This window comes from Weizmannia sp. FSL W8-0401 (genome assembly GCF_038009125.1).
In the GTDB taxonomy this organism is placed as follows: domain Bacteria; phylum Bacillota; class Bacilli; order Bacillales; family Bacillaceae_C; genus Weizmannia; species Weizmannia coagulans.
On record NZ_JBBPAG010000001.1, the window covers coordinates 922,741 to 1,153,426 of the forward strand.

Annotated in this window: 231 protein-coding genes, 1 tRNA gene, 10 pseudogenes, 1 riboswitch and 1 other annotated feature (2 of these 244 running past the window's edge); of the genes and pseudogenes, 157 read left to right on the forward strand and 85 right to left on the reverse strand. The window is 47.4% G+C overall.

Annotated elements, in window-relative coordinates; translation table 11 throughout:
- The 3 genes from NSU00_RS04215 to NSU00_RS04225 form a co-directional block, all read left to right on the forward strand.
- Positions 1-1,962, forward strand: the 3' portion of a protein-coding gene (locus tag NSU00_RS04215; RefSeq protein WP_340703469.1) for an AAA family ATPase. Its footprint begins 1,026 nt before the window's first position; 1,962 of the gene's 2,988 nt are visible here — the last part of the coding sequence; its start codon lies off the left edge, out of view; it ends in the stop codon at positions 1,960-1,962.
- A gap of 144 nt (positions 1,963-2,106) precedes the next feature.
- A complete protein-coding gene (yhaM, locus tag NSU00_RS04220) occupies positions 2,107-3,051 on the forward strand; it encodes a 3'-5' exoribonuclease YhaM (protein ID WP_019721761.1) in 945 nt (314 codons plus the stop codon).
- Positions 3,052-3,187: 136 nt separating this feature from the next.
- The gene (locus NSU00_RS04225) at positions 3,188-3,382 is read left to right on the forward strand and encodes a sporulation YhaL family protein (protein WP_013858718.1); all 195 of its coding nucleotides are present in this window, start codon (positions 3,188-3,190) and stop codon (positions 3,380-3,382) included.
- A gap of 48 nt (positions 3,383-3,430) precedes the next feature.
- On the opposite strand, the gene NSU00_RS04230 is transcribed toward NSU00_RS04225, so the two are convergent.
- Positions 3,431-4,303 (reverse strand): peptidylprolyl isomerase, encoded by an 873-nt coding sequence (locus tag NSU00_RS04230; protein WP_340703470.1) that lies wholly within the window; start codon positions 4,301-4,303, stop codon positions 3,431-3,433.
- A 299-nt stretch (positions 4,304-4,602) separates the two neighbouring features.
- Here NSU00_RS04230 and NSU00_RS04235 point away from each other — a divergent pair, with 299 nt between their 5' ends.
- Both NSU00_RS04235 and NSU00_RS04240 read left to right on the forward strand, forming a co-directional pair.
- Positions 4,603-4,695, forward strand: coding sequence for a YjcZ family sporulation protein (locus NSU00_RS04235; RefSeq protein WP_017550228.1), 93 nt, complete (start codon positions 4,603-4,605; stop codon positions 4,693-4,695).
- A 531-nt stretch (positions 4,696-5,226) separates the two neighbouring features.
- Positions 5,227-5,556, forward strand: coding sequence for a YhaI family protein (locus NSU00_RS04240; RefSeq protein WP_013858722.1), 330 nt, complete (start codon positions 5,227-5,229; stop codon positions 5,554-5,556).
- 14 nt (positions 5,557-5,570) lie between these two features.
- Here NSU00_RS04240 and NSU00_RS04245 read toward each other — a convergent pair whose 3' ends face one another.
- On the reverse strand, positions 5,571-6,137 hold the full coding sequence (locus tag NSU00_RS04245; protein ID WP_013858723.1) for an HTH-type transcriptional regulator Hpr: 567 nt from the start codon (positions 6,135-6,137) through the stop codon (positions 5,571-5,573).
- Positions 6,138-6,281: 144 nt separating this feature from the next.
- The gene (locus NSU00_RS04250) at positions 6,282-6,644 is read right to left on the reverse strand and encodes a YtxH domain-containing protein (RefSeq protein WP_019721766.1); all 363 of its coding nucleotides are present in this window, start codon (positions 6,642-6,644) and stop codon (positions 6,282-6,284) included.
- Positions 6,645-6,905: 261 nt separating this feature from the next.
- Here NSU00_RS04250 and NSU00_RS04255 point away from each other — a divergent pair, with 261 nt between their 5' ends.
- The gene (locus NSU00_RS04255; protein WP_013858725.1) at positions 6,906-7,094 is read left to right on the forward strand and encodes a hypothetical protein; all 189 of its coding nucleotides are present in this window, start codon (positions 6,906-6,908) and stop codon (positions 7,092-7,094) included.
- Positions 7,095-7,137: 43 nt separating this feature from the next.
- Here the strand turns inward: NSU00_RS04255 and NSU00_RS04260 are convergent, their stop codons facing one another.
- Both NSU00_RS04260 and NSU00_RS04265 read right to left on the reverse strand, forming a co-directional pair.
- Positions 7,138-7,686 (reverse strand): tryptophan transporter, encoded by a 549-nt coding sequence (locus NSU00_RS04260; protein WP_340703471.1) that lies wholly within the window; start codon positions 7,684-7,686, stop codon positions 7,138-7,140.
- Positions 7,687-7,895: 209 nt separating this feature from the next.
- Entirely contained in the window at positions 7,896-8,309 is a 414-nt protein-coding gene (locus NSU00_RS04265) for an HIT family protein (protein ID WP_013858727.1), read from the reverse strand.
- 488 nt (positions 8,310-8,797) lie between these two features.
- On the opposite strand from NSU00_RS04265, the gene NSU00_RS04270 reads away from it, so the two are divergent.
- Positions 8,798-9,544, forward strand: coding sequence for an ABC transporter ATP-binding protein (locus NSU00_RS04270; RefSeq protein ID WP_013858728.1), 747 nt, complete (start codon positions 8,798-8,800; stop codon positions 9,542-9,544).
- On the forward strand, positions 9,531-10,745 hold the full coding sequence (locus NSU00_RS04275; RefSeq protein ID WP_328191847.1) for an ABC transporter permease: 1,215 nt from the start codon (positions 9,531-9,533) through the stop codon (positions 10,743-10,745). Before NSU00_RS04270 ends, NSU00_RS04275 begins: the two co-directional genes overlap by 14 nt.
- Before the next feature lie 344 nt (positions 10,746-11,089).
- Here the strand turns inward: NSU00_RS04275 and NSU00_RS04280 are convergent, their stop codons facing one another.
- The 3 genes from NSU00_RS04280 to NSU00_RS04290 all read right to left on the reverse strand — a co-directional run bounded on the left by NSU00_RS04280 (position 11,090) and on the right by NSU00_RS04290 (position 14,839).
- Complete coding sequence (locus NSU00_RS04280; protein ID WP_340703472.1) at positions 11,090-12,271, reverse strand: M20 family metallopeptidase; 1,182 nt, start codon at positions 12,269-12,271, stop codon at positions 11,090-11,092.
- 245 nt (positions 12,272-12,516) lie between these two features.
- Positions 12,517-13,911 carry a hypothetical protein gene (locus NSU00_RS04285; RefSeq protein ID WP_340703473.1) on the reverse strand — a complete coding sequence of 465 codons (1,395 nt, stop codon included), beginning with the start codon at positions 13,909-13,911 and terminating at the stop codon, positions 12,517-12,519.
- Positions 13,912-14,326: 415 nt separating this feature from the next.
- Entirely contained in the window at positions 14,327-14,839 is a 513-nt protein-coding gene (locus NSU00_RS04290; RefSeq protein WP_340702422.1) for an antibiotic biosynthesis monooxygenase family protein, read from the reverse strand.
- Between the two features lie 406 nt (positions 14,840-15,245).
- Between NSU00_RS04290 and hemE the strand changes: the two genes are divergently transcribed.
- The 6 genes from hemE (at position 15,246) to NSU00_RS04320 (ending at position 22,892) form a co-directional block, all read left to right on the forward strand.
- The gene (hemE, locus tag NSU00_RS04295; RefSeq protein WP_340702423.1) at positions 15,246-16,301 is read left to right on the forward strand and encodes a uroporphyrinogen decarboxylase; all 1,056 of its coding nucleotides are present in this window, start codon (positions 15,246-15,248) and stop codon (positions 16,299-16,301) included.
- Complete coding sequence (gene hemH, locus NSU00_RS04300) at positions 16,301-17,251, forward strand: ferrochelatase (protein WP_061086509.1); 951 nt, start codon at positions 16,301-16,303, stop codon at positions 17,249-17,251. The genes hemE and hemH overlap by 1 nt, the downstream gene beginning before the upstream one ends.
- A 68-nt stretch (positions 17,252-17,319) precedes the next feature.
- Positions 17,320-18,750 carry a protoporphyrinogen oxidase gene (hemY, locus tag NSU00_RS04305; RefSeq protein WP_340703474.1) on the forward strand — a complete coding sequence of 477 codons (1,431 nt, stop codon included), beginning with the start codon at positions 17,320-17,322 and terminating at the stop codon, positions 18,748-18,750.
- 336 nt (positions 18,751-19,086) lie between these two features.
- On the forward strand, positions 19,087-19,659 hold the full coding sequence (locus tag NSU00_RS04310; RefSeq protein WP_118498070.1) for a TetR/AcrR family transcriptional regulator: 573 nt from the start codon (positions 19,087-19,089) through the stop codon (positions 19,657-19,659).
- 29 nt (positions 19,660-19,688) lie between these two features.
- A complete protein-coding gene (locus NSU00_RS04315; protein ID WP_340703475.1) occupies positions 19,689-22,367 on the forward strand; it encodes a YhgE/Pip domain-containing protein in 2,679 nt (892 codons plus the stop codon).
- Between the two features lie 117 nt (positions 22,368-22,484).
- Positions 22,485-22,892: an MFS transporter gene (locus tag NSU00_RS04320; protein ID WP_265115528.1), complete on the forward strand. Its 408-nt coding sequence runs from the start codon at positions 22,485-22,487 to the stop codon at positions 22,890-22,892.
- Between the two features lie 52 nt (positions 22,893-22,944).
- On the opposite strand, the gene NSU00_RS04325 is transcribed toward NSU00_RS04320, so the two are convergent.
- Complete coding sequence (locus tag NSU00_RS04325) at positions 22,945-23,913, reverse strand: DMT family transporter (protein ID WP_340703476.1); 969 nt, start codon at positions 23,911-23,913, stop codon at positions 22,945-22,947.
- Between the two features lie 303 nt (positions 23,914-24,216).
- Here NSU00_RS04325 and NSU00_RS04330 point away from each other — a divergent pair.
- Positions 24,217-24,582: pseudogene (locus NSU00_RS04330) on the forward strand (aldehyde dehydrogenase family protein); the annotation flags it as partial.
- Positions 24,583-24,615: 33 nt separating this feature from the next.
- Here the strand turns inward: NSU00_RS04330 and NSU00_RS04335 are convergent.
- On the reverse strand, positions 24,616-25,179 hold the full coding sequence (locus NSU00_RS04335) for an SCO family protein (RefSeq protein WP_340703477.1): 564 nt from the start codon (positions 25,177-25,179) through the stop codon (positions 24,616-24,618).
- Between the two features lie 97 nt (positions 25,180-25,276).
- Between NSU00_RS04335 and NSU00_RS04340 the strand changes: the two genes are divergently transcribed.
- Positions 25,277-25,669: a FixH family protein gene (locus tag NSU00_RS04340; protein ID WP_340703478.1), complete on the forward strand. Its 393-nt coding sequence runs from the start codon at positions 25,277-25,279 to the stop codon at positions 25,667-25,669.
- A gap of 254 nt (positions 25,670-25,923) precedes the next feature.
- On the opposite strand, the gene yhfH (NSU00_RS04345) is transcribed toward NSU00_RS04340, so the two are convergent.
- The gene (yhfH, locus tag NSU00_RS04345) at positions 25,924-26,061 is read right to left on the reverse strand and encodes a protein YhfH (RefSeq protein WP_014095772.1); all 138 of its coding nucleotides are present in this window, start codon (positions 26,059-26,061) and stop codon (positions 25,924-25,926) included.
- A 192-nt stretch (positions 26,062-26,253) separates the two neighbouring features.
- On the opposite strand from yhfH (NSU00_RS04345), the gene NSU00_RS04350 reads away from it, so the two are divergent.
- The 5 genes from NSU00_RS04350 (at position 26,254) to NSU00_RS04370 (ending at position 31,643) form a co-directional block, all read left to right on the forward strand.
- A complete protein-coding gene (locus NSU00_RS04350; RefSeq protein WP_013858745.1) occupies positions 26,254-27,240 on the forward strand; it encodes a lipoate--protein ligase in 987 nt (328 codons plus the stop codon).
- A 122-nt stretch (positions 27,241-27,362) separates the two neighbouring features.
- The gene (locus NSU00_RS04355; RefSeq protein WP_340703479.1) at positions 27,363-28,910 is read left to right on the forward strand and encodes a fatty acid--CoA ligase family protein; all 1,548 of its coding nucleotides are present in this window, start codon (positions 27,363-27,365) and stop codon (positions 28,908-28,910) included.
- A 376-nt stretch (positions 28,911-29,286) separates the two neighbouring features.
- Positions 29,287-30,015: an AzlC family ABC transporter permease gene (locus NSU00_RS04360; protein ID WP_445684487.1), complete on the forward strand. Its 729-nt coding sequence runs from the start codon at positions 29,287-29,289 to the stop codon at positions 30,013-30,015.
- On the forward strand, positions 30,012-30,314 hold the full coding sequence (locus tag NSU00_RS04365; protein WP_014095768.1) for an AzlD domain-containing protein: 303 nt from the start codon (positions 30,012-30,014) through the stop codon (positions 30,312-30,314). The genes NSU00_RS04360 and NSU00_RS04365 overlap by 4 nt, the downstream gene beginning before the upstream one ends.
- 81 nt (positions 30,315-30,395) lie before the next feature.
- On the forward strand, positions 30,396-31,643 hold the full coding sequence (locus NSU00_RS04370) for a M48 family metallopeptidase (RefSeq protein WP_340702430.1): 1,248 nt from the start codon (positions 30,396-30,398) through the stop codon (positions 31,641-31,643).
- Between the two features lie 128 nt (positions 31,644-31,771).
- On the opposite strand, the gene NSU00_RS04375 is transcribed toward NSU00_RS04370, so the two are convergent.
- Positions 31,772-32,005 carry an IDEAL domain-containing protein gene (locus NSU00_RS04375; protein ID WP_013858750.1) on the reverse strand — a complete coding sequence of 78 codons (234 nt, stop codon included), beginning with the start codon at positions 32,003-32,005 and terminating at the stop codon, positions 31,772-31,774.
- A 190-nt stretch (positions 32,006-32,195) separates the two neighbouring features.
- Between NSU00_RS04375 and NSU00_RS04380 the strand changes: the two genes are divergently transcribed.
- The 4 genes from NSU00_RS04380 (at position 32,196) to addA (ending at position 41,200) form a co-directional block, all read left to right on the forward strand.
- The gene (locus tag NSU00_RS04380; protein ID WP_019721794.1) at positions 32,196-32,723 is read left to right on the forward strand and encodes a competence protein ComK; all 528 of its coding nucleotides are present in this window, start codon (positions 32,196-32,198) and stop codon (positions 32,721-32,723) included.
- 127 nt (positions 32,724-32,850) lie between these two features.
- Positions 32,851-33,642, forward strand: coding sequence for a TIGR00266 family protein (locus NSU00_RS04385; protein WP_019721795.1), 792 nt, complete (start codon positions 32,851-32,853; stop codon positions 33,640-33,642).
- A 348-nt stretch (positions 33,643-33,990) separates the two neighbouring features.
- Positions 33,991-37,494, forward strand: a complete 3,504-nt coding sequence (gene addB, locus NSU00_RS04390; RefSeq protein ID WP_340702431.1) for a helicase-exonuclease AddAB subunit AddB — start codon at positions 33,991-33,993, stop codon at positions 37,492-37,494.
- Entirely contained in the window at positions 37,472-41,200 is a 3,729-nt protein-coding gene (gene addA / locus NSU00_RS04395; RefSeq protein ID WP_340703480.1) for a helicase-exonuclease AddAB subunit AddA, read from the forward strand. Before addB ends, addA begins: the two co-directional genes overlap by 23 nt.
- Positions 41,201-41,303: 103 nt before the next feature.
- Here addA and NSU00_RS04400 read toward each other — a convergent pair whose 3' ends face one another.
- From NSU00_RS04400 to NSU00_RS04425, 6 genes are all read right to left on the reverse strand, one after another.
- Positions 41,304-41,522 carry a spore germination protein gene (locus NSU00_RS04400; RefSeq protein WP_013858756.1) on the reverse strand — a complete coding sequence of 73 codons (219 nt, stop codon included), beginning with the start codon at positions 41,520-41,522 and terminating at the stop codon, positions 41,304-41,306.
- 21 nt (positions 41,523-41,543) lie between these two features.
- Positions 41,544-41,981, reverse strand: coding sequence for a spore germination protein GerPE (locus NSU00_RS04405; RefSeq protein WP_017553334.1), 438 nt, complete (start codon positions 41,979-41,981; stop codon positions 41,544-41,546).
- A gap of 4 nt (positions 41,982-41,985) precedes the next feature.
- Positions 41,986-42,165, reverse strand: coding sequence for a hypothetical protein (locus NSU00_RS04410; protein ID WP_014095760.1), 180 nt, complete (start codon positions 42,163-42,165; stop codon positions 41,986-41,988).
- Positions 42,140-42,766 carry a spore germination protein GerPC gene (locus NSU00_RS04415; protein ID WP_019721798.1) on the reverse strand — a complete coding sequence of 209 codons (627 nt, stop codon included), beginning with the start codon at positions 42,764-42,766 and terminating at the stop codon, positions 42,140-42,142. Before NSU00_RS04415 ends, NSU00_RS04410 begins: the two co-directional genes overlap by 26 nt.
- Before the next feature lie 235 nt (positions 42,767-43,001).
- Complete coding sequence (locus NSU00_RS04420; RefSeq protein WP_340703481.1) at positions 43,002-43,232, reverse strand: spore germination protein GerPB; 231 nt, start codon at positions 43,230-43,232, stop codon at positions 43,002-43,004.
- A gap of 13 nt (positions 43,233-43,245) precedes the next feature.
- Positions 43,246-43,467: a spore germination protein gene (locus tag NSU00_RS04425; RefSeq protein WP_340703482.1), complete on the reverse strand. Its 222-nt coding sequence runs from the start codon at positions 43,465-43,467 to the stop codon at positions 43,246-43,248.
- Between the two features lie 119 nt (positions 43,468-43,586).
- Between NSU00_RS04425 and NSU00_RS04430 the strand changes: the two genes are divergently transcribed.
- Genes NSU00_RS04430 through NSU00_RS04440 form a run of 3 tightly spaced genes read left to right on the forward strand, consistent with a single transcriptional unit; the run spans position 43,587 to position 46,063 of the window.
- Positions 43,587-44,753 carry a DUF418 domain-containing protein gene (locus NSU00_RS04430; protein ID WP_340703483.1) on the forward strand — a complete coding sequence of 389 codons (1,167 nt, stop codon included), beginning with the start codon at positions 43,587-43,589 and terminating at the stop codon, positions 44,751-44,753.
- 10 nt (positions 44,754-44,763) lie between these two features.
- A complete protein-coding gene (locus tag NSU00_RS04435; protein WP_340703484.1) occupies positions 44,764-45,642 on the forward strand; it encodes a fumarylacetoacetate hydrolase family protein in 879 nt (292 codons plus the stop codon).
- 49 nt (positions 45,643-45,691) lie between these two features.
- The gene (locus NSU00_RS04440; protein WP_019721802.1) at positions 45,692-46,063 is read left to right on the forward strand and encodes a YisL family protein; all 372 of its coding nucleotides are present in this window, start codon (positions 45,692-45,694) and stop codon (positions 46,061-46,063) included.
- A gap of 38 nt (positions 46,064-46,101) precedes the next feature.
- Here NSU00_RS04440 and NSU00_RS04445 read toward each other — a convergent pair whose 3' ends face one another.
- From NSU00_RS04445 to NSU00_RS04465, 5 genes are all read right to left on the reverse strand, one after another.
- Entirely contained in the window at positions 46,102-46,659 is a 558-nt protein-coding gene (locus NSU00_RS04445) for a DUF2777 domain-containing protein (RefSeq protein ID WP_328013542.1), read from the reverse strand.
- 326 nt (positions 46,660-46,985) lie between these two features.
- Positions 46,986-47,111: a hypothetical protein gene (locus tag NSU00_RS04450; protein WP_017553340.1), complete on the reverse strand. Its 126-nt coding sequence runs from the start codon at positions 47,109-47,111 to the stop codon at positions 46,986-46,988.
- A 131-nt stretch (positions 47,112-47,242) separates the two neighbouring features.
- Positions 47,243-48,100 (reverse strand): DegV family protein, encoded by an 858-nt coding sequence (locus NSU00_RS04455; RefSeq protein WP_019721805.1) that lies wholly within the window; start codon positions 48,098-48,100, stop codon positions 47,243-47,245.
- Positions 48,101-48,194: 94 nt separating this feature from the next.
- Complete coding sequence (locus NSU00_RS04460) at positions 48,195-48,392, reverse strand: DUF3813 domain-containing protein (RefSeq protein WP_013858766.1); 198 nt, start codon at positions 48,390-48,392, stop codon at positions 48,195-48,197.
- 232 nt (positions 48,393-48,624) lie between these two features.
- Entirely contained in the window at positions 48,625-49,446 is an 822-nt protein-coding gene (locus NSU00_RS04465) for a Cof-type HAD-IIB family hydrolase (RefSeq protein WP_328197315.1), read from the reverse strand.
- A gap of 164 nt (positions 49,447-49,610) precedes the next feature.
- Here NSU00_RS04465 and NSU00_RS04470 point away from each other — a divergent pair, with 164 nt between their 5' ends.
- From NSU00_RS04470 to clpB, 3 genes are all read left to right on the forward strand, one after another.
- A complete protein-coding gene (locus NSU00_RS04470; protein ID WP_014095750.1) occupies positions 49,611-49,919 on the forward strand; it encodes a metal-sulfur cluster assembly factor in 309 nt (102 codons plus the stop codon).
- Between the two features lie 112 nt (positions 49,920-50,031).
- A complete protein-coding gene (locus NSU00_RS04475; protein WP_017550192.1) occupies positions 50,032-50,211 on the forward strand; it encodes a YjzC family protein in 180 nt (59 codons plus the stop codon).
- A 120-nt stretch (positions 50,212-50,331) separates the two neighbouring features.
- Positions 50,332-52,914 (forward strand): ATP-dependent chaperone ClpB, encoded by a 2,583-nt coding sequence (clpB, locus tag NSU00_RS04480; protein ID WP_340703485.1) that lies wholly within the window; start codon positions 50,332-50,334, stop codon positions 52,912-52,914.
- A gap of 67 nt (positions 52,915-52,981) precedes the next feature.
- Here the strand turns inward: clpB and NSU00_RS04485 are convergent, their stop codons facing one another.
- Positions 52,982-53,164, reverse strand: a complete 183-nt coding sequence (locus tag NSU00_RS04485) for a YjzD family protein (RefSeq protein ID WP_029142324.1) — start codon at positions 53,162-53,164, stop codon at positions 52,982-52,984.
- Between the two features lie 228 nt (positions 53,165-53,392).
- Here NSU00_RS04485 and NSU00_RS04490 point away from each other — a divergent pair, with 228 nt between their 5' ends.
- A complete protein-coding gene (locus NSU00_RS04490) occupies positions 53,393-54,151 on the forward strand; it encodes an NADP-binding protein (protein ID WP_340703486.1) in 759 nt (252 codons plus the stop codon).
- Between the two features lie 6 nt (positions 54,152-54,157).
- Here the strand turns inward: NSU00_RS04490 and NSU00_RS04495 are convergent, their stop codons facing one another.
- Positions 54,158-54,424, reverse strand: a complete 267-nt coding sequence (locus NSU00_RS04495) for a hypothetical protein (protein WP_013858772.1) — start codon at positions 54,422-54,424, stop codon at positions 54,158-54,160.
- Between the two features lie 311 nt (positions 54,425-54,735).
- On the opposite strand from NSU00_RS04495, the gene NSU00_RS04500 reads away from it, so the two are divergent.
- The 9 genes from NSU00_RS04500 to NSU00_RS04540 all read left to right on the forward strand — a co-directional run bounded on the left by NSU00_RS04500 (position 54,736) and on the right by NSU00_RS04540 (position 65,060).
- Positions 54,736-55,674 (forward strand): beta-ketoacyl-ACP synthase III, encoded by a 939-nt coding sequence (locus NSU00_RS04500; RefSeq protein ID WP_118498047.1) that lies wholly within the window; start codon positions 54,736-54,738, stop codon positions 55,672-55,674.
- 67 nt (positions 55,675-55,741) lie between these two features.
- Positions 55,742-56,983: a beta-ketoacyl-ACP synthase II gene (fabF, locus tag NSU00_RS04505; protein WP_340702440.1), complete on the forward strand. Its 1,242-nt coding sequence runs from the start codon at positions 55,742-55,744 to the stop codon at positions 56,981-56,983.
- A gap of 370 nt (positions 56,984-57,353) precedes the next feature.
- Entirely contained in the window at positions 57,354-58,145 is a 792-nt protein-coding gene (locus NSU00_RS04510) for a DUF2268 domain-containing protein (protein ID WP_340703487.1), read from the forward strand.
- Positions 58,146-58,296: 151 nt separating this feature from the next.
- Entirely contained in the window at positions 58,297-59,328 is a 1,032-nt protein-coding gene (locus NSU00_RS04515; protein WP_019721817.1) for an ABC transporter ATP-binding protein, read from the forward strand.
- Positions 59,315-60,241 (forward strand): ABC transporter ATP-binding protein, encoded by a 927-nt coding sequence (locus NSU00_RS04520; RefSeq protein WP_340703488.1) that lies wholly within the window; start codon positions 59,315-59,317, stop codon positions 60,239-60,241. Before NSU00_RS04515 ends, NSU00_RS04520 begins: the two co-directional genes overlap by 14 nt.
- 15 nt (positions 60,242-60,256) lie before the next feature.
- The gene (opp4B, locus tag NSU00_RS04525; protein ID WP_340703489.1) at positions 60,257-61,225 is read left to right on the forward strand and encodes an oligopeptide ABC transporter permease; all 969 of its coding nucleotides are present in this window, start codon (positions 60,257-60,259) and stop codon (positions 61,223-61,225) included.
- Positions 61,226-61,239: 14 nt separating this feature from the next.
- Positions 61,240-62,148, forward strand: a complete 909-nt coding sequence (locus tag NSU00_RS04530; protein WP_029142880.1) for an ABC transporter permease — start codon at positions 61,240-61,242, stop codon at positions 62,146-62,148.
- An 18-nt stretch (positions 62,149-62,166) separates the two neighbouring features.
- Complete coding sequence (opp4A, locus tag NSU00_RS04535) at positions 62,167-63,954, forward strand: oligopeptide ABC transporter substrate-binding protein (RefSeq protein WP_340703490.1); 1,788 nt, start codon at positions 62,167-62,169, stop codon at positions 63,952-63,954.
- Between the two features lie 353 nt (positions 63,955-64,307).
- Positions 64,308-65,060 carry a YjbA family protein gene (locus tag NSU00_RS04540; protein ID WP_017553948.1) on the forward strand — a complete coding sequence of 251 codons (753 nt, stop codon included), beginning with the start codon at positions 64,308-64,310 and terminating at the stop codon, positions 65,058-65,060.
- Positions 65,061-65,095: 35 nt separating this feature from the next.
- On the opposite strand, the gene trpS is transcribed toward NSU00_RS04540, so the two are convergent.
- Both trpS and NSU00_RS04550 read right to left on the reverse strand, forming a co-directional pair.
- Complete coding sequence (trpS, locus tag NSU00_RS04545; protein ID WP_017553949.1) at positions 65,096-66,088, reverse strand: tryptophan--tRNA ligase; 993 nt, start codon at positions 66,086-66,088, stop codon at positions 65,096-65,098.
- Positions 66,089-66,150: 62 nt separating this feature from the next.
- Positions 66,151-66,391, reverse strand: a binding site (T-box leader).
- A 102-nt stretch (positions 66,392-66,493) separates the two neighbouring features.
- Positions 66,494-66,748 (reverse strand): DUF3899 domain-containing protein, encoded by a 255-nt coding sequence (locus NSU00_RS04550; RefSeq protein WP_234969625.1) that lies wholly within the window; start codon positions 66,746-66,748, stop codon positions 66,494-66,496.
- 490 nt (positions 66,749-67,238) lie between these two features.
- Here NSU00_RS04550 and NSU00_RS04555 point away from each other — a divergent pair, with 490 nt between their 5' ends.
- The 10 genes and pseudogenes from NSU00_RS04555 to pepF all read left to right on the forward strand — a co-directional run bounded on the left by NSU00_RS04555 (position 67,239) and on the right by pepF (position 78,093).
- Positions 67,239-68,909, forward strand: coding sequence for a peptide ABC transporter substrate-binding protein (locus NSU00_RS04555; protein WP_340702447.1), 1,671 nt, complete (start codon positions 67,239-67,241; stop codon positions 68,907-68,909).
- A gap of 128 nt (positions 68,910-69,037) precedes the next feature.
- Entirely contained in the window at positions 69,038-69,970 is a 933-nt protein-coding gene (opp3b, locus tag NSU00_RS04560) for an oligopeptide ABC transporter permease (RefSeq protein ID WP_340702448.1), read from the forward strand.
- Positions 69,967-70,986 (forward strand): oligopeptide ABC transporter permease, encoded by a 1,020-nt coding sequence (gene opp3C, locus NSU00_RS04565; RefSeq protein WP_029141812.1) that lies wholly within the window; start codon positions 69,967-69,969, stop codon positions 70,984-70,986. The genes opp3b and opp3C overlap by 4 nt, the downstream gene beginning before the upstream one ends.
- Positions 70,987-71,004: 18 nt before the next feature.
- Complete coding sequence (locus NSU00_RS04570) at positions 71,005-72,066, forward strand: ABC transporter ATP-binding protein (protein WP_118498036.1); 1,062 nt, start codon at positions 71,005-71,007, stop codon at positions 72,064-72,066.
- 1 nt (position 72,067) lies between these two features.
- Entirely contained in the window at positions 72,068-73,009 is a 942-nt protein-coding gene (locus NSU00_RS04575; protein WP_017553954.1) for an ABC transporter ATP-binding protein, read from the forward strand.
- A 278-nt stretch (positions 73,010-73,287) separates the two neighbouring features.
- Positions 73,288-73,683 carry a transcriptional regulator SpxA gene (gene spxA, locus NSU00_RS04580; protein WP_013858789.1) on the forward strand — a complete coding sequence of 132 codons (396 nt, stop codon included), beginning with the start codon at positions 73,288-73,290 and terminating at the stop codon, positions 73,681-73,683.
- 365 nt (positions 73,684-74,048) lie between these two features.
- A complete protein-coding gene (gene mecA, locus NSU00_RS04585; RefSeq protein ID WP_029141808.1) occupies positions 74,049-74,708 on the forward strand; it encodes an adaptor protein MecA in 660 nt (219 codons plus the stop codon).
- 317 nt (positions 74,709-75,025) lie between these two features.
- Positions 75,026-75,094, forward strand: a pseudogene (locus NSU00_RS04590) (hypothetical protein); the annotation flags it as partial.
- A 37-nt stretch (positions 75,095-75,131) separates the two neighbouring features.
- Positions 75,132-76,211 carry a competence protein CoiA gene (locus NSU00_RS04595; protein WP_340703491.1) on the forward strand — a complete coding sequence of 360 codons (1,080 nt, stop codon included), beginning with the start codon at positions 75,132-75,134 and terminating at the stop codon, positions 76,209-76,211.
- Positions 76,212-76,278: 67 nt separating this feature from the next.
- Positions 76,279-78,093 (forward strand): oligoendopeptidase F, encoded by a 1,815-nt coding sequence (gene pepF, locus NSU00_RS04600; RefSeq protein WP_340702449.1) that lies wholly within the window; start codon positions 76,279-76,281, stop codon positions 78,091-78,093.
- 392 nt (positions 78,094-78,485) lie between these two features.
- Here the strand turns inward: pepF and NSU00_RS04605 are convergent, their stop codons facing one another.
- From NSU00_RS04605 to NSU00_RS04625, 5 genes are all read right to left on the reverse strand, one after another.
- A complete protein-coding gene (locus NSU00_RS04605; protein WP_019721831.1) occupies positions 78,486-78,677 on the reverse strand; it encodes a hypothetical protein in 192 nt (63 codons plus the stop codon).
- Positions 78,678-78,967: 290 nt separating this feature from the next.
- Positions 78,968-79,825 (reverse strand): ClpXP adapter SpxH family protein, encoded by an 858-nt coding sequence (locus tag NSU00_RS04610; RefSeq protein WP_340702450.1) that lies wholly within the window; start codon positions 79,823-79,825, stop codon positions 78,968-78,970.
- Positions 79,822-80,223: a globin domain-containing protein gene (locus tag NSU00_RS04615; protein WP_013858794.1), complete on the reverse strand. Its 402-nt coding sequence runs from the start codon at positions 80,221-80,223 to the stop codon at positions 79,822-79,824. Before NSU00_RS04615 ends, NSU00_RS04610 begins: the two co-directional genes overlap by 4 nt.
- Positions 80,224-81,552: 1,329 nt before the next feature.
- Positions 81,553-82,332, reverse strand: coding sequence for a lytic transglycosylase domain-containing protein (locus NSU00_RS04620; RefSeq protein ID WP_340702451.1), 780 nt, complete (start codon positions 82,330-82,332; stop codon positions 81,553-81,555).
- Entirely contained in the window at positions 82,329-82,913 is a 585-nt protein-coding gene (locus tag NSU00_RS04625; RefSeq protein ID WP_340702452.1) for a CYTH domain-containing protein, read from the reverse strand. Before NSU00_RS04625 ends, NSU00_RS04620 begins: the two co-directional genes overlap by 4 nt.
- A 136-nt stretch (positions 82,914-83,049) precedes the next feature.
- On the opposite strand from NSU00_RS04625, the gene NSU00_RS04630 reads away from it, so the two are divergent.
- From NSU00_RS04630 to NSU00_RS04645, 4 genes are read left to right on the forward strand one after another with little or no spacing between them, the layout of a single operon-like run.
- The gene (locus NSU00_RS04630) at positions 83,050-83,433 is read left to right on the forward strand and encodes a UPF0738 family protein (RefSeq protein ID WP_340702453.1); all 384 of its coding nucleotides are present in this window, start codon (positions 83,050-83,052) and stop codon (positions 83,431-83,433) included.
- A 22-nt stretch (positions 83,434-83,455) separates the two neighbouring features.
- Entirely contained in the window at positions 83,456-84,091 is a 636-nt protein-coding gene (locus tag NSU00_RS04635; RefSeq protein WP_179234333.1) for a GTP pyrophosphokinase, read from the forward strand.
- 35 nt (positions 84,092-84,126) lie between these two features.
- A complete protein-coding gene (locus NSU00_RS04640; protein WP_019721840.1) occupies positions 84,127-84,921 on the forward strand; it encodes an NAD kinase in 795 nt (264 codons plus the stop codon).
- A gap of 8 nt (positions 84,922-84,929) precedes the next feature.
- Positions 84,930-85,802 carry an RluA family pseudouridine synthase gene (locus tag NSU00_RS04645; RefSeq protein WP_029141799.1) on the forward strand — a complete coding sequence of 291 codons (873 nt, stop codon included), beginning with the start codon at positions 84,930-84,932 and terminating at the stop codon, positions 85,800-85,802.
- A 56-nt stretch (positions 85,803-85,858) separates the two neighbouring features.
- Here the strand turns inward: NSU00_RS04645 and prpE are convergent, their stop codons facing one another.
- Positions 85,859-86,596, reverse strand: a complete 738-nt coding sequence (prpE, locus tag NSU00_RS04650; protein WP_118498073.1) for a bis(5'-nucleosyl)-tetraphosphatase PrpE — start codon at positions 86,594-86,596, stop codon at positions 85,859-85,861.
- Positions 86,597-86,983: 387 nt separating this feature from the next.
- Here prpE and fabI point away from each other — a divergent pair, with 387 nt between their 5' ends.
- Complete coding sequence (gene fabI / locus NSU00_RS04655) at positions 86,984-87,763, forward strand: enoyl-ACP reductase FabI (protein ID WP_017553970.1); 780 nt, start codon at positions 86,984-86,986, stop codon at positions 87,761-87,763.
- 80 nt (positions 87,764-87,843) lie between these two features.
- On the opposite strand, the gene NSU00_RS04660 is transcribed toward fabI, so the two are convergent.
- Positions 87,844-88,542 carry a hypothetical protein gene (locus tag NSU00_RS04660; RefSeq protein ID WP_029141797.1) on the reverse strand — a complete coding sequence of 233 codons (699 nt, stop codon included), beginning with the start codon at positions 88,540-88,542 and terminating at the stop codon, positions 87,844-87,846.
- Positions 88,543-88,809: 267 nt separating this feature from the next.
- On the opposite strand from NSU00_RS04660, the gene NSU00_RS04665 reads away from it, so the two are divergent.
- A complete protein-coding gene (locus NSU00_RS04665; protein WP_340703492.1) occupies positions 88,810-89,523 on the forward strand; it encodes a CotO family spore coat protein in 714 nt (237 codons plus the stop codon).
- A gap of 48 nt (positions 89,524-89,571) precedes the next feature.
- On the opposite strand, the gene NSU00_RS04670 is transcribed toward NSU00_RS04665, so the two are convergent.
- Positions 89,572-90,012, reverse strand: a complete 441-nt coding sequence (locus NSU00_RS04670) for a CotY/CotZ family spore coat protein (RefSeq protein ID WP_029141795.1) — start codon at positions 90,010-90,012, stop codon at positions 89,572-89,574.
- Positions 90,013-90,170: 158 nt separating this feature from the next.
- Here NSU00_RS04670 and NSU00_RS04675 point away from each other — a divergent pair, with 158 nt between their 5' ends.
- The 8 genes from NSU00_RS04675 (at position 90,171) to NSU00_RS04710 (ending at position 95,498) form a co-directional block, all read left to right on the forward strand.
- Positions 90,171-90,527 carry a DUF1360 domain-containing protein gene (locus NSU00_RS04675; protein ID WP_340703493.1) on the forward strand — a complete coding sequence of 119 codons (357 nt, stop codon included), beginning with the start codon at positions 90,171-90,173 and terminating at the stop codon, positions 90,525-90,527.
- Between the two features lie 326 nt (positions 90,528-90,853).
- Positions 90,854-91,318, forward strand: a complete 465-nt coding sequence (locus NSU00_RS04680) for a sporulation protein (RefSeq protein WP_013858809.1) — start codon at positions 90,854-90,856, stop codon at positions 91,316-91,318.
- A 16-nt stretch (positions 91,319-91,334) separates the two neighbouring features.
- Positions 91,335-91,811: a stage V sporulation protein AC gene (spoVAC, locus tag NSU00_RS04685; protein WP_071451811.1), complete on the forward strand. Its 477-nt coding sequence runs from the start codon at positions 91,335-91,337 to the stop codon at positions 91,809-91,811.
- Positions 91,811-92,821, forward strand: coding sequence for a stage V sporulation protein AD (gene spoVAD / locus NSU00_RS04690; RefSeq protein WP_328013564.1), 1,011 nt, complete (start codon positions 91,811-91,813; stop codon positions 92,819-92,821). The genes spoVAC and spoVAD (NSU00_RS04690) overlap by 1 nt, the downstream gene beginning before the upstream one ends.
- A 17-nt stretch (positions 92,822-92,838) precedes the next feature.
- Positions 92,839-93,195: a stage V sporulation protein AE gene (gene spoVAE, locus NSU00_RS04695; RefSeq protein WP_017551779.1), complete on the forward strand. Its 357-nt coding sequence runs from the start codon at positions 92,839-92,841 to the stop codon at positions 93,193-93,195.
- 84 nt (positions 93,196-93,279) lie between these two features.
- Complete coding sequence (locus NSU00_RS04700) at positions 93,280-93,414, forward strand: YjcZ family sporulation protein (protein WP_013858813.1); 135 nt, start codon at positions 93,280-93,282, stop codon at positions 93,412-93,414.
- 1,470 nt (positions 93,415-94,884) lie between these two features.
- Positions 94,885-95,142 (forward strand): stage VI sporulation protein F, encoded by a 258-nt coding sequence (locus NSU00_RS04705; protein WP_014095701.1) that lies wholly within the window; start codon positions 94,885-94,887, stop codon positions 95,140-95,142.
- Between the two features lie 101 nt (positions 95,143-95,243).
- A complete protein-coding gene (locus NSU00_RS04710; RefSeq protein ID WP_014095700.1) occupies positions 95,244-95,498 on the forward strand; it encodes a hypothetical protein in 255 nt (84 codons plus the stop codon).
- A gap of 176 nt (positions 95,499-95,674) precedes the next feature.
- Here the strand turns inward: NSU00_RS04710 and NSU00_RS04715 are convergent, their stop codons facing one another.
- On the reverse strand, positions 95,675-96,103 hold the full coding sequence (locus NSU00_RS04715) for a GNAT family N-acetyltransferase (protein ID WP_258921761.1): 429 nt from the start codon (positions 96,101-96,103) through the stop codon (positions 95,675-95,677).
- A 5-nt stretch (positions 96,104-96,108) separates the two neighbouring features.
- Positions 96,109-96,621, reverse strand: coding sequence for a 2'-5' RNA ligase family protein (locus NSU00_RS04720; RefSeq protein ID WP_017554210.1), 513 nt, complete (start codon positions 96,619-96,621; stop codon positions 96,109-96,111).
- Between the two features lie 410 nt (positions 96,622-97,031).
- Between NSU00_RS04720 and NSU00_RS04725 the strand changes: the two genes are divergently transcribed.
- Entirely contained in the window at positions 97,032-98,255 is a 1,224-nt protein-coding gene (locus tag NSU00_RS04725) for an IS110 family transposase (RefSeq protein ID WP_237349286.1), read from the forward strand.
- Between the two features lie 211 nt (positions 98,256-98,466).
- Here the strand turns inward: NSU00_RS04725 and NSU00_RS04730 are convergent, their stop codons facing one another.
- The 4 genes from NSU00_RS04730 to NSU00_RS04745 form a co-directional block, all read right to left on the reverse strand.
- On the reverse strand, positions 98,467-99,198 hold the full coding sequence (locus NSU00_RS04730) for an alpha/beta hydrolase (protein ID WP_061565367.1): 732 nt from the start codon (positions 99,196-99,198) through the stop codon (positions 98,467-98,469).
- Positions 99,199-99,622: 424 nt separating this feature from the next.
- Positions 99,623-101,038 (reverse strand): ISLre2 family transposase, encoded by a 1,416-nt coding sequence (locus tag NSU00_RS04735; RefSeq protein ID WP_265115626.1) that lies wholly within the window; start codon positions 101,036-101,038, stop codon positions 99,623-99,625.
- A gap of 415 nt (positions 101,039-101,453) precedes the next feature.
- Positions 101,454-101,576 (reverse strand): hypothetical protein, encoded by a 123-nt coding sequence (locus tag NSU00_RS04740; RefSeq protein WP_019721854.1) that lies wholly within the window; start codon positions 101,574-101,576, stop codon positions 101,454-101,456.
- Between the two features lie 237 nt (positions 101,577-101,813).
- Positions 101,814-102,017, reverse strand: a complete 204-nt coding sequence (locus tag NSU00_RS04745; protein ID WP_014095695.1) for a hypothetical protein — start codon at positions 102,015-102,017, stop codon at positions 101,814-101,816.
- A 779-nt stretch (positions 102,018-102,796) separates the two neighbouring features.
- On the opposite strand from NSU00_RS04745, the gene NSU00_RS04750 reads away from it, so the two are divergent.
- Both NSU00_RS04750 and NSU00_RS04755 read left to right on the forward strand, forming a co-directional pair.
- Positions 102,797-102,958, forward strand: coding sequence for a hypothetical protein (locus NSU00_RS04750; RefSeq protein ID WP_225620978.1), 162 nt, complete (start codon positions 102,797-102,799; stop codon positions 102,956-102,958).
- 15 nt (positions 102,959-102,973) lie between these two features.
- A complete protein-coding gene (locus NSU00_RS04755) occupies positions 102,974-103,132 on the forward strand; it encodes a hypothetical protein (RefSeq protein WP_019721857.1) in 159 nt (52 codons plus the stop codon).
- 12 nt (positions 103,133-103,144) lie between these two features.
- Here the strand turns inward: NSU00_RS04755 and NSU00_RS04760 are convergent, their stop codons facing one another.
- Complete coding sequence (locus tag NSU00_RS04760) at positions 103,145-103,351, reverse strand: hypothetical protein (RefSeq protein WP_340703494.1); 207 nt, start codon at positions 103,349-103,351, stop codon at positions 103,145-103,147.
- Between the two features lie 218 nt (positions 103,352-103,569).
- Positions 103,570-103,725, reverse strand: a complete 156-nt coding sequence (locus NSU00_RS04765) for a hypothetical protein (protein WP_013858824.1) — start codon at positions 103,723-103,725, stop codon at positions 103,570-103,572.
- 726 nt (positions 103,726-104,451) lie between these two features.
- On the opposite strand from NSU00_RS04765, the gene NSU00_RS04770 reads away from it, so the two are divergent.
- The 5 genes and pseudogenes from NSU00_RS04770 (at position 104,452) to NSU00_RS04785 (ending at position 108,830) form a co-directional block, all read left to right on the forward strand.
- On the forward strand, positions 104,452-105,324 hold the full coding sequence (locus NSU00_RS04770; protein ID WP_019721859.1) for an ROK family protein: 873 nt from the start codon (positions 104,452-104,454) through the stop codon (positions 105,322-105,324).
- Between the two features lie 197 nt (positions 105,325-105,521).
- Positions 105,522-105,614: pseudogene (locus NSU00_RS16040) on the forward strand (Rpn family recombination-promoting nuclease/putative transposase); the annotation flags it as partial.
- Positions 105,615-105,686: 72 nt separating this feature from the next.
- On the forward strand, positions 105,687-106,448 hold the full coding sequence (locus NSU00_RS04775) for an SDR family oxidoreductase (protein ID WP_340703914.1): 762 nt from the start codon (positions 105,687-105,689) through the stop codon (positions 106,446-106,448).
- Between the two features lie 239 nt (positions 106,449-106,687).
- On the forward strand, positions 106,688-107,587 hold the full coding sequence (locus tag NSU00_RS04780; RefSeq protein WP_340703495.1) for an ABC transporter ATP-binding protein: 900 nt from the start codon (positions 106,688-106,690) through the stop codon (positions 107,585-107,587).
- The gene (locus NSU00_RS04785) at positions 107,580-108,830 is read left to right on the forward strand and encodes an ABC transporter permease (protein ID WP_340703496.1); all 1,251 of its coding nucleotides are present in this window, start codon (positions 107,580-107,582) and stop codon (positions 108,828-108,830) included. The genes NSU00_RS04780 and NSU00_RS04785 overlap by 8 nt, the downstream gene beginning before the upstream one ends.
- 427 nt (positions 108,831-109,257) lie before the next feature.
- Here NSU00_RS04785 and NSU00_RS04790 read toward each other — a convergent pair whose 3' ends face one another.
- Positions 109,258-109,443, reverse strand: a complete 186-nt coding sequence (locus tag NSU00_RS04790) for a hypothetical protein (protein WP_013858831.1) — start codon at positions 109,441-109,443, stop codon at positions 109,258-109,260.
- A gap of 246 nt (positions 109,444-109,689) precedes the next feature.
- Between NSU00_RS04790 and NSU00_RS04795 the strand changes: the two genes are divergently transcribed.
- From NSU00_RS04795 to NSU00_RS04805, 3 genes are all read left to right on the forward strand, one after another.
- Complete coding sequence (locus tag NSU00_RS04795; protein ID WP_061575087.1) at positions 109,690-111,030, forward strand: C1 family peptidase; 1,341 nt, start codon at positions 109,690-109,692, stop codon at positions 111,028-111,030.
- Positions 111,031-111,212: 182 nt separating this feature from the next.
- Positions 111,213-113,024 carry a M3 family oligoendopeptidase gene (locus tag NSU00_RS04800; RefSeq protein ID WP_029141784.1) on the forward strand — a complete coding sequence of 604 codons (1,812 nt, stop codon included), beginning with the start codon at positions 111,213-111,215 and terminating at the stop codon, positions 113,022-113,024.
- Positions 113,025-113,352: 328 nt separating this feature from the next.
- Positions 113,353-113,595 carry a YkuS family protein gene (locus NSU00_RS04805; RefSeq protein ID WP_014095682.1) on the forward strand — a complete coding sequence of 81 codons (243 nt, stop codon included), beginning with the start codon at positions 113,353-113,355 and terminating at the stop codon, positions 113,593-113,595.
- 294 nt (positions 113,596-113,889) lie between these two features.
- Here NSU00_RS04805 and NSU00_RS04810 read toward each other — a convergent pair whose 3' ends face one another.
- The 3 genes from NSU00_RS04810 to NSU00_RS04820 are packed head-to-tail and all read right to left on the reverse strand — an operon-like array spanning position 113,890 to position 115,514.
- A complete protein-coding gene (locus tag NSU00_RS04810) occupies positions 113,890-114,429 on the reverse strand; it encodes a chromate transporter (protein WP_061575090.1) in 540 nt (179 codons plus the stop codon).
- Positions 114,426-115,025 carry a chromate transporter gene (locus NSU00_RS04815; RefSeq protein WP_340703497.1) on the reverse strand — a complete coding sequence of 200 codons (600 nt, stop codon included), beginning with the start codon at positions 115,023-115,025 and terminating at the stop codon, positions 114,426-114,428. Before NSU00_RS04815 ends, NSU00_RS04810 begins: the two co-directional genes overlap by 4 nt.
- Before the next feature lie 12 nt (positions 115,026-115,037).
- Complete coding sequence (locus tag NSU00_RS04820; RefSeq protein WP_017553132.1) at positions 115,038-115,514, reverse strand: Lrp/AsnC family transcriptional regulator; 477 nt, start codon at positions 115,512-115,514, stop codon at positions 115,038-115,040.
- A gap of 136 nt (positions 115,515-115,650) precedes the next feature.
- Between NSU00_RS04820 and NSU00_RS04825 the strand changes: the two are divergent.
- A pseudogene (locus NSU00_RS04825) lies at positions 115,651-115,776 on the forward strand (amidase family protein); the annotation flags it as partial.
- Here NSU00_RS04825 and NSU00_RS04830 read toward each other — a convergent pair.
- From NSU00_RS04830 to NSU00_RS04855, 6 genes and pseudogenes are all read right to left on the reverse strand, one after another.
- Positions 115,759-116,280 (reverse strand): tyrosine-type recombinase/integrase, encoded by a 522-nt coding sequence (locus NSU00_RS04830; RefSeq protein ID WP_340703915.1) that lies wholly within the window; start codon positions 116,278-116,280, stop codon positions 115,759-115,761. The pseudogene NSU00_RS04825 and the gene NSU00_RS04830 overlap by 18 nt on opposite strands.
- Positions 116,281-116,418: 138 nt before the next feature.
- Positions 116,419-116,491: transfer RNA gene (locus tag NSU00_RS04835), tRNA-Val, on the reverse strand.
- 368 nt (positions 116,492-116,859) lie between these two features.
- Positions 116,860-117,837: pseudogene (locus tag NSU00_RS04840) on the reverse strand (ISLre2-like element ISBco6 family transposase); the annotation flags it as partial.
- 469 nt (positions 117,838-118,306) lie between these two features.
- Positions 118,307-119,770, reverse strand: a complete 1,464-nt coding sequence (locus NSU00_RS04845) for a transposase (protein ID WP_340703498.1) — start codon at positions 119,768-119,770, stop codon at positions 118,307-118,309.
- Positions 119,771-120,112: 342 nt separating this feature from the next.
- Positions 120,113-120,553: pseudogene (locus tag NSU00_RS04850) on the reverse strand (UPF0236 family transposase-like protein); the annotation flags it as partial.
- 167 nt (positions 120,554-120,720) lie between these two features.
- On the reverse strand, positions 120,721-121,566 hold the full coding sequence (locus NSU00_RS04855; protein ID WP_340703499.1) for a PocR ligand-binding domain-containing protein: 846 nt from the start codon (positions 121,564-121,566) through the stop codon (positions 120,721-120,723).
- Between the two features lie 351 nt (positions 121,567-121,917).
- On the opposite strand from NSU00_RS04855, the gene NSU00_RS04860 reads away from it, so the two are divergent.
- Complete coding sequence (locus tag NSU00_RS04860) at positions 121,918-123,141, forward strand: acetate/propionate family kinase (RefSeq protein ID WP_328005257.1); 1,224 nt, start codon at positions 121,918-121,920, stop codon at positions 123,139-123,141.
- A gap of 85 nt (positions 123,142-123,226) precedes the next feature.
- On the opposite strand, the gene NSU00_RS04865 is transcribed toward NSU00_RS04860, so the two are convergent.
- Positions 123,227-124,327, reverse strand: a complete 1,101-nt coding sequence (locus NSU00_RS04865) for a 5-methyltetrahydropteroyltriglutamate--homocysteine S-methyltransferase (RefSeq protein ID WP_061575489.1) — start codon at positions 124,325-124,327, stop codon at positions 123,227-123,229.
- Positions 124,328-124,598: 271 nt separating this feature from the next.
- Between NSU00_RS04865 and NSU00_RS04870 the strand changes: the two genes are divergently transcribed.
- From NSU00_RS04870 to NSU00_RS04895, 6 genes and pseudogenes are all read left to right on the forward strand, one after another.
- The gene (locus tag NSU00_RS04870) at positions 124,599-125,951 is read left to right on the forward strand and encodes a hypothetical protein (protein ID WP_340703500.1); all 1,353 of its coding nucleotides are present in this window, start codon (positions 124,599-124,601) and stop codon (positions 125,949-125,951) included.
- The gene (gene essA / locus NSU00_RS04875) at positions 125,932-126,414 is read left to right on the forward strand and encodes a type VII secretion protein EssA (RefSeq protein WP_340703501.1); all 483 of its coding nucleotides are present in this window, start codon (positions 125,932-125,934) and stop codon (positions 126,412-126,414) included. The genes NSU00_RS04870 and essA overlap by 20 nt, the downstream gene beginning before the upstream one ends.
- A 35-nt stretch (positions 126,415-126,449) precedes the next feature.
- The gene (locus NSU00_RS04880; protein WP_029141777.1) at positions 126,450-126,701 is read left to right on the forward strand and encodes an EsaB/YukD family protein; all 252 of its coding nucleotides are present in this window, start codon (positions 126,450-126,452) and stop codon (positions 126,699-126,701) included.
- 111 nt (positions 126,702-126,812) lie between these two features.
- Positions 126,813-128,090 (forward strand): annotated as a pseudogene (gene essB / locus NSU00_RS04885) (type VII secretion protein EssB).
- 14 nt (positions 128,091-128,104) lie between these two features.
- On the forward strand, positions 128,105-132,202 hold the full coding sequence (gene essC, locus NSU00_RS04890) for a type VII secretion protein EssC (protein WP_340703502.1): 4,098 nt from the start codon (positions 128,105-128,107) through the stop codon (positions 132,200-132,202).
- Between the two features lie 25 nt (positions 132,203-132,227).
- A protein-coding gene (locus NSU00_RS04895; RefSeq protein ID WP_371862244.1) for an IS3 family transposase occupies positions 132,228-133,390 on the forward strand; the annotation gives its coding sequence in 2 pieces (ribosomal slippage) (positions 132,228-132,471 and positions 132,471-133,390; 1,164 coding nt in all).
- Between the two features lie 283 nt (positions 133,391-133,673).
- On the opposite strand, the gene NSU00_RS04900 is transcribed toward NSU00_RS04895, so the two are convergent.
- The 4 genes from NSU00_RS04900 to NSU00_RS04915 form a co-directional block, all read right to left on the reverse strand.
- Positions 133,674-134,534: a DUF421 domain-containing protein gene (locus NSU00_RS04900; RefSeq protein WP_003353237.1), complete on the reverse strand. Its 861-nt coding sequence runs from the start codon at positions 134,532-134,534 to the stop codon at positions 133,674-133,676.
- A 33-nt stretch (positions 134,535-134,567) separates the two neighbouring features.
- Positions 134,568-134,774, reverse strand: a complete 207-nt coding sequence (locus NSU00_RS04905; RefSeq protein WP_340703503.1) for a DUF1657 domain-containing protein — start codon at positions 134,772-134,774, stop codon at positions 134,568-134,570.
- Positions 134,775-134,967: 193 nt separating this feature from the next.
- The gene (gene spoVAD / locus NSU00_RS04910) at positions 134,968-135,981 is read right to left on the reverse strand and encodes a stage V sporulation protein AD (protein WP_042512570.1); all 1,014 of its coding nucleotides are present in this window, start codon (positions 135,979-135,981) and stop codon (positions 134,968-134,970) included.
- A gap of 238 nt (positions 135,982-136,219) precedes the next feature.
- Positions 136,220-136,426 carry a DUF1657 domain-containing protein gene (locus tag NSU00_RS04915; protein ID WP_035180367.1) on the reverse strand — a complete coding sequence of 69 codons (207 nt, stop codon included), beginning with the start codon at positions 136,424-136,426 and terminating at the stop codon, positions 136,220-136,222.
- A 491-nt stretch (positions 136,427-136,917) separates the two neighbouring features.
- On the opposite strand from NSU00_RS04915, the pseudogene NSU00_RS04920 reads away from it, so the two are divergent.
- The 4 genes and pseudogenes from NSU00_RS04920 (at position 136,918) to NSU00_RS04935 (ending at position 139,951) form a co-directional block, all read left to right on the forward strand.
- Positions 136,918-138,477 (forward strand): annotated as a pseudogene (locus NSU00_RS04920) (IS5 family transposase).
- Positions 138,478-138,504: 27 nt separating this feature from the next.
- A pseudogene (locus NSU00_RS04925) lies at positions 138,505-138,789 on the forward strand (transposase); the annotation flags it as partial.
- A 173-nt stretch (positions 138,790-138,962) separates the two neighbouring features.
- Positions 138,963-139,109: a hypothetical protein gene (locus NSU00_RS04930; RefSeq protein ID WP_340702466.1), complete on the forward strand. Its 147-nt coding sequence runs from the start codon at positions 138,963-138,965 to the stop codon at positions 139,107-139,109.
- The gene (locus NSU00_RS04935) at positions 139,106-139,951 is read left to right on the forward strand and encodes an NAD(P)-dependent oxidoreductase (RefSeq protein WP_340702467.1); all 846 of its coding nucleotides are present in this window, start codon (positions 139,106-139,108) and stop codon (positions 139,949-139,951) included. Before NSU00_RS04930 ends, NSU00_RS04935 begins: the two co-directional genes overlap by 4 nt.
- 310 nt (positions 139,952-140,261) lie before the next feature.
- Here the strand turns inward: NSU00_RS04935 and NSU00_RS04940 are convergent, their stop codons facing one another.
- Positions 140,262-140,465, reverse strand: a complete 204-nt coding sequence (locus NSU00_RS04940; protein ID WP_061575443.1) for a hypothetical protein — start codon at positions 140,463-140,465, stop codon at positions 140,262-140,264.
- Positions 140,466-140,615: 150 nt separating this feature from the next.
- Between NSU00_RS04940 and NSU00_RS04945 the strand changes: the two genes are divergently transcribed.
- Complete coding sequence (locus NSU00_RS04945; protein WP_340702468.1) at positions 140,616-142,019, forward strand: MFS transporter; 1,404 nt, start codon at positions 140,616-140,618, stop codon at positions 142,017-142,019.
- A 520-nt stretch (positions 142,020-142,539) separates the two neighbouring features.
- Here the strand turns inward: NSU00_RS04945 and NSU00_RS04950 are convergent.
- Together NSU00_RS04950 and NSU00_RS04955 are read right to left on the reverse strand one after the other, a co-directional pair.
- Complete coding sequence (locus tag NSU00_RS04950) at positions 142,540-143,301, reverse strand: 2-keto-4-pentenoate hydratase (protein ID WP_061574895.1); 762 nt, start codon at positions 143,299-143,301, stop codon at positions 142,540-142,542.
- Between the two features lie 217 nt (positions 143,302-143,518).
- Positions 143,519-143,953, reverse strand: coding sequence for an Rrf2 family transcriptional regulator (locus NSU00_RS04955; RefSeq protein WP_019721881.1), 435 nt, complete (start codon positions 143,951-143,953; stop codon positions 143,519-143,521).
- Positions 143,954-144,128: 175 nt separating this feature from the next.
- On the opposite strand from NSU00_RS04955, the gene hmpA reads away from it, so the two are divergent.
- Positions 144,129-145,340 carry an NO-inducible flavohemoprotein gene (gene hmpA, locus NSU00_RS04960; protein WP_328197942.1) on the forward strand — a complete coding sequence of 404 codons (1,212 nt, stop codon included), beginning with the start codon at positions 144,129-144,131 and terminating at the stop codon, positions 145,338-145,340.
- Between the two features lie 296 nt (positions 145,341-145,636).
- Here hmpA and NSU00_RS04965 read toward each other — a convergent pair whose 3' ends face one another.
- The 3 genes from NSU00_RS04965 to NSU00_RS04975 all read right to left on the reverse strand — a co-directional run bounded on the left by NSU00_RS04965 (position 145,637) and on the right by NSU00_RS04975 (position 148,451).
- Positions 145,637-146,389, reverse strand: coding sequence for a sulfite exporter TauE/SafE family protein (locus NSU00_RS04965; RefSeq protein ID WP_017552468.1), 753 nt, complete (start codon positions 146,387-146,389; stop codon positions 145,637-145,639).
- A gap of 310 nt (positions 146,390-146,699) precedes the next feature.
- Positions 146,700-147,146, reverse strand: coding sequence for a Dps family protein (locus NSU00_RS04970; RefSeq protein WP_019721883.1), 447 nt, complete (start codon positions 147,144-147,146; stop codon positions 146,700-146,702).
- A 318-nt stretch (positions 147,147-147,464) separates the two neighbouring features.
- A complete protein-coding gene (locus NSU00_RS04975) occupies positions 147,465-148,451 on the reverse strand; it encodes a Gfo/Idh/MocA family protein (protein ID WP_340703504.1) in 987 nt (328 codons plus the stop codon).
- A 253-nt stretch (positions 148,452-148,704) separates the two neighbouring features.
- On the opposite strand from NSU00_RS04975, the gene NSU00_RS04980 reads away from it, so the two are divergent.
- The 4 genes from NSU00_RS04980 to NSU00_RS04995 all read left to right on the forward strand — a co-directional run bounded on the left by NSU00_RS04980 (position 148,705) and on the right by NSU00_RS04995 (position 153,285).
- Positions 148,705-149,781 (forward strand): ATP-binding protein, encoded by a 1,077-nt coding sequence (locus tag NSU00_RS04980; protein ID WP_104851350.1) that lies wholly within the window; start codon positions 148,705-148,707, stop codon positions 149,779-149,781.
- 218 nt (positions 149,782-149,999) lie between these two features.
- Positions 150,000-151,568: a peptide chain release factor 3 gene (locus NSU00_RS04985; RefSeq protein WP_328197944.1), complete on the forward strand. Its 1,569-nt coding sequence runs from the start codon at positions 150,000-150,002 to the stop codon at positions 151,566-151,568.
- Between the two features lie 119 nt (positions 151,569-151,687).
- Complete coding sequence (locus tag NSU00_RS04990) at positions 151,688-152,158, forward strand: hypothetical protein (RefSeq protein WP_019721888.1); 471 nt, start codon at positions 151,688-151,690, stop codon at positions 152,156-152,158.
- A gap of 46 nt (positions 152,159-152,204) precedes the next feature.
- Positions 152,205-152,374: riboswitch (yybP-ykoY riboswitch) on the forward strand.
- 107 nt (positions 152,375-152,481) lie between these two features.
- Positions 152,482-153,285 (forward strand): TerC family protein, encoded by an 804-nt coding sequence (locus NSU00_RS04995; protein WP_340703505.1) that lies wholly within the window; start codon positions 152,482-152,484, stop codon positions 153,283-153,285.
- A gap of 44 nt (positions 153,286-153,329) precedes the next feature.
- Here NSU00_RS04995 and NSU00_RS05000 read toward each other — a convergent pair whose 3' ends face one another.
- Positions 153,330-153,530 (reverse strand): alpha/beta-type small acid-soluble spore protein, encoded by a 201-nt coding sequence (locus NSU00_RS05000; protein WP_017552476.1) that lies wholly within the window; start codon positions 153,528-153,530, stop codon positions 153,330-153,332.
- 216 nt (positions 153,531-153,746) lie between these two features.
- Between NSU00_RS05000 and NSU00_RS05005 the strand changes: the two genes are divergently transcribed.
- The 4 genes and pseudogenes from NSU00_RS05005 (at position 153,747) to NSU00_RS05020 (ending at position 156,207) form a co-directional block, all read left to right on the forward strand.
- The gene (locus NSU00_RS05005; protein ID WP_013858884.1) at positions 153,747-153,908 is read left to right on the forward strand and encodes a hypothetical protein; all 162 of its coding nucleotides are present in this window, start codon (positions 153,747-153,749) and stop codon (positions 153,906-153,908) included.
- A 372-nt stretch (positions 153,909-154,280) separates the two neighbouring features.
- A complete protein-coding gene (locus tag NSU00_RS05010; RefSeq protein WP_340703506.1) occupies positions 154,281-155,414 on the forward strand; it encodes a PAS domain S-box protein in 1,134 nt (377 codons plus the stop codon).
- Positions 155,415-155,426: 12 nt separating this feature from the next.
- A pseudogene (locus tag NSU00_RS05015) lies at positions 155,427-155,795 on the forward strand (ATP-binding protein); the annotation flags it as partial.
- Positions 155,737-156,207 carry a methylated-DNA--[protein]-cysteine S-methyltransferase gene (locus NSU00_RS05020; RefSeq protein ID WP_029141700.1) on the forward strand — a complete coding sequence of 157 codons (471 nt, stop codon included), beginning with the start codon at positions 155,737-155,739 and terminating at the stop codon, positions 156,205-156,207. The pseudogene NSU00_RS05015 and the gene NSU00_RS05020, both read left to right, overlap by 59 nt.
- Positions 156,208-156,244: 37 nt before the next feature.
- On the opposite strand, the gene NSU00_RS05025 is transcribed toward NSU00_RS05020, so the two are convergent.
- Positions 156,245-156,667, reverse strand: a complete 423-nt coding sequence (locus NSU00_RS05025; protein WP_340703507.1) for a YkvA family protein — start codon at positions 156,665-156,667, stop codon at positions 156,245-156,247.
- Between the two features lie 357 nt (positions 156,668-157,024).
- Here NSU00_RS05025 and NSU00_RS05030 point away from each other — a divergent pair, with 357 nt between their 5' ends.
- Positions 157,025-157,315 carry an aspartyl-phosphate phosphatase Spo0E family protein gene (locus NSU00_RS05030; protein WP_029141701.1) on the forward strand — a complete coding sequence of 97 codons (291 nt, stop codon included), beginning with the start codon at positions 157,025-157,027 and terminating at the stop codon, positions 157,313-157,315.
- Positions 157,316-157,601: 286 nt separating this feature from the next.
- Here the strand turns inward: NSU00_RS05030 and NSU00_RS05035 are convergent, their stop codons facing one another.
- Positions 157,602-159,758, reverse strand: coding sequence for an ATP-dependent Clp protease ATP-binding subunit (locus NSU00_RS05035; RefSeq protein WP_029141703.1), 2,157 nt, complete (start codon positions 159,756-159,758; stop codon positions 157,602-157,604).
- A 527-nt stretch (positions 159,759-160,285) separates the two neighbouring features.
- On the opposite strand from NSU00_RS05035, the gene NSU00_RS05040 reads away from it, so the two are divergent.
- Positions 160,286-161,320 (forward strand): YkvI family membrane protein, encoded by a 1,035-nt coding sequence (locus NSU00_RS05040; RefSeq protein WP_017552483.1) that lies wholly within the window; start codon positions 160,286-160,288, stop codon positions 161,318-161,320.
- Positions 161,321-161,413: 93 nt separating this feature from the next.
- Here the strand turns inward: NSU00_RS05040 and NSU00_RS05045 are convergent, their stop codons facing one another.
- Together NSU00_RS05045 and NSU00_RS05050 are read right to left on the reverse strand one after the other, a co-directional pair.
- A complete protein-coding gene (locus NSU00_RS05045) occupies positions 161,414-162,031 on the reverse strand; it encodes a CPBP family intramembrane glutamic endopeptidase (protein ID WP_029141705.1) in 618 nt (205 codons plus the stop codon).
- A gap of 247 nt (positions 162,032-162,278) precedes the next feature.
- Positions 162,279-162,467: a YkvS family protein gene (locus NSU00_RS05050; protein ID WP_013858893.1), complete on the reverse strand. Its 189-nt coding sequence runs from the start codon at positions 162,465-162,467 to the stop codon at positions 162,279-162,281.
- A 166-nt stretch (positions 162,468-162,633) separates the two neighbouring features.
- Between NSU00_RS05050 and NSU00_RS05055 the strand changes: the two genes are divergently transcribed.
- The 6 genes from NSU00_RS05055 to NSU00_RS05080 all read left to right on the forward strand — a co-directional run bounded on the left by NSU00_RS05055 (position 162,634) and on the right by NSU00_RS05080 (position 169,168).
- A complete protein-coding gene (locus NSU00_RS05055; protein WP_026104705.1) occupies positions 162,634-162,828 on the forward strand; it encodes a hypothetical protein in 195 nt (64 codons plus the stop codon).
- A 400-nt stretch (positions 162,829-163,228) separates the two neighbouring features.
- Positions 163,229-163,495, forward strand: a complete 267-nt coding sequence (locus NSU00_RS05060; RefSeq protein WP_013858895.1) for a phosphocarrier protein HPr — start codon at positions 163,229-163,231, stop codon at positions 163,493-163,495.
- Positions 163,495-165,216, forward strand: a complete 1,722-nt coding sequence (ptsP, locus tag NSU00_RS05065; protein ID WP_133537077.1) for a phosphoenolpyruvate--protein phosphotransferase — start codon at positions 163,495-163,497, stop codon at positions 165,214-165,216. Before NSU00_RS05060 ends, ptsP begins: the two co-directional genes overlap by 1 nt.
- Before the next feature lie 363 nt (positions 165,217-165,579).
- Positions 165,580-166,995: an ISLre2-like element ISBco6 family transposase gene (locus tag NSU00_RS05070; RefSeq protein ID WP_340703508.1), complete on the forward strand. Its 1,416-nt coding sequence runs from the start codon at positions 165,580-165,582 to the stop codon at positions 166,993-166,995.
- 388 nt (positions 166,996-167,383) lie between these two features.
- Positions 167,384-168,169 (forward strand): SDR family oxidoreductase, encoded by a 786-nt coding sequence (locus NSU00_RS05075; RefSeq protein WP_017552489.1) that lies wholly within the window; start codon positions 167,384-167,386, stop codon positions 168,167-168,169.
- 135 nt (positions 168,170-168,304) lie between these two features.
- Complete coding sequence (locus NSU00_RS05080; protein WP_029141708.1) at positions 168,305-169,168, forward strand: NAD(P)-dependent oxidoreductase; 864 nt, start codon at positions 168,305-168,307, stop codon at positions 169,166-169,168.
- A 200-nt stretch (positions 169,169-169,368) separates the two neighbouring features.
- Here NSU00_RS05080 and NSU00_RS05085 read toward each other — a convergent pair whose 3' ends face one another.
- Positions 169,369-170,523 carry an aminotransferase A gene (locus NSU00_RS05085; protein ID WP_014095626.1) on the reverse strand — a complete coding sequence of 385 codons (1,155 nt, stop codon included), beginning with the start codon at positions 170,521-170,523 and terminating at the stop codon, positions 169,369-169,371.
- Between the two features lie 236 nt (positions 170,524-170,759).
- On the opposite strand from NSU00_RS05085, the gene NSU00_RS05090 reads away from it, so the two are divergent.
- The gene (locus NSU00_RS05090) at positions 170,760-171,665 is read left to right on the forward strand and encodes a chemotaxis protein (RefSeq protein WP_118498782.1); all 906 of its coding nucleotides are present in this window, start codon (positions 170,760-170,762) and stop codon (positions 171,663-171,665) included.
- A gap of 130 nt (positions 171,666-171,795) precedes the next feature.
- On the opposite strand, the gene NSU00_RS05095 is transcribed toward NSU00_RS05090, so the two are convergent.
- Positions 171,796-172,263 carry a YkyB family protein gene (locus NSU00_RS05095; protein ID WP_029141710.1) on the reverse strand — a complete coding sequence of 156 codons (468 nt, stop codon included), beginning with the start codon at positions 172,261-172,263 and terminating at the stop codon, positions 171,796-171,798.
- 175 nt (positions 172,264-172,438) lie between these two features.
- Between NSU00_RS05095 and NSU00_RS05100 the strand changes: the two genes are divergently transcribed.
- From NSU00_RS05100 to NSU00_RS05150, 11 genes are all read left to right on the forward strand, one after another.
- Positions 172,439-175,555 (forward strand): MMPL family transporter, encoded by a 3,117-nt coding sequence (locus NSU00_RS05100; protein ID WP_340703509.1) that lies wholly within the window; start codon positions 172,439-172,441, stop codon positions 175,553-175,555.
- A 252-nt stretch (positions 175,556-175,807) separates the two neighbouring features.
- On the forward strand, positions 175,808-175,951 hold the full coding sequence (locus tag NSU00_RS05105; protein WP_207368379.1) for a hypothetical protein: 144 nt from the start codon (positions 175,808-175,810) through the stop codon (positions 175,949-175,951).
- Positions 175,929-176,174 (forward strand): EAL domain-containing protein, encoded by a 246-nt coding sequence (locus NSU00_RS05110; protein ID WP_412734205.1) that lies wholly within the window; start codon positions 175,929-175,931, stop codon positions 176,172-176,174. Before NSU00_RS05105 ends, NSU00_RS05110 begins: the two co-directional genes overlap by 23 nt.
- Positions 176,175-176,350: 176 nt before the next feature.
- The gene (locus NSU00_RS05115) at positions 176,351-176,566 is read left to right on the forward strand and encodes a hypothetical protein (RefSeq protein ID WP_013858905.1); all 216 of its coding nucleotides are present in this window, start codon (positions 176,351-176,353) and stop codon (positions 176,564-176,566) included.
- Positions 176,567-176,698: 132 nt separating this feature from the next.
- A complete protein-coding gene (gene fadH / locus NSU00_RS05120) occupies positions 176,699-177,463 on the forward strand; it encodes a 2,4-dienoyl-CoA reductase (protein ID WP_340703510.1) in 765 nt (254 codons plus the stop codon).
- 22 nt (positions 177,464-177,485) lie between these two features.
- Positions 177,486-178,394 carry an acetamidase/formamidase family protein gene (locus NSU00_RS05125; RefSeq protein WP_340703511.1) on the forward strand — a complete coding sequence of 303 codons (909 nt, stop codon included), beginning with the start codon at positions 177,486-177,488 and terminating at the stop codon, positions 178,392-178,394.
- 332 nt (positions 178,395-178,726) lie between these two features.
- Positions 178,727-178,978 carry a YkuJ family protein gene (locus NSU00_RS05130; protein ID WP_013858910.1) on the forward strand — a complete coding sequence of 84 codons (252 nt, stop codon included), beginning with the start codon at positions 178,727-178,729 and terminating at the stop codon, positions 178,976-178,978.
- A 166-nt stretch (positions 178,979-179,144) separates the two neighbouring features.
- A complete protein-coding gene (gene cbpB / locus NSU00_RS05135; protein ID WP_013858911.1) occupies positions 179,145-179,591 on the forward strand; it encodes a cyclic-di-AMP-binding protein CbpB in 447 nt (148 codons plus the stop codon).
- Positions 179,592-179,660: 69 nt separating this feature from the next.
- Complete coding sequence (locus NSU00_RS05140) at positions 179,661-180,551, forward strand: LysR family transcriptional regulator (RefSeq protein WP_081105598.1); 891 nt, start codon at positions 179,661-179,663, stop codon at positions 180,549-180,551.
- A gap of 60 nt (positions 180,552-180,611) precedes the next feature.
- Positions 180,612-181,322, forward strand: coding sequence for a 2,3,4,5-tetrahydropyridine-2,6-dicarboxylate N-acetyltransferase (gene dapD, locus NSU00_RS05145; RefSeq protein WP_013858913.1), 711 nt, complete (start codon positions 180,612-180,614; stop codon positions 181,320-181,322).
- Positions 181,323-181,390: 68 nt separating this feature from the next.
- The gene (locus tag NSU00_RS05150; protein ID WP_017554361.1) at positions 181,391-182,509 is read left to right on the forward strand and encodes an amidohydrolase; all 1,119 of its coding nucleotides are present in this window, start codon (positions 181,391-181,393) and stop codon (positions 182,507-182,509) included.
- Between the two features lie 35 nt (positions 182,510-182,544).
- On the opposite strand, the gene yhfH (NSU00_RS05155) is transcribed toward NSU00_RS05150, so the two are convergent.
- From yhfH (NSU00_RS05155) to NSU00_RS05165, 3 genes are all read right to left on the reverse strand, one after another.
- Positions 182,545-182,679 (reverse strand): protein YhfH, encoded by a 135-nt coding sequence (gene yhfH, locus NSU00_RS05155; RefSeq protein ID WP_013858915.1) that lies wholly within the window; start codon positions 182,677-182,679, stop codon positions 182,545-182,547.
- A 416-nt stretch (positions 182,680-183,095) separates the two neighbouring features.
- On the reverse strand, positions 183,096-184,763 hold the full coding sequence (gene rnjA / locus NSU00_RS05160) for a ribonuclease J1 (protein WP_019721913.1): 1,668 nt from the start codon (positions 184,761-184,763) through the stop codon (positions 183,096-183,098).
- 4 nt (positions 184,764-184,767) lie between these two features.
- Entirely contained in the window at positions 184,768-184,974 is a 207-nt protein-coding gene (locus tag NSU00_RS05165; protein ID WP_019721914.1) for a DNA-dependent RNA polymerase subunit epsilon, read from the reverse strand.
- Positions 184,975-185,723: 749 nt separating this feature from the next.
- Here NSU00_RS05165 and pdhA point away from each other — a divergent pair.
- The 6 genes from pdhA to NSU00_RS05195 all read left to right on the forward strand — a co-directional run bounded on the left by pdhA (position 185,724) and on the right by NSU00_RS05195 (position 191,319).
- Positions 185,724-186,830, forward strand: a complete 1,107-nt coding sequence (gene pdhA, locus NSU00_RS05170) for a pyruvate dehydrogenase (acetyl-transferring) E1 component subunit alpha (RefSeq protein WP_340703512.1) — start codon at positions 185,724-185,726, stop codon at positions 186,828-186,830.
- Positions 186,831-186,833: 3 nt separating this feature from the next.
- Positions 186,834-187,811, forward strand: coding sequence for an alpha-ketoacid dehydrogenase subunit beta (locus NSU00_RS05175; protein ID WP_013858919.1), 978 nt, complete (start codon positions 186,834-186,836; stop codon positions 187,809-187,811).
- 113 nt (positions 187,812-187,924) lie between these two features.
- Positions 187,925-189,223 carry a dihydrolipoamide acetyltransferase family protein gene (locus tag NSU00_RS05180; RefSeq protein WP_118498768.1) on the forward strand — a complete coding sequence of 433 codons (1,299 nt, stop codon included), beginning with the start codon at positions 187,925-187,927 and terminating at the stop codon, positions 189,221-189,223.
- A 4-nt stretch (positions 189,224-189,227) separates the two neighbouring features.
- Complete coding sequence (gene lpdA / locus NSU00_RS05185; RefSeq protein WP_118498766.1) at positions 189,228-190,640, forward strand: dihydrolipoyl dehydrogenase; 1,413 nt, start codon at positions 189,228-189,230, stop codon at positions 190,638-190,640.
- A 186-nt stretch (positions 190,641-190,826) separates the two neighbouring features.
- The gene (locus NSU00_RS05190; protein ID WP_118498764.1) at positions 190,827-191,069 is read left to right on the forward strand and encodes a hypothetical protein; all 243 of its coding nucleotides are present in this window, start codon (positions 190,827-190,829) and stop codon (positions 191,067-191,069) included.
- A 139-nt stretch (positions 191,070-191,208) separates the two neighbouring features.
- Positions 191,209-191,319, forward strand: coding sequence for a GapA-binding peptide SR1P (locus NSU00_RS05195; protein ID WP_073193828.1), 111 nt, complete (start codon positions 191,209-191,211; stop codon positions 191,317-191,319).
- A gap of 127 nt (positions 191,320-191,446) precedes the next feature.
- Here the strand turns inward: NSU00_RS05195 and NSU00_RS05200 are convergent, their stop codons facing one another.
- Entirely contained in the window at positions 191,447-192,916 is a 1,470-nt protein-coding gene (locus NSU00_RS05200) for an aminotransferase class I/II-fold pyridoxal phosphate-dependent enzyme (RefSeq protein ID WP_340703513.1), read from the reverse strand.
- Positions 192,917-193,244: 328 nt separating this feature from the next.
- Here NSU00_RS05200 and NSU00_RS05205 point away from each other — a divergent pair, with 328 nt between their 5' ends.
- On the forward strand, positions 193,245-193,532 hold the full coding sequence (locus NSU00_RS05205; RefSeq protein ID WP_013858925.1) for a UPF0223 family protein: 288 nt from the start codon (positions 193,245-193,247) through the stop codon (positions 193,530-193,532).
- Positions 193,533-193,653: 121 nt separating this feature from the next.
- Here the strand turns inward: NSU00_RS05205 and NSU00_RS05210 are convergent, their stop codons facing one another.
- A complete protein-coding gene (locus tag NSU00_RS05210) occupies positions 193,654-194,274 on the reverse strand; it encodes a DUF1054 domain-containing protein (RefSeq protein ID WP_013858927.1) in 621 nt (206 codons plus the stop codon).
- A 199-nt stretch (positions 194,275-194,473) separates the two neighbouring features.
- On the opposite strand from NSU00_RS05210, the gene NSU00_RS05215 reads away from it, so the two are divergent.
- The gene (locus NSU00_RS05215; protein WP_019721921.1) at positions 194,474-194,668 is read left to right on the forward strand and encodes a hypothetical protein; all 195 of its coding nucleotides are present in this window, start codon (positions 194,474-194,476) and stop codon (positions 194,666-194,668) included.
- A gap of 204 nt (positions 194,669-194,872) precedes the next feature.
- A complete protein-coding gene (locus tag NSU00_RS05220; RefSeq protein WP_340702485.1) occupies positions 194,873-195,667 on the forward strand; it encodes an inositol monophosphatase family protein in 795 nt (264 codons plus the stop codon).
- 12 nt (positions 195,668-195,679) lie between these two features.
- Here NSU00_RS05220 and NSU00_RS05225 read toward each other — a convergent pair whose 3' ends face one another.
- Entirely contained in the window at positions 195,680-195,865 is a 186-nt protein-coding gene (locus NSU00_RS05225) for a YlaF family protein (RefSeq protein WP_013858930.1), read from the reverse strand.
- 124 nt (positions 195,866-195,989) lie between these two features.
- Between NSU00_RS05225 and typA the strand changes: the two genes are divergently transcribed.
- The 3 genes from typA (at position 195,990) to NSU00_RS05240 (ending at position 199,747) form a co-directional block, all read left to right on the forward strand.
- Positions 195,990-197,834, forward strand: a complete 1,845-nt coding sequence (gene typA, locus NSU00_RS05230; RefSeq protein WP_340702486.1) for a translational GTPase TypA — start codon at positions 195,990-195,992, stop codon at positions 197,832-197,834.
- 64 nt (positions 197,835-197,898) lie between these two features.
- Positions 197,899-198,231 (forward strand): YlaH-like family protein, encoded by a 333-nt coding sequence (locus NSU00_RS05235; RefSeq protein WP_061566274.1) that lies wholly within the window; start codon positions 197,899-197,901, stop codon positions 198,229-198,231.
- Between the two features lie 187 nt (positions 198,232-198,418).
- Complete coding sequence (locus tag NSU00_RS05240) at positions 198,419-199,747, forward strand: PhoH family protein (RefSeq protein ID WP_017554428.1); 1,329 nt, start codon at positions 198,419-198,421, stop codon at positions 199,745-199,747.
- A gap of 63 nt (positions 199,748-199,810) precedes the next feature.
- On the opposite strand, the gene NSU00_RS05245 is transcribed toward NSU00_RS05240, so the two are convergent.
- Complete coding sequence (locus NSU00_RS05245) at positions 199,811-200,302, reverse strand: hypothetical protein (RefSeq protein ID WP_029141368.1); 492 nt, start codon at positions 200,300-200,302, stop codon at positions 199,811-199,813.
- 645 nt (positions 200,303-200,947) lie between these two features.
- Between NSU00_RS05245 and NSU00_RS05250 the strand changes: the two genes are divergently transcribed.
- Positions 200,948-201,229: a YlaN family protein gene (locus NSU00_RS05250; protein WP_013858935.1), complete on the forward strand. Its 282-nt coding sequence runs from the start codon at positions 200,948-200,950 to the stop codon at positions 201,227-201,229.
- Positions 201,230-201,407: 178 nt separating this feature from the next.
- Entirely contained in the window at positions 201,408-202,625 is a 1,218-nt protein-coding gene (locus NSU00_RS05255; RefSeq protein ID WP_118498792.1) for an FtsW/RodA/SpoVE family cell cycle protein, read from the forward strand.
- 176 nt (positions 202,626-202,801) lie between these two features.
- On the opposite strand, the gene NSU00_RS05260 is transcribed toward NSU00_RS05255, so the two are convergent.
- A complete protein-coding gene (locus NSU00_RS05260; RefSeq protein ID WP_133537212.1) occupies positions 202,802-203,749 on the reverse strand; it encodes a COX15/CtaA family protein in 948 nt (315 codons plus the stop codon).
- 480 nt (positions 203,750-204,229) lie between these two features.
- Here NSU00_RS05260 and cyoE point away from each other — a divergent pair, with 480 nt between their 5' ends.
- From cyoE to ctaG, 6 genes are all read left to right on the forward strand, one after another.
- Entirely contained in the window at positions 204,230-205,144 is a 915-nt protein-coding gene (gene cyoE / locus NSU00_RS05265; RefSeq protein WP_061574861.1) for a heme o synthase, read from the forward strand.
- An 86-nt stretch (positions 205,145-205,230) separates the two neighbouring features.
- Complete coding sequence (gene coxB, locus NSU00_RS05270) at positions 205,231-206,304, forward strand: cytochrome c oxidase subunit II (RefSeq protein WP_061566717.1); 1,074 nt, start codon at positions 205,231-205,233, stop codon at positions 206,302-206,304.
- A 36-nt stretch (positions 206,305-206,340) separates the two neighbouring features.
- The gene (gene ctaD / locus NSU00_RS05275) at positions 206,341-208,212 is read left to right on the forward strand and encodes a cytochrome c oxidase subunit I (RefSeq protein WP_041818910.1); all 1,872 of its coding nucleotides are present in this window, start codon (positions 206,341-206,343) and stop codon (positions 208,210-208,212) included.
- Positions 208,212-208,838 (forward strand): cytochrome (ubi)quinol oxidase subunit III, encoded by a 627-nt coding sequence (locus NSU00_RS05280; protein ID WP_013858941.1) that lies wholly within the window; start codon positions 208,212-208,214, stop codon positions 208,836-208,838. The genes ctaD and NSU00_RS05280 overlap by 1 nt, the downstream gene beginning before the upstream one ends.
- Before the next feature lie 3 nt (positions 208,839-208,841).
- A complete protein-coding gene (gene ctaF, locus NSU00_RS05285; protein WP_019721932.1) occupies positions 208,842-209,171 on the forward strand; it encodes a cytochrome c oxidase subunit IVB in 330 nt (109 codons plus the stop codon).
- Between the two features lie 534 nt (positions 209,172-209,705).
- Positions 209,706-210,626, forward strand: coding sequence for a cytochrome c oxidase assembly factor CtaG (ctaG, locus tag NSU00_RS05290; protein WP_029141369.1), 921 nt, complete (start codon positions 209,706-209,708; stop codon positions 210,624-210,626).
- Between the two features lie 54 nt (positions 210,627-210,680).
- On the opposite strand, the gene NSU00_RS05295 is transcribed toward ctaG, so the two are convergent.
- Complete coding sequence (locus NSU00_RS05295; RefSeq protein WP_013858944.1) at positions 210,681-211,040, reverse strand: YugN family protein; 360 nt, start codon at positions 211,038-211,040, stop codon at positions 210,681-210,683.
- Between the two features lie 341 nt (positions 211,041-211,381).
- Between NSU00_RS05295 and NSU00_RS05300 the strand changes: the two genes are divergently transcribed.
- A complete protein-coding gene (locus tag NSU00_RS05300; protein ID WP_061574856.1) occupies positions 211,382-212,320 on the forward strand; it encodes a CAP domain-containing protein in 939 nt (312 codons plus the stop codon).
- 111 nt (positions 212,321-212,431) lie between these two features.
- Here NSU00_RS05300 and NSU00_RS05305 read toward each other — a convergent pair whose 3' ends face one another.
- Positions 212,432-212,911 carry a PaaI family thioesterase gene (locus NSU00_RS05305; protein ID WP_013858946.1) on the reverse strand — a complete coding sequence of 160 codons (480 nt, stop codon included), beginning with the start codon at positions 212,909-212,911 and terminating at the stop codon, positions 212,432-212,434.
- Between the two features lie 180 nt (positions 212,912-213,091).
- Here NSU00_RS05305 and NSU00_RS05310 point away from each other — a divergent pair, with 180 nt between their 5' ends.
- The 5 genes from NSU00_RS05310 to NSU00_RS05330 all read left to right on the forward strand — a co-directional run bounded on the left by NSU00_RS05310 (position 213,092) and on the right by NSU00_RS05330 (position 215,064).
- Entirely contained in the window at positions 213,092-213,487 is a 396-nt protein-coding gene (locus NSU00_RS05310) for a YlbD family protein (protein WP_061566719.1), read from the forward strand.
- 15 nt (positions 213,488-213,502) lie between these two features.
- The gene (locus tag NSU00_RS05315; RefSeq protein ID WP_029142113.1) at positions 213,503-213,742 is read left to right on the forward strand and encodes a YlbE-like family protein; all 240 of its coding nucleotides are present in this window, start codon (positions 213,503-213,505) and stop codon (positions 213,740-213,742) included.
- Between the two features lie 73 nt (positions 213,743-213,815).
- Positions 213,816-214,193 (forward strand): hypothetical protein, encoded by a 378-nt coding sequence (locus tag NSU00_RS05320; RefSeq protein ID WP_013858949.1) that lies wholly within the window; start codon positions 213,816-213,818, stop codon positions 214,191-214,193.
- A gap of 60 nt (positions 214,194-214,253) precedes the next feature.
- A complete protein-coding gene (locus NSU00_RS05325; protein ID WP_013858950.1) occupies positions 214,254-214,694 on the forward strand; it encodes a YlbF family regulator in 441 nt (146 codons plus the stop codon).
- A 94-nt stretch (positions 214,695-214,788) separates the two neighbouring features.
- Positions 214,789-215,064, forward strand: coding sequence for a YlbG family protein (locus NSU00_RS05330; RefSeq protein WP_019721936.1), 276 nt, complete (start codon positions 214,789-214,791; stop codon positions 215,062-215,064).
- A 141-nt stretch (positions 215,065-215,205) separates the two neighbouring features.
- Here NSU00_RS05330 and NSU00_RS05335 read toward each other — a convergent pair whose 3' ends face one another.
- A complete protein-coding gene (locus tag NSU00_RS05335; RefSeq protein WP_013858952.1) occupies positions 215,206-215,595 on the reverse strand; it encodes a DUF7147 family protein in 390 nt (129 codons plus the stop codon).
- 411 nt (positions 215,596-216,006) lie between these two features.
- Between NSU00_RS05335 and rsmD the strand changes: the two genes are divergently transcribed.
- Both rsmD and coaD read left to right on the forward strand, forming a co-directional pair.
- Positions 216,007-216,603: a 16S rRNA (guanine(966)-N(2))-methyltransferase RsmD gene (rsmD, locus tag NSU00_RS05340; protein WP_340703514.1), complete on the forward strand. Its 597-nt coding sequence runs from the start codon at positions 216,007-216,009 to the stop codon at positions 216,601-216,603.
- Complete coding sequence (gene coaD / locus NSU00_RS05345) at positions 216,560-217,054, forward strand: pantetheine-phosphate adenylyltransferase (RefSeq protein ID WP_029713796.1); 495 nt, start codon at positions 216,560-216,562, stop codon at positions 217,052-217,054. The genes rsmD and coaD overlap by 44 nt, the downstream gene beginning before the upstream one ends.
- Before the next feature lie 244 nt (positions 217,055-217,298).
- Here the strand turns inward: coaD and ylbJ are convergent, their stop codons facing one another.
- Positions 217,299-218,519 (reverse strand): sporulation integral membrane protein YlbJ, encoded by a 1,221-nt coding sequence (gene ylbJ, locus NSU00_RS05350; protein WP_029142117.1) that lies wholly within the window; start codon positions 218,517-218,519, stop codon positions 217,299-217,301.
- A 125-nt stretch (positions 218,520-218,644) separates the two neighbouring features.
- Here ylbJ and NSU00_RS05355 point away from each other — a divergent pair, with 125 nt between their 5' ends.
- Positions 218,645-219,436, forward strand: coding sequence for a patatin-like phospholipase family protein (locus NSU00_RS05355; RefSeq protein ID WP_029142118.1), 792 nt, complete (start codon positions 218,645-218,647; stop codon positions 219,434-219,436).
- Positions 219,433-220,482: a SepM family pheromone-processing serine protease gene (locus tag NSU00_RS05360; protein ID WP_340702489.1), complete on the forward strand. Its 1,050-nt coding sequence runs from the start codon at positions 219,433-219,435 to the stop codon at positions 220,480-220,482. The genes NSU00_RS05355 and NSU00_RS05360 overlap by 4 nt, the downstream gene beginning before the upstream one ends.
- A gap of 244 nt (positions 220,483-220,726) precedes the next feature.
- On the opposite strand, the gene NSU00_RS05365 is transcribed toward NSU00_RS05360, so the two are convergent.
- Positions 220,727-221,950, reverse strand: coding sequence for a nucleotidyltransferase (locus NSU00_RS05365; protein ID WP_340703515.1), 1,224 nt, complete (start codon positions 221,948-221,950; stop codon positions 220,727-220,729).
- 281 nt (positions 221,951-222,231) lie between these two features.
- Here NSU00_RS05365 and NSU00_RS05370 point away from each other — a divergent pair, with 281 nt between their 5' ends.
- The 3 genes from NSU00_RS05370 (at position 222,232) to NSU00_RS05380 (ending at position 223,690) form a co-directional block, all read left to right on the forward strand.
- Positions 222,232-222,777: a YceD family protein gene (locus NSU00_RS05370; RefSeq protein ID WP_029142121.1), complete on the forward strand. Its 546-nt coding sequence runs from the start codon at positions 222,232-222,234 to the stop codon at positions 222,775-222,777.
- Positions 222,778-222,830: 53 nt separating this feature from the next.
- Positions 222,831-223,004, forward strand: a complete 174-nt coding sequence (gene rpmF / locus NSU00_RS05375) for a 50S ribosomal protein L32 (RefSeq protein ID WP_017553868.1) — start codon at positions 222,831-222,833, stop codon at positions 223,002-223,004.
- A 173-nt stretch (positions 223,005-223,177) separates the two neighbouring features.
- Complete coding sequence (locus NSU00_RS05380) at positions 223,178-223,690, forward strand: RsfA family transcriptional regulator (protein ID WP_340703516.1); 513 nt, start codon at positions 223,178-223,180, stop codon at positions 223,688-223,690.
- 84 nt (positions 223,691-223,774) lie between these two features.
- Here the strand turns inward: NSU00_RS05380 and NSU00_RS05385 are convergent, their stop codons facing one another.
- Positions 223,775-224,275, reverse strand: a complete 501-nt coding sequence (locus NSU00_RS05385) for an N-acetyltransferase (protein WP_340703517.1) — start codon at positions 224,273-224,275, stop codon at positions 223,775-223,777.
- A 217-nt stretch (positions 224,276-224,492) separates the two neighbouring features.
- On the opposite strand from NSU00_RS05385, the gene NSU00_RS05390 reads away from it, so the two are divergent.
- The 6 genes from NSU00_RS05390 to NSU00_RS05415 all read left to right on the forward strand — a co-directional run.
- Entirely contained in the window at positions 224,493-225,371 is an 879-nt protein-coding gene (locus NSU00_RS05390; RefSeq protein WP_340703518.1) for a 2-dehydropantoate 2-reductase, read from the forward strand.
- A gap of 165 nt (positions 225,372-225,536) precedes the next feature.
- The gene (gene bshC, locus NSU00_RS05395) at positions 225,537-227,156 is read left to right on the forward strand and encodes a bacillithiol biosynthesis cysteine-adding enzyme BshC (RefSeq protein WP_340703519.1); all 1,620 of its coding nucleotides are present in this window, start codon (positions 225,537-225,539) and stop codon (positions 227,154-227,156) included.
- Between the two features lie 255 nt (positions 227,157-227,411).
- On the forward strand, positions 227,412-227,843 hold the full coding sequence (mraZ, locus tag NSU00_RS05400) for a division/cell wall cluster transcriptional repressor MraZ (RefSeq protein WP_029142125.1): 432 nt from the start codon (positions 227,412-227,414) through the stop codon (positions 227,841-227,843).
- 27 nt (positions 227,844-227,870) lie between these two features.
- Positions 227,871-228,800: a 16S rRNA (cytosine(1402)-N(4))-methyltransferase RsmH gene (rsmH, locus tag NSU00_RS05405; protein WP_340703520.1), complete on the forward strand. Its 930-nt coding sequence runs from the start codon at positions 227,871-227,873 to the stop codon at positions 228,798-228,800.
- A 21-nt stretch (positions 228,801-228,821) separates the two neighbouring features.
- Entirely contained in the window at positions 228,822-229,181 is a 360-nt protein-coding gene (gene ftsL, locus NSU00_RS05410; RefSeq protein ID WP_013858968.1) for a cell division protein FtsL, read from the forward strand.
- Positions 229,178-230,686: the 5' portion of a penicillin-binding protein gene (locus NSU00_RS05415; RefSeq protein WP_340702494.1), read on the forward strand. It continues 630 nt past the right edge of the window; 1,509 of the gene's 2,139 nt are visible here — the first part of the coding sequence; the start codon lies at positions 229,178-229,180; its stop codon lies beyond the right edge, outside the window. Before ftsL ends, NSU00_RS05415 begins: the two co-directional genes overlap by 4 nt.

The following is a 230,686-nucleotide window of genomic DNA, read 5'->3' on the forward strand; positions in this document are numbered from 1 at the left end:
GACATCCTGGACAGCCAAATCTCCGAATTAGCGGGAATGCTGCATCTTACGGCATCGCAAGTTGAAAAAGTACCACAGCTTGACTTAAGCATTGCGGCAAAAGAAAGGCTCAGCACCCTCGTAAGGGCGTATGACCGCCACCGTACCCGCAGCGATGCTTTACAGGCACAGCTTGAGGACTTGCGGGACCGGATGAACGCTGTTGAGCAGGAATGCGCACTTTTGGAAAAAGAGCTCGTATCCGAAGAGGCTTTTCGCGATTTATCGGCAAAGCGGCAGGAAAAGGAAAAAAAATCATTGCTTGAAGCCGATATCAGGCGCGGGAAACAGCAGCTTTCCCGCCTGAAAAAAATGGCGGATGAGGTCCGGAAGCCCCCTTTCCTGTTTTTCGGCCTTGCATTATTGTTTCTGATGACCGGCGTGTGGAGTTTTCTCACAGGGCAATACTTGTTTTTGGGCGTTTTTGTGCTCGGCGCAATCGTGTCAGGCTACCATGCTTTCAAGGGAAACCGGAACCCGTTGGAACAAGAAATCCGCGCGCTCGAACAGGAACTGGGGGAAAAGGAAAAAGAACTGCGGAATTGGAAAGAGGGGGACACGGACTGGCATGAATATGAACGGCAGAAACAGCTGCGCGAAAACTGGAAACAGCTCATTTTGAAACTTGAGGAAGGCGAACAGAACGGCCGGCAAATGCAAAAGCGGAAACAGCGCCTGGAAGCGGAAGAAAGACAGCTGCTGGCAGAAATCAGCCGTTTCAGGCAAACTTTGCAATTGGGTGACGGCTTCCGGCCCAGACAGCTGCCCGATGCATTCCAACTTTTGACGGAATTAAGCGGGAAAATGCGCGAGCGGACGCGTATCGAAAAGAAACTGGCGCAGCTTGCCGATTCCCGTTCGGCATTTGAAGAAAGGATGGAAAAACTGTGGTCCCGGCTCCATGTCAACTGGCCTTTGCGCCAGGAAGGCATCTTGTTGCTGCAGCAAGCCTGTGCGGAACAACAGGAAAGAAAAATCCGCCGGCAGGAATGGGAAAAGAAATGTGCCGAGCTGGAAGAACAAGTGCAGCTGCTTGAATCGGAAGCGGAAGCAACAGATAATGAGATCAAAAAGCTTTTTGCCCTTGCCGGTGCCGTGAATGAGGAAGATTTCCGGAAAGCCGGCAGCCTTTTTCAGCAATACGAAAAATTGTCCGGACAGCTGGAAATCATGGATTTACGAATCAGCCGGGAAGACCTGGAACGGCTCGAAACGGTAAAAGATGTTTCTATGTTGGAACAGGAAAAGCAAAAGCTGGAAGAAAAAATCGTGGAAAAGGCAAACGCGCTCCGCAGCATGAGAAAAGAAGCGACGGAAATCCGGTTTGAACTGGACAGGTTGGAAAAAGGCGGAACGTTTACCGAAAAACTGCATGAATATTACAGCGCGCTTTCGGAATTCCGGGAAGAAGCTTTTGAATGGGCGCGGTATGCCACGGCAAAACGTTTGCTTTCCGGCATGATGAAGCGGCTCCGGGAAACCCGCTTTCCGCAAGTCCTGCACAAAGCCGAAGCGTATTTGCAATGTTTAACAAACGGATCGTATGTCTCCCTCCATATGGGCGGGGAGGATAGCCGTTTTTATGTTAAACGGCGTGATGATGTGCTGTTTGCCGCAAATGAGCTGAGCCAGGCAACGGCGGAACAGCTGTATATTGCTTTACGTTTTTCCCTTGCGGAGGCGCTCGGCGGGGAATTTCCGTCCCCGGTTGTCATTGATGACGGCTTTGTTAATTTTGATATTTACCGGACAGAGAAAATGGCCAGGCTGCTGGACCAGGTGAGCGAATCGAGGCAGGTGCTGCTTTTTACATGCCAGCAGCCGATGCTCCGGTTTTTTAAAGGCCATGGGGTGAAAACCTTGGGGGCTGTACACGATCAAGGGATGGCGGGATCCGGAAACATCAGCCGCATTCAGCCGTAAAAAAGAGGGGCGGGTCCGAATGCCTGTATTTCAACACGGCAGGGAAACACACAAGCAAAGCCGGTTGAGATAAAAAGCGGATTGCGGCCGGATTATGGTATACTTTAAGACAAATAATCAGGGGTTAGATCGGAGGATTCATGTATGGCAAAAGGGCTACTCTACTATGAGGTGGGCGAGCAGTTTGACGCGTTTCTGCTCATCAAACACGCAACAAAGGGGATCGCGAGCAACGGCAAACCTTTTTTAACACTGATTTTGCAGGACCGGACCGGGGATATCGAAGCGAAGCTCTGGGATGCGACCGAGCAGGACGAACAAACATACAAACCGGAGACGATTGTAAAAGTAACCGGGGACATTTTAAATTACCGCGGGCGGCTGCAGCTGAAGATCCGCCAAATCCATCCGGCACAACCGGGGGACGGCGTCCGGATTGCCGATTTTATCGAAACGGCCCCGGTATCGCAGGAAGAAATGATAGGGAAAATCACCCAGTACATTTTTGATATGAAAAACCCAAATATCCAAAGGCTGACCCGGCATCTGCTGAAAAAATACCAGAAGCGGTTCCTTGTCTATCCGGCTGCAACGAAAAACCACCACGAATTCGTATCGGGGCTGGCGTACCATGTTGTCTCCATGCTCGACCTTGCCAAGGCAATCGCGGGCCTCTATCCGTCACTCGACCGGGATTTGTTGTATGCCGGTGTCATTTTGCATGACTTGGGAAAGGTGCAGGAACTGTCCGGCCCGGTCTCAACAACTTATACGACTGAAGGGAATTTGCTCGGCCATATCTCGATTATGGTCAGCGAAATTGCAAAGGCAGCGGAGGAACTCGGAATCCACGGAGAAGAAGTGATGGTGCTGGAACATATGGTGATCTCCCACCACGGGAAAGCGGAATGGGGAAGCGCCAAGCCCCCGATGATTAAAGAGGCGGAAATTCTCCACTATATTGATAATATTGATGCGAAAATGAATATGCTTGACCGTGCGCTCCGCAATGTCAAACCGGGCGAATTCTCGGACCGGATTTATGCGCTTGATAACCGCTCTTTTTATAAACCGGCGTTTCATCAGTGAGATTCATAGAAATACAAACGTTTGGAAAGCGCCCGTCCGGTGAAAAACTTTTAAAATGCCTTTCAAAATGAAAGGCATTTTTTAATGGATTGCGCCATACAATATAGCAGGGACAAACCGAAGAGGAGGGAAAAACATGGATTTCCCGATCTGGATTTATTTTGTTGTGGCGGGCATCGTCATATGTGCGTTTATGGCGGTGAAAACAGCCAGGGAAGAACACGAACAGGAACAGGAATGGATTGAAAAAGAAGGGGAAGTCTTTATTGAAAGGATGCATAAAGAAAAAGAACTGCGCAGCGGTGAAGCTGAAAAAGCCCATGAAGCATAACGGCCACAAAAAAACCGCCCATAATCGGATGGGCGGTTTTTTGCAGCATTATTTGCTTGATGAAGTCCCGAGCAGGGAGTCAAAAGTCGTTTTCAAATCTTCATCTTTTACTTTCACGTCAGCCGCTTTTAATTCTTTCTTCAAAGCGGACTGGATTTTTTCCGTTGTTACTTTCGATGCTTTATATTGTTTGACGACGTCTTTTTTCATTTCGCTGTACGGTTTTTTCTTTTTTTCACCGGTCAGTTGAATAATATGGTAGCCGTAAGAAGTCTTAACAGGGCCGCTGACTTCATTGACTTTCAGCTTATATGCAGCATTTTCAAAATCGCTGTCCATTTCGCCTGCACCGAACCAGCCGAGATCTCCGCCTTTAGAAGCTGTTGCGGTGTCGGTTGAATTCTTTTTGGCCAATGTCGCAAAATCGGCGCCTTTATCCAGTTGTTTCTTGATATCTTCTGCTTTCGACTTGCTGGAAACAAGAATATGGCGCGCTCTAATTTCCGGTTTTATATCATTGTTATAATAATTTTTTAATTGTTTTTCCGTTGGATGGATTGTCGCCTCTGCAGCTTTTTGTTCAAGCAGGCTGACTTTCACGCTGTTGCGGAAATCTTTTTCGTTTGCATAACCGTATTGCTGCAGCGCTGTATCAAATGAGCTGCCCAATTGTTTTTTTGCATTGTTTACTTGTTTGTCAACTTCGCTCTTTTTGACAGTGTATTTTTTGGACAGGACTTTTTCAATGGTAAGCTGCTGAAGCACAGTTGAACCATATTTATCCTTCATTGCATTATATAATTCGTCTTTGGTAACATTTCCGGCTTTCGTCTTAACGACGGCGCTGTTGCCGCTGTTGCCGCATGCTGCAAGTCCGAACACGCTGCCTGCCAAAACAAGGGATAGTACCCATTTCTTCATTCAAAAACAACTCCTATTCATTTAGTTGTGCAAGAGAGATTTACAACCACTACTATAACATAAATTGAAAGAGAAAAGAAAGGGATTGCCAGGTTTCTTATGGAATTTTCACACCATGCCAATCTTCTTTTCATATGGGGCAGGCGTTTGCAGAGGGCAGGATGGATGTTTGCAGCATAGGATATGATGTGGAGTTCCATTGCGGATTCGTGAAATTTAGGCCGGCAAATAGACGGAAGCCTTAACCAATACAGGGGCGGATGAATAATATACGTATGAAACAAGAGGAGGTGGATGGAATGAGCGGAGGAGCAGCTTACGGAGGCGGCTTTGCCTTACTGGTTGTGTTGTTCATTTTATTGATCATTATTGGTGCATCCTGGGCTTGGTAAAATTTGGGGCCGGCAGCAGCCGGCCTTTCTTGTTGTGCGCTGTTATGGAATGCCAAGGTAGGAGGAAAACAGTAAAATGGTCATGAGGATGTTGATTGTCCAAAAAAATCCGGGCTTCTTCCAGTATTTCTTTTTTTGTACATAGATGGCTTGTCAATACGTTGATAAAGTATAATATAAAGAAAGCGTAACCTGTAAAAAAACAAGCACATACATGCCGGCCGGGCCCCCTCCCGAAAATTTGCAGTAAAATAAAGGCGGAGCGCTCCGGTTTTGAACCCTGGATTCGTAACGTTCCGCCTGTCTTTCGGATGGCAAATGTGTGATGCACGCTGATCTTTTCCATGCAAGGTGGATGAACGACTATTCATTTTTAACAGGCACTGCCTTGTACCGCTCATGGCGGATGCCGCGGGGAAGTTTTTAAGGGCCGGCCGGACAATGGGCCTTGCCGGAAAACAGGCCCTGTCTAAAGTCCGGGGTCGCGCTGTTCTTAGCTGAACCATAAAAACATATAAACGAGGGAACTGAATGGAATCGATTGAACAAAAGCTGGAAAGACTGGAATTTTATCAAACATTGCTTTTAAAAATGATCGGGACCGGCCAATATCCTTTTTTCAGGCTGATTATGGAAAAACAGCTTTCAAAACAGGACATTGAACAATTTTATGCGTTGTGCGATCGTTTGAGCGATGAGTTGAAAGAACAGAAGGCGGACAAATTTGTATTTTTTTATCCGCTTTTTCAAAAGTTTAAGGATTCCCTGCATGAAAAACTGCAGCCGGCGGAAGTGATTGCCGCCTGTTTGCAGCAGGGGCTGTATCCTGAATTAATGAAGGCATTGAAACGGAATTTGTAGCTGTCCGAAACGGGTCAAAAGCGGTTCAGCGAAGGTTTTTCCAACAGTTCCGTTTCAATGGCGTCATCCAGCTCCCCGTTGAAAATGGAATTTTCCACAATGTCCATAAAATCCTGGCCGTAAATTTGGCGTACGATCGCAGCCAGTTCCATCATATCCGGAAATTTGCCGTAAAGATCGTATAGCGGCATTGTGCCCTGTATGACAGAGCTTTTTTTCGGGTTAAACGCTTCCAGCGATTTCAAAAAAATCTCTCTTCCTTTATGGGTTAATTGAATATACGTGTTCCGCTTGTCGTTTTCCTTTTTTGAGAATTCGAGCAAGCCGCGCTCCTCAAGCTTTTTCGAAAAATTAAAGGCTGTTGATACGTGCATCACCCCGAATTTTGCCACGTCCGAAATCGATGCGCCCTTTAAATGATAGGCTATCCATAAAATATGATGTTCATTGATGTTCAGATCAAAAGGCTTAATCCATTGCTGCCAGTCTTTTTCAATCGTTTTCCAGAGCGCTTTCGACAATTGCGTGACCCTTTTGCAAAATAGAAGATACTCATTGGTCGTCAACATTTGTTCCGTCATATTTTTCCCATCACCCCTTACCCTATATATTATCATTATGCCAGTAAAATAAAAAGTAATAAAAAACAATATACGAAATTTTTTTGAAATGAACAGCAAAGAAAAAAACCGGAAAGCGGCAACCGCTTTCCGGGCAGCGAAAATTCAGGAAGATTTTTTCTCCATTTGTTGTTCCATGTTTTCAATCGTTTTCCGGATGTCCTTGATTTCATTTTGCAGGGCTTCTTTGTTTGGCTCAATGCTTTTTTGCCATTCTTCGATACAATGTTGGAGTTCCTCCATTACGTTCGTGGCAACTTTTTTGCCTTCCGTTGAAAACGATTCGACGGATTCTTTTAAGTCTTTCACATTTTCGGCGATTCTTTTGGCTGATTCAATGAAATCACCGGAGTTATTTTTGATGGCTTCCCGTACTCTTTTTCCGGAAGCGGGTGTGGTGAAAAGGACGGAAACAGCGCCTGCTGTTGCCCCAACCAGTAATCCGTAAAATAAACTGGACTTGTTCATGGAAAGCACCTCCTGCAATGGTCTTTTATCCTCATGATATAGAATTTCCCAGCCTTTTGCAAAGTTCTCTTTCTTCTTTGCCGCCCTTGCCCAAAGCGATATTCCAAGCCTGGACGCGAACGGTCCTTCATAGGCGGTACAAAGGACAAAAGAGCGGACTTTGCGCGTGCCTTCTGCTTGTTCTTTACCCCTGTCTGGTACATGTTAACCCGCATCAGGGCATATGATGTAATAGTCCAGGCAGAAAAGAGGGGGAGTTCGTTGGGGCGTGTTGCTTTCTGCTTTTTAATGGCCGGCGTTGTCCTGTTTGCCGCGATGGTCCGGCACATGCTGCTGTACCAGAAAAGAAGAATTTATCCGCCGCGGAAAATCATCAGAAAAAGGATCGCATTTTTCGGAACGGCCGGAATGGTTTTCCTGCTTCTTGCCGCTCTGTTTCACTTATTTTAAGCTGCGCAAGCGAAAAAAACCGCCGGAAACCCGGCGGCCATTTTCACGCTTGCATGCTGTGGGCGGCATTTGTGCGCTTTGCAACGGTTGAGACGATCGGAAAAAGAATAAACATCGCAACTGCATTGAGCGCGGTTGCCGGCAAAACAACGGTGCCAAACAAAATGGCAAAAGGCCCCGGCAACCCGGCAATGAAAAACGCGGATCCTAAGAAAATGATGCCCGAAATCAGTGTGCCGACGGCCGTGAATACAATAAGTGCCGGCAGCTTTTTTGCCAGTTTCCCGGACGCGAGAAGCAAACCGTAAAAAACAAAAGAAGTGATGCATTTATCGATGATGTTCGGGAAAAAACCGCCCGGGAAGCTGGTAGTCAGGCCGGAAATGATGCCGGTCAGCACACCAAGCAACAGTACGTATTTTTTCTCCCTGAACAAAATAATGCCGATAAACATCATGGTAAGCATCATATCCGGTTTCATCCCGAACACAAAGCCCGGAATCACCGTGTGTAATACCGTGCCGATCCCAACGAGCAACGCCAAGCTGACAAGGGATTTTGTCTTCTTCTGTCTCCACTCTCCTGTTCTCATCTCATCTGGTGCTTTCCCACCGTACCCTCATGGCCGGCGGCGAAAGATTAACCTTATTATAGCATGCAGACGGAAAAAGTGGCGCATGTTTTGAACAAATTGGGCGCTACAAAAAAACAGCAGCCCAAATGGCCGCTGAATAAAATAAGCGCGAAACCGGCTGCAAAGACGCAAAAATGGGCTTTTTCACCGGTGCTGCCCGGTGCGGCTTATATATTTTGGGAAATCTCCGCGGCGATTTGCCGGAGGTCCTCCTGGCTGTAATCTTTTTCATGTGTTTTCCAGACTGCCCCGAAGCCGTCTCCTTTTCCATATCGCGGGATCAGGTGCATATGATAATGGAATACAGACTGGCCGGCAATCTCGCCATTATTGTTCAGCACGTTGAGCCCTTCCGGCTGGAATGCCGCTTTCAAAGCATTGGCTACGACCGGGACGGATTCAAAGAAATTGCGGGCAATCTCCGGCGTCAGTTCGTAGACATTCTCTTTATGTATTTTCGGGACAATCAGGGTATGGCCCTTTGTCACCTGGCTGATGTCAAGAAAAGCGTATACATGCTCGTTTTCGTACACTTTTGCACTCGGGATTTCACCGTTTATAATCTTGCAAAAAATACACATTTTGATCAACCTTTCCATTTTTTTGATTTCATTATAACGGATGAAAAGGCGAAAGAAAAGGAAACGGGGCGGAAACCTGCGTTTCCGCCCCGTTCTGCAGGGTTTTTCAACTAGCCAAAAGCGCCTTTGATCAACACTTCATTTACGAATGATATGGTTGATAATGGGCTTCCTCAACTTTTTCCAACGCGATCATCCCCTTATGGGTAACGTTTAAAGTGCATCGCCTTTAAACAGATTCACCGCCAGCACCTCATTGTAAAAGGTGCCTGGAAGTCGGTTATGGCTAATGTAAAGCATCGTTACTGGTCTTTGACAACCACCCCGATTGCATGTTTCCCCTGCAAGTATAGGATGGGCAAATGGCTGGAATTTATACATGCGTACCGCAAAAATTTTTCAGGCGCGCAGTTGGCATTCAGTCATGAACGCTTTCATGGTACAATAACGGTACAGATCAGAACTTTTGACACAAAGGGGTTCTTTAGATGACATTATTGGAAGTGGCGTCCTTAACAGGCGGATATACGAAAAAACCTGTGATTCAAGATGTTTCATTTACGGTAGAAGCGGGGCAGCTGGTCGGGCTGATCGGCTTAAACGGTGCCGGAAAAAGTACGACCATCCGGCATATTATCGGGTTAATGGAGCCGAAAAAAGGGCGGATCACGATCAACGGCAAAAACTTAAACGCGGATCCGGACGCTTATCGGAAGCAGTTTTCGTACATACCGGAAACCCCGATTTTATATGAGGAACTGACGCTGGAAGAACATTTGAAACTGGCGGCAATGGCATACGGCATCGATGAAAAAACCTATGCGGACAGAACCGCGCCTTTATTAAAGGAATTCCGCCTGCATAAAAAGCTTGGCTGGTTTCCGGCCAATTTTTCAAAAGGCATGAAGCAAAAGGTGATGATTATGTGCGCCTTTTTAGTCGAGCCGAGCCTGTACATTATTGACGAGCCTTTTCTCGGCCTCGACCCGCTCGGCATCCAGTCACTGCTGGATTTGATGGGCACGATGAAAAAAAAGGGGGCGGGAATCCTGATGTCCACCCATATTCTTGCAACGGCAGAACGGTATTGCGACGGATTTATCATTTTGCATAACGGGCGGATCCGCGCGAAAGGAACATTGGAAGAGCTTCAGCAGCAATTTTCGATGCCCGGCGCAACATTGGATGATTTATATATCCAATTGACAAAGGAAGATGACGATGAACGAAATTGACCTTCTTTGGAAAGAAAGGTTTGCTTCCTATTTAAAAAACTTAAGGCGCTATACCCGGTATATTTTTAATGACCATTTGCTGTTTGTGCTGATTTTCGGGCTGGGTGCCGCCGCTTTTTACTATAGCCGCTGGGTGAAGCATCTCAGTCCGGATTTTCCCGTTGCCCTTGTAATGGGCCTTTTGCTCGGGCTGTTTCTGGCGGCGAGCCCGGTGTACACGCTGTTAAAAGAAGCAGACCGGGTATTCCTTATCCCGATGGAAATGCGGATGCGCCCGTTTTTTAAAAAAGCGATCCTGTTTTCTTTCAGTATTCAAGCTTATCTGCTTTTGTTTGTGCTTGCCGCTTTGATGCCGATGTATGCGGCTGTTACGGGGCACGGATTCGGCCGTTTTTTTGGCCTGCTGGTCCTGCTTCTCGCGTTAAAAATGTGGAACCTGCTTTTGAGCTGGAATGTGTATAAACTGCCGGAACCGTATGCCCCTGTTTTCGACTGGATCATCCGGTTTGCATTAAGCGCCGCGTTTGTGTTTCTCGTTGTCAATGAGGCAAGCCTCTTTCTTGTGGGCATTCTGGCTGCCGTTATGCTCGGCTTGTTTCTGTATTTTTACCGGCTCGCCCAAAAACGGACACTCAGATGGGATGCGCTCATTGAACGCGAGCAAAGGCGGCTGATGGGCTTTTACCGGTTTGCAAATCTGTTTGCCGACGTGCCGGAACTCAAAGGGCAGGTCAAACGGCGCAAATGGCTCGATCCGCTCCTCGCCGGCATCCGATACGGCCAGGAACATACTTATCAATATTTATTTGCCCGCACGTTCCTCAGGACAAGCCAGTATTTCGGGCTTTTTGTGCGGCTGACCGCAATCGGGGCCGTGCTGTTGTTTTTCAGCCATGAACGGGTGCTCGCGCTCGTTCTAGCCGTCGTGTTTATTTATTTGACAGCTTTCCAAATGATTCCGATGATCGGATCCCACGATTTAAAAATCTGGCTGCGTCTCTATCCGGTGCCCCGCAAGTTAAAAGAAACATCTTTTATCCGGCTGCTTGCAGTCTGCCTGTATGTGCAGACGGCCATTTTTGCAGCGGCAGCCGCATTGAACGGCTTGTGGATGAACGGCCTTTTCGTTCTTGCGGCAGGAGCCGTATTTTCCTGGCTGCTTGTCGCCTGGTATGTTCCCGGAAAAATCCGTCGCCAGTAACGCCGGGCCGGAGTGCATGCCCTGTCCGTCAACTTAAAAAAACGGCACAGGCTCCTCATGCAAGCGGCGGGTTCGGTTAAAGCAGGTGGCAACCTGCCCGTAAACATGAAAAACGGCACAAGCCGGAGAGCCTGTGCCGTTTTTTCATGCCCAATCCGTCCAGTGCCGTTTTTAGCAATGCGCCCGTCTATGGCGTTTCAGCCACCGGCCAAAAAGCCGCCCTTTGCATTAGCAATTGCAAGTTTTTGCCGAAAAAACGGACCCTACGCCTGCAGCGGTTTTTCAAAACGCCCGGCTTGCCAGGAAAAAAACCGGGCTGGCAACGCTGATGCTTGAGCGCTTTTTCAGGCGTTCTGGTACCGGATGGCTGCTGCGCCCAAAGTTTTGGCGGCAATGAGCATCGCTTTTTCATGAATGTCAAAGCGCGGATGGTGATGCGGATAGGCCGGGTCGGCTTTTTCCGGGTCCGCCCCTGTAAAGAAAAAGGCGCCTTTTACATGCTGTAAGTAATAGGCAAAATCTTCCCCGATCATCGACGGGTCGACTTCTTCCACTTGGGTGACGCCTTCGATTTCTTTTGCGCAGTCCGCCAAAAATGCTGTTTCAGCCTCATGGTTCACAACCGGCGGATATCCGCGGAAATAGTCATAATCATATGTGCAGTCCGCGGCCAGGCATGTGCCTTGGATGATCCTTTCGATTTCTTTTTCCACCCTGTCCCGCACATCTTCGTCAAATGTCCGGACCGTGCCCGTGATTTTCGCCGTATCGGCAATGATATTGAAAGCATCGCCGGAAGAAAAGGACCCGACCGTTAAAACCGCGGACCGGATCGGATTAATCCGGCGGCTGATGACTTGCTGGAGATTCGTGACAAGTTGCGCCCCGGCCACGACTGCATCTTTCGAAAGATGGGGCTGGGCGCCATGCCCGCCATGGCCCTGGATCGTCACTTCAAACCGGTCGGCAGCCGCCATGAACGGCCCTTTCCGGTACTGGATGTGGCCAACCGGGACCGTTGCCCATAAATGCGTGCCGAAAATGGCGTCCACGCCTTCGAGACAGCCGTCTTCGATCATGGCTTTTGCCCCGCCCGGCGCGTATTCTTCGGCATGTTGATGGATGAAAACATACTCGCCTTCCAATTCGCTTTTCACTTCATGTATGGCTTTGGCGAGCATCAGCAGTGCCGCCGTATGCCCGTCGTGTCCGCATGCGTGCATCACACCCGGCACCTGTGATTGATAGGGTACATCATTTTCTTCCTGAATCGGCAGCGCGTCAAAATCGGCCCGGAGCGCGATCGTTTTTCCCGGCTTTGCGCCTTTTATACGGGCGACGACACCGTTTCCGCCGACATGTTCGCGCGGCCGGATGCCGAGGCTTCTGTAAAAATCAGAAATATAGCGGGCTGTTTCCACTTCTTTAAAGGACAGTTCCGGGTGCATATGGAGATATCTTCTTGTCTCCACCATTTCCGGGTAAAAACCGTCCAGTTTTTTATGTAATTTTTCCAACACTGTCATCTGCGATTCCCCCAACCTGTTATTTTTACTATTATACCATAATTGTGAAAAAGTCTGCTGCTTTATCGCGGTAACAGCTAAAAGGAAGCGGCACCTGCGGATGCAGGCTGCCGCTGTTGGCATATGTGAAAGGGCGGGCGCCTTACTCCATCCATTTACAGCACCGTGTCTAAACGGGCCGCTGTTGGCCTGCGCGAATGGAGAGACCATAGCTTCAGCCGCCCCGTTTCCAGCCTGCTCTGCGGTCAGATTAGAAACATCGCGACAATTGTTGTCACAATGAGGCCGGTGATGACAGGGATTAAATTGCGCCTTGCCAGTTCAAACGGGTCGACATTGCAAATGGCAGCAGCCGGAATTAATGCCCACGGAATGATCGTTCCCCCGCCGACAAAAATTGCGGCAATTTGCCCAAGCGCGGTCAGGGTGGCGGCTCCCGAACCGATTGCATGGGCAAACAGCGCTGCAATTGAGCCGGCGAGCGAAATGCCGGAAAATCCCGAACCGTCAAGGCCGGTAATGACGCCGACTCCGGCTGTTGTCAGTGCGCCGATTTCTTTTGAGACCGGCATAACCGATGCCAGGGCGCTGCCGAGATCATTTACAATCCCCTGTGAAGCGCCCGGCAGATCGGCGCCGATCATCGTATGGAAACCATCGCCGCCAAGATAGAAAAATGCGGCAATCGGAATGACGGGGCCGAACACCTGGAAACCGAACTGCAGGCCGTCTATCAAATATTTTGTCACTTTTTCAAAGCCGCTTTTACGGGAACCGGCCATTGTAATGAGAAGCAAGATCATGATCGAGGTGCCGCCAACGAGTGCGGTTGCCGCATCCCCCTGCAAATGAAAAAGAACCATGGCAACGATGTCAAGGATGAAAAACACAGGAATAAAAAAAGCAAAAAGTTTTTTGTATACCGGCTTGAGCCCGGGGACTTTTGCATCAGGCGGTGCAGTGCTCTCGGCCGGTTTCTCTCCGGCAGCAAGCAAGCCTTTTTTCATATCGCGTTTAAGCAGCAAAAAAGCGGTAACGGTCGTCACCACGCCCATCACAATGACGAGTGGGACGCTTGCTTCTATGACGGACGATACAGGAATGCCGGCGCCGTCAGCCGTCAGTTTCGGCGCCCCTTGGATGACATAGTCGCCGGAGAGGGCGATCCCGTGCCCGAACAAGTTCATGGCAACAGCCACGCCGATCGCCGGCAGCCCGACCCGGATCGCAACCGGCAAAAGCACAGCCCCCATCAGCGCGACAGCAGGGGATGGCCAAAAGAAAGTCGAGATAAACAGCATTAAAAAGCCGATGATCCAAAAAGCAAGATTCGGCCCTTTTATCAGTTTTGCGAACGGGGCCACCATCACATCATTGATTCCGGTATCAAGCATGCTCCTGCTCATCGAGACGATAATGGAAATGACAAGAATGATGGGCAGCAATTCTTTGATCGCAAATACAAAACTCGTAAAAATACCGCTGACAGACGCAGTGAACGATCCGGTTGCAATCCATGCAATGATGAAAATACCGGCAATACATACAAGGGACGTATCCTTTTTCAGGACCATCATCAGGATAATGAAAAGAATAAACATCAAATATACAAAGTGAATGGCAGTCAAATCAATGCCCATTTCCATTGCCCCCTTCTTGATGCAGCATATGGCGGGGGCAAGAAATGGGTGACTGTCACGATAATGCCTGCCACCCTCCGGATCATGCCGCAGGCCATCTGCGGGGCGTGCAGGCACGGTTTTACCTGCCTATCCTGTTCCGGAACCTTTGCAAATCAGTGTACCTAGTTTTTGAATCTCTGTACTGGCCTGCCTTTTTCGCGGCTGATTTGCAGGCCGGGCGCGGAAAGACAGGCTGCGGACTAAATTTTTTTCCCGATTGGCACTCCCACTTTCCCGCTCTGGAATTTTTCCAATCGCCCATTCTTCCGGTTCCTGAAATGGTCCGTGTATATCGAGGGGCCGGCCGGCAGCCTGCTTAACGGGCGGTTACAGCAACAGATCCCGGCTGCCTGAGCAGGCGGCCGGGATCTGTTTATCCTTCCTCTTCATCTTGCGGAATGACATATTCTTTTGTAAAAGCAGGGGCGTCATACGTGCTCTTGTTTGCGCCAATTTCTGTCAGATCCAGGCTGTGGACGAGCAAATAATCAATGGAACGCTTCCACTTTTCGAAACTCTCTTCGTCTTTCCAGCCGGTAATGGCGATATACGTATCCCCTTTTACCGGGCGGAGGAGCCGGTATGCTGCAAAGCCGGGCTTGCTTTCTATGGTCGGGGTGTTTTTTTTGAAGTGGAATTCGTAAACCGGTTTTCCTTCATCCGGAATCGGAAGATGGGTAAAAATGAAGAATATGCCGTCTTCCAAATTTCCGCTGGAGGCAGCCAGCTGATAACGGCGTGGCGAGGCAAAAACGGTTTTCCCCTCCGTTTCGTGCAACAACAGCGCATGTTCCGGGTTTTGCAACAGCACCATCTTTTCATCGGGATACTTTTCCTTTATTTTTAAGAGAAAAGCATAAGTACCCGTTGTGACGTAGACATTCATTTTGATCACCCCTCTCTGCTTCCAGTTTAACCTATATCTTTCCGCTGTTCAATTTGTAAAGTTTTGCAAAATAAAGACGGCGGCCGAAAGCGAATAGAAATAGGAAGCGGCTCACGCCTTTTCATCTTTTCTGTCTGTGCCGGAGAGGCGATGGGGGAAGGAAGCGGCACAAAATGGAATAATAATGAAAAAACCGGGCAAAAATCGGACATAGCCTGTATTCGCGTACAACCATAAGGAAAAGCAAAATACGGCAAATTTGTGACAGTTGGAAGAGCTGGCTGCACAATGCTTTTTGAAACGATTATAGTAAAAAAGATATTGCCCTCTCAGGATAAAATAGTTTTTATTTGAAAAGAATTATTATAAAATAAATGGTGACTGTGTGGCGTGAGGAGGATAACATTTGAAGAAAAAGATCTTAAACGATTCCCTTTTAAAAGCGGCAAGGGGAGAACAGGCAGGCCGCGTCCCCGTCTGGTATATGCGGCAGGCCGGCAGATCCCAGCCCGAGTACCGTAAACTGAAAGAAAAGTATTCTCTGTTCGACATCACGCATCAGCCGGAACTTTGCGCATATGTGACAAGGCTGCCGGTAGAGCATTATGATGTGGATGCCGCCATTCTTTATAAAGATATCATGACACCGCTCCCCGCCCTCGGTGTGGAAGTTGAAATCCTCAAAGGAGCAGGCCCTGTCATACATAACCCGGTTTCTTCGTTAAAAGATGTGGAAAAATTGGGGGAGTTGCATCCGGAAGAAGATGTTCCCTATGTACTGGAGACGATCCGGCTGTTGACGGAGGAACAGTTGGCGGTTCCGTTGATCGGATTTTCCGGCGCGCCTTTTACCTTGGCCAGTTATATGATTGAAGGCGGGCCTTCAAAAGATTATCGAAAAACAAAAGCGTTTATGTATACGGAACCAAAAGCGTGGTTTGCGCTGATGGAAAAACTGGCTGATATGATCATTGTGTATGTAAAAGCGCAAATCAAAGCCGGTGCGAGCGCCATCCAAATATTTGATTCATGGGCGGGCGCTTTAAATGCAGCGGATTACCGCAATTATATGAAACCTGTGATGGAACGGATATTTACCGCATTGCGAACAGAAAATACCCCGTTCATCCTGTTCGGTGTCGGGGCCGGGCATCTGGCGTTGGAATGGAACAGCCTGCCAATTGATGTGGTTGGCCTCGACTGGCGGCTGTCGATCCAAAAAGCGCGCGCGCTCGGCGTGACAAAAGCAATCCAGGGGAATCTTGACCCCGCCGTGCTCTTGGCCCCGTGGGAAGTTATTCAAGAAAAGGCGGCCGCCATACTGGACGAAGGCATGGCGCAGCCGGGTTACATCTTTAACCTCGGGCATGGTGTCACCCCTGATGTCCGTCCGGAAACATTAAAAAGGCTGACAACGTTTATTCATGAATACAGCGAAAGAAAACAACAGGAGGGAGCATAATGGAAAAGAAAAAAATCGGACTGCTCGTGATGGCGTACGGCACGCCGTATAAAGAAGAAGATATTGAGCGTTACTATACCCATATCCGGCACGGGAGAAGGCCCCAGGATGAGATGCTGGAAGATTTGAAGCGCCGGTATAAAGCAATCGGAGGTCTGTCCCCGCTCGCCAAAATAACAGAAAACCAGGCATATGCGCTTGAAGCGAGGCTGAATGAACGGACGGACGGAGCGGAATTTAAAGCTTATATTGGCTTAAAACATATTGAACCTTTTATTGAAGATGCCGTCAAACAAATGCATGATGACGGCATTGAAGAAGCGGTATCGATCGTGCTTGCGCCACATTACTCGGCTTTTAGCGTGAAATCATACAACGAAAGGGCGAAAGAAGCAGCGGCAAAACTGGGCGGACCCGCCATCCAATCGGTCGAAAGCTGGTATGATGAACCGAAATTTGTCGATTTTTGGGCACATCAATTGAAGAAAACGTATGCTACAATGAGTGAAGAAGAACGCACGTCTTCCTGCTTGATTGTATCCGCCCACAGCCTTCCGGAAAAAATTCTGCAGTACGGCGATCCGTATCCGGAACAAATCCGGGAAACCGCTGATCTGATTGCGGAGGCAGCGGGCGTGCAGACGTATGCAGTCGGCTGGCAAAGCGCAGGCAATACGCCGGATCCGTGGCTCGGCCCCGATGTGCAAGACCTTACAAGAACGCTGTATGAAAAACATCATTATAAAGCCTTCATTTATGCGCCGGTCGGGTTCGTTGCGGAACATCTGGAAGTTTTATATGATAATGATTATGAGTGCAAGGCAGTTTGCGATTCAGTTGGCGCATCGTATTACCGCCCGGAAATGCCGAATGACAACCCGGCTTTTATTGATTCGCTGGCTGAGGCTGTTTTGAAAAAAACAAAATCAGGGTTGCTGCCGCAAGAATAGGCAGCCGCCTGAGATTTTTTAACGGATTTCCATAAAGCATGACATTATTGCCAAAGAAGGTGCTGACAATGGCCGGAAACAGAAAAAAAGTAGCTGTGCTTGGCGGCGGAATCACCGGCTTGACAGCTGCTTATTATTTGCGGCGCCTTGTTGAGGACCAACAGCTGCCGTTTGATGTGATATTGTTGGAAAAAGGGCGCCGGCTTGGCGGAAAAATCCAGACGGTCAGGCGGGACGGATTTGTCATTGAACGCGGGCCGGATTCTTTTCTGGCAAGAAAGCAAAGCGCTTTGCATCTGGCACAAGATCTTGGGCTGTCGCCTTCCCTCGTATCCAATGCGACAGGCAAATCTTATATTTTATTAAACCAACAGCTCTATCCGGTGCCAAGAGGTTCTGTGATGGGCATTCCGACAAGATTGGCGCCTTTTTTTGCTTCTCCTTTGTTTTCTGTTACCGGCAAAATCCGGGCGCTCTGCGATTTGATCCTGCCCCGGAAAAATACCGGCGAAGACCGGTCAGTCGGGGATTTTGTCCGCTACCGGCTCGGTGAAGAAGTGCTGGAAAACCTTGTCGAACCATTATTGTTCGGGGTGTATGCCGGAGATGTCGACGAGCTGAGCGTGCTGGCAACGCAGCCTCAATTTTTCGAGGCTGTCCAAAAACACCGAAGCCTGATCCTCGGCATGAAAAAAGTAGCGGCGGAATTTGCGCAAGACTCCAGGCCAACCCGGAATAAGGGGGCTTTTTTAACCTTTCAAAACGGCCTCGAAACGCTCGTTGAAGCACTTGAGGAAAAAATCGGCGCTGAGGCGGTCATGAAGGGCGTGACAGTGGATACGGTTGAAATGAGTACGGGCGGCGGGGATTACAGGATCACACTGACAAATGGAACCCGCATCACAGCGGATTATATTATCTCGGCCCTTCCTCATTTTTCGCTCCCCCATATTTTTTCAAAGTATGCTTTTTTTGCGCCGCTTGAAAAGGTGCCATCCACATCTGTTGCAACAGTCTCGATGGCGTTTCCGGAGAGCGCGGTGAAAAAAGACATTGACGGGACAGGCTTTGTGGTGACGAGAAACAGTGATTATACAATTACCGCCTGCACCTGGACGCATAAAAAATGGCCGCATACAGCACCGGAAGGAAAGGCGTTGCTCCGCTGCTATATCGGCCGGTCAGCGGAATCCGCAGTCGTCGATCTCGCGGATGACAGGATTCAGAAAATCGTGCTGGAAGATTTAAATAAAATCATGGAAATAACAGCAGAACCGGAGTTTACTGTTGTTTCCCGCTGGAAATATGCGATGCCGCAATATACGGTGGGCCATAAAGCAAGAATCGGGAAAATTTTAGCGGCAGCCAAAAACGAATTGCCGGGCATTTCTTTTGCCGGCAGCTCGTTTAACGGGGTCGGCGTGCCGGACTGCATCTCCCAGGGAAGGGCGGCGGTTGGCGAGATGCTCCGGTACTTCCGGCTTCGGGCTGAATTTTAATAGGTGATGAAGAAAGCGGCATGGTGCATTCGGCTGGCACCTGCCGTTTTTATTGTCACGGAAACGGGAATGAGGGATGTGTAAAATCTTTTCCGGCGCGTTGCCATGCAAGTATGGCGCAGCGGCGGGAGATCATTCCCAACGAAGGAATGCTTTTACTTGAAGAAACGAATGAAAAATGCGCCAATGAAAAGCACTGCAGAGACTTGGCCGGAAGCATCATGGTTCCCGGATAACAAATACTTGATGTTCAGGAGGAAACGTGGTATATTACTTTTTGTACGAAAATGACCAAAAAACCAAATCAGTCACTCGTTCTAACGGGAGGTGGAAAGCTTGGAAACGGACCGCAGGCTGCAAATATTAAACGCTGCTACAAAATCTTTTGCCCAGTATGGTTATAAAGCGACAACAATGGATTTGATCGCCAAAATGGGCAACGTCGGAAAGGGGACCATTTACAATTTTTTTCGCAATAAAGAAGAATTATTCCATGAAATCATTGCCCGCCTGATTGATGAAATGGAGCAGGTGGCGGAAGCGTCAATGGATCCGGAAGCTTCTTTTTATGCCAATCTGCATTCCGCCCTGTTCAGCATTCTTGAATTCCGCAAAACCCATCAGCTGACGCTTAAATTATTCGAAGAGCAGAAAGAAATGGGAACGCCGGCCGTCAATGACATGGTCGAGAAAATTGAAGAGAAGATCATTGACTACCTGAAAGGAATGCTGGAACGGGCGATACAGGCGGGGAAAATCAAACCGTGCAATCCGGAGTTGACCGCTTTTATCATGTTTAAACTGTATGTCGCCATTATTTTTGACTGGGAAAAACACCATGATTCTCTGTCGAAGGAAGAAATTGCGGAGGCGTTTGAACTGTATTTGTTAAAAGGGCTGCAGAACTGATTTTTCGGCTGGAAAAGGAGGTATTTTAGATGGACAATTTATGGTTCGCGGAAATACGGAGTATTTTACGTTCGCCGAAAAAGCTGATTGAAACGGCAGCCATTATTCTTGTGCCAATTTTATATGCCGGCATGTTTATCTGGTCTCTTTGGGATCCGTACGGGCATATCGAAAAATTGCCGGTTGCCGTTGTAAATAAAGACAAAGGGGCACAAATGGAGGGGGAACATCTCGCCCTCGGGGATAAGCTCGTCAAAAATTTAAAAGAAAAGGACACCTTTAATTTTCACTTTGTCGATCAGCAAACGGCGGAGAAAAAACTGAAAGATAACCAATATTATATGATTATAGAGATCCCTGAAGATTTCTCTAAAAACGCAACCACTTTACTGGATAAAAACCCACAAAAATTGCAGCTGAACTATATTCAAAACCAGGCAATGAACTATATTTCTTCCAAAATTGAAGAATCTGCAATGACAAAAATAAAATCGAGCGTTGCAGAACAGGTGACAAAAACGTATGCGGAAGAAGTATTCGGCAAAGTGAAAGAGATGGCAAACGGCTACCGGTCTGCCGGAAACGGGGCAAAAAGCCTTGCCAAAGGAAGCGGCAAACTAAAAGACGGCGCTGTTGTCTTAAGAAAAGGAACGGAAAATTTGTTGACCGGCGCTACCGCCCTGAATGACGGCATCGGCCGGGTCCATAACGGGGCGGCTGATTTAAACAAGGGCGCTTTGAAACTGTATAACGGTTCACGCACGCTCGGCGAAGGGATCGCCCAGGTTGACAGCGGCGCCGTTTCCTTGAAAAACCATTTGGCCCAATTGGCGGCAAGCTCGGTTACTTTTTCAAACGGGCTGTCGGAGGCAAAATCGGGTGCGGATAAGGTAGCAAATGGTTCAAAAACGCTGGCCTCGGGTATGAACCAGCTTGCCTCGGCAAGCGGCCAGTTGCTTGATGCGTCGAAACAGCTTCAAACGGGAGCCGGCAAGGTGGCAGACGGGAGCGACAAATTAAGTAACGGATTAAATAGGGTCAACAGCCAGCTTCCGGCGTTAACGAGCGGCACCGACCAAGTGCAAAACGGCGTGAAAGAGCTGCAACAACAGCTGCCTGAAAAGCTTGCAGCGGGCATTACAAGCAAGATGGATGAAAACATGGAGACCAGGCTTACCGGCCTTCAGTCGCAAATCGATGAGATGAGCGGTAGCATGTTTGAACAGCAAAAGACCCAGGCGAAAAACCTGCTCAGCCAGTTAGAACAAGTGCTGCCGGCCGAAACATATAAGACGGTTTCCGACCAAATCTTAAGTAATTATACACCTGAAAAGAAACAAACATTCCAGAAAGCATTCCGAGAGCAGGTCAAAAAGCAGCTTTTGGCCTCGTTAACCAGCGGGTCTGCATCTACGCAAGCCGCTTTGCAAAGCCAAATTCAACAGGCGATTGCTCCGTACTTTTCTGATCTGAACAAAGGGCTTACAGAGGTAAGCAGCGGGCAGCAACAATTGCAAACCGGTATTGGCGAACTCGCCAAAGGCGCCAATCGTTTGAATGACGGCGCACAGCAACTTGCAAGCGGCCAAAATGCATTCGTCAAAAACGCAACCATTTTTAATGAAAAACTGCAACAAGCTGCATCCGGCGCAAACAGCCTCGAATCCGGGGCAACGGCGGTTGCATCCGGGCTCGGGCAGCTTTCCGGCGGTTCAGGCCAGCTCGTAAACGGAACGAAACAACTGGCAAACGGTTCAAGCGCGCTTGCAGAAGGGACCGGAAAACTGGCAGAAGGTTCAAATGAATTGACGAACGGTACACAATCACTTGCGAACGGCTCAAGCGTGCTCGTAAAAGGCACGTCCCAATTATTAAATGGCGCAGCCCAGTTGCAAAGCGGAAGTAAGCAGTTGAACAACGGTGCGGGCAACCTTGTTTCCGGCACGGGCCAATTAAATGCCGGCGCAGATAAACTGAGCAATAAACTTGGCAAAGCGGCTGACCAGGCCGGGGCCATCAATCCGACCGACGCCACTTATAATATGATGAGCAGCCCGGTCCGGCTGAACCATGATGCTGTGACAAAAGTGCCGAACTATGGTACCGGCCTTGCTCCGTATTTCTTATCGCTCGGGCTTTTTGTCGGCGGATTATTGCTGACAGTTATCTACAATGTAAAAGCCCCGGCAATCATGCCGAAAAACGGGGTAACCTGGTTTCTTGGAAAATTCGGCGTCATGGCACTGATCGGCATCTTACAATCGCTTTTGGCAGATTTCATTCTGCTTGATCTGCTGAAATTGCATGTGCAAAGTGTGCCACTGTTTATCTTTGCAACCATTATGACGAGCCTGACTTATATGGCGATCATCCAATTTTTGGTTGCGGCATTCGCGAACCCGGGCAGGTACATTGCGGTCATCATTTTGATTTTGCAACTGACGACAAGCGCAGGCACCTTCCCGCTTGAATTGATTCCAAAGCCGCTTCAGGCTGTCCATGACCTGATGCCGATGACATATTCGCTGCAAATGTTTAAAGCGGTGATTTCAAGCGGCGATTTCAGTTTCATGTGGCAAAATGCCGATAAGCTTTCGGTCTTTTTTGCGGCGTTTATCTTTCTTTCCCTTCTCTACTTTGTTGTGAAATTTAGACACCTTCATAAGATGGTAGAAAAGGAGGGGGCAGCCTCTCCGATGGAAGCATAAGAGATTTGCTGTGAAAGCGGCAGGACGAAGCCATTTTGGCCGGTCCTGCTGTTTTTTTATGGCTGTATTTGTAAACAGAGCTGCATGCCGGTCTTTGCATCTCAAGCGGCTTGCCGCATGGCTTATTTTGACTTTTACAGGGATGAATTGGTTCTCCCTTTTGTCATTCTCTGGGGAAGCGCTGCCGGATTTGGCGCCCAGGCATTTTACGGCTTGTGGGCGAGTGAATTGTTCCCGACGCGGTACCGCGCGGGCGCACAGGGGTTTATTTATTTCCTCGTCCGGTTCGGGATTGCCATCTGGTCTTTTCTGCTTCCAACCATTATGGACACGCTCAGTTTTAAAGTAGCGGGAATTGTGATGATCGTATTCCTTGTCATCCACTGTATCATCGGAATCGTTCTCGCGCCGTCTACACAAGGAAAAACGCTGGAAGAAATTGAAAAAGAACGGTTCGGGACCGTCCGGGGCGGGGAAAAACCAGCCGTTTCACCGGCAACCCCGGCGGAACAGCTGAACCAGTAAAACAAAAAAGGCACAAGTGCGGATCACACTTGTGCCTTTTTAAATGAAAAGATTATCTGTTTTTTGCCCGGCTGACCCTGAGTTCGGGCTGTTTGCTTCCAGCCGGCAGCAACGTCATCAGCGAACCTGCGACGATCAGGATAATCCCGGCCGCAACAGCCGGCGTAATCGCTTCTCTGAGAAAAATGAGCGCCAAAACCGGTGCCAGCGCCGGCTTAATAAAGAAAACCATCGAAGCCGTTGAGGCGCTCGTTACATCCATGGCAAGGAAGTAAAACGCAAACCCGAGCCCGGTGACAAAAATGCCGATATAAATCAGGCTTGGCAGCGTATGCCATGCAATTCCGCGGAACACGGGCACATTTGCAAATACGCTGAGGCCTATGGAACGCAGCCAGCCCGCAACAAATCCAATTTTCGAAAGCAATACAAGCGCAAGGATTTCCATACTGCCGGTAAAAAAGCTCAGGCAGGTTAAAATGACGCCGTCGCATTTAAATTGCTGGCTGCCCTTTCTGCCGACAACACTGTAAAGCGCAAACGTAACCGCCGAAAGAAGCGCAACAATAATGCCGAAAGGGCTTTGGATTTCAAACGGGTTGACGATAAACAAAATTCCGGCTAGGCTGATGCCCAATGCAACCAGCGTCCGCTTCGAAAGACGCTCTTTTAAAAGAAAATAAGCGAGCGGAATAACAAACAGCGGGTTGCAACTGAACAAAATCGCAACGGTGGAAGCTTTTGTATAAACAATGGCCAATTGGTAAAATGTCATGCTGATCACAACACATAAAAAGCCGGTTACAACAAAAAATAAAAAACTGTCCTTTGTCATGTGAAAATGATATTTTTTCATATGCTGAAACGCCAATGGCGACAATATAACCGCGCCAATAAAAAAGCGAAGCAGGTTCAATTGGATCGGATGAAACGTACCGGCAACCATTTTTATGGCAATTTCCATCGTGCTGAAAAATACAGCAGACAAAACAATGTACAAAATTCCTTTTTTCATGCTCATTACCTCGATCTCATTAAAATGTTTAAATGGTTATCCGGTCATCTGATGATCAACCAAAAAAAGCAGGGCAAATTTCCCCTATTCCAATTTTATTCCATCTCCTATTATAATGCTCTTCCGTTCATAAGGAAAAGGACAACTATGTGAACAATAGAACAAATTGGTGGCTGCCGCTTAAAGAATTCGTTTCCTTCCCCCCTCTTCTTATTTTTCCTTTGATTTTTGCTGTTTTCCTTATGGATTTGTTTGCGGAGAAACGGGAAAGTCCATTAAGGCTTGAGCCTTCAAAACCAGGCCGAAAGGGACAAAGGCTACTATTATGAGCCGACCGTGCTTGTCAATGTCGATAACACAATGGAAATCATGCGCGAGGAAATTTTCGGGCCGGTTCTCCCGATTGCCACGTTTAAAACGCTTGATGAGGCGATTGAACTGGCAAATGACTGCCAATACGGCCTGACTTCCGCCATTTTCACTTCCAATGTAGACACGATGATGCGTGCCAGCAATGAATTAAAATTTGGCGAAACGTATGTGAACCGTGAAAGCTTTGAAGCAATCCAGGGATTCCACGCCGGGTGGAGAAAATCGGGCGTCGGCGGCGCAGACGGCAAACACGGGCTTGAGGAATACTTGCAAACGCATGTTGTATATGTACAGTATAAATAATCAAAAGCGCCGGCCACCAGCCGGCGTTTTTGATTATCGCAGTCTTTCGATTTCTTTCATGATTTTGTCAGCATCAAAGTCCGCGCTCCCGTCAAAGTCTTTTATAAGCTCGCCGTTTTTATTGACGACATAAAAACTCGTGCCGTGGACAACCTGGTCATTTCCGTCCGATTTAGCGACCGGGTTTTTAAAATTTTTCATCGCAAACTTTTCGATTTTTTTCTGCGAATAGCCGGTAAGGAAATGCCACATGGAAAAATCGCTGTGAAATTGGTTGGCAAATTGTTTCAGCTTTTGTGGCGTATCCACTTCGGGGTCGATGCTGAAAGATACAAGCTCCACATCTTTGTAACCTGCTTTTTTGATTTTCTCCTGCAATTCGCTCATATGCAACGTCATCGGGGGGCACACCGTTTTACAGCTCGTAAAAATAAAGTCGGCCACCCACACTTTCCCCTTTAAATCGCTCAGGCTAAAAAATTTCCCGTTCTGATCCGTAAATTGAAAGTGTTCAACTGGATCCCCCTTTGGCGCACAGGAGGAAAGCGCTGGAAGCAAAAATGCGAACAACACGAAAAGTGCCATCTTTCTCTTCAAATCAGCCCCCCCTTTACGGATGTAAGCGGTATTTTGTATGATCATTATAACATGTATTTTCAGTATAAACGGTCAAAACAGAAAAAAGAGGGTGGAAATGGTGAGAAAGTGGATCCTGGCGGGCTTGTTCCTGATGGCCGCCTCGCTCTTTGCGGGATGCGGAAAACAGGAGACGGCGGCTGTAAAACCGGCGAAATTGGTAAAAGTACAGCTCATCGTTCCCAAAACGGCTGACGCCGGCACAAACATCCCGTTAAAGGCGGTGGTCACACAAGGGAAAGAAAAAGTAGACGATGCAGACGAAGTGAAGTTTGAAATCTGGAAGGAAAATTCGGATAAAAACAGCTCGATGCTGGAAGCGAAGCATGATCAGCACGGCATTTATACCGCAAAAACGGTCATTAAAGAACCCGGCACATATACGGTTCAGGTGCATGTGACAGCGCGAAAAATGCATGTCATGCCTAAAACCGATTTATCCGTAAAGTGAACTACCCACCACTTATTGACCTTGCGGTCTAATTGAAGTGGGGGCTTCTCGACTTATCGTTGCTTTTACTAGCCAACGAAAACTGACCGAGCTAACCCTCTTGTTCCAAGAGTTTTGTTACTTATGATAACGCTAATCATTGGTGCGATTCGCACCTTCACATTCCTTGAGGATGGGAGACTTCTTTCGGAAAGCCGTTAAAAAAAACCGGGCAGCGTGAAGGCGTTTTTTCATGCCTTGCGCTGCCCTTTTTGCTATTCATGGCTTTTCACGTGCAGGCAGTTCGGGCATGTATTGCCGTAGCATTCCGACTGCTCATCGATTTTTTCGCCGCATTCTGTGCAATATTTATCAGGCAGGTTTTTGAAAAAGTCTAAAATATTTTGTACCATTTTCACGACTCCTTTGTTATATAACTGTTTATTATGTTTTTAATTGTATTATAACAGTTTTCGAATGTCAATGCGAAATGGTGAATTTTTTAGAAAAATAGAGAAAAGATCAAAGATTGCCCACGGGCATCCCTTGTTCTATAATGAAAATGAAAGGGATTGCTTTACATTTTGCATAAAGGAGGCGGCACTATGCTGTTTATTGATAACCAGGGCATTACCGACCCGCGCATCAACCTTGCTATCGAAGAGTATGCCTTGAAAAATCTCGATATCAATGAAACTTATTTGCTTTTTTACATAAACCAGCCGTCGATTATTATCGGCCGCAACCAAAACACCATCGAAGAAATCAACACGGATTACGTGGACAAAAACGGTGTCATCGTCGTCCGCAGGCTTTCCGGCGGTGGCGCGGTGTACCATGATCTCGGCAACATCAATTTCAGTTTCATCACAAAAGATGACGGCGAGTCCTTCAGCAATTTCCGCAAATTTACCGACCCGGTTGTGCAGGCATTGCGCAAACTCGGTGTAAACGCAGAATTGAGCGGGCGCAATGACATTCAGGTCGGCAACCGGAAAATTTCGGGGAACGCGCAGTTTTCCACAAACGGGCGCATGTTCAGCCACGGCACCCTGATGCTCAATTCAGAACTTGATAAAGTCGCACAGGCTTTAAAGGTCAAAAAAGAAAAAATCGAATCAAAAGGGATCAAGTCAGTGAGGAGCCGCGTCGCCAACATCTCCGAATTTCTCGACCGCCCGATCTCCATGCCGGCATTCAGGCAATTGCTTTTGGAAAACATTTTCGGCGGCAAGGACATACCGGAATATAAGCTGACCGAAAAGGATTGGGAAAAAATCCGCCAAATTTCAAAAGAGCGGTACCAGACATGGGAATGGAACTATGGAAAATCGCCAAAATTCAATCTCCGCCATTCCCGGCGTTTTCCGGCGGGAACGGTCGATGTGCGCCTTGAAGTGAACAAAGGGATCATCGAAAACTGCAAAATTTACGGCGATTTTTTCGGCATCGGGGAAGTAAAGGATATAGAAGAAAAGCTGGCCGGCTGCCGTTATGAGCGCGCCGGCATTGAAAAAGCGTTGGAAGGCACAGATATCCGGCATTATTTTGGCAACATAACGAAAGAAGACTTTATCAGCCTCATCTATTAAGAACACACAAATTCCCGGGTTCCAATCGGCAATCCGGAAATTTGTATTGAAATATTTTAATTGTTTTTATATAATAAACGGGTAGAATGAATGATTGTTCACTCAGAAAGGGGAGGGAGAAATTGAATTTACCGTCCAGTTTAAAAAAGACGGCGGAAACAAACGCGGACAAAACAGCTTATATTTTTATGGACCAGCCTGTTACGTACAAGGAGCTTGACACGGCCGTTTCAAAGTTTGCGGACGGGCTGAAAAAACTCGGGCTCAAAAAAGGGGATCATATGGCTCTTCTGCTTGGTAATTCACCGCAATTTATTATTGCCTTGTACGGGGCGATGCGGGCCGGCGTGACCACGATACCGGTCAACCCGATTTACACGCCGGAGGAAATCCGCTACATATTGGATAACGGCGATGTGAAAGCAGTTGTGGCGCTTGATTTATTTGCACCGTATGTGGATAAGATCGATGCCCGGCTGCCGAAAGTGGAGCATTACATCATTTGTGAAACCGATCCGGCAAAAGCGGGCAAATATACGCACCCAAAATTGAAATCGTTTTCACAAATACTGGCAGAAAGTTCGCCGTCCGTCGATGAAGTGCCGCTTTCTGAAGAGGATACGGCGGTTATTTTGTATACGTCCGGAACGACCGGAAAGCCGAAGGGGGCGATGCTCACACATAAAAATTTATATTCGAATGCGAGCGATATCGGCTCCTATTTGAAAATGAGCGCGGATGACCGGGTCATTACGGCGTTGCCGATGTTTCACGTTTTCTGCCTGACGGTTGCCGTGAATGCGCCGCTCATCAGCGGGGCAACGCTGCTCATATTGCCGAAGTTCAGCCCGAAAGAAGTGTTCCGGGTGGCAAGCCGGTACAAAGCAACGATATTTGCCGGCGTGCCGACGATGTACAATTATTTGTTCCAATATGAAGGCGGGGATCCGAAAGACTTCGCCACGCTCAGGCTGTGTATATCCGGCGGCGCTTCGATGCCGGTTGCGCTTCTGAAAAACTTTGAAAAAAAATTCAATGTGCTCATTTCGGAAGGATACGGATTGTCGGAAGCCTCCCCGGTTACCTGCTTCAATCCGCTTGACCGCCCGCGCAAACCGGGATCGATCGGCACCAATATTGTCCATGTTGAAAATAAAGTCGTGGATGAGCTTGGAAATGAGGTGCCTGTCGGCGAAGTCGGCGAACTCGTAGTACGCGGTCCGAACGTGATGAAAGGGTACTATAAAATGCCGGAAGAAACGGCGGCTGCGATCCGGAACGGCTGGCTGCATACCGGCGACATGGCGAAGATGGATGAAGAGGGTTACTTTTATATCGTGGACCGCAAGAAAGATATGGTTATTGTCGGCGGTTTTAATGTGTATCCGCGCGAAGTGGAAGAAGTGCTTTACGACCATCCGGATGTCGTGGAGGTAGCTGCAGTGGGCATCCCTGACCCAAATCAGGGGGAAGCCGTGAAAGTATACGTCGTATCGAAAAACAAAAATCTGACGGAACAGGAATTGCTCGATTACTGCAAAGAACGGCTTGCCAAATACAAAGTCCCGAAAGAAATTGAATTTCTGGATGAGCTTCCGAAAAACACAACCGGAAAAATTTTGCGCAGGTCTTTAAAAGAACAGCTGCAAAAACAATCGGCCCGGCTATAAAAAATCGGGATACGGAAAAGCCAAAGATTAGAAAACCGGGCGCATGGTTTCCTAGAAAAATTGCAATATGGAAGCAGGGATTGCAAAAACCCTTTAAAAAACCGGCAGTAACCGGCAAAGAACGCTTGAAAGCCAATCAGATAAAATCCGCTCTCGGAGCGGGAAGCCGTTCGAAAGCCCGAAAGAAACGGCGGGACACCACCATCCATCGTGTCCCGCCGTTTTTTTATTGCATCTTTCTTGATAAACAACACTTTTTCAGTGCCCTTCTGAACGAAAAGCCAGATTTTTGGCATCTTGTTAGAAAAACAGACAAGGCGTATAATAGGAAAATATAAGAATATTGATAATCATTTCAAAGCTGGGGGGATAAAAGTTGGAAGCAGCATCCATGGCGGAGGAAAAAACAGGCAGTTTTAAACCCGGGCTGCAGGCAGGCGCAAGCATTGCGATCGGATACTTTCCCATTGCCCTCACATTCGGCCTGTTGTCTAAAACAACCGGCCTGACGCTGATAGAGACTGTGCTGATGAGCCTGATTGTTTATGCCGGCGCCAGCCAGTATATGGGTTTAAGTTTGATTGCTGCCGGCACAAGCCCGTTTGTCATTATCCTGACCACCTTTGTCGTCAACATCCGCCATTTTCTCATGACTGCCGCTTTGAGCCAAAAAGTGGAAGAACCAAGCAAATGGAAACGCGGATTGTTTGCGTTCGGCATTACGGATGAAACTTTCTCGGTGCTCGCCACACGGAACGGAAAAATACCGCTCGGCTACGGATTTGGCGTCACTTTTATCGCTTATGCCAGCTGGGTCGTGAGCTCCGGGATCGGGTATGTAATCGGAGCCAATCTGCCGCAATTTTTGCAGGCAAGCATGACGGTTGCCTTATATGCGATGTTTATTGGCCTCCTTGTCCCGTCTTTGAAAAAAAGTGTGAAAGTCCTTTTCCTTGCCGCCCTTTCAGCAGTGTTCAACAGCATTTTTACCGGGTACGGCGTCATGGAGGAAGGCTGGTCCATCATCGTATCCACTTTGTTGTCGGCTGTTTTGGTCGAAATGGCGGAAACATACAAACGGAAAAAGCGGGTGAAAGAAAAATGAGCACCATCCTCCTCGTGATTATCGGCATGGGCATCGTGACGTTTTTGCCGCGGATGCTGCCGCTCGTCCTTTTGCAAAACAAAACGCTGCCGCCCTTTTTGGAAGGCATTTTAAAAAATGTTCCGTACGCGATTTTAGGCGCCTTGATTTTTCCAAAAGTGTTTTTGATCCAAAAAGATCCGCTGTTCGGGGTAATCGGCGCGGGAACGGCCATCCTCCTCGCGTTCATCGGCGCGAATGTCATCATTGTCGTGCTCGGGGCGATTGCGGTGTTGAGCTTTTATTCTTTTCTGTTTTAAGGCAAAGCCGTATTGGCTGTTCTAAATGCCTTTTTCCTTGGCTACATATATAGAAGAGGACAAGGAAGGAGTGCATGTGGAGTGAAGATGAAGTGGGCGCTGCGGGCGATTGCGGCATACGTTTTGTTCGGCCTTTTGATGTACTGGTATTTGTTTTATTACGCCGATGCTGCTCTTCCCGCCCAATATAAAGGGACAGCCGCAGATCCCGCTACTTTTATGAGCGGCCGCCAATTGTTTCTAAGCGAAGAATACTCAAAAATCAGGAATCTGCTTTTTTTCCTGTCCGTGCCATATGAGTGGTTGTTTTATTTTTTGGTGCTTGTGCTTGGTATTTCCAAAATGTTTGAAAAATGGGCGGCGGCAGTTTCACATATCCGCCTGATTCAAACCGCGGTTTATTTCTTTTGGTTTTCGCTTGCAGCCTTTTTGTTTACCTTTCCGTTCGATTATTTGTCCCATCGTTTTTCAAAAGCGTACGGCATTTCCGCCCAAAATTTTGCAGGATGGATGAAAGATGAACTGACCGATTTCTGGGTGAATTTTGCCATCATGTTTGCTGTCGTCGCAGTATTGTACGCCCTGATGAAAAAATTCCGGCGGAAATGGTGGCTCCCGGCCTGGCTGCTTTCCATTCCTTTTACGGTGTTTATGATGTTTATCCAGCCGGTCGTGATTGACCCGCTGTATAACGATTTTTATCCGTTAAAAGATAAGGCGCTGGAGGCGAAAATTCTGGCGCTTGCGGAAAAAGCGCAAATTCCCGCTGACCATGTGTACGAAGTGAATATGTCGGAAAAAACAAACGCCCTGAATGCTTACGTCACCGGCATCGGCTCCAACTCAAGAATCGTGCTCTGGGACACGACCCTCAACCGTATGGATGATAAAGAAATTTTATTCGTGATGGCACACGAGATGGGGCATTATGTGGAAAAACATATATATTTCGGCATCGCGGGCTATATGTTGATGATGCTCATCGGGCTGTGGCTGGTTGCCAGGTGGATGAATGCGGTTGGGCGTTGGAAAGGAAGCGGGCGGTGGATGTCCGGGGTTTCCAGTATCAGCTCGCTGCCTTTATTTCTGCTTATTTCCTCGGTTCTGCTCTTTGCGTCGAGCCCGCTTGACAACTGGGCATCGCGCTACCAGGAAATGCGGGCGGACCGTTATGCCGTACAGATGACGCATGATAAAAAGTCCGGCATTGAAACGTTCCAAATTTTAACAAAAGCGGGTTTAAGCGAAGTCAATCCGCCGCTTCTCGTCAAAATATTTCGCTATGACCATCCGACAATACTGGAGCGGATCCGCATGCTGGAAGAATAAGGAATACTGAAAGTGCAGCAGGCGCGGCCTGTTCCGGGCAAAAATCTTTTGGCCGCGCCCTGCACCTGCCATTTTTATGCAAAAGAAAAGCCATGCAAACGGGCCGGGCCTGTTTGCATGGCCTGTATTTATCCAAATTGCAGGTTGATTTTTTTAAGTTCGTTCGTTAAATGCATGAACTGCTCCTCATCGCGGAGATCAAGTACATGGTCAATTTTTCTTAATAACTCTTCTCTTTTTTTGTTCAGCAGGATCTCATTCAGCAACATGTCCGTGTAAATGTGTTCCACAAATTTCTCCATCTGAATCCGGGACTTCGGGCTTTCTTTCGGCACGTCAGAGAAAGATTTTTTGTTTTCCATGTATGATCACCTTTTTCGCTTTTTTTTATTATACAGAGCATTTCAATAAAAAGCAATGTAAAAATTGAATTTTTCTGAAACGATTAACAAAGAAAAAAATGCATATTTTTAAAAAAAGTACTAGAAATGTAGGAAGATTGTACTATAATAGAGAGTGGATCATGAGAAAAATAAAATGGGGGAATGCATTATGCAACATGGACAATTGGACATTCATCCAAACACGATTGCGCTGATTCCTTGTCAGGAGGGGGGAGAAAAAGGGACCAAAATATTGGAAGTGGATCGGGAACGATTTGTGCCGGAACTTCCCCTGAATATCGTGAAAAAAAGCTGCAAATACTTTGGAAGCGATTACGAAGGAAGAAAAAATGCGACAAAAAGCCTGATTCATGTCCGGCACAAGCCGCCGATCCTCGTCGATCCCCATACAGCTACCATACTTTTTCCAACAAAATCGCCCAGCCAGCCGGATTGTATTTGGCTGATCTCCGGGCATATTAAAGACCACACCCCAGAAGGCAAAAAAACTGAAGTGGTTTTTTCAAACAATCAATCACTCGTGTTGCCAATCAGCTATGGATCGTTTATCAATCAGTACCATAAAGCGGCTGCTTTGCAGGTTGCATATGAAATCAACATCCGACGCTCCCGGATGCAATTCTTGAAACAACAGGGATACAGGGCGATGGAAGACAGCGGGCTGTATTGGATTTAAGCCTGGCAGGGAAGGGGGGTCCCTGCCTTTTCGTCCAATAAAACGAACGCTGCACGGGAAATAAAAATGAAACATTGCGAACTGCAAGTCCGTATACAGGGGGAGTGCATTTTGAGGAGGTAGGGAAATGAACAACCACGATATTGATTTTAAACTGGTCGGGGACGACATGCAGTTTGTTGAAGTAGAACTCGACCCGCAGGAGACCGTCATTGCCGAGGCCGGCAGCTTGATGATGATGGAAGACGGCATCCGGATGGAAACGATTTTTGGCGACGGCTCGGGCGGCCAGGGCGGCGGCATTATGGGAAAACTGTTCTCTGCAGGAAAACGGCTGATCACCGGTGAGAGCCTGTTTATGACCGCCTTTACAAACGAAGCCCGTGATAAAAAGCATGCAGCGTTTGCAGCGCCGTATCCGGGCAAGATTGTGCCGATTGATTTAAGCGAACTGGGCGGGAAAATCATTTGCCAGAAAGATGCATTTTTGGCAGCGGCAAAAGGGGTCTCAGTCGGCATTGAATTTCAGCGGAAACTCGGAACCGGATTTTTCGGCGGGGAAGGGTTTATCATGCAGAAGCTTGAGGGAGACGGCTTTGCCTTTATCCACGCTGGCGGCACGATCCAGAAACGCGAGCTCGCACCCGGCGAAATATTGAGGGTGGATACAGGCTGTCTTGTCGCCATGTCAAAGACGGTAGATTATGACATTGAATTTGTCAAAGGGATCAAAACAGCCCTTTTTGGGGGAGAGGGCCTGTTCTTTGCCACTTTGCGCGGGCCGGGGTCGGTCTGGGTGCAGTCGCTGCCATTCAGCCGCCTGGCTAGCCGCGTATTTGCCGCAATGCCGGCAGCGGGCGGTTCGAAAGATGAAGGCAGCATGGCAAAAGGCTTGTTTAATTTGTTTGACGGGGATTAAGAGGTGTAAAAGCACTGCATTTTGCGGGACGTTTCCCGGAACAGGCAGTGCTTTTTTTTCGGCATTATACGTCTGGAAGCAGGAGCGCGCCCTGATGGCGGTTCGCGGCCCCGTCCGGACGGGAAGGGCATCCGGATTGGATAGGAAGGATTTTTCCGGGGGCGGGAACAGGCAGTGTTTTACGTGGAAGCGGGCATCCCCCGGCAGAAAAAAACAGGAAGCATATTTTTTAGGCAAAAATGCTTGATTCATAGCACAATATCCGTTACAATAAAAGAACAAATGTTCCTTGTCCGGCATCTTTCCGGATATGGGGGCCAATGAGCTCATCAAAAGGAAGTGAACCAATTGTCCCTTCGATTTATTACCGGGCGCCCCGGGACAGGAAAGACAACTTTCATCCAACGTGAAATCAGGCAGAAACTGCTTGGCGATCCGGGCGGGGCACCGCTCATTTACCTTGTTCCGGAGCAAATGACTTTTTTATCGGAAACACGGCTTGCGCATGAACCTGAACTGGGCGGGATGATCCGTGCCCAGGTGTACAGTTTTACGCGCCTTGCCTGGAAAATATTGCAGGAAGTCGGCGGGATCAGCCGTACCCATGTATCGAGCAGCGGATTAAATATGCTCATTCGGAAAATTTTGGAAGACCAAAAAGAAGAACTGTCGGTTTTCACGCGGGCGGCGGATAAGACGGGCTTTATTGACAATGTCGAACGCATTCTGACTGAGTTCAAACGGTTTTGCGTCTCGCCCGCACAGCTTCAGGAAAAACGCGCCTCAATCGGGGAAGCGGACGGGGGAAGAGTGCTTTCCGACAAGCTGCACGATTTGGAACGCGTATATCAGGCATATGAGCAAAAGCTGGAAGGCAAATACATTGATTCAGAAGATTACTTAAGGCTGCTTGCTTCTGCCATTGAAAAATCGCGCTATCTCCAAGATGCGGAAATTTATATAGACGGGTTCCATACTTTTAACCCGCAGGAATACCTGGTGATCGGGGAACTCTTGAAAAAATGCCGCCGCGTTACGGTTGCGCTCACAACGGACCGGGCTTTCCGCGGGAGGCAGCCGGATGATTTATACTTGTTCCGGATGCCGGGAGAAGCCTATGCACATATCTATGAACTGGCGCGCGCCTTTCAAATTGAAACGGAAGAAGACGTGGCGCTGTATGAACCGGCCCGTTTCAGGCATGAAAGTTTGCGCTTTTTGCAGTCCCGGTTTGAAGAACTGCCGTTTCCTTCTTTTCCGGGGGAAAGCAGCATCGAGATCTGGCAGGCGAACAACCGGCGGGCGGAAATCGAAGGCGTTGCCCGTTCTATCCGTGAAGCCGTCATGGAAGGCAGCTGCCGTTACCGTGATATTGCCATCCTTGTCCGCAACGGGGAGGCCTATCAGGATTTAATCGAAACGGTTTTTTACGATTATGATGTGCCGTATTTTATCGACAGAAAACGGCCGATGCTGAACCATCCGCTCATTGAACTGATCCGTTCGACTTTGGAAATCATCCGCGGCAACTGGCGTTATGAACCGGTTTTCCGTGCCATCAAAACAGAATTGCTGTTTCCGCCTGGAGATGCCCGCACGTTGCGTGAAAAAATGGACCGGCTTGAAAACTATTGCCTGGCTTACGGCATCCAGGGAGAACGCTGGACGAGCAGAAAAAGATGGGAATATAGGCGGATCCGAGGCCTCGAACTGGAAAACCTTCCGCAAACGGATGAGGAAAGAAAAATCGAACAGGAACTGAATGAACTCAGGCTTCTGGTCACAGCGCCGATTTTGCGCCTGTCGCGGCGTTTGAAGCGCGCCCGCACCGGAAAAGCGCTTTGCGAAGCGTTGTATCTTTATCTCGAAGAATTGGAGATTCCGGAAAAACTGGAAGCGCTCCGGCTTGAAAAGGAAGAAGCGGGGGATCTTGTTGCTGCCAGGGAACACGACCAGGCATGGGATGAAGTCATGGGCGTTTTGGACCAGTATGTTGAAATCCTTGGCGATGGACCTGCTGATGTTGGGAAATTCTCTGCCATTATGGAAACCGGGCTTGAGTCATTAAAATTTTCCATTGTTCCACCGGCTTTGGACCAGGTGCTCGTGGCGAATCTGGAACAGTCCCGGCTGTCCGATGTCAAACTGGCGTTTATTATCGGGGCCAATGACGGGATCATGCCGGCGAAAATTTCCGAAGATGGCGTTTTAAATGATGAAGAGCGTGAATATTTGCGGCTGGAAGGGCTTGAAATCATGCCCGGCAGCAAAAGGCGCCTGCTGGACGAAGAATTTATTTTCTACCGGGCATTGACGACGCCGTCTGAAAAACTGGTTCTCTCTTTTCCGCTTGCCGATGAGGAAGGGAAAGCATTGCTGCCGTCCCCGTTCATCAACCGGATAGAGGACATGTTCCCGGCCCGCGGCGGCGGATTATGGGTAAATGACCCGGCGGAACTGGAAGAGAAACAGCAAGCCGCATACATTTCCCATCCGGCGGCTGCTATTGCTTTTGTCACTTCGCAGCTGCAGCTGAAAAAAAGAGGGTATCCCATGGCCGACTTCTGGTGGGATACGTATAACTTTTATATGGAGAACCCGGAATGGAAAAATCGGGCAGCCCATGCTTTTTCCAGTTTGTTTTACCAAAACAAAGCCCGGAAGCTCTCCGAAAAAACGAGCCGGGAACTGTACGGCGACCATATCCTTGCCAGCGTATCGAGAATGGAGCAGTTTTTCGCCTGCCCGTTTTCCCATTTTTCGACATACGGGCTGAGGCTGCGGGAACGGGATGTGTTCCGCCTTGATGCGCCGAATATCGGGGATCTTTTCCACGGCGCATTGAAATGGATTTCCGATACCCTGCAGCGCGAAGGCATTCCGTGGTCAGAGATGACAAAGCAGCAAAGCATGGAGCTTGCAAAAGCGGCAGTGGACGACCTTGCCCCAAAATTGCAGCATCAAATCCTGCTCAGTTCGAAACGCTACCAATATATTAAAAGGAAACTGGAACAGGTTGTCGGAAGGGCTTCTTATATTTTAAGCGTCCATGCGAAACGAAGCGGCTTTGAACCGGTCGCGATGGAACTCGCTTTCGGGCCGAAAAAAGAGCTTCCGCCGCTTTCATTTACATTGAAAAACGGGGCGAAAATGGAGCTGCAGGGCCGGATTGACCGTGTCGACAAGGCAGAAAGCGAAAACGGTGTGTACGTCAGGATCATCGATTACAAATCAAGCGCGCACAAGCTTGATTTGACAAATGTGTATTACGGCCTTGACCTGCAAATGCTCACCTATCTGGATCTCATTATGACGTATTCGAAACAGCTGACAGGTGAAGAAACGATTCCGGCGGGCGTTTTGTATTTCCATCTTCATGATCCGCTGATTTCGGCGGAAAAAATGCTGACGGCTGAAGAAATTGAAGAAGAAATTTTAAAAGACTTCCGGATGCGGGGGCTGTTGCTGGACAGCCCGGAAGTGATCACATTGATGGACCAGTCGCTTGAATCCGGCAACAGTGCGATTGTGTCGGCAGGTTTGAAAAAGGACGGCCAATTAACGGCCCGGTCCGAAGTGGCAAGCAAAGAAGACTTTGAAGCGATCCGCAGCTATGTGCGCAACATTTACACAGAGGCCGGCAATGCGATCCTGTCCGGCACGACGGATATCGCGCCTTATAAAATAAAAAAACAGGCGGCGTGCACATTCTGCCCGTTCCGTTCAGTCTGCCAGTTTGACCAGTCGATGGAAGAGAACAATTACCGCCTCATTCACCCGGAAAAACCGGAAGAAATCCTCGCCAAAATGAGAAAGGAGCGCAGAACAGATGAAAACAGCCATTCCGGATAAACCGGCGAATGCCGTCTGGACGGATGACCAATGGAAAGCCGTCATGGCAAAAGGGCAGGACATCCTCGTCGCGGCGGCTGCCGGTTCAGGAAAAACAGCCGTGCTCGTGGAAAGAATTATCCAAAAAATATTGGATGATCACGATCCGCTCGACATTGATGAACTGCTCATTGTCACTTTTACCAATGCCGCGGCTGCGGAAATGCGCCACCGCATCGGTAAAGCGATCGAGGAGGCGATCAGCAGCCGCCCGGATTCGCATCATTTGCGGAAACAGCTGAGCCTGCTGAATAAAGCGCCGATTTCCACGCTGCACGCCTTCTGCCTTGAAGTGATCCGAAAATATTATTATTTGATTGACATCGACCCCGGATTCAGGATCGCCGATGATACAGAAGCCGAACTTCTGCGCGATGAAGTGCTGGATGACCTCTTTGAAGCGGAGTATGCGAAAGAGGGAAATGACCTGTTTTACCGCACAGTGGATACATTTTCAAACGACCGCAGTGATGACGAGCTCCAGCATCTGATCCGGAAGCTTTACGACTTTTCCCGTTCCCATCCGGATCCGTCTGCATGGCTTGATAAAATGGTCGAAATGTATGATGCCGGGGATGTGGAAGAGGTGGACAGCCTTCCGTTTATGGCAGCGGTGAAAGAAGATATCCACCTCCAGCTGCAGGCTGCAAAAGACATGCTGGAGGAAGCGTATGGGCTTGCTTTAGAGCCGGGCGGGCCTGCGCCAAGGGCGGAAAATTATCTAGATGACATAAAAATTGCAGACAGATTGCTTGCGGCCATTCACGGTCCCTGGCAGGGGCTTTATGAAGAAATGAATGCATGGCACTTTACACGCGCCAAAGCGTGCAAAGGGGAGGCATATGAAGAGGAACTCGTTAAAGCGGCCGATGATTTGCGGAAATCTGCAAAGAAAACACTTGAAGGTTTAAAAAAAGACTTTTTCTCAAGGAAGCCGGCGTCTTTCCTGAAAGACATGCAGGAAATGCGGCCGGTGATTGCGGAACTTAGAACGCTCGTGAAAAAATTTGCGGACGCATACGGCGCGGTAAAAGCAGAAAAAGGGATCGTCGATTTTTCGGACTTGGAGCATTTTTGCCTGGACATTCTTGCTAAAAAAAATGAAGACGGCGCCCTCATCCCATCAGAAGCGGCCAAAGCTTACCGGCAGCAATTTAAAGAAGTGCTGATTGACGAATATCAGGATTGTAATATGGTGCAGGAAACGATCATGAATCTTGTGGCAAAAGGGGCGGGATTTGACGGCAACCGGTTTATGGTCGGAGACGTAAAACAAAGCATCTACCGGTTCCGGCTTGCTGAGCCGAACCTGTTTTTAAAAAAGTACCGGGATTTTGATCCGGAAGGCCGGGATGCAGGCCTCAGAATCGACTTGTCGAAAAACTTCCGCAGCCGCAAAGAAATTCTCGACGGCACGAATTTTATTTTTAAACAAATCATGGGCCTAAAGGTGGGCGAGATTGTCTATGACGGCCAGGCTGCACTTGTGGCAGGCGCATCTTATCCGGAAGGGGATCATCCGGTCAAAGTGGCATTGATTGACCAGGCCGATGAAGCCATCGAGGAGGAAGACGCACCGGATGAAGAAACGCTGGACCGGGCCGAATTGGAACAATCCCAGCTTGAAGCCCGTTACCTTGCCCGTGAAATAAAAAAACTGATCGGCGAAGAACAGGTTTACAATCCGAAAACCGGCACATCCCGCCCGATCCGGTACAAAGATATCGTTATCCTGATGCGTTCCATGGCATGGGCGCCGACCATAATGGAAGAGTTGAAACAGGCGGGCATCCCGTTGTACACGGAACTTTCAACCGGTTATTTTGACGCGACGGAAGTATCCATCATGCTTTCTTTATTAAAAGTAATTGACAACCCGTATCAGGACATTCCGCTTGCAGTCGTGCTCCGTTCCCCGATTGTCGGGCTCGATGAAGAAGCGCTTGCCCTTATCCGCATCCATGAAAAGCGGGGTCCGTATTATGAAGCGGTGAAAAAATTTATAGCAGACCGGCCGGATCCTGAGGAAGAAGAAGCGCATGAGAAAGTGTCCAGATTCATGGAAAAATTGTCGGTGTGGCGGTCTATTGCAAGGCAGGGGGATTTGTCCTCCCTCATTTGGCAGCTGTACCGGGATACGCAGTTTTATGATTTTGCCGGCGGACTGCCCGGAGGAAAGCAGCGGCAGGCCAATTTGCGGGCTTTGTATGACCGGGCCCGGCAATATGAAGAAACGTCTTTCAGGGGGCTGTTCCGGTTTTTGCGTTTTATCGAACGCATGCAGGAGCGCGGGGATGACCTCGGAACAGCGAGGGCATTGAGTGAACAGGAAGATGTTGTCCGCCTGATGACCATCCATGCAAGCAAAGGGCTCGAGTTCCCGGTCGTGTTCGTGGCAGGCCTCAACAGGAAATTTAATATGCGCGATATCAGCCAGGCATTTCTTCTTGATAAAGATTTCGGGTTCGCCTCAAAGTACATTCATCCGGAAAAACGGATCACATACCCGTCCTTGCCGCAGCTTGCCTTTAAAAGAAAGAAAAAGCTGGAAATGCTGGCTGAAGAAATGCGCGTCTTGTATGTCGCGCTCACAAGGGCAAAAGAAAAACTGTATTTGGTCGGGACGGTGAAAAATCTGGGCAAGCGCCTGGAAAAATGGGGGAAAACGAGGCGGCAGGAAGGCTGGCTGATGCCAGACCATCTGCGCGCAGCGGCCGGCACTTATTTGGACTGGATCATCCCTTCGCTTAGCAGGCATGCGGACGGAACAGCGCTTTTCGGGGATGCCGGCCGGGTGGTGCTGGATGATCCGTCCAAATGGCAGATCGCCGTTTTGCCGAAAGAACAGTTTGCCGATATGCCGGAACCAGAACAAGTTGGGGAAGCAGACTGGCAGCATCAAGTGAAAGCCGGCCTCCCGGTTGCGGCGGAGTCCGCATATAAAGCGCAAGTTTTCGGGCGCTTAAGTTTCCGGTACCGCAATGAGCCGGCAACATTCCGGCGTGCCAAACAATCGGTATCGGAATTGAAACGGATGCATGAAGAGCATGATGAAACGAATGACACCCGGTTTATTCCGAATGCGGAAAAACATATCTTTGACCGCCCCCGTTTTATGCAGGAAAAATCGACCACGCCGGCCGAACGCGGGACAGCGATGCATATGGTGATGCAGCATATCCCGTTTGATGCGCCGCCGACTTATGCTTCCGTTGAAGCACTGGTTGAAGAGATGGTGAAACAGGAGCTGCTCACGGAAGAACAGGCGGATGCCATTGCGGCTGAACAGCTTGTCCGCTTTTTTGAAACGGATATTGGCCGCCGTGTCCTTGCAGCCGGCCGGGTGATGCGGGAAATGCCGTTCAGTTTATCCGTTCCCGCTGCGGAAATTTACCGAGATCCATCCCTTGCGGAAGAACATGTCCTTATCCAGGGCATATTTGATTGCGTGGCAGAGGAAAAAGACGGCCTCGTATTGCTCGATTTTAAGACAGACAATATCCACGGCAGGTTTAAAGGCGGATTTGAAGAAGCAGAGCCTGTCCTGCGCAAACGTTATGAAGTCCAGCTTGCCCTTTACTCAAGGGCGCTGGAAACCATTTTAAAGAAAAAGGTAAAAGAACAATACTTGTATTTCTTTGATGGCGGGCATCTTCTTCAAATTTAATCAAGAATGGGCCCCCCTTTAAGGGGGACCCATTTTTGCTATCGCTAATGCAACATATAAAGGCAACGAAGCAGCGGCAAATTTGCCTGCCCTTTCCGCCTTCTTAATGGTTTCCTGCAGATGGCTGGTCGACAACACTGCCGTTAGCCGTATTGTTTGCACTGAGCGCGTTGTTTGTAATGACAAATGCGGAAGTGGAAAGAGAACCGGAGCCGGTAGATGTTTTTGAACTTGTTTTCGGTGAGATAACAGCTGTGTCTCCAAAATGGACAATGCCGCTTCCAACATTATAGATTTGTAACGGGCCTACAATGGCCGGCATTTTGATCACCTGCTTTCCGGATTAATCTGGCATAACATTGCTTTCCTGGCTGACGGCAACGGTGCGCGGGAGAACTCGGCCGCCAAGCTTCAGAATATTTGGGTCTAGCTGACGGGTATGGTGGACCCTTGATTCAAGGGCGATTGATTTAGTGCTTCCGATTTGCATGACGGTTGAAGTCGACATCCCGATGATATCTACATTCGAAACTTTTATGACCGGATTTTCTTGGTAAACCTGAAACCGGATTTGTTCTGTTACCGGCGGAATCGGAACGGCCAGGCTGAAAATGGGAAAAGTTTGAAACGGCGCTTCAAATCCGTAGTACAATTCCTGCTGGCGCTGGATCGCAAGGACGGTGGCAGACATCTGGATCCGCTCGGAGTCTCCAACAATAACGTTCGATCCAAATATGACGGTTTTGACCCGGAGCGTATCCACAAAGGAGTTTCTTTGCATTCTGCTATCCCCTCGGCACAAACGGCACGTACGGGCTGATAATCAGGGATTCCGGCGGCGTATCAAAGGCCGCTCCCTGCTGAATCGTTTCCGTATCGCCAATGAGGAAAACCGAGGCACTTGAAATTCCGATAATTTGGACATAATCCACACAGATTTCACGGTTTGTGACGTTCAGTTCCATCGCTGGCACCTCCGTTCATTTGCGGCGGCAGATGGGAAATAAACACTTGTACGGCATGCGCCATATCCGCCTTGATTTGCCCGAGCAATTTGTCAAACCATTCGCCTTCAACGGGCCCGGTCGGATTGATCTGGTTGATATAATAATCAATGCGCTGCGGAAGTTGGTTTTTTAAGTCATTTTTTATAAAATTATGATATTCTTGATTTAGACGGACTTTGAATTGCCGCTCATTGTCGGTGATCGTTGTTGGGAGTTCTTTTTCCAAATATTCCACCAGTTTTTCGGTAAGCGCCTGTTTTAAAGCAGCACGGTGTTCATTGTTGGCATGGGGGATGCCCTGCGTTTGGGGGATGGCGGCATCCTCTATGCTGGACAGGTCAGACGGATTAATGCCGATATTCAAGGTGCCATCCAGTGTTTCGATTTTCAGCTGGTCAAATGCATATTCGATCCGGTCCACCCGGACAGGCGGCCTTGCTTTCAGCTGCTCAATCTCCTCCATGAGGGAGGCAAGCGTCTTTTCCATTTTCGCCAACTTCGCTTCATGGTGTTGAAAGTATTGGTAAAGCTGCCGGAGTTCGGCAAAAAGGTCTGGCATTCAAAAACCCCCTTCTGGCTTAAAGCCCGACAGTGACCGCCGGCTTGGATCGGAACGAAACCTGAGCTTAAAGCAAAGCATCGGTGTGCAGCGTCAATGCTGAACCTAACGCAGGGTCCGGAAAGAACATGCAGGTTCAGCACACGTGTACATACCTGAAGTTGCTGCCGTCTAAATGTGGCCGGAAAGAAATACCGGTTTCAGCATAACGTCGGGAAAACCGGGACCGCGCTTTCTATCTTGAGCTTGAAGCGGCAGCGCCGGACTGCATGGAAACTGTCACATTCGGATTATAAGGCTGGTCTGCAGCGGCAGAAGGAGCCGGCGCGGAAAAATTCCCGGTATTATACAAATAAGCTGCCGGCTTGATGATGCCGGACGTGCCGATTTGAAAGACGGAAGAATTTGTAATGCCGCCGATCTTGATCATGCGGATGTGGATGCTTTGCTGCACGTAGAGATTCATATGTTTTCACCCGTTACAAATTAAAATAGTTTCCCTGGTCAATGGCATCAAAATCATACGTATTTGTATTTGACTGGCAGTTTGTAATGGACAGGTTTTCACCCGTGTTAAAGGACCCCGCCCCGGCAAACGTTTTGGAACTGGCAACCGGCTGAATCAGGAATACGTCACCGACATTAAAGACGCCGCTTGATCCGATACTGATAATTTGGACGGCGCCGACAAAACCGGGCATGGCGCGCACATCCTTCCTTGGTCAGTGGCAATTGACTTTTTCATGCTTCATTGTATGAAAAAAACGAAAAAAGGGTGATTCATCCGCCTAACGGGCAAAAACAAAAAAGGAGCGTTGCAATGGCTGAATGGGCGCCAATCCATGAAAAACGGCGGAATTCTGCAATTGACATATTGAGGGGATTTTCCCTTTTTGGCATTCTTATGGTAAATATGCTTTCTTTTCTGTCCCCTTATCTTTATATAAATCCGTATGACTGGTTCAAAGCGGAGGATCGGGCAATCGTGACATGGATTGAGGTATTTTTCCAGTCCAGTTTTTATCCCGTTTTTGCGTTTCTTTTCGGATATGGGCTGATGGTGCAGAAACAGCGGGCGGAAAGGGCAGGGGTCGAGGTTTATAAGTTTCTTTTCCGGCGCCTTACCGTTTTGCTCGTTCTCGGCCTTGCCCATGCATGGTTCATCTGGCCGGGGGACATTTTAGCGGCTTATGCGGTCTTTGGCATGATGCTTTTGCCCTTTCTGAAACAGGGAGGGAAAACTTTGATTTTTGGCGGGGCTGCCCTCTTTTTTATCCCGCATTTACTCATAAGCTTTTATCTGATGGTGATGGCCATCCGGTCGCCGGACGCTTCACTCCTGTATACCGACTGGCGCAATGCCGCCGCTTCATTGCAGGTGTATGCAAACGGGAGCTTTATGGACATTACGAAAAGAAGGTGGCTGGACTGGTATGCGGTATACGGCCCTCCCGGCACATGGCATGCTTTTCTGTCAGTTTTTCCGCTGATGATGGCGGGGGCGGGCGTTTGCAGGGAAGGCTGGCTTACAAAGGGGAGGATTCCGGCAAAAAAATGGCTGCTGTTTTTTTGCTGCTGCTTTGTTTTTGGCCTGTTTTGCAAACTGTTGCCGCTTATTGCCGCCCCCATCCTGCCTTTTCTGTATATCCGGGAGACGATCGGCGGCGCCGTTTTAAGCGGTGCTTATGTTGCACTCGTTGAGCTCTGTGTGAAGCACCGGCTGGCGGATTTTCTCAGGCCGGTTGCAATGGCCGGGAGGATGCCGCTTTCCAATTACATCAGCCAGTCTGGTTTAGGCTCTTTGATCTTTTACGCTTATGGACTCGGGCTTTACGGAAAGTTGTCTGTGCCAAGCGGGGTATTGCTTGTTGTTTTGTTTTTTCTTATTCAAGTGCTGGTTTCCGACATTTGGCTGCATCGCTTCCGCTACGGGCCGCTTGAATGGGGCTGGCGGCAACTCAGTTATCGAAATGACAAAAAAGGATGAGGTGTATACGATGAAATTCATGAGCTTTGTTTGGCAAGACCAGGTACAATACGGTGTGCTTTATAATGAAACAACGATTTTAAATTTACGGGCTTTGGATAATGATTTTCCGCCATCTTTGCTTGAAGGCATCCGGGCGGGCGAGGCGTTTACCGGCCGTGTCCGGGAAGAATTGAAAAAACCGGAAGCAACCCTTGAAGGCGCACTCGTTCCGCTTCGCGAGGTTTCCTATCTTCCCCCGATTCCGGACCCGGTGAGAAACATGTTGTGTGTCGGCAAAAATTACCGGGAACATGCGATTGAAATGGGGAGCGCGGAAGATATTCCTGAACATATTATCGTGTTTACAAAAGCGACGACAACTGTCAATGCACATGAAGCGCCGGTTGATTCGCACCGGGCGGTTACCCGCGAATTGGATTACGAAGGGGAGCTGGCAGTCGTGATCGGGAGGGAAGGGAAGCAGATTGCAAAAGAAAATGCCCTTTCCCATGTGTTCGGATATACCATTTTAAACGATATCACAGCGAGGGATCTTCAACGGAAGCATAAACAATATTTTATCGGGAAAAGCCTGGACGGATCCTGCCCGGTTGGCCCGTGGATTGTCGACCGTTCCGAAATTGAAACTCCGAATGCGCTTGATATCGTGACAAAAGTTAACGGGGAAGTCCGCCAGCAGTCCAATACATCCTCCTTTATTTTCCCAGTTGAGGAGATCCTGTCCGAATTGTCGAAAGGGATGACGCTTTTACCCGGGGATATCATTGCAACGGGCACCCCAGCCGGCGTTGGCAACGGGTTTCATCCGCCGCGTTTCTTGAATCCGGGTGATGAGGTTGAAATTACGGTTGAAAAGGTGGGGACTTTGCGAAACACCATCAAATAAAGTAAGATGGGTATAAGACAGATAAAGAAGCAAAGGAGAAGATCGAACGATGTTAACCCGCACAGATGCGCATGTCACAACATGGGTCATTGCGATCCTTTTGTTTATTTTGGCCTTGTTCCTCCATCGCGCAGGAAGAGAAAAGGCGTTTAAAACGGTCCAGATGGTTTTAAGGCTGTTTTACATACTCGTCATCGTCACAGGTGCGCTGCTCTTTTTCCATAACCAGCGCCTCGATCCTGCCCTGTACGGCCTTAAACTGCTCGGCGGGATTCTCGTGATCGGGATGATGGAAATGATTACGCTGCGGCTTGCTAAAAGAAAAAGGACGGGGATGCTCTGGGTTTTGCTGATCCTCTTTTTCGCCGCCGTCCTGTATCTCGGGCTGCGCCTGCCGATGGGATGGCATCCTTTTTATTAGAATGTAAATGGGAGGCAAGGGTTGTCTTGCCTTCCTTTTTACATTTTTTTCAAAAGCATACGCCTTCCGTCACTCCATGTGCAATCGAACCATTCGTCCGCCGTTTCGCCCAGCCGGAAATGGTGGTGGACAGATAAAATGGCCTCCCCGTTATCAAACAGCATGAAATTCACGCCTTCTTTTTTCTCCAGGTTGACGAGGCATGACAATACGTTATGACAGTAGATACAATCATAAATAGAAAAGCCTGCCCCGTTTAAGAAAGAGACGAAGTGGTGAAACAGGCCGTCCTCCCATTCTCCGAGCAGCATCTCAAGCGAAAAATTGACCGGCTTCGGAATCCGCAAGCTTGCTTTTTCTTCAAGAAGAAGCATTTCCCCATCCGACATGACGGTTTGATCTTCTGTTAATATGCCTTTTTTCCAACGCCCGGAATGGAAGATTTCAATTTTTTGGCCAACAAACTCCTCGAGCATCGATGCCTCATCAGATATATCATCAAAAAATACCCATTCTTCATTCAGCTTCTCGATTGAACCGGTTAAAAAAGCGCGGGACTGGCATTCCATGATTTTTAATCTGAACTGTCCGTCCATTTGCGGTCCTCCTTCCCGAGCATCATTTCCTTATTTGTTTTTGACAAGGGGAGGGGTTTTCATACCTTTTTAAGCAGAAAGAAAACAGGGCCCGAAGCTTTTGGTTTAGGCGGTAAACATCTGCACCATCCCGGTTACCCCCTTGGACTTTGCATCCGTTTTAAGCAAAAGAATTTGTGATAACCGGCAGGCTTTGGGCCGGAAACACGTGCCCCGGTGCCGTGTGCTCTGTTTTAAGCAAAAAGAAAACCGGAAAGGGCTGTGCCTTTCCGGTGCGCGTCACCCGTTGATCACGGTGCTGCCGTTTACGTGGATGACCTGCCCGGTCACATAGCTTGAGTCGTCGGATGCAAGATTTCCGGCTGCGGGTTCATTTCCGTTTCTGTGCCGGGCTGCCTGTTCTGGTGCTGGGCGGGCAAAGTTTTCTTGGAAGCATTTTGTTCGTTCGCCACTTTTACCACTCCTCGTTCAATTTTTAAACGGAACGGCAATCCGGAATTTGGATTGGCTGGCCATCACCATTCGTCTATACCCGTCCAAAATTTCTATTAACCGGTATGCCCGGAAAAAAATTTGGAAGGCGTTACGGCAGCTCATTCAGGAAAAAGACGGATAATGTGCCCGGCCCGGCGTGCGACCCGATCACGGCGCCGATCGTGTTGATTAAAAATTGTTTTGTGCCGAAACGCGCTTCAATCAGCTGTTTCATTTCTTCCGCAGCCGCTTCATCATCGCCGTGGCAGATGCCGACCAGCTGGTGTTCAAGGTCCGTGCCGCGTTCTTCCATGATATCGAGCATACGGTGCAGCAGTTTTTTCCGCCCGCGGATTTTTTCAATCGGAATGAGCTTCCCGTCTTCTACATCGAGGATCGGTTTAATATTCAGCAGGCCGCCGAAAAATGCGCTTGTTTTCGATAGCCTGCCGCCTCTGGCAAGAAAATCAAGATCGGCGACTGTGAAAATATGCTCCATATGCTTGCTGCGGAATGCGGCATCACGGACGATTTCCTCTTTTCCTGCCCCGTTTTTTCGTAAATCGGCGGCTGCTTTTACAACGAGGCCGTAACCGATCGAAGCACATTTCGTATCGAGTACCGTTAAATCAAGATCGGGACAGGCTTCTTTCACTTGTTCGGCGATCATGGCCGCGGTTTGGTACGTTCCGGACAGCTCGGACGAAAAAGCCAGGTAAATGCCGGTGTCCCCCGATTTGGCAAGATCGGTAAAAAGTTTTTCAAAATATTGCGGTGACGGTTGCGAAGTTTTTGTAACCACCCCCGCACGGATCAAACGGAACACTTCTTTGGGGTCAATGCCGACTAGGTCGTCATAGGATTTGTCCTCTACATAAACGGTCAACGGAATCAAGTGTACATGGTTTTCTTTGAAAAAAGACAGCGGCAAGTCGCTGGCACTGTCAGCAAAAATTTGAATGCCCATCGTTTTCACCCTCACAATCAGTTCTGTCTTTAGTTTACCGATTTTCCTCGTTTTGCACAATTTCCAAAAGAAAATAGCTGCCGGGTTTCGGCAGCTATTCCAATTTTCCAAGTTCCTGTTGCATATCGCGCAGCTGTGCTTTTTCTGCAAGTGTCGTGTTGGCATATGCACTGGATAAAGCATTTTTCGCTTTTTGAACCATTTCATTCTTTTCTTGTTCCGTTCCGAAAGCAGCCGTCTCTTTCGCCAGTTCGACAAATTGCCTGGCCTCTTGAAACAGTCGGTTCGCCATTATAAAATGCCTCCCGGAATGCCTTCTTCGCTCCTGTTCGCTTCTGCTTCGGCCAATGTGGAGTGATATGGGAAACGCTCGCTATACTTCTTCACTGCATCTTTTCCCTGATGGACAAAACGTTTCGATTTGCTGCTTCTGCCCAAACGAAACACCGCCTTTACGGGAAGGGTGCACGGGGGTGCCGCGCCCGTTTATAGTGTTGGAATTCCCGGCGCTGATTATGCGTTTTTCATGAGATGGCTTTCAAATTCAGCGCTTCTTCAAGAAAAATGCCAATGCCGTCTTCCGTATTGGAAAGGGTGATTTCATTTGCGATTGTTTTTAAGGCCGGAATGGCATTTCCCATCGCAACCCCCGTCCCCGCGTATTCAATCATTTCCAGGTCGTTGTCTTCATCCCCGAAGGCAATGATCCTTTCTTTCGGAATCCCGTATGCGTCGGCGACTTTTTTCACGCCGGCCGCTTTATTCAGCCCGGCTTTAATGATCTCGATGATATGCCACGGAGCCCCCCAACGCCTGTGGTCGATCACTTCGGCATGGACGTCGCTTAAGTAGCTGCGGATCGACGGCACGTCTTCCTTTGCTGCATGGATCAGCATGGACGTCGGTTCATCTCTTAAAAAGCGCATTAAATTTCCGGTTGTGACCTGCGGGTTTCCAATTTGAAAAATGCCGAGCAGTTTTTCGTCGTGATAATGGAGGTACACCTCATCTTTCACTTCTGCTACAATATTATACAGCCGGAAATCGCCGCATGTTTCAACGATCGATTTTGCCACTTGAAGCGGCATCGGTTCATGGTAGATGCCAAAGCCCGTATTTTTCGGATGGTGGACAAATGCGCCGTTGAAATTGACAATCGGCGTATCGAGTCCAAGTTCTTCATAATACGGCTGGCTGGAGCGGAAAGGGCGGCCGGTGGAAATGATGACCTTATGGCCGGCGTTGATTGTTTTTTGCAGAACGGATTTTGTTTTCGGGGAAATGGTCTTTTCATCATTTAACAATGTGCCGTCAAGATCCAATGCAATTAAATAAGGTTGAGGCATTTGGCTTTTCTCCTTTTTCTCAAAATGATTCAGTTTACATGCAATTTTCGTGACGATCCATTATACTAATAATATAACATTTTCACAGCTTAAAAACCTGCTGTAAAGCATTTTTATCTTGTATGCCGTTTTGTTATGATAGTTATCGGGGAGGTTTGAAAACCATGGATGAAGCTTTGAAAGAAAATATTATGGGCGCGCTTGAACAAGTGATTGACCCGGAAATTGGCATAGATATTGTAAACCTCGGTCTTGTTTATGATCTTGACCTGGATGAGGAAGGCTGCCTGACGGTGACCATGACCCTGACCGCAATGGGCTGCCCGCTCGCGGGAATTCTCGTTGACCAGGTGCAAATGGCGGTACAGGACATTCCGGAAGTAAAGGACACCCATGTCAATATCGTCTGGAACCCGCCGTGGACAAAAGACCGCATGTCGCGTTATGCCAAAATTGCGCTCGGGATTAACTGATCCAGCGCTCCCCTCTTTGCCGTTTTCATTTTTTGGCTGGCAAAAATAAGCGCTCATGCTTTAAAAAGATTAGCCCAAACTAATGCTGACGATGAAAAAAGGGGGCGTTACTTTGGGGCAAAGCAACCTGTTTCACCCCGGAAGCAAAGCACCGAATAACGGGGTGTATGTAGAAGTTGGCGAAAATGGCGACCCGGTCGTAAACCCGAAAAGCGCCCATCTCCACAGAGGCGACCGCTTTCCGGAAACAACGAACGATGCCCGCCATTGGAGGCGCAAACGCAAACCTTAAAATCCAAACGGGGAGAAATCCTCGTTTTTTTTTTTTTGCTGCCGTCAAAGGAAAACGGTAAAATAAGGATAGGCGCCCGCGCTGCGATAAACGGCACGCGCCATAGCGGAGGTGGAATGGATGGATATCAACCGCATGACTTTTACGGTACAGGAAGGTTTGGTGGAAGCCCAGCAGCTGGCCTCCCAAAAACATCACCCGGAACTGGATATTGCCCATTTATGGAAAACGTTGATGGAAAAGCCGGACAGCCTACTTCCCGAGATATATAACGGCCTTGGGTTAAGTAAGGAAGAAATTGGAAAAATTGCAGATGAGATTCTCGCGAAAAAACCGGAAGTGGCCGGGCAAAGCGCCCCGTATTTGTCCGCGGCGCTTTTGGAACTGTTCCGGCTCGCGGAAGAAGAAATGCGCGCGCTAAAGGACGAGTACATTTCGGTTGAACATTTGGCCCTGGCTGTAATGGATGTTGAACATGATGACCTGTCTCGCTATTTGAAAAGCAGGACCACAAAACAGCAACTGCTTCAGGCGATCAAAAACATAAGGGGGAATCAAAAAGTGGCCTCGCAAAACCCGGAAGCAACCTACAACGTTTTAAAAAAATACGGCACCGACCTTGTTGAAGCCGTTAAAGCCGGAAAGCTCGATCCTGTTATCGGCCGGGATGCGGAAATCCGGAACGTCATCCGGATTTTATCCCGGAAGACAAAAAACAACCCTGTCCTGATCGGCGAACCCGGCGTTGGCAAAACGGCCATTGTCGAAGGGCTTGCCCAGCGGATCGTCAGGAAAGATGTCCCGGAAGGCTTAAAAGACAAAACCATTTTTTCGCTCGACCTCGGGGCGCTTGTTGCAGGTGCCAAGTTCAGGGGGGAATTTGAAGAACGGCTGAAGGCGGTATTGCAGGAAATCAAAAAAAGCAACGGGAAGATTTTGCTGTTTATCGATGAACTGCACACGATTGTCGGCGCCGGCAAAACGGAAGGGGCAATGGACGCCGGCAATATGCTGAAACCGATGCTTGCCCGCGGTGAACTGCACTGTATCGGCGCGACGACCCTGAACGAATACCGGCAGTATATTGAAAAAGATGCGGCCCTCGAACGCCGTTTCCAGCAGGTGCTCGTCCAAGAGCCGGATGTGGAGGATACGATTTCGATTTTAAGAGGGTTAAGGGAACGTTTTGAAATTCACCACGGCGTCCGCATCCATGACAAAGCGCTCGTCGCCGCGGCCACCTTATCAAACCGCTATATTACCGACCGCTTTTTGCCGGATAAAGCGATTGATCTTGTCGATGAAGCCTGCGCCAACATCCGTGTGGAAATGGATTCCATGCCCACGGAGCTCGACGAAGTGACAAGGCGCGTCATGCAGCTGGAAATTGAAGAAGCCGCCCTGCAAAAAGAAACGGATGAAGCAAGCATTGCGCGCCTCGATATTTTGCAAAAAGAGCTTGCCGATTTGAAAGAAGAAGCGGACCGGATGCGCGCCAAATGGCAGGCTGAAAAAGCGGAATTGCAAAAAATACAGGAAAAACGGGAATTGCTTGAAAAATACCGGCGCGACCTTGAAGAAGCGGAAAACCGGTATGATTTGAACAAAGCGGCCGAACTCCGGCACGGCAGGATTCCGGCCGTTGAAAAAGAATTAAAACAGCTTGAACAGCAAATGGCGGAAAAAGAAGGGAGCGGCCGGATATTGCGCGAAGAGGTCACGGAGGAAGAAATTGCAGCGATTGTCGCGCGCTGGACGGGGATCCCCGTCGCAAAACTTGTGCAAAGCGAACGCGAAAAACTGCTGAAGCTGGAAAGCATTTTGCATGAACGCGTCATCGGCCAGGACGAAGCTGTCCGCCTTGTCAGCGACGCGGTTTTAAGAGCCCGGGCCGGCTTGAAAGACCCGAACCGCCCGATCGGATCCTTTATTTTTCTCGGCCCTACCGGCGTCGGGAAGACGGAACTTGCCAAAGCGCTGGCACAGCATTTATTTGACAGTGAAAATCATATGATCCGGATTGACATGAGTGAATATATGGAAAAATTTGCGGTCTCGCGGCTGATCGGGGCGCCGCCGGGATATGTCGGCTATGAAGAAGGCGGCCAGCTCACTGAAGCGGTGCGGCGGAAACCGTATTCCGTCATTTTGCTGGATGAAATTGAAAAAGCCCACCCGGAAGTGTTCAATATTTTACTCCAGGTGCTCGATGACGGCCGTATCACCGATTCGCAGGGACGGACGGTTGATTTTAAAAATACGATCATTATCATGACTTCGAATATCGGGTCGTCCTATTTGCTCGATATTAAAGGCGAGGAAATTAGTGAAGAGACGAAAAATAAAGTAATGGCACAGTTACGCGCATCGTTCCGGCCCGAATTTTTAAACCGGATTGACGATATCATTTTATTCAAGCCGCTCACGCTGGAAAATATGATGGGCATCGTTGATAAAATGGTGCATGAATTGGCTGCACGCCTCGCTGAACAATCGGTCGGGCTTCAGCTGTCCGACGAGGCGAAAAAATGGATTGCAGAATCGGCCTATGATCCGGTGTACGGGGCACGGCCGCTGAAACGGTTTATCCAGCACCAAATTGAAACGAGGCTTGCAAAAGAAATCATCGCGGGAAAGGTCAAGCCGCATCAAACCGTCACACTTGATGTGAAAGGCGGGGCGCTTCAAGTGACAACCGGATAATAGATGAAAAAACCGGGAGGCACTGTGCCAGCAGCGCCTCCCGGTTTCCGGTGAGGGGTGTTTTGATTTATTGTCCGGCACTTGTATTTTTCGGCAATGCTGCATGGACAATAAATGCAATGACAGAAAGGACAAGCGACATAACGGCCATCGTTTTCATGCTGTATTCTGAATTTGACATGGCACTGCCAACGTAGCCGAGCATTTGGCTCAGTAAAAACACCCAAAAAATCGTAACGATGTATTTCATTTTTTCACCCCGATTGAAAAAACTCTTTTTAAATCATCCTTTATCTTACCACAGCCGCAGCCATTGGAAAAGGGAAACCCGGTTGCCGCGGGTGAAATTTTTCCCGAAGGATGGAACGGATTCCGGGAAAATGGGCACAGCGGCCTTTTTGCCCGTTTCGGATCGTCCGGAAGTATCTTTACGGCGGGAAAAGCATATGCTTGAATAAAGATGAATGGAGGGCCGGCCATGAATCAAGCACTTGTCATCGGTGCCGGGGCGTTCTTCGGATTTGAGCTGTGCAAGGCACTGCTTGATGCGGGATATCCGGTTACAGCGGCTGATCAAGAAACGGATCCCGGTTTTTTGCTGGAAGAAAGATGGATGGAAATCGGCAGGAATGCCAATTTGGAATACCAGCCTCTGAGCCGGTTGTCGCCGGAAAAATGCACATGCTGCATTCCGGTATACGATTATTATGTCCGGGATGCCCGTGAAGATTTACAGGATGCGTGCCGCTTTTTAGAGCCGTTTAAAGCGCAAATCGAATGTGTGGCGCTCATTCTTCCAAACCATCTGGCTGGTGCGGAACAAACAGAATGGGTTCCCGGCGTGCTAGGCGATTGTGCGCGCGTTACCTTTTTTGTCCCGGCACTGTTCGGCCCCGGCCAGCCCGGGAGCCTTGCTTTTTCCCAAATGATCAACGGGAATCCGGAACCGGACTTAAAATATGACGACCGCGATGCCCTTTTTGCAGCAGATGCCGCAGGGGCCATTGTCTCCGGGCTTGAAAAAAGGGAAACGGGGAAAGTCTTTTATTTAAAAAGCCCTGACGGAAACGGATGGGAGCCTATCGCCCGGTTTTTAACGCAGGATACAGGCAGCCGCCCGCTTCCTTCGTGCAGGCTTGAGGCAAAAGGTGAACTGGAACCGATGATCGTCCGGCCGTCCGTTTCCTGGCAGGCCGCAATTCAACAGCAAATCGCCTGCCAACGGAAGAACAGCTAAAGAAGGCTAATCTTCCTTTTCAAAATGGGAAAGCCACTTCTCAAAAACCGGCGTGATTTTCCGGAACAACGGCTTAAACTCCTCGAAAACGCCAACGACTTTGTCAGCTTGGTCCAGCAATGCTTCAATATCCACATTCCGGAAAAAAGCAAGGTCAAACAGGCCGCCGCTTATTTCTTCATCTGCTTCTTCCTGCCCGGGCCCGTGCGGCTCTTGCCGCTTTTGCGGGAAAAACATCCGGTCAAAAGGGTGGATTTTTTCATGTTCTTCCATTTTTTCACTTCCTTTCTTCCTTTTTTGTCAGGATGGGGGCGGTCAGGATCTATTATCAGCATATGATAGAAAAACGCATCGGCTTGCATCAATGGCCCGAATCGCTCCCGGAGGAAAACTGCACTATGTGATCCGCGCGGCCCGGCCCTTTTGGCAGCGCGTTTTTTCCTCCCGCCATTGTGGGCATGTGCAGCATTTTCCCCTATTCGTGACAAGCAAACAGTGCTTTGTTATAATTAGGAGCAGGTCATAATATTGTGCGATAAGGAATTGTGCCGCTTTGACTATTTTAGTGAAAGAAGGAATGCAAAATGAATGCTGGCATTATCGGTGTCGGAAAATATAATCCTGAAAAGGTTTTAACAAATGCGGACTTTGAAAAAATGATGGACACGTCGGATGAATGGATCCGGACGAGGACCGGGATTGAAGAACGGCGGATTGCAGCGGATGATATGGAGACTTCCGATATGGCATATGAGGCGGCTGTAAAAGCGGTGAAACATGCAGGCATTTCCGCGGAAGAACTCGACCTCATCCTTGTTGCGACCGTGACGCCGGACCAGCCGTTTCCGACGGTCTCCAATATTTTGCAGGACCGCCTCGGTGCAAAAAAAGCTGCCGCGATGGATATCAGTGCGGCCTGTTCCGGTTTTATGTACGGGCTTGCGACGGCCAAGCAATTTATTGAGACGAAAACGTATAAATATGTTTTAATTGTAGGTGTTGAGAAATTATCCAAGATCACGAACTGGGAAGACCGCAGTACGGCGGTGCTGTTCGGCGACGGGGCGGGCGCAGCGGTTGTCGGCCCGGTATCGGAAGGCAGGGGCATCCTTGCTTTTGAACTCGGTTCCGACGGTTCAGGCGGAAAATATTTGTATGAGGATAAAGACGGGCATCTTGTCATGAACGGCCGTGAAGTGTTTAAATTTGCCGTCCGCCAAATGGGCGAATCGAGCGTGCGCGTGATCGAAAAGGCCGGCGTCAGGAAAGAAGACGTCGATTTCTTAATTCCGCACCAGGCCAATATCCGGATCATGGAATCTGCAAGGGAAAGGCTCGGCCTGCCGGTGGAAAAAATGTCGAAAACGATCCACAAATACGGGAATACTTCGGCAGCATCGATACCGATTTCATTGGTGGATGAACTGGAAGAAGGAAAGATCAAAGAGGATGACCTCATCCTGATGGTCGGCTTCGGCGGCGGACTGACCTGGGGAGCCGTACTGGTCAGGTGGGGAAGATAACGCTCTTATGCAGCATACAGATTGTAAGAAACACGGTCTTCTTATACCAGGAAAAGGAGATGGCATAATGGAAAAAAGAAGAGTGGTTGTTACGGGAATCGGGGCTGTCACGCCGGTCGGAAATGACGCGCGGACAGCCTGGGATACGGTGCTGGACGGCAAATCCGGCATCGGTCCGCTGACAAGGCTGGATGCGGACCAGTTTCCGGCAAAAGTGGCAGCTGAAGTGAGAGACTTTAACATCGAAGAATTTATTGAACGGAGAGAAGCCCGCAAAATGGACCGTTTTACCCATTATGCGGTCGCAGCTGCACTGATGGCGGTAAAAGATGCCGGACTTACGATCAACGAAGAAAATGCAACCCGTGTCGGCGTCTGGATCGGTTCCGGTATCGGCGGCATGGAAACGTTCGAAAACCAGTTTGAAGTATTCCAAAAACGCGGATATCGGCGTGTAAGCCCTTTTTTTGTGCCAATGATGATTCCAGATATGGCAGCAGGCCAGGTTTCGATCATTCTTGGCGCAAAAGGGATTAACTCCTGTACCGTCACCGCGTGTGCAACAGGGACAAACTCCATCGGTGACGCATTTAAAGCGATCCAGCGCGGCGATTGCGATGCCATGATTGCTGGGGGGACGGAAGCGCCGATTACAAGAATGGCATTTGCAGGATTTTGTGCCAATACAGCGCTGTCCACCAATCCGGATCCGGAAACGGCAAGCCGCCCGTTTGATTTAAACCGGGACGGGTTTGTCATCGGCGAAGGCGCAGGCATTTTGGTGCTTGAAGACTTAGAGCATGCTTTAAAACGCGGAGCTAAAATTTATGCGGAAGTGGTTGGCTACGGGTCAACCGGGGATGCCTATCATATTACCGCGCCTGCGCCCGGCGGGGAAGGCGGCGCGCGCTCAATGCAAATGGCGCTTGATGACGCCGGCCTTGCCCCGGATGAAGTCGGCTATATTAATGCCCATGGGACAAGCACGCCGTATAATGATAAATACGAGACAATGGCGGTTAAAGAGGTTTTCGGCGACCATGCTTACAAACTGGCCGTCAGCTCGACAAAATCGATGACAGGCCATCTGCTCGGGGCAGCAGGCAGCGTGGAAGCCATCTTTACTGTGCTTGCGATCAAAGAAGGCATTGTTCCGCCAACCATCAATATTCAAACGCCTGATCCGGAATGCGATTTGGATTATGTCCCGGATAAAGCGCGCAAACAGGAGCTGAACGCAGCGATCAGCAATTCGTTCGGTTTCGGCGGGCATAACGCAACCCTTGCTTTTAAAAAATACGAAGCCTGATCTAAAAGGGTATCCCCGGTTAAATGGGGGGTACCCTTTTTGCATTGAAATGAAACCCGCTACTGTGAAATCACTTATTAAGTGAACGCTGTGGCGAAAATGTTATTAAAAATAACAAGTGCCTCTGAAAAGGGACCCCGTTTTGTTTTTTGCATGGGGATCAAACCGGCTGCATCGAATGCCATTCCATCGGTTTTGGCATTGTCTGAGTAGTTCGGGGATGCTTTTTTGCATGCGGAAAGATGGATTTAACAGTTGAAAAAACGCGTTCCGGGACGTGCGGCAGTCTGCTCAGGCTTTTGAAAAAATTTATTTTCTAAAATCAGGCCTCCCGCAATAAAATAAAGCAAACGGGAGGGGGGAAACGGCGATGGGGGTTATTCGGACGGATGCGTGGATGGAAGAAGCTTTCTCAAAACCGGAGCTGTTTTTACAAAACATTAAACAGGGAAGGGAAGATCCCGAAGATTTTTACCGTTATTTGCAGCGTTTTGGCATGTACCGCCCTTCAAGGCAGGCGGAACAGGTTTTTGCCGGATTAAAAAAAGCGGGCGCCTGGGAGGAAATCGGGGAGTATCACGCAAAATACAAAAAGCTTTGGAACGGGCCAGATCCGGACATTTATATTTTTCCAGCCCGGAATGGAAACGGTTTCAACTTTGGCCGCAGCCGCGGAAAATCGGGTGTGGCACTGCCGGATGCCGTTTTTTTGTTTCTTGCGCCGGTGCGGGACCGGAAAGAATGGGAAGCGCTGTTTGTCCATGAATACCATCATGCGGCAAGAATGGGCAGGCTGAAAAAACCGCCGCGCGACTACACGCTGCTCGATTCCCTCGTATTTGAAGGCCTCGCCGAACATGCTGTGCTCGAGTATGTCGGGGAAGCATATGTATCGGAAACCTCAACACGTTATTCTGAAAAACAGAAAAAACATGCATGGCAACAGTTTTTCAAAAAAAATCTTGCAGCCGGAAAAGAAGAAAAAATCCATGATGACCTTCTTTTCGGCAGAAAATACGTCCCGCCGATGATGGGGTATGCGCTCGGATACCTTTTGATAGAGAGATATAAAACGGCCCATTCCTTTTCTACAATAGCAAATCTCGGCCGCCGTTCCGAAATATTTGCAGAAGGAATGTTTACCAACCCGGCGGAATCCTGAATCCATAAAGTGCCAAAAAAATACAAATATAATTTTAATTGAAAAAGCCATTGCGTTTCTTTTAGTTTTGTAATATTATATTAAGCAATAGATTAATAAGATTTTAATCTATTTTCGATGTTTTCTACTTTTAAGAAGGGAGGTTTGCATATTGGAAAAACCGCCGCTTTTGCAAATTGAGGATTTGACTGTTTCTTTCCAAATCCAGGATACATACTATCCGGCGGTCGATCACGTTTCCTTAACCGTCAAGGAAAATGAAGTGGTGGCGATTGTCGGGGAGTCCGGCTGCGGAAAAAGCGCGCTTGCCCTGGCGGTGATGGGGCTGCATCCGGAAGAAAAGACAAAAATTGAAGGCCGCATTCTCTTTAAAGGGCAGGATCTCGCGCCGCTCGAGACAGGGAAACTGAATGAAATCCGCGGCGCGGAAATGGGCATTATTTTCCAGGATCCATTGACCGCGCTTAATCCGCTGATGACGGTCGGGCGGCAAATAGAGGAAAGCATGGATTACCATACCAGGCTATCCGGTTCCGAAAAGAAAAAGCGGACGCTTGAATTGTTAAGCCGGGTCGGGATCCCTTATCCCGAAAGGACATATAAGCAATACCCGCATGAGCTTTCCGGCGGCATGAGGCAGCGGGTGGTGATTGCCATTGCCATTGCCTGCCAGCCGTCGCTTGTCATTGCGGATGAACCGACAACAGCGCTCGATGTCACGATCCAGGCACAAATTATGGATTTACTGAAAGATTTGCAGCGCCAGATGAAGACGGGCATTATTTTAATTACCCACGATCTTGGCGTCGTTGCTGAAATGGCCGACAGAGTGGCTGTCATGTATGCAGGCGAAATTGTCGAAATTGCGGATGTTACAACACTCTTCAAAAATCCGTTACATCCTTATACCCGTTCTTTGCTGAATTCAATCCCGTCCGCAACGGAATCGAAAGAAAGGCTGCATGTCATCCAGGGCATCGTTCCTTCACTGAAGAACCTGCCGCGCTCGGGATGCCGCTTTAAGTCAAGGATTGGCTGGATCAGCGACGCGGCGCATGAAGAAAATCCGGTTCTCCGCGAAGTGGAAAACGGACACTGGGTGCGCTGTACCTGTTATAAACATTTTTATTTCCCGGACGAAAAGAACACGGAGACAGGGGATATGTATCATGCCACTTCTTAAGGTTGAAAATCTGAAAGTCTATTATCCGGTACGGGGCGGGTTTTTCCGCCGGGTGGTCGACCATGTAAAAGCGGTCCATGATATCAGTTTCGAACTGCAGCCTGGAGAAACGTACGGGCTTGTCGGGGAATCGGGCTGCGGCAAAACGACAACGGGCAGGACGATCGTCGGGCTTAACAGGGCAACTGAGGGCAAAATTGTGTTTGAAGGCACCGATTTGGCGCGGCTCAGCCGCAAGGAATTTCAACATTACCGGAAAGATATCCAAATGGTCTTCCAGGATCCGTATTCTTCCCTGAATCCGAAAAAGCGCGTGGCGGATATTATTGCCGAACCGATTCGCAATTTTGAGAAACTGCCCCGCGAACAAGAGCGGGAAAAAGTCCGCGAAGTCATGGAAAAAGTCGGCCTGAGCCCGGACTCCATGTTTAAATACCCGCATGAATTTTCAGGCGGGCAGCGCCAGCGGATCGGAATTGCCCGGGCGCTGACATTGAACCCGAAACTGATTATTGCGGATGAGCCGGTCTCCGCCCTTGATGTTTCTGTCCAGGCCCAGGTGCTCAATTTTATGAAAGACATCCAAAAAGAATTCGGGCTCACCTACCTGTTTATCAGCCATGACCTTGGCATTATCCGTCATATGTGCGACCGGATCGGCATCATGTACCGGGGGCGTTTTGTGGAAGAAGGGACGAGCGATGAAATTTACGAGAATCCGCAACATATCTACACAAAACGGCTGCTGTCCGCGATTCCAAACGGAGATCCGGAAAAAAGAACAGCACAAAAACAGTATCGGGAAAAAATCAACAATGAATTCCGGCAGGCTTTCAGGGATTATTTTGACGAGGAAGGGAAGCCGTACCATCTCAAGCCGGTTTCGCCGACCCATTCCGTTGCACTGCCGTAAAGAGGGGGCACAGTTATGATTAAATTTATATTGCGCAGAATTCTCATCATGATCCCTCAATTAATTATTTTGAGTATTTTAATTTTCATGCTTGCAAAGGCCATGCCCGGCGATGCGCTGACCGGCCGGCTGGCGAGCAATCCGAAAATGGATGTCCAGACGCTCCATGAAATGAAAGACAAGTTGGGGCTGAATGATCCGGCTTATGTGCAGTACGCCCGCTGGGTGAAAAATCTCTTCAAAGGCGATCTCGGCATCTCTTACATCCACCAGCAGCCTGTAACAGAACTGCTTGCCGGACGGTTATGGAACACGATTTTGCTGTCGGCGGTGATTCTGATCCTGACGTATTTGATCGCCATTCCGCTTGGGATCGTGGCCGGGAGATGGACGGATTCATGGGCGGATAAGCTGATAACCGGTTATAACTATCTCAGTTATGCAACCCCGTTGTTTATCTTTGCATTGATTATGCTGTTTGTGTTCGGTTTTGTCCTGTCATGGTTTCCGACAAGCGGTAGCGTCAATATCCAGGCCCGTGACGGCACGTTTGAATATTACATGAGCAAGGCTTACCATCTGATTTTGCCGGCCTTATCCGGATCCCTGCTCGCAACGGTGGGCACGATCCAGTATTTGCGGAATGAAATCATCGATACAAAAATCAAAGATTTTGTAAAAACAGCGCGGGCAAAAGGCGTGCCTGAGTCCAAAGTGTATACGCGCCATATTTTGAGAAACTCGCTTTTACCGATCGCCACTTTTTTCGGTTATGAGATTACCGGATTAATCGGCGGGTCCGTCATTTTGGAATCGATATTCGGTTATCCGGGGATCGGGCAGCTGTTTTTGCAATCCATTATGCAGCGCGATTACAGCGTGGTCACGGCGCTCGTGATGATTTCCGGCGTGGCGACTTTGTTCGGCACATTATTATCAGATATTATTTTAAGCGCTGTGGATCCGCGTATCCGGATTGAGTAACGGGGGGTGAGAGGATGAAAGCAGTCATTTCAACACAACAGCCCGCAACTGCCGAAACAGAAAAAAGCCCGTCCGGATTTTCGATTATCTGGCGGGAACTGATCAAAGATAAAATGGCCGTTATCTCCATGATCGTGCTGGGGCTGATTCTAGTTACAGTTTACGGCATGTCATTGATTTTAAACGAAAATGAGATTGTAAAGGTTGACCTTTTATCCATTTACGCTCCGCCCTCAGCTGAACACTGGCTCGGCACCGATTACGGCGGCCGGGATATATTCGGACAACTGATTATCGGTGCAAAAAATTCGTTTACAATCGGGCTTGCGATCACATTGATTACCGGTGCGATCGGGCTTGCGGTCGGATTAATTGCCGGTTACTTCGGCGGGGTCATTGACAATATCATCATGAGAATCATTGACTTTATTCTTGTCCTGCCGTTTTTAATGCTGATCATTGTCCTCGTGACAATCGTGCCGAAATATAATGTGTTTTCTTTTATTCTCATTATGAGTGCATTCCTTTGGGTCGGAAAAGCGAGGTTGATTCGCTCCAAGACACTGGCGGAAAGGGAACTAGACTATGTCAGTGCTTCCAAGACGCTCGGCACGCCGGACTGGAAAATTATCCTTTTCCAGGTCCTGCCGAATTTGAGCTCGATTATTATCGTAAACTTGACGATTAATCTGGCAAGCAATATTGGCATTGAATCGAGCCTGACCTATCTCGGCTTCGGGTTGCCGGAAAGCACACCGAGCCTTGGGACGTTGGTCAGTTACGCCACAAACCCGGATGTGCTCCAGCATAAATGGTGGATTTGGTTACCTGCATCGCTCCTGATTCTGGTGATGATGCTGTGTATAAATTTTATCGGCCAGGCGTTAAAACGCGCAGCTGATGCAAGACAAAGACAAGGATAAAAAAGAGGGGGCTTAGCAATGAGGAAAAGAAAATGGTCAAGCGTATTCAGTTTGCTGGTGATGCTCGTATTGGTGCTGTCAGCCTGCAACAATTCATCGAGCAGCGGAAGCAAAGAAGACAAGGCAGTGAAGACGGAAGATTTAGCAAGCAAGTTTCCGACTACCGTCAAAAACAATAAAAAAGCCATTGACGGCGGGGTTCTGAATTACGGCATCGTTTCCGATACGCCGATAGAAGGAACATTCAACCTTGCTTTCTACGAAGGGCAGCCGGATTTTGAAGTCATTAAATTTTTAGATGATTCGCTGTTAAAAACAGACAGAAACTATGAAATTACGAATGGCGGCGCCGCCACGTACAAATTGTCCAATGATAACAAGACAATGACGATTAAAATCAAAGACAATGTCAACTGGTCTGATGGAAAGCCGGTAACCGCGGAAGATCTCGAATTTGCATACCTGGTCATCGGCAATAAAGACTATACCGGCGTGCGCTATGGCGATCCTCTGTTTCAAAACATCGTCGGCATGGATGAATACCATAAAGGAAAAGCCAAGAACATTTCCGGTGTTAAAGTGATCGATGATAAAACAATTTCCATTACCTGGAAGAGCGCCAACCCTTCCGAAAAAACGGGCGTCTGGACAACACCGCTTCCAAAACACTATTTAAAAGATGTGCCGATCGCAAAAATGGCGCAGTCGGATAAAATTCGGTTACATCCCTTAGGCTTCGGTCCGTTTAAAGTGAAAAAAGTGGTTCCGGGCGAGTCTGTTGAACTTGTCAGAAACGACCATTACTGGGCAGGAAAACCGAAACTGAAAGGTGTCGTCATCAAAGTGGTCAATCCGAAAGTGGTATTGGAAGCCTTGAAAAAAGGCGAGATTGACTATGCTGCCTTCCCGGTAGACCAATACGAATCCGCTAAAAGCGCGAAAAACTTCCAGCTGCTTGGCACGATCGATCTGGCTTACAGCTATATCGGATTTAAGCTTGGCCACTGGGATGCAAAGAAACAGGAAAACGTCATGGATAACCCGAAATTCCAAAATAAAAAACTGCGCCAGGCGATGGCGTATGCGCTCGATAACAAGTCTGTCGGCGAGAAAATCTACCACGGGTTGCGTTTTCCGGCGACCACTTTAATTCCGCCATCTTTCCCGGAATGGCATGACAAGTCCGCGAAAGGGTACAAATATGATCCGAAAAAAGCAAAGAAACTGCTTGATGAAGCCGGTTATAAAGATGTGGACAAAGACGGGTACCGCGAAGATCCGGACGGCAAAAAATTCGTCATTAACTTTCTTTCCATGAGTGGCGGGGATACAGCCGAGCCGCTGGCAAAATTCTATATGCAATGCTGGAAAGATGTCGGCTTAAATGTGAAGCTTGTAAACGGCCGCCTTGCTGAGTTCAACTCTTTCTATGACATGGTGAAAAAAGATGACCCGAAAGTGGATATCTATTCAGGTGCCTGGGGAACAGGTACAGATGTGGATCCGTATGGCTTGTACGGACGGAACGTCATGTTTAACTACACCCGCTTTGTCAGCAAGAAAAATGATGAATTGCTGGAAAAAGGGCATTCTCCGAAAGCTTTTGACACAGCATACCGCAAAAAGGTTTACAATGAATGGCAGAAGTATATGAATGAGGAAGCGGCAGTCATTCCGACCCTTTACCGCTATCAATTATATGCAGTGAACAACCGCGTGAAAAACTTGTCCGTATACCCGGATGAGACAGGTACGGATTGGAGCAAGGTAAGCCTCACATCCGAAAAAGCGGACACCCAGGAATAATCCATAAAGGCCCTGTCTTTGGCAGGGCCTTTTCCTTTCCGGCTTACCGGGATCGGGAGAGCAGAGCGTCTTTTTAAAGCAGAGCCTTTATCCTTTCCGACTCACCGGGGGAGGGAGAGCAGGGCGTCTTTTTAAAACAGGGCCTTTATCCTTTCCGACTCGCCGGGGGTGGGAAAACGAAGCGTCTTTTAAAGCAGGCCTTCTTCCTTTTCGACGCGGTGGGATTGGGGTTCTTCTTTTTACGAGCGAAGCGCAATCTTCATTTTCTACACAGCGGAATCCGGAAAAGAAGGAATAATTTAACTGCCCCCTGCCTATACTGAATGACAAACAGAGTATACGGGGGGTTATCCATGCTGTATCTTCACGATATATGGGTCAACTGGTTCGAGGGGGAGGAAAACAGTTATAATGTCTGTCCGTTCCATGAGTGGCGGAGGGACGATGTGATCGAACTGCTGGACCAGGTGCCGCTTTTATTTGTGGACACGCTTTTATACGAGTACATTGAAAATGATTTGGCTGAACTGCCGCAAACTTTGCTGAATGATGTTTTCCAGAAGGCGGTTTTGCGCAAAAACCATGAACGAATCCAGCTGGAATATTGTTTTGTCGTGACGGACGGAAAAGGGATTTTGGCGGTTGATACGATCGGCTATACGCTGCCGATCCGCAAAAGCAGGCTGATTCCGAGGCAGGAACAACTTGTCTATGAAATGATTGAAGGGCATGAACCAGTGTCCTATCCGTTTGAAAACCGCAGCCATCCGAAAGAACATCATATTTTATCCCCGTCGCCGGAATGCATGCAGGGGCTGACAAGAAGGGAACGGCAATTAAAGCAGTTGTTATTTATGGCGCTCGATCAGCTTTATTCCTCGAAAAATACGGCGGAAGTGCGGTACTGGTATACAGAATGGCGTCCGGAGCAGTATGAACACATCCAGTTTATGCCATTTGAAGATGCATGGGAGCGGCTTTATGCAGAAACAAAAACAGGCTGGTCCAAAAAGCATGAACAGTTGTGCGAAAACATGATCAAAGGGCAGCCCTTTTTTGAAAAGCTATGGGAACTGGAACACAATGAAAAAAGCGAACTGATGTAAAAACGAGTTGCGAAACGATCCGCAACTCGCTTTTTTTAGTGGCGGTTTTTTCTGCCCAGCCCCATCGCGTTTTCCATTTTCCTCAGCATTTTTCCGGCTACAATATTGGCCTTTTCCGCGCCTTTATCCAGGATCCGGTCCAGTTCCTCCGATTCAATCAGTTCATAATACCGTTTTTGGATCGGGGCAAGCCCTTCATTCACCACATCAACGAGATCCGCTTTAAACGCACCGTAGCCGGCGCCGTCATATTTCCGTTCCAGCTCTTCAATGGACAGGCCGCTGAAGTTGGAATAGATGTCGAGCAAATTGGAAATGCCCGGTTTCCGTTCTTTGTCGTATTTGACTACGCCTTCTGAATCCGTAACCGCGCTTTTAATCTTTTTGTCGACCAGTTTCGGGTCGTCAAGCAGCGAGATAAATGCCTTTTGATTCGGATCGGATTTGCTCATTTTTTTCGTCGGATCCTGCAGCGACATAATCCTTGCTCCGGAGTTGGAAAGCTTGATGTCCGGCAGCGTAAAAATTTCAAGATAACGTTTATTGAACCTTTCCGCCAAATCCCTCGTCAGTTCGAGATGCTGTTTCTGGTCCTCGCCGACCGGCACAAGATCCGTGCTGTACAGCAGAATATCGGCGGCCATGAGCGGCGGATATGTGAGAAGCCCGGCTGATACGCTTTCTTTTCCTGCAGATTTGTCTTTAAACTGCGTCATTCTTTCCAATTCGCCGACATAGGCAACGCATTGGAGCATCCATCCGGCCTGGGCGTGCGCCGGCACTTCCGACTGGATAAAGAGCGTTGCTTTGTCCGGATCAATGCCGACTGCCAAATAAAAAGCGGCAAGGCTCCTGATGTTTTTGCGGAGTTCAAGGCGGTCCTGCGGCACGGTAATGGCATGCTCGTCAACAATGCAAAAATAGCAATTAAAGCTGTTCTGCAATTCCACAAACTGCTTCATTGCCCCAAGATAGTTCCCGATGTGGATCGTTCCACTCGGCTGAATGCCTGAAAAAATCGTCCTCATTTTCTTTCTTCCTCCTCGAACACTGATATTTTTCCGGAAAATAAAAAAACCATTCATCCAAAATTAGGGACGAATGGGATAAATCCGCGGTGCCACCCTAAGTGCCCTGGTATGGGCCGCTTAGTTCCAATGCCAATTGGAGCCTGGTTAACGCAAGGCGTACGCCGGAAACTAATGAGGTAGTCGCCCGTTCATCTCCGGAGCTCGAAAGCCCATTCCATCTGCAGGCATGTTTGTTCCCACCAGCCACAAACTCTCTGAAATGCCATAAACAGATGTACTCTTCTTTCTCATCGCTTCTATATACCAGTTTCATTATAATGAAAAGAAGGAAAAATGTCAAAAACCGCTGTCCGCTAGAGTGCCCGTTTGTATGCAAGACTCAGCCTTTATATGTCCGGCATTTCAGGACGAACTTTGCAGAAAAAGGGCGATCGCCATCAGTACCATCATGAAGACCCCGGTAAGAAGAGGCACGGAAACACGCAGGGTAACCAGCTTCGACAGCGGGCGGACGTCCCCCTCGTTAAATTTGGAAGACATTCTTTGAAACCCGTAAATAAACGCATCAAAAAAACCGGTCCGCGCCATTAAAACCGACGCGGCAAAAAGAATCAAAAGCGCCCCGATCGTAAACGAAGTATTAATATAGCTAAGCAAATCGATTCGCTTATACACCAAAAAAGAAAAAAGTAAAACAAGTAACTGGGAGGCCAGCAACCAACAGACAAGCTTTTTGAACATACGCTCACCTACAAAATGATTTTCATTCATTATACAGGAACAAAAGAAAAGATGAAATAGCGGAAAATCTAAACCTAAATTAAAATTAAATTAAATTTATTAAAATTAATTTAAAAATTATAAATACAACGAAACGCGGAAGTTAAGCGGTTGGCAGCGCTTCCAAATTAAAAAATGTTGTTAAAAAACCTACCAAAGTTTTTTCGTTATTATAGTTTTATTTAAAATTTTTTCAACCTTTTGTAAGGGTTTACAATATTGAAATGTCAACACCTTTTTGGTTTATTAGCCTTTTTACGTAATTAAAAAAGATTAAAAAAATATGTACAAGCCCGTGAAATGTTAGTATAATTAAATTCGAAAAGTCGCTCGCTTTTCAGAAAAATAAAAAAAGGGTGGTTAGCTGATGAAGAAGTCAAAATTTTATGTGTTTATGATGCTGGCTTTTGCTCTGTCGCTCGTCCTCGGCGCATGCGGCGGCGGAAGCAAAAACAGCAGTTCAGGCTCAAGCGGCGGCTCATCCAAAACCAAGCAAGTGCTGAATATGGATGAATCGGCTGAACTTCCGACAGGGGATCCGACACTTGCAACGGATGTCGCAAGTTTTACCGTTTTCGGTAATACAATGGAAGGCCTTTATGTCGTTGGGAAAAACGATGAGCTGAAGCTCGGGATTGCGAAAGCAGAACCGACAGTCAGCAAAGACGGCAAAACGTATACGTTTAAGCTCCGCGAAGACGCGAAATGGTCCAACGGCGATCCGGTTACGGCAAAAGACTTTGTTTACTCCTGGCAAAGGGCCGTGAATCCGAAGACAGGCTCACAATATGCCTATATTTTCGGAGGTGTCATTAAAAACGCCTCAGATATCATTGCCGGCAAAAAAGATCCAAGCACTTTAGGGGTAAAAGCGATTGACGATCACACATTGCAAGTCCAGCTTGAAAAACCGGTCCCTTACTTAAAATCATTGCTGGCTTTCGGCACGTATCTGCCGCTCAACCAAAAATTTGTTGAGTCAAAAGGCAGCAAGTTCGGGACAAATAGCGACAATATGTTGTTCAACGGCCCGTTCGTGTTGAAAGACTGGAACGGCACAGGCCTGACATGGAAATACGTGAAAAACCCGAATTACTATGACAAGAAACATGTGAAACTGAAACAGATCAATGTCCAGGTTGTGAAATCGCCAAGTACCGGGGTCAACTTGTACAATACGGGCAAAATCGACCGGACTGTTTTGAGCGCCGAATATGCGAAACAATATAAAAAGAACAAAGAAGCTGTGACAGTTCCGGAATCAAATGTTTTCTACTTCAAATACAATGAAGTCAGAAACGGCCAGAAAACCGCTTTGGCAAACAAAAATATCCGGATGGCGCTTTCAATGGCTTATGATAAAAAAGCATTTGTTAATACAGTGCTATCTAACGGGTCTTTCCCTGCAAACGGCTTAGTACCAAAAGACTTTGCAAAAGATCCGAAAAATGGCAAAGATTTCCGTACGGAATCCGGTTCTTACCTCCAATATAATCCGACAGAAGCAAAGAAATATTGGGAAAAAGGGTTGAAAGAACTCGGCAAGAAGAACTTAACGCTTGAAATTCTCGGTGATGATACAGATAACGCAAAAACAACAGGCGAATTCTTCCAAAACCAATTGGAAAAGAATCTTCCTGGGTTAACGATCAAACTGAAAAACGTACCATTCAAAAACCGTTTGCAATTGGATACAAACCAAGATTATGACATCCAGGTTGCCGGTTGGAGTCCTGACTACAAAGACCCGATGACCTTCCTCGACTTGTTTGTCACAAACGGGGATAACAACAATTCCGGCTACTCGAATAAAGAATACGATAAGCTGATTGATGAAGCGAAGAACAAATACGGCAACGATCCGGAAAAACGTTGGCAAATCATGCTGCAAGCTGAAAAAGTGCTGATGGATGATGCGGCAATCGGGCCGATTTATCAACGTGCTACATTACGCCTTGTTAAACCGTATGTAAAAGGAATCGAATACCATATATTCGGGCCGGAATACACATTTAAAGATGCATATGTTCAAAAGTAAGAAAACTGCATGACTTCAATTAAAAAGGTAAAAGAGAGTATTTTCTTTCCGAAATACTCTCTTTTCACCGTTAAGCGGATTTTTATGTGAAAAATTTAAACATTCCTTTTCTTTGGGAGGTGTCACGTGTGACGAAGTATATTGTGCAAAGGATTATTTATTTGTGCATTACCTTATTTATTATTGCTTCTTTTACGTTTTTCCTGATGAAATTTTTGCCGGGGACCCCGTTCCGGAACCAGCAAAAATTATCACCGGAACAGGTTCATATCCTGAACCAGAAATATGGACTGAATGAATCTTTGCCTGTCCAGTATAAAAACTATATGGTGAATTTGCTGAAAGGGGATCTCGGCGTTTCTTTCCAGTTTGACAACCAGCCGGTTGCACAGCTGATTGCGGATAGGATGGAGCCGTCCTTGCAGTTGGGGATTCAGGCCATGATTGTCGGCACGTTAATTGGTATATTACTAGGTGTACTGGCGGCAATGTTTCAAAACACATGGATTGACTACGGAAGCACATTTCTTTCGGTCCTCGGTATATCCATTCCCTCGTTTGTATTTGCCGCAGTCCTGCAATATGTGATAGGTGTGAAACTGCAATGGCTGCCGGTTGCAGCTTGGGATGGGTTCGCTTCTTCCATATTGCCCACCATTGCGCTCGCTATTTTTCCGGTTGCCACAGCTGCACGGTTTATGAGAACGGAGCTGATTGAAGTGTTTGGTTCCGATTACATTACACTGGCGAGAGCAAAAGGGAATTCTTACGGGCAAATCGCCTTTAAGCACGCGATCCGGAACGCGCTGATTCCGCTTATTACGGTGCTTGGGCCGCTTGCCGTTAACTTGATGACCGGATCGATGGTTGTCGAACAAATTTTTGCTGTTCCCGGGATTGGCGAACAATTTGTTAAATCCATTCAAATGAATGATTACCCGATTATTATGGGGACAACCCTCTTTTTCTCATTCCTGTTAGTCCTGATTACATTAGTTGTCGACATTTTATACGGTATCATTGATCCGAGAATTCGATTGGCCGGGGGGAATAAATCATGAACAACAACATAGAGGCATTGCCGAAAGAATTATTTGAACCCGCAGCGCCGGATCGCGACCAAAGTGAATTGATTGCCAAACCGCAACTGTCCTTTATGCAGGATGCATGGATGCGCATCCGCAAAAACAAAGGCGCAGTTGTCAGTTTGTTTATTATCATTATTTTAATTCTGATGGCGATCATCGGGCCGCATCTTTCCAAATCGGGCCCGTATGAACAAAATTCATCAAGGGCAAATTTGCCGCCAAGAATCCCTGTGATTGAGAAGCTCGGCATTTTTGACGGGTCCCAGACGGTTGGCGGGCAAAAAGTGAACATGTACGAACAAAACCATATTAAAACGTATTACTGGTTCGGCACGGATGCTCTCGGCCGCGACTTGTTTGCAAGGGCATGGCAGGGGACGAGAATTTCCTTATATATCGCCTTCCTTGCGGCGTTGATCGATATGATCATCGGCGTTTCTTACGGCCTCATATCCGGATATAAAGGCGGGCAGGTCGATAACGTGATGCAGCGGATTATTGAAGTTTTGTCCGGCATCCCGAACTTGATTGTCGTTATCTTAATGCTGCTGATTTTCAAACCGGGGATCCTTTCAATCACGATTGCCATGGTGATCACCGGCTGGCTGAATATGGCGCGGGTCGTCCGCGGCCAGGTGTTAAAGCTGAAAAATATGGAGTACGTATTGGCAGCAAAGACACTTGGCGCTTCGAACATGCGGATTTTATTTAAACATCTGCTCCCGAATTTAACCGGGGTGATTATTATCAATACAATGTTCACCATTCCAAGTGCGATTTTCTTCGAAGCCTTTTTAAGTTTCATCGGGATCGGGCTCCAGTCCCCGGCTGCATCGCTTGGGACATTGATTGAAGACGGTTATAAGACATTTCAGTTCCTGCCGTATTTGATGGCAGTGCCGGGCACGATTATTTGTCTGTTGCTCGTTGCCTTCAACCTGCTGGCTGACGGTTTGCGTGATGCATTTGACCCGAAAATGCGCGATTAAGAAATGAGGTGAAGCCGAATGGAAAAGATTTTGCAAGTGAAAGACCTGAATATATCCTTTCACACTTTTGCCGGTGAAGTAAAAGCGATCCGCGGTGTGAGTTTTGATTTATATAAAGGGGAAACATTGGCAATCGTAGGGGAATCCGGTTCAGGGAAATCGGTGACGACGAAATCGATTATGCGGCTGTTGCCCCCGAACAATTCGGAAATCAAGTCGGGGCAAATCCTGTTCGGCGACGTCGACATTGCCAAAGTGTCAGAAAGAAAGATGCAGTCGATCCGCGGGAAAGAGATTTCGATGATTTTCCAGGATCCGATGACTTCTTTAAATCCGACCATGACAATCGGGAAGCAGATTATGGAGCCGCTTTTGAAACACCAGAAAATGCATAAAAATGAAGCGAAAAAACGCGCAATCGAACTGTTAAAACTGGTCGGCATCCCGAATGCGGAGATCCGTATCAAACAGTATCCCCACCAGTTTTCCGGCGGGATGCGGCAAAGGGTCGTCATTGCCATTGCCTTGGCGTGCAACCCGAAAATTTTAATTGCGGATGAACCGACAACGGCGCTTGATGTTACGATTCAGGCGCAAATTCTGGAACTGATGAAAAAACTGCAGTCCAAAATTGATACCTCCATTATTTTTATTACGCACGATTTGGGCGTGGTTGCCAATGTGGCAGACCGTGTTGCTGTCATGTACGGCGGGAAAATTGTCGAAATCGGAACAGTGGATGAAATTTTTTATAATCCAAAACATCCGTATACATGGGGGCTGATTAGTTCGATGCCGAGCCTCGATGTCAGGGATGAAGAACTGTACGCGATACCGGGCACCCCTCCGGATTTATTGAACCCTCCAAAAGGGGATGCCTTTGCGCCGCGCAATCCGTACGCACTTAAAATCGATTTGGAGCAGGAGCCGCCGATGTTTAAAGTGTCGGATACGCATTATGCCGCAACATGGCTTCTGCATCCGTACGCCCCAAAAGTGGAGCCGCCGGAAGCCGTGAAAAAGCGGATGTACAAGTTTAAAGGGAACGTGCGCCCGGTACCGGCTGAGGAGGGGAAGTAAAATGGCAGTGAAAGAAAAACTGATCGAAGTCAAACATTTAAAACAATATTTCAATGTTGGAAGGGCAAATGAAGTCCGTGCTGTCGATGATCTCACATTTGATATTTACAAAGGCGAAACCCTCGGGCTTGTCGGCGAATCCGGCTGCGGCAAATCGACAACCGGGCGGACGATTATCCGCCTTTACAATGCAACGGCAGGGGAAGTTTTGTATGGCGGCAAAAATGTCCATGACAAAATGTCCCATAAAGAGCTGAAACAGTTCCGCCGGAAAATGCAAATGATTTTCCAGGATCCGTATGCTTCGCTCAATCCGCGCTTGAAAGTGGCCGATGTCATTGCGGAAGGAATTGATATCCACGGGCTTGCAAAATCAAATGAAGAACGGATGCACCGGGTTTATGAACTGTTGGAAACGGTCGGCTTAAGCAAAGAACACGCCAACCGTTATCCGCACGAATTCTCGGGCGGGCAGCGGCAGCGGATCGGGATCGCCAGGGCACTTGCGGTCGATCCTGAATTTATTATTGCTGACGAACCGATTTCAGCGCTGGACGTCTCAATTCAGGCGCAAGTTGTGAACCTGTTGAAAAAACTGCAGAAAGAACATCATTTAACGTATCTGTTCATTGCCCACGATTTGTCGATGGTGAAATATATCAGCGACCGGATCGGCGTCATGTATTTCGGCAAGCTTGTGGAACTGGCCGATGCCGATGATTTGTATAACCATCCGCTTCATCCGTACACGCAGTCCTTGCTATCCGCCATCCCGCTTCCGGACCCTGACTATGAACGGACACGGCAACGGAAAATTTACGACCCGTCCGTCCATCAATATAAGGAAGGCGAAGAAGTAAAAATGCGCGAAGTGGCGCCGCACCATTTTGTCTACTGTTCGGAAAGGGAATTCGAGCAGTACAAAAAAGCTTATAATGGCTGACCATTCTCAAGTGGGAAGAAGAACGCATGTCAGTTGAAGTGCGTTCTTCTTTTCGCTTTTCTATAAATAAATGAAGAATAAGGGTTTAAATAGAGAGAATTGGGGAAAAAGAAGACTATTAAACCGGGGAAAAATACAACAAACTATTTTTCAAAAAAATATATTCAATAACGCGGATATAGTGTATAATACATAATAGAGATTGTTTGATTAAACTTATTTTAATGTGAGAATCAAATGGGAATCCAAATATAAAAATTTAGGAGTGTGAATGCTAGATGGTCACATTATACACTTCACCAAGTTGCACATCATGCAGAAAAGCACGGAACTGGCTTGAAGAAAACCATATTGAGTATAAAGAGCGCAACATTTTTTCTGAACCGCTTTCACTGGATGAAATTAAAGGGATATTGCGGATGACGGAAGACGGGACGGACGAAATTATTTCCACCCGTTCGAAAACATTCCAAAAATTAAACGTTGATCTGGATGCCCTGCCGCTGCAGGAATTATACACTTTGATCCAGCAAAACCCCGGTTTATTAAGACGGCCGATTATCGTGGACGAAAAACGGCTGCAGGTCGGCTATAACGAAGATGAAATCCGCCGCTTCCTGCCGCGGAAAGTGCGGACATTCCAGCTCAGGGAAGCACAAAGGCTTGTGAATTGACAACTTTTATCATTTCTTTTGCCGGATGCCTTTCATACGAATCCTAAACCGGCAAATCACCTCCCAGGTTCCGGCCCGGGAGGTTTTCTTCACCTTTTTGTCATAAAATTGTCAAATAATGAATATGTATTTAGAAAAATTTTGCCTTTAATTTCTGCAGCAAATCGGATACAATACAAAAAAAGATGCAAATGATCTTTTTTTGCCGGATGTTTAAGAAATGGGCCGGCGTGGAATTTTAAAAAGGAAAGTTTTTTTATTTCCATTTGCCAGTATTTTATCATAAAATAAAAGTACAAGGTTACCTATACCTGAATGGGGGAACATGTCCCTTCACTACACCTGCAAGAAGGGAGAGCTGATGTATGGAAATCGAAAGAATCAATGAGAACACGGTGAAGTTTTATATTTCGTACGTTGATATAGAGAAACGCGGGTTTAATCGTGAAGAAATCTGGTATGATCGGGAAAGAAGCGAAGAATTGTTCTGGGAAATGATGGATGAGATTCACACGGATGACGATGTATTTGACCCGGAAGGCCCGCTTTGGATACAGGTGCAGGCGCTCGAAAAAGGGCTAGAAGTGCTTGTCACAAAAGCGCAGTTGTCGAAAGACGGACAGCGTTTTGAGCTGCCGATTCCGGACGAAAAGCTGAAAGAACTGCCAATCGGCGACCAGCTTGAAGAATTCTTCAGTGAGAACTTCCAAACGCCGATGCAGCAGGTTTTCACGGACGGCGATCCGCTCGAACAGGTCTTGTATTTCAAGGACTTTGAAGATTTGCTGGCGCTGGCCAAAAACGTTCGGATGGAAGACGTCAGCACGAAGCTGTACGCCTTTGAAGGCAAATATTATCTGTATGTCCGCTTCCCGGAAGAGGAAACGGAAGAAGCCAATGACTTTAAGTTAAGCCAGCTGCTGGAGTATTCCGACCTTTCCTCTGTCACAAGCCACCGTCTCCTGGAATACGGAAAGCTGATCATTAACAGCAATGTATTTGCGAAATTAAACTCGTACTTTTAATCGATAAAAAATCGGTGCCGCAAACGCATCGATTTTTTTGTTTATCCGGAAAAATGCCGTCCGGGCAAACAGGATTTTTCGCCCCGAGCGGTGAATGTATTCAATACGGCTGTGCATTGCGTTTATACAGCGGTTGCCATAAGGGCCCGGAGATACAGGCCGGCCAATATGGGGCTTGCAGAGAGGCCGGCAACTGCATACGGCCGAATGCCGCCGGCCCAACAAAAGCGGGGATGGTGTTTAAAACGGGCCCCGATACGTTAAAAAAGGAGAGGATGCTGTTGCTTTCTGCGCTGAACGAGCGGGGGGAGCTGATCATGCTGACGGAACGCTTTACAAGATTGAATCTCCAGCAGTTAAAAACCTCCCATACGTTTTACTGCCAGGATTGCCGTGAACCCCTCATTTTAAAAATTGGCAGCCATGTCACCCCCCCATTTTTCCCATTACCGCCATTCCACTTGTGCCACATTTTCCGAACCGGAAAGCCCGATGCATTTGCAAGGCAAGAAAGACCTGTTTTTATGGTTGAGGGGGCAGGGCCTCGATGTTTCCCTCGAACAATATTTTCCTTCTATCCGGCAAAGGGCGGATCTTGTGGTGCGCAAATACCGGCAGCTTTTTGCCATTGAATACCAGTGTTCCCCGATCCCGTTCGGGCGGCTGATGGAGAGGACGGCAGGGTACAGGCGCCTCGGCATTTTGCCTGTTTGGATACTGGGCGGCATGCCTTTCCGGTCCCCAGGGAAAGAGGCGGAAAGAGTGTACCGTTGCAGTGATTTTCAATTGTCTTTTTTGCGCCATACCCGGCACCACTTTTATTTATTCAGCTACGCTCCCGGCAAAAGAAAGGTCTGCCTCTTATCCCACATGATGCCCGTATCTGCCAAAACATTCCGCGCATGTTACGCGGAAAAGCCGTTGTCTGCCTTTTCTTTTCCGTTTACAGATGATCAGTTTTCACTTGTTTCCGCCCCTGTCCCGCTCCCTGAATGGTTTGTGGAAAGGCGGCGCTGGATCGGCCTGAAGATCCAGTTTGGAAAAGCCTTTCAAGACCCATTTTTGCGGCACGTTTATGAAGCGGGAATGCACCCTGTGTCCCTGCCGCCGTTTATCGGCCTGCCGCTTTTGCACATGGCCGCCTGTAAACAGCACCCGGTCGAGTGGCAATTTTATGTATGGCTGGATGCCCTTTTCGCATTGCGGACAAATGCGGCGGTTTCACTGGATGAACTGCTGCGGCTGTTTACGGTGAGGATGGAAAAAAAGGAAATTGAATTCAGAAAATCACCGTATGTGCGCGAAAGGAACGCGGCAAAGGCGATGATTTATGAGTATGCGCAGCTGCTCGTACAATTGGGGCTCTGGTCAAAAGGAAAAGCAGGTTACCATATGAATAAAAATGTTTTTGCGCCAAAAAATACAGAAGAACTTGAACATATGGAGCGCCATCTGTCGTCAGCATTGCGGGCGGATGTTTCAAATGGGAAAGCAGAACAGTAGCGGGATTGGGGGAGTTACGCTAAAATGAAAAAAGAAGGAATTTTTTGAGAAGAATGGAGGAAAATTGATGGAAAACGGGAAAAAAGTACACGCGTTGCCAAGCCGGAACGAGGTCCCTGACGAATTAACCTGGAGGCTTGAGGATATTTTTCCGAGTGACGATGACTGGAATAAAGAATATGAAGCAGTAAAAGAAAAGCTGGCCGGTGCCGCTTCTTATCAGGGGAAACTTGGCGAAAGCGCGGAACAGCTTTATCATGCGCTCCAGTTCCAGGATGAAGTGACGGAAAGGTTCGGCAAGCTGTATACATACGCGCATATGCGTTATGACCAGGACACAACGAATGCCTTTTACCAGGGGATGGACAGCAAAGCGAAAAGCCTTGCCGCCCAGGTTGGGAGCGCGTTTGCGTTTGTGGTGCCGGAAATTCTGTCGATTGAGGAAGCGAAACTGAACCAATTCCTGGAAGCTTATGTGCCGCTTCAGCTGTACCGGCATGCATTGGAAGAAATTAATGAAATGCGCCCGCATATTTTATCTAAGGAAGAAGAAGCATTGCTCGCACAGGTTTCGGAAGTGCTGAATACTTCCAGCACCACTTTCGGCATGCTCAACAATGCAGACCTTGAGTTCCCGACAGTAATCGATGAAAACGGCAATGAAGTGCAGATCACGCACGGCCGCTTTACACGCCTGCTGGAAAGCAAAGACCGCCGCGTGCGCAAAGAGGCATTCCAAAAATTGTACGCGACCTACAAAAAATTCACCAACACGTTTGCGAGCACGCTCAGCGGCCAGGTGAAAAAGAACAATGTTGTAGCGCAAATCCGCCATTACCATTCGGCGCGTGAAGCTGCCCTTGCGGCAAACCACATTCCGGAAAAAGTGTACGACCAGCTCGTGGAGACGGTGAACCGAAATCTCGGTTTGCTGCAGCGGTATGTTGCTTTGCGCAAAAAAGTGCTGCAGCTTGATGAAGTGCATATGTACGATCTGTATACGCCGCTTGTCCAGGACGTCGATATGGAAGTGACATATGAAAAAGCGAAAGAGATCGTGCTTGACGGACTCCATCCGCTCGGCGGGGAATACCAGGGCATTTTACAGCAGGCGTTTGAAAACCGCTGGATTGACGTGGTGGAAAACAAAGGCAAGCGGAGCGGGGCCTATTCTTCGGGCGCTTACGGGACCAATCCGTACATTTTGCTGAACTGGCAGGACAATATTGACAATGTGTTCACCCTCGCGCATGAGCTCGGCCACAGCGTCCACAGCTATTACACGCGGAAGAACCAGCCGTATCCGTACGGGGATTATTCCATTTTTGTGGCGGAAGTGGCTTCCACGTGCAATGAGGCGCTGTTGAACGATTATTTGTTAAAAACGATCAAAGACGAGAAACAGCGGATTTACTTATTGAATCATTATCTGGAAGGTTTCCGCGGGACGGTCTTCCGCCAGACGATGTTTGCCGAATTTGAGCATCTGATCCATCAAAAAGCGCAACATGGCGAAGCGCTGACAGCGGAACTTTTGACAGATGAGTATTATAAGCTGAACCAAAAATACTTTGGCACGGATATCGCCATCGATCAGGAAATCGGATTTGAGTGGGCACGCATTCCGCATTTTTATTACAATTATTATGTATATCAGTATGCGACCGGCTTCAGCGCCGCGACCGCGTTAAGCAAACAAATCCTCGAAGAAGGGGAACCGGCTGTCAAACGTTACATCGGCTATTTAAGCGCCGGCAGCTCGGAATATCCGATTGAAGTATTGAAAAAAGCAGGCGTCGATATGGCATCGCCCCAGCCGGTCGAAGATGCGTTAAAAGTATTTGAAGAAAAATTAACGGAAATGGAAAACTTGCTCGGATAAAGAAACAGCGGCGGAATTTTTCTGCCGCTGTTTGACGTATGGGGCCTTTTTTCGAAAGAAGCCAGCGGAAATTTTGCACTGTTTCCGTCGCATTTTTTGAAAAAAAGTTGGCGGGTATGGAAAATCTATTTGCCGGCATTCTAAGAACGGGGCTGCCTTTCATATGATAGGCGGGCGGCGGTACAGTTTCTGCGCCGGATGGTGTGCTTTGAAAAAATGAGGATATGGAAAATTTGCTTGCTGGATAAAAGAATGGCGGCGCCATTACGATTATGGGTCGATTAAATGGCGGCAGCACTGTTTCCGCCGCCGCATGGCTGTAGGGGACCGGAAATAAATGAAAATGGGACACTTTTTATAGATGTAGGCCCGCAGCGCTGTTTTTTAAGCCACTACAAGTGGCGCCTGTTGTTAAATCCTTTAAAACGGTTACGGCGGTTAACATACAAAAGCAGCGCGAAGATGGCCGCGAACAAAAGCGGGGACGTGAGAAAAAGGGGGAGAAGCTTCATCAGCCCGAGCAGATTCAGGCAGAACAAAGCGAAGAAACCGGCGGCAAGGGCCGTAAGTTTGCATTTTTTCATATCCAGTCTCCTTTCATCAAGTTTATACAGGTTCAGTGCTATTTTATGAACAGGCTGCCGCGGTATGCAAAATTTAAATTTGACAGATATGTGAACACTTTAACAAGTACTTGCATTCCGTATAGGGGGGTGCTATTATATAGATGTGAAGTTGATCACAAGCAAACATACCCCTTTGTTTGACCGTGAAAAATTTCTCCCATCCCCTTTGTTCGTGTTGAAAGAGGCCTTGCAAACGCAAGGCCTCTTTCCTATTTTTACATATAAAAATCCCCTGCCAGAGACAAGGGTCAGTTGATATATTTCCAGAATGAGCCGTGCTTTCCTTCGATTTTCCGAACCTTTTGCTGAAGAACGAGCTTTTTCAATTCTTTTTCGGCTTCATGGACCGGCATATCGTACACCACCGCAATTTCCTTTGATGCCACAAACCCGAAATACTTCAGAAATTCCTCCAATGGGGGAAGCGGCAATGGGGAAGGCTCTTTGCCCAGCATCTCCTGAAGAACTTGTACATAAATGTCATAAGAATAAAGTCCAGAAATTTTTAATCCTTCATCTTCAATATGTTCATTAAAGAAAACAAGCGACGGGCTTTCAGTTACTTCCATTTCCGAAGTAATTTTCAAATCGCACTGAAAAGCCTTCGCTGCGCTTTCGGAATGGATGTCTTGCAAAAATTCGTCCACATCGAGGGAAGCGCCTTTTGCACAATCCACTAAAATTTGGATATCCGATATGTTTCGTTTTTCAAGAAAGACGAGTTCCTGCACTTTCCGCAAAAAGCGCAACCCCTGTTTTTTTCCTTGCAGTTCGGCCGCTTTTATTGCAATCGACACGATATAAGGCGACGTAATCGGGTTTTCGATCCATAAACTGCCGTCGCAGGACATGCCGGTGCGGCTCGCCGTTTTTTCCCAGTAATCCGCAACGGCTTCCCGTTTTTTCGGAATGTCGTTCAGATTGGATAATTTTCCGATCAGTACATGGCGGAGGCGGAAATAGACGCCGTACTCGAGGCGCAGCTTTTTTAAAACCGGTTCCAGCGCCCAGCATTCCGGGCAAAGCGGATCGATAAAAACATAGATTTCCAGCGGCTTTTTTGAAAAACAGCTGGAATGTTTCATCAAATCAATCATATTTTTCAATTTGCGTCACCTGGCACATCATCCGGAGTATTGACCATATGCTGTGCGGTCAGGACAAGTCTTTGAAAAAAGAAGTCGCGGAATTCGCCGTCAATCCCTGTTTCGTCCATTGCGGCGCTCATGCAGGACAGCCATGCCTTTGCACGTTTAGGCGTGATTTCATGAGGAAGGTGCCGTGCCCGCAGCATCGGATGCCCGTGCTCTTCCGTGTACAACGGGGGGCCGCCCAAAAACTGCGTTAAAAACTGCTTCTGCTTCCTGGCAACTTCCGTTAAATCATCAGGAAAAATCGGGATTAAATCCGGATGTTTAGCGACCCGCTTGTAAAATGCATCAACAAGCCGGCCAAGTTTTTCTCCCCCAATGATCTCATATGGCACAGTTTTCTTTTCCACCATAGAATAACTGCTCCTTTATCTCGTTTTTATCTTGCGTATATTTGAAATCGACGGAAAGGTTTGCTCATTAAAATTTTTGTCGACATATCTGCCATTTGTTTTTTATTTTATCAAGGGGGCCGCAATAACTCAAACAATCCGCTTTATTTGGCAAACTTTCATAACTTCCTAAGACTTGCTGAAACAGGCGTTAGTTATAATATTCATTTGGAAAACCTGCGCGACCGGTTTGATGGGAGACAATTCATAGGGCTGTAAACGTGGTAAATGTCCTTCATTGGGGTGATGAAGGACAAAACGTATGCGTGTATGACGGCAAACTGTTTTTTTGAAGATGACAAAAGACCAAAACAGGTTGCGCCCGATACGAAATACCTTTTTGAAGGGTTCAAAAGGACAAATTGACCTTCGCTTGGGCCCGAAATGTCTTTTTGAAGCCGTCAAAAGGACAAAAGGAGTGGCGTTGGGACCCGAACTGTCTTTTTAAAGCTGTCAAAAGAACAAAAGGAGTGACGATTGGGTCCAAAATGTCCTTTTGAAACCGTCAAAAGGACAAAACAGGCTGCACCCGGGCCCCAACTGTCTTTTTAAAGCCGCTAAAAGGATAAAAGGAGTAGCGATTGGGCCCGAACTGTCTTTTTAAACTTGTCAAAAGAACAAAACAGGCTGCATCCGGGCTCAAACTGTCTTTTTGAAGCCGCCAAAAGGACAAAAGGAGTGGCGTTGGGACCCGAACTGTCTTTTTAAAGCTGTCAAAAGAACAAAAGGAGTAACGATTGGGTCCAAAATGTCCTTTTGAAACCGTCAAAAGGACAAATTGACTTCCACCCAGGCCCGAAATGTCTTTTTGAACTTGTCAAAAGGACAGAACACGCTGCATACAGGCCCGAAATGTTCTTTTGAATCTGTAAAAGGGAAAAAAACACGAGCCCGAGACCGGGGAAATGTCCTTCATCGGGGTGATGAAGGACAAAACATAAATCGTCAGACAGCCAAATGTCCTTCACTGGGTTGATGAAGGACAAAACGCATGCCCGAAACCGTTGAAACGTCCTTCATCGGGCCAATGAAGGACAAAACGCGAGCCCGAGACCATGAAAATGTCTTTCATAGGGCAGATGAAAGATAAAACACGGGCCGCCAACCATTAAATGTCCTTCATCGGGATGATGAAAGACAAAACATATGCCCCAAAATATTAAAATGTCCTTCATACGGCAAATGAAAGACAAAGACAAAAAAGTGGAGCCTTGACCGGGCAATGCCCCTCATCAGCTTCAGAAATTTCCCCGTAAAAAAAATGCCGCACAGGGCGGCGGGTTTCAATCGTTATGCCAAATGATTCATAATCGATGAGACGTATTGCTGTGTTTCTTTGAATGGCGGAATACCGCCGCACCGGTCGACATTGCCGGGGCCTGCATTATAGGCGGCCAATGCAAGCCGGACATTGTGATCGTATTTTCCCAGCAAAGATTTTAAATACTTTGTGCCGGCGTCCACGTTTTGTTCCGGGTCAAGTACATTGCTTACACCGAGCGAGGCCGCTGTTTCCGGCATCAGCTGCATCAAGCCTGCTGCGCCAGCCGGACTGACTGCATCCGGACGATAACCGGATTCCTGTTTGATGACAGCTTGAATGAGCTTTTCCGGGACACCGTATTTTGCGGATGCATGCTGGATCGCCTGGCTGATTTTCGCCGGGATTCCGCCACTGACGGAAGCGGCTGTTGTCTGCGTGCTTTCTGAAGCTGAGCTTTGGGCAGAAGCCGAAAGGGCCGCGGTCCCTGTCTGCGCCGCAGCTGGCGTTTCCTTACCCGACAGCGTGCCGAATCCCGTTGAGGCAGGCAACGTGTCAAGCGCCGGATTTTCCCCCGTTAAAGAAGAAAATGGATTGAACGCCAGGTTGAAAGCTGCTGCCAGGGCCGATAACGATCCGGACGCGTCTTTACCGCTTCCGCCAGAAGCCGTGGCATTTTCCATAAAGCTTGACAGCATCTCCTGAAAAAGAGAGGTGCTGTTGCCCGTTTGAGCAGCATTGCTGCCGGGAGAAAGCGACTGCAGCGCCTCCAGTTCCATTAAAAACGCGATTTGGCTGATTGTACTCATCTCTCATTGCTCCTTTTTGCCTCATAAAAGCGGAGAACCTTGTTTTTTGCCGGATGGTGCGGGATGCCGTATGTTTCCAGCAATTTTAAAAATTGTTTTGTGCCTGTTTCCAGTTCACTTACTTCATATTCTATCTCAAAATCTTCCTTGTTTAAATAAAAATTATGGTCAAACACGAGCAGCCCGCCTTCATATGCAATTTCAGCCCGCTTCGTTACAAGCTTTCCAAAATACACCAATTTACTTGGTGCCACCTGCAGTTCCACTAATTTTTCCATGACTTCGCCTTCCGGAAACCAGCCCTCGTTTTTGAGCTTTTGAAAAACTTTTTCGCCGATCATCTGGCTTGTTTCCAGCAGCCCGGTTTTTTCCGGCGTTTTCAGGGTGAGCTGGAAGCGTCCTGTCTTTTTCCGGACACGCAGGGCCGATTTTCTACGCTTTAAAGCAAAATCAGGCGTATCAAAATAAAAGTTTTTCTGCTGTTTAAAATCATGTTCCGCGATGCCAAAAGCCCGGGCAAGGCGGCAGAAATCACGGCGGGTGACCATATTTTTACATTCAATTTCAATTTCTTTGCTCATGATAAGCCCTCACTTCCATCATCATTATACTAAAGCGAATCCTTTCCTTAAAGTGTCTATTCTCTGTGGAGATATGGTAAAATAAAATGGGATTGAAACTTGTTCTCCGATGGGAAGGAGAGGGAGGGAAAACGGATTGCGAAAGATTATTGAACTGGGGCAGCCTGAATGGAAAGACGGGATTCTCGAACTGTATGCTGAGCGCCCGGATGTTTCCATGCGGAGCCTGAAGCCGGCAGGGCAAATGATCGTCGATTCGGATGCCTGTTCGTTTATCTATCTGGCTGAAGACGACGGCTGTGAGGATTATACATATTTATATTTGCCTGTTCCGGTTTGGAAAGAGATTCGGACGGCGGCATTTGAACATAAAAAAGTGGTTGCTGTTTCAAAAGATGGAAAATTGGAGCTTACAGGGCTTGATGAGGAACTTCATTTTTTGCTCGATAATATCCGGGGCAACAGCAATTACGGAAAAAAGATGCTGGATAAGGTAGAGGCCGTTTTTGCATTGGAATGAGATCCGAAGAGGTGATCAGGCAGTGGATTGGGAGGAATTTTTAACCCCGTATAAACAGGCTGTTGATGAATTAAAAGTGAAGTTAAAGGGGATGCGCACCCAATTTGAAAAAGAGCATACCCATTGCCCGATTGAGTTTGTAACAGGGCGTGTAAAGCCGGTAGCAAGCATTATAGAAAAAGCAAACATAAAAGGCATCCCGCTTAGCCGGCTGGAGGCGGAAATGCAGGATATCGCCGGGCTCAGAATGATGTGCCAGTTTGTGGATGATATTAAACTGGTTGTCGGGCTTCTCAGGCGCCGAAACGATTTCCGGATTGTCGAAGAAAAAGACTATATTTCGAATAAAAAACCGAGCGGCTACCGGTCTTATCATGTCATTATTGAATATCCGGTGCAGACGATCCGCGGGGAAAAGAAAATTCTTGCGGAGATCCAGATCCGGACGCTGGCGATGAATTTTTGGGCAACGATTGAACATTCTTTAAACTATAAGTATAAAGGCAGATTTCCCGAAGAAATTAATATACGGCTGAAGCGGGCTGCCGAAGCCGCTTTCCGCCTTGATGAAGAAATGTCCGAGATCCGTGAAGAAATTCAGGAAGCCCAAATGTATTTTTCAAAAAACAAAGAGCGCGCGGAACAAAAAAAGCCATGAAACCGGTGGCAAAAAAGAAGGGGAGGGGAAGCAGCTTGAAATTTGCCATCACTTCTAAAGGGGATACGGAATCCAATATATGGATGCATAAAATCCGTTCTTATTTGCAGGATTTCGGGCTTGTTTACGATGAAGCACAACCGGATATCGTCATCTCGGTCGGCGGGGACGGCACGCTTTTGTATGCTTTTCACCGCTACAGTTCCCGGCTTGACCGGACGGCTTTTGTCGGGGTGCATACCGGCCATCTCGGCTTTTATGCCGACTGGGTGCCGGATGAAATTGAGGAGCTGGTCGATGCGATCGCCCATAAAACTTACACTACGGTGGACTACCCGCTTCTTGAAGCGATGATTGCGTATGAGCACGGCGGCCACGAAACGCGTTACCTTGCGTTAAATGAGTCAACGGTCAAATGCGTGGACGGCACCTTTGTCATCGATGTTGAGATCAATGGCCGGCATTTTGAGCGTTTCCGCGGCGACGGATTATGCCTTGCCACACCAAGTGGCAGTACGGCTTATAATAAGGCGCTCGGCGGGGCTATTGTCCACCCTTCCCTGCAATCGATCCAGCTCACCGAGATGGCATCCATTAACAATAAAGTGTTCCGGACAATCGGCTCGCCGCTTATTTTGCCGGGGCACCATACTTGTGTGTTGCGCCCGGTCCGGCAGAAAGATTTTTTGGTAACAGTTGACCATTTAACGCTACTCCATAAGGAAGTCCGGTCCATCCAGTACCGTGTGGCAAAAGAAAAGATCCGGTTTGCCCGTTTCAGGCCTTTTCCTTTCTGGAAGAGGGTGCATGATTCTTTTATTTCGGATTAGGTGAAAACATGTTGACATTATCGTGGACAATTACAGAAGCTGAGGCACATCAGGAACTGAAAGAATTTTTAAAAGCGCGCCATATCTCGAAACGGGCGCTTGCGGATATTAAATTCCGCGGCGGGCTGATCCTTGTGAACGGCCGCGAAGTAACGGTCCGTTATCGATTGCAGCCGAATGATACGGCCGCAATTGTTTTTCCAAAAGAAACCCCGAGCCCCAATCTTACGCCCGAAAATATTCCGTTTGGCCTTATTTATGAAGATGAAAGCGTGCTTGTTGCGGATAAGCCGGCGTTTATGAATACGATCCCTTCCCGCGAGCACCCGTCCGCAAGCCTTGCAAATGCAGTGCTCGGCCATTACCGGAAAAAAGGGACCGAATCCGCAATCCATGTTGTGACCCGGCTTGACCGGAACACATCCGGGCTTGTCCTGGTTGCAAAAAACCGTTATATCCACCATTTATGCAGCCTGATGCAGCAGAAACATGAAATTTTCCGGACGTATGAGGCGCTCGCGGAAGGGGTTTTTACTGAAAAAAGCGGCACGATTGAAGCCCCGATCGGGAGAAAAGAGACGAGCATTATAGAACGCGAAGTCCGGGATGGCGGCCAGTTTGCGCGCACCCGTTATGAAGTTGTCCGGCAATTTCCGGCATATGCACATGTGCGTCTCCGGCTTGACACCGGCAGGACGCACCAGATCCGTGTCCATCTTTCTTATATTGGCCACCCGCTTCTCGGTGACGGCCTGTACGGCGGAAACACGAGCCGCTTCACCCGTCAGGCGCTCCATTGCAGTGAGCTTTCATTTCAGCACCCGGTTTCAGGGAAAGAAATGCATTTTCTTTCTAAACCGCCCTTTTTGGATCTCCTTTAATGGTACCCGGAAGATTTTCATGCTTCCGCTTATGCCCTTATGGATGTTTTTAAAATTCAGGCGAACGTCCTGAATTTTTCTCCCACATATGGCATCAAAGAAGGGACGGAGACGGTTTCAATTTCCGGATACCGGAGTGCCGTCAGTTTGCCGCCGAATACGCAGCCGGTATCAATGTTGACCGTGTGGCCGCTAAATCGCGGTTCTTTCACCGGCGTATGCCCGTACACAATCCAGCCTTCCCCCTCGTCATTTTTCGCCCAGTCGCGGCGCACTGGTGTCCCGTCCGGATTGGTTTCCCCGGTAATATCACCGTAAAGCACAAAAGTCTGCACCGGTTTGTTCATCTTACCAATATCCTTGCGCCGGATGCCGGCATGGGCGATGACAAGCTTGCCGCCGTCCAGAACAAGATAAAGCGGGGACTTCTCATACAATTCCATAAATTGTTTGCTATGCCGTTCCCGCTCTTTTACGGGGAGCACCTCCAGTTCCGCCACCGTTGTTTCAAGGCCGTGCTTCTGCTGGACATTTCTCCCCAAAAAATAACGGTACAGCTTGTTGCAGTGGTTGCCGGGGACGTACAGGCCAAGCTTCTTTTTCCACAATCGATAGACAGTATCGGCCACTTCCAAAGATGCCGGCCCACGGTCTGTCAGATCGCCGACAAAACCAAGCAGCCGGCCCGCCGGATGAACGGGAATGCCGTTTTCCCATTGATAGTCCATTTTTTCCGTGAGCTTCCTGAATTCCGCCATGCAGCCGTGTATATCCCCAATGATATCGATTTTCACGACATTCGCTCCTTGTATAATAAGTTTAAATCCAAAGTGGATGTCAATTTCCAGTTCATTCTGCTCATTGACAAGTGAGTATAAGATTTTATATTCCGGGCGAGCCCGGAATACAAGTTCGGACTTGGACGCTTCGCGATGTTCCCGGATAATGGTCTTAGGATCGTTTGGGTCAATGCTTAGCGCTCCTTCCATCTCTATTTTATGTTGTCCGGCGCGCCTGAACAAATGCCGGCAGCTGAAAAAAGTTTGATTTTCCCCGGAGCCCCGGCACGTTCATCGCGAAACAAATAAAACGCAAGTGCTTTTCAAACCCGAAAAGTTCATGTAGAATTGGTATCAGGTACTAAAAATCGCATATAAATTGTGAATAAAGGAGTTAACACGATGCATTTATCTTTGGAAAATAAAACATTTGTTGTGATGGGAGTTGCAAATAAGCGCAGTATTGCCTGGGGAATTGCCCAATCGCTTGATGCAGCAGGCGCAAGGATTATTTTTACCTATGCGCTCGACCGGAATGAAAAAAGCATCCGCGAACTTGCTGAAACGCTGAACCGAAAGGATTATCTGATCCTTCAATGTGACGTGGAAAGCGACGAGCAAATCCAGTCATGCTTTCAAACGATCAAAAATGAAGCCGGCACGATTGACGGCATTGCCCACTGTGTTGCGTTTGCCCGCAGGGAAGAATTAAAAGGTGACTACACAAACGTGACGCGTGAAGGATTTTTACTGGCCCATAATATCAGTTCCTATTCGCTGTCGGCCGTTGCCAAAGCGGTGAAAGAACTGGAACTCATGCCAAACGGGGGCAGCATTGTCACCCTTACCTACCTCGGCGGTGAACGCGTCATGGAAAATTACAATGTGATGGGCGTTGCGAAAGCTTCCCTCGATGCAAGCGTCCGCTATTTGGCATATGACCTCGGGAAGCTCAACATCCGCGTCAACTCGATCTCGGCCGGCCCGATCCGCACACTGTCGGCAAAAGGGGTCAGCGACTTCAACAGCATTTTGAAAGTGATGGAAGAAAGGGCGCCGCTTCACCGTGGTGTTGATACGAGTGAAGTCGGTGATACCGCGCTGTTTCTCTTTAGTGACCTGTCGCGCGCGATCACGGGCGAAAATATCCATGTGGATGCCGGCTATCATATTATGGGCTAACGTGAGATGAAAACAGTTTGTCCGGAGCGTAAGTGAAAAAAGCCGGGAAGTGAAATCTTCCTGGCTTTTTTGGCATGGCATCAGTCTCTGTAATCTTTTTTATGGCCTTTTTTGTTGTCATCATGATATTGGTCGTTATCTTCAATTTCTGCAGCAGAGAATGTGTAGCTGACGACATTTTGAGGCGTCAGTGTAATGGTTCCAAGCAGTGTAGGTGCAGCCCCTGGAATCGTTGTATCTGGAGCAAAAGTACCGAGTTCAATGGTTAAGAAGTATTCATTTTTCCCTTTGGACGGATCGGTATCCACGGCGTGAACCGTAGTTGTCACGTTTTCAAAAAGCAGGGTAACAAGCCCTCCGGCTGCAAGAATGGCGATGCCGGAAACCACGCTTTCATCCGTTTTTTGAGAGATGAGTGTTGTACCGGAAGAATTTCTTCTCCAGATTCTGAAGGTTGCCGGAATGGTTAACGGAATGACGATCCCTGTTCCTGCTCCTGTAACGGCTCCAATTAAGGCTGCAAGTGTTACACCAAGCGGCAGGTCTGCCGGCGACCATTCGACAGTTGCGAGCAATGAAACGCGGTCATCATAATCATCTACTTTTACATCTACTTCCGCAATGGCGTTTGCCATGTTAAAGACGCCTGTCACAGGTACAGGTACGGACGGCGACTGATCCACATCGAATTCCGAAAGAAGACCCCGTTCTTCCTCGTCTTGCCGTTTGTGGCGGCGATGATCATCATAGCAGCTGCCGTTTGAGTCATAATAAGACATTTAAATGCCTCCCTTCGTTTTGTTCATATATTCTACTCATCCGCATATTTTTGGAATAGACGGATGGTAGCTTATAAAAGCACATTTTTTTGCTTTATCAATTTGTGCCAATATGCTGTGGAAACCTCTGTTCCGTTCCTTGTCCCCAAAACATACGATAAGGCAGAAATATCAAATGATTGGGAGATTCCAAGCCCCTAGGCACATTTCTTATTTCCGCGCATAGTTATAAAGCGAGCCAGAAATCAGAGGAGGGATTTTGGAAACATGGAGGAGAGCCAGTACAGCAGCCAAAAACCGCTTCTTTATATTATCCAGCCGAAAAATGTTCCGCTCGCGATCAAAATGCAGAAAGTGTACAGAAATGTGGTTAGCGAAAAACCTGAACATGCCGTCCATGGGACGATCGCGGAACCAATGCCTGCCGGCGGCGATACAGGGCATGCCGAAGAGAAAAACAATACAGCGGCACAGGAGGAAAAAGCAGAACAGGGACAGCCCATACCAAATAAAACGTCAGAACAGGAAAAAACAGAAGGAGCTGCGGAACGCGGGGGAGCCGTAATTGTTCCGGCCATGGCAAAGGCGGCAAATAGTTTGGAACACGAGGGAGCGTCGAATGCCGCGGAACAGCAACAGGCGGCAAATGCTGCGGAACCCGCCGAAGCGGTGGAAGCGGAAACGGCTTTTGAAACGGACGGCGCTGGCACAACCGGCACTTTGCCGGAACAAGAAACCGTCCAACCGCCATCGAGGAAACGGTTTAAAGAAATGACAGTCCATGAAAAAATTGACTATTTAATCCATAAGCCGCGGTTTCTGCCGGAAATCCCCGTCATGATCCAAACGAACAGCACCGCCTATCGTGCCGTGATCCTTGAACGGATGGAAGACCAATTGTCCGTCATGCCTTTTTCTTCCATGGAAACGGTCTGGATCAATCTGGATGAGATCACGGACATTAAATTGCTGGTCCAGTAAAGCTCCGGAAAAAAAGTCGATAAGCGGCAACTTATCGACTTTCATACATTACAAATTGACAAATGTATCTTCGAGACATTGAATGGCAATGAAGTCGGTTAAATCAAGCGTGATGCACGTATCGGTTACTTCAAAATGGACCCTTGAATGGCCGTCGTGATGTTCGCAGACACATTTTAAAACCCGTACAACAGCACAGCATCCTTCCACATTTTCGACTCTTAAAAATTTCGATTTTTCGCAGAAGTCGTCGCAGCTGTCAAAGTGGTGATTTTTGTAAAATGGTTCAAAAGCACAACCGTCTTTTGTATATAGAATGAATGGACGTGTGTTGACATGTGAATGTTTTTCCCTGTTGGCACCGAGCACGGGATTCAAGCAGTTGGTCGGGCAGCTGCTGTCTTCCACCGCAGCATCCTGCAAATCGTTGATGAATTGTACGACATCACAAACGCAAGTACGGGAATATTCATGGGATTTACTGCTCATTCATTTTTCAACTCCTTCAATGGTTTAGTTTCAGTACACTATAGAATATTGTCTCGGTGCTTTTTTTGTTACGAATGTCCCCGCGTTTTTGCAAAAATAGGCAAACAACTTGCATGGGGCATTTTGCATCCGGATCCTTCCGGGGAAGGAGGCAGGAAATGGTTTCCTATTGGCTTGATTTCGTCCTGCTTGCACTGGCCAGTTTCAGGCTGACGCGCTTATTGGTTTATGATAAAATTACGGCCTTTTTACGAAAACCGTTCCATAAAGAAATAACAGAAATAGCGCCTGATGGCACAGTAAAGGAATATATTGAAATTAAAGGAACAGGGATCAGAAAATGGATTGGCGAATTATTAAGTTGCCACTGGTGCACCGGCGTCTGGTCCGCCGCCATCCTGTACGGGGGTTGGGTGCTTTTTCCGCAAATCGGATCGCCTGTTGTCATGATCCTTGCAATCGCCGGCTTGGCAAGCTTCCTCGAGACCGTCCTTTCGCGGATCATGGACGAATGAAGTGAACAACCATAAAAATGCCGCATACGATAAAAAAGGAAGCGCGAATCTTGAGGAAAGGATGGTAAGATTATGGGCAAACCACGCATCAAAATTCCGGTCACCCCTTCATCCGTCCCGGCGTATAAAAACAACCAGAAAAAAGTCAAAAAAGGCGGATGCGGCTGCGGTGGCAAAAAAACGCGATAAAGCTAAGGCGGAAGGCAGGATTGCACTTCCGCTTTTGTTTTCCCCATTTTCCAGGATGCGGCAAGAATTTCTAATTATAAAATCTGCGCTTGCGCGAAAAATAGAGAGGTAAAAGTTGAAAGCGCAGAGGGATGAGTATGAAAAAAATCATGTATGTTTTAGCTTCAGTATGTTTGCTCTCCGGCTGCGGTTTTAACGGGCCGGAACACAAGGACAGCAAAATGGCGCTTGTGAAAAAAACACAACCGTCGCCGGTGAGACTCACTAACACCGGGAATAAGGCCGTTTCAGGGCAATTGAAAAAAGATGTCCTCGGCTTTGACAGCATTTACGATGTGGCCATCATTGAAGGGCCGAAAGAAACATTGGTTGCCTACAAAGTCAGGCATCTGCACCGTTTTAAAATGAAGAAAATCGAAAAACAGCTCAACGCCTTTTTAAAGAAACGCTACCCCGGGCGCAAATTTATCACTTCCAGCGACTATAAAATTTTCCTGGAAACCGTCCGCCTCAAGGAAGATATGGACAAGCACAGAATTTCAGTCGGCAAGGCAAAAAAACGTTTTAAAGACATCATCAAGCTGAAACAGGAATTAACATAGGAAAAGGGCTGAGACAATGGCAAACAAAAATCAAAACAAAACACCCGAACAAAAAGCGTATGATCAGTTCGAAAAAAAGCATGAGATGAAAAGGCCGGTGTTAAAAAACTGCATCCGTGCATTTTGGGTAGGCGGCTGTTTTTGTCTGGTTGGGCAGGCCCTTACTTACTTCTATATATACATGTTTAATTTCACCGAAAAAACGGCCGGCAACCCGACAACCGCCACAATGGTGTTTTTATCCATGCTGTTGACCGGCTTCGGCATTTATGACCATATCGGGCAGTACGCCGGTGCAGGGAGCGCGGTGCCGGTAACGGGCTTTGGCAATTCCGTCGTTTCCGCTGCGATTGAACACCGGACGGAAGGCTATGTGCTTGGCGTCGGCGGGAATATCTTCAAACTGGCCGGCACCGTCATTGTATTTGGTGTGTTTTCCGCGTTTGTTGTCGTCCTGATTCGGACCGTGGTCATGATGTGGGGGGGATCGTAATGGCCGCAAAATCGCAAACATGGACTTTCACGAACCGTCCGGCCATTCTTTCAACCGGTGTTGTCGGGGGCCCGTTTGAAAAAAAGGGGCGGATAGCAGGCGATTTCGACCGGTTTTTTGAAGATTTGTGGATCGGCGAGGATTCATATGAAAAAGCCCAGCGCAAACTGATCGAGGAAGCAGTTAGCATTGCCCTGAAAAAGCGAAACCTTAAGGAAACCGATATTCAGTTTTTTCTCGCTGGTGATTTGATTAACCAAATCACGCCGACAAGTTTTGCGGCAAGGACAAATGCGATTCCTTACCTGGGCCTTTTTAGCGCCTGTGCCACTTCGATGGAAAGCCTGGCGCTTGCCGCTTTCATCATTAATCACGGCGGGGCGGAAAAAGTGCTGGCAGGGGCTTCGAGCCACAATGCAACAACAGAGAAGCAATTCCGCTATCCGACCGAATACGGCGGGCAGAAACCGCCGACTGCACAATGGACAGTGACAGGGGCGGGATTCGCGGTGGTCGGTACGGAAGAAAACGGGCCTGCGCCGCGGATTACATCGGCCACGATCGGAAAAGTACTGGACCTTGGCATTTCCGATCCGTTTAATATGGGCGCTGCAATGGCGCCGGCAGCGGTCGATACGATTGAACAGCATCTCCGGGAAACCGGCCGTGATCCATCTTACTATGACTTGATTGTGACCGGCGATTTGGCGAAAATCGGCCGTTCCATCGCGCTCGATCTTTTCAAACAGAAGAATCTTGACATTCGCAGCGAACAGTTCCAGGATTGCGGCCTGATGGTATATGACAAGTCCCAGCCCGTCCAGGCCGGGGCAAGCGGTGCCGGATGTTCAGCGATTGTCCTGTATGGCCATTTGCTAAACGAAATGAAAAAAGGCCGATACCAAAAAATTTTGCTCGTCGCAACCGGCGCACTATTGTCGCCTTTGTCTTATCAGCAGGGCGAAACCATCCCGTGCATCGCGCACGCCTGCGCCATCGAGTATTTGTAAGAAAGGAAGGATGCGTAATGCTTGCAATGTTTTTCTGGGCCTTTGTGGTTGGCGGGCTGATTTGTGTGATTGGCCAGTTGCTGTTTGATGTCGCAAAATTATCGCCGGGACATACGATGAGTGTCCTCGTGACGGCCGGCGCGGTTTTATCAGGCCTCGGCCTTTATGAACCGCTTGTAAATTTTGCCGGTGCCGGGGCAACCATTCCCATTACAAGTTTTGGCAATTCGCTTGCAACCGGCGCCATGCAGGAAGTGCAAAGGCACGGCATTGTCGGGGTATTGACTGGCATGTTTGAAGTCACATCTTCCGGCATTTCGGCTGCGATTATTTTCGGATTTATCGGCTCACTCCTCTTTAAGCCAAAAGGATAATCATGCCGTCCCTGACACACGCCTATACCGAATGCCTGCACCTTACATATTGTATAGTGTAATACAAGAAGTGAGGTGAAAAACATGTTTGGATACGGTTATGGCGGCGGCTGCGGTTACGGCGGTGGTTACGGCGGTGGTTACGGCTACGGCAGCACGTTTGTATTGATCGTTGTTTTGTTCATTCTGTTAATTATTGTCGGTGCAAGCTTCTGCTGACAAGTTGCGGGGAGGATTCCCCGCCTTTTTTTATAGCGGGAGAGAAAACGCTCGTACGAGGGGAACGGGCACAAAATGCGAGGCCGGGAATCGGCGAACTGTTCTTCATAGGGAACGATGACCGAGCCGCCTCTAATTGGACAAAAGCCCCAATACCCGAGCGTGTTTTGTCTAATTGGAAGATCCAATTAGACGCCCATGCTGCAGTGAACGCGCACCAACAGTAGAATGAAAATCAGCTGGCGCATATTTTTCAGGATAGACAAAAGTGAACCGTCAAATTGTCCTTCATCGGAGTAATGTTTTGTTTTGTCCGTGTGGCAACTTCAAAAAGACATTTTGATCCAGTCGCGACTCCTTTTGTCCTTTTGACAGGTTCAAAAGGATATTTGGGCCCAAACGCGATCCTTTTTTTGTCCTTTTGGCAGGTTCAAAGGGACATTTCGGATCCAGACGTAACGTGTTTTGTCCTTTTGGCAGGTTCAAAAAGACATTTTGGACCCGGAAGCAGCGTGTTTTGTCCTTTTGACGGCTTCAAAAGGACATTTCGGATCCAGACGTAACGTGTTTTGTCCTTTTGACGGCTTCAAAAAGACATTTCGAGCTCGGATGAAACGTGTTTTGTCCTTTTGGCAGGTTCAAAAAGACATTTCGGACCCGGAAACAGCGTGTTTTGTCCTTTTGACGGTTACAAAAGGACATTTCGGGCCCGGATACATCGTGTTTTGTCCTTTTGACGGCTTCAAAAAGACATTTCGGGCCCGGATGCAGCGTGTTTTGTCCTTTTGACGGTTACAAAAGGACATTTCGGGCCCGGATACATCGTGTTTTGTCCTTTTGACGGCTTCAAAAGGACATTTCGGATCCAGATGCAGCTTGTTTTTCCTTTTGGCAACTTCAATGAAAGACAAACCCCAGGCCTGGCAAAGCCGAAATGTCCTTCATCGAGATGATGAAGGACAAAACACCGGCTGAAAAATACCAAATTGTCCTTCATCGAGGTGATGAAAGACAAAACCCAGGTCTGGCAAAGCCCAATTGTCCTTCATCGAGGTGATGAAGGACAAAACACTGGCCTGGCAAAGTCAAATTGTCTTTCATCGAGGTGATGAAAGACAAAACACCGGGCGGATAACGCCGAAATGTCCTTCATCGAGGTGATGAAGGACAAAACTCAGGTCGGGAAATGCAGAAATGTCCTTCATCAGGGTAATGAAGGACAAAACCCAGGCCGAAAAACGCCAAACTGTCCTTCACCAGGTTGATGAAAGACAAAACAAGTGCCATGAAACATCAAACTGTCCTTCATCAAAGCACTGGCTGTAAATCAAGCTTGTGCACCGGGAAAATGCACTTTTTTGCAATGAAAAATTCCGGCTAACACGTTTTCAATTGAAAATCCACTTTTGTACTGTCAATCCGGCTTCTTTTTTCATACGATAAAACAGCTTGAAGAGAGGAGCGACGAAGGTGGATCATCAGTTTTTCAAGAATATCGAAAAGAAGACAGGCGTTAATATGAATGACATTTTCCAGCTTGCAAATTCCCTGCAGAACGCGAATTTTAAAGATGAAAATACCGTCCGTGGCATCATCCAGCGCGTCTCGCAAATTGCAAACAAACGGGTACCGAAAGAGCTGGAAGATAAAATTGTTGAATCAATTGTCAAAGATGGAAAAAAGCTCGATTTTAACACGATCAACAAAATGATGAACAACGGAAAGTAACCAAAGCGGGCTTGCAAATCAGATGCAAGTCCGCATTTTTCTGTTTAAAATGAAAGAAGAGAGGGAAAAGAATATAGAAATCATTTAAAGGGGTGACTGCCATGAGTTTGATCGCTCCAATTCCAGACTATCAGGCAAGCCAGTACCGGCTTTATGACGGAATGTCCTTACGCCAGCTTGAAGTGGAAAAAGCAGATGCCGTTTCGAGGGCTTATCCTGTTAAGCGGCAAAACGGCGTCACGGGCGGAACAGAATACCATTTTAAAGCAAATGAACAACCGGGAAGAAAACCGGCAAAAAGCCGGATCATCGCAAAAATCACCGGCCTGGGGCAATATATTGATCTTTCGGTTTAAATCTTTCCCGCTGAATTGTGGATTTTTTCACAAGATAAGCAGCAAGGTTGAAAAAGCGATTATATAAAATAAACAAAATTGGTGCAAAAAAATAAGGCCATTCTATAGACAAAGCGGCGAGACACAACTCCTTCTCGCCGCTTTGTCACGGATTCTGCAGCCCCAGTTTCCGGATGCTATTTGATCGTTTTCTCCATTGCTTTATGCGGAATGCCGGCATCGAGAAATTCACCGGAAACAACACGGTATCCGAGTTTTTCGTAAAAAGGAATCGCGTGTGTCTGTGCGTTTAATTTGCATTTTTGCACGCCTTGTTCTGCGGCATAATGTTCAATTGCCAGCATCAGTTCCCGGCCGGCCCCTTTGCCGCGCACGGACGGAAGGATGCAGATGCGTTCCACTTTCCCGTACCCGTCCACCATCCGAAAACGCCCGGCGCCTGCGGGTCTCCCTTCATCATCGTACAGCAGAAAATGCGTGCAGTCCTGTTCCAATGCGTCAATTTCTTCTTCAACCGGGACGTGCTGCTCTTCTACAAATACTTTTTTCCGGATTTGAAAAGCCGTCTCCAGTTGTTCTTCATTTTTTACAGTTAATACGTCCACATTTGTTAGTCCTTTCCGAGATGATAGGTCTCATAAACAGTCCATATCCCGTTTTCAAGCTGATATAAAAGATGGAACCGGTTTACCTTTTCTTCGTGGTCAATGCCAACCATTTCCAGCTGGCGGAACACATCGGCATGTTCTTCTTTAGACAACTCCTGCCCGATGGTAATATGCGGCACAAACGGGTACGGAGGCGGCCCGCCCGGCAGACGGTCTCTGAAATCTGCGAAAAGCCCTTCCAATTCCGGCGCCGGTTCAACTTTAAAATAAATTGTATTGCTGACGGGTTCAAAAGATTTCACTTTTGTCACTTTCAGCAAAAATGGGTTGTATTTTTTGGCAATTTCTTTCAGTTGCCCGCGAAAAACTTCCGCCTCTTCTTCGGATGCCTCAAACGCCGCTTTGAGCGTAATATGCGGCGGGATCAGCGCGTACTTCGGGTCGTAACGTTTCCGGTAGGAGTTGGCAAGGTCCTGCAGTTTTTTTGACGGAAAGACAACAAGCGCATACTTCATAAAATGCCTCCTCGTATAATAAGTTTAAATCCAAAGTGGATGTCAATTTCCAGTTCATTCTGCTGCTCATTGACAAGTGAATATAAGATTTTGTATTCCGGGCGAGCCCGGAATACAAGTTCGGACTTGGACGCTTCGCGATGTTCCCGGATAATGGTCTTAGGATCGTTTGGGTCAATGCTTCCCCTCCTTGTAGCCTGACTACTCGAAAAGTCTGCATCCCCAGGTTCTTGCTTGAACGTCTAACCCGTAGGCCGTTCCTCCGGATCTCCGTGCTGGAAATGAGCAGTTCCAGGCAGCCCACGGCCCGGATGAGTTCTCATACGCGAGGCTGACAGATCGGCAAGCCATCTGGGGATATCCCGAAGCGTCCGATTCCATCGATCCCAATACAGAGAGGAGGAAATCATATGCCCTTATTTGTCGGTATTGACGTGAGCTCCAAAAACCTCGATGCCTGCCTGATGGATGGAATGGGGGAAACGTTGGCCACCCAAACGGTGACAAACAATCTTCCCGGTGCCTCTGAGTTAAGAGACACCATCCTCCAACATGCGGAGGCGGATGACACCATCCAGATCGCCATGGAGGCCACATCTGTGTATAGTTGGCACCCGGCAATGTTTTTCCATGAAGATCCCGAGCTGAAACAGCGTCGTACAAAGGTGTTTACCCTGAATCCGAAGCTGGTGAGAAATTTCAAAAAGGCTTATGCCGAGATGGACAAGACCGATCCCAAAGATGCCTGGGTAATTGCGGACCGCTTGCGTTTCGGGAGATTGCCGAAATCCGTGATTCAGTCAGAACAATACCTTGCCCTTCAACGGTTAACACGGATGCGCTATCACCTGATTCAAAGTTTAACCCGGGAACAACAGGTATTTTTGAATCATCTGTTTTTCAAATTCAGTGCCTTTAACCTTGAAGTGGATACATCGGTCTTCGGCCATGCCATAACGGAATTTTTGCTTGAGGCCTATAGCCTCGATGAAATTGCCCAAATGCCTCTGGAGGACTTAGCGATGTATCTCCAGACCAAAGGCCATGGCCGCTTTAGCGATCCCGAGGATTTGGCCGCATCCATCCAAAAAGCTGCCCGGTCCTCTTACCGGCTTTCTAAATGTGTGGAGGATTCGATTGACTTGGTCCTGGGCAGTTCTATTGAGATCATCCGGCATCTTAAACGCCAAATCAAGGATTTGGATAAGGCGATTGCCCGCGTTCTTGATGGAATCCCGAATACCCTCCAGACCATTCCGGGAATAGGCCCGGTGAGCTGTGCTGGGATTCTCGCTGAAATCGGCGACATTGAGCGCTTTGACGACCAAGCCGCGATCGCAAAATTTGCCGGATTGTTCTGGCCCCGCCACCAATCGGGTGATTTTGAGGCTGATGACAAAATGCTTGCGCGTACAGGCAATCGTTATCTCCGGTATTACCTGGTTGAGGCTGCCAATCTGGTCCGGCGACACGAACCTGAGTACCGCGCCTTTTACCAAAAGAAATATCGTGAGGTGCATAAGCACTCACACAAACGCGCCCTCGTCTTAACGGCAAGAAAACTGGTGCGCCTGATCGATGCGCTGCTCCGCAACGATCAAATTTATGCGCCGAAAAAGAAGGTGACGCGATGAGGTAACCAGGTAACCATCATCGATAGCCTGAACTTGAAAACTTCCAGATTATTCCAATTATCTGGAGGCTTAGTTCAGTATTGCCATTTTTATGACATAGAGCCAACAAAATTTCCAATTCACTTGTTTTTAACCCTTGACATCACACCGTAGGACTTTTTCTGGATATTAAGCCGTTATGATACAATTTTATCAGAAAAATGGCCGAAAATTAATCTTTTTTAAACAGGTACCTGAGTGCACGCGGCAAATCTTTTTGCCAGTACTTCCAGGAGTGGCCGCCGTCAAATTCGTCATAAAATCCGGGGACCCCTTTTTCTTCCAGGATTTGATGCAGGGTTCGGTTCGGCGTGATAAAATTCTGGATCTTGCCGTCGGTCGTTTTTACTTCCGTCTCCTCTTTTCCGGCAATATGGTAAATGTCCATCAGCTTTGGATCCGTACATTGTTTAGCAGCTTCCATCACTTTTTCATTCACGAGCGGCGACATTAATGCGGCTTTTCCAAATGTATGGGGGTACTTGAATGCCGCCATGAGCGAGACGGTTGCCGCCAGTGAGTCTCCTGCCAGCGCCCGGCCCGATGCCATTTGTGCAGTCGGAAACTCACGGTCAAGGAAAGGGGCAAGTTCATGCGCCAAGAACCGGATATAAGCGGCATGTTGCTCGCCGTCAGGATGGTATTTCCGGCGCCTGTCTGGGATATCCGCATAAGGGATCCCGACAATAATCAAGTTTTCAATTTCGCCTTTTGCAAGCAGTTCATCCGCGGCACGTGCAATCCGGCCGAGCTGGAAGAAGTCTTTTCCGTCCTGGCATATGCATACGGCATATTGATAAAGCGGGGAAAAACGCGCCGGCAAGTATACCCAGAGATTGAGCGTTTCCCCGAGCTCCCTGCTTTCAAACGGGATATCTTTAATCGTGCCTCTTTCAATTTCCATATGATGAAAACCTCCTTCTCAAGATGGGGTTGCCTCGCCTGCATTTAGGAAAAAATTTACACACCCCGCTGCCTGTAAATTCAGTTTACCAGCCTATGCGAAAAACATCCAGAATCCGGCAACGCCTGTATGTGTCAAGTTTTTCTCGACAAGGTTTAAATATCGGGTATTCCAAGACACTCTTTTTGTACACTTTCGGCTACAGTGCTTTACTTGCTCGGTGTAATTTTCGGAAAAGATGTAATATTTCCGTATAAAGATGGATAACGGGGATGTTGAGGCGCGCGAAATTCACTCGCTTTCCGCGGGCGGCCGGCGAGCCTCCTCGCTCGTACCTCGCTGCGGGGTCTCTCCTGGCTCGCTTTTCCCGCAGGAGTCTCGTAAATTTCGCGCGCCTCAACGATCAGTCCCCACTGAGCCAAGCTTAAAACGAAAGCTCTAATATTTTGCTTAAATGTCCCATTGCCGATGAACTGCTTGAATGCAGGGCAACTGATCCGTGCTTTACGCCCACTGACGGGCGTACAGGCTGCTTGAATAGTTGAGACATCCTGATGGATTGTTGCAAGCTCCGTTGCTTTCTCGCGCTTCTTGAACGGTGTTTCAGATAGGTTTCCTGCAATGTCCCGTTAAGCATGCCCTGTTTCACCTTTACCATGGCTTCGGCGCCAGCTTTACTCCAATGCATCCCCCTTTTCTTCATTCTGAATGAGATATGCCTTTGATTTGATTCCATTGCCCCCAGGCCTCTCGCACCTTCCGGTACGTTCTCTACCTTGTCCCTCCAGTCAAAAATGCGGTCCCAGTTTTTTAGGATGTACGAACGAAACTCCTTGACTTTCTTAAGGCTCTTTTCATCCGTCAATGTGCTTTCATGCGTATCCAAATACAATGTGAATTGGTCTAGGTCATGCGTTCTAATCGCTTTTCTAATTTGCTCTTTGATCTCGCTCTTTCCGCCCCCGAATGTCCTTACGATGGCTTGTGCAACGTGGTAGGTATCCAGCTGGTTGAGCACCGGAAATTCCGACTGTGAGAATGCTGTTTGAAACCGTTCAGCTGTGTACCCCGCACCTCCATCACTATTTGTAATGACACGAGCTTTTTCTAGGGAATAGGTGTTGGCTGCTACAGCTTGGACTTCATCCCAAAATGTCTGGATGGATTTCGTCGTCATGATAACAACGGGATGGTGTAGAGAGACTCTTTTGCCATTGGTTTCCCATCCTTCATAGAGAATGGCGTGGTGGACTTCCAAACCCTGTTTCTTTTCTAGTCCCCGGACGAATATACCATCAGCTTCGGAAAACAGGTAATCTACCTTCTTTCCCTCAGGTAGTGAATCAGCTATTTCTAGCTCTTCTACAAGTGCCTTGTCGGCTTCAGCTTGCGTTTTCCCTACGTGTTTCACCATGTTCCCTACAGTTGTGTGACTAAGGCTCACTGCTGTCCATTCTTTTAAAATATCAGCTACCTCCCGATAGGTGTTCTCACTTGCCAACTCTGCCACCTTTAACTCCACTAACGGGCTGTATCGTTGGTATGGTAAAAGCCCTAACCATTCATCCAGAGGATAATGTGAATTCCCTTTCTGGTCATGCATTAGTGAACGTTTAAAGGTCACATTTCCAAATAAAAACTGAATGCTTCTGTTATCACTCCGGCAGTACTCCCAGCCATCCTCCAGCTTTTTTTGCTTAATTGTTTTATCTAACGTCTCAAATATTTCCCCAACCCATTGCGTAAAGGCATTCTGGATCAGAATTTTAACTTGTTCTTCAAATTCAATAAGACTTTTTGTATCCTTTAATAATCTAGCAATTATTGATATAATATCCATAGGAAGACCTCTTTCTAAATGTATTCGCCCACAAGCGTACATTTAAATGATAGAGCGTCTTCCCATTTTTTTCCACTCATCTGCCCTTCGAGTAAAATTTTACACATACGCAACGCCTGAAATAGATAAAGCAAGCGTCTTTGATGAAGAGAGCTGGTTACATCATGGATAAATTTGGAAAAATGAAGACGTGGGGGCGATCCTAAATTTGAATGCGATATCCATTCGGGTGGGAAAAACGAAGCTCATTTTATATGAAGAAAAATTCTCATTAATTTTTTGCCGAACCTGTCTGCATCCTTGCCAAATCTAGGAATTTTGCTTATTCAGTAAGCCCTACTTAAAAATTTTTATTGTTTTCCTTCATTCTCTTTTTCAACATTTTGCGTATAAGTCTTGTCGTTTCAATATCTTTCTATCGTTCTTCTTCAGAAACATAATGCTTAGTTCCGCTTACAATAGCAGTGAATTTACCATCGGATGTCATTCCTGGTGGTTCTGTCCATCGTTTGTCAGAAAATAGTTTTTTGCTGCTCATTTACATTTCCTCCAACTCAAACAAAATTTTACCGGATTGAAACTTTTGATTTAAGATTTTAAATTGACTACCTCTTAAAAAATACTTCGGCCTCCTGATCATTAATTCCTTTCAAATCTCTACCGATTGGGCAGCATCATTCTATCCTTCAAAGATATATATTCTTTAAAAGTAATTTTGGTTTTTAATATGTCGTTGGAATCCATGGAATGGATCATAATATTCCAACGACAAATTCTATTTATTGTTTTTATGGCGTTCTTTTAGCATTTTCAAAAATTCTTTTCGAATCTTCTTACCTTCTTCGATATCTCTTTGTCTTTCTTCTTCTGATGCATAATGTTTGGTTCCTATGGAAATAGCGCTGATTTCCCCATCTTCTGTTATTCCAATTGGATCCGTCCAACGACGGTCGGAATATGGTTTATTATTTTTATCCATAGGATTTCCTCCAATTCGAATATAACTCTACCATTCATAAATTGACTGGATAAGATTTTATAAGCTGTATTACGTTTAAATAATACTTCTTGCTCCTCGTCATTAAATCCTTCTAAATCATGACCATTTTTATAAGGTGAGATTGACCGATTACGTTATAATCATTCCTCTGCTTTTTGGTTGCAGCAGCTTTTATTTCACGATTGTTTTTTAACGCCTTTAAACATAAAGACTCTTTTTAACGCCTTGATCAGGGTGAGATAAAGAGAGTCCGCATCCCCATTCCGCCAAAATAAAAAGCAACCTGATTAGAGGAAATATCTTGCTGTCAATTCGGTTTATTTAGGGGACACATCAGTTATTTTTTCAATGTCACTTTTTCTAACGGGTATCGTCCATCATTTTCTGGTATTCCACCCTCAATAAGATAAAATCTTTTTGAGCCGTTTTTAAAAACTTCAAAAATCCATCTTTTAACCCCCACATCCAATTTTTGGGGGACTCATTTATCACCCCCCTTGCTACAGCGACGTTAGGCATGGCTGCGGGGACAATACAGGAGTTGTGCGTCCACTTGGTCTGTCAAATCCATAAAATGCCAAATTCTAATTCGTTCAGCAAGCCCTATTTAGCTGCAGGAATATGTAATACCCGGCCGCATGCTGAGGAGAATCCTCCAAAAAGCCAGGGACGCTGTTTTCCACAAAAAATGGAAACGGCAATCCGGCGCGCATTTTTTTCGGAAGCGGACGCATATTAAAAGAAAGGAGGCGATCCGTGTGAAATGGAATGAACAAGCGGCACCAAACAACCATCAGGCGTCCGCTGATTTGCTTGCAGCACAAAGCGATGAGACAGAATTTCAATACGAAGAACTTTCAGACGGCGGCGAGCGGAATAAAGTGATACAAGAACAGAAAAAACGCCGTACGCACTTGTAATAGAGGTGGGGCTCCATGGAAATCAAAATCGGACAAGTATATAAAGAAAAGCAGCATGAAACACTTGCCATGGTGGTCGCAGTCCAAAACGAAAGCATTATGCTCGGCACCGGCAATCTGGTATCGCCGAAAACGATTGAAGATCGCTATGTCCTTGTCCGGGATGCCGAATAACGGTGCCCCGGACTATTTTTTTGCAGCAATCTTAAAAATATAGCATGTAATGACATATCCGGCTAACAGATCGAATGAAAAGATCAGAATCGGGATAAAGATCGCGCCAGCGCCTTCGTCCGGGAGATAGTAGGCAAACAACCGGGATATCAGTTGGTTGATCAAATACGCCAATACGAGAGTCAGGCAAAACTTCACCACCGCTTTAATGGTTCTCACTCCCTTCGTTTCATTTTGATTGTAGCCAAAAATAAAAAGACCGGCAAAAGCCGGTCTTTAAGGGGGTATTGCTAGACAACAAAAAGGGGGGGGTTGTCTAGTTGGTATAGGGTTTTGTAACTTGTCCTTGCTACAGGTATAATAGTACGGGTTTTTTCCTAAAAGATCATGAAAGAAAAATAAGTTTTTGATGAGAATTGTCGATTTTTGTTGAAATCCTACTCCTTGTCTTGAGGGGCAGCATCGTTGCTGTCCCCGGCCTGTGCCTTGTATTTTTCCACGATCTGCGCGATTTCTCCTTTATCCCCTTTTGCGTTGATCATTTCAAACCATTCGTTTAACCCTTCAGAAGTTCTTTTACCATCGTTTTTCATGGCTTTCCTTCTTTCCTCTTTTCCAAATATTTTTTGATTTCGGGCCTGCAAAACATGGCTGCGATGGCAGGCGGCACTACAAACATAAAAAATACAAAGTATAACGTGTTAATCACATGGAGATAAAACCAGGTTTCCATATCGTCACCCCCGGGTTTGCTTCTATGTATATTTTTTTGCCCGACCTCTTTCTTATACCGTATAAATTGGTTTTAACCTGTAAATCCTATAAGGAAAAAGAAGGGAGACACCGCAAATGTTCAAGCGCCTGTTAGATTTGTTCAAACTGGACACAGCAGGGGATTGGGAAGATTGGGATCTGGACGATGAAAATTTGGAAGACGGCTGGGATGAAGAGGACGACGAGGAGATATAAAGCAGGTTTACGGGCCGGGGCATCTGATTGCGCCGGCTTTATTGCGAAAAAAAACCGGCACAATGCCGGTTTTTAAGGGGAGTTTTTTCTAGACATTAAGGGGGGTATCTAGAAACTTAAGGGTTTGTTGCTTTTTCCTTGCTACAGCTACAATATAACCCTCTTACACTAAAAAGCCATGAAGAAAAAATGAGAAAAAAATGAGAAACAAATTTGTCACAATTTATGCGGGTTCCGATCATAAACACTTAACCCAATTGAAGAAAACGGTATACTAGAATGAGAGATATTTACCTTTCCGTTATGAACGGAGAGGCTCATTAAACCAATTCTATTGAGGGGGAATCACCATGCTTTTTGGCGGAGTGGAAGCAGGCGGTACAAAATTTGTTTGCGCAACGGGAGATGAAACCGGGAAAATTCAGGAAAGAGTTGAGCTCCCGACGCGCGATCCGGAAGAAACGGTGAAAGATGTAATCGGATTTTTTTCAAAGTTTGAGACAAAAGCAATCGGCATTGCCTCATTTGGGCCGATTGACGTCAATCCGGAAAGCGATACATATGGATACATTACAACAACACCGAAAACGGCCTGGCAAAATTATCCCATTAAACAAACGATAGAGAAAGCATTGGGCGTTCCGGCCGGCTTTACGACAGATGTGAACGGGGCTGCACTCGGGGAGTCGGTGCTTGGCGCGGCGAAAGGGCTGGACAGCTGCCTGTACATTACAGTTGGTACCGGCATCGGGGCTGGAGCCGTTGTAAAAGGCAATCTTCTTGAAGGATGGTCGCACCCGGAAATGGGGCATATATTGGTGCGCCGCCATCCGGATGACCATTATGAAGGGGCATGCCCTTACCATCATGACTGCCTCGAAGGACTCGCAGCCGGTCCGGCAATCGAAGCGCGGTGGGGGCAGAAAGGAAAAGAGCTCTCAGACCGCCCGGAAGTCTGGGAAATGGAAGCAGATTATCTGGCACAGGCGCTCATGCAATACGTTTTAATTGTGTCGCCGAAAAAAATCATCATGGGCGGCGGGGTAATGCACCAACAGCAATTGTTCCCGCTGATCTACAAAAGGCTGGATGAGCTGATCAACGGTTATATCAAGCTGCCTGAACCGCTGTCCGAATATATTACGTCCCCGGGCCTTGGCAACGACGCCGGCATTACAGGGGCGATTTTGCTCGGAAAACAGGCATATGAAACAAGCAAATGATAATACAAAATTTAGCTGAGTGCCGGCCGCTTCTCCAATTTTTCGAATGGATTCGATATCAATTGGGGGAGTGGCCGGCACTTTTTGTAGGAACTTTGTAAAAAATCCTATTGACACCGGAAATAATTTCAGATAATATCAATTAATAGTTTTATTCTATTAAACCCTCGCAAAAAACCCCGAAAGGAAGGATCTTCATGACAAAAGAATACCTTGACCTCAAAATGGACTTTATGTTCAAACAGCTTTTCGGCCACCCGAGCCGGAAAAATATCACGATTGCCTTTTTGAAACGATAGGATATAATATTTGTGAGCGCCTTCACGAATAAATGGAAGCGCATTCATAAAGGAGCGGGAATGATGGCAAAACTGGATGGAAAAGTTGCGGTTGTAACAGGTGCTGCCTCCGGTATGGGCAAGGCGATTGCAGATCTTTACGCAAAAGAAGGAGCAAAGGTGGTGGCATCCGACCTCAATTTGGAAGGTGTGCAGCAGACGGTTGCTGAAATAGAAGCTGCAGGCGGCACGGCTCTGGCAGTCCAAGCCAATGTGGCGAGCGAAGAAGATGTGCAACATTTGATGGATACCGCTGTGAAAGAGTATGGAACGCTCGATATTCTTGTCAACAATGCGGGGATCATGGATAATATGGTGCCGGCGGGGGATCTGACAGACGCCCTGTGGGAAAGGGTGTTTGCTGTCAACACAACCGGGCCGATGCGTACGATCCGCAAATCACTCCCGATCTTTATTGAAAAAGGAAACGGCGTCATTATCAATGTCGCTTCTGTCGGCGGGCTGAACGGGTCGCGGGCCGGCGCCGCTTATACGGCATCCAAACACGCGGTGATTGGGTTGACGAAAAATGTCGGATTTCAATACGCACTGAAAGGGATCCGCTGCAATGCGATTGCGCCAGGCGGGGTGGAAACGAATATCGGCACAACAATGAGCGAACCGAATGCTTTCGGGCTTGAGCGGGCAATGTCCGGGTCGGCAAACAACCCGAGGACCGGAAAACCGGAAGAAATTGCAACTGTCGCCCTGTTCCTTGCTTCAGACGATGCTTCCTTCGTAAATGGCGCAGTGATTACGGCAGATGCCGGGTGGACGGCTTATTAAGCTTAAAAAGAGCAGCGGGAAAATATAGAAAAACCCGCTGCTTTTTTGAAAAGATTGTTTGCTAAATGAACGAAATGAGTTAGCTGGAAAATTGTAAAAATGCATCCACCAAAGGGGCGGCAGCAAGCCATTGAAAAGGCTGCTGTTTTTTGAATGTATGGATCATCAGGGGGGAACTAAAAAATTTTTTGAAACCTTTCCGGCTGGTTTGCGTACGTACGAACAGAGGAGGGGGAATCATGTCCTTGATACTGGAACATGTGACGAAAAAATTTGGAGCGTTTACAGCGGTAAACGATTTGTCGTTAATGATCCCGGAAAAGGAGCTGTTCGGTTTCTTAGGGGCAAACGGAGCCGGAAAAACGACGACTTTCCGGATGATCCTTGGTTTATTAAAACCGAATGAAGGAAACATCACCTGGAACGGGCGCAAAATGGATTACACATTGAGCCCGGAAATCGGGTATTTGCCGGAAGAACGCGGGCTGTATCCAAAATTAAAAGTAAAAGACCAGCTTGTTTACCTTGCACGGCTGCGCGGGATGGGCAAACAGGATGCGGTGAAAGAACTGAAATACTGGCTCGGCCGTTTCCGTGTTGAAGAATATTTGGATAAACGGGTGGAAGAGCTGTCAAAAGGAAACCAGCAGAAGATCCAGTTTATCGCTGCTGTCCTACATAAGCCGAAGCTGCTGATTTTAGATGAGCCTTTCAGCGGCCTTGACCCGGTCAATGTGGAAACGTTAAAAACAGCGGTCGCAGAACTGCGGGATCAGGGCGCGACCATTGTGTTTTCAAGCCACCGGATGGAACATGTTGAAGAACTTTGCGAGCATTTGTGCATTATGCATCATGGCAGCCCGGTTGTGCACGGTGAACTGAGAGAGGTCAAACGTGCATTCGGGAAACAAAATGTTGTGATCCATGCTGATTTTGATCTGGCATTTTTACGTGCCTTTCCGGGTGTCGTACGATTTAAGAAAACGGCGCTCGGGGCGGAACTGCAAATTGACCGGATGGAAGCGGCGCAAAAAATTTTGGATGAAATCAACGGAAAAGGTTTCATCCGCAAGTTTGCGCTTGAAGAACCATCTCTTAACGATATTTTCATAGAAAAGGTGGGGGCTTCCTATGAATAGGTTCGGCATTTTAATCGGCCATGCCTATATGACAAAACTAAGAACCAAATCCTTCGTGATCACGACGGCCATTTTGCTCGTCGCTGTCCTTCTGATGGGGAACATAAACCGGATGATTGATATGTTTGCCGGCAGCGAGCAGAAAAAGGTTGCGGTTCTGGATGAGACAAACACGCTGTACGGGCCGCTTAAGCAGCAATTAAAAACCGTTGATAAAGATATCCGGCTTGTGCAGGCCGAAAAAAGCGAAAGTGCGTTGCGGAAAGAAGTATTAAAGGAAAAATATCAAGGGTATGTTGTTTTATCGCTTGACGCAGCCGGCATGCCGAAAGCGGTCTATAAAGCCCCTAATCTTGCCGATACCGGGACCACGGACAGTCTTGAGCAGGCGCTGCAGGCTGTAAAAAGCAATATGGCGGCAGGAAAATTGAAGCTTTCGCCTGCCGGGCTTTCGCTTTTAAACAGCCCCGTATCCTTTAAAAGTGTCAATCTGGAGCGGGATGCAAAATCCGAAGCAGAACTGGCACAGGCGAGGGGGCTTGTCTATATTTTGCTGTTTGCGATTTATTTTGCGGTCATTTTTTACGCCAGTGCGGTCGGGATGGAAGTGGCGACTGAAAAAGCTTCACGCGTGATGGAAATCTTAATTTCGAGCGTGCCGCCTGTGCAGCAGATGTTTGCGAAAATCATCAGCGGCGCCCTGCTCGGTTTGACACAGATGGCGGTGCTCCTTGCCGCCGCTTACGCCACGATCAAACAAAATATCAATCACTTGACGGGCGGCTTTTTTTCTGTGTTTGGATTTTCGGATATAAAGGTTTCAACGATTGTGTATGCCGTGGTGTTTTTCCTGCTCGGGTATTTGCTGTATGCCACGTTAGCGGCTTTTCTCGGCTCGCTTGTCAGCCGGATTGAAGATGCCCAGCAGATGATGATGCCAATGACGTTTCTTGTGATGATCGGTTTTTTCCTTGCGATGGCAGGGCTTGGAAACCCTTCTGCCGGCTATATTACCGTTCTTTCGTACATTCCGTTTTTTACGCCGATGCTGATGTTTTTGCGGGTCGGCATGCTCGACTTGCCAGTATGGGCAGGGCTTTCGGGCGTGGCGGTTATGGTTGTCACGATTGTTTTCATGGCGATAGCAGGTGCGCGCATCTACCGCGGCGGCGTGCTGCTTTACGGCAAAAGCAATTCGTTGAAAACCATTCTGAAGGCGCTGCAAATGTCAAAAGAAGCCTAATCCTGCCAGTTTGAATTCTCCCCTCGTTGGATAAACTGAATGTAACAGAAAGTCCGTCAGAGGGGAGCGTTTTATTTTGAAATCAAAAAGAGTCGTCTTTGGTACCATTGTGCTTTTTCTTGTCGTCATGGTGCTTGCCGGTTACTTTATTTGGTTCAGCAAATAAAGCTGCATTACATAGATTTGCGATGAAGGTCCGGGGGCTACCCCGGATTTTTTATGCCCTGGTGGCAAAGCTCGCGCAAGGCGGATTGTCTGGAAAATGTTTATAAACATATTTTGCTTGATACGCACCGGTACGGACAGGCGCTTCTGCTTGCACAAGGCCCAGTCCGGATGTTTCGCGGCATCGGCTGCCGGCTGAAATATCCTTCCAACTGAATAAAAGCGGATTTTCCATTTGCAGGAAATCCGCTTTATTGAAACGTTAGATACTCTTTTTCATCCCGCATCTCCGGCATTCACGCAGGAACACGCCATGTTTGACCGATGACTTAAAGTGGCTGTAACCGCAATTGTCACAGCGCCCTGGGTGGACGTCGGGCATCTCTTTATAATCATAAACAATGCTTGTATCATAACCTTTTGTTTCATAATCTTTTTCTTCACTCATCTGCCATCACCCCGTTTGAGTCTTTCTCGTAAAACAGCATACCATAATTTAAAAAAATGTGTGAAAGGAACAGACGAAAAAGCCTTCCTCACCGAACAGCGGGACGAACAAGTGGAAAAGTGAAAAGGAAATATCGCCCAATTGTGTCCCGTTTCAGAATTGCAGGCTTTTCAAAAACGCAAAATTGTCTTATCTGATTGAAAAAGGCGTATAATAAAAAAGAACTTAATGGAGAGGAAGATTTAAATGGCAAAAGACATTACACGGGAAATGGCGGAGCGGTTTTCCCGACAAATCCGCGAACTGCCGCAAAACAAAGTGATTCAAAATGCAATGATGAAAAACGGGATAAAGGCCGCGGCAATCAACAATGATGCTGTTGTTTCTATGAATCACGTATTCTCCCACGAAATTGAAACGGGGAAAGTATCAAACCAGAAACAAAGCGGGCGCTGCTGGATGTTTGCCGCCTTAAACACGTTTACGCATAAGTTGAATGCCAAATTCAGATTGAAAGACTTTGAGCTTTCACAAAACTATACGTTTTTCTGGGACAAATTTGAAAAAGCCAATTACTTCCTGGAAACAATGATGGAAACCGCAGACGAACCTGTGGAAGGACGGCTCATTTCCTGGCTGCTTGAAACCCCGCAGCAGGACGGCGGACAGTGGGATATGCTCGTCGCGCTCATTAAAAAATACGGCGTTGTGCCGAAACAGGTCATGCCGGAAACGTATAACAGCAGCAACTCGCGCGAACTTAATTCGCTTTTGAATGCCAAACTCCGCGAAAACGCGGTGAAACTGAGAAAATTGCACGCAGCAGGGCAGCCGGAAGAAGAATTGCGGCAAGCGAAAGAAGGTATGCTTGCAGAAGTTTACAAATTGCTTGCCTTTGCACTCGGTGAGCCGCCGAAGACCTTTGATTTTGAATTCCGCGATACCGACAAATTGTTCCATCGCGAGCAAAATATCACCCCGCAGGCATTTTTTGAGAAATACGTCGGGTTTGACCTCGACAATTACATTAGCATTATCAATGCGCCGACAAGCGACAAACCGTACGGCAAAACGTATACGGTGCAGTATTTGGGCAATGTGGTTGGCGGCAAACCGGTCAAATATTTAAATGTCGATATCGAAACCTTTAAATCGCTGGCCGTAAAACAGCTGAAGGATAACCGCAGCGTCTGGTTCGGCTGTGATGTTGCGGCATCATCAGACCGGAATGAAGGCATCATGGATACCGGCCTTTTTGATTTGGAAAAAGCTTTCGGATTCTCGTTCGGAATGACCAAAGCAGAACGCCTCGATTATAAAGACAGTGTGATGACGCATGCAATGGTACTGACCGGTGTCAACCTCGTTGACGGCAAACCGGACAGATGGAAAGTGGAAAACAGCTGGGGTGAAAAAGTGGGCAAAGACGGTTATTTTGTCATGAGTGACGCCTGGATGGATGAATATACGTACCAAATCGTCATTGACAAAAAATATTTGCCGGAGGAATTGCAAAAAGCATGGGAACAAGATCCGATCGCCCTGAAACCTTGGGATCCGATGGGGTCTCTTGCCTGGATGCATTAAACAAAAAAGCGCGGTTGATATAGCCGCGCCTTTTAAGTATGCAAATGTCCACTTGGCGTTTTAAAAATGCAAAACATTCCCCCAAAAAAAGATCCGGCCCTGAAATTTTTTACCGTGATTGTAAATATATTGGTATTTTGTGCGGTACCCTGTAAAATGGAAGAAAGAAAGGAGTTGCAAATATGAAATATAAGAATACTTGGGATCTGGATGCCGTTATTCCGGGCGGCACAAAATCGCCGGAATTGCAGGAAAAACTGCGCGGGCTGAAAGAAGAAATCGGGCAGTATAAAAGCCGACTCGACGGATGGGCATTTTCGAAAGACCCGTCTCCGGAGCCGTTTAAAGCCATCCTGAAAAAACAGGAAGAGATCGAAAAAGGGCTCAGCCAGTCTGCGACATTTGTGCAAATGTGGCATGATGCCTATATGGATGATGACTATGCAAATGTCGTGATGGGCCAAATCATGGATTTGTACAGCGAGATGCAAAAGCTCGGGACCACTTTTCAGAAAAAACTGGTGGCCATTTCGGACGAAGACTGGAAAAAGTTTTTACAGGACAAGGAATTGAGCGAAGTCTCCTTTGCCCTCAATGAAACGCGCGATGAAGGAAAACGGCTCTTGTCGGAAGAAGAGGAAAAGCTGATTGCCGATCTCAACCAGGACGGGCTGGCCGGCTGGAGCAGATTGTATGACACAGCTGTTTCCGTTATGACAATCCCGTTTACGGACAAAGAAGGCAAGACGGTATCCTTATCCGTCGGCCAGGCGATGAACCGGATGTATGCCGACCCGGATCCGGAAGTGCGCAAACAGCTGTTCGAAAACTGGGAAGCGGCATGGGAAAAATATGCGCCGGTTTTTGCCGATACGCTCAACCACCTGGACGGGTACCGGATTACGCTGCAAAAAGCCCATGGCAGGAAGTCTTTTCTCGAAGAGCCGCTTGAATACAACCGGATGTCTGAAGACACGCTTCATGCGATGTGGAAAGCCGTTTCTGAAAACAAGCAGCCGTTTGTCGACTTTCTCAACCAAAAAGCAAAAATTTTCGGGATGGAAAAACTCGGCTGGCAGGATGTTGATGCGCCGGTTGCACTCGGCGATATGAAACCGGCCCGATTTACATATGATGAAGCGTGCGATTTTGTCATCCAACATTTTGCTTCTTTCGGGCCGAAACTGTCTGCATTTGCGAAACACGCCCTTGAAAACCGCTGGGTAGAGGCGGAAGACCGGCCGAATAAACGCCCGGGCGGCTATTGTACCAGTCTGCCGGAGTTTGAAGAGTCGCGGATTTTTATGACATTTACCGGCTCCACAAATGATGCAAGCACGTTGGCGCACGAACTTGGCCACGCCTTCCACAGCCATGTCATGCGCGATTTGCCGCGTTTGAACCGCGAATACGCGATGAACGTGGCCGAAACGGCGAGCACCTTTGCAGAAACGATCATCGGCAATGCGACTGTCGCCAATGCAAAGTCAAAGGAAGAAAAAGTTTCTTTATTAAATGCAAAGCTTGAAAATGCAACGGCTATGTTTTTAAACATCCATGCCCGCTTCCTGTTTGAAAAAAGTTTTTACGAAGAGCGTTCAAAAGGCATTGTGTCCGAACAAAGGCTCAATGAACTGATGGAAAAGGCACAAAAAGAAGCGTATGCCGGCAGCTTGTCCGGCTACCACCCGCATTTCTGGTGCAGCAAGCTCCACTTCTTTATTGACGATGTGCCGTTCTACAACTTTCCGTACACATTCGGTTATTTATTCAGCCTTGGCATTTACACCGAATTTTTGAAGAATCCAGATGGCTTTGAAGACAAATATATTGCCCTTTTGCGCGATACCGGCCGGATGAAGGTGGAAGATCTTGCCAAAAAACATCTTGGCGTTGATCTGACAAAACCGGACTTCTGGGCAGCCGGCATTAACCTTATGGCAGAAGATGCCCGCGAATTTATCCGACTTTCGGACGAATTGCTCGGCAAGTAAAGGCGCACGCCAAAAAAGCCGCACAGTAGGCAAAACTGTGCGGCTTTTCAATACGGGGCATGATGAATGTATTCAAAAATGCGGAGAGGATTTTTAAATATACAAATGAAAAGCGGAAGAACACAAAAATATTTTTGCTGCCGCCGCACGGGAATTGACGTGTGCCAAAAAGATATCGGCTATTTCAGTAAAACCGGGAGACATGATACAGAAATCAACCGGATTCTCAGCACCATTAAAAAATAAAAAGCATCCGTCTGCGGCCGGGGAAAAAACATGTTTTTTCTAAAATCAGATGGGTACGATAAAAAAGAGGGAGGTGTTAACCATGGCTGTAATAATCGGTGTAGAAGAGGCTTTGACAAATGTCCAGGAAGCGCTGCGCGATAAAGGATATGAAGTGAAAACCATTAAGAACGAACAAGATGTACAAGGTTGTGACTGCTGTGTTGTAACCGGCAGCGAGATGAACGCAATGGGGATCAATGACACGATGACAAAGGCGCCTGTCATTGATGCAAAAGGCATGTCTGCTGAAGATATTGTAAAAGAAGTGGCGAGCAGAATGTAAAAGGCCGGGATACCCCCGGCCTTTTACATTTGCAAAAAGCGCCCATTTCCCGGCACTTTTTATTTTTTATTGTTTTGCGATCCGCCCGTCACATTGTTGACTGCATTTGAAGTTGCATCCACAGCGTTCATCGCCACATCTTCTGTCGTTTCCAGCCCTTTATGGACAGCATGAAAAGCTGTGAATGCTAAACGGCCGGGAAAAGTGAACATAGTAAAAAACCTGGATGCCTGATGAAGCAGGCATCCAGGTTTTTTAAAGAAAAATGTGTGGGAACTTTCTCCTTCTATCCCGTTACACTATATGCTGAAGCACAATGCCGCCATAGATGAATGCCGCGCAAATCACAAGGGCAGGGTGAACTTTCCGGATATTCATGGCCCAGAAAGCGACGGCGGCGATGCCAAGTGACTGCCAGATGCCGATTTGGCTGAAAGAACTTTTTGCCATCTGCCATGTCAGCACCACCATCATGATGGTAATGACCGGCTGCACAAGCAGGGACATCCCTTTCACAACAGGAGACTGGCGGTATTTGTGCAATACTTTCAGCAACACAATTAACGCCACGGCAGACGGCAATATCGTTCCGGCAAGAGCCGCTAACAGCCCTGTCCACCCGCCGGCCCCGTAGCCGACGAATGCGGCAATTTTGGTTGCGATCGGGCCCGGGAGCGCATTGCCGAGTGCCAGCATATTGGAAAATTCGCTGTCATTCAGCCATCCGTAATGCGTAACAATTTCATGGTACATCAACGGAATGGAGGACGGCCCCCCGCCGTAGCCGAGGATATTTGCAATAAAAAAACCAAGCATTAACTGGAACCAGATCATCCCGCTTCATCCCTTTTCTTCTTTTTTTCATTTTTCCTCCATTTTGCAACGAGACGAAAGTGGATGCTTCCGTACGCAAGAAAAATCAGAATGACAATAGCCGGGTGGAGATGGATCGTCTCAAGCAGGAGAAAGGAAATAACAAACATGGCGATTCCGAAAACCTTTCCAAGCCCCTTGACCGTTTTTTCCCCAAAGTCGTAAGCCATCTGGCCAAGCATGACGGCAACAACCGGCATGACCCCTGCAATCATTCCGGCCACAATCTTGGAATGGCTTAGTACCGATACAAGCGACAGCAACGCAATCATGGCGATGCTGCTCGGAAGAATATGGAGTAAAATGGCGAACACGGCGCCGGTTGTCTTTTTCAACTTGTACCCGAGGTAAGCGGCCATTTTTGTCGCAATCGGGCCCGGCAGCGCGTTTGCAATTGCCAATGTTTCCCCGAATTCGTCGTCATCCAGCCATTTGTACCTTGTCACTGCCTCATACCGGAAAAGTGGCATGACAGACGGGCCGCCGCCATAGCCGAGAATGCCGGTCCTAAGCATTGCCATGGCAAGCTGGGCATAAGTATTTTGCTGTTTTTCCACAATGTAACCCCCTTACAGTTTCATTCCAATCCGGCTTTTATAACGTTTGAGTAAAATCTGGCAATCGACACTCATAATTCCGGGCAGCGGATATAACCGCTCTTTAAGAAACAGTTCCATTTCCTGGTTGTCTTTAAATAAGCCGTGCATATGAAGTTTGCTGGGGCCTGACATATGATAAAGACTTGAAACCGACGGATCTTTGGCCAATGTTTCGGCCACTTCCTGTAAATGTTTCGGCTCTACTTCAACATTAAAAAAAGCGGACTGGTGAAGGCCGATTTTTTCAGGGTTCACGACGGCGGTAAAACATTCAATCACACCATCTTCAACCAGGGAATGGACGCGTGATTGAACAGCCACACGGGAAAGTTTGATTTCCTTTGCCAAATCTGTAAACGATATTCTGCCATTTCCGTTTAAGAGCTGGATAATTTGGCGGTCAATTTCATCCAGCTGAACGGCGGCACCATCATATTGCCTGGGCATAGACCCCTCTCCTTTATTTCAAAATGTAAGCCATTCTTATCTATAAGTATCTATATGTATTAATATACTGAAACTGCGAACGAAATACAATCCATTTTACAAAATGAATGACAAAATGAAAAAGCCGTTTTGAAAGGGAGAAAATGTTCACTACGGCACTCCGGCCAATCCTGTTCTGAAAGATCGTATTCCCTGAGGATCATCCAGCGGTTCCGCAGCCGCTGCAGCAGCCGGGTGCACAGATTTAGCAATTGGGACAGACCCAGTACATAGTCGCGGAAGTCTGTGAATCTCCTTTTATTCGGAACGTCAAACGCTTCATTTCTTCCGGTGTTAAGATTGTGATTTTTTCCTGCGGCTCCGGTACGTTAGTAACGCCGTGGGTCGGGTTGGTGTCGAGTAAACCTTCGCTGACAAGGCAGCGGAAGAACACTCGAAGCGTTTTCAACCGTGTGTTTATCGAGCTAGGCGAAAGCCCTGCTGTTTGTTGTGCTGCCGTCTTGAACCGGTGGCCTTCGTATTTAATGACTTCCGTTTGCATGTAACGGATATAGTCGCGTATGGTATTACGGGTGATATCGGTAATGTTACGAGGAATACCGCGTTTGTCCAAAAAAACAGCAAAATATTGGTAATTCTCGCAGTATTGTTTTAACGTGCCAGGCGCGCGGCTTTCCGCAGTTTTAATCGTGTAGAAAATTTCGAACAGGTTATCGAGGTTTGTTGCCATCTTGCGATCATCTGTTTTGCGGTTATTTTTACGCATCAAAAACACGCCTCCTAAATGAAGCGTGTAACATACCGGGTGACGGTAACCGTAACCGTTCGGACAAGTCACCGACTATGTCAGCGGTCATGAAAAAAGCGCCAAACCGTTGATACGTACGGATTGACGCTAGCAGGATGATTCCGACTGGTCTCGAACCAGCGACCTCCACCCTGTCAAGGTGGCGCTCTCCCAGCTGAGCTACGGAATCGTATTCATCTCTGTCGGACAATATTTAGTATATAAGGAACGGGTTGTGTTGTCAATCAGTTTTTTTAAAAAGTATGTGTCAAGTTTTTCTCGACAAGGTTTAAATATCGGGTATTCCAAGACACTCTTTTTGTACACTTTCGGCTACCGTGCTTTACTTGCTCGGTGTAATTTTCGGAAAAGATGTAATATTTCCGTATAAAGATGGATAACGGGGATGTTGAGGCGCGCGAAATTCACTCGCTTTCCGCGGGCGGCCGGCGAGCCTCCTCGCTCGTACCTCGCTGCGGGGTCTCTCCTGGCTCGCTTTTCCCGCAGGAGTCTCGTAAATTTCGCGCGCCTCAACGATCAGTCCCCACTGAGCCAAGCTTAAAACGAAAGCTCTAATATTTTGCTTAAATGTCCCATTGCCGATGAACTGCTTGAATGCAGGGCAACTGATCCGTGCTTTACGCCCACTGACGGGCGTACAGGCTGCTTGAGTAGTTGAGACATCCTGATTAATTGTTTCAAGTTCCGTTGCTTTCTCTCGCTTCTTGAACGGTGTTTCAGATAGACTTCTCTCAATGTCCCATTGAGTATGCCTTGTTTGATTTTCACCATGGCTTCTGCGCCAAGTTCACTCCAATGCATGCCCCTTTTTTTCATCCTGAAGGAGATATGCCTTTGATTCGATTCCATCGCTCCTAGGCCTCTCGCACCTTCCGGCACGTTTTTCACCCTGTCTCTCCAGTCAAAAATGCGGTCCCAGTTTTTCAAGATATACGAACGGAATTCCTTGATTTTCTTGAGAGCCTTTTTATCCGTCAAGGTGCTTTCGTGCGTATCCAAATATAACGTGAATTGGTCCAGGTCATGCGTTCTAATCGCTTTTCTAATTTGCTCCTTGATCTCGCTCTTTCCGCCCCCAAATGTCCTTATGATGGCTTGTGCAACGTGGTAGGTATCCAGCTGGTTGAGCACCGGAAATTCCGACTGTGAGAAAGCTGTTTGAAACCGTTCAGCTGTGTATCCCGCACCTCCATCACTGTTTGTAATGACATGCGTTTTTTCGAGGGAGTAGGTGTTGGCAGCTGTGGCTTGGACTTCATCCCAAAATGTCTGGATGGCTTCCGTTGTCATGATGACTGTGGGCTGACGCAGGGAGACCCTTTTACCATTGGTTTGCCATCCCTCATAGAGAATGGCGTGGTGGACTTCCATACTCTGTTTCTTTTTTAGTCCCCGAACGAATACACCATCTGCTTCAGAAAACAGGTAGTCTACCTTCTTCCCCTCAGGCAGGGAAACAGCTATTTCTAGCTCTTCTACAAGTGCCTTATCGGCTTCCGCCTGAGTTTTCCCTACGAGCCTCTGCCAAAATAAAAATATACCCTTGAGCGAGGCTCTGGAAAATTAATTAGGGCTTGCTGAATAAGCAAAAGTCCTAGACTTGGTAAGGATACTGACAGCTTTGGCCGAACTTTAAATGCAAGGGTTTTATAAAAAATGCAGGAAAAACTTTGCACTCTAAAGCTGATTCAACATACAGAGAGGACAGAATAAAGCATTTTCGCAGATGCATTCTCCTATGATATTGAGGTAGAGCTTGCTGACAAATCAGATACAAGCCATAATCGGATTCGTTCAGCAAGCCCTAATTATCCCGATTTTTTTGCCTTTTCATCCAGATTTTCAATTCAATAGAAGTAAAACGGTCATTTTCCTTCAAAAAAAGGGCATACGTATCCCGCCTTCACAAAATGGGTTTTTTTCACTACCCTTTGTGGAAAGGAAACGCTCATTTTACTTATTCACATATCCACCTGTGAATAACTTAATTTGCTCTTTGCAGCCGATTGCGTGTCCATCCACAATTGGCCTTTCCTGTCTGATGGTACGCCATATTTGCCATGATGTGCATAGATATCATGCATCGATCTACATGAGCTTCAACTGCCTGTTTCCCACGCTTGTGAACACGACGGAGACTGTATCCGTCTTTTAAAATGCCAAAGATTCTTTCGATGATCGTCCTGGCACTATATAACACTTCAAATGTGCGACCATGTTGAGGCAACTCGACATCTACTTGAGGCGTTTGATCAAAGTCCATCCTAAATACTCTTCCTTGTGCTGCCCCATTACAACATTCCGCGTGATTCGCTAGCGGGCAGGTGAGACCTTCTTGCTTGGCATTTGGATGAAATACAGGACAAGTGTAAATATATTGCCCCTTTTCCCGATCAGATCCTCTAAGTTCCATTTTATGTCCACTGATACAGATGGGAGTGCCGTACCGGTTGATTTTTTCAATCCCCCGGGCGGTAGTTGGTTTATCTTTACGGTTCCGTGGATTGATCGGTGCCACCAATTTCGCCTGTAATACATCCTTTGTCACTTTTTGATTTTCCGGCGTTTGGTAGATTCCATCTGCCAGGATAAAGCTCAACTGCTCAGCCATCTCGGGGTGCTCTGCCTTAAACGTTTCCAATGTCGGTTCTAATGTTTTCCCATCGGGTGTATTTCCTTTAAATACTTCCCGCGTCAAAGGCAAACCGGATCTCACCCCGCACACCATTGATAATTTATGCGCAATATAGGAGACTGCATTACTTTTACGCATTACCCCTACATTGTCGTCCGTAAGGACTTTGGGGCAATCGCAATCACCCTCACAAGAACACGTCTTCCTTGTTTTATTCAAGGTTGCTTCTGCCTCTATATGCGATGTATCCACGGCGGCTGCTTCCTCATTCGTTTCAACCACGCCTTCCCCTTTATTATATTCAACAACCAATAGCCGGGCTTTTTCCCAAAGACCATTTGTTGTCATGATTTGATCAAAACGAGCAAAGGAACGGTAGCTCGGAATTTTCTCCGTAAATCCACACATGGTGGCAAATAGCGGGTTTGATTTCACTTGCAAATAGACACTCTCCACCATCACTTCAATATACTGTAAAGAGGCCAGTTCAAAAGCACGAAAAAAGGGCATGAAAGGATGCGGTTTTCTCCCAGTGGAAGGGAGATGAAATAATGAAGACGCAGACTTGTCTTCTTCCTCCGTTATTGGAAATAGTGCCGGTTGTATTTCATTAGAATGATCATGTGCTCTTTCATTTTTTAGGTGCAAATATAAAAGGGTGTAGTATTCTCGTTCAATCGGCTTAAAAATCTCCCAAGGGAAACACATGGCTGGAATGACAAATGGTATATCGGCATAGTCTTGCCAATTGTGGGGAATCAAATTTTGTTGTATTGAAAAGTCTCTGGTTTGTGTTAGAATAGAAATAGTCATGAAATCACTCCCTGGATATTTGCTCGTACTTATATCTTAGCAAAGGAGTGGCTTTCATGGCTCTTTTTTTTCAAAAAAAATCATCCTTTTCCGTTTTACAATATTTTCCACAGGAATGAGTAGCCTAATCTATTGAAACTCGCCCAAAGCCTCAAAAAGTGATAAAATTCTGGCACTTATAATAAGCAAATTTATCCTATTAAAATCAAAAACTCACAATTTCTTTTTATATTTGTCATAATGTTTCTACAAACGTCTTTTTTCTTTAGTGGAATAAATCAACGAACTTTAATTGTCTGAATGCTTACAGTTTCAGGGGATATAGCATTTTGGCAAGGGCTCTACGTGTTTTACCATGTTCCCTACAGTTGTGTGACTAAGACTCACTGCTGTCCACTCTTTTAAAATATCAGCTACTTCCCGATAGGTGTTCTCACTTGCCAACTCTGCCACCTTTAATTCCACTAACGGGCTGTATCGTTGGTATGGTAAAAGCCCTAACCATTCATCCAGAGGATAATGTGAATTCCCTTTCTGGTCATGCATTAGTGAACGTTTAAAGGTCACATTTCCAAATAAAAACTGAATGCTTCTGTTATCACTCCGGCAGTACTCCCAGCCATCCTCCAGCTTTTTTTGCTTAATTGTTTTATCTAACGTCTCAAATATTTCCCCAACCCATTGCGTAAAGGCATTCTGGATCAGAATTTTAACTTGTTCTTCAAATTCAATAAGACTTTTTGTATCCTTTAATAATCTAGCAATTATTGATATAATATCCATAGGAAGACCTCTTTCTAAATGTATTCGCCCACAAGCGTACATTTAAATGATAGAGCGTCTTCCCATTTTTTTCCACCCATCTGCCCTTCGAGTAAAATTTTACACATACTTTTAAAAAAAGAATAGAAATCCTGCCTGAAAAAAGGGGGGCTCCTTCATGCTTATTGTCATCCTTTCTTACGGGACATCGCCCTGTAGCTGGTCGGGGTGGTTTGGTAATGCCTTTTGAACACTTTGCTGAAATAACTGATCTCCCGAAAGCCCAGGCTGTGCGCAATATAAGAAACCGGCAAGTCATCGTTGACAAGCATATCTTTCGCTAGATTCATTTTTTTGCGGTTGACAAAAGAAACAAATGTTTCGCCGGTTTCCTTTTTGAAAAGTTTGCTGAAATAGTACGGGCTTAAATACACATGACCGGCGACTTCTTCCAAAGTGACAGGCTGGTGAATGTGTTTCTGGATATATTTCAGGGCTTGCTTTATTTCTTTCTTGGACCGGGCATGTTTTTTGGCTTGGGCCGCTGGTTCTTTCGCCGGTTTTGCTTCTTCTTCATTTAAAATGGATGGCAAATAGTATGCTGACAAAGTACTTAACACTTCGGCAGAAGCAGATAACTTTTCTAAAGAAAAAACCGGTAGTTTGCTGTAGGCGGCCGCAAAATCATGGCGGGAAGACAGATCAAGCGGTTTTTGCTGCAAAAACTCTTTCACTTGATTTTCATCATCTTCCAGGCGTACCTGCCCGCTAATGATAAAACCATAAAGCGTGTTTTCCCGGCTTTTTACCGGAACTGCAAAATCCGCGAGGCCCGCATGGCACCTGTAAATACACGGCTGCCCGTTTTTCATTGTTTCAAAGCCGCCGCATTTCGCGCATTTTTGGCAGTGTTTCCGGAGATGCGGAACTTGCCGCATGATTTGGCAGACAGGCGGGAATTGATCATCATCCGAAATTTCTTTTCCGTCAATATCCACATAAACCGCTGTGAGGCCGGTCGCAGAAGAAAACATTTCCATTACTTTTCGATCTGTTGTTTGTTTGCCATTTCACAAAACCCCCGTTTTCAAAAAAGCAATCATTTAAGCGGTTGCAAAATTTTGTTCAAAGCTGAACAAAAAAATACAAATGAATCATTTGCCATGCAAAAAGGCGGGAAAGCGCAAACATTGATTTCTAGCCTCATTATAAATGAAAGCGCAACAAAAAAATATCATTTTCCGTATTTTCAACAGAATTTGATGCCGGAATAGGCAAATTTGTGACAAAGGGTTTCTTTATACTTGTATTATAAGGAAACGCATATAAATATTTGTGAAATAAATCACATGAATGATAAGTTTGTGATTTCGGAGGGATATAATATGAAAAAAATAATGGCCATTAATGCAGGCAGTTCTTCATTAAAATTTAAAGTCTTCAATATGCCGGATGAAAGTATTTTAATTGAAGGGGTGTTTGAACGAATCGGATTCGACGCGCCTGAGGTTTCATATAAAATCAACGGTTTCCGCCAAAAAGAAAAACCGCCGATCCACGACCACCGTGACGCTGCGGATTATTTGATTGAAATTCTTTTAGAAAACCGTATTGTCGATGATTTAAATGAAATTTCAGCTGTCGGCCACCGGATCACACATGGCGGTTCTGACTTTTCGGATTCTGCCGTACTGGACCGTACAGTGATTCAAAAAATTGAAAATCTGTGCGAACTGGCACCTTTGCATAATCCGGCTGGGTTGCTCGGAATCAGGGCTTTTATGAAAAGGCTTCCGAAAGCTTGTGCCGTAGCCGTGTTCGATACCGCTTTCCATCAAACGCTTGCACCTGAAACGTATTTGTATCCGGTGCCTTTGAAATTATACAACCAATATCATATCCGGAAATACGGCTTCCATGGAACCAATCATCAGTATGTTGCCAGTGAAGCGGCCCTGCTTCTTGAAAAACCATTGAAAGATTTGAAAATCATTTCCTGCCATTTAGGGAACGGTTCCAGCATTTGCGCAATTCAAGGCGGAAAGTCTGTCAATACTTCAATGGGCTTTACCCCGCTGGCCGGATTGATGATGGGAACGCGTTCCGGTACAATAGATCCTTCCATCCTTCCATTTATCATGAAAAAAACAGGGCACACCATTGATGAAATGATGGATATGTTCAATAGAGAGTCCGGCTTGCTCGGCATTTCCGAGATTTCAAATGATTTCCGCGACGTGGAGCTGGCAGCAAAAGCCCATAATGAGCAGGCGGAATTGGCAATCAAAATGTTTGTGAATCGTGTGACAGAATGTGTCGGCGGTTATGTTGCATTGATGGGCGGGGTGGATGCCATTGTGTTCACGGCAGGGATCGGGGAACATTCTGCCTCCGTCCGGCAAGCAGTGGTGTCCAATTTAGCCTATCTTGGGGCAAAATTGGATTTCCAGTCAAACGAAGAAAACGGGCCGTATATTCATACCCCTGATTCAAAAGTGTCTTTACTGGTCATTCCGGCAAACGAAGAATTGATGATTGCACGGGATACCTGGCGCTTAAGTGAAGGGCAAGCCGCGCGTTTGACCGAAAAACAAATCGTGAGGGTCTGAAAAAGCAGTGATTCAAAAAGGACGATGCGGGAAATCGATCGGCGCATCGTCCTTTTTTTGCCGGAAAATAGCCTGGGCCTGCTGCCTATCCCCAAACTTCCCCGGCAATCTTCACTACATGCGATAGTTTTGCCCATTGTTCTTCCTCAGTGAGCAGATTGCCTTCTTCTGTGGAGGCGAAACCGCATTGCGGGCTGAGACAAAGCTGTTCAAGCGGGACATACTTGGAAGCTTCGCCAATCCGGCGCTTCACATCGTCCGCATTTTCGAGGTCGCCGAATTTGGAAGTGACAAGGCCGAGTACAATTTGCAGGTCTTTCCTTTGCACATGGCGCAAAGGTTCGAATCCGCCGGCGCGGTCGCTGTCATATTCCAGGAAAAAGCCGTCAATATTGAGGCCGTTAAATAGCGTTTCGGCGACCGGTTCATAGCCGCCGGAAGCAATCCATGTCGAACGGAAATTGCCCCGGCAAATGTGCATCGTAACTGTCAAATCATCGGGCCGTCCGCTGACTGCTTCATTTATGGTGCGGGCATAAAGTTTTTCCAGATGGCCCGGATTCACCCCGCGGGCTTTCAACTGTTCTTTTTGTTCATCGGAGCAAAGGTATGCCCATGCTGTATCATCGAGCTGCAAATAGCGGCAGCCGGCATCGTAAAAAGCGGCAATCGCTTTTTTATAAGCTTTTCCGAGATCGTGGAAAAACAAATCTTCATCCGCCCGGTAACGCCCGTATGCAATCTTGCCGCGGAAATGCAGCATGCTCGGGCTTGGAATGGTCATTTTGGGCAAATGGTCCCCGGCAACGCTATGTAAAAATTTATAATCATCAATCATCGGATGGCCGGAAAAATCTAAATCTCCGATTATCCGGATGGAATGCGATTTCGTCTGCTTTTCTTTAAACTGGATGCCGCCCCCGGATTCGTATCCTTCCACACCAGTAAGATTTTCGAGAAAATCAAAATGCCAGTAAGCCCGGCGAAATTCCCCGTCCGTTACCGACTGCAGGCCGATTTCTTTCTGCTTTGCCACAATCCTTTTGATTTCCTCATTTTCTATTTCACGCAGCGCTTCTTTTGTGATTTCGCCTGATTCTTGCCGGCGGCGGGCCTGTTTCAACTTTTCCGGCCTGAGCAGACTCCCGACATGATCGGCGCGGAATGGCGGTATTGCTTTTGCCAATTGTATCCTCCCCTTTCTTGTAAATATTTAGAATGATAGCAAAAAAAGGAAGAAAAGTAAACTGCTTTTTGGCAAAGGAATGTGCCAATTGAAGTTCAATTGTTTTGTGTTTCCGCACAGGGGGCATACACTGCAAGCAAAAGTTCAAGAAGGGGGCCGTGCGCCAGCCAAAAAGTTATTTACAAAAAATTCAAAAATCAAAAGCGATGAGCTCCCGTCCCTATCCCCACCCTAAAAAAATGAAACGATACGGGAATATCAGAAAACCGCAATGCTGTATGAACTGTACTTCGGAAAAAATGCAGATGATTTGGCGGGTGCGGGCAGCTTAAAAGATGCTGCGACGGAAGGCTCGCTGTATTACCTGTTCAACAAGCAGAATATCGCGGATGTGCTTGCCGCTTATATTGCCGGGCAGATTTCAGAGGATGTCCGCGCACAGACGGCAGTATTGAAAAACAAAACGGACGGCTGGCTGCAGCTTGTGGAAGAAACACAACGCCATGCCGATCAAATGGCATCGCAAACCCAGGCTGCCACGGCACAAGCAGAAAATATGAATACCGCCATTGCAGCAACGCTCCAGCAGCTGGATGATTGGCGGCAAACGTCGCTAAATCTTCAAAAAGACAACGAGCAAATGGCTGAAAGCATGGGGAAAGAAGGAACAATGGCCGTTTCCCTCGGGGACCGTCTGACAACGCTGCTTGCAACAAGCGAATCATTAAAAGAAGTATCCGAGCATAACCTGCATGCTGCGGACACCGTTTTTACAACCTTTGATGAAATTGACAAGCAGGCCGGGGACATCAAAACGAGCGGGCAGACTTTGGTTAAACGAGCCAATTCACTTTCTGACAATCTGCTCAACAAGCTTTCGGGCGATGAGAAATTTGCGAAAAATTTCGCAGGTGTATTGGCAAACAGTCGTATCGGCAACCGTCCGAATGAAGATTTGCTGAACTTTTTGTCCAATCCGGTACAGACGAAAAACAGCGGGACGATCGTTGCAAAAGACAGTTTTGTGCCGTACTATCTCGTGCTGATTTTCTTCGTTTCCGCACTGTTTACGGCTTATGTCCTTTCAACGATAGAAAAACGGCGCGCCTCCGGCAGTTCTTTTGAAGAAGAAAAGCCGTTGTATGCGGCCAATATGCCGGCGGCTTTTCTTACAGCCGGCACAGGAATTGCGGAAGGCCTGCTGATTGGCGCAATTTCAGCCGCCTATTTGCATATCGCAGAGGATAAATATCTGCCATGGATCGGATTGTCCGTTGCCATCAGTTTTTCAATGGTGGCTGTTGCCGTATACTTGTTGCGGCAACTGAAGATGGCCGGCATGTTTCTTCTGTTGATGGTGCTTTGCCTGTATTTGTTTCTCACGGATACGCTCGGCATCCACTTTGATCCGGCCTCGGCAGCTGCAATGTGGCAGCGGGTTTCGCCTTTACAGTATATCCAGAACTTGCTTGCTGGGTTTGACAGTCACAATGTGGATTCCGTGCGCTACCTGATTGTACTCGTTTCTGTTGGCTTACTGGCAGAAATCGGCCAGCTGTTTGTTCTGAACCGCTTTACAAAAGCAGGGGAGGCGGAAGAGGACAATGTCCACCAGGCACTTTAATACGGCAATCGCGGCTTTGTTTGCCGCGCTTGCCTTCCATGCTGTGCCGGCTTTTGCATCAGACAGCCTGGAGCACAGCGGAAAGCTGCAGATTGAATCGGGCCGTATCGGGGAAAGCAGCGGGGACCAACAGGAAGTGGAAACCGCGCAGGAAAAAATCGCTCCCGATCTTTTTAAAAAGCAAACGGTCGAAACCGTAAAAGCAAAGCAACAGGCGGAAGCGAAAATCGGCAAACAATTGAAAAAGACTTTGTTTACGGAAAAGACCGGCACGAAACAAACGACTGCAGCCAAAGTGGCCTCATCCCTTTTTTCAAAAGACTACAAAACCGATGCTGCAGACAGGCCGGAAATAAACAACAGGCAGGAAGGCGGGCATGCAGGAATCCTCGCCGGCTCGCTTTTCGGCGCTGTCTGTCTGCTGGCAGGCGGCGCTTATGCCGTATTGCGGAAAGACAGTTGAATTTTCACATCAGCAGTTTGAAGGAGGGTGACGGGATGCCGGCCGGAACACATTTAAATGTAACCGTTGATTTTCAAAAATGGCAAAAAGGAAGGTATGATGTGCGGATTCCCGCCCATCAGCCTGTCCGCCAGCTGCTTTCCCAGCTAATGGATGCCCTTGGGCTGGACGCCGGAGAAACCCGCCCGTTTGCAGTAAAAATCCCGGCTAAAAAACTCGTCATATCGGATGACGACAGGCTTTGGGACTTCCCGGTTGCAAACGGGGATATTCTGGTTGTTTTGTAATGTTTACATATTTGTTTGAAAAGGGGAGCCGGACAGATGGAGGAAAAACTTGTAAAGTTGAATGCCGCAGAAATAAAATACAGCATGGATGGCGGCGTGTGGAAGCTCGAAATGGCAAAATCGCAGACGCGTGTGAAAGATGCCCGGCAGTTAGGCCTTTTGGAAGAAACGATGGACTTGTTTCTCCCGGTTACGGTGGAAGAGGGGGAAGATGTTTTCACTTTTTCATTCCGGACAGAAGGCCTTACCCCATGGGAGAAAGCCATTCGTTTAAGCCGCAGTGAAAAACTCCGCCTGCTACACAATTTGGCGCGGTTCCGGAAATGCTTTGATACGAGATTCATCTGCTTTTTCCATCCTCAAAATCTTGTATTTGATGAAAATCTGATGCCGTTTTGCTTGTACAGGGGGATCCGCGGTGTGCTGCCGCCGTACGAACAGGATGGGGATGAATTTTTGTACCGGTATAAATGCCTCGCAGTTGCATTGTTCTCCAAAAAATACACATATGACGAGCTGTATGCGGGTTCTTTGGAACATGTCAAAGAAACGGAATTTGAACGCCGGGTTGCCGGGATGGAGGATGCCAGGGAGCTTGCCGCATTTCTTTATGAGCAGTACCTCCTGGAAAAGAAAACAGCGGAGCGCACATTGCAAACTGTGCCGAAAAAGCAGTTCCGCCTTTTCAAACGGTTGTCCTATGCGATGATGGCAGCCTGCATCCTGCTTGCCATTCCGCTTTTGTATTTCGCATTTATGAAATTCCCGTTCTAGCAGCATCTTCTCGCGGCGCACCATGATTTTCTTTCCGAAAATTATTCGGGTGTCATCAGCGATTTAAACGACATGAATCCGGAAAAACTGCCTGCTGCCGGGAAATATGTTTTGGCCTATTCCTATGTGAAAACGGAAAACATGGATGATGAGGCGAAAACCAATGTGATGAACAACATCAGCCTGAAAAGCGATCCGGATTATCTGCTGTACTGGATATACAACGGGCGCGGCAATTTAAACAAGTCATTGGATCTCGCACTTTATATGAATGACCCGGTCCTGATCGTCTATGCTTATCTTAAAAAAGAGGAACAGGCCCAGAATGATCCCCATTTAAGCGGTGCGGAAAGGGAAGCAAAAGTGGCGCAATACGAAGAAAAAGCCCAATCCTATGCAAAAAAATACGGCATTCCGATCAATACGGGCGATGCCGCATCGGAAAACGGCACCGGCACGGCGGAAACGGATGGCGCGGCAACCGGGACAGATGCATCCGCCCAGCCGGCAGATGCTGCCAGCAAAGAGGAACCGGCAGCAAAAGATAAAAAACAGGATTCTAAAAAGGATGCAAAGGATACCGGGAATGACAAAAAAGATTCGGCCGGAAAATGAGCGGAGGGAGAAAAATGGCACAACGGATTTTGTATGCGGCATACGGAAACGAATTGCATAAATGCCATTTGAAAGAAAAGGAACCGAAAACGGTCAAAATCGGGGATTTGCAGGAGGCACACATCCATTTTCACGGGCTCGCGGAACCGCTCCTGATCCAATGGGACGGCCGCGCATGCCGGCTGGGCGGGGAAGTGCTCGAAGCGGGCAAACCGTTGGAAATCAGGACAAAAAACGGGGCTGTCCGGTTGTACTTGGGTGTGGAAAAGGCCGGGAATTTATATGAGATTTCCGCAAAGCAGGCTGTGACTTTCGGAACGGGCGGCGGGGATGATGTCCGCCTGCTCCATATCGATGCGGATTTTGTGCTGTTGCGTGAGGGCGCAAGCTTCCGGCTTCAGTTGAACAAGGGGCAAATGTTCCATAACTTTGCGCTTGCAGGCGACGGCGCCGAAATCGAGCCGGGCGACCAGTTGTTTATAGAAGGCATGATTCTCAATATCGGGGAACATGAACTGGAAATGCTCGCTCCGCCGGATACTTTTCACACGGCCCTGGCTCCTTTGTACAGGAGCGAAAACCGGTTGCCGGATGAATATCCGGATTACCACCGCTCGCCAAGAATCATTTACAGGGAGCCGGCGGAAAAACGCAAAATTGCAAAACCGCCTGTAAAGCCGGCCAAACCGAGCGAACAACTGGCACGGGTCATTGTCCCGCCGCTTGTCATGATCGCGGCATTTGTCGTCGTTTCCATTTTTCAGCGCAACGGCTTTTACCTGATTATCATGCTGTCGATGACCGTCGTTACGGTGATTTTTGCCATCACCTCTTATTTGAAAAATTTGCGGCAGTACCGTGCAAATATTAAAGAGCGGGACGAATCTTACAGGGCCTATTTAAAAGAAAAATCGCACGAACTGCATAGAGCGGCGGAAGAGCAACGCCATGCTTTGTTCTACCATTACCCGGATATTGGGAAAATCCGCGATATGGCGCTCCGGGTTGACCCGCGGATTTATGAAAAAACAATGTTTCACCATGATTTTCTGATGTTCAGGGTGGGCACAGGAGATGTCAAATCGAGTTTTCCGATTGAATTTAATCTTGAAGAATTCACCCAGGAGAAAGATGAGCTTGTGGAAGAAGCCCGTAAAATTTGGTCGCAGTATCTGACGCTTGAAAATGTGCCGGTAACCGCCACGCTTGCTGAATGCCCTGTCGGCTACATCGGGCAGCGCCATCTTGTCCTCGAACAGCTGCAGCTCTTGGCGGCGCAAATAGCCTTGTTTCACAGCTACCATGATGTCCAGTTTGTCGCCATTTTTCCGGAAGAAGAAAAAGAAAAATGGGACTGGATGCGCTGGCTGCCGCATGCCGGTTTGCGCGAGATGAACGTGCGCGGTTTTGTCTATCACGAACGGTCCCGTGACCAGGTGCTCAATTCGCTTTACCAGATTTTAAAAGACAGAAAACTAAGCATCGAAGAAAAAGGAAATAAAAACGAAAAAATATATTTTTCACCGCATTTTGTCATTTTTATCACTGATGAAAAGCTGGTTCTGGATCACATCATTATGGAATATTTAAATGAAGATCCGACGGAAATCGGGGTTTCGCTCGTATTTGTCGAAGATGTTTTGCAGTCTTTGCCGGAACATGTGAAAACGGTCATTGATATCCGTGATGCACAATACGGCAATATCATGATTGAAAACGGGGAACTTGTTAACAAACGGTTTAAGCCCGACCATTTCCCTGCAGGCTTTCATAAAGAAGATATTTCGCGGGCACTTGCGCCATTAAACCACCTGCAAAACCTGAAAAACGCCATTCCGGAAAGCGTCACATTCCTTGAAATGTACGGCGTGGAAAAAGTGGAAGATCTTGAAATGGAAGCGCGCTGGGCCCGGAATGAAACATACAAAAGCCTGGCTGTGCCGCTTGGGCTGCGCGGGAAGGAAGATATTGTTCAGCTGAACCTCCATGAAAAAGCGCACGGGCCGCACGGGCTGATCGCCGGCACAACGGGATCCGGGAAATCCGAAATCATTCAATCTTATATTCTCTCGCTTGCTGTGAACTTTCATCCACATGAAGTCGCCTTCCTGCTGATTGACTATAAAGGCGGCGGGATGGAGAATTTATTCCGGAAACTGCCGCATCTTGCCGGCACGATCACAAACCTCGACGGTGCACAGTCAATGAGGGCGCTTGCTTCCATTAAAGCGGAACTTGAGAAACGCCAGCGCCTGTTCGGGGAATACAATGTGAACCATATTAACCAGTATCAAAAACTGTATAAATCGGGGGAAGCAAAAGAACCGATGCCGCATTTGTTTCTGATTTCGGACGAATTTGCCGAACTGAAATCGGAACAGCCCGATTTTATGAAAGAACTCGTGTCGACTGCCCGCATCGGCCGGTCGCTCGGCATCCATTTGATTTTGGCAACACAAAAACCGAGCGGGGTTGTCGACGACCAAATCTGGTCCAACTCGAAATTCAAACTGGCGCTCAAAGTCCAAAACACAAGCGATTCCATGGAAATTTTAAAAACGCCGGATGCTGCAGAGATCACCTTGCCGGGACGCGCCTACTTGCAGGTCGGCAACAATGAAGTCTATGAGTTGTTCCAAAGCGCATGGAGCGGCGCCAACTACGTCCCGGACCAGGACGACCAGGACATGTTGGACACCACGATTTATGCGATCAACGACCTTGGCCAGTACGAACCTATTTCTGCAGACTTAAGCGGACTTGCCAACCAGAAAGAAATCACCAAAGTCCCGACCGAACTCGAGGCCGTCGTCGATTGGATCCATGCCCGCGCCAAAAAACTCGGCATCGCCCAACTACCAAAACCGTGGCTGCCGCCGCTTGAAGAGCGGATCTATCTGCTGGAATTGCATGGGGTGGAGTTTAGGGAAGCTTGGAAAAATGAAAAAACAGATCTTAAGCCGGTAATTGGTTTTGCGGATTTGCCTGCAATGCAAGAGCAAAGAGTACTGCAGCTCAATATGGCGAAAGATGGGCACATTTTGATTTATTCAAGCCCGGGGTATGGAAAATCGACCTTCCTTCAAACAGCGGTAATGGATCTGGCCAGAGTGAACAACCCGGGAAACTTGCATATATATTTACTTGATTTCGGTACAAACGGCTTGCTCCCGTTAAAGGAACTTCCGCATGTTGCTGATACGATCATGATTGATGAAACGGAAAAGATCTCAAAACTGATCCGGCTTACTTCATCGGAGATTAAAAAGCGGAAAAGGCGGCTTAGCCAGTACGGGGTTGCAAACCTGAAAATGTACGAGAAAGCAAGCAAAGAACATGTTCCTAACCTGCTTTTTGTCATAGATAATTATGACGCTGTCAGGGAAGCGGATGATTCGGATGCTTTTGAGAAAATGATTACACAAATTGCCAGGGAAGGAGCAAGTATCGGCCTGCATCTTGTTATTAGCGCCAGCCGGCAAAACGCAATGCAAATGCAAGTATTATCAAATATTAAAATACAAATTCCGTTGTATTTAATAGACCGTACAGATGTCCGTGCCATTGTAGGGAAAACAGATATTGAAATTGAGGAAATACCGGGAAGAGGGATCGTAAAGTTGGATAATCCGATATTGTTCCAAACCGCATTGCCAGCGAGCGGAACGGATACCCTTGCGATCATAGAAAATATTCAAAAAGAAGCAAAGGAAATGGACCGTTTCTGGAGCGGAAAGCGGCCTGCCCCAATTCCGGTGATGCCAGAAGTGCTTGAATTTCCGCAGTTTGCAGCAAATCCGGCTGCAAAGGAATATGCTGAAAAAGGATGGATTCCAATTGGGCTGGAGTTTGAAAATGTAACACCCATTGCGATTGACACGAATGCCAGCGGTCCCTTTCTCTTGATGAGCGACCGGCTGGATGAATTGAGCCGATTGAGAGAATCAGTCACGAAAAATTTGTCACTTATAAAAAATAAGAAGCAAATTATGGTCATTGATTCGGGTGAACAATCTTTGTCACGGATAGCTTCACAGCTCCATGCCTATATTTCGGAGCAGGAAAGCATTGATGCTAGTATAGTTTCATGGACACCCTTTAGTGAAATATAATATTAACGAAGGGATGTGTCCGGATATGGGTAACACAAGCGAAAAACGTAAAAGTTATCATGCTGAATTTAAGGAAATGGTGGTTGAGCTTTATCAAACTGGAACACCAGTAAAACAGATCTGCAGCGAATATGGCCTGTCTGAAACGACAATCTACAAATGGATCAGAAAACAAAAACCGGTTAAGCTGGATGACGGGAGCTCTTTTACCCCGGAAGAATTTCTGAACCTGCAAAAAGAATTGCACCGGCTGAAAGAGGAAAACGAAATCTTAAAAAAAGCTATGGCCATATTCGCAAAGAAGTAGATCAAACCACTGTTATATCCATGATTGACGAGATAAGAGCCAAACACCATTATGACCTTAAAACCATGTGTACGGTCCTTGGCGTGCCGAGAAGTACCTACTATCAATCCAAACAAAAAAAAGAGTCAAAAACAAAACGGGAAAACCGGGAGTTGACAGACAGAATACGAAAAATCCATACGGAAAGCAAGCAGAGGTACGGAGCGCCGAAGATCCGCCATATGCTTGAAAAAGAAGGGCTCAAAGTCAGCCTGAAACGGGTTCAGCGTTTGATGAAGGCTGCAGGCATTTATTCCATTATCAGAAAAAAGTACCGTCCCCATTCCAATAAGGGCAAGATGGAAGAACACGATAACCTGCTGAACCAGGACTTCTCAACGACAACCATCAACGAGAAATGGGTTACGGATATTACGTACATTCATACTTTGAGAGACGGTTGGTGCTACCTGGCTTCCGTAATGGATTTACATTCCAGAAAGATTGTCGGTTACGCTTTTGACCGCCACATGACGACTGAACTGGCTTTAAAGGCAGTAGAAAACGCTTATCAGGCACAACGTCCAGGTCCGGGATTGATCTTGCATTCTGATTTGGGATCCCAGTATACAAGCGAGAAATTTGCAGAATACATGGAAAAGAAGCAGTTCAAACACTCCTTCAGTAAAAAAGGTTGCCCATACGATAACGCCTGCATTGAGTCTTTCCATGCAATTCTGAAAAAGGAAGAGATCTACAGAGTCAACTATTTGAACTTTCAAGCTGCCAGAAGAGCCTTATTCGAATTTATAGAAGGCTGGTACAATCGGAAACGGATTCATAGCTGCTTGGGCTATATGACGCCACAAGAAACAGAAGACAGTATCAAAGGGGCAGCGTAGTGCTCTTCACAATTTTACAAGCATCCGCTTTACATGGAGTGGCGGGGCGTGGTAGGCTTGTTTGCCATGCGAAAGAAATCATTGCCCCTTTCGCCCTTCGCATAACACCACGCCCGCAGAGGCTCCATGTCAAGCGACCAGCGATGTCATGAAAAATATGGCATGAGATCAAAATTAAATTTCACTTATTGGTGTCCAAAATATTGACTTAAATCCACTCAGTAAAAGTGTTCATTTTTATCTAGCAGGAATGGTCTACTTTAGTTTAGCATTCACACACGTTCTAATTTCTTAATATAGGGGATACTTTCTCAATTGCTTTTTGCAATTTTTCGCTATTTTTCCTGTATAGTTCCTTAGCTTCTTTATTTTCGGTTCCAAGGGCAAATGACTCTAAATCGGCCTGGCATTTTTTCATAGTGGCGAGAATCAATGGTCTTTCTTGCGGAGATGGAACTTTAAGCTTATCATCATAAAGATCGACCGTTAATTCGCCATAGGAATTGACCTGTCCAAGAAAAACATTATCGATAGTCACTCCCAGTTTTTCCAGTTCCGTGATTAGCCATCTCCTGCTTCGGCCAATCGTGGTGAGCGGCTCATCCAGTATTTTTCCGTCCATAATAACCGTCTGAGGCTCCTTCACCGTAGCAACCGACATATTCAAATCTTTTGCCGTCAAAGGTTGATTTTCTTTCTTCAATAAGACAGATAAATCTCCCGTTGGCTCTAAAACGGCAAATTCCACATCCGACACCTGAAAAACGTTTTTCTTTCTAAGCAATTCCAACAACTCATCTGTCGAGTATCTTTCCTTTTTTAAATTGTCTTCCATGATTTTTCCATCTTTGATAAAAATCGACCCTTTTCCTTCAATAAAGCCGCGGAACCCTTTGCTCTTTAACGATAACAGGCCCGCCAAAAAAGGGATAGCCGCACAAGTGATGATCGCTATGATCCCCAATGAGATTTTTTGCTCAAGTCCAGTCACAACCTCTGCTCCTATACTCCCGATGGTGATACCATTTACATATTCAAAAAAAGAAAGTTGAGATATTTGTTTTTTCCCCAGCCATTTTGTGATTAAAAAAAGAATAATCATAAACAATATGGACCGTATCACAACATCTAACCAATTGGGCACAACGCAACACCTCCATCAAAAGAATAGGTGATCTTAAAACCCTTTGTACTGAGTTTCTTCTCGTTCCAACTCTCCAACACGGTTTTTGATATCTTCCACCACTTCATGGACGATCATCATCGTTTCATGTAATGTACGTTTTGATTCGTCATCTTGGGTGCGCAATGCTAAACTGGACAGGCTAGCTTCTACCCCTTTAAGGCTGGCCATACATTGTTTCACTGCCGATGCAATGGTCATCGTATCCTCTCCTTACACCTTTTAGTTTTAGGCATCTCCTATTTACATATGAACAGAGAAAATTTTCTAAAAACCGAAAAATGATTTCCCATACAAAAATTGAGATTTTGGTGTCGCAGCCGTTTATTGACAGCTTTTTTGTCCAAAGAAGTCAATATAATAAAAAAGCTTCTTCAGATAAGAAAAATGCCATTTATGGCCCGTTTTCGTATTCAATCGACACAGCATGTGCGATACAAGGAATGGTTTCGTTTTGCTGAAAGGATAAGGGTGATAACAAAGCACCCGTTGCGACCACTAGCATTCGTTTTAACTCCCCTTTTTTCATTCGGTTTAACAAATGGCCGTAAACGACGGTCGCGGAACATCCTGCACCACTCGCTCCAGATAAGACCGGCTGTTCTTCCCGGTAGATCATGAGCCCGCAATCTTGATACTGTTCTTCGCGAATAGGGGTGCCGTGTTTATGAAATAGTTCAAGTGAAATATCATGTCCAATTTGACCAAGGTCTCCTGTCACTATTAAATCATAGTAAGAGGGGTCAACATTTCGTTCTTTTAAATGTGCTTCTATCGTATCCACAGCTGCCGGAGCCATTGCCCCTCCCATATTCAGCGGATCGGTCATCCCCATATCAATAACACGACCAATCGTAGCAGACGTAACCCTAGGACCGTCACCAGCACTGCTTAACAAAGCAGCTCCAGCACCCGTTACCGTCCATTGTGCAGTGGGCGGTTTTTGTCCACCGTATTCCGTTGGATAACGGAACTGCTTTTCAACCGCTGCATTATGACTAGAAGCACCTGTTAACAAATAGTCGGCTCCTTTGTTATTAACAATATAAGCACCAAGAGCCAGTCCCTCCATCGATGTTGAACAGGCTCCGAACAAACCGAGAAAAGGCACTCCTAGCGTGCGCATAGCAAAACTGGTAGGGGTAAGCTGATTAATCAAGTCTCCCCCCAGGAAAAACTGAATTTGCTCTTTTTGAAGACCGGCTTTTTCGATGGCTTTTTGACAGGCTTCTTCTAAAAGGATCTTGTGGGCTTTTTCATAAGAATCTTGACCTAGCCATAAATCGGAATGGAGCAGATCAAAATCTAACGCCAGCATTCCGTTCGCTTCAAAAGGTCCACCAACTGTACCAGTAGAAATAATGGCGGGCTTTTGATCGAAAACCCAAGTACGATGCCCCGTCAACATCAAAAACCACCTCGCTTTATTAAGAATCATGATCATAAACATTGGAATAGCCTGCCCGATAAGGCAAGCTTCATTACAGTTTTTCAGTACTGGTCTTTTTATCTGATTCAGATATTCGGTATATCCTAAACTATATCAATTGTTGTTTTGCCGTTTAGATACATGTACTCATTACGTTTCGTTTAAAGGTGTAAAAAAGGTTGGTTGATCCAACCAACCTTTTTATCTAATTTGTACATTATTGTTGTTTGTATTGAGGTTCTTCTTGTTCAATTTGTTGAACACGAGCAGAAAGGCTGTCAACTAGTTGCTGTGTTTGTTTGGCAGCAACTTGATAAAGTTGTTTAGCTTGTTGATTATCGGTTCCTAGTGCAAAGGTTTCGAAGCTCGCTTGTGCACTTTTTAATCCGGCTAGAGTTTGTTTCACTTGACTGATGATAGTCATGGGTGATTCCTCCTTCAATTTAAGTTACACTTTTAGAATGATAAAAAAGATCTTTTTTTATGCTTTCCAATTTTATCCATATATAAAGATACTTGTGGATTAAATTCCTTTCATATCCTATATAACTTAGTTCAACCCGTTTAAACTCCCTGAAAGGCATCGCAATGGGTTCGAAAAAACGAAAACAGGCAAAGAATCTAATTTGAAGGCAGCATCCTGACAATGCAGATAAAATTCGCCTATCATTTGTATGTAGGAATAGGATAGTCTTTGAACAGCCAAACACAAGCTATTTCTTTTGGTACAAAAAATGAGAAAGCCAAAGAAAGAAGATAAGGAAAGAGCGAAAAGCTGTGGAGATATTTAATTCGGGCTTGCTGAATAAGCAAAAATTCCAGATTTGACAAGGATTTTGGCTACTTTTGTCGAATATAAAGTGTAAGGATTTCAAAGGAAACACGTAAAAAACCTTGCACTTGGAGGCTGTTACGATGTACAAAAAGACCGAACATCAATTAACTTTTGTAGATGATTTTTTTCTACCATTCGGTGGGAAATGAAATAAAGAAAATCGCTGGGTCCGTCTTGCTGAAATGATTCCTTGGTGGATGGCCGAAGAAAAGTATGCCAAGTCCTTCAAGAAGAAATTCAAAGGCGAAAAGGCTTATTCTGTCAGAATCGCTCTTGGGGCTCTTTATATCAAAGAACGGCTTGGGCTGTCTGACCGGGAAACAGTCGAACAGATCACAGAAAACCCGTATCTTCAGTATTTTATCGGCTTGCCTGAATTCCAGGAAAAAGCCCCATTCGACCATTCTCTGATGACTCGTTTTAGAAAACGTTTGGGCGCAAATATCATCAACGAACTGAATGAATGGATCGTTCTGGAAGAACAAAAACGCCAATTGGAAGAAGCATCTAAGGAAAACGACAACAATGATGATCAGGATCACGACGATGACGATCATGATAATGAAGATCGTAATGATCATGATCATGATCATGATCGTGGCGATCTTCAGCCTCCCGGTTCCGATTCAGAAAAGCATTCAACTGAATCGGCTTCTCCCAAAACGAAGAACAGAGGAAAGCTCATTTTGGACGCAACCTGTGCACCGGCTGATATTGCTTACCCTACAGACCTCGGGTTGTTGAACGAAGCCCGTGAGAAATTGGAACATATCATTGATGTCCTGCATGAACCACACAAAGGGAAATTACGTAAGCCACGGACCTACAGAAAAAGAGCCCGCAAGGACTATCTTTCTGTCGCTAAGCAACGTAAAGCTGGCGCCCGGAAAATCCGGAAAGCTGTAGGCAAACAGCTCGGATATGTGAAACGAGATCTGGAGATCATTAAAAATCTTGTTTCCCAAAGCTCTCTGTCTCTTTTAAGCAAAGATGAATACAGGCAACTTCTCGTGATTCATGAACTTTACCGCCAACAGGCAGAAATGTACAAAAAGAAAACACACCGGGTTGACCACCGGATTGTAAGCATTTCCCAGCCACATGTCCGTCCAATTGTGCGCGGCAAGGCAAAAGCGAACGTGGAGTTCGGTTCAAAAGTCGCCATCAGTGTCGTAGATGGTTATGCCTTGATTGAGCACCTCGACTGGGAAAATTACAATGAAGGGACCACTCTCAAGGAATCTGTTGAAAACTACTACAACCGGTTCGGATTTTATCCGGAAGCGATCTTGGCAGATAAAATTTACCGAAACCGTAATAATCTGGCATACTGCAAATCTCTTGGCATTCGTCTGAGTGGGCCAAGGTTAGGACGCCCATCCAGAACGGAAGACAAAACCTTGGAACGCGTCGCAAGGCAGGATGCCTCTGAACGTAATGCCGTTGAAGGCAAATTTGGCGAAGGCAAGCGCAAGTATGGGCTGGGCCTTATTCGAGCACGCCTTCAGGAGACCAGCGAAACAGTAGTAGCCCTTCAATTCCTCATACTGAATCTGGAGCGCAAGCTCAGGGTTCTTTTTTTGAAATTTTTACATAACACTATTTTATATTTTGATAATCGGAATTTGGCTTGTATCTGACCAAATTTGATTCGTTCAGCAAGCCCTAAATATGGTTTTTCGATGGACAAGATTCCAACAGATTCTTTCGGGGCAAATCATATGGATCTTCTGATTAAATTACTGGCGTACAATTTATTCGAGATCTTTAAAAAGGACCATTGCCCGGCTGCGTTCAAGTCCTATACCATCAGGCGGTTTCGAAGAGAGTTTATTTATTCGGCCGGCGTGCTGACGTCTCACAGCCGGAGGGTCTCATTGAACATTTGTGAGACATATGCCCACAAATGGGCATTCCGGAAAATGATTCAAAGTGTGCGCATGATTGATTGAGAGACAGGAACTGAATACTGGAAATTAAAAAGCCCGCAAAGGGGGGGGAGGGGAAAATATACCTTCAACCACCTGAAATTATAGATTTGATTCCATATTTTACATTTACTTCCACGTGTGTGGATTTTAGCTATCAAATCGCTGCACTTTCGTAATTTGGGTTTATTTTATATATGAGGAAAGTTGTTGTCTATGAGATGAGGGCGGATGAGTTCCCCTTATTTCAAAAATTCGCGAGAAAATTTGATTTGGACATCAAGTATATTGATGATGTGTTAACCCCTGAAACGGCAATGGAAGCAAAAGGCGCTGAAGCGTGACGATCCTTGGGAATTATCCGGTCGGCTCCGGGACTTTCAAGGCTTTAAGGGATGTCGGCGTGAAGTATATCGGCCTGAGGACTGCAGGATATAATCATATCGATCAGGAAGCCGCAAAAGCATATGGCATCCGTTTTTCGAATGTGGCGTATTCGCCTTATTGCGTGGCCGATTTTGCAACGATGCTGATTTTGATGTGTGTGCGGAAAGCAAACCAGATCTTAAGCCGTGTCGAGGCACAGGATTTTTCTGTGGAAGGGATTCAGGGCAGGGAAATGCGCAACTTAACGATCGGGATTATTGGCGCCGGCAGAATCGGCAGCATTGTTGCAAAAAATTTGTCCGGTTTTGGCTGCAACCTCATTGCACACGATACTGTTGAAAGGGATGAATTGCGCGGCATCCTGAAATATGTATCGTTGGATGAACTGCTGGAGGAAAGCGATGTGATTACCATCCACACCCCCTTGTTTGAAAGTACATACCATATGATTAACCAGGATCGTATTGCAAAAATAAAGGACGGCGTATGCATCATCAATTGTTCCCATGGTGCTGAAGTGGATACGTATGCGCTCATCGCCGGGATTGAGGCGGGGAAAGCCGGCGCTGCCGGGATTGATGTGCTGGAGGATGAGGAAGGAATTTTTCATTATGACCGCCGCACGGATATTTTGGACCACCGTCAGCTGGCCGTTCTGAGATCTTTTCCCAATGTGATCGTCACACCGCACACTGCGTTTTACACCGATCAGGCGGTTAGCGATATGGTGGAGATGGCGCTTACATCGCTTGTATCCTTTATGGAGACGGGGAAGAGCAGGTGGGAGATAAAAGTATGAAGAACATAAGCAGCTTTTTTATAATTGTGAGACAAAAATAGAAGTATTTAAGCACATATTGAATGACCATTTTACAGCATTGTTGTTGGCCTGATCCGTTGAAATAATGGGGGTAAGCTGATTTTTTGCGTTAATTTTTCGATTATGGTAAACTAATTAATAAATCGTTCAAAAAAGCTGTTGAGCGCTGTCCGGTTACTCATCCGTGATGTGTCCCGTCTTTAACGGCATTATAACCCACTTTCACTATTTAAGGTATAAAGAAGATAGGTGGGGAAACCAGTTGCCTGTAAAAATCTTTAGAGGCGCCTTAAGCCTCCGTTTCCCGTCCGCCACAGTCCATCTTAAGCCCTTTTTCACTTTGCTTACTGCACACTTGCCCGCTATCTTCGAGTTGTTTATCAATTTCTTGCACTTCATATGCCTGCCATCTATTCGGTGGTTTTTCTGGAAATATTAGCAGAAATGCCGAAGTATCGACGAGTGGTTTTTGAATTTCAATGATGATTCCCATTGCATTCGTCTGCGGGTTTTTGAAAAAGAAAACCAAAACAAATGCCGGAAGATGAAAAAATCTTTTATCAATGCAAGTATCAAAAAAACGAATCTTTATAGAAGGGAAGACAGATGCCGAAAACTATCATATAAGGAGTAGATTTGAAAAATGGTATTTAACAAGAAAAAAATTAACATCGTTAATATTCGACAAACGAAAAAAAGTGTGTTTGCTACGGGAGTAGGAAACGCGATGGAATGGTTTGATTTTGGCTTGTATTCTTATTTAGCGGTCATTATCAGCCAGAACTTTTTTAGTGCCGTGGAGAATGACGAGCTGAAATTAATCTTTACATTTGCCACATTTGCGATTGCCTTTTTAATGCGCCCTTTAGGCGGGATTATATTCGGCAGAATCGGAGATAAATATGGAAGAAAAGTCGTTTTAACCATCACGATTATTTTGATGGCCTTTTCCACACTCCTAATCGGTTTATTACCTACGTATGATCAAATTGGAATATGGGCCCCGGTGTTCTTATTAGTAGCCAGAATTATTCAGGGCTTTTCAACTGGCGGCGAATATGCCGGCGCCATGGTCTATATTGCAGAATCTTCCCCGGACAATAAGCGTAATGTGCTTGGAAGCGGACTGGAAATCGGTACGCTTGCCGGCTATATATTAGCTTCACTCCTTGCCAGTGCGCTCTTCATCACGCTAACTGACCAGCAGATGGTCACATGGGGCTGGCGAATTCCATTTTTGCTTGGCTTGCCTTTAGGGCTGGTTGGGTTTTACTTGAGAGCCCATTTAGAGGAAACACCCATTTTTGAAAATGAACTTTCCGAGGAAGGTATCCAGGAGGAAAGCTTCCTTTCGATTTTAAAAAACCATAAAAAGGACATTCTGGTATGTTTCGTATCTGTCGCATTCTTTAATGTTACAAACTATATGTTATTATCCTACATGCCATCGTATTTAGATGAGGTTATTGGTTTATCCGGTACAGCAGGGACGGTATTGATTACGCTGATTATGGTGATTATGGTCCCGCTTGCCTTATTGTTTGGGAAGCTCAGCGACAAAATTGGAAACAAGACGGTTTTAATCATGGGCTTGGGCGGGTTAACATTATTATCTGTCCTTGCATTTTACTTCATCAATATGAAGTCAATTATATTCATCTTTTTCGGCATTCTCATTTTGGGTATCCTGCTTTCAACTTATGAAGGTACGATGCCTGGTACTTTGCCAACAATGTTCTACACGGATATTCGGTACAGAACACTGGCTGTGACGTTTAATGTTTCTGTATCATTATTTGGCGGCACTACCCCGCTCATCTCAACATGGCTGGTCCACCAAACCGGCAATGCCTTGGCGCCTGCTTTCTATCTGACAATCTTTAGCTTTATCGGCTTTTTCGTCATACTATTCTTATTCCGCAGTACTTCCGGAAAATCTCTAAAGGGTTCGTACCCAACGGTGGCGACGAAGACGGAGTATAAAGAAGCTGTAGAAAATCCAAGGCATTCATTGTGGTGGCTGATGGAAAAAACAAGAAGAAAATAAGCACCTGTACAATTAAACGGCTGTAGGGAATTTGCATTACTTTATTTGCCGGAGATGGCAGGGCATGCCGGCTTTTTCCGGGTCCCGGCTCAGCCTTTAAACAGAAAAAGCGCCAAAAAATTTGGCGCTTTTTCTGTTGGCCAAGGCCCTTAATATTTGGCTGGAAGCGTTAAAAAACTGCAGAAAAGATTTTCTGCAGTTTTTTTACAATCAGGATGACATTGCCATGCTGCCGTTAATATGGATGCACTGCCCATTGTACCGTCCGGAAGGAATATAATTTTGTAAAACCATGGATCAACTGGCCGGTTATATGATCCCTTTCTCTTTTTGAAAACCCATTTTGCCTGTCTGTGCGGCATGGACTGGGAACCCCGGCCGATTTTGAAAGCCATCCATTTTAAGTGGCGGGGGAAATCTGCAAACGCGGTTAATTTTAAACACGTGCCTGTAAAACATCTCCTGTTGGCATTGCCGGAGATGTTTTTTGCCGTTCATTATCTGTGCGGGTGCTTCATTCCTATTCTGTGACCGCCAACTTCACCGTGCCAATTCCTTCAAATTTTCCGCTGTATGTTCCGGCTTCCAGCGGCTTCGGCAGGACAAATGTGCCGGATGAGACAAACATGCCCGGTTCAAGCGCTGCCTGGTGTTCGCCCAGTTTTTTCAGCAGCCATTTTACGGCATGAAGCGGATGCCCCATGACAGCTGAAGATTTGCCTTCATCGAGCACTTTACCGTTAAGGAGCAATTGGCCATGGATATCATCAATATCGCGATATGTATAATCTTTGGCTTCCCCAAAAGCCACTTTTCCGCCGACAGCCCCGTCTGCGCAAACTTGTTCTTTTGGCATTTTAGGGAACCAGTCCTTGAATCGGGAATCAGGAATTTCCAATCCCGGCGCAACTTGTGTCTTTTGGATGATTTCTGCTTCAGACGCGTCTGCCGTAAGTCGCTCCTTTACAAGAAAAACCAATTCCAATTCGATCAATGGATGAAGCGTATCTTTGCTCAGGGATATATGGTTTGCCACTTGTTGATCTGTCAACTCGCCGTACAATGGTTCGCGTGCATCGAATAATGCCTGTGTTTCAGGGCTTGTCATGCTGATCTTATAACCTTTTAACGTTTCATGGTTTTCTTTTTTTGCTGCAGTAAAAGCATGCTGCATCCGGTAAGCCTCATCTAAATCGATGCCTGACGGAAAAATATCCTTGTTCAGCGCTTTTCCATTTTTGTAAGCATCATACAAAGTATTTAAAAAAGCTTCCTTTAACATCGCCAAACCACCTTCACCAAAATTTTTATATTTATATAATTTATCTATCATTTTAACACTTTTTGGGAGCGATAGACAAAATTTTTTTGGAATGGGCATTTTTCGGAATAAGAGAGAAATAAAGAGGGAGAGGGGGGACTTAAGCATAGTGGGGAAGGAAACGTTAAAAATTCCGGTTTAACCAGGGCCGGGCATTTCAAAAGTGCGGCCCTGGTTGTTAGTGTGCAAGCAGCTGCCGGTAGGACAGGGGGTCTTTTACTAAATCTTCCAGTGTATATTTGTCGAGCACCCGGAGATAAGCGTTGAGGGCTTCGTTTAAAACATGCTTTAATCCGCAAACAGGGGAGATGATACAGGCAGAGGCTCCATCTTCCATACATTCCACTAGTTTAAAATCATCTTCTGTTATGCGGATCAGTTTTCCAACATTAATTTCGCGGGGATGTTTGTTCAGGCATATGCCGCCTCCCCTTCCGCGTACTGTTTTCACCAGCCCGAGCTGGCTTAACTCGTATGTGATTTTCATTAAATGATTTTTTGAAATGTTGTAGGCATCCGCGATTTCTTTGATGCTGGCTAATTTTCCTTCCTCCAATGAAGCGAGATAGATTAATTCGCGCAAAGCATAATCAGAGTAATGGGTTAAACGCATTGATATCACCTGCCAACCCCATTATACCTGTTCCCGCCGAAAATGGCGTTCATTTTTTTCCTTTCCGGAAAATGTGACAACATTATTAAAGATATATTTAAAATATTGCTTTAAAAACGAAGAAGCACTATCTTAAAGATATATTTTAAATACTACTATTTGGAGAGTGAAAATCATGTTATCGCAGAAAACCATTGAGATCGTAAAATCAACTGTGCCCGTATTAAAAACACAGGGGACGGACATTACTACATACTTCTATAAAACGATGTTTGCCGCACACCCCGAGCTGCTGAATATTTTTAATCAAACGAATCAGTCACAGGGAAGGCAGCAAACAGCACTTGCCAATGCTGTATTAGCGGCTGCTTCTTATATTGACCATTTGGAAACGATCTTGCCGGTTGTGGAACAAATTGCGCACAAACACCGGAGCCTGGGCATTCAACCGGAGCAATATCCAATTGTCGGGGAATTTCTACTGAAAGCCATTAAAGCTGTATTAGGAGATGCGGCCACGGAAGAGGTTTTGCAGGCATGGGCTGAAGCATATGGGGCCATTGCCGACGTTTTCATTCAAGTAGAGAAAAAAATGTACCGGGAAGCGGAAACCAAAAGAGGAGGATGGGAAGGCTTTAAACCGTTCACAGTTGTAAAAAAAGTAAAAGAAAGCAATGCCATTACGTCCTTTTATTTAAAACCGGCGGACGGGGGCCCGGTGCCGTCCTATCTTCCGGGGCAGTATCTTACGCTGAGAGTAAAAATTCCGGGTGAGACATACTTGTTTAACCGCCAGTACAGCCTTTCATGCGGGCCGGGACATGAGTACTTCCGGATTTCGGTGAAACGGGAAGCAGATCATGAACCGAATGGAAAGGTGTCAACGTATTTACATGATCAAGTCAAAGTGGGGAATGAGCTTGAGATCAGCGTACCGGCCGGCGTCTTCACACTTGCCGATGAACCAGCACCGGTTGCCCTGATCAGCGGCGGGGTCGGCCTGACGCCGCTGATGAGCATGCTGGAAGCTTTAGCGGATGCCGGCTCTAAACGCGAAATCCATTTTATTCATGCTGCCCGCAATGAAGATTTCCATGCTTTTAAAGCGGAAGCAAAACACCATATTGAAAAGCTTGAAAACGGGCATTATTATTTCGGGTACGGGCATCCCCTTTATGAAAACAGCGGCTGCGATTTCACAGGCCATCTTTCCAAAGCATTTTTGGAAAAGGTGGTAACTGCGCAAACGGTTTGTTATATTTGCGGTCCGGTCCCATTTTTGAAAAATACGGTGCAAATTTTAACTGAGCTTGGCGTGGCCAAAGAAAATATCCGCTATGAATTTTTTGGGCCGGCAATCGAACTGGCTCCGGCTGCAGCCGTTTAAACGAGCGGGGGGAAGAGTGAAAGGCTCATTTTTTCATGCCGGGACATCGTTTTCGGCCAGAACCAGCAACTTTTTGGACGGGACAGCGGATTTTCAAGAGAGGATAAATCCTCGCGTTTTTAAAGCGGGAAAAAGGGGCTGTCCCATTTTGGCTCGTGCGCTGATGATCGTTGAAATTCATGAAACGCTTGCGGGAATAGTGGCTGAATTTCACCATCATAAACACCAAACTGGATCATCCTTTCAAAATGAAGGGGATCCCATCAATCGTTTAACGGTTTTTGGGAGCCCCTTTTTCAAAAAATCAGCAGCAAGCTTGCGACAATTGGAACGGCAATCATCGAAGACTTGAGCAGCGGGACGGGGGCGCGGTTTGTAAATTTGGCGCCGATGTATGCGCCGGACATTGTGCCGATGACGACTTCCACGAGCAGCCCGAGATCCAGTGTCCCTTGCTGGAAGCTGGCGAGTCCGCCGCCTATTGCAATCGGGATAATGACCATCATGGTTGTGCCGGCAGCCTGGCGGACAGATAAGCCGAGAAGGATCATTAAGCCAAGCTGGATAAATGGCGTCGAGCCGATCCCGAACATCCCTGAGAGCGCCCCGGTTACGATGCCGATCAAAAGCGAGCGGGCCACAAAACGGGGCCCGGACGGAATGCTTTTTGCCTGGATGGATTGCTTTTGCAGCAAAAACATTCTGAGCCAAAGCAGAAAGGCTGAGAACATGAGCATGCCGGCGGTGAGCCATTTTAGTTCGCCGCTTGCAATATGCGCGGAGACATGGGATCCGGCCCAGGCTCCGGCAGCGCCTATGATGCCGGTTGTAATGCCTGCTTTAATGGAGACATTGCCTTCTCGGTAATGGCTTACCGCCCCGGAAAATGAAGAAAAGATCATGGCTGTTAAAGCAGTCGCAAGCGCGGTATGGATCGAAACGCCGAATAAAATTGTCAGCAGGGAAATGATAAAGCCCGCACCGCCTGCGCCGATAAATCCTAAAATAAGTCCGGTTAAAAACATTGTAATCAAAATGGAAACATGCATGGAAAAGCCTTCTTTCGCGCTGTACTGCTTCCATTTTATCCGGAACTGCAGGCCTTGTCACGCTGCCGGTTTTTAAGAGGGCGCGATCCAGCGTTTGCGTCCGCGGGATGTGCGGTGAGCCATAAAATATGATCACTCTTTTGCCTGTAAAGCCGCCATCATGCAATGGGTGCCGGGACTTGATGTATTAAATCAGAACAATGAAAAGGCGGTTATCAGCATTCTAAAGGCCAGATCGAAAAAGCGGCGCCCATTTTGCAGCATGAAAAAAAACGGCTCCATTCTTGAAGAACAGGGCCGTTTTAGGGGTTTATTGCGTAACCGGTACAGCGAGCAGCGCGCTCAGCATCCAGATGTTTTTTTCAACGTTTTCCACGAGCGTTGTCGCCATGTCAGCCGTGCCATAATCCTGATTGTCTTCGGCAAGTGCGATCAATTTTTTCAGTTCGACGGCGATCTGTTTGTAGTCTTTTACAAGAGATTCCACCATTTGTTCAGCGGTTAAGCCGGATTTTGCTTCTTCAATGGTTGCAAGTTCAAGGAATTCTTTGAAAGAAGCAGCCGGCTTTCCGCCGATCGCAAGGATGCGTTCTGCAAAATCATCGACCACCGTAGCAGCTTCGTTGTACAGTTCTTCAAATTTTACGTGCAGCGTGAAAAACAGCGGGCCTTTTACATACCAGTGGTAGTGGTGCAGTTTTGTATACAGGACGCTCCAGTTTGCAACTTGCTCGTTTAACGCTGTTTCAATATACATTTTCATTCCTCCCCAGTTTTGGTCTTGCTATACTTTTATTATAATTTATATCATTTAAAAGTCAATATTAAATAATAATAATTATAAACATGTTGCGAATGGTGGTAACTTTCCCGGCTTTATCTGGTTTAATAACGATAGCACCAGGCGGCATTCTCCCGGCCGTTCCAGTTTTCTCCGGTTTTAAAAACGCAAAGGCAGGGACAAGGAGATTCGCTTCTTGCCCATGCCGTCTGTTTTCAAATTTCGCGCGGCCTGTTGCCCGGTTTTTGCGCTTAAGCTCACGGTACGATCCGGAATCTTTTTTTCGGCCCGGTTTTAGTTTCTGTCGGTTTTAAAGATAATCCCGTTTTGCTTCCGCGATTTTTCGATAACCGAAAGGACTTCATAACTGGACTGGCGCAAGGTTTCATACGTTTTCCTGTCATTTTGCGCGATGATATCGGCGAAATCATTGATTTCATACATCATATTTTGCGCTTCCTGCTCCCGCGAGAAGAGGACCGGCTTCTTTGTCCGCACATCGGCAAATTTCATCTTTTCCAATTCTGAGATGCCTTCAATGATAATGCTGCCTTTTTCGCCGTGGATTTCGCTCGGAATATAAGAATGGGAAATTTTCGAGCAGATAACGGTAATGTTAAACCCTTCGTATTCGAGGACAAGGGTGCCTGCCCCATCAATGCCGTTCCGCAAAAGGACTGGGAAGTACCGGCTGTCTTTCGGTGTGCCAAATAACCAGACCGCAAGCGAAAGCGGGTAGACGCCAAGATCCATTAATGCCCCGCCGGAGAAGTTCCGCGAGAACACGTTCGGCTCTTCGCCGGCAAGAAATTTGTCGTAGCGGGAAGAGTATTGCACATATTGGAAAATTCCGCTTCTGATCTGGCCAAGATCTTTTAATTTTTCTTTTAAAAGGGCGGTATTCGGATAATGGATATTCCGGATGGCCTCAAATAAAAATACACCATTTAGATCGGCAACACGAAAAGCTTCCTTAAATTCTTCCGTATTTGAAAAAATCGGTTTTTCGCAAATAACATGTTTTTTGTTTTTCAGAAAAACAAGCGCGTTTTCAAAATGGAGCGCATTTGGCGACGCGATATAAACAGCATCAATGTTCCCGTCTTTTGCCATTTCTTCAAGATCCGTAAACACATTCGGTGCGCCATGTTTTGCCGCCATTTGTTCAGCGCTTTCTTTTCTGCGCGAGTAAACGGCTTCAAGGGTTAATTTTCCGGATAATTTTGCTGCTTCAATAAAAGCAGAGGTAATCCAGCTTGTTCCAACAGTTGCAAAACGCATAGCATCGCTTCCTTTTCTCATTTTATCTTGATATGTTCATTGTATCACATGTCGAAACGGTTGATAAACAGTGAGGATTCGACATAAAATTTTATAAATAAATGGATATTTTTGTTGAAAAAGATATATAGTTGAAATATATATACATAATCACAGGAATGCCCGGTCTTCTTCAGACATATATTGAGCATGAAAGTTCATTTCAAAAAAGCTTGAAAAACGGATTGATAGAAAGATAGGCAGGTGCAAAAATATGGGTGTCGGAAAAATACATTATGAATTTATGGATCTCCCGCTCCGCTTTCATCTTTTTTCTGCTGTTGTCGGAATGGATGGTATTTTAAAAAGCATTTCCTCTGATATGCAGACTGTAACGGGTTTTGATGCCGGCGATTGGGTGGGAAGGCCTTTTTCTGCTTTGATGCACCACGATGACCGCAACAAATGGGCAGGCATTCTAAATGGAGAGGAAGAAGAAATGGGCCTTTTCATGTACAGGATGAAATCGAAAAACGGTGATTACAAATGGGTGGAGTCCACTTATGCGGTCTTTAAAGATCTAAAATATGGCGAAAAGCCCCATATCCATTTGCTGACGAAAGACATGACGGTTGTCAAGGAATTATACGATTATCTTGTATCATCTGAACAGTTGTCCATGGTCGGGCAGCTTGCCGCGGGCATTGCGCATGAAATCCGGAATCCGCTCACCGCGATTAAAGGATTTTTGCAGCTGATGCAGGCCGGCGTAATTGATACAGGACATTATCTTGATATTATGCAAAATGAAATTGAACGGATTGAAATGATTTCAAGCGAGCTGCTTTTTCTCGGCAGGCCGAAAGCATCGGATATGAAAGTTTGCTGCCTGCAAACATTGCTTGATGAAGTGCTTGTTTTAATGGAGACGCAATCGTACGGAAAAAACATCCAAATTGAAACGGTTTTTCCGTCGCAGCCTATTTTTATTTGCTGTGATGATTCGAAAATGAAGCAGGTATTTGTGAATTTAATCAAAAATGGCCTGGAGGCAATGGAAGAGGGGGGAACGCTGACCGTTGAACTTTCAGTGGCCGGGGAACGTGCAGCCGTTGCGATCCGGGATGAGGGAATCGGGATCCCGCCGGAAAAATTGGAAAAAATCGGCCAGCCTTTTTATACGACAAAAGAGCGCGGCAACGGGCTTGGTTTAATGGTTTGTTACCAGATTGTAAGAGAGCATAACGGGGACATTTCCATAGAGAGCAAACCCGGGGAAGGCACTGTTTTCACCGTGGTTCTGCCCTGGGCGGGGCCGGACGGGGAACAGGAGGCATCTGGCAGTTTTTGATGCGCGTCTCAAAGCATCCGGCAATCTGTGAAGCCAAGAAGAACCCGGCCTTTCCGGCAGATTTCTTCTATTGAGAATAGGGAAAAACTGTTGTATGCTTATGTACAGTCTCCAATGGCCGGATGATTTGTGCACTGTTTATTAGGAAGGTGAGGGCCGATGTAAAAAAAAACGATGCAAAAACAAGCCTACTCTACATGATTGAAAGGAACTGACATATGGCAGGATTTAAAGATGAAGTGTTATCAAGAAGGACTTTTGCGATTATTTCCCACCCGGATGCCGGGAAAACAACATTGACGGAGAAGCTGCTTCTGTTTGGCGGGGCCATCCGCGCCGCCGGGACGGTCAAAGGCAAAAAAACCGGGAAATTTGCGACTTCCGACTGGATGGAAATCGAGAAGCAGCGGGGCATTTCCGTTACTTCTTCCGTTATGCAGTTTGAATATGCGGGAAAAAGGATCAATATTTTGGATACGCCCGGCCACCAGGATTTCAGTGAAGACACATACCGGACACTGATGGCCGTCGACAGCGCCGTCATGATCATTGATGCTGCTAAAGGGATTGAGGCACAGACGATTAAACTGTTTAAAGTGTGCCGGATGCGGGGGATTCCGATTTTTACATTTATCAATAAACTGGACCGCCAAGGGAGGCCGCCGCTTGAGCTGCTGGCTGAACTGGAGGAAATCCTCGGCATTGAATCGTATCCGATGAACTGGCCGATTGGCATGGGAAAAGAATTTCTCGGCATTTATGACCGTTATCACCGCCGCATCGAGCAGTTCCGCGTGGAAGAAGGAGACCGGTTTCTGGCGTTGAATGAAGCGGGCGAAGTGGAAGGGGATGCCCCGATCAAAGAAAACGCGCTGTATGGCCAGGCGCTGGAAGAAATCATGCTCCTCGATGAAGCGGGCAATGAATTTTCGGAGGAACGGATTGCAAACGGCACGCTGACGCCGGTCTTTTTCGGCAGTGCCCTGACAAATTTCGGCGTGCAGACATTTCTGGAAACGTATCTTCAATTTGCGCCGCCCCCGCAAGGAAGAAAGACGGACGAAGGGGTGGTGGATCCGTTAAGCGAACAATTTTCGGGTTTTGTGTTCAAAATCCAGGCGAATATGAATCCAGCCCACCGCGACCGGATTGCGTTTATCCGCATATGTTCGGGAAAATTTGAACGCGGCATGTCCGTCACGCTTGCGAGGACCGGAAAACAAATGAAACTGTCCCAGTCAACTCAGTTTCTTGCGGATGACAGGAGCACTGTTGAAGAAGCAGTCAGCGGCGATATTCTCGGCCTGTATGATACCGGCACATACCAGATTGGCGACACGATCTACTCCGGGAAGCAGCCGGTCCAATTTGAAAAGCTGCCGCAATTTACACCGGAACTGTTTGTAAAAGTGTCGGCGAAAAACGTCATGAAACAAAAAAGTTTCCATAAAGGGATCAACCAGCTCGTTCAGGAAGGCGCGATCCAGCTTTACCGCACATGGCATACGGAAGACTATATTTTAGGGGCGGTCGGGCAGCTGCAGTTTGAAGTGTTTGAACACCGCATGAAAAATGAGTATAACTCCGATGTCGTGATGGAATCGATCGGTTCCAAAATTCCGCGCTGGATTGAGGGGGATACGGTGGACGAATCCCTGTCCAGTTCGCGCAGCCTGCTTGTAAAAGACCGTTTCGGGAAACCGTTGTTTTTGTTTGAAAATGATTTTGCATTGCGCTGGTTCACGGACAAGCATCCCGGCATTAAACTGTATAATCCGATGGAATAAAAAAACACTGTGCGGCTTTGCCGTACAGTGTTTTTTGCTTTTATCCGGGGCATGATAAGAACACATGAAAACGGGAGAATATGGCGACTTGCCAACTTCAGTTTTAAAGGGGCATGCGCATGAAAAAATTAGCACCGCTTGAGGCGATTGTTTGGAACATTGCCTTGCCGGGTTTTGCCCAGCTTTTGGCGGGCCGTTATGTGAAGGGCATCGCGTTTATTTTTATGGAGTTTCTGATTAATGTGAACAGCCGTTTTAACGAAGCGATCATGCTCAGTTTTCTCGGAAAAACAATGGAAGCCGGAAACATCATCGATTACGGATGGCTGATGTTTTATCCTTGTCTATACTTTTTTGCCATGTGGGATGCGTATAAAATGGCCTGCGGCAATCTTAAGCCGTATAGTTATCTGCCTTTTGTGTTTGCTGCTTACTTTGTGACGATCGGATTAATGCTCTCCCCTGCGGTTATCGTCCGGGAAAAAATGCCCGGGCCCGTGTTTTTCCCGATGTTTTGTGCCATCCCCGGACTTTTGGCCGGCGGGCTGCTCCGAAAAATTTTAACGCGAAAATTGCATGAAAACAGTTGACGGAAATGGATGTATCCCATATAATCAAAATAACATAATACTTTTGACAATTGTCAAAGGGGAGTAGCGTTAAGTGTGCATGGCACACTTAAAACAAAGTCGTCATTACATGATCCGTTTCGGCGGTCATCGGCTTTGTTGGCACCGTCCGGATGTCCAGCAAGACCTTTGCCTGTACAGGTAAAGGTCTTGCTTTTTGTCTTTACAGGAAATTGTCAAAAGTGGCACTTTACTTATCACGCCGGACGCGCCTGGGCCGGAATGCCGCTTTTTGATCTGTAAGGGCAATGGTCCCGGGTGCCGGCAAAGGAGGACTATGTGGAATGGATTTTACAATGCTGCTTGAATATGCATGGGTGTTATGCGTATTGGTCGGACTGGAAGGGATTTTAGCTGCAGATAATGCAGTCGTGATGGCGGTAATGGTCAAGCACCTGCCGCACGCCCAGCAGAAAAAAGCGCTCTTTTACGGGCTTCTGGGCGCGTTTGTATTCCGGTTCACCGCCCTGTTTCTCATTTCGTTTCTTGCAAACATATGGCAAATTCAGGCTGTCGGTTCCGCTTACTTGTTTTTTATTATGATCCACCATTTTGTAAAAAAGCGCCAGGAAAACGGCCCGAAACTTGCAGAAGCCGCATCGAAGCCGGTTTCTTTCTGGATGACGGTTTTTAAAGTGGAACTCGCCGACATTGCGTTTGCAATTGATTCCATGCTTGCAGCTGTGGCCATGGCTGTGACGCTGCGCCCGGCCGGTTCGTTTCAAATCGGGGGCATTAACGGCGGGCAGTTCATCGTGATGTTTTTAGGCGGGGTGATTGGGCTCGTGCTGATCCGTTTTGCTGCCAACCGGTTTGTCCGCCTGCTGGAAAAATATCCGGGCCTTGAAGATGCCGCTTTTCTGATTGTCGGCTGGGTCGGGGTAAAATTGCTCGTTTTTACGCTTTCGCATCCGGGCGTCGGGCTGATTGATGAACATTTCCCGGAGTCCGCTTTGTGGAAACTGATCTTCTGGGCAGTTATGCTTGCGATCGCAGCGGGCGGCTATTTTTTCTCCGTCCGCAAAAAAAATAGCAACAAGGAGGCGCATTCCGGCGGGAAATCGGGTAAAAAGCAGCAACAGATGTAAAGAAACCGGCAAAGCAGGCGAGTCCCGCTTTGCCGGTTTTTCTTTTATTCCGGGTTTTGCCCGGAAAGGCGGGATTGGGCCTCTCGCACGAGTCGTTTTGTCATTTCTCCGCCTACCGATCCGTTTGCCCGTGATACGGTATCCGATCCGAGCTGCACGCCAAATTCCTGGGCAATTTCATACTTTACTTGGTCCATGTATGCCTCAATGCCCGGTACCAACAATTTATTGCTGTTTCTCGCCATCATCATTCTCCTTTTTTTAAATTGGCTCCTCTTTCTGCCGCCCGTATTGCGGCATCAGCCTTTATGAATAGTATCATCCTCCAGAAAATAATTATGTTTGGAAACAGTTGTATTTGCATGCACCCGGAGCCGGATTTGACAGATATTGCGGCCATAAAGCGTTGATGCGCGGGCATGCTAATGAAGCAGGCAACCTGAAATAATGGAGGGGACGGCATGGCCAAACGAAAAGCTGAATTTGATGCAGCCGCAAAACATAACAAAACCCCGAAAGAAAATCTGGCCGAAACAGAATTCTCCGCAGAATTTGCCCGCGGGGAAGAAGCGGTGAAAGGGGCAAACCGCAATTCAAAAAAAGGCAGGAAAGGGCGTTCATGAACCGCAGAAAACAAAATGTCCGGGAAGAAGCGGGGCTGGAATTCGGGGACATCAATGCCGGGAAGATATATGAAATCATGGCTCAAAGAGGAACCGGCAAAAAAAAGAAAAAATGCAAAAAAAAATAAAGAATGAGGATGGCGGCCGCCATCCTTTTTTGCGGAAATGGCAGGAGAAATTCCCCCGTTTGATCACGAATTACCACCATATCATCCATCTTGCAATTTCATTTGACATATCTTCTCAAAAAGAATATGTTCTTAAATAGCAGCCGGAAACCCTTATGCAGCAGACCTTTTCTGGGCATTTGCTGAAAACTGAAATGATAATGAATCCAGGGGCATGCTTCTTATGGAGAAGGGGAGAACAAATTTGGGAACAGATCGGTTTATGAGCCAAAAGAAAAGGGGACTTGTGTTAAGAGATCATGCACAGCTTTGCAGGACCCTTTTTTTGGAAGCAATGGATGCGATTGTATTTTGGGATCAAAACGGCCGGATCCTGTTGGCAAACGAAGCCGCTTTAAAAATTTTCGAGTGCACGATGGAGGAGTTTATCGGGAAAAAGCTGAGCGATTTTGTTTATGTCGAAAACGGCGGGAATTGCCGGGAGTTCGACAGGCTGGACCACATCCCGGCAGCCCGCGAAGAATTGCTCTTTAAAATGCCGAACGGGCAGCTGAAGCATCTCGAGTTTACATCCCGGTATATCAGCGCAGAAAATTACCATGTGACCATTTTCCGCAATGTCAGCAGCCGTTACAAGATGGAACAGACGCTGCGGGACAGCGAGGAACGGCTCCGGAAAGTGTTCGAAGGATCGATCGACGGGATGGTCTTATGGAACTGGGATTTGAAAATTGTCGATATTAACCCTGCAGCCGCGAACGATTTCGACTGCAGCCGGGAAGATGCGATCGGGAAGAAAATCCAAAATTTATTGCTTACCAATGACGAAAAAGTGCAAAAAGATTTTCTCCGCCATCTTTTTCAGTTGAAAGAGAACGGGACGGCAGATTATTTGTTTAATGTTTCAAAAGCCAATGAAACGAAATATTATGAGATCACGTCAAAAGGGAACCTGACATCGAATATGAATTTAACGGTCATCCGGGATATTACCGAAAGAAGGGCGATGCAGGAGCAGCTCCGCAAATCGGATACCCTGAATATTGTCGGGGAGCTCGCGGCCGGCATTGCCCACGAAATCCGCAATCCGATGACAGCTTTGAAAGGTTTTATCCAGCTGCTGCAAAACAGCATGAAAGAGGAAGAGCATTCATTATATTTTAACGTGATTACATCGGAACTGGCGCGGATTGAAACAATTATTACCGACTTTCTGGTGCTGGCAAAGCCGCAGGCAATCCAGTTCCAAAATCATGATATCCGGAAAATCATGCGCGATACGATTGGTTTGCTGAATGCGCAAGCGCTGATGCACAATATCCAGATTTCCTGCCGCTTTGACGATGGGCTTCCGGATGTTTATTGCGAAGGCAACTAGCTTAAGCAGGTCTTTATCAATATCATTAAAAATGCAATAGAAGTCATGCCGGACGGAGGAAAAATAGATATCAAGATTTGTTACGAAAAGGAAAGAGGGCTGGTCCATACAAGCATTCGCGATGAAGGGGAAGGCATCCCGGACGATAAAATTGAAAAGCTGGGCGAGCCGTTCTATACGACAAAAGAAAGAGGAACCGGACTTGGTTTGATGATCAGTTATAAAATCATAAAGGAGCATAAAGGCTTCATTCAAGTCCAAAGCAAAGTACGGGAAGGCACAACTTTTCATATCTTTCTTCCCGTGCAGCAGGAAGCAGGTGATGAAAATGGCTTTTATTTGGCTGGAAAGCCCAATCGGACCTTTAACAGTAAGGGCTGATGAAAAAGGCATTACGGCCGTTTCTTTCGGCAAAACAGATGAAGAGGGTATGCCGGAACCCCGCCACCCGCTGCTTTTGCGCGCAGCCAGTGAACTGGAAGCGTATTTTGCAAAGAAAAGAACCCGTTTTGATGTGCCGGTTTCTGTCTCCGGCACTCCCTTTCAAATGGTGGTTTGGGAAGCGCTCAAAAAAATTCCGTATGGAGAAACGTGCTCGTATAAAGACATCGCTGAGGCTGTCGGGAACCCGAAAGCCGTGCGGGCCGTCGGGCAGGCGAACCGGAAAAACCCTGTTCCGATCCTGATCCCCTGCCACCGCGTGATCGGAAAAGACAAGTCGTTAACAGGCTATGCCGGGAGCCGGATCGATCAAAAGGCATTCCTGCTCCATCTTGAAGGGACGATGATCTAAAAGGGGCAAAGTTTTGAAATCCCGCTCGGACCAAGGTTCAACTTTTATCTCTTTTGTTTTTCCATTGTAAAAATTTTTCCAAATCCGGGGTCACTTGCGTCAGGAGAAAAGCAAGCACGGCGGTGTCGTCAACAAGGCCTGCGCCGGCAAGAAAATCAGGGATGATGTCAATGGGAGATACGAAATAAATAAGGCCGATTACAATCATGAGAATCGTCCGGTACGGAACGGTGCGGTATTCGCCTTTTGCCCATGCCCTGACAAGCTGGAAAAGGACGCGGATTTTACTCCACATATTGGCAAGCGTGATTTTGTTGGAGAGTGCTTTTTTCTCCGCGCGGTTAACCAGATCGCCGGTTTTTTTCCGGTCGTTTAAATACTGTTTTGCTTTTGAACGAAATAACCATCTGGCTGCTTTGGCCAGCAGAAAATTTTTTGCCATCTGCTTCACTTCTTTCATGTCTTTTTCTCTTTTATTTTTCCACTGCGTGACCAAAAAAAACATGGAGCGGTGAAAAACGGGTGGTTTTTTCGGGAGATGTGAAAATTTTTGGCGAAAATTTTGTCTAATATTGCGATTATATTTACATTTCTGTCAAGACCTGCGATACTACTTTAGTAATGGTAAAATAAGCAGGGTGGGGGCAGGGCTTTTGCGCCTTTCCGGCTTGCAGAGAACTTTTGCCACGATGCCATCATGCGGAAAACCGGCAGAATAGTCCGCCATTTTTCATGTGTAACACCTCACATTTTTTGAAGCATAATCGGGGGATAACAATCATTCAATAGAAAAAGAGAACTAAAGGAGAATTTGAAAGTGGACACGCACATGTTAGATGAGAACAAGTATCTTTACAGAATTCAGAAAAAACGTCAGGAAATGATAGAGCTTGGGAAAAAACTGGGCCTGACGCATGAGAAAACGGTCCGGTGCAGCCAGCAGCTGGATTCGCTCATGAATGAGTATGAAGCCTATCGAAAGCAGCACAACGCCCGGTCATCCGAAATGGTGATTATCCGGGAAATGTCATTCATATTGTATGAAAAAGTGCAGCGGCTCAATCTGGCTGAAGCGAGAAAAACGTATAAAGCCATGCAGCTTGTTTAACAAACAGGGGAACTGCTTCCAACCTTTGCATCTTGGTTTTTCTCCTTTGAGTGCGGATGAATCCTGATCAATATTCCGGATGAATATGTTTCCCGCCCGCCTTTTTGTTTGGACTGGTTTTGGCCGGGTAATAAAACCCGGCTTTCTTCTGATTGATTTACAACAGCCGGGTTTGGACTGCGTTCGATCTTTTTACAAACATAAAAAACCCGGCAGATGGCCCGTGCTGTCCATCTGCCGGAATGCAAAAACCGGCATGGGCTATGTCCGCATGCCGGTTTTTGCTTTATTTTTCCGCGATGGCAATGTCACCTTCGCGGACTTCCGCTTTTAAGTTTTTGCTTTCCGGATGGTCGAGGATAAAGTCGGCAATCCGGTCTTCAATTTTTTCCTGGATAACGCGGCGGATCGGGCGGGCCCCAAATGCCGGGTCATAACCGAGTTCGGCGATTTTTTCTTTCGCTTCTGCTGTCACGTCAAGCGTAATCGCTTGTTCGTTCAGCGTTTCATTCAGTTCGCCGAGCATCAGGTCAACAATTTTAACCAAATGTTCTTTTTCAAGTGGTTTAAATTCGATAATGCTGTCGAAACGGTTCAGAAACTCCGGTTTGAAGAAGTCGCCGAGTGAATCGAGAATATTCGATTCTTTGATCGCTTCACTTTTAGCGAACCCGACTGTTTTATGCTTAAATTGGGTGCCGGCGTTGCTCGTCATAATGATGACGGTATCTTTGAAGCTGACCGTCCGCCCTTGGGCATCGGTTAAGCGCCCGTCATCAAGAATTTGCAGAAACATATTCAAAACATCCGGGTGCGCTTTTTCAATTTCGTCGAGCAAAATAATGCTGTACGGGTTGCGGCGCACTTTTTCCGTCAGTTGGCCGGCATCTTCATAACCGACATAGCCGGCAGGTGCCCCGATCAGTTTCGAGACGCTGTGTTTTTCCATATATTCGCTCATGTCAAGCCGGATCATCGCATCTTTCGTGCCGAACAGTTCTTCCGCGAGCCGTTTTGTCAGTTCCGTTTTTCCGACGCCGGTCGGGCCGACGAACAGGAACGAACCGATCGGGCGGCTTTTCGCTTTCAGGCCGGCACGCGAACGGCGGATTGCTTTTGCCACTTTCCGGACCGCTTCATCCTGGCCGATCACTTTTTTAGCGAGGTTTTCTTCCAGATGCTGCAGTTTTTTCGCTTCATCCGCTTCGAGTTTGCCGACCGGAATACCCGTTTTCTTTTCGACGATTTCCTGAATTTGCGTGACATCGACAACCGGTTTGGCTTCGGTTTGTCCGGAAGCAGCCAGCTCGTTCAGTTTTTGTTCTTCTTTTTTCAGTTCGGCTGCCTTTTCATAGTTTTCCGTTGCAAGCGCAGCTTGTTTTTCCTGCGCAATTTCAGCAAGCCGTTTTTGAATATCTTCTTTGCTCGGAACCGCAATCGTCAGGTTCAATTTCGAACCGGCTTCATCCATCAGGTCGATCGCCTTATCCGGCAGGAAGCGGTCTTGGATGTAGCGGTGCGACAACTTCGCACAAGCTTCAATCGCTTCATCGGTATAGGAAACGTGGTGGTAGTTTTCATACCGGTCTTTTAAGCCGCGCAAAATCATGACGGTTTCTTCGGGGCTTGGTTCATTGACCTGTACCGGTTGGAAACGCCGTTCAAGTGCGGCATCTTTTTCAATTTGCCGGTATTCTTTCAAAGTGGTCGCGCCGATAACCTGGATTTCGCCGCGGGCAAGCGCCGGTTTCAAAATATTGCCTGCGTCCATCGAACCTTCTGCAGAACCTGCGCCGACAAGCAGGTGAATTTCGTCAATAAACAGAAGCACGTTTTTCCGTTGTTCCAGTTCGGCAATCAATTTTTTCATCCGTTCTTCAAATTGGCCGCGGATTCCCGTGTTTGCGACAAGCGAAGCCACATCGAGCAAGTAAACTTCTTTATGCCGCAGTTTTGCCGGAACCTGTTTTTCGGCAATTTTTAAAGCGAGCCCTTCTGCAATGGCGGTTTTCCCGACGCCCGGTTCGCCGATTAACACCGGGTTGTTTTTATTGCGCCGGTTTAAGATTTCAATGACGCGGGCGATTTCTTCATCACGGCCGATGACAGGGTCAATTTGCCCGGCCCGTGCAGCAGCGGTCAGGTTGCGGCCAAACTGGTCAAGTAGTCCGCTGCCGCCGCCTTGTGTTTGCGTTTGTACGGTTTGTTTCACGCCGTTTGGCTGGAACCCGTTGGCATTCATTTGGTTAAAGAGGTCGTTGAATCCTCCGAATCCGAAGTTTCCAAATCCGTTATTCATAAACATGCCTCCCCAGTTGTTTTCGAATTTTGCCCGTTCTTTTTGGTAGCAGGACTGGCACAGATTCAATGTTTTTTGGTTTCCGTTCACATTTATATGCATCCCGATCGTCGCTTCGTTTTGATGGCATTTGTCACATAACATCAAACATTCCTCCTTTGATCGGTTTGATTTTGACTATCTTTGACTAATGAGATTGAAAAACAATCAAAGCGCTTTGATTTGCTTTGACCTTAATTGGAAATCAGTATAGCTCAAAATTTCACAAGATGCAAATCTTTTGCATGCACCCCTTTGATGCATTTTGGCCATTACAGTAGAAAGGCAAAGTCATTTGTCTTGTGCTGAAAATAGGAAACGGCATCTGCGAGTCACCTTTTGACTATTTTTGACCTTTCTAATATCATGATACAACTGCGCGGCCCGAAAATCAAAAGATCTGCATTTGTCATTTGCGCTATCGGCCAATGGCACCATCTTATAATTGACTAACTTTGACCTTTGCCTATAGTATATGACAACTTTTTTTGTTTGTAAAGGGTTTTTTTGACTTTTTTTGACCAATTTTTTAGCGGCGGAAATGAACCGGTCGGGCTATTTTAAGAAAGCGGAACATAGGATAGTAACGGAGACGGTAGGTTGTCTTATTTTTTCTTAAAGGGGTGCAGGCGTTGAATAAGTGGGGCTTTGCTGTCCAAATCGCAGCCGTATATATTGGAACGGTGATCGGGGCAGGGTTTGCAACAGGGAAAGAAATTACCGTTTTTTTTACACAGTTTGGGCTGTATGGATTGCTTGCCATCTGCCTTTCAGGGTTTTTATTTATTTTCTTTGGCACAAAAATGATGGAAAAAGCGATCGATTTACATGCGGATTCCTATGAAACCTTAAACCGGTATTTATTTGGCAAAAAAGCGGCCGGTTTCGTGAATGTGATGATGATGGCCATGCTATTCGGGGTCTGTGGCGTCATGCTGTCCGGTGCGGGTGCTGTTTTCGAGGAACAGCTCCGTGTTGGCAGGGGGACAGGGATTTTATTGACGGTGCTGCTCGCCTTTTTTGTCATGTGCTTTGGCATCAAGGGGCTGCTTGGCGTCAACACGTTTGTCGTGCCTTTGATGCTTTTGTTTAATTTTCTCCTTTTGTCGCAGTCCGTCCAGTCACCCGGATTTATTCAGGCGCTTATGGCCCGGCCGGAAAGTGTTGATATGCCCCGTGCCCTTCTCCGTGCCCTTTCCTATGCGGCTTTGAATTTGGCGCTCGCGCAGGCGGTGCTTGTCCCGGTTGCGGCGGAAGTGAAAGATAAGGAAGTCGTCCGTGCAGGCGGGATACTGGGTGGGCTGTTTTTAACGCTCATCCTGATTTCCAGCCATTTGTCACTGGTTACGCTGCCAGACGTTGCCAAAGTGGAGATTCCGATGGCGCATATTGTGAAAGCGAGTTTTCCGGGCATTTACTTTATTTATGTTCTGCTGATTTTCGGGGAAATTTTCACTTCTATTATCGGGGATGCCTACGGGCTTGAGCGGCAAATGCAAAAATATATGCCGATGAAAAGCGGTTTGCTGTACGGGTTGATTTTTTCCGCCATTCTGCTGATCAGCAGCTTGCATTACGGCCCGCTGCTCTCGGTTTTATATCCGTTGTTCGGTTATTTCAGCCTTGTTTTTATGATGGCGCTCGGGATAAAGACGATCCGGGGGTGACAGGTGAACGCCATAAAAACAGCTTTGCGCGGTTGTTGTGCAGCGCAACAACTATTTATGGCGGAGAAATGCAGAAAAAAAGCCGTCCCCTGCTTAAAAAATCGGCAGGAAGACGACAAGCAGCAAATCAAAGGTAAGATGCGACAAAATTTGCGCGGGCAGGCTCCGTTTCTTTGCATACAGCAGCCCCCAGAAAATCGAACCGGCAAAAGCGGCAATGACCATGATTTTTAATCCGCAGTAAAAATAAACGGATGCGTTCAATACGGCGGAAATCAAAATGGCATATTTTGCTTCCATTCTTTTCATGAGCCGGGTCTGAACAAACGAACGCCAAAAAATTTCTTCCCCGGGAATGAGGATCAGGACAAGTGCTAAGTAATGCCAGAAAGTTTCGGGCGAAAAGCGCCTGTATGCGCGGGCGACTTCGTTGTCAAGCCCGCCCGGCAAAAAACCGAGAACCGTATTGCCAATTCTGAAAATAATATAGAGAAGAAAACCCGAAAAGATGCCATACAGCAGCAATTGAAGGTACGGAAGCTTTTCGTGTTTTTCTGATTTTCCAAGGAAAACCGTGTAACTGATCAAAAACAGCATCGCTCCGGAATATAAATACCAAAAAACAGAGATATCCCGGAACGTAATATATAGCAGAAGGTGGGCGATCAAGATACTTCCGAGAAGCTTTGTATCCACCATGTTTTTTGCCACCGCCAATGCGCTCCTTTCTTAAGTTCGAAAACCGCCGGCCAAAAAGCCGGGAAGGGCCAAAAAAGAGATCCGGCCCCGCAGTCCGGCCTTCGCGGCATTGGGCCAAACAAAAATACATTGAATATTTTAGCAGAGAAACGGGGAAAAAGGTATCCGGGAAAATAATGTTAAAAAATTCACAATCATGGAAATGGAAGTAAAAAAACCGGCATGTGCCGGTTTTTTTACTGCGCGGTAAGCGTTTAAATTAACGCAAAGCCGAATGGATAACCTGATAATTTTTATGGTTTACCACTGTTTTTTCATCAAGTTCCAGTTCCTGATAGTTTTCCATATAGGTTAAATCCACGATGACCGAGTTCTCGTTCACCTTTTCGACAATCCCTTGAAGCCCGTCTTTAAATTCAATGATGTCACCAATTTGTGCTTTTTTCATTGCGGTCCCCCCGTAAGAAAGTATTGTAACCAGTTTGCACTATTTTTCTGAAAAGTTCAAGGCGAAAAGAACGGAAAAATACAAATCGGGCCTCTTTAAAAAAATCCCGGAAGCAAACAAGAAGGCGGCAGGAAGAATGTGGTACAATACTGGGTGGGGTGGTCGTATGTCGGAAGAAGAATTCAGACAGGAAATCAACCGGCTTCGCAACAGGGAAATCGAAGAATTATTCGTCAGCCGTGAAGATTTTATGGACTTCTGGAAAGTGCTTGTTGCCGAGGAAGACTTTAAGCATTTTAGGGGCATTGCACTGCGCGGCGGTCATGTCCGCTATATTTATTTGGATGAGCCGGAAATCTGACCGGGGCATGCATAATTTTGTGCATTTTTAAGCAAAATGAAGTCAACTCTAATGATTGTTTTATTTGGAAAGGCATGTTATTCTATTACGGGGATTTTGTTTTTCCCGCACTGTGCAAAATTTGTCATTTTTTGCTCCGGCCGGGGACATGCGTGTTCCCGGTTTCGGGCGAGGCATGTTTTTGGCACGGATGGGCCGCGCAGACTTTGAGGGAGCAGCCTGCTGAATAGCCGGGGATGAACGGTGTTTGCAGGAGTCCCGGCATCGCTGCGGCTTTTTTCAACCCCCCCGTTTGCAAAATTTGTCATTTGTATGAAGATGGTTGATAATATTGACGAAAAATGTACAGTGCATTATTTTTAGAACTATATTATATTATAGAAAAGGAGTCGTTCTACCCATGGCTGAAAAACAATTTAAAGTAACAGCAGATACAGGAATCCACGCACGTCCTGCTACATTGCTCGTACAAACGGCAAGCAAATTCGATTCAGATATCCAATTGCAGTATAAGGATAAGAAAGTGAACCTGAAATCGATCATGGGGGTTATGTCCCTTGGAATCGGCAAAGGCGCCGATATTACCATTTCTGCAGAAGGCAACGATGCACAAGATGCATTGAACGCTCTGGCTGAATTAATGAAAAAAGAGGGTCTGGGCGAATAATGTCAACCATTTTAAAAGGTATAGCAGCATCCAACGGGATTGCCATCGCAAAAGCATATCGTCTGGTAGAACCGGATTTGTCTTTTGAAAAAAGGCCTGTCCAGAATGTTTCAGATGAAGTGAAACGCTTTAATGCTGCTGTGTCTGAATCCAAGTCTGAACTGCAGGCGATCAGGGAGCATGCAATGAAGGCGCTGGGGGCGGACAAAGCAGCGATCTTTGATGCGCATTTGCTCGTTTTGGAAGATCCGGAACTGTTGATGCCGGTCCAGGATAAAATCAGGGATGACCAGGTCAATGCGGAATACGCATTGAAAGAAGTTGCTGATATGTTCGTGACCATGTTCGAACAAATGGATAACGAATATATGCGCGAACGTGCGGCGGATATCCGCGACGTGACAAAACGGATTCTGGCCCATCTGCTGAAGGTGGAAATTCCGAATCCGAGCATGATCTCGGAAGAAGTCATTGTCATTGCTGAAGACTTGACCCCTTCTGATACGGCGCAGTTGAACCGCCAGTATGTAAAAGGGTTTGCAACAAATGTCGGTGGGCGTACGTCCCACTCTGCGATTATGGCGCGTTCTTTGGAAATTCCGGCAGTCGTCGGGACGAAAACGGCGATCCAGGATATCCAAAATGGCGACCTTGTCATCGTGGACGGCAACAGCGGCGATGTCTATGTCAATCCGACACCTGAAATTGTCGATGAATACAAACAAAAGCAGGAACAGTTTGAACGGCAAAAAGCCGAATGGGCGAAGCTGGTCAATGAAAAATCCGTTTCGAAAGACGGCCATACGGTTGAACTGGTTGCCAATATCGGCACCCCGAACGATCTCGACGGCGTGATCCGGAACGGCGGGGAAGGCGTCGGCCTGTACCGTACAGAGTTCCTCTATATGGGCAGGGACGAGCTTCCGTCAGAAGAAGTGCAGTTTGAAGCCTATAAAGCGGTGCTTGAAGGCTTAAAAGGCAAGCCGGTTGTGGTCCGTACGCTTGATATCGGCGGCGACAAAAAACTGCCGTACTTGCCGCTTCCGGAAGAAATGAACCCGTTCCTCGGCTTCCGTGCGATTCGCTTGTGCCTGGACAGACAGGATATTTTCCGCACCCAGCTGCGTGCGTTGCTCCGCGCGAGCGCATACGGCAACCTGAAAATTATGTTCCCGATGATTTCCAATCTGGATGAATTCCGAAAAGCAAAAGCGATTCTTTTGGAAGAAAAAGAAAAGCTTATCCAGGAAGGCGTGCAGGTTGCAGATCATATCGAAGTCGGCATTATGGTTGAAATTCCTTCCACTGCCGTAATGGCTGATTTGTTTGCAAAAGAAGTCGATTTCTTCAGTGTCGGCACAAACGATCTGATCCAGTACACGATGGCTGCAGACCGTATGAACGAACATATTTCGTATTTGTACCAGCCGTATAACCCGGCCATATTACGCCTTGTGAAACGCGTCATTGATGCGGCGCACAAAGAAGGCAAATGGGCCGGCATGTGCGGCGAAATGGCCGGAGACGAACTCGCCATTCCGATTCTGCTCGGCCTCGGCCTTGATGAATTTTCAATGAGCGCTTCTTCGATTTTAAGGGCCCGTTCTCAAATCAGGAACCTGAATAAGGTGGATATGGAGAAACTTGCAGAAGACGTTTTGAACTTCACAACGAATGAAGAAGTAAAGGAACACGTGAAAAAAGTTCTTTCAAAAGCATAAAAAATTTTTTCAAAAACAGGTTTAGGTGTGAAGGAAGCGGGTATATATAAACCAGCCCAAGCATTAAGGGTAGTATTGGTATCCAGTATTGTCACAATACCGGATGTATATCGTTTCTTTCTCATTTTTCCCCCTATTTTTGCCGAGTGGCTTTTGCCATTCGGCTTTTTTTTGAATTGGGCTTTGGCGGACCGCACATCAAAACGCCGGATGTTCTTTTTTGCGGGAAAATGAAGGGGAACCCGGTTTGAAGGTATGTGTAAAATTTTACTCGAAGGGGCAAATGAGTGGAAAAAAATGGGAAGACGCTCTATCATCTAATTGTACACTTCAAGATGAACATCTAGAGAGAGAGGTCTTCCCATGGATATTATATCAATAATTGCTGGATTATTAAAGGATACAAAGAGTCTTATCGAATTTGAAGAACAGCTTAAACTTCTGATGCAGAAGGCTTTTACACAATGGGTTGGGGAAATATTTGAAGAGTTAGATAAAACAATTAAACAGGAGAAGTTAGAGGAGGGCTGGGTGTACTGCCGGAGTGATAACAGAAACATTCAGTTTCTATTTGGAAGTGTGACCTTTAAACGCTCATTAATGCATGACAAGAGAGGAAATTCCCATTATCCTCTGGATGAATGGTTAGGGCTGGTACCACACCAACGATACAGCCCGTTAGTGGAATTAAAGGTGGCAGAGTTGGCAAGTGAGAACACCTATCGGGAAGTAGCTGATATTTTAAAAGAGTGGACAGCAGTGAGTCTTAGTCACACAACTGTAGGGAACATGGTAAAACACGTAGGGAAAACTCAGGCGGAAGCCGATAAGGCACTTGTAGAAGAGCTAGAAATAGCTGTTTCCCTGCCTGAGGGGAAGAAGGTAGACTACCTGTTTTCTGAAGCAGATGGTGTATTCGTTCGGGGACTAAAAAAGAAACAGAGTATGGAAGTCCACCACGCCATTCTCTATGAGGGATGGGAAACCAATGGTAAAAGGGTCTCCCTGCGTCAGCCCACAGTCATCATGACGACGGAAGACATTCAGACATTTTGGGATGAAGTCCAAGCCACAGCTGCCAACACCTACTCCCTCGAAAAAACGCATGTCATTACAAACAGTGATGGAGGTGCGGGATACACAGCTGAACGGTTTCAAACAGCTTTCTCACAGTCGGAATTTCCGGTGCTCAACCAGCTGGATACCTACCACGTTGCACAAGCCATCATAAGGACATTTGGGGGCGGAAAGAGCGAGATCAAGGAGCAAATTAGAAAAGCGATTAGAACGCATGACCTGGACCAATTCACGTTATATTTGGATACGCACGAAAGCACCTTGACGGATAAAAAGGCTCTCAAGAAAATCAAGGAATTCCGTTCGTATATCTTGAAAAACTGGGACCGCATTTTTGACTGGAGAGACAGGGTGAAAAACGTGCCGGAAGGTGCGAGAGGCCTAGGAGCGATGGAATCGAATCAAAGGCATATCTCCTTCAGGATGAAAAAAAGGGGCATGCATTGGAGTGAACTTGGCGCAGAAGCCATGGTGAAAATCAAACAAGGCATACTCAATGGGACATTGAGAGAAGTCTATCTGAAACACCGTTCAAGAAGCGAGAGAAAGCAACGGAACTTGAAACAATTAATCAGGATGTCTCAACTACTCAAGCAGCCTGTACGCCCGTCAGTGGGCGTAAAGCACGGATCAGTTGCCCTGCATTCAAGCAGTTCATCGGCAATGGGACATTTAAGCAAAATATTAGAGCTTTCGTTTTAAGCTTGGCTCAGTGGGGACTGATCGTTGAGGCGCGCGAAATTTACGAGACTCCTGCGGGAAAAGCGAGCCAGGAGAGACCCCGCAGCGAGGTACGAGCGAGGAGGCTCGCCGGCCGCCCGCGGAAAGCGAGTGAATTTCGCGCGCCTCAACATCCCCGTTATCCATCTTTATACGGAAATATTACATCTTTTCCGAAAATTACACCGAGCAAGTAAAGCACGGTAGCCGAAAGTGTACAAAAAGAGTGTCTTGGAATACCCGATATTTAAACCTTGTCGAGAAAAACTTGACACATACGGTTTGAAGCTTTATCGTGCATGGACGGGGAAAAATCGTTTATAATGAAGACAGGCTTTTGTGAACATAAAGATACAGGGAGGGATTTTGAATGGATTTAGGGTTGAAAGGCAAAGCCGCCCTTGTTGCCGCTTCCAGCCAAGGGCTCGGGAAAGCGGTGGCCAAACAACTTGTAATGGAAGGCGCAGATGTCCTCATTACAAGCCGGAATGAAGAAAAACTGCAGGCGGCAAAAGAAGAATTATCCGCTTGCGGCACCGGGAAAGTGGCGTATATCCGGGCAGACATTACCCATCCGGAAGATATCCGCGCCATGGTGCAAAAAGCACGGGATACATTCGGCAGGCTGGATATACTGGTCAACAATGCAGGGGGACCGCCGGCCGGAAGTTTTGAAGATATGGCGGATGAAGACTGGCAAAAATCATTCGAACTGAATCTGCTTTCGTACATACGCATCATCAGGGAAGCATTGCCGCTTTTAAAGAAAAACGGCGGCCGGATTATCAACATTGCCTCTTCATCCATTAAGGAGCCGATCCCGGGGCTGATTTTGTCGAATACGTTCCGGACGGGCATTGTGGGACTTTCGAAAACGCTGGCGGAAGAATTTGCCCCGTACCAAATCCTTGTGAATACGGTCGGCCCGGGCAGAATTGCAACGGACCGGATTGTACATCTTGACAAAGTGACAGCGGAGAAAACCGGAAAATCGATGGAAGAAGTCCAGGCAAAGGAACTGGAGTCGATTCCGCTCGGCAGATACGGCGAACCGGACGAATTCGGGAGGTTTGTTGCGTTTCTGGCTTCAGAAGCCAATTCCTACGTTACCGGAAGCAGCTTCCTGATCGACGGCGGAAAAGTCAAATCGATTTAATCTGTCAGGTTTAAAGCAGGGCATGCGGGGTATAAATTAGAGGAAAGATTGTTTTCTTCCTTGAACCCCCATGTTTGCTTTTGGCCTGCTGTGATGCAGGTTTTTTTGTTTATTTGCGAAAAAAGGGGAGCTAGGATGAAAAAGATCGGATTTATCGGGTTAGGCGTAATGGGCCGGAACATGGCGCAAAATTTGCGGAATGCAGGGTATCCGCTTTTTGTCTATAACCGTACAAAAGAAAAGGCGGAGCCGCTTCTCAAAGCGGGAGCCGAATGGTGCAGCACGCCGGCGGAAACGGCTGCAAAATCAGATATCGTCATTACGATGGTCGGCTATCCGCACGATGTGGAAGAAGTGTATTTCGGTGAAAACGGACTGCTTGGCGCGGCGAAAGAAGGAACAATCCTGATCGATATGACCACTTCCACGCCGACCCTTGCCAAAAAGATTTATGAAGCGGCGAAAGCAAGACAGGTGAAGGCGCTCGATGCACCGGTTTCCGGCGGCGATATTGGGGCGCAAAAAGGCAATTTGACGATTATGGCAGGCGGCGACAAATCGGTATTTGAAGAAGTAAAACCGGTTTTTCACGTACTCGGGGAAAATATCGTGCTGCAGGGCGGCCCGGGATCCGGCCAGCATACAAAAATGTGCAACCAGATTGCCATAGCCTCCAATATGATCGGCGTGACGGAGTCGGTTGTGTATGCGCAAAAAGCAGGGCTCGATCCGGAAAAAGTGCTCAAATCCATCAGCGCCGGGGCAGCCGGAAGCTGGTCAATGTCCAATCTTGTTCCGCGGATGCTTGCGGGCGATTATTCTCCGGGCTTTTTTATCAAGCATTTTATTAAAGATATGAAAATCGCCCTTCATGAAGCGGAAAAAATGGGGCTTGACCTGCCGGGGCTTGCACTCAGCAAAAAATTATATGAAGAACTGGCCGCAAAAGGCGAAGAAAACAGCGGCACACAAGCATTGATTAAATATTGGTCCAAGTAAAGTTTGCCCGCCGGCATATGCCGGCGGGCTGTTTTAGTTTTATGCGGGCGGGAAGCCAGTATGGTTTAACGCAGGCTTCTATTCCTTAGGCGAACGCGGCGCCAGCAAAGGAATGAAAATATATTTCATTTTTAGTATGATACCCATTGCGCTTGAATGCGGCACCAGCGGGAAAAATGAGAATCAGCCGGCGCATCGTTTCAGGATAGGTTTGCAACAAACTTTTCCATGCGCGCAAGCCCTTTTTCGAGCTGATCCATGCTGCATGCGTAGGACATCCGGAACCAGCCTTCGCCGTACTTTGAAAAAGCGCTGCCTGGGACAACCGCGACTTTTTGCTGTTTTGCCAGATCGACCGCAAAATCGAAAGAGGACCGCTTCAACGCTTCCGGCACCTTCGCGAATACGTAAAAAGCCCCGTCCGGTTTCACATACCCGATGCCGATCTCATCCAGCCTCTTGCATACATAGTCTCTCCGTTTTTCATATTCCTTTTTCATGGCGTGTGCGTCATCGATGCCGGCTGTCAGCGCTTCAAGCGCCGCCATCTGGGAAATGGAAGGCGCGCACGACACATTATACTGGTGGACTTTTAAAACATGCTTTGTGAGCCATTCCGGCGCAAACACGAAGCCGATCCGCCAGCCGGTCATCGAGTGGGACTTTGAGACGCCGTTAATGACAATGGTCTGCTCCGGCAAAAACGAAGCGATCGAGGCGTGCTGCAGATTGTACGTTAACTCGCTGTAAATTTCATCGGCAAGAATAAAAATATCACGGCCGCGGATCAGGTCTGCGATTTCCTGCAATTCCGCCTTTTCGAGCGTCACCCCAGTCGGATTGGAAGGGTACGGCAAAATGATGCATTTCGTGTTGGCTGTAATAGCCTGGCGGATGAGATCTGCGGTTAGCTTAAACCGGTTTGCCCTTGTGTCTACATGCACCGGAACGGCTCCGCACAGGCGGATGGCTGGTTCATACCCCGGGTAAACAGGCCCGGGGAGGATAACTTCGGAACCGGGCGTCAATACGGTTCTGAGCGTAATATCGATCGCCTCGCTGGCGCCGATTGTGACTATGACTTCCGTTTCCGGTTTATAAGACAGGTTGTATTTCGTTTTGACAAATTGTGCTGCAGCCTTGCGCAAAGCAAGGTCGCCGGCATTGTGGGTATAGGTTGTCCTGTTTTCTTCAATGGCACGGATCCCTGCTTGCTTGACATGTTCCGGCGTTTTAAAATCGGGCTGGCCGATTGTAAATGAGACCATGTCTTCGATTCCGGCAACCATGTTTGAAAACTTGCGGATGCCGGATATTTCAATCTCCTGTACATGCGGGTTCAGTAAATGTTCCAAAACCGGTTTCCTCCCCTTTAACGGATTGCTTTTCATCAAATATGTATGTCCTGTTCTTCTTAATCTTACCACGCTTAAACATTTGTGAAAAAGCAATCTTTTCCGTTTGCCCTTTTTCAGGTGAAAAATTCCGGTCCATCTGCCGATATAATTCATGTGGGCAAATATTGAAAACCGGGCAGTGCAAAAATGCTCTGCGCCGGATTTTCATACGTTTTAGAACGAGGGGGCAAAAAATGATGAGTCTGGAGCACGATATTTTACTGGAAAGCGGCACAAATGAAGTTGAGATTGTAGAATTTTCTGTCGCACAAAATCATTACGGCATCAATGTCATTAAAGTGAAGGAAATTATCATGCCGGCTGCGGTCACCACCATTCCGCACGCCCATCCAAATATTGAAGGGATTATCCAGCTGCGCGGGGAAATACTGCCGGTTGTCAATTTGCGCAAAGTACTTGGGCATCCGCCGGAAACGGGCGAGGATGACAAATTTATCGTGACGGAGTTCAACCAGCAAAAAATCGTCTTTCATGTGGACAATGTTTCAAAAATCCACCGGTTTTCCTGGGATCAAATTGAAAAACCGTCCGGGATGTATGCAGGCACCGATACACAGGTGATCGGCGTAGTAAAGAAAGAAGACACGATGATTTTACTGCTTGATTTTGAAAAAATGATTGCGGAAATCAACCCGGAAGCAACGATCCGGGTGGAAGAAGTCAAAAAGCTTGGAAAGCGGGAGCGGAACAATAAACGGATTGTGATTGCGGAAGATTCCGGCCTGCTCAGGGAATTGCTCCGCGATACGCTGCTTGAAGCCGGGTATGAACAAATTGCGTTTTTTGAAAACGGGAAAGATGCATACGAATATTTATCCGGGATTGCAGAAAGCGGAAAAGAGATAAAGGATGAAGTCCAGCTTGTGATTACGGATATTGAAATGCCGCAAATGGACGGGCACCATTTAACGAAAAAAATAAAAGAAGACCCTGCCTTAAAAGTGCTGCCGGTGATCATTTTCTCATCGCTGATCACGGATGCCTTGAGGCATAAAGGGGAAATGGTCGGCGCCGATGCCCAAATCAGCAAGCCTGAAATCAACCAGCTGATCCTTGCGATGGACGAAAAAGTGCTGTAACGCAGAAAAGCCCCCGGCCAATCGCGGAGGGCTTTCCTGCATGGTTGCGTATCATTATTCATCCCGGGCGGGGTCTTTACCCGGTTTGGGGCTTTTCCATTATTTGGCTTGCACTTGCTGCGGCCATCCTTTAGAAAAAGGAGTCGCCCAGTTTTTTGAAAACCGGTTTGCAATTTTTCCTGCCGGTGCGGGGCTGCCCCGGTTGCTGCTGTTTTTCCGTGAGCCCGGTATACCGTTCAAGCAGTTGCTTTGCCTGGCTTAAAGGCATGCGGCATTTCGGGTTCCTTGTTTTATGGTCCAGGTAGCCGAGATGGGGGAGGTTTTTAAAATCGTCTTTTGACGGCGGAATATGAAACGTATAATCACCGCACTTTACAAGCACATCAGACTGTTGCTGGCTGTACTTCGGATGCTCGGAAAAGTGGAGCCCGACTTTCAGCGCTTTCCCTTCCCGGACCATTTTTTCGAGCGCTTTTTTCTTTAACAGGTACAGAAATTTTGGGTTGGTTGCGGTTTTCGCATGGCGATTGACCGTGAATACAGCATAAGAGAGGTTTTCGATTGTAGGTTGTAATGGAGCAGGTTTATGCGAATTCAAATAGAGAACTCCTTTCGTTTTTAATCATGTTACTTTTTAGTCAATTATACTACTTTTCGTTTATTTTGGAAAGAAAGCAACATAAAAATGCCCATTTTTTTACATACTTCTGCAGCCGTTTGTTTTATAATGGTTCAAGAGTTATGCGATCACAAGTCTGGGAGGAAACCAGTTCATGAAGCGATTGGTGCAGTTGAAATGGATTGTTGTTTTAGTATGGGCAATGATCAGCATTTTATTGGCATGGAAAGCGCCGGCAATGGAACCATTACTCAGGGAAAAAGGCCAGATTAAGGTTCCGGAAGGCTATGCCTCGCAACGGGCGGCTGAAATCAAAAGCCGGCACCAGCAGACAGAAAACCACGGTACAAGCGTCATCATCGTGTTCCATGACCGGGTGAAAATATCCGGCCATGAGATGGGGCGTATCCGGGGCACGCTTGAACGGCTGGAAAAAAATAAAAAACAATATGCGATTATGGGGCTGACAACTCATTTTCACGAGCCGGCCCTTAAAAGTGAGCTTGTCTCCAAAGACGGAAAAACGGTGATGGCCATTGCCAGCGTGGATCCGGGCGGAAAGTCTTTTAAAACAGTGCGCGCGGCTTTGCAGAAAGCGGTAAAAACGCCGGGCGTCGAGGTGATGATGACCGGCAACAGGCTGATCAATGAGGATGTCACGGACAGCTCGCAGGCGGGCTTGAAAAGAACAGAAGCGATTACGATTGTATTCATCCTGGCCGTCCTTGTGCTGGTGTACCGTTCAATCGTCGCGCCGCTCATTCCGCTTTTAACGGTTGGGCTTTCTTATCTTGTCAGCCAGTTTATCGTTGCGATACTCGTCGACAAGCTGGATTTTCCGGTTTCAAATTTTACGCAAATTTTTCTCGTTGCCGTTTTGTTCGGGATTGGCACGGATTATTGTATTTTGCTGCTCAGCCGCTTTAAGGAAGAACTGGCGGATGGCAAAGAAACAGTTGCGGCCATTCTTGCGACTTACCGTTCGGCCGGGAAAACGGTGCTGTTCAGCGGTATTGCCGTTCTGATCGGTTTTGCCTCGATCGGGCTTGCCAGTTCTAAACTGTACCAATCCGCTTCCGCCGTTGCGGTCGGGGTAGCCGTTTTGCTGCTTGCCTTGTTTTCAATTGTGCCGTTTTTTATGGCTGTGTTAAAGAAAGGGCTGTTCTGGCCTGTGCGCGGGGACATTTCCCAACATGAAAGCAAAATTTGGGAACGGGCCGGCCTTTTTGCGCTGGCAAGGCCGTTTCTTTCCCTTGCGATTGTGGCGGTGATCATGGTTCCGCTATTGATCAGCTATAACGGCAAGCTGTCTTTCAATTCACTTGATGAACTCGGGGACAACTACGATTCCGTAAAAGCGTTCAACATCATTGCCGCCAGTTTCGGCGCCGGGAAAGCGATACCGGTCGAAGTCGTCCTCGAAAATGACGAGTCTGTCAAATCAAAAGACTATCTCGCTTTAATCGAGAAAATCAGCGCGGATCTGGATAAAGTCCCGCATGTTGCACAAGTTCAAAGCGCGACAAGGCCGGACGGTTCGGTGATGAAAGAAATTTATGTCAAAAACCAAGCCAAAACATTGGGCGAAGGGCTGGAAAAAAGCCATAACGGCATTCAGAAAATCAAATCAGGATTAACGGGGGCATCCGGTTCTCTGGAAAACGCCAAATCAAAGTTTAAAGAAGCAACCGACGGGATCGGGGAGCTGGAGGCCGGTTCCGAAAAAATCTCAGCCGGCATGGGGAATTTGTCAAACTCGCTAAGCCGGATTGAAGAAGGCATCCGGAACGGTTCCGCGGGCGCGGACGAACTGAAAAGCGGGGTAAAAAACGCCCAGCAGCAGGCAAGGGAACTGCAGTCCGGCTTTAACCAGCTGTATGAAAAATACCAACTCGTCCAGTCCGGCATCCGCCAGTTTATCAGCCAAACGGACCAGTTGCCAGCTGATGTTCCGGAGCAGATCGGCTCCCTGCAAGCGGCTTACCGGGCGTTTTTAAAAGACAATCCTGAAGCGGCGCACGACCCGCAATTCCAAAAAGTGCAGCAGGCGATGAATGAGCTCGGGCTCGGCACCGGCAATGGCAATGATACAATTGCCAGCCTGTACCGCCAGATTGACACCGTCACAGCAACTTTGGAAAGCGTGGACGCAAAACTTTCAGCTATTTCCGCCGGGCTTGGCCGCTTTGCTGACGGGTTTACGCCGATCATCAACGGGCTTGATCAGCTTGAAACCGGTTTGAACCAGACTGCAGCAGGCCAGAACGAAGTGATCCGGAAAATCCCGGCGCTGCAAAAAGGGATTCAGGGGATCACGGACGGCCAGGCACAGCTGAAAACCGGCCTCAGTACGTTCGGAACCCATATGAATGAGCTTTCCGCCGGCCTTGATAAAAGCGCGGCAGGACTCGGGAAAATCGAATCCGGGTTGTACGATGCCGGTTCTTATCTGAATGATTTGGCGGATGAAACAAGTATGGAACAGTCCGGCATTTATATTCCGGATGCCCTGCTTTCAAATGCGGATTATCAGAAAGCGCTGGGCCATTATATTTCGAAAGACGGAAAAATGGTGACTTTTCATCTGATATTAACTGAAAACCCGTATTCCAACAGGGCAATGGCGGATATTGGCCATATCAACCGGGCGTTAAAAGACGCTGTAAAGGGGACAAAATTGGAAAATGCCCATATCGGGATCGGCGGCGTGTCAAGCATCAATCGCGATTTGGGTAAGATGTCAAAAGCGGATTACGCGCGTACTGTCACTTTTATGCTGATCGGGGTGGCTGCCGTGCTGATGATTTTCTTACGGTCAATCGTCATGCCGCTCTATCTGCTGGCATCCCTTCTTATCACCTATTTTGCATCCGCCGGTTTGACGGAGGCCATTTTTGTCCATCTGCTTGGCTACCCGGGTATCAGCTGGGCGGTGCCGTTCTTCGGTTTTGTTATTTTAATCGCGCTTGGCACCGACTACTCCATCTTTTTGATGGAACGGTTCAATGAATACCAGCATTTGCCTGCAAAAGAAGCAATTTTGCTTGCGATGAAAAAGATGGGAACCGTTATTCTTTCCGCAGAAGTCATTCTTTCCGGCACTTTTGCGGCAATGATGCCGTCCGGCGTTTTATCGTTGCTGCAAATTGCCACCCTTACACTTACTGGTCTTCTGTTTTATGCTTTGATCATGCTGCCTTTGTTTGTGCCGGTGCTTGTAAAAATGCTTGGCAAGGCAAATTGGTGGCCCTTTATCGCAAATCAGGAGTAAAAAGGGGCGGATGGGCGGATCACTTCCGGTAATGAAGCGCATGAAAGGCAAGCGAACGGCTGCGGGACCCGGCAAATGGATGGCCGGCCAGGCGGAAAGGAACGGGCCCGGATTTCCCGCCCGCACTTTCCGCCCCGTTTTTTTGTATTTCAACTATGCTTTTCGTACATTTCCCTGTAAAATAGAAATATACTTTTTACCTGAATTTTCAGCATCAGCAAGCATTTTCTTGATGAGAAAAAGGATGATATTATGGACAATTCGAAAGCTGAAGGACAAACAAAGAAACTCCAGGAACTGCCAATTGATATTTTTTTCAGCCGGGATTTTCTTTCCAAGCTTTCCGAGACGGTCAGTGTTTTGAAAGTGGAAAATGGGCCGACGTTTAAAAATTGACCAGTCTTTTGTCCGGGAACTGGAAAACAGCCAAAAAGACGCGGCCATTACAAGAACGATCATCCATCTCGCCCACCAGCTCGGGCTTGAAGTCGTCGCGGAAGGGGTGGAGGAACAAGGGCAGGTGAAGTTTTTGCAATCGGCCCGCTGCCAGAAAGCGCAAGGATATTTCTTCAGCCGGCCTGTCCCCGCCGAAGAAGTGGAAAAGCAGCTGTTTGTGTAAAATCCGTCCGGTTAAATTGTCAAAACGTATTTTCTTTTCCCCTGACTAATGGTACATTGTATGGTATGGTATGGTATAGTATAGAAAAAAGTACTTCACCAAGACGGCTCTTTCTATCGTTTTCGGTGCCAGCCGGAATCCGGGCCGCATTTTTGGACACGGAAGGAGCGTTCAAAATGAGCGAAAGAATGGACATGATTTTTATCCCGGCTGAGGCTGGATATATTAAAATTTACGTTTTCGGATTTTTGCGTGACAGTGCCTGGGGGCAGGCGTTTGCGGAATATAACGGCCTGACGGTTGTGGTAAAAGGCTATAACCGCAAGAAAACGATCATCCGGGCATTAACGAAGCTGCATGAGTCCTTATTAAAATTAAAAAAAGATTCTTAGGTTCATACGCCATGGAAGCACCTTGGCCGGGGCGCCGGGATAGTTTGCGACGGTATCCGGAAGTTTGCCGAAGCCGTTGAATTTTTTTATATAAAATGAATGGCTGCTCATTCATGGAAGGGGAGAAGGTTAATGAAAGAAAAAGTTGTCATCGTAACAGGCGGTTCAAGCGGAATGGGGAAGGCAATGGCGGTTAAATTTGCGCAGTCGGAAGCAAAAGTTGTCATTACAGGAAGAGATGAAGAAAAATTAAGGGCTACAAAAGCGGAATTGCTCCGTTACCATTCCGATATCTTCACGGTGCAAATGGACGTCCGAAAGCCGGAAGATGTAGAGAGAATGGTGGAAGAGACAGACAAAAAATTCGGGCACATTGATTTTCTTGTCAACAATGCCGCCGGAAACTTTATCTGTCCGGCGGAAAAATTATCGGTAAACGGCTGGCATGCGGTCATCAATATTGTTTTAAACGGGACATTCTATTGTTCCCGGGCAGTTGGAAACTACTGGATAGAAAAAAAGATCAAAGGGAGCATCCTCAATATGGTCGCGACTTATGCCTGGGGGGCAGGAGCTGGCGTTGCCCATTCAGCAGCGGCAAAAGCGGGTGTGTTATCCTTAACACGTACGCTTGCGGTGGAATGGGGAAAAAAATACGGCATCCGCGTGAATGCGATCGCGCCCGGCCCGATTGAAAGAACAGGCGGGGCGGGCAAGCTGTGGGAATCGGAAGAAGCGGCCCAAAGGACATTAAACAGTGTCCCGCTCGGGCGGCTCGGAACGCCGGAAGAAATTGCCGAACTTGCTTTTTTCCTGTTTTCGCCCCATGCCGCATATATCAATGGAGAAGTGGTTACAATGGACGGCGGCCAGTGGCTGAATCAGCATCCTTTTTAAACGGCCGCGAAAGGAGCGGATTATGCAGCAACTAAAAAAAGAACATTTTATTACCCATTTTTCAGCGGAAAACAAGCCGGCTTACAAAGTCCGGCTGGACGAAACGTTTGCCGTGGAGACGTTTGATTGCTACGGCGGAAAAATCACCTCGGAAAGCCAGCTCAGGACGGAAGTGGACATTCCATTTATAAACCCGGCGACCGGCCCGATTGAGATCGAAGGCGTGAAAAAAGGCGACATCCTTTGTGTCGGCATTCAAAATATTGAGCTGGATGAAGCCGGTGTCATGGTGCTTTACCCCGGGATGGGGGCACTCGGCGAAGAGGTAAAAGAAACCGATACGCGCATCATCCGCGTAAAGGACGGTAACATCCAGTTTAACAGCCGCCTTCACTTTCCGGCTGCCCCGATGATCGGCGTCATCGGCGTTGCCCCGGAAAAAGGCGCAGTGCTTTGTGAAATACCCGGAGACCATGGCGGCAATATGGATACGAGATGGATCACGGCGGGGTCGAAATTGTACCTCCCCGTTTTCCATGACGGCGCCCTGCTTGCGCTCGGCGATCTTCACGCCGCAATGGGGGACGGGGAACTGGATGGTTCAGGCGTGGAAATTGGCGGTAAAGTCACCCTGCAATGCACGAAACTGGCCGGCGCTCCCGCCATCGGCATGCCGGTCGTTGAAACCGACCGCGCATGGTTTTTGATTTCATCGGCAGAAACCGTGGAAGCGGCGGCGAAAAAAGGGATGCGAGCGGCTGCAAACAGGTTCCGGGCTGCATTCGGGCTCGGGTTTAATGATGCCTACAGGCTTTTGAGCGCCACATGCTCCCTTGAAATCAGCCAGATTGTAAATCCGCTTGTGACGGTCAGAATAGCCGTGCCGAAAGCTGTTTTGCCCGATTTGTTCGCGCCGGGCCCGCTGCTTTAAATGCAGGGCACTGGAAAAGTATTCAAGAAACGGTAAGGCACTAAATGGCGGTGTCTCGCCGTTTTTATGTTTTCTTTTGGCCTTTTCAGCGGCTTCTTTTAAAGCAGGGGGTTTTTCTGCGGGACAAATCGAAAAAATGGTACAAGGTCTTCCCCGATTTCGGATAAAATAAGGACAGAAACGGCACAAAATGAAAAAATTTGCCGCCGCTCCCTTTTCTAAGCGAAGGTTTTACTGTAAAATTCGAATGGGACAGGTTATCATTTGTGTGAATAAAAGGGTGAATGCCGTCATTCAAAACCGGCACTCACGTTCGTCGAAAGGAGTCCATTATGTCTCAATTATTAGGTATTATCCAAAGGCTGCAGGCGATGCAGGAAGCAAAAGATACAGGGGAAGTCCAGCAACGGCGTTTTGAAGTGAACGGCAAGGCGCTCTGCCAGGTGAAATTTTTTCCACAAACCGGAACGTTTGAACTGGAAGTATTCGACGGGCAGAAACACGCCAGCAAGTACCAGTTTGACGACCTGGATATTGCCGCCATCGAAATTTTTGATATCGTCCAGGAAGGCTCTGATAGTTAAAAAATTTTTTCGCTCGGCATAAAGCCGGGCGTTTTTCTTTCGTCAATCAAGCCCTGTTTATGATAAAATAGTAGTGATTCATCATGCATCAACGGCAAACGAAATAAGCATCTCCTCTTGAAGGTTTTGTACCTGAAAATACGGAAGAAAAGGAGATTTTTGCAAGATGATTTCATTGCAGAGCCAGGAATTTCTTGAACCGAAAATCATGGATTTTATGATCCCGTCTGAAAAAGTGGCCCATGTGCAGGTTGGAAACAGCCTGGAACATGCTTTGCTCGTGCTGACGAAAAGCGGGTATGCCGCTGTTCCGGTTTTGGACGCCAGCTACCGGCTGCACGGCCTGATCAGTTCCGCGATGATCACCGATTCCATTTTGGGGCTGGAACGGATTGAATTTGAAAAACTGGGCGAGATTAAGGTGGAACAGGTCATGAAGGCGGACATTCCGCGGCTAAATGTGCATGACAATTTTGAAAAAGCGTTGCGTTGGCTTGTTGACCACAATTTTTTATGTGTCGAAGACGATGAAGGATTTTTTGCTGGCATTTTTACAAGGCGCTCGCTTCTGAAAGAATTGAACCATCATATTCATAAATTGAATCATTTTTAGCGGCGGCACCGCGCAAATGGCTGCGCGGTCCGTTTTTCCATAAACCAAAGAAAACGGATTGGGGTTAACATGAATTTTTCGGAGTGCCAGTTACTGTCTGTTTTAGCACAGGAGTTAAATATGCGGAAGGCAGCTGAACGCCTGTTTGTATCGCAGCCGGCCTTGTCGCAAAGGCTGCAGTCGGTTGAAAGGCAGTGGGGGGCGCAATTGTTTCTCCGCACGCAAAAAGGGTTGATCATAACGCCTGAGGGGGAACTGGTCATCCAGCTCGCCAATGAAATGCTCGAAAAGGAAGAAAATGTGCGGGAAGCCATCCGCACGCTCGACTCAAAAGTGCACGGGACATTAAAAATCGCCTGCGCCACGATCGTCGGCCAAAACTGGCTGCCGAAAGTGCTGAAAACATTCGTTGAAAAATATCCGGATGCAAAAATCTCGCTTGTCACGGGCTGGAGCAGTGAAATTTTGCGGTCCATTTACGAAGATGAAGTCCATATCGGCATTGTCCGCGGTTTGAATGAATGGAAAAGCACGAAAATCCATTTGTTTGAAGACCCGCTCTTTCTCGTGGACCAGGAAATTGACACCCTTGAAAAGCTGCCGGCTGCCGACCGGCCGTTTATCCAGTTTAAAAGCGATTCAAATTATTATCAGGAAATGATGGACTGGTGGCACCGCGAGTTTCAAACTTCCCCGAAACAAACAATCGTAGTGGACCAGATCGAAACGTGCAAGCAAATGGTTTTTAACGGCATCGGTTATGCGATTTTGCCTGCGATCACGCTGGACGGGGCGGAAATCCGCCATCTGCACAAAATTCCGCTCAAAGGGGAAGGCGGGGAGCCGCTGAAACGCGACACATGGCTCCTCGGTTATGACGCCGCGTTTCAATTGAAGCAGGTCCGCGCTTTTGTAAAAGTGGTGCGTGAATTTATTGCGGCACAGCCCCATATCCTTTAAAATGAACATATGCGCAAACTATCACATTTATCGGCGAATCAGCTGTCAGGAGGCATACATATGGACATGATGGATGCAAATGAGATCATTTCATTCATAGCAAACAGCAAAAAATCAACACCTGTAAAAGTATATGTGAAGGGAAATGTCGATGGTCTTGATTTCGGTGAGTCAGCCCGCGTTTTCGCAGGCGGCGGCATGGCTGTCATCTTTGGCGAATGGGAAGAGATTTCGGCCGTGCTGGAAGCAAACCGTGGCAAAATCGCGGATTATGTCGTGGAAAATGACCGCCGCAACTCGGCCATTCCGCTTCTCGATTTAAAAGGAATCAACGCCCGTATTGAACCTGGCGTCACGATCCGTGACCGTGTTGAAATCGGCAATAATGCCGTCATTATGATGGGGGCCGTGATCAATATTGGTGCCGTTATTGGAGAAGGCACGATGATCGACATGAACGCCGTTTTAGGCGGCCGGGCAACAGTCGGGAAGAACTGCCATATCGGAGCCGGCGCCGTGCTTGCCGGGGTCATTGAACCGCCTTCTGCAAATCCGGTTGTCATTGAGGATGATGTATTAATCGGAGCGAATGCTGTGATCCTGGAAGGCGTACGCGTCGGAAAAGGGGCGGTTGTGGCAGCCGGTGCGGTCGTCACGCAAGATGTGCCACCGCATACCGTTGTTGCAGGCATTCCGGCAAAAGTGATCAAAGAAATTGACGAAAAAACAAAATCCAAAACCGAAATCATGAAAGATCTTAGAAATTTGTAAGCCGGAAGGACGGGTGCCAAAAAACGGTGCCCGGCCTTTTTTGCCATACCGGAAAGGAAGGGCTGGATATGGAAACGAATTTGATTGCCATCAGGCGGGATCTGCATCGGATTCCCGAGCTCGGATATCAGGAGCATAAAACACAGCGGTACATCCTTGATTTTATTTCGCGTTTGCCGAAAGGCCATCTTGAAGTGAAAACATGGAAAACCGGGGTGCTTGTAAAAGTAAAGGGGACCCGCCCCAAAAAAAAGATCGGTTACCGGACGGATATAGACGGCCTGCCGATCAAAGAAGAGACAGGCTTCCCGTTTCAATCGGAACACGAAGGAAACATGCATGCGTGTGGCCACGATTTTCATATGGCGATCGCACTCGGGATTTTATCGCATTTTGCAAGCCGGCCCGTTAAGGATGATCTGATCTTTATTTTTCAGCCGGCAGAGGAAGGGCCTGGAGGGGCGGAAGCGATGCTAGAAGAAGTGCTGCGCAATGAATGGCGGCCGGACCTTGTGATGGCGCTTCATGTTGCGCCGGAATACCCGGCCGGCACGGTAGCGGTAAAAAAGGGGCTGCTGTTTGCCAATACATCCGAACTGTATATTGACCTGGAAGGAAAGGGCGGGCATGCGGCCTATCCGCAGCATACAAAGGATATGGTGGTGGCGGCGGCCCATCTGGTGACCCAGCTCCAGTCCATTATCTCACGCAATATCGACCCGCTCGACAGCGCAGTGGTGACCATCGGGAAAATCACTGGCGGCACGGTTCAAAATGCAATCGCGGAACATGCGCGCCTTGAAGGGACGATCCGCACGTTATCAAGCGAAGCCATGGAAAAAGTGAAGCACAGGATTGAAGCAATCACAAGCGGGCTTTCGGCTGGTTTTGAGTGCCGGGCGGAAATTGATTACGGCTGCAATTATTACCAGGTGTTCAATCATCCGGAAGAGACCGCCCGCTTTATGGATTTTGTCCGAAGCTACGGCGGAGCGCACCTGCATGAATGCAAGGAAGCTTTGACAGGGGAGGATTTCGGCTATATGCTGAAAGAAATCCCCGGCTTTATGTTCTGGCTCGGGGTCGGGTCGCCATACGGGCTGCATCATGCCAAATTTGCGCCGGATGAACGTGCGCTCAGGACCGCTGCCGATTTGATGGTATCCTATATTTTATCGTTGCAGTAAAAAAGAAGGGGGGCACCCCTTCTTTTTTTGCGGCGCTATTCCTCTTTTTTGGAAAGGCAATGGTCGCATTCCAGCATGTACGATTCTGCTTGTTCTTCAATCGGCTGGCCGCATTCAGGGCATTGTTTCGCAGGCAATGTTTTGAAAAATTCAACTGGGCTCATCATCATTTTTCATCCATCTCCTTTTTCGTGTTTGGAATCATATCGGCTGTTATAAAACCATCGATGATGCCGCAATGTCGGGCCCGGGCTGTCGCGGCAAAAAAAGTATGTTTTATAACAACAAAACATTTATCTTTCTGTTATAATACAGTATATACCCTGAAATTTGTTTTGTACAGTCCTTTTTGCAAAAAAATAAAAAATTCTTTTCAGGCGGGAGGAAAAAATTCGGGAAGCATTTTCCCCTGCAAAATGCCGGGCCTTTCAAACAGGCATACAAAAAAGCACCTCGATAACGGAGGCGCTGAAAAAGTGTGTTTTAAAGATGCAAAAAAACAGCGGGACACGCTGAATGGTGGTGCCCCGCCGTTTTTTGTTTTCGTTTGGACTTTCTGGCGGCTTCCTAGCAGAATGCCCCTTTTTTAAACTTCCATAATAATCGGCATAATCATCGGCCGGCGTTTCGTTTTTTCGTATAAAAACGGCGCCAGCGTATCTGTTATTTCGTTTTTGATTTCTGCCCATTGCGTCGTTTTTCGTTCCATTACTTTATTCAAGTGCTTTGTGATGATTGTTTGCGCTTCGTTGATCAAATCGCCGGATTCACGCATGTACACAAAGCCCCTTGAAATAATATCAGGGCCGGATGCAATTTTAAACTCGTTCATATTGATGGCCACAACGACAATGACGAGCCCTTCTTCAGAGAGGATGCGGCGGTCGCGCAAAACGATATTGCCGATATCGCCGATGCCGCTCCCATCGATATAGACAGAGCCGGACGGGATTTTGCCGGCAATTTCTGCGGTGTCATGGCCGAGCGCCAGCACTTCGCCATTATCCATGATAAAGCAGTTTTCTTCCGGGACGTCGCAGTCAATGGCAAGCTTGGCATGCGTCCTGAGCATCCGGTATTCCCCGTGGATCGGCATAAAATACTTCGGTTTGATCAGCCGCAGCATCAGCTTCTGTTCTTCCTGCCCGCCATGGCCTGATGTGTGCACATTGTTCAGCGAGCCGCTGATAACGTCGGCGCCGGCGCGGTACAGCAAATTAATCGTCCGGTTAATGCTCGTCGTATTGCCCGGAATCGGGGAGGAAGAAAAGACGACGGTATCGCCGGGCTGGATCTGGATCTGCCGGTGCGTGCCGTTTGCAATTCTGGACAGCGCCGCCATCGGTTCGCCCTGGGTGCCGGTGCAAAGAATGGTCACCCGGTTGGCCGGCAGGCGGTTCAATTGCTGTGTGTCAATAAACGTATCTTTCGGGGCGCGAATATAGCCCAGATCATGGCCAATTTCAATCGCCGCTTCCATGCTGCGCCCGAACACGGCAATTTTCCGCCCTGCCAGAACAGCCGCTTCCGTCACCTGCTGAAGGCGGTGAATATTGGAGGCAAACGTGGCAAAAATAATCCGCCCGTCCACTTTCCGGAAAATATCCTGGATGCTTTCCCCAACACGCCGTTCTGACATCGTAAAATGCGGCACTTCGCTGTTCGTGCTGTCGGACAAAAGGCAAAGCACGCCTTCTTTTCCGATTTCGGCCATTTTCGTTAAGTTAGCCGGCTCGCCCACCGGTGTAAAGTCAAACTTGAAGTCGCCAGTGTGCACGATATTACCCGGCGGCGTTTTGACGACAATGCCGTAAGAATCCGGGATGCTGTGTGTCGTCCGGAAAAATGCGACAGATGTTTTCCGGAATTTAATCACATCGTCTTCTTTGATTTCAATCAGCTTTGTCTGCCGGAGAAGGCCGTGCTCTTCCAGCTTGTTCCGAATAAGGCCGAGTGCAAGCTTCCCGCCGTAAATCGGGACATTGATCTGGCGCAGCAAATACGGAATGCCGCCGATATGGTCTTCATGCCCGTGCGTGATAAACAGGCCCTTGATTTTGTCCGCGTTTTTCACGAGGTAGGTGTAATCCGGGATGACATAGTCGATTCCGAGCAGTTCATCTTCGGGAAATTTGATGCCTGCATCAATTAAAATCATTTCATCTTGAAATTGTACGCCATAAGTGTTTTTTCCGATTTCGCCCAATCCGCCGAGGGCGAAAACCGCTGTCTGATCATTTTTAACAAATTTCATACAGTTACTCCGTTAATTTAAAATTATCCTGCTGCTTTTCGTATTCAAGATATTTTCCCTCAAGCAGCTGGATGTATTCAATGTTGATTCGGCGGTCTTTCAACTTTTGGCGTACTTCCCTTTCCGATCCGGCTTCAATATAGAACGTCTTCGTGTTTTCCCGGACAGGAATTTCTTCAGGATTTTCCTGGTAATACACTTTGTAAATCATGATTAATCTCTCCTTGCTCCGTTTTCAATTGTAACTTTTTCTATTATATATAAATCATGGCGCATATCACAACTTTTTCATGGCCTTTTTTCATAAAGAAAAGAATAATCCCTCCTGGAAAAGAGGGATTCAAAAGTTCAGGCGATTAACTTTTTGCGCAGCATATCTTTCCACTGTTTTAAAAGCTTCTTCCTCAGCTTTTTTAACATTGTGGATCAACTCCCTACTTCTATTGTAATATTAATTTGGATATTGTAAAGGCGTGCGGCTCATTCTTGTCCTTTATTATATGTAGGGAAAAGGCGGAAGCGTCACGCCAAAATATGACAATTTCCGGCAGGCCGGGAAAAATTGCGCAAAAAATGGTAGCGTTTGCAACAACGCCCGGGCCCGGCGGAACCGGTTTTCCTGAAAACCTTCTCCAGCAACGTTTCCGCTTTTATAGTACAGATTTAAATACACATTGATACAGTTTTTCCAAACAGAATGATTCGGTATATTAGAAAAATATTGGATAGAAAAAGCGTTTATAATTGACGCTTTTTTATTTTTCATGTACTCTATATATGTTGAATATAGTGTTGTATTAGTCACTTCCGCTTTTTCATTGATACAGCGCATTTTTGGCAGGTCAAAAATGATTGCGGTTACTTGAAGGAATTGTCGGTTTCTGCTGTAAACACACATTTTTTAAAATCGGCGAAATTGTATCTTCATATATGCGGATAAAGAAAGGATTGGTGAACGGGATGGCTTCACGCACAAAGTTTGATGAAGTAAAGACGCTTCATGACATTGAAGAAAGATTTGAAACAGTCCAAATTTTAAATGAAGAAGGGAAAATTGTAAACGATTCCCTCATGCCTGATTTAACGGATGAACAGCTTCAGGAAATGATGCGGAGAATGGTATATACCCGCATTCTTGATCAGCGGTCCATCTCCCTGAACCGCCAGGGCCGCCTCGGGTTTTACGCACCGACTGCCGGCCAGGAAGCTTCCCAGATTGCTTCCCATTTTGCACTTGAAAAAGAGGACTTCATTCTCCCGGGATACCGCGATGTGCCGCAGCTGATTTGGCATGGCCTTCCGCTTGAACAGGCATTTTTATGGTCGCGCGGGCATGTGGACGGGATGAAAGGCATTGAAAAATTGAACATCCTCCCGCCGCAAATCATTATCGGCGCCCAGTATGTGCAGACTGCCGGCGTTGCGCTCGGCATTAAAAAACGCGGCAAAAAGGCCGTTGCAGTGACGTATACAGGGGACGGCGGCAGTTCACAAGGGGACTTTTACGAAGGCATCAACTTTGCGGGCGCCTTTAAAGCCCCGGCTGTTTTTATTGTCCAAAACAACCAGTTCGCGATTTCAACGCCGCGCTCCGTGCAAACCGCGGCCAAAACACTGGCGCAAAAAGCGGTGGCTGCAGGCATCCCGGGAATTGTGGTGGACGGTATGGACCCGCTTAGTGTATATGCGGCGGTAAAACGCGCACGCGAACGCGCTCTCGCTGGCGAAGGGCCTTCCCTGATTGAAACGATCTGCTACCGTTTCGGCCCGCATACAATGAGCGGGGACGACCCGACACGTTACCGTACGGAAGACCTTGACAATGAATGGGCGAGAAAAGATCCACTTGTCCGTTTCCGCAAGTTTCTGGAACAGAAAAACCTGTGGAGCGAAGAGCAGGAAAATGGAACAATCGAACAGGCGAAAGAAGATATTAAAGCTGCCATTAAGAAAGCGGATAGCGCGCCGAAACAGAAAGTGACGGATCTGATCTCCGTGATGTACGAAGAACTTCCGCAAACCTTAAAGGAACAATACGAATTTTACCAAGTAAAGGAGTCGAAATAAGCCATGGCCCAATTAACGATGATACAGGCAATTACGGATGCGCTCAGGACCGAGTTAAAAAATGATGAAAATGTTTTGGTATTCGGTGAAGATGTCGGCGTAAACGGCGGCGTCTTCCGGGCAACGGAAGGGCTGCAAAAAGAGTTCGGCAAAGACCGCGTCTTTGATACGCCGCTCGCCGAATCCGGCATCAACGGGCTTGCCATCGGGCTTGCGCTCCAGGGTTTCCGGCCGGTTCCTGAAATCCAGTTTTTCGGTTTTGTTTTTGAAACCATGGATTCAATCCACGGCCAGATGGCGAGATACCGGTTCCGCACCGGCGGGGATTTGAAAATGCCGATTACAATACGCGCTCCTTTCGGCGGGGGCGTGCATACGCCGGAAATGCATGCGGACAGCCTCGAAGGACTCATGGCGCAAACACCGGGCATCAAAGTTGTGATTCCGTCCACGCCTTATGATGCGAAAGGGCTGCTGATCTCCGCGATCCGGGACAATGACCCGGTCGTTTTCCTCGAACATATGAAACTGTACCGTTCTTTCCGGGAAGAAGTGCCGGAAGAAGAATATACGATTCCGCTCGGAAAAGCAGATGTAAAACGGGAAGGAAAAGATATTTCGATTATCGCTTACGGCGCAATGGTCCATGAATCATTGAAAGCAGCGGATGAACTTGGAAAAGAAGGATACTCCGCAGAAGTGGTTGATCTCCGCACAGTCAGCCCGCTTGATGTGGAAACGATTGTGGCGTCTGTGGAAAAAACAAACCGCGCCATTGTCGTCCAGGAAGCACAGCGCCAGGCCGGCGTTGCGGCAAACGTCGTTGCGGAAATCAACGAACGCGCGATTTTGAGCCTGGAAGCGCCGGTATTGCGTGTAACGGCCCCGGATACCGTTTATCCGTTCTCGCAGGCGGAAGGCGTTTGGATTCCGACCTATAAAGATATTTTGGAAAAAGCAAAAGAGGCATTGACATTCTAAACCGGTTTTTGCCGTAAGAGGGTTATGGCGGCGCGCTGAACCGGGATACATTCCAATCGAGTTTTTGCTGCACCTTGAATGGGGCGCATTTTGAAAAAAGGAGCGTGAACACCTTGTCATTTGAATTCAGGCTGCCGGATATCGGCGAAGGGATCCATGAAGGCGAAATTGTAAAATGGTTTATTAAACCGGGCGATAAAGTTTCGGAAGACGACGTGCTCTGTGAAGTGCAAAATGACAAATCGGTTGTCGAAATTCCGTCCCCTGTGGAAGGGACCGTTGAAGAAATTCTTATTGACGAAGGAAGCGTCGCAGTTGTCGGTGATGTCCTTGTAAAATTCGATGCGCCCGGATATGAAAATCTTCAATTTAAAGGGGACCATGGGCACGATCAGAAAGAAGAAGCAGCAGAAAGTGCAAAATCGGAACCGGCAAAACAGGAAACAGCTGAAACTGCCAAGCCTGCTGAAAAAGAAGCAGAACACGGATCCGAATCCGCGGATCGCCGCGTGATCGCGATGCCATCCGTGCGGAAATATGCCCGTGAAAAAGGCGTCGATATCCGGCTTGTGTCCGGAACCGGAAAAAACGGCCGCGTGCTCCGCGAAGATATCGATGCGTATGTGAACGGGCCGCAGCAGACGGAAACGGAAGCCGGCAAAACCGAAGCACAGGCGCCTGATTCCCAAGATGCTGTGCCTGAAGGGGAATTCCCTGAAACACGCGAACCGATGAGCGGCATCCGCAAAGCGATTGCAAAAGCGATGGTCAACTCGAAACAAACCGCGCCGCATGTTACGCTGATGGATGATGTCGATGTGACGGCACTGGTCGCGCACCGGAAAAAATTCAAAGAGATCGCGGCAGAAAAAGGCATCAAACTGACTTTCCTGCCATATGTCGTAAAAGCGCTCGTCAGCACGCTGCGGGAATACCCGGTTTTAAATAGTTCGATTGATGATGAAACGAATGAAATCATCCATAAGCATTATTACAATATCGGGATTGCCGCTGATACGGAGCGCGGCTTGCTTGTGCCGGTCGTCAAACACGCCGACCGCAAACCGGTATTTGCGGTTTCCAAAGAAATTAATGAACTGGCTGAAAAAGCAAGAGATGGAAAGCTTGCCCCGAACGAAATGAAAGGCGCTTCCATTACGATTTCCAATATCGGTTCCGCCGGCGGGCAATGGTTTACACCGGTTATCAACCGTCCGGAAGTGGCTATTTTAGGAATCGGCCGGATTGCAGAAAAGCCGGTCGTTAAAAACGGTGAAATTGTTGCAGCGCCTGTACTGGCGTTGTCGCTCAGTTTTGACCACCGTATCATCGATGGTGCCACCGCACAAAATGCGTTAAATCATATCAAACGTTTGTTGCATGATCCAGAACTTTTATTAATGGAGGCGTAATCTGATGGTTGTAGGAGATTTTCCAATTGAAACCGACACAATTGTAATCGGCGCAGGGCCTGGTGGATATGTCGCGGCCATCCGGGCAGCCCAGCTCGGCCAAAAAGTGACGATCGTTGAAAAGCAGTTTATCGGCGGGGTTTGCTTAAATGTAGGATGCATTCCTTCAAAAGCGCTCATTTCGGCGGCGCACCGCTATGAATACGCAACGGAATCCGAGGCGCTCGGCATTGCCGTTGAAAATGCAAAAATTGATTTTGGGAAAATGCAGGAATGGAAATCCGGCGTCGTGAAAAAACTGACCGGAGGCGTAGAAAGCCTGTTAAAAGGCAACAAAATTGACATCGTCCGCGGGGAAGCCTATTTTGTCGATGACCATACGCTTCGTGTAATGGACGAGAAATCAGCGCAAACCTATACGTTTAAAAATGCGATTCTCGCAACCGGTTCGCGACCGATTGAAATCCCTTCTTTCAAATTTTCAGAACGCGTCATTGATTCAACTGGCGCGCTGAGTTTGAAGGAAATTCCGGAAAAACTCGTCATTATCGGCGGCGGCGTCATCGGAATGGAACTCGGGACAACCTATGCAAAATTCGGGACGAAAGTAACGATTTTGGAAGGGGCAAAAGACATTATCGGCGGCGCGTTTGAAAAACAAATGACTTCCCTCGTTGTCCGCAAGCTGAAAAAACGGGGTGTCGAAATTATCACGGAAGCGATGGCAAAAGGCGTGGAAGAGAAGGAAAACGGCGTAGTTGTCACGTATGAAGCAAAAGGCCAGGAACAAAAAGTGGAAGGCGATTATGTGCTGGTTACGGTCGGGCGCCGTCCAAACACAGATGAACTCGGCCTTGAACAGTTGAATTTAAAGATGACAGACAGAGGCATTATCGAAGTGGATAAACAGTGCCGGACAAGCGTGCCGAATATTTATGCCATCGGTGATATTGTCCCGGGCCCGCAGCTTGCCCACAAAGCCTCCTATGAAGGGAAGATTGCGGCCGAAGCCATTTCCGGGCAGCCGGCCGAAGTGGATTACCTCGGCATTCCGGTCATTGTCTTTTCTGATCCGGAACTGGCAACGGTCGGCTATACAGAACAGCAGGCAAAAGAAGAAGGCATTGATTATGCAGTCGGCAAATTCCCGTACGGCGCGAACGGGCGGGCACTTGCCCTTGAAGCCGGCGAAGGTTTCGTCAAACTGATTACACGCAAAGAAGACGGGCTGTTGATCGGTGGCCAAATCGTCGGGATCAGCGCTTCTGATATTATTTCGGAAATCGGCCTTGCAATCGAAGCGGGCATGACAGCGGAAGATATCGCGCTGACGATCCATGCCCACCCGACATTAGGGGAAATTACGATGGAAGCGGCCGAAGCGGCACTCGGCACCCCGATCCATATTTTAAAATAATGATTTTAAAGGCTTCACACCGGGAAGGCTGCCCCGGCGTGAAGCCTTTTTCCGTTTGAAAGCGCCGCTTTAAGGCTATAACAGTAACAGCTGCATATGCGGACAGTTTTCCGCTTTGAAAGACAAGGTTATAACGGCGAAACCGCGTGCATATTTTGAATTATAATGAAAGGTGCAGGTGGGACAATGAAATGTACGGTGGCATTTTTATTCCAGATCATGATATGGAGCGGTTTTAAACTGGCAGCGTGGCTGTCCGGACACGATCCGGCTATTTTTACCGCCGCCCTGTTCATTATCTTTTTATTCATTGCCTTTGCCTTGGCAAAATCAATTGTGCATTCGCTCCGGGCTGCATCTGGGGTAACGGCGTTGAGTCTCGCTGCATACGGGCTTGCGGAAATATCTTTTTCAAAACTGATTTTCTAAAACAACCACAAAATGATCCCACTTTCAATTGTATAACACAATTTAAATTATGTTATACAAAATCCTTGATTTTTTCTCCAGTATGACATATTATAATGTTACAAGCGGTTACAAAACTCGCAAAGGGGAGGAAAATCGGATGGGAATCATTGTTTGCCAATCATGCGATGCCATGATTGACCACGTTGAGGAAGAAAAAGTATCCGTGCTTTACTCAACGTGTGACCAATGTAAACACGAAGAAGAATAGTCCTGAAGTGTAGCACTTGATTTTTCAATGCATGCGTCCATTTTCTCTCAGCCGGCTTGTTGCCCGGCTTTTTTTTGCGTTATGGGATAAAAAAGCAGGCGGGGAGGCCCCGCCTGCTTTTTCAAACTTATTGAATGGCATGATGTTCTTTAATGACGCGGATCGTTTGCAATGTTTCGTCTTCAGGCCCCTGTACGGGAAGGCCGGCTTCGATGTTTTTCCGGATATAGGCAATGTTTTCTTCCGTAATGATTTCCCCTGGGATAAAAATCGGAATGCCCGGCGGATAGACCATGACAAACTCGGCAATAATCCTGCCGGCAGAACTGGAAAGCGGAACGGATTCCGTCTCGGCATAAAAGGCATCACGCGGCGAGAGGGCAAGCGATGGGATTTCGGGAAGCATCACTTTCACCCCCACTTTGCCGGACAAATGCGAGAAGGTTTCGGACAAGCTGTGTAAAGCCTCAACGAGCAAATCCAGTTCCGTTTCTGTATCCCCGGGCGTCACAATGCAAAGAATATTATACAAATCAGAGAGTTCCACTTCTATATGGTAGGTTTCACGCAGCCATTTTTCCGCATCGTGGCCGGTGATCCCCAAATCTTTTACAGAGATGATCAGCTTCGCCGGATCGTAATCATAAGTCGCTTTCGTTTGGAGAATCTCGCTTCCGGCGCAATACAAATGATCGATTTCGTTTATACGCTCCCGTGTTTTTTGCGCAAGGCGGGTTGTTTCCTTGATGATCGTGCTTCCCTCTGTTGCAATCCTTTTTCGGGCGACATCGAGCGAAGCCAGTAAAATGTAGGAAGTGGACGTGGTCGTCAGCATGCTGAAAATGCTTTGAACACGTTTCTTCGATACAAGCTCTTCTTTCAGATTCAAGATCGAACTTTGTGTCAGCGATCCGCCAAGCTTGTGGACGCTCGTTGCGGCCATATCCGCGCCGGCCTGCATGGCGGAAACCGGCAGTTCATCGTCAAAATGAATATGGACGCCGTGTGCCTCGTCCACCAGCACCGGGACATGATAGGCATGGGATATATCCACAATACTTTTCAAATCAGCGGAAATGCCGTAATAGGTCGGATTAATGACCAGGACGGCTTTTGCATCGGGATGTTGCTTGAGCGCTTTGGAAACGGATGCCGGTGTAATGCCGTGTGAAATGCCAAGCACCTGATCCACTTCCGGGTGGATAAAAACGGGCACGGCGCCGGAAAACACAATCGCAGACATCACCGATTTATGGACATTGCGCGGCACGATGATTTTATCGCCCGGCCCGCAGACGCTCATCACCATGGCCATAATTGCGCCGCTCGTCCCTTGTACGGAAAAAAACGTAGCATCCGCCCCGAATGCTTCCGCGGCAAGCTTCTGCGCCTCCTCGATCATGCCGTGGGGCTGGTGAAGATCATCGAGCGGCTCGATATTAATTAAATCCAGTTTTAATACATTGTCGCCGATGAATTTGCGAAAATCAGGATCCATCCCGCGCCCGGTTTTATGGCCGGGAATATGGAATTGGACGGGATTTCGTTCAATATGCCGGAGTAGCCCGGTGTATAACGGCGTGTGATACTGTGACAATCATTCCACCTCTTTATCTCATTACTGGCTTTTGAAGAAAAACAAGATGGATTATAGCATTCCAGCCGCGGTTTTTAAATAGTTTTTCTTTGCACAGGGAAAAAACAAGCCGGAAGCGGGCGATGGAAAAAGATAAAGCGCATAAAGCATGGAGAAATGAGGGGAAGCTAGACGGTGAGTGTACAGGCGGAAGAAAGCCGTGGGCAAACCGTTCTTTAAAACGGATAGCAGCCCCCTTGTATTCCGGCGGATTGCGGCATGATTGCCCGGGCGGAAGCGATTCAGGTAAAATAGAACGGGTATACTGAAGAAAAGCGAGGTGGTTTGGATGGAATATCCATATCCGATTTCAGCTGACTGGTCGACACAGGAAGTCATCGATGCCGTCCAATTTTTCGAAGCGGTGGAAGAAGCATATGAAAAAGGGGTCAACCGGGACGTGCTGCTTGCCAGGTACCGCCGTTTTAAAGAAATCGTCCCCGGGAAAGCCGATGAGCGGAATATATGCAATGAATTTGAAGAAGCGAGCGGCTACTCCCCGTACCGGGCCGTCAAGAAAATGAAGGAAGAACAGGGCCCGGTCATTAAAATGCATGAAACCGGATCGCGCGGTTAGCGGGACGGAAAGATAGCAGCATCACCTGCTGATGCTGCTTTTAAGTTGCCTGCAAATACGACTTGGCACAGGAGAAAAAGCGCGCCGTGTTCCGGCGCGCTTTTCCCTTTCCGCGTTCTGTTTAGGCCATTTTGTAGATGGGTAATACATGTACAAAGACGTCCTCGATCGTTTTGGCCAGTTCATCCGGGGACATGCCGGCTGCTTCTTCCCGCGGGATATCCAGCCCGCAAAGCAATTCGGCTTTTTTTACAACCTGCATCCGTCTGAAAAACTCCTTTAGCGTATGGTGATTCATACGGTCAGTGCGGATGCCGCCCGGTTTTGTATGATCATCCGACCAAATGTAATGGCCAGGCATATTTTCTAAAATCGGATCAATTTTCTTTTCGAGTTTTTTTCCGATGGACGCTTTTTGCGGGCACTCATTCATGATGGCCGTGACGATGAAGAGCCGGTCTTCCCACAGCCCAATTTGAAAATGGGGAAGCATTTTGTAGCCGCGCTTGCCGGGGGAAAAAGCCACCCACGTATCTTTCGGCGGATTGACGGTACGGCGGGCGTGTTTGGCAACATGATAAAATATTTCTTCACCGGTCAAAACTGACAAAACCGGCGAAAAGTATTCCCCCAATGTTTCAAGTTTCGGGCGGACGGTTGATTTCAGCTGTTCCATCCGCTGATCGAGGCCCTCAATCCGGAAAACGTCAAAATCCTGTCCGGTAAAAGCGGTGATGCCCATTTGTTCACCTCCGTTCTGTATGAACCATGGGGATGGATATTCATATTTTATCATCCATAAGGGAGGTTTAACAAATAAAAGCCGGAGGGTAAAAATAGGTATACACACAATTTTGTTACATCAGTGATGATTGAACATAATATATATAAAGATAATATCAGAAAATTCATATCATTACCCCAGGAGGATGTGAAGAAAAATGAAACAAGTAATCCCTTCGGTGAAAAGAAAACCTTATGAAAGAAAACGGATTGCAGTCTTGCGCATGGAACTGGATTACGAACTGGCTACGTTGTATGAAGCGATGGAAATGAAAGATGAAGAGCAAAAAGGACAGTCGATTAAGCGTCTGGAAAAAATCCGTGAAGAACTGCTGAAAATGAAAGCCATGTAATGGAAAACAAAAAGGCAGGATGTCGTAAAAAGCGGACTCCCTGTATCGGACAGATGGGGGTTCGTTTTTGTGCAGCAGAGGTCCATGTTTGCAGGCAAAACCCGCTGCCGGAAAACGATGCCGAATGCGTTCCCAAAACTTGATAATTATCTTCATTTCCTTTACGCTTAAGGGAAATGATTTGGAAAGATGGAGGGTCCGGCTATGGACAGATGGGAAGAAATCAATACATATGCCGTCCGGTGGATCAGGGAAGCGGGCGAGCGGATTCTTGCTTCGCAAAAACCGCTTCAAATTGAAACAAAATCGGACCGCAATGATCTGGTGACCAATATTGATAAGGAAACAGAACAATTTTTAATCGGCAAAATCCGGACAACCTTCCCGGATCACCACATTTTGGGTGAAGAAGGCTTCGGCGAAGACATCCGGAATATGGAAGGCATCGTCTGGATTGTGGATCCGATTGACGGGACGGTCAATTTTGTCCACCAAAAAGTCAATTTCATGATTTCAATTGGGGTCTACGAGAACGGAGAAGGCAAACTAGGCTATATTTATGATGTCGTCCGGAAAGAAATGTATTTTGCAGAAAAGGGCAAGGGGGCTTATTTCAACGGGGAACGGATTCCGCTGCTTGCGCAAAACAGGCTCGAGGATACGATCCTTGCACTGAACCCGTATTGTATGGTGGAAAACAGGGGTATCGACCCGGCCCGTCTGGCGGCGCTGGTCAGGGATGTGCGCGGCACAAGGAGTTACGGGTCGGCAGCGCTTGAGCTTGCTTATGTAGCAATGGGAAGGCTTGATGCTTATATTACGATGCGCTTGTCACCTTGGGATTTTGCCGCCGGGAAAGTGATCGTGGAAGAAGTGGGCGGCGTTGTGACGGACGTTTACGGGCGCCCGCTCGATATGCTCGGAAACAGTTCCGTGTTTGCCGGCAGGCCCGGGCTGCATGAGGAAATTTTGAAGCGGTATTTAAAAGGGCGGGAATAAGAAAAGAGGGGCTCACAGTTTCCCCTCTTCACGCATTTTTTTCTTTGTTTTAAAGCCGAACCCCATAATGGCAATGAGAAGCGCGGTGCAGCCGAGAATCCCGGCAACGCTTTGGGCGCCGATCGCAACGCCGATGCCGCACATCGAAAGGAATGCGGCCAGTGAAAAGAACACAAATACCCATTTGATTTCCCGCATACGGTGAACCTCCCTTTCCCCTTATTTTACCGAAAATGTTTTAATAAAGCCAGCATTGTGTTATAATATTTTAGTTAAAGGTATAGACTAACATAGATTTGCGTTTAGGCAGGAGGAAATGTTTTTGAAAAGAAGAGAAGATTTACGCAACATTGCCATTATCGCGCACGTAGACCATGGGAAGACGACGCTTGTGGACCAGCTGCTGAAGCAGTCCGGTGCTTTCCGTGCCAATGAGCATGTTGAAGAACGTGCAATGGACTCCAATGATCTGGAACGGGAAAGAGGCATTACGATTCTTGCCAAAAACACGGCAGTTCATTATAAAGATAAGAAAATCAATATTTTGGATACTCCGGGACATGCCGACTTTGGCGGCGAAGTCGAACGGATTATGAAAATGGTGGACGGGGTCTTGCTTGTGGTGGATGCCTATGAAGGCTGCATGCCGCAGACGCGTTTCGTGCTGAAAAAAGCGCTGGAACAAAACCTGACGCCGATTGTGGTCGTAAACAAAATTGACCGCGATTTTGCACGCCCTGAAGAAGTGGTCGATGAAGTGCTTGAATTATTTATTGAACTGGATGCCAATGATGAACAGCTGGAGTTTCCAGTTGTGTATGCTTCCGCCATCAACGGTACGGCAAGCCTCGATCCGGATCCGGCCAAACAGGAAGGAAATATGAAGGTGCTGTTTGATACGATTATCGAACATATTCCGGCGCCTGTCGACAACCGCGAAGAACCGCTCCAGTTCCAGGTTGCGCTGCTTGATTACAACGATTATGTCGGGCGGATCGGCATCGGCCGCGTTTTCCGCGGGAAAATGCATGTCGGCCAGCAGGTGGCATTGATGAAGCTGGACGGCAGCGTCAAGCAGTTCCGTGTCACCAAAATGTTCGGTTTCTTCGGGCTGAAACGGGAAGAAATCGAGGAAGCATATGCCGGGGATTTGATTGCGGTGTCCGGAATGGAAGACATCAATGTCGGGGAAACGGTCTGCCCGGTTGAACACCAGGAAGCGCTGACGCCGCTCCGCATTGATGAGCCGACTTTGCAAATGACTTTCCTCGTCAATAACAGCCCGTTTGCCGGCCGTGAAGGAAAATTTGTGACGGCGCGGAAAATTGAAGAACGGCTCCGTTCGCAGCTGCAGACGGATGTCAGCTTGCGCGTTGAAAACACCGACTCTCCGGATGCATGGGTTGTGTCCGGGCGGGGGGAACTGCATTTATCCATTTTAATTGAAAATATGCGCCGCGAAGGGTTTGAACTGCAGGTTTCAAAGCCGAAAGTGATCATTAAAGAAATCGACGGCGTCAAATGCGAACCGGTGGAACGCGTCCAAATCGATACGCCGGAAGAATATACCGGTTCGATTATTGAGTCGCTCGGTTCCCGGAAAGGCGAAATGCTCGATATGATCAATAACGGCAATGGACAAGTCCGCCTGATTTTCAATGTCCCGGCCCGCGGATTGATCGGCTATACGACCGAATTTATGACGCTCACAAGAGGCTACGGCATTTTAAACCATACGTTTGATTCCTACCAGCCGATGCAGCCAGGACGTGTCGGCGGCCGCAGAAACGGCGTTCTCGTCTCCATGGAAACGGGCAAAGCCACGACATACGGCATGATGCAGGTGGAAGACCGCGGCACGCTGTTTGTTGAGCCAGGCACGGACATTTATGAAGGCATGATCGTCGGGGAAAACTCCCGTGAAAATGATATTGCCGTCAATATTACGAAAGCAAAACACGCGACAAACGTCCGTTCAGCAACAAAAGACCAGACGGCGGTCATCAAAAAGCCGCGCATTATGTCGCTGGAACAGGCGCTCGAATACCTGAACGATGACGAATATTGCGAAGTGACGCCGGAATCGATCCGGCTGCGCAAAAAAATCCTGAATAAGAGCGAGCGCGAAAAAGCGCAGAAACGGGCAAAAGCAGCAGAAAATGCATAAACAAAGAATAGGGCCGGCATGACCCTGTTCTTTCATCTATTCAAAGGGGAAAAGGGGAGATAGGATGACAAGCGAGGCGGTTCACCACCAATTGTCATTTTTTGCGGCATTGTACAAAGTGGATGAAAACCCGGAACCGGGGATGTGGCTCTTGTATCTCACCATCGTCGTTCTCTCGGTCATTGTCTACCGGCTCGGATTTGCGAGAAAATTGCCGGTTCTGAAATCTGCTGTCATTTATGTGCTGCTCCTTATGGGATGCACGCTGCTCACGTTTTTTGCAATCTTTTTGCCTGTAGGGGAATCACTCTGTTTAGCGGCTGTTGTGCTTGGCGTTTACAAAATCCGCCTGTACCAGCATAAAAAAACTGAAAAAAAGGAACGTTTTCCAATGTAGCACGCTTCCGGCCCCGGAAGCTTTTTTTTGCGCCGCAAAAAGCCCCGGACGCGTGCAATGATTCTAACCGGACTTGCCCGTACATATACTTTAGCAGTGCCTGGTCCTTTGTCCAATCCCAGCGATGAACAGGTCACACCGCGCTCACATAAACTAACATAATCCAAGTGAAGCAGGGGGCATCGATTTGAAGAAAATATACGTCTTGGATACCAATGTATTGCTCCAGGATCCATATGCCATCTTTTCTTTTGAAGATAATGAAATTGTCATACCGGCTGTTGTACTGGAAGAAGTGGATTCCAAAAAAAGAAATATGGACGAAATCGGCAGAAATGCGCGCCAGGTATCCAAATTAATGGACGGTTTCCGGCAAGCCGGAAAATTACATGAAAAAATCCCGCTTGAAAACGGCGGCGTGCTCAGAATTGAGCTGAATCACCGCTCATTTCACCAGCTGCAGGATATTTTCGTGGAAAAAACAAATGACAACCGGATCCTCGCGGTTGCGAAAAATTTATCGCTGGAAGAAGAGAGAAAAGAAAATGGCCGCCCGGTAATTCTTGTCAGCAAAGATGCACTCGTCCGGGTGAAGGCGGACGCGCTCGGCCTGTTGGCGGAGGATTTTTTAAACGACCGTGTCGTAAGCCTCGACCATCTTTATACCGGGCAAATGGAAATGTATATCAGCCCCGATTTATTGAAACGGTTTTATGAAAAGCAGGAACTGGCACTGAGTGAAATTGCCAATCATCCGTTCTATTCGAACCAATTTTTGATTTTGAAAGATGCGCTCGGCAGCTCGGCTTCCGCCATCGGCATTGTGGACCAAGCCGGGAAGACGGTGAGGAAACTTTTTAACGTGCAGGATGCTGTCTGGGGAATCAAGCCGAGAAACGCCCAGCAGTGGATGGCGATGGAACTTTTGCTGCGCCCTGATATTCCGCTTGTCACCCTGACCGGGAAAGCGGGAACGGGCAAAACATTGCTTGCCCTTGCTGCAGGCCTGATGCAGACGGAAGATTTGCATGATTATAAAAAGCTTTTGGTCGCGCGGCCGATTGTCCCGTTTGGCAAAGATATCGGCTATTTGCCGGGAGAAAAGCAGGAAAAGCTGCGGCCGTGGATGCAGCCCATCTACGATAATCTTGAGTTTTTGTTTAATACGAAGAAAGCAGGGGAAATTGACGGGATTCTCTCCGGCATGAGTTCGATTGAGGTAGAGGCGCTAACTTATATCCGCGGGCGCAGCATCCCGGGGCAATATATCATTATTGATGAGGCGCAAAATTTATCCAAGCATGAAGTAAAGACGATTTTAACAAGGGTAGGGGAGCAGAGTAAAATCGTGTTAATGGGGGATCCGGAACAAATTGACCATCCGTATTTGGATGCTTACAATAACGGGCTGACGTACGTCGTTGAGAAGTTTAAAGATGTGCCGCTTGCCGGACATGTGAAGCTGCTAAAGGGCGAGCGCTCAAAACTCGCGCAAATCGCGGCAGACCTGTTGTAAGGGCATGAAAAAACCGGGAGCAGACGCCTCAGGATGTTTTAGCGCTGCCCCCGGCATCCGGGATTATTCAATGCGGATACCGGTTACATATTTGACCGGGTTTTCCCGGTTTGAACCGTCATCCAATAAAATGTGAAGCGGGCCGTCTTCTTTCAGCGCTTCTCCTTTAAAAGAAAAGGCAGCAATTAAATGGCCGGCCATTTCAAGCGGATAAGCGACAGGCCCGTTCTTTGTTTCAAACACGATTTTTTCCGCATCTTCCAGCGGCTCCGCATTTTGGATGAACAGGCCGACCGGAATGCCAAATGTCCCGGTTTTTAGATGGTGCCGTTTAAACTTTGGCTTTGTCCTTACAGCAGCCTGCGGATCAGCCCCTTCTGCCATGGCTTTATCAAAATATTTGCCGGTTTTCTTTAAGTAGGCTTCTTCCTGGCTGGTTTCCTGCTTTTCTTCGTCGAAATATGTATCAAGATCGATTTTCCGGTCATCAAATATCCAAGTGCCGACATCAAGTGTAATCGGAAACTTCACTTTTCCCTTTATTTGCATAATCATCATTGTAGCCCCTTTCTGTCCGTCTATACAGCATTATACCTTTTACGGCTGCCCGTGTCACTTGAAAGCGTATAAAAACAGCCCGGCCGACGAACAAGCGCCCTCCGCATTTCTTTGTCCAGCTGCGGGCGCTGTCGGCTAATGAATTTCCAGTCCCTTCCCCTACGATAAGTCAGCATCGGTTCGCCTGCGGCTCACCGTGCTTCCTTTATCCCACATTAACGGGCAGTAAGCCCCCCGCCACAAGTATAATGAAAATATGGCACAATTGGCTAAGCTGGGGTCAACTGCCCGTAAATGTCCGATTGGTTCAACTTGCAATCATCAAGGCCTTGGCCTTGATGATTGCAGTTTCACTCAATCTCAGTTCGGGGACTATGAAATTCATACGCCGACGGGCAAGCGCCCTCCGCATTTCTTTGTCCAGCTGCGGGCGCTGTCGGCTAATGAATTTCCAGTCCCCTCCCCTACGATAAGTCAGCATCGGTTCGCCTGCGGCTCACCGTGCTTCCTTTATCTCAGTTCGGGGACTATGAAATTCATACGCCGACGGGCAAGCGCCCTCCGCATTTCGTATAACTTGCAAAATCACGGTTTTAAAGGTACAATTTTTAATTAGATTGATATATGAACGGGGGGATCAATTTGGCGTCTGAAACAAAGGTGAACCACCGGGAAAAAGCATACAGCCTGCTCAAGGCGGACGCAGAAAAGATATTAAAATTAATTCAGGTTCAAATGGATAACTTAACGATGCCCCAATGCCCTTTATATGAGGAAGTGTTGGATACACAAATGTTTGGTTTATCCCGTGAAATAGATTTTGCGGTCCGGCTCGGCTTAGTGGATGCCGGTGACGGAAAGCGGCTTCTTGATTCGCTTGAACAGGAACTGTCCCTTTTGCATGATGCATATATAAAAAAATGATGTTGAAAACTCAAACGATGTTCCGGTTGTTTGAGTTTTTTATTTTTTGAAAAAGGGCCAGGCAATGGCGGCCGGCGAAAAAGATGTTATAATTTAAAAATAACGGCAGGAGTTTTTTTAAAACGGTAGAATATTTTTTATCAAGAATGTTGCAGTTTTTACGGATTGGAAGGTTTCTATGCTGAAAAAAATCTTAAAATCATTCGACTACTCGGTCATCATTGTCTACCTGCTTCTTTGCTTATTCGGTTTGGTAATGATTTACAGTTCCAGCATGGTGATTGCAGTGCAGCGTTACGGGATGGACAGCGCCTATTTTTACAACAAGCAGAAAATCAATTTGGCCCTTGCTCTCCTTGCGTTTACCGTCACGGCTTTTCTCCCGTATAAACTATACGCGAGCAAAAAATTCCTTGCGTTGCTGATGTGCGGGTCGATGTTCGGGCTTTTGGCGCTGTTTATTTTCGGCCATACATCGAACAACGCACAAAGTTGGTTCCGGCTCGGTTCCAGTTCCCTGCAGCCGTCAGAATTTGTTAAGGTTGCGATTATTATTTATCTGTCCGCCGTGTATGCCAAGAAGCAGGCATACATTGACATTTTCAACAAGGGGGTTGTCCCGCCGCTTATCTTTCTCATCGTTGTTTGTTTCCTGGTTGCGATCCAGCCGGATATCGGGACGGCGACCATTATTTTTGGGATTGGCTGCACGATCATCATTGCATCCGGCATGCGCCTGAAAACCATGCTGAAGCTGGCTGGGCTTGGTCTTGCATTTGCCGTCCTGCTGTCGCCGTTTCTTTTTTTGGAAAAGGACAAAATCTTTACGCCGGTTAAGATCGCACGGTTTACAGGCTATTTGAATCCTTTTCAGAACGAAGGCGGGGAAGGCCTTCAGCTCGTAAATTCCTATATTGCGATCGGGTCTGGCGGGCTGAAAGGGCAGGGGCTCGGGGAAAGCATCCAAAAACTCGGTTATCTTCCGGAGCCCCATACCGATTTTATTATGGCCATTATTGCCGAAGAACTCGGGGCTTTTGGCGTCCTGTTTGTAATCGGTGGGCTTTGCTACCTTGTGCTGCGTGGCATATATATTGGCATCCATTCAAAAGACCAGTTCGGAAGCCTGCTTGCCATCGGAATTTCCGGCATGATTGCCATCCAAACATTTATCAATCTGGGCGGCGTCTGCGGCCTGATTCCAATTACGGGGGTGACATTGCCGTTTATCAGCTACGGCGGTTCATCGCTTCTGATTTTGTCCCTTTCACTCGGCATTCTGGTTAATGTGGGCATGTTTACAAAGTATGAGGAAAAGTATAAACACAAACAGGAAAAGCCGCAGGAAGCGGACGATGCAAACCGGAGGCCGTATCAGGTCTATTCAAGGCCGTAACGAAAAAAACAGGCGCGCGGCAGAGATAAAGCAGAGGCTAAAATAAAAGGCGCAAGGTTTTATGCCTTGCGCCTTTTCTGCTTATCTTGCGTAAGCCCTTTTCTGCCTTGTTTTGCAACAGGACAGCTTTTTTATTTTTCAGGCCGCAACAGGCGGCACTATTGTTTTTTCGGAACTCAGCGGACCCGGGCTTTTTTCAGCAGAAGGCTGTCTTTGCTTTTGGCAAATTGTTTTACTCTCCCGACAACAAGGTTCAAATAACATAACACGCCGAACAGGCAGGAAATGAAAAATGCGTGCAGGAGGGTGAAAGTAAGATCCATCCTCGTAAAAACGACCATGGCGCCTGACACAGCCTGCAGGCAGACAAGCACGAACGAAATGATCCATCCCCAGTAAATGACACGCTGGTTTTGATAATGTCTTACGGCTCTAAAGGTGATATAAGCAATCCAGACAAAGATGAGGAGTGCCGCCGTCCGGTGGCCCATCTGCACCCATTCGTACCGGTTTCCGGGCAGGGAAGGGTCGCTGTTCACACAAAATGGGAAATCCCGGCAAACAAGGCTTGCGTTCATATGGCGGACAAGCGCGCCCATATAGACGACGATAAAGCTGTAAACGGTCACGCCGATCGTATGCCGTTTCATGCTTTTTTCAAGGACAAGCCTGCCTGCGTCAAATTTCTGGTCCCATTCAAATACCATCAAAGTCAGCATCAGCACGGACGCAAACGAAATGAGAGAGACGCCGAAATGGAGCGCCATCACAAGATCGGATGAACCCCAGACGACTGCCGCCATGCCGAGAAATGCCTGCAAAAGCAGAAAAATGACGGAAATAATGGATAAAAATTTCGTTTCTTTTTTATGGCCGATTGCAAACCATGACCAAATGGCAAGCGCAAAGACAAGAAACGATGCGATGCCCGTACAAAATCTGTGCAGCCACTCGATCAGCGACTCGACAGTGAGCGGATCAGGAAAAATTTTGCCGTTGCAAAGCGGCCATTGGCGGCCGCAGCCAAGGCTTGAACCGGTATTGGTGACAAGTGCCCCGCCAATTAAAACCACCATCATCGATAAAGTTGTCACTACCCCGAGCCATTTTAAAGTTGTGCGCAATTGTTCCACCTTCTTTAATCTCATTTGTAAACATGTATCAGCAGCCGCAAATGCAACATACAGTCCCGCATTATTGCAACCGTTCATATAGTAGAAAATCCGTTCGGCAAGGTACTTCCAACTATCATCTTATCGTAAAACAGCCTGAAGGAAAAATATTTATTTCCCATGACACAAATTTGCCATAAAAATGTGTCGAAAATATCACACCTTCGTGGCAATTTATGATTAAATATTATGTAGGCAGGTATATTCCGGAATTCCACATATTTGCATGCTGGAAAACTTATAAATGATCTTAGCAGGGCAATACCGTTACATACAGTTTTGATTAATAGCCAAAAAGGAAAAGATGGATTATAGTTGTAGTATACCGTTTTCCTTATTGGCATCGTAAAAACATTTGCAAAGGGAATCCGCAGGCAGCGTGTAAGGGCATTTTTTTTGAAGGGTTTTGAACAATTGGAAGGAGGGGCTATCGTGGCAGATAGTCGGACGATGAATACGACAACAAGGGTGAAAGCTGCAGACGCCTCTGCGTTTAAAGATTTTTTATCTTTGATTAAAATTGGAATTGTAAACTCAAATTTAATTACGGCATTTACCGGAATGTGGCTTGCGCTGGAACTGACAAACAGGCATTTTTTGCAGTCGCTGGACATTATGTTCCTCGCGATGGCGGGAACTGCACTGATTGTCGCCGGGTCGTGCAGCCTGAACAACTGGTATGACCAGGATATTGATGCGATTATGAAAAGCAAAAATTTCAGGCCGACGGTTACGGGCAGATTTTCAAACGCGAAAGTGCTTGCAATCGGCCTCGGATTTGTGGCTTTCGGCACGCTGCTATTGTTTTTGACCACCCCAATGGCGGGTCTGATCGGCCTGTTTGGCGCATTCAGCTATGTTGTGCTGTATACAATGTGGTCAAAACGAACCCTTGTCAGCAATACCGTGATCGGCAGTTTCGCCGGCGCTGTTCCCCCACTGATCGGCTGGGCGGCTGTTGACCCGCATCTCGGGATTGTGCCGTGGATGCTGTTTTTGCTTATGTTTATCTGGCAACCGCCGCATTTTTATGCGATTGCGATGAAAAAATGCGAAGAATACCGGGCAGCGGGCATTCCGATGCTTCCGGTTGTCAAAGGGTTTCAAATCACGAAATGGCATATGCTTATATGGGTGGCGCTGCTTATTCCGGTGCCGTTTTTCCTGAAACCGCTCGGCATTGGTTTTATCATCCTTGCGACATTGTTTAATCTGGGCTGGCTGGCATTAAGCTTGTCCGGTTTTAAGATGAAGAATGATTTAAAATGGGCGAAATGGATGTTCATTTATTCGCTGAACTATTTAACGATCTTGTTTGTAGCAATGGTGATCGCTACGCTTTTCTAAAGGGAGTTCTTTCTTGCAAAAGAAATCCAATAGATTGCATCCTTGTTCTGACAGAAAGATACAGGAAAGAGGGGATTGGTAGAGCGATGAAACAGCGGCTGCAAAAGGGGAGTTTGCTTTTTATTGTCACTTTGTTTATGGCCGCGCTTTCGGGCTGCGGCAAGCCATATTTGTCGGCGCTTGATCCTGCCGGTGAAGTGGCCCGGAAGCAGTATGATTTGATGATGTGGAGCGTTTGGATTATGGTGTTCGTCATGGTTGTCGTATTCGCCGTTTTCCTTGCCGTTCTCATACGGTTCAGGCGGAAAAAAGGGGACGAATCCATTCCAAAACAGGTAGCGGGGAATCATAAGCTTGAAATCTTATGGACCATTATTCCGATTGTTTTATTGATTTTAATTGCCATTCCAACCATCAGCCAGGTCTTCAGCCTCGGAGATACAAAAGCGATGGATAAGAAAAAGGACGCCAAGCAGGGGGCGCTTATCGTTAAAGTTCGCGCCAGCCTTTATTGGTGGGAATTTGAATACCCGGGTTACGGTGTGGTGACGAGCCAGGAACTCGTTGTCCCGACAAACCAGAAAGTCTACTTCCAAGTTAAAGCCTCAGATGTGAAACACTCCTTTTGGATACCGTCCGTTGGCGGGAAAATGGATGCCAACACAGATAATATCAACAAATTCTGGCTTGAAATTGATGATAAGAAGGCAGAGGATGCCGGAAATGTGTTTTATGGAAAATGCGCCGAATTATGCGGCCCTTCCCATGCCTTAATGGACTTCCGAGTGAAAGCGGTGCCACAGGATGAATTTAAGGCGTGGATCAGCAATATGAAAAACGCAAAAGAAACAAAACCGGCGTCCGCTCTCGCACAGGAAGGGCAGGATGTATTCAAAAAAAGCTGTATCAGCTGCCACGCGGTCACGCCGAATGACACACGCCCGGAACAGGCACGGACAGCTCCCAATCTGGCAACCTTTGGCGAAAGGGAAAAAGTCGCCGGCATTTTGGACCGTGATGAGGCCAATCTCAAAAACTGGATAAAAGATCCGGGAAAATACAAACCGGGGACAAAAATGCCCGCCTTCGGGGATAAGCTTTCCGACCGGCAAATCGATGCGCTTGCGGCTTATCTGATGCAACTGAAAGCTGGTGAATAAAACAAGGGGATATTCGAAAGCAAAGGGGAGGTTAAAGTGAGCGTAGGAACAAAAAAGGCAGGTTTTGGCGCCACTGTCTATGAATATCTCACAACAGTGGATCATAAAAAAATCGGCATTTTGTATTTGATTACAGGGGGATTATTTTTCATCATCGGCGGGATTGAAGCGCTGATGATCCGCATTCAGCTGGCGGTGCCGAACAATCATTTTGTCGGCGCGGATACGTACAATCAAGTCATGACGATGCACGGCACGACCATGATCTTTCTTGCGGCCATGCCGCTCTTGTTTGGTTTTATGAATGCGATTGTCCCGCTTCAGATCGGTGCCCGTGATGTGGCTTTTCCGTTTTTAAATGCATTGGGGTTCTGGTTGTTTTTCTTTGGCGGTATTTTCTTGAATTTATCCTGGTTTCTTGGGGGCGCGCCCGATGCGGGGTGGACTTCCTACGCTTCACTGTCCCTCGCATCTGGCGGACACGGGATTGATTTTTATTCACTCGGGCTGCAAGTTTCAGGTTTCGGTACGCTCATTGCTGGGGTGAATTTCCTTGTGACGATTATGAACATGCGGGCGCCGGGGATGACGTATATGCGCATGCCAATGTTCACATGGACGACTTTTGTTGTGTCCGCCCTTATTCTGTTTGCTTTTCCGCCGCTGACGGTCGGTTTGTTTTTGCTGACTTTTGACCGGATGTTCGGCGCGAAGTTTTTTGACGTGGCTTTCGGGGGAAATACCATCATTTGGGAACATCTTTTCTGGATTTTCGGGCATCCGGAAGTCTACATTCTCATTTTGCCGGCATTTGGCATTTTCTCTGAAGTTTTTGCACATTTTTCTAAAAAGCGATTATTCGGATACTCTTCCATGGTATTCGCCGTCATTTTAATTGGATTTTTAGGCTTTATGGTGTGGGCCCACCATATGTTTACAACCGGCCTGGGCAACGTAGCCAACGCCATTTTTGCTGTCTCCACGATGACCATTGCGGTGCCGACGGGCATTAAAATTTTCAACTGGCTGCTTACGATGTGGGGCGGGAGCATCCGGTTTACAACGCCGATGCTTTATGCGGCCGCTTTCATCCCTTCCTTTACATTGGGCGGGGTTACCGGGGTGATGCTCGCGGCTGCACCTGCTGATTACCAATATCATGACAGCTATTTTGTTGTAGCCCACTTCCACTATGTCATTGTCGGCGGTGTTGTGTTCGGGCTGCTTTCGGCACTGCATTATTACTGGCCAAAAATGTTCGGCACGATGCTGAATGAGACAATGGGGAAAATCACATTCTGGCTGTTTTTCATCGGTTTTCATTTAACCTTTATGATCCAGCACTGGCTCGGATTGCTCGGAATGCCGAGAAGGCAGTGGACATATCTGCCGGATCAAGGCTGGGATACGGATAACCTCGTCAGTTCATCCGGCGCGGTGCTGATGGCGGCAGGTGTGCTTATCCTCGTGGCCAATATTGTTGTAACGGCCGTCCAGAACCGGAAAGTCGGAAACGATCCGTGGGAGTTTGGCAGGACGCTCGAATGGTCGATTTCTTCTCCGCCGCCGGAATACAACTTTGCGCAAACACCGCTTGTCAGGGGAATTGACACCTGGTGGCTCGAAAAAATGGAAGGGAAAAAGCAGGTGACACCGGCAGAGCCGATCAAAGACATCCATATGCCGAACCCGTCCATCCTGCCATTGTTTATGGCATTCGGCCTATTTATTGCCGCTTTCGGCGCGCTGTACCATGCAACCCACACCAAAACCGGGACCACCATCCTTGTTATCGGCTTGGCGATTACCCTTGCATCGATGCTGATCCGGTCGGTAAAAGATGATACGGGGTACCATATTAAGAAGGAAGCCTTAATGGAACGCGAAGAAAGGGGGGCCGGGGCGTAATGGAAATAGAACAAAATTTCACGGCGAAAACATGGCCTGAGTCCCCGGAGCGGGCGACGCTTGAAGGCAGGAATAAATTTCTCGGTTTTTGGCTGTTTTTAGGCGGCGAGACGGTCCTTTTTGCTTCCTTGTTTGCCACCTACCTGGCGCTGAAAGACAAGGGTCCGGCATCGATGGTGCATGCAAAAGACTTATTTGAACTGCCGCTGACCTTTTTGGCCACGGTTTTTCTGTTGACAAGTTCCATTACAAGTGTGTATGCCATTTATCATATGAAAAATTTTGCTTTTAAAAAAATGCAGGCCTGGTTCTTGATTACCGTTTTGCTTGGCGCTTGTTTTCTTGGGCTTGAAGTATATGAATTCCATCATTATGTGGCGGAATACCATCATACATTTACAAGCAGCGCATTCGGTTCCGCGTTTTATACGCTTGTCGGGTTCCACGGCGGCCACGTGGCGTTCGGGCTGTTATGGATTACGGCACTGATGGTGCGGAACGCTAAACGGGGCTTGAATTTGTACAATGCGCCGAAATTTTATGTGGCAAGCCTGTATTGGCACTTTATTGATGTCGTCTGGGTGTTTATCTTTACGGTTGTATATTTGATGGGGATGGTGGGATAGACAATGGAACACAATGCACAAATGGACAGACGCCATGTTGAATATGAATACCGGCGCCGCAAAAGCGCGGAGGAAATGAAGTACCAGGTCGTTAGTTTTATCTTAATGATGTTTTTGACCATTATTGCATTCTGGGCCGTCCATGCCCATTTGTCCAAATGGTTTACCATTCCGGTGATCCTGCTTTTGGCTGCGATCCAGGTCGTATTTCAGTTGTTTTATTTCATGCATATGAACCATAAGCACCATGAAGGCCCAAAACTTTTCATCTTTGGCGGCGCATTCGTTGCCTTTCTCACAGTACTGGCATTCCTCACCATCATCTGGTGGTGAATAGAAAAGCGGAGGGCGCTTGCCCGTCGGCGTATGAATTTCATAGTCCCCGAACTGAGATAAAGGAAGCACGGTGAGCCGCAGGCGAACCGATGCTGACTTATCGTAGGGGAGGGGACTGGAAATTCACTAGCCGACAGCGCCCGCAGCTGGACAAAGAAAAGCGGAGGGCGCTTGCCCGTCGGCGTATGAATTTCACAGTCCCCGAACTGAGATTGAGTGAAACTGCAATCATCAGAGCCTTTACCTGATGATTGCAAGTTGAACCAATCGGACATTTACGGGCAGTTGACCCCCGCTCAGCCTATTGTGCCATATTTTCATCATACCAGTAGTAGGGGGTCTTACTGCCCGTTAATGTGGGGTAAAGGAAGCACGGTGAGCCGCAGGCGAACCGATGCTGACTTATCGTAGGGGAGGGGACTGGAAATTCACTAGCCGACAGCGCCCGCAGCTGGACAAAGAAAAGCGGAGGGCGCTTTTTAGGCGCCCCTGCTTTAAATCCATTTGCAATGGGTGCGGAAAGGAGTGGAAATGGTGCCGCTTGAAATATTCGGATTTCGTGCACTGTGGAGCCCTTATTTTTTTATCACGATCTTACTGTTTGTTGTTCTTTATTTTCTGCTTGCGTCCTTATGCAAAAGGTCTTATTTGAACGCAACGCCGCCGGGGCCGGCGCAGTCCGCTTCTTTTTGCACAGCGATGGCGCTACTTTACATCGTCAAAGGCTCTCCTGTCGATCTTATCGGGCATATCATGTTTTCCGTCCATATGCTGCAAATGTCTGTCCTTTTTTTCATCGTGGCGCCGCTGTTTTTGCGCGGGATGCCGGTGTGGATATTGGAAAAGGGGATGCAGCTTCCGGTTGTGGCGCCCGTTGTCCGGTTCTTTACAAATCCGGTGCTTGCCGTTGTCACCTTTAATATTATATTTTCCCTGTACCACATTCCGGCCGTTTTCGATCAGGTAAAGGTCAATCCGTTTCTCCACAGCCTCTATACCATCGTGCTGTTTCTTTTAGCCGTAGCGATGTGGTGGCCGATTTTGTCGCCATTGCCCGGGCAATATGCGCTGGGCGGCCTGAAAAAAATCGCTTATTTATTTGCAAGCGCCATGCTTTTAACCCCTGCATGCGCCTTAATCATGTTCGCCAATCATCCGGTTTACAGGAGCTTTTCCGACGGAACGATGTGGCTTTCGTCCATGCATTTATGTGTGCCTGCTGACATGCTCTCCGGACTCGCGCGTTACGGCTCCCCGGCGCTTTTCTCGCCGCTTCCTGTACTGCAGGACCAGCAGCTTGGCGGTGTGGTGATGAAAATCATGCAGGAAATCGTCTACGGCATCATGCTTGCCCGCATCTTTTTCCAATGGGCAAAGACAGAACAGGGAGATGGCAGCCCGGAAACGAATCCGGTTGCAGGAGAACAGCAGAGGCTAATGGAACAGCATTAAAAAAGGCCGCTCTCTATGGCCAGCCGTTTTCAGGGGCCACAGGAGCGGCGCAATTTATTCTGCAAATATAGCCAAGTCTTTTTTAAGCGCTTCCAAAATTTTTCTGCAATACTTGACGAGATCGTGCGGAAAATATTCGTCCTCACCGTATTCCACACCATGCGGATAATAATATTTTCCCAAAATAGGCGCCTTTAACTGAATCACGGCATCAAACGAATCCACATCCCCCTCGGTTGCAACTCCCTGCACGCGAAGATAATAGGTGCCTTCCTGAATCGTAAATTTTCTATCGTATGTGACGCGTTCGTAATCCCATTGCCCGGCACGTACCATCTTGTGCCGTTCCATTACATCGTCCAGCCGCGTCAAATCCACTTTCATATTTTCCAAACCCGTGTCATCAAACCGCAAGAATACCCCTCCCGTCCGCGCAATTAAAATCTTTCAATTTTATCTTATCTGAATACAAACATTTATGCAATGCAAATATTCATTGCCGAAAAAAGCCGGCCGCAGCAGCTGCCCTTCCCGGAGGCGGTTGAAAAAAATTGGTGCTTTTCTGCTTAAAACTGTAAAATATATAATAAAATGAATTAAAGGAGAAAAAATTTACGGAACATCAAGAGAGGTGAAGTCACCTGCGTACCTTTTTAAAAACAGCCGCGATCCTTGTCATCATATTTCTGATCGGGCTTTATGTCCAGCTTCGTCCTGAAAACGGCGTACTGCAAAACCATTCCTCTAACAAGAAAATGGATAACAGTTCTGACATTCATGACCACAGCAAGAATCAAACGTACAGCCGCCCGGATCATGGCATGTCGGTATATATCGGAAAACCCGTAAAAACGTTAACCGCACATTTCGGAAAACCGCAAAGAGTGGATCCGTCTCCATATGGTTATGATTGGTGGGTTTATAAGAAAAAATCGGCCGGTTACTTTCAGGCAGGCGTCAAAAACGGCAAGGTTACGACCATTTACGCTGTCGGAACCCGTTTAGACGTAGCCCCGTTTGAGATTGGAGAAAATGTAGAAAAAATTTACAGTTCCATTTTAATGGATACGGATATGACGGTGCAAACAAATGAAGGCACATACCGCTTTGAATTGTCGGAAGAAGATCTGAATATCCGCCCGCTTGTCCGTCTTGGAGACATTTATGCCCAGCTGGCGCTTGATAAGTTCAGCGGCAAATTGCTTTTTATCCGTTTTATGGATAAAAACACACTGACGATGCTGCATCCTTATGAAATGGTGTACCGCGGAGTACTGCCCCAATCCGTCCCGGAGGATGACCCGAAATGGGTTGACGTAGAAAAGGCGAACGCCAGGCAAATTTTTGACCTTACAAACATCGTCAGGGAGCGATTCGGGTTAAAAAAACTGGCCTGGAATACAGCCCTTTCCGAAGTGGCATACAGTCACAGCGAAGACATGGCTGACGGCCATTATTTTTCGCATGTCTCCCCCAAATATGGAGACTTAAAAGAAAGATTAAAGGATGGGCATGTTTCTTATGCTGCGGCCGGGGAAAATATTGCCGCCCATTATACGGACGGCCCAGCTGCGGTGGAGGGATGGCTTAATTCAGAGGGCCACCGGAAAACATTGCTGGAGAAAGACTTTACCCATCTTGGCGTCGGGGTGTACCAGAAATACTATACCCAGGATTTCATTAAGGCACCATAGCCGGATACCGTTCCAGCCGAAGCTGGAGAGGGTCCGGCTGAAGGATGGTTAAAAAAGGCAGGCGGGCTGCCCGGGGCTTTTGAAAGGGTAAACAGCGGTATTTCCGGCTTCTCATTTCAAAATGAAAAAAGAACCCGTGCAATGGGCAATCTTTGTCCCGTCGTCCCGAAAGGCAGTGCCTTCCAGCACCATCGTTTGTGTGCCGCGGTGGATCACCTTTGCCTTCGCTTTTAAGCGGCTTCCCGTCCCAGGGGCAATATAATGAATGGTGAGACTGGACGTAACAGCCTGCTGGCCCGCCGGCAACAGGCTGTTTGCCATCACGCCCATTGCTGTATCAAGCAAGGTTGCTGTTACCCCGCCGTGAACGATGGAAAAATGATTGTAGAGTAACGGCGTAACCGGAATGTCCACCTCGCATTCTTCCCCGCCGTAATCCGCTTCCATCAGAAAAAGATCTTTGAAATATGTACGCTCGTTCCCGGCCTGCTTATTGGAAAGCCCGTTTAACATTTGCTGCAATACGATTAAGTCTTCTTCCGTTGCCGCTTGGACCACTTTTTCAAAAGTATGGCGTATTTCTTCTTTCATCTCCTGATACCTCTTTTAACGCGTTTTTTTAAAAAGCATACCCATATCGTATCAAAATTCACGGGAAATGAAAACCTTCACACCTGCTTGCTGCGGGCATATGCTGGAAATGAGGAAGGTATGTGAACGTAACAGAAAGCCAAGGTTCGAAAAAAATGTCTTCTCGCGGGGTGAGCGGAAATGGGAACGAAAAAATTGCATCCTTCCGTAGAAAAGTTTAAAGCATTTACAAAAACCCATCCTCTGATTTTAAAAGAAGTCCGGGGCGGAAAAAAATCTTTACAGGATTTCTTTGAAGAATGGTATATACTGGGCGAAGATGACCCGGTCTGGGAAAAGTACGTGGCAGAAGGCAGTGGACCGAAGGAAAAAACGGGCGGGAAAAGCAGCTGGCTGAACCAGCTTGGCACGATGCTCGAGAACCTGGATACAGCACAGGTCCAGGGCCACTTGCAGCATTTGACGGAAGCGATTGCCGCCGTCCAAAATGTGATCACGCAGTTTACAGGACCGCAACAGGCGCCGCAATCGCGGGCTCCCCAGCCGAAGGGCCCGTTTTCATTCAGAAAAGACTAGAAAGGGGCTGCACATATGCGGAACGAAGTGATGGAAGTCATCCGGCGGTCGAATGAATGGAAAACCTTTTTAAGGGAGCAGCCGGTGTGGTACCGGAAATTGTCAAGGCATCCCGGGGAACTGGAACAGTTTCAAATTGCCGCGCTCCATTATTACCAGAAAACGATCCCTCAGCGGGTTGAAAAGTTTGCAAACGGGTTGCAAATGGCACAAATGATGATGCATATGATGCAGTCCATCTATGAACAAGGATGATTTCCAAAAAAATTTGCCTTTTTTGAGTAAATCAGCGCTTTCTTGCGGAAAATAACCGCAAGGAGTGATCGAAATGAAAATGGTTGCAGGATTCCTTGCTGTATGTTTGCTGTGTGCCGGCTGCAGCGGGCACATGCCGCGTAAAGAGCAGCGGGAAGCGGATGCTGCTTCTGCGGCAGAAAATCAGGCATCCGTCCGGTATTTTGTAAAGGACCAGGATTTATTTGTGGAATGCATGATTCCAAGCGTCACTTTTTCAGGCAGCCGGCATGCCAAACCGGCAAAAATCAAAGTTTATGTGGATGGTGTATGGAAAGGCGAGTACAATACGGCTGCATTTGTTGTAAAAGGGCTTGATAAAGGGGTACATACCGTGCAGCTGGAAGTGGTGGACAAAAACACAGGCGCCCGCTTAGGCATTCACAGGCAGTTTTATATTTCTGTCAGCTGACCGGGCAAATTCGCAAAGCTTGCGGAAACATGGTAAAATCATCATGTGGAGGTGAGCTTTTTGCTTGCAACATTGGAAAGCGCGGAAATTTTGTCCCAAGCCGAAGCACTGGCGAAAATGGTCATTGCCTCGGATATTGCCGAAAATTACCGGGACTGCTATAGCAAGATGTATCATGATCCCGCCACACAGCAGAAAATCCGGAAATTTGCGCGCCTGAAAGAGCAGTTTGAGGAAGTCCAGCGCTTTGGCAGGTATCACCCTGATTATAAACGCATCAACAAAGAAACAAGGGAAGCCAAGAGGGAAATGGATCTGGATGAAAATGTCGCCAGATTCAGGCGGGCGGAAAATGCCCTCCAGGACCTGCTCGACCAAATCAGCCTGCTGATTGGCAAATCTGTTTCTGAACATATAAAAGTGCCGACCGGAAATCCGTTTTTTGATGCATCTTGTTCCGGCGGCTGCGGAACCGGCGGCAGCTGCAGCTGTTCTGCATAATAACCGCGATAAGGCCGCAATCTGCGGCCTTTCCTTATTGTTCCGTGAAAAAAGGTATGATACACTCATTAAAAAAGCACGAAGGGGAAACGCTATGTTATCAGATCGGCAGGGCCTCATCATTTGGCTGTATCAGATGAAGCATACGAAACATTTACGAAGATTCGGCAATGTCCATTATGCGTCGAAAAGGATGAAGTATGCCGTCCTTTATTGTGACCGCAAAGAGATAGAACAAGTAAAAGCGAAAATTGAAAGTCTTCCGTTTGTAAGGAAAGTGGATTATTCCATGAAGCCGTTTTTAAAAACGGAATATGAAAACGCAAAACCGGACAAAGCAAAAGAATACGACTATAAAATAGGGTTATAAAGGCGCCCGGGTTTGCATGCCGGCATTCCCTGCTGCGTGTGAATCAGCAAATCCGCCGTGCCCAAAAAAGCGTTGCTGCCCGGAAGCTCCGTCCCGCGCATTTTAAATCAAGCACATCCGGCTGCACTCTGGCCGAAATATTTATTGCAGCGGCGCAATCAGCCGGTTCATTCTTAATATGCCGATTAAATATTGATAAAAAAGGGTTTTGTCGGAAAAAGACGAAGACGGCCGGACTTCGAGTTCCACAATGTCCGCTCCTAAAGCGGCTGCGGTTTCGGCAAACAGGCTGTACCGTTTATTCGGCTGCACCCGCGGATCCGGAATCCCTTCAAGGCAAACGTATAGCGCCTGAAATTCCCCCGGATCGGTCGGTTTTAAAATGAGCACGGGCGAAGTGACGGCTTGATCCGCAACGATGGTATGAAGGGCAAGCATGCCGTGCAGCCGGTGCCGGTTTGCTTTTGCCAGTTCGATCAGTTCAAATAAATCTGTATATCCGTTCCCCAGTTCAATAAATCTTTGCTGCATCCTCTATTCCTCGCTTACAAACAAATTTGCTGTTTCTATTCTACTGCACTTCTTTTTATTCGGAAAGTATTTCTGCAAAATAAACCGGGCGAAATGCCGGCCCGGCTTTTTGAAACGACGTGCCCACTCTAGATGCGGAAAATAAAAAACCCTGCAGCCAATACTGCAGGGCCCTTCTATATCCTTATTCCGGACAGAAGGCAAAGGGAGAGGAGAAACCGGAGGAAGAACTTATGGGGAAACGTAAGTCTTCTCCGCGGTTGGCAGCAACATCTTTTGATGCTGCTGGTATCATTATGGCCAACTTTTCCTGAATTATACTTTTGCTTTAAATTTTGGTGAAAAACTTTTCCACCCGTCCGGAAAATATGGTAGGATAAGATGGAAATCTGATGATACGTGGTGACCAGCATGAGAGTCATTTCAGGCAGCCAAAAAGGCACTGTTTTAAAAGCCGTTCCGGGAATGGGGACGAGGCCTACGACAGATAAAGTAAAAGAAGCGATTTTTAATATGATCGGCCCGTATTTTGAAAAAGGCCTGGGCCTCGATTTATATGCAGGAAGCGGCGGGCTCGGGATTGAAGCCTTAAGCAGGGGCATGGAGAAAGTCATTTTTGTGGATAAGGACATCCAGGCGCTGCAAACCGTCCGGGCCAACCTGGCAAAATGCGGGTTTGAAGGCAGGAGTGAAGTGTACCGGAACGATGCCGGCCGTGCATTGAAAGTGCTGGCGAAACGGGGGCTTGCCTTTGATGCGGTATTCCTCGACCCGCCTTACAAAAAGCAAAAATTAACCGCGATGCTGGAATTTATCTCGGCAAACGGCCTTCTCCGTGAAAACGGTTACGCCGTTTGCGAGCACGACGCCGGGCTGGCCTTGCCTGAAAAAGCGGGCAATCTTCATACATATAAAACAGCACAGTACGGCATCACCGGCATCACGATTTACACGAAAAAGGGGGATGAAACCCGTGGGGAAGACCGCGATATGCCCGGGCAGCTTTGATCCGATTACAAACGGGCATCTGGATATTATTAAAAGAGGGGCAAAAGTATTTGACAAAGTTTATGTGGCAGTGCTGAATAATATTTCAAAACAGCCGCTGTTCGATATTGAAGAAAGAAAAGCGCTGATTCGGGAAGTGACAAAAGATATCCCGAATGTGGAAGTCGATTCCTTCCAGGGGCTTTTAATGGAATATGCGGAATCCAAAAAAGTGGATGTAATTATCCGGGGCTTACGGGCTGTTTCGGATTTTGAATATGAATTGCAGCTGACGTCCATGAACCGTGTGCTGAATGACAGAATTGAAACCTTTTTTATCATGACAAACAACCAATATTCTTTTCTCAGCTCAAGCATTGTGAAAGAAATCGCCAAATACCACGGCAATATTGCTGAACTTGTACCGCCGGTTGTGCATAAAGCATTGAAAAAGAAATTTCAGGGGCAATAGAAAAAGCGACCGGGGACCGGACATGCCGGCTATACATAAAGCGACGGGAAAATCCCGGGCGGGGCCGGTTTTGCACTTAAAGCGCCGGCCAATAAGGCTCCCTAAAACCGGGTATGCCGCGTTCATACACGGCACTAAAAATCCCTAAAAAAACAGGGCCGACCCGGGGTACCGGTCTGTGTACCGGAAAATTTGCGAAGGCATCAGAAAAAGCGGGAATGCTCCCCGCTTTTTTGCGCCTCTGTCAGGCCCGGTCCGCCCGGCAGGATCGGTAATAAAGGAAAATGTACAGCACAAGACAGGACAGGGTGAACAGCGGCCCGTAAATTTCAAGCCAATTTGTCAAACGCGCGTACAAGCTGCGGCCTCCACCCGGCATGCTGAAAGCTTCCTGCCACGCGCTTTTTTCGGCAAAAAAGCGTAAGTATACCGGATTCCAAATGAGCCGGATGATCATAGCTGACAGAAAGCCGTGCAGCACGCGGGCAAGAACAAACGGCCGGAAACGGATATCCGTCTGGGCAAGAATACTGGCCACCTGCGCCTGGATGCTGAACCCGCCAAAGCCGAGGATAAAGCTTGCGGCGATGACCTGCTGAAGCAGGGGGGATTCCTGGACTTCACTGATCATTTGGATCCCGAGCGTCACTTCGAAAAGGCCGGAAATGAGCGGGATGCTCAGTTTTTCCGAAAAATGCGCGAGGTGAAGTAGCTGGGAGACAAGCGTGCCTAATACGGATGTGACATGCATATACAGAAGCAATTTATTAAAGACTGAAAACAGGATGATAAATCCGCCGATCATTAAGAGCGTCTGGATGGCGGACATTACCGCGTCCCCGAGCAGCTTCCCGATCGGCTTGCTGTTTTTAATTCTTGTCGCATGCAAAACGATAAGCGCTTCTTTTAAAAGAAAGGTATGTTTCTTTTTCGGCCTTTTTGTATCCTCGCCAGTTCCGTAAAAACGCATCACCAGGCCGACAATAATATTGCCCGCATAATGCGCCGCGGCAAACAAAATGCCGAGAGAAGGATTATGGAAAAAGCCGACAGCGACCGCTCCAAAAATAAAAAGGGGGCTGGAAGAACTGGTAAACGCTACAAGCCGTTCTGCTTCAATCCGGTCAATCTGTTTTTCCTGGCGGAGACGTGCGGTCAATTTTGCCCCTGAAGGATTGCCGGAAGCAAGCCCCATGGCCCAGGTAAACCCGCCAACACCCGGAACACGGAACAATGGCCGCATTAAAGGCTCCAGGAGGACACCGACGAAGCGGACAACTCCGAAGCCGATCAGCAGTTCGGAAATGACAAAAAAAGGAAAAAGTGAAGGGAAAACGACTTCCCACCACATATTTAAACCCTGAATGGAGGCTTTAAAAGATTCATCTGGCAATACAATCATGGAAATCGCCATTATCGAAACGCTGAAGGCCAAAATGGCGCTTTTGAGTTTAGACTGGTACAATCTGTGTTCCTCCCCTGTCTTTCAATACGCAGCACTTGCTCGCTTGTCCTTATAAATCAAATATACTCATAGGTCTGTAAATTAGACCATAAACTGTACGAAAGAGAAGCACGAGGAGGGGGACGATGGCGGGCCGCCCGAAAATCGGATTGGCGCTCGGCTCGGGAGGCGCCAGAGGTTTTGCGCATATCGGTGTATTGAAAGTTTTCGAAGAGGAAGGCATTCCGGTGGATATGATTTCCGGCAGCAGCATTGGGGCGCTGGTTGCGGCGCTGTATGGGGCGGGGCGGACTGTCCGCGAGATGGAGCTGCTTTCCGGCGCATTTAAACGCAAATATTATTTGGACTTTAAAATTGGCAAGATGGGCCTGATTTCAGGAAAAAGAATTGAAGATCTGATCCGCTTGCTCGTTCACGGGAAAAAACTTGAAGAATTGAACCCGCCTGTCGCCGTTGTCGCCGCAAATCTTTCAAACGGCGAAAAAACGGTGTTCAGAAAAGGGCCGGTTGCAGAAGCGGTACGCGCCAGCATTTCCATCCCCGGCATTTTTGTCCCGAAAAAAATCAAGGGCCATCTCTTTGTGGACGGCGGCGTGGCGGACCGCGTCCCGGTGTCTGTTGTAAAGGAAATGGGGGCGGAGCTTTTGGTCGGGGTGGATGTTTCCGCCATGAAAAAAGAAGCGGAAATCCGCCATATTTATGATGTTATTATGCAAAGCATCGATATCATGCAGATGGAACTGGCCGAAAGCCGGAAAACGGAAGCCCATGTTTCGATCCGCCCCGATGTCTCGATGTACAGTTCAATGGCTTTTACAAATGCCGGACAAATCATTAAGATAGGGGAAGAAGCCGCAAAACAATCCGTAATTGAAATACAGCAATTGCTGGAAAAATGGAAGGAGCTCGACAAATGAAACACCGAAACATCCGGCGGCGCATACTGATTGCGGCAGTGCTGATCCTTGCCCTCCTGTCGTTTGTGCCGCTGCCTTATTATATTGAAATGCCGGGGAGCGCCATGCAGCTTGCCCCGCTGATCAAAGTAAAAGGTGGCTATCCTGAAAAAGGCCAGTTGATGCTGACGACTGTCCGTATGGGCCGCGCGAATCCGTATACGTATCTTTGGGCAAAAGTGAGAAAACACGAGGATGTCGTGCCGGTTCGTGAAATTATGGATAAAAATATGACGGACGAGGAATACAATGTCTATCAGCTTTATTTAATGGAATCAGCAAAACATAATGCTATCCAGGCTGCTTTTAAGAAGGCGAAAAGGCCGTTTAGCTCCCGTTATGAAGGGATTTATGTCCTGAATGTATATGACGGGATGCCGGCCGCAAAAGTGCTCAAAGCCGGAGACAGAATTACAAAAGTGGATGGCCATGCATTCAAGTCTTCCAAACAGTTTATGCACTATGTCGCAAAGAAAAAAGCCGGGGACAAAGTGGAATTGACCTATGTGCGCCAGAAAAAGGCGAAGACGGCAACCGTTGCGCTTGCAAAATTTAAGGAAAACCACCATAAAACGGGAATCGGGATCAGCCTTGTCGATGACCGGACCATCAAATCCGACCCGGCCGTGAAAATGGATACTGAAAAAATCGGCGGCCCTTCCGCCGGGCTGATGTTCACATTGGAAATCTACAACCAGCTGACCAAACAGGACATTACAAAAGGCTATAAAATTGCCGGAACCGGAACCATTTCGCCAAACGGGGAGGTTGGCCGCATCGGCGGAATTGATAAAAAAGTGATTGCAGCGGACAAAGCGGGGGCGGACATTTTCTTTGCCCCGGATGATACGATTCCACCCGAAATGAAAAAAGCCGACCCTGGCATCAAGCCGAATTACGAAGAGGCAAGAGCGGCCGCGAAAGAAATCGGGACGAACATGAAAATTGTACCGGTCAAAACACTGGATGATGCACTCGCCTATTTAAACGCCCTGAAACAGAAATAACCGGAAAGCCGCTTGTTTTAGCGGCTTTTCCCTAATAAGGGGAAGGCCGTCACGCATTCCGGGTTTTACCTATAAGCCGGCATGTAATGTGTGATCCGGCTTGTTCGCTTTCAAAAAAGGTGCCAGCCTGCACGCATGCAGCTTTTTCCCCTGCAAAAAGCCGTCCTCATCATCTTGCGTTTCATCCGGTTATTCCCAGCTCCATGCCCGAAGCTTTCCGCCTGTAAAAAGGCAGCCTGCAGATTCACGCGCCATCCGTTTTTTCGTCTGCGAAAAAAGGCGGCTTGCTGAATTCCCGCGCCATCAGGCTTTCCCGTTCATTTGCCGGAAGCGGGAGGGCATATATCCGCGCGGCCCTTATGTCCGGTGCAAGCAGCGGGGCAGTTTGCAGCGAAAACTTTGAAATAACGGGAACCGGTACCGTTTTTTTCACGCTGTTCAAATAGCGCCTTCCCGTTTCGTTCATGGCGAGCAGCCGGATATACGCCGGTTTTGCCGCATGCCTTTTGATTTCTGTTTTTTTGGCATTGGTTAACAAATGGGTGCAAATTCGCTGTAGCCTTGTCCATGTGTATCGTTTTGTTTTCACTTTTCTCATGAAATCGGGAAAACTGTTGGCGGATACCGCGGCTTTTTTTAAACGGTATTCAATGCCTTCTTCCACTTCATAAATGGCGCGCAATTCCTCTTCGGAAGAGGAAAGCAGCCGGTAGTGCAAAAAAGGCCAGTAAAGCGCCCAATGGTGGAAGTGCCCGTTGTTGTTGCGGTGCCGGCTCAGTACATGAAACGCTGGTTCCGGTATTGCCGGGCGGGCAGCGTGCAGATCTTCGCTTTGCAGGATGGTTTTTCTGATGGCGCTCGCACTTGCAATTTCACTGGTTATCGCGGCGTCATGATGCCCGGCTGCTTTTCTTTGGACGGTAAAAGCCTCCATCGCCGGGTTTTGCCTGGCTGCCGCGAGCATATAATGAAAGCCGAGAATATTATTGGGCGAACGTAAATCGAGCGCACTGCCTGGGGCGAGCTTTTGAAAGCTGTTTGATAGCGCAGCCGGATAGCTGATGCCTTTTTTGACCTCGCGCTTGACGGATGCGTTAAATGCCGCCTCGTTTTGAAGCAGGGCGGCGGCCGCCTGGCGGAATGCTTCGATGTCGCCGGATTCGCTGCCGAAGCAGAAGCTTTTGCACTGCAAAGCGTCCAAAACGGCAATCCCGCCTGCCGCAAATGTTTCGGCAGGCTGCACGGCAAATGCATACGGCAGTTCGACAACGAGATCCGCGCCCGATAATACGGCCATCTCCGCCCGCGTCCATTTTGAAACAAGCGCCGGCTCGCCCCGCTGCGTAAAATAGCCGCTCATAACGGCAATGATGCACTCTGCGCCTGTCATCCGCCGCGTCTCGCTAAGATGGTGCAGATGGCCATTATGAAAAGGATTGTACTCCACAATGATGCCGGTACTTTTCAAATTGTGATTCCCCTTTCCGGAAGATTTGAATGTTTAAAGAAATCCGTTTGGGATAAGTTATTTTTAACATAACCGGCAAAAAAAGCAATCCTGCCGGCTGCAAAATTTTTTGAAAAAAACGGGGAGACTTGAGACAAAAGCGTAAAAAGGATGCGCCTAAAAAGTTTAGGCCGGTTTCTGTTTTGAAGAAAAATTTTCGTTTTGGACATCATGGTTGTAAAGCAAAAAATATTGACAAAAGGTATGAAGGAAGCTATAATTACCTTTGTTGTCTTGGGGTGATGAAAGTGAAATGGTCTGCCATTCAATTGCAAAAATTTCGGGACAAGCGCTTTGAGATAGATGGGTCGGTTGATATTACAAAAGATTTAATGGAAACTGATTCCGAGATCCGCGGGGCCTCGCCTTTCCACGTAACGGGAACGGGGAGCGTTGCGCGGGGCAGGGTGACGTTTGACCTTCACGTTGAAGGGACGCTTGTGCTGCCTTGTGCCCGGACGCTTGTTGATGTACATTACCCGGTAGACTTGAAATCGACAGAAACGTTTCTTCTTGAGCCTTCCGATTATGAAGGCGCTGAAGATGAAGAAGTGCATGTTGCCGAAAATGAGGTCATTGATTTGATACCGGTTATGAAAGAATTGATTTTGCTCGACATTCCCATGCAAGTTTTCAGCGAGGAAGCTAAAAAAGGCGAACTGCCGCATACGGACAACTGGCAGGTGCTGACGGAGGACGAGTATTTGGAAATGGAGCAGAAGGCGGAAAAAGCGGTAGACCCGCGTATGGCCGGCCTTGCGAAATTTTTTGACCAGGATTCTGAATAACCGCCATCTTCGGCTAAAATGATATGCTGATCTCTTATAAGGAGGTGGGAAGAATGGCTGTACCTTTTAGAAGAACTTCTAAAACGGCAAAAAGAAAACGCCGCACACATTTTAAATTGCAAGTTCCCGGCATGGTTGAATGCCCGAGATGCGGTGAAATGAAAATGGCGCACCGCGTATGCCCATCTTGCGGTTTTTACAAAGACAAAGTTGTGGTAAATAAATAATAAAAGAGCACGGCGCAAACCCGTGCTTTTTTATTTGCCTAAAAAACGCGATCCCTTCCCGCCATAAGCCCCTGCCTGTTCTTCCCTTTTTCCTCGAAATTTTGCAGCGGCTTTTCGTCTATCTTTTCTATTAACGGCATATGAATAGTATTAAAAAGGATGGGGGGAAAGATATGCCGGCAGTCAGACAGGATGCCTGGACAAAGGAAGAAGATTTGTTGCTATCGGACATTGTGTTGCGCCATATCCGCGAAGGCAGCACGCAGCTCCGGGCGTTTGAAGAGGCAGGGAAGCGGATGAACCGGACCGCAGCGGCATGCGGGTTTAGGTGGAATTCTTATGTGAGAAAGCAGTACGCCTCCGAAATTGAGGCCGCAAAAAAAGAAAGAAAGGAAAGAAAACAGCTTGTCCGGGATTCCGGGAGAGCGCCTGCTGAAGAAGGGCCGCAGGCAGAAGCGACGCTGTTTGATGCCATCCGTATCCTTCAGCAGCTTGCGGAAAAAAGCAGGCACGAGAGTGGGCAGTTGTCCGCATCCCGGCGCGGTACAGAGGAATGGAAAAGCAAATATGAGGCGCTGCTTCAAAAGTATCTTGAAGAAAAGGAAAAGCATGAGCAGCTGCAAAAAGAATACAGTGCGCTCCTTTCCATTATGGAAAAAGCACGGCAGTTGTCTGAACAAGATTAAAGCGGCGGCACATCCCCTGGACCTTAAAAGGCAGGGGACATTTTTTGTTCGTAAAAGGCAAAAAAAGAACCGGAATCCGGTTCTTTAAGAAGAGGTCGTTTTTTTGTCCTGTTTTGCGTCTTTCAGCTTCACGCCGTGCGGCAGCCAGACAAACGGATTTTCGCTCAAATCACGCTCAACATTATAAGGAACGGGTTTGAACCCCATTTTTTCCCAAAATCCCCGCGACTTCAGGCGGGCGTTTGTTTTAATCGGCAACCCGAAGCTTTTGGCAAAATCAACAAGCGCCCGGCCGTAATTCTTATATTGATAGTTCGGGAGCACTTCCAGTTTCCAAAGTTCCAAAAATGTTTGCGGAGGGTCAAAATAGAGATCATATTTTGCATCCCGTTCGTAAAGGCTCATGCGCGCAACGAGTTTATCGGCAAAATAGATGCCGTAAAATGGCGAGTCGGCGTTGTCTTCAATAATATTGTCTTGCAAATCTTCGAGCATGGACAGTTCCTGCTGCCCGTACTCTTTAAACTGTTTGAATTCTTCGAGCGTTTTGTAGTTCACTTTCAGCCTTTTCACTTGGTAAGCCATATCAATTCCCCCATCCCTCTTTATAGTGCTGTGTCGCGGCAGCATGGCGGCGATTCTTGCATAAAACCGGTTGATATTATCATTATATAACAAACAATTGGAAGAATGAAAGAAATACGTGTAAGCGGTCGCACCTCATTTTTTGTCCGGAATTTTCTTTTCCATTCCCTTATTGCCTGTTAAAATGGAGCAAAGAAAATGGAAAGGGGCGGGCAAAATGAAAATCGGGATTATTGGCGCTGGCGCGATCGGTTTATTATACGGGGGCTGGCTTGGAAAGTTGCATGAAGTGACCCTGTTTCCAAGGACGAAGGCACAGGCCGGGCAGCTGAATGAAAAAGGGATTACCGTAAAAGACAGCGCATCTTCGTTCAGGACGATTGTCAAAGCGGATGGCACGTTCTCTTCACTTTCCTCCCAGGATTTGGTGATTGTTGCCGTCAAGCAATATGACCTTCCCGCTGTTGCAGCCGTTTTAAAACACGAAGATGGTGGGGTGCCGGCCTTGTTTTTGCAAAACGGCATGGGCCATCTGGCTCTTCTTGAAAAATTGCCGCAAAAAACGATCCTTGTTGGCACGGTGGAGCACGGTGCATCCCGGCTTGACGGCACAACGGTGAAGCATAACGGGCACGGCAAAACGAATATCGCCGTCTACCGCGGAAAATGGGACGAAAGCGTGCAGCTGCATACAGATGCATTCCCGTTCACGATGCAGCCGGATTATGAGCTGATGCTTTTGCGCAAATGTTTCGCCAATGCCGTCATCAATCCGCTCACAGCCATTTTAAAGGCAAAGAACGGGGAACTGGTCAAAAACCCGCATTATGCCCGTGTGTTCCGCGTCGTATTTGAAGAACTGGCGGCGCTTTTCCCGAAACTTTCGCGGGAAAAGATGTGGGAGGAAGTCACCGGCATTTGCAAAAATACATGCGAAAATGAATCATCCATGCTGAAAGATGTGAAAAAAGGAGCGCGGACCGAGATTGACGCGATTCTCGGTTACATGCTGGAAACGGCTGCCCGTCAAAACAGTCAGGTTCCGCTTGCGTCCGCCCTTTATGAAATGGTGAAAGGGATGGAGGATAAGGGGTGAGGCACGTTCCGGGTGTTGCCGCCGTGCCTGCAGCGGCCGGAAACAGGCCTTCTGTTTTTGAAACGGGCATCCTTGAAACGGGCAGGCAGGCTTTTTTTCTTTTTTTCACAAAAATGCTATACTCAATGAGAAAATCAATGAAAACGAGAAAGGAAGAATCATTTGATGGAACTGGAAAACTTTTCAATTCCAGCAACGAATCGGTTCGCTTCCCTCTATCTTGCGCAAAAATCTCCTGTAAAGGATTTTTTTCATTATGACATAACGGATGCTTCTGTTTTCCATAAAAGAGTGGAAGATTTAAAAAAACGGGCTTTTAACCGGGAAGGGCTGGCAGATTGTATCGGGCACTATATGGAAAAATTTGGGATTTCTCCGGAGACGGCCCGTTCCTTGGAAAAATTAAGGCAGCCGGACGCTGCTGTTGTGATCGGCGGCCAGCAGGCAGGGCTTTTAACAGGGCCGCTTTATACCATCCATAAACTGATTTCCATTATCCGGCTTGCCAGTGAGCAGGAAGAAGTCCTTCAAATTCCGGTTGTGCCTGTTTTCTGGATAGCGGGCGAGGACCATGACTATTTGGAAGTGAACCATATTTATGCTGAACAGGAAAGGCGTTTAAAAAAATTCAGTTATGCTGAAGGGCCGCTTGAGAAAAAAATGATCTCTGACACCAAACCGGATCCTGCCCATTTAAAGAAATGGATACATAAAGTTTTTGAAGCATTTGGCGAAACCGAACATACCAATGCCCTTCTTTCCCGGCTGGAGGCGTTTGCAGACAGGGCGCAAAGCCTTTCTGACCTGTTTGCCTGCATGATCCACGATCTTTTCAAGGCGTACGGGGTGCTGCTCATCGATTCGGCTGATGCGCACTTGCGGAAGATCGAGGCGCCGTTTTTTGAACGGATGATCCGGGATTATGGCACGATTACGGAAGCGGTCCTCTGGCAGCAGCAGGAAATTGCGCGGTTTGGGTTTCCAAAAGCGATTGACATTTCGAGCCGGGCGCTGAATCTTTTTTATTATGACGGGAAGGAACGGATTTTGCTTGCGTACAGTCCGGAGCACGGCGGATTTACCGGGAAAGGCGGCAGCCCCTTTTTTACGGAGGAAGCGTTGCTCGCGCTTTGTGCGAAAAGCCCTGAACGGCTGAGCAATAATGTTGTCACACGACCGCTCATGCAGGAATGGCTCTTCCCAACCCTCGCGTTTATCGGCGGGCCGGGCGAAATTGCGTACTGGGCCGAGCTGAAGCGGGTGTTTGAAGAATTGGGGATTCTTATGCCGCCTCTTGTGCCGCGGCTCAACATTACGCTGCTTGAGCGAGCGGTCCAAAGGGATATCGAGGAACTGGAACTCGATATCGGGCATGTATTAAAATACGGGACCCGGAAAGAGCGGGAAAAATATTGGAATGCCGCAAAAGATGAGAATATGGACGCACTCATTGCAGAAACAGAAAAAATGCTGAAAATGCAATACGATAAAATTTTCGCCGCAATTGGAAAGGGGCTGCAACCGCTTGCCCGCAAAAATCTCGATTTTCACCTCGGGCAGCTTGCGTTTTTGCAGCGGAAAGTGGATGAAGAGATTGCGGGAAAACATGATGCCGTCCTTGAAAAATACGCACGGGTCGAACGTGCTTTGCGCCCGGACGGCAATCCCCAAGAAAGGGTTTGGAACCTTTTTTATTTCCTTAACAAATACGGGACAGACTTTATCCACACCCTTGCCGCCCTGCCGTTCGCATTTGACGGCACCCATAAACTCGTTAAAATTTAACCGGCTGACAGCGGCCGGCTTTTTTTGTGCAAAAAAACAGGGGAGAAGGGGCGTTGGTTTGCGAAGTGAAAAAGCGGGCTGCCGGGGTCTGGCCATGCTGGAATCGGGTTTTACGGCCGGCAAGTTTTCAATTGATTTTTTCTTGCAAAAAGCAGGAAATCAAGCGCGCGGGGAGAATATAAAAATTAAAGTGGTGAAAGGTGGGGGATTGTGGTAAATTATTAATATGAAGTGGGAAGCGGGGGGCACGCGCCAATGTTCATGGGAGAATACCGGCACAATATCGATGTAAAAGGCCGTTTGATTGTACCGGCCAAATTCCGTGAACAGCTTGGCGATACGTTTGTCATTACCCGCGGGCTTGACCGTTGCATTTTCGGTTACCCTGCGGATGAATGGAAACAGGTGGAAGAAAAACTGAAGTCCCTTCCGTTAACGAAAAAAGATGCCCGCGCATTCACACGATTTTTCTTTTCGGGGGCGACCGAATGCGAGCGGGATAAGCAAGGGCGCATTCTGATTCCCGCACCGCTCCTTTCCTACGCGAAACTCGAAAAAGAATGCGTGGTGCTCGGCGTTTCCAATCGAATTGAGATTTGGAGCAAAGATTTATGGGAAGAATATTTTCAGGAATCGGAGGCCTCTTTTGCCGATATTGCGGAAAACCTCATCGATTTTGACCTTTAACATGTTCGATTGGATAGGAGATTCAGTATGTTTCAACACAAGACTGTTTTGCTGAAAGAAACCGTTGACGGGCTACATATCAAACCGGACGGGATTTATGTTGACTGCACGCTCGGCGGCGGGGGTCACAGCGCCTATTTACTTAAGCAGCTTACCGGCGGGCATTTATACGCTTTTGACCAGGATGAAACGGCGATTCAGCATGCCAAAGAAAAGCTTGCCCATGACCAAAACAGGATCACTTTTATTAAAAGCAATTTCCGCTATTTAAAATCTGAACTGAAAGCGCGCGGTGTGCAGGCTGTCGACGGCATCTTGTATGATTTGGGCGTCTCATCCCCGCAGCTTGATACACCGGAACGGGGATTCAGCTACCAGCATGATGCGCCGCTCGATATGCGGATGGACCTCGATGCTCCGCTTACCGCATATGAAGTCGTCAATGAATGGCCGTATGAAAAACTGGTCCGGATCTTTTTCCGTTACGGGGAAGAAAAGTTTTCAAAACAAATCGCCCGCAAAATCGAGGCGTCCCGTGCCAAAAAACCGATAGAAACAACCGGTGAACTGGCCGATCTAATTAAAGAAGCGATTCCCGCACCCGCACGAAGAAAAGGCGGGCATCCGGCAAAAAGGGTCTTTCAGGCGATCCGGATTGCCGTGAATGATGAATTATCCGCTTTTGAAACTTCTTTAACGGATGCCATTTCGCTTTTAAAACCGGGCGGGCGGGTCTCTGTCATTACCTTTCATTCCCTGGAAGACCGCATTTGTAAAAATATATTGAAAGAATTCAGCAGTGCAGGAGATTTGCCGCATGGGCTGCCTGTCATCCCAAAAGAATACGAGCCCGTATTAAAACTCATTACGAAAAAACCCATTATCCCGGATGATGAGGAAGTGGGCGGGAACAACCGGTCAAGGTCGGCTAAACTGCGCATTGCGGAAAAACGCTAAGAAAATAGAGGAGGGAGTTTTTTGAGTAATTTAGCAAGGCAGCCGAAACGTGCGCCGGAACAACAGCAACAGGTTGAAAAAAGAGTAGCCCCGGTCACAAGACGCGCGCAGATCACTTTAGGGGAAAAGATTATCGCAAGCCTTTTTGCTTTGTTCGTTCTGATTATGGCCGTGAAGATCGTATCAACGGAAGCTGCGATTTATAATGCCAACCGGTCGATTGAAGATACGAAAACCGCGATCCAGAACAAAAACAAGGTGACCGATGATTTGAAAATGCAAGTAAGCGAATTAAGCCGCTACGACCGTATTTACGAAAAGGCAAAAAAACTCGGCTTGAAATTGGACGAGAATAATGTCAAGGTTGTTGAAAATAAATGAAGTCTAGAAAACTGAATACAAACAGGGGGGCAGCGATATTATTTATCATATTCGGTCTGTCCTTTTTTATTATCGCCGTAAGGTTTTTGACGATTGAAATCACAGGGCAGGCAGACGGGAAAGTGCTCGCGGCAAAAGCGGCGAAAAAGTATTTGCGGACAAGCACCATTCCCGCTTCCCGCGGCAATATTTACGATGCAAGCGGGGAAGTGATCGCCGAAAATGTTGTTTCGTACAATCTGGTTGCTATTTTGGACCCGAAAGCCACGATTGATCCGGAACATCCGAAACATGTTGTCAACCCCCGGAAAACCGCCCAGGCCCTTGCAAAATATATTGACATGCCCGAATCAAAAATCTATTCGCTTCTGACACAAAAAGGGCGGTTTCAAGTGGAATTCGGGAAAGCGGGGCAGGATATTCCCTATCAAACAAAAAATGAAATTCAAAAACTGAACCTGCCGGGCATCCAGTTCGAAGCGGTGCCGAAACGCACGTATCCGAACGGTTCGTTTGCCTCCCATCTGGTCGGTTATGCGCAGAAAAATGAGACGGGCGGCCAAATGGCAGGCGTAATGGGAATCGAAAAAAGCATGAATGCCGCTTTGGAAGGGAAAGACGGAAAAATCAGTTATGAAGGCGACTTTTGGGGATATATTTTGCCAAACGCGCATAAAAAAGTCACCAAACCGAAAAACGGGGAAGATGTCTATTTAACGATTGACAAGAAAATCCAGTCTTTCGTTGAAGATGCGCTTGGCAAAGTCCAGAAGCAATACAATCCGAAAAAAGCGTTTGTTGTCGTGGCAGATCCGAAAACGGGTAGGATACTGGCGATGGGGCAGCGACCGACATTTGACCCGGAAACGCGGAAAGGTTTGAGCGTCTGGCAGAACGAAGCAGTCGAAACCGCTTATGAACCGGGCTCGACGATGAAAATTTTTACCTTGGCGGCGGCCGTCCAGGAAGGCGCTTTTCACCCGTATGCGACCTATAAGTCAGGGGAATTCCATGTAAAAAATGTGCCAAACCCGATTAAAGACCATAACGGCGGGGTCGGCTGGGGCAGGATCACCTTTCTGGAAGGGCTGCAGCGTTCTTCGAATGTCGCATTTGCCACATTGCTTGATTATATTAAGCAGGATAAACTTAAGCAATATTTGGAAGCGTTCGGGTTCGGGAAAAAGACGAAAGTCGGCTTGCCAAATGAAGCTTCCGGCAAAATTTTATACGATTATCCGGTCGAACGGTATACGACGACATTCGGTCAGGGCACAACCGTTACCGCAATGCAGATGATTCAGGCGGCAACAGCGGTTGCCAATGACGGGAAAATGATGAAGCCGTATGTAGTCGACAAAGTGGTCAATCCCACAACCGGAAAAACGGAAAAAACAAAACCAACCGTTGCCGGCAACCCGATCAGCGCGGACACCGCGAAAAAAGTCCGGGATTATTTGCGGACGGTTGTGACGAATAAAAAAACCGGGACCGGCACGGCCTAT

Coding starts and splice junctions, on each gene's coding strand:
- yhaM (WP_019721761.1), top strand. CDS start 2,107: ATGGCAAAAGGGCTACTCTACTATGAGGTGGGCGAGCAGTTTGACGCG.
- NSU00_RS04225 (WP_013858718.1), top strand. CDS start 3,188: ATGGATTTCCCGATCTGGATTTATTTTGTTGTGGCGGGCATCGTCATA.
- NSU00_RS04230 (WP_340703470.1), bottom strand. CDS start 4,303: ATGAAGAAATGGGTACTATCCCTTGTTTTGGCAGGCAGCGTGTTCGGA.
- NSU00_RS04235 (WP_017550228.1), top strand. CDS start 4,603: ATGAGCGGAGGAGCAGCTTACGGAGGCGGCTTTGCCTTACTGGTTGTG.
- NSU00_RS04240 (WP_013858722.1), top strand. CDS start 5,227: ATGGAATCGATTGAACAAAAGCTGGAAAGACTGGAATTTTATCAAACA.
- NSU00_RS04245 (WP_013858723.1), bottom strand. CDS start 6,137: ATGACGGAACAAATGTTGACGACCAATGAGTATCTTCTATTTTGCAAA.
- NSU00_RS04250 (WP_019721766.1), bottom strand. CDS start 6,644: ATGAACAAGTCCAGTTTATTTTACGGATTACTGGTTGGGGCAACAGCA.
- NSU00_RS04260 (WP_340703471.1), bottom strand. CDS start 7,686: ATGAGAACAGGAGAGTGGAGACAGAAGAAGACAAAATCCCTTGTCAGC.
- NSU00_RS04265 (WP_013858727.1), bottom strand. CDS start 8,309: ATGTGTATTTTTTGCAAGATTATAAACGGTGAAATCCCGAGTGCAAAA.
- NSU00_RS04270 (WP_013858728.1), top strand. CDS start 8,798: ATGACATTATTGGAAGTGGCGTCCTTAACAGGCGGATATACGAAAAAA.
- NSU00_RS04275 (WP_328191847.1), top strand. CDS start 9,531: ATGAACGAAATTGACCTTCTTTGGAAAGAAAGGTTTGCTTCCTATTTA.
- NSU00_RS04280 (WP_340703472.1), bottom strand. CDS start 12,271: ATGACAGTGTTGGAAAAATTACATAAAAAACTGGACGGTTTTTACCCG.
- NSU00_RS04285 (WP_340703473.1), bottom strand. CDS start 13,911: ATGGGCATTGATTTGACTGCCATTCACTTTGTATATTTGATGTTTATT.
- NSU00_RS04290 (WP_340702422.1), bottom strand. CDS start 14,839: ATGAATGTCTACGTCACAACGGGTACTTATGCTTTTCTCTTAAAAATA.
- hemH (WP_061086509.1), top strand. CDS start 16,301: ATGGAAAAGAAAAAAATCGGACTGCTCGTGATGGCGTACGGCACGCCG.
- hemY (WP_340703474.1), top strand. CDS start 17,320: ATGGCCGGAAACAGAAAAAAAGTAGCTGTGCTTGGCGGCGGAATCACC.
- NSU00_RS04315 (WP_340703475.1), top strand. CDS start 19,689: ATGGACAATTTATGGTTCGCGGAAATACGGAGTATTTTACGTTCGCCG.
- NSU00_RS04320 (WP_265115528.1), top strand. CDS start 22,485: ATGGCTTATTTTGACTTTTACAGGGATGAATTGGTTCTCCCTTTTGTC.
- NSU00_RS04325 (WP_340703476.1), bottom strand. CDS start 23,913: ATGAGCATGAAAAAAGGAATTTTGTACATTGTTTTGTCTGCTGTATTT.
- NSU00_RS04340 (WP_340703478.1), top strand. CDS start 25,277: ATGGTGAGAAAGTGGATCCTGGCGGGCTTGTTCCTGATGGCCGCCTCG.
- yhfH (WP_014095772.1), bottom strand. CDS start 26,061: ATGGTACAAAATATTTTAGACTTTTTCAAAAACCTGCCTGATAAATAT.
- NSU00_RS04350 (WP_013858745.1), top strand. CDS start 26,254: ATGCTGTTTATTGATAACCAGGGCATTACCGACCCGCGCATCAACCTT.
- NSU00_RS04365 (WP_014095768.1), top strand. CDS start 30,012: ATGAGCACCATCCTCCTCGTGATTATCGGCATGGGCATCGTGACGTTT.
- NSU00_RS04375 (WP_013858750.1), bottom strand. CDS start 32,005: ATGGAAAACAAAAAATCTTTCTCTGACGTGCCGAAAGAAAGCCCGAAG.
- NSU00_RS04380 (WP_019721794.1), top strand. CDS start 32,196: ATGCAACATGGACAATTGGACATTCATCCAAACACGATTGCGCTGATT.
- NSU00_RS04385 (WP_019721795.1), top strand. CDS start 32,851: ATGAACAACCACGATATTGATTTTAAACTGGTCGGGGACGACATGCAG.
- addA (WP_340703480.1), top strand. CDS start 37,472: ATGAAAACAGCCATTCCGGATAAACCGGCGAATGCCGTCTGGACGGAT.
- NSU00_RS04400 (WP_013858756.1), bottom strand. CDS start 41,522: ATGCCGGCCATTGTAGGCCCGTTACAAATCTATAATGTTGGAAGCGGC.
- NSU00_RS04405 (WP_017553334.1), bottom strand. CDS start 41,981: ATGCAAAGAAACTCCTTTGTGGATACGCTCCGGGTCAAAACCGTCATA.
- NSU00_RS04410 (WP_014095760.1), bottom strand. CDS start 42,165: ATGGAACTGAACGTCACAAACCGTGAAATCTGTGTGGATTATGTCCAA.
- NSU00_RS04415 (WP_019721798.1), bottom strand. CDS start 42,766: ATGCCAGACCTTTTTGCCGAACTCCGGCAGCTTTACCAATACTTTCAA.
- NSU00_RS04420 (WP_340703481.1), bottom strand. CDS start 43,232: ATGAATCTCTACGTGCAGCAAAGCATCCACATCCGCATGATCAAGATC.
- NSU00_RS04425 (WP_340703482.1), bottom strand. CDS start 43,467: ATGCCCGGTTTTGTCGGCGCCGTCCAAATTATCAGTATCGGATCAAGC.
- NSU00_RS04430 (WP_340703483.1), top strand. CDS start 43,587: ATGGCTGAATGGGCGCCAATCCATGAAAAACGGCGGAATTCTGCAATT.
- NSU00_RS04435 (WP_340703484.1), top strand. CDS start 44,764: ATGAAATTCATGAGCTTTGTTTGGCAAGACCAGGTACAATACGGTGTG.
- NSU00_RS04440 (WP_019721802.1), top strand. CDS start 45,692: ATGTTAACCCGCACAGATGCGCATGTCACAACATGGGTCATTGCGATC.
- NSU00_RS04445 (WP_328013542.1), bottom strand. CDS start 46,659: ATGGACGGACAGTTCAGATTAAAAATCATGGAATGCCAGTCCCGCGCT.
- NSU00_RS04455 (WP_019721805.1), bottom strand. CDS start 48,100: ATGGGCATTCAAATTTTTGCTGACAGTGCCAGCGACTTGCCGCTGTCT.
- NSU00_RS04460 (WP_013858766.1), bottom strand. CDS start 48,392: ATGGCGAACCGACTGTTTCAAGAGGCCAGGCAATTTGTCGAACTGGCG.
- NSU00_RS04465 (WP_328197315.1), bottom strand. CDS start 49,446: ATGCCTCAACCTTATTTAATTGCATTGGATCTTGACGGCACATTGTTA.
- NSU00_RS04470 (WP_014095750.1), top strand. CDS start 49,611: ATGGATGAAGCTTTGAAAGAAAATATTATGGGCGCGCTTGAACAAGTG.
- clpB (WP_340703485.1), top strand. CDS start 50,332: ATGGATATCAACCGCATGACTTTTACGGTACAGGAAGGTTTGGTGGAA.
- NSU00_RS04485 (WP_029142324.1), bottom strand. CDS start 53,164: ATGAAATACATCGTTACGATTTTTTGGGTGTTTTTACTGAGCCAAATG.
- NSU00_RS04490 (WP_340703486.1), top strand. CDS start 53,393: ATGAATCAAGCACTTGTCATCGGTGCCGGGGCGTTCTTCGGATTTGAG.
- NSU00_RS04495 (WP_013858772.1), bottom strand. CDS start 54,424: ATGGAAGAACATGAAAAAATCCACCCTTTTGACCGGATGTTTTTCCCG.
- NSU00_RS04500 (WP_118498047.1), top strand. CDS start 54,736: ATGAATGCTGGCATTATCGGTGTCGGAAAATATAATCCTGAAAAGGTT.
- fabF (WP_340702440.1), top strand. CDS start 55,742: ATGGAAAAAAGAAGAGTGGTTGTTACGGGAATCGGGGCTGTCACGCCG.
- NSU00_RS04510 (WP_340703487.1), top strand. CDS start 57,354: ATGGGGGTTATTCGGACGGATGCGTGGATGGAAGAAGCTTTCTCAAAA.
- NSU00_RS04520 (WP_340703488.1), top strand. CDS start 59,315: ATGCCACTTCTTAAGGTTGAAAATCTGAAAGTCTATTATCCGGTACGG.
- opp4B (WP_340703489.1), top strand. CDS start 60,257: ATGATTAAATTTATATTGCGCAGAATTCTCATCATGATCCCTCAATTA.
- NSU00_RS04530 (WP_029142880.1), top strand. CDS start 61,240: ATGAAAGCAGTCATTTCAACACAACAGCCCGCAACTGCCGAAACAGAA.
- opp4A (WP_340703490.1), top strand. CDS start 62,167: ATGAGGAAAAGAAAATGGTCAAGCGTATTCAGTTTGCTGGTGATGCTC.
- NSU00_RS04540 (WP_017553948.1), top strand. CDS start 64,308: ATGCTGTATCTTCACGATATATGGGTCAACTGGTTCGAGGGGGAGGAA.
- trpS (WP_017553949.1), bottom strand. CDS start 66,088: ATGAGGACGATTTTTTCAGGCATTCAGCCGAGTGGAACGATCCACATC.
- NSU00_RS04555 (WP_340702447.1), top strand. CDS start 67,239: ATGAAGAAGTCAAAATTTTATGTGTTTATGATGCTGGCTTTTGCTCTG.
- opp3C (WP_029141812.1), top strand. CDS start 69,967: ATGAACAACAACATAGAGGCATTGCCGAAAGAATTATTTGAACCCGCA.
- NSU00_RS04570 (WP_118498036.1), top strand. CDS start 71,005: ATGGAAAAGATTTTGCAAGTGAAAGACCTGAATATATCCTTTCACACT.
- NSU00_RS04575 (WP_017553954.1), top strand. CDS start 72,068: ATGGCAGTGAAAGAAAAACTGATCGAAGTCAAACATTTAAAACAATAT.
- spxA (WP_013858789.1), top strand. CDS start 73,288: ATGGTCACATTATACACTTCACCAAGTTGCACATCATGCAGAAAAGCA.
- mecA (WP_029141808.1), top strand. CDS start 74,049: ATGGAAATCGAAAGAATCAATGAGAACACGGTGAAGTTTTATATTTCG.
- NSU00_RS04595 (WP_340703491.1), top strand. CDS start 75,132: ATGTCACCCCCCCATTTTTCCCATTACCGCCATTCCACTTGTGCCACA.
- pepF (WP_340702449.1), top strand. CDS start 76,279: ATGGAAAACGGGAAAAAAGTACACGCGTTGCCAAGCCGGAACGAGGTC.
- NSU00_RS04605 (WP_019721831.1), bottom strand. CDS start 78,677: ATGAAAAAATGCAAACTTACGGCCCTTGCCGCCGGTTTCTTCGCTTTG.
- NSU00_RS04615 (WP_013858794.1), bottom strand. CDS start 80,223: ATGGTGGAAAAGAAAACTGTGCCATATGAGATCATTGGGGGAGAAAAA.
- NSU00_RS04620 (WP_340702451.1), bottom strand. CDS start 82,332: ATGAGTACAATCAGCCAAATCGCGTTTTTAATGGAACTGGAGGCGCTG.
- NSU00_RS04625 (WP_340702452.1), bottom strand. CDS start 82,913: ATGAGCAAAGAAATTGAAATTGAATGTAAAAATATGGTCACCCGCCGT.
- NSU00_RS04645 (WP_029141799.1), top strand. CDS start 84,930: ATGTTGACATTATCGTGGACAATTACAGAAGCTGAGGCACATCAGGAA.
- fabI (WP_017553970.1), top strand. CDS start 86,984: ATGCATTTATCTTTGGAAAATAAAACATTTGTTGTGATGGGAGTTGCA.
- NSU00_RS04660 (WP_029141797.1), bottom strand. CDS start 88,542: ATGTCTTATTATGACTCAAACGGCAGCTGCTATGATGATCATCGCCGC.
- NSU00_RS04665 (WP_340703492.1), top strand. CDS start 88,810: ATGGAGGAGAGCCAGTACAGCAGCCAAAAACCGCTTCTTTATATTATC.
- NSU00_RS04670 (WP_029141795.1), bottom strand. CDS start 90,012: ATGAGCAGTAAATCCCATGAATATTCCCGTACTTGCGTTTGTGATGTC.
- NSU00_RS04675 (WP_340703493.1), top strand. CDS start 90,171: ATGGTTTCCTATTGGCTTGATTTCGTCCTGCTTGCACTGGCCAGTTTC.
- NSU00_RS04680 (WP_013858809.1), top strand. CDS start 90,854: ATGAAAAAAATCATGTATGTTTTAGCTTCAGTATGTTTGCTCTCCGGC.
- spoVAC (WP_071451811.1), top strand. CDS start 91,335: ATGGCAAACAAAAATCAAAACAAAACACCCGAACAAAAAGCGTATGAT.
- spoVAD (WP_328013564.1), top strand. CDS start 91,811: ATGGCCGCAAAATCGCAAACATGGACTTTCACGAACCGTCCGGCCATT.
- spoVAE (WP_017551779.1), top strand. CDS start 92,839: ATGCTTGCAATGTTTTTCTGGGCCTTTGTGGTTGGCGGGCTGATTTGT.
- NSU00_RS04700 (WP_013858813.1), top strand. CDS start 93,280: ATGTTTGGATACGGTTATGGCGGCGGCTGCGGTTACGGCGGTGGTTAC.
- NSU00_RS04710 (WP_014095700.1), top strand. CDS start 95,244: ATGAGTTTGATCGCTCCAATTCCAGACTATCAGGCAAGCCAGTACCGG.
- NSU00_RS04720 (WP_017554210.1), bottom strand. CDS start 96,621: ATGAAGTATGCGCTTGTTGTCTTTCCGTCAAAAAAACTGCAGGACCTT.
- NSU00_RS04725 (WP_237349286.1), top strand. CDS start 97,032: ATGCCCTTATTTGTCGGTATTGACGTGAGCTCCAAAAACCTCGATGCC.
- NSU00_RS04730 (WP_061565367.1), bottom strand. CDS start 99,198: ATGGAAATTGAAAGAGGCACGATTAAAGATATCCCGTTTGAAAGCAGG.
- NSU00_RS04735 (WP_265115626.1), bottom strand. CDS start 101,038: ATGGATATTATATCAATAATTGCTAGATTATTAAAGGATACAAAAAGT.
- NSU00_RS04740 (WP_019721854.1), bottom strand. CDS start 101,576: ATGAGCAGCAAAAAACTATTTTCTGACAAACGATGGACAGAACCACCA.
- NSU00_RS04745 (WP_014095695.1), bottom strand. CDS start 102,017: ATGGATAAAAATAATAAACCATATTCCGACCGTCGTTGGACGGATCCA.
- NSU00_RS04755 (WP_019721857.1), top strand. CDS start 102,974: ATGGAAATCAAAATCGGACAAGTATATAAAGAAAAGCAGCATGAAACA.
- NSU00_RS04765 (WP_013858824.1), bottom strand. CDS start 103,725: ATGAAAAACGATGGTAAAAGAACTTCTGAAGGGTTAAACGAATGGTTT.
- NSU00_RS04770 (WP_019721859.1), top strand. CDS start 104,452: ATGCTTTTTGGCGGAGTGGAAGCAGGCGGTACAAAATTTGTTTGCGCA.
- NSU00_RS04775 (WP_340703914.1), top strand. CDS start 105,687: ATGGCAAAACTGGATGGAAAAGTTGCGGTTGTAACAGGTGCTGCCTCC.
- NSU00_RS04780 (WP_340703495.1), top strand. CDS start 106,688: ATGTCCTTGATACTGGAACATGTGACGAAAAAATTTGGAGCGTTTACA.
- NSU00_RS04785 (WP_340703496.1), top strand. CDS start 107,580: ATGAATAGGTTCGGCATTTTAATCGGCCATGCCTATATGACAAAACTA.
- NSU00_RS04790 (WP_013858831.1), bottom strand. CDS start 109,443: ATGAGTGAAGAAAAAGATTATGAAACAAAAGGTTATGATACAAGCATT.
- NSU00_RS04795 (WP_061575087.1), top strand. CDS start 109,690: ATGGCAAAAGACATTACACGGGAAATGGCGGAGCGGTTTTCCCGACAA.
- NSU00_RS04800 (WP_029141784.1), top strand. CDS start 111,213: ATGAAATATAAGAATACTTGGGATCTGGATGCCGTTATTCCGGGCGGC.
- NSU00_RS04805 (WP_014095682.1), top strand. CDS start 113,353: ATGGCTGTAATAATCGGTGTAGAAGAGGCTTTGACAAATGTCCAGGAA.
- NSU00_RS04810 (WP_061575090.1), bottom strand. CDS start 114,429: ATGATCTGGTTCCAGTTAATGCTTGGTTTTTTTATTGCAAATATCCTC.
- NSU00_RS04820 (WP_017553132.1), bottom strand. CDS start 115,514: ATGCCCAGGCAATATGATGGTGCCGCCGTTCAGCTGGATGAAATTGAC.
- NSU00_RS04830 (WP_340703915.1), bottom strand. CDS start 116,280: ATGCGTAAAAATAACCGCAAAACAGATGATCGCAAGATGGCAACAAAC.
- NSU00_RS04845 (WP_340703498.1), bottom strand. CDS start 119,770: ATGACTATTTCTATTCTAACACAAACCAGAGACTTTTCAATACAACAA.
- NSU00_RS04855 (WP_340703499.1), bottom strand. CDS start 121,566: ATGTTTTCTTCTGCGACCGGCCTCACAGCGGTTTATGTGGATATTGAC.
- NSU00_RS04860 (WP_328005257.1), top strand. CDS start 121,918: ATGAAAAAAATAATGGCCATTAATGCAGGCAGTTCTTCATTAAAATTT.
- NSU00_RS04870 (WP_340703500.1), top strand. CDS start 124,599: ATGCTGTATGAACTGTACTTCGGAAAAAATGCAGATGATTTGGCGGGT.
- essA (WP_340703501.1), top strand. CDS start 125,932: ATGTCCACCAGGCACTTTAATACGGCAATCGCGGCTTTGTTTGCCGCG.
- NSU00_RS04880 (WP_029141777.1), top strand. CDS start 126,450: ATGCCGGCCGGAACACATTTAAATGTAACCGTTGATTTTCAAAAATGG.
- essC (WP_340703502.1), top strand. CDS start 128,105: ATGGCACAACGGATTTTGTATGCGGCATACGGAAACGAATTGCATAAA.
- NSU00_RS04905 (WP_340703503.1), bottom strand. CDS start 134,774: ATGACCATTGCATCGGCAGTGAAACAATGTATGGCCAGCCTTAAAGGG.
- spoVAD (WP_042512570.1), bottom strand. CDS start 135,981: ATGTTGACGGGGCATCGTACTTGGGTTTTCGATCAAAAGCCCGCCATT.
- NSU00_RS04915 (WP_035180367.1), bottom strand. CDS start 136,426: ATGACTATCATCAGTCAAGTGAAACAAACTCTAGCCGGATTAAAAAGT.
- NSU00_RS04930 (WP_340702466.1), top strand. CDS start 138,963: ATGAGGAAAGTTGTTGTCTATGAGATGAGGGCGGATGAGTTCCCCTTA.
- NSU00_RS04940 (WP_061575443.1), bottom strand. CDS start 140,465: ATGGGAATCATCATTGAAATTCAAAAACCACTCGTCGATACTTCGGCA.
- NSU00_RS04945 (WP_340702468.1), top strand. CDS start 140,616: ATGGTATTTAACAAGAAAAAAATTAACATCGTTAATATTCGACAAACG.
- NSU00_RS04950 (WP_061574895.1), bottom strand. CDS start 143,301: ATGTTAAAGGAAGCTTTTTTAAATACTTTGTATGATGCTTACAAAAAT.
- NSU00_RS04955 (WP_019721881.1), bottom strand. CDS start 143,953: ATGCGTTTAACCCATTACTCTGATTATGCTTTGCGCGAATTAATCTAT.
- hmpA (WP_328197942.1), top strand. CDS start 144,129: ATGTTATCGCAGAAAACCATTGAGATCGTAAAATCAACTGTGCCCGTA.
- NSU00_RS04965 (WP_017552468.1), bottom strand. CDS start 146,389: ATGCATGTTTCCATTTTGATTACAATGTTTTTAACCGGACTTATTTTA.
- NSU00_RS04970 (WP_019721883.1), bottom strand. CDS start 147,146: ATGTATATTGAAACAGCGTTAAACGAGCAAGTTGCAAACTGGAGCGTC.
- NSU00_RS04975 (WP_340703504.1), bottom strand. CDS start 148,451: ATGCGTTTTGCAACTGTTGGAACAAGCTGGATTACCTCTGCTTTTATT.
- NSU00_RS04980 (WP_104851350.1), top strand. CDS start 148,705: ATGGGTGTCGGAAAAATACATTATGAATTTATGGATCTCCCGCTCCGC.
- NSU00_RS04985 (WP_328197944.1), top strand. CDS start 150,000: ATGGCAGGATTTAAAGATGAAGTGTTATCAAGAAGGACTTTTGCGATT.
- NSU00_RS04990 (WP_019721888.1), top strand. CDS start 151,688: ATGAAAAAATTAGCACCGCTTGAGGCGATTGTTTGGAACATTGCCTTG.
- NSU00_RS04995 (WP_340703505.1), top strand. CDS start 152,482: ATGGATTTTACAATGCTGCTTGAATATGCATGGGTGTTATGCGTATTG.
- NSU00_RS05000 (WP_017552476.1), bottom strand. CDS start 153,530: ATGGCGAGAAACAGCAATAAATTGTTGGTACCGGGCATTGAGGCATAC.
- NSU00_RS05005 (WP_013858884.1), top strand. CDS start 153,747: ATGGCCAAACGAAAAGCTGAATTTGATGCAGCCGCAAAACATAACAAA.
- NSU00_RS05020 (WP_029141700.1), top strand. CDS start 155,737: ATGAAAATGGCTTTTATTTGGCTGGAAAGCCCAATCGGACCTTTAACA.
- NSU00_RS05025 (WP_340703507.1), bottom strand. CDS start 156,667: ATGAAAGAAGTGAAGCAGATGGCAAAAAATTTTCTGCTGGCCAAAGCA.
- NSU00_RS05035 (WP_029141703.1), bottom strand. CDS start 159,758: ATGTTATGTGACAAATGCCATCAAAACGAAGCGACGATCGGGATGCAT.
- NSU00_RS05050 (WP_013858893.1), bottom strand. CDS start 162,467: ATGAAAAAAGCACAAATTGGTGACATCATTGAATTTAAAGACGGGCTT.
- NSU00_RS05055 (WP_026104705.1), top strand. CDS start 162,634: ATGTCGGAAGAAGAATTCAGACAGGAAATCAACCGGCTTCGCAACAGG.
- NSU00_RS05060 (WP_013858895.1), top strand. CDS start 163,229: ATGGCTGAAAAACAATTTAAAGTAACAGCAGATACAGGAATCCACGCA.
- ptsP (WP_133537077.1), top strand. CDS start 163,495: ATGTCAACCATTTTAAAAGGTATAGCAGCATCCAACGGGATTGCCATC.
- NSU00_RS05070 (WP_340703508.1), top strand. CDS start 165,580: ATGGATATTATATCAATAATTGCTGGATTATTAAAGGATACAAAGAGT.
- NSU00_RS05075 (WP_017552489.1), top strand. CDS start 167,384: ATGGATTTAGGGTTGAAAGGCAAAGCCGCCCTTGTTGCCGCTTCCAGC.
- NSU00_RS05080 (WP_029141708.1), top strand. CDS start 168,305: ATGAAAAAGATCGGATTTATCGGGTTAGGCGTAATGGGCCGGAACATG.
- NSU00_RS05090 (WP_118498782.1), top strand. CDS start 170,760: ATGATGAGTCTGGAGCACGATATTTTACTGGAAAGCGGCACAAATGAA.
- NSU00_RS05100 (WP_340703509.1), top strand. CDS start 172,439: ATGAAGCGATTGGTGCAGTTGAAATGGATTGTTGTTTTAGTATGGGCA.
- NSU00_RS05105 (WP_207368379.1), top strand. CDS start 175,808: ATGGACAATTCGAAAGCTGAAGGACAAACAAAGAAACTCCAGGAACTG.
- NSU00_RS05110 (WP_412734205.1), top strand. CDS start 175,929: ATGGGCCGACGTTTAAAAATTGACCAGTCTTTTGTCCGGGAACTGGAA.
- NSU00_RS05115 (WP_013858905.1), top strand. CDS start 176,351: ATGAGCGAAAGAATGGACATGATTTTTATCCCGGCTGAGGCTGGATAT.
- fadH (WP_340703510.1), top strand. CDS start 176,699: ATGAAAGAAAAAGTTGTCATCGTAACAGGCGGTTCAAGCGGAATGGGG.
- NSU00_RS05125 (WP_340703511.1), top strand. CDS start 177,486: ATGCAGCAACTAAAAAAAGAACATTTTATTACCCATTTTTCAGCGGAA.
- NSU00_RS05130 (WP_013858910.1), top strand. CDS start 178,727: ATGTCTCAATTATTAGGTATTATCCAAAGGCTGCAGGCGATGCAGGAA.
- cbpB (WP_013858911.1), top strand. CDS start 179,145: ATGATTTCATTGCAGAGCCAGGAATTTCTTGAACCGAAAATCATGGAT.
- NSU00_RS05140 (WP_081105598.1), top strand. CDS start 179,661: ATGAATTTTTCGGAGTGCCAGTTACTGTCTGTTTTAGCACAGGAGTTA.
- dapD (WP_013858913.1), top strand. CDS start 180,612: ATGGACATGATGGATGCAAATGAGATCATTTCATTCATAGCAAACAGC.
- NSU00_RS05150 (WP_017554361.1), top strand. CDS start 181,391: ATGGAAACGAATTTGATTGCCATCAGGCGGGATCTGCATCGGATTCCC.
- yhfH (WP_013858915.1), bottom strand. CDS start 182,679: ATGATGATGAGCCCAGTTGAATTTTTCAAAACATTGCCTGCGAAACAA.
- rnjA (WP_019721913.1), bottom strand. CDS start 184,763: ATGAAATTTGTTAAAAATGATCAGACAGCGGTTTTCGCCCTCGGCGGA.
- NSU00_RS05165 (WP_019721914.1), bottom strand. CDS start 184,974: ATGATTTACAAAGTGTATTACCAGGAAAATCCTGAAGAAATTCCTGTC.
- pdhA (WP_340703512.1), top strand. CDS start 185,724: ATGGCTTCACGCACAAAGTTTGATGAAGTAAAGACGCTTCATGACATT.
- NSU00_RS05175 (WP_013858919.1), top strand. CDS start 186,834: ATGGCCCAATTAACGATGATACAGGCAATTACGGATGCGCTCAGGACC.
- lpdA (WP_118498766.1), top strand. CDS start 189,228: ATGGTTGTAGGAGATTTTCCAATTGAAACCGACACAATTGTAATCGGC.
- NSU00_RS05190 (WP_118498764.1), top strand. CDS start 190,827: ATGAAATGTACGGTGGCATTTTTATTCCAGATCATGATATGGAGCGGT.
- NSU00_RS05195 (WP_073193828.1), top strand. CDS start 191,209: ATGGGAATCATTGTTTGCCAATCATGCGATGCCATGATTGACCACGTT.
- NSU00_RS05205 (WP_013858925.1), top strand. CDS start 193,245: ATGGAATATCCATATCCGATTTCAGCTGACTGGTCGACACAGGAAGTC.
- NSU00_RS05210 (WP_013858927.1), bottom strand. CDS start 194,274: ATGGGCATCACCGCTTTTACCGGACAGGATTTTGACGTTTTCCGGATT.
- NSU00_RS05215 (WP_019721921.1), top strand. CDS start 194,474: ATGAAACAAGTAATCCCTTCGGTGAAAAGAAAACCTTATGAAAGAAAA.
- NSU00_RS05220 (WP_340702485.1), top strand. CDS start 194,873: ATGGACAGATGGGAAGAAATCAATACATATGCCGTCCGGTGGATCAGG.
- NSU00_RS05225 (WP_013858930.1), bottom strand. CDS start 195,865: ATGCGGGAAATCAAATGGGTATTTGTGTTCTTTTCACTGGCCGCATTC.
- NSU00_RS05235 (WP_061566274.1), top strand. CDS start 197,899: ATGACAAGCGAGGCGGTTCACCACCAATTGTCATTTTTTGCGGCATTG.
- NSU00_RS05245 (WP_029141368.1), bottom strand. CDS start 200,302: ATGATTATGCAAATAAAGGGAAAAGTGAAGTTTCCGATTACACTTGAT.
- NSU00_RS05255 (WP_118498792.1), top strand. CDS start 201,408: ATGCTGAAAAAAATCTTAAAATCATTCGACTACTCGGTCATCATTGTC.
- coxB (WP_061566717.1), top strand. CDS start 205,231: ATGAAACAGCGGCTGCAAAAGGGGAGTTTGCTTTTTATTGTCACTTTG.
- NSU00_RS05280 (WP_013858941.1), top strand. CDS start 208,212: ATGGAAATAGAACAAAATTTCACGGCGAAAACATGGCCTGAGTCCCCG.
- ctaF (WP_019721932.1), top strand. CDS start 208,842: ATGGAACACAATGCACAAATGGACAGACGCCATGTTGAATATGAATAC.
- ctaG (WP_029141369.1), top strand. CDS start 209,706: ATGGTGCCGCTTGAAATATTCGGATTTCGTGCACTGTGGAGCCCTTAT.
- NSU00_RS05300 (WP_061574856.1), top strand. CDS start 211,382: ATGGATAACAGTTCTGACATTCATGACCACAGCAAGAATCAAACGTAC.
- NSU00_RS05305 (WP_013858946.1), bottom strand. CDS start 212,911: ATGAAAGAAGAAATACGCCATACTTTTGAAAAAGTGGTCCAAGCGGCA.
- NSU00_RS05310 (WP_061566719.1), top strand. CDS start 213,092: ATGGGAACGAAAAAATTGCATCCTTCCGTAGAAAAGTTTAAAGCATTT.
- NSU00_RS05315 (WP_029142113.1), top strand. CDS start 213,503: ATGCGGAACGAAGTGATGGAAGTCATCCGGCGGTCGAATGAATGGAAA.
- NSU00_RS05320 (WP_013858949.1), top strand. CDS start 213,816: ATGAAAATGGTTGCAGGATTCCTTGCTGTATGTTTGCTGTGTGCCGGC.
- NSU00_RS05330 (WP_019721936.1), top strand. CDS start 214,789: ATGTTATCAGATCGGCAGGGCCTCATCATTTGGCTGTATCAGATGAAG.
- NSU00_RS05335 (WP_013858952.1), bottom strand. CDS start 215,595: ATGCAGCAAAGATTTATTGAACTGGGGAACGGATATACAGATTTATTT.
- rsmD (WP_340703514.1), top strand. CDS start 216,007: ATGAGAGTCATTTCAGGCAGCCAAAAAGGCACTGTTTTAAAAGCCGTT.
- coaD (WP_029713796.1), top strand. CDS start 216,560: ATGAAACCCGTGGGGAAGACCGCGATATGCCCGGGCAGCTTTGATCCG.
- NSU00_RS05355 (WP_029142118.1), top strand. CDS start 218,645: ATGGCGGGCCGCCCGAAAATCGGATTGGCGCTCGGCTCGGGAGGCGCC.
- NSU00_RS05360 (WP_340702489.1), top strand. CDS start 219,433: ATGAAACACCGAAACATCCGGCGGCGCATACTGATTGCGGCAGTGCTG.
- NSU00_RS05370 (WP_029142121.1), top strand. CDS start 222,232: ATGAAAGTGAAATGGTCTGCCATTCAATTGCAAAAATTTCGGGACAAG.
- rpmF (WP_017553868.1), top strand. CDS start 222,831: ATGGCTGTACCTTTTAGAAGAACTTCTAAAACGGCAAAAAGAAAACGC.
- NSU00_RS05380 (WP_340703516.1), top strand. CDS start 223,178: ATGCCGGCAGTCAGACAGGATGCCTGGACAAAGGAAGAAGATTTGTTG.
- NSU00_RS05385 (WP_340703517.1), bottom strand. CDS start 224,275: ATGGCTTACCAAGTGAAAAGGCTGAAAGTGAACTACAAAACGCTCGAA.
- NSU00_RS05390 (WP_340703518.1), top strand. CDS start 224,493: ATGAAAATCGGGATTATTGGCGCTGGCGCGATCGGTTTATTATACGGG.
- bshC (WP_340703519.1), top strand. CDS start 225,537: ATGGAACTGGAAAACTTTTCAATTCCAGCAACGAATCGGTTCGCTTCC.
- mraZ (WP_029142125.1), top strand. CDS start 227,412: ATGTTCATGGGAGAATACCGGCACAATATCGATGTAAAAGGCCGTTTG.
- rsmH (WP_340703520.1), top strand. CDS start 227,871: ATGTTTCAACACAAGACTGTTTTGCTGAAAGAAACCGTTGACGGGCTA.